This window comes from Devosia sp. Root413D1 (assembly GCF_001425235.1).
Lineage (GTDB): Bacteria > Pseudomonadota > Alphaproteobacteria > Rhizobiales > Devosiaceae > Devosia_A.
This window is the reverse complement of the sequence record NZ_LMEA01000007.1, coordinates 281,828-507,015: the sequence shown is the minus strand read 5'-3', so window position 1 is coordinate 507,015 and position 225,188 is coordinate 281,828. Positions and strand designations below refer to the sequence as shown.

The window sequence follows — 225,188 nt, the reverse complement described above, 5'->3', positions numbered from 1 at the left end:
CGCTGCGATCGGCATTGGCCGCCAGCCGGGTATCGGGCTTCAGGCCATCGGCCGGCAGGATACCCATGGCCGGGGTGGTCATCACCGGCGCCTCAGCCGCGGCAACGGCAGCGGCAGCATCGGCAGCGCCCTTCGCCTCGGCAGCGGCAGGTGCCGCAGCAGCCGGAGCGGCTCCGGCGGCGGCCGCAACAGCCGCCTCGGCGTCAGCCTTGCCCTTGGCGGCGGCCGCGGCAACGGTCGCTTGCTTGTCTGCTTCCGCTTTGGCGGGCTGCTGCCTTGTCCGCTGCTGCCTTGTCCGCTGCTGCCTTGTCCGCTGCTGCCTTGTCCGCTGCTGCCTTGTCCGCTGCTGCCTTGTCCGCTGYTGCCTTGTCTGCGGCTGCCTTGTCTGCGGCTGCCTTGTCCGCAGCCGCCTTGTCCGCAGCCGCCTTGTCCGCGGCTGCCTTGTCCGCGGTAGCCTTATCCGCGGCAGCCTTATCCGCGGCGGCCTTATCTGCGGCTGCCTTATCCGCGGCTGCCTTATCTGCGGCTGCCTTATCTGCGGCTGCCTTATCTGCGGCTGCCTTATCCGCGGCTGCCTTGTCCGCTGCAGCCTTATCTGCGGCTGCCTTGTCTGCCGCCGCCTTGTCTGCTGCAGCCTTGTCTGCTGCAGCCTTTTCCTCCGCCGCCTTCTGTTCGGCGGCAGCCTTATCCGCATCCGCGGTGGCGGCCGGCGCAGCGGGGGCTTCGGCGGCCGGCTTGGCCGGCGGCGGTGCCGAGTTGTTGTCGCAGGCAGCGAGCAGCAGGCCCAATGACAGGGCCACCGGCAGGGCCAGAAGGTGCGTTCGTTTCATGGTCGGTTTCCTCTTCGAAGTTTTGGCGCCCGGGACAGCCGCCCGCCGCGCGTGACCTGTTTGCCTGGGCCGCCGGAGACGCCCAGCCTCATTTGCCGGCGATCGCCACGACAACGTTGACCGTCGCCGCGACAATGACCGTGTTGAAAAAGAACGAGACGACGCCGTGCAGGGTCACCAAGCGCCGCATCGCCCGCGACGTCACCGCGACATCGGCGACCTGCGCGGTCATCCCGAGCACATAGGAGAAATAGAGGAACGCCGCGCCGTCGGGCGGCTCGTCGCCCGGAAACGCCAGGCCGGCGAGCACCTTGCCCTGCTCGTCCGGATCATCGCGATAATACTCGTGCGCATAATGCAGCGCCGCCATGGTGTGCACCGTGAACCAGCCGAGCACCACCGAAACGACGCTGACCGTGATCTCGAGCGGGTCGGTCTGCCCTGCCCTGCTATTGAGCGCGAGGAACAGGAAGATCATCGCCACAACCGCTACGAGGATGGTGACGAGAAAGATCGCCGCGACGGGAGAATCGGCGTCATCGGGCCGCTGCTCCAGGAACTCGGCGGTGAGGCAGGGAAACTCGATGCGGACGAGCAGCAGGTAAGTGACGAACATCGCATTGGCGGCGGCGGCGACCGCATATTTGGGCGACAGCAGCAGGCACGCGACAAACACCACCAGCCCGACGCCGACGCCCCAATAGAAGGCGGCGTGCCGCGGCAGAATGCGGGCCGGAACCGATGCGTTTCGTTCGCCTCCCACGGCGTCTCCTTCGCCAGTGAATCACCAGCCAGCCGGATATTTGCACAGCGAGGATGCCACATCTAAGACAAGCCGTCGCCGCCCGCCGCGCATGCTTCGGCGCGCCTTGCGCCATCCAGCTGCCAGTGCTATCGACCGCCTCGGGCCGGCATAGCTCAGTTGGTAGAGCAACTGATTTGTAATCAGTGGGTCGCGAGTTCGATTCTTGCTGCCGGCACCAATGAAATCAATGGCTTAGCTGGCAAGACGCCGCTAGGCCTTTTCCGTTTTAGTTGCAACGGATGCAATCACGCGGATTTCCGTAAGTACCTGTAAGGGTTTGCAAATCCCTCCTAAGGACTGCAAGGGACCGGCGGGGAGAGTTCCCCCAGCTGCAACGAAATTGCAACTAGTTGCGTCCCGATTCCTGCCCTGCATAGACTTTCGCCTTCAGTGGAAAGCAATGGGGCGAGCGACATGGCCGAGGCAACGGCAACAAAAAGGTATCTGGCGGCCTTCCATCTGAAGACGGCATTGCGACTGGCAGACGGACAAGGGCGGGTTGAGGGCCAACATGCAGGCACGCAGGTCTATATCACGAATGTTCCGCGCAAGCATGGCGAGGCGTACTTTCTTGATCTGCGGTTCTTACTAGACGCAACGGACCTAGAGGCTGCCGAAACGGTAGCCAGTGAGACGGCAGAGGAAATTGCCCACACACTGAGCTTCGTAAGCGCGCTGAGCGTGAGGGTTGAACGTTCCGTGTTTCTCATCGATTGGGAACCCGGCCTCAAGGCGCGCGACCAGTACGTGTACGGTCACTATCCCATCATCGACCCTAGGGATGCCCTCGACAACACCATGTGGGCAACCGTGCAAGCGGTCTCAGAACATGAGGTGACAGCGGCCAAAAGGTCGGCGCTCAGGTGGCACACCAGAGCGGCGAGAGCCGCTACTTATGAGGACCAGTTCCTCTACTATTTCTTCGCCATAGAAATTCTAGCAGCTTCCGAGACGTTTGCGGGCAAGGTGGTGGACAAGTGCCCATCCTGTCGTGGCGACCTAACCTGCCCCAACCCTGACTGCGGCAGGCCAGAACATAAGCCATTCCCGAAACAGAAAATCGGACTTTTGCTCACCGAGATGGGCGTTAACGCAACGCTTATCGACGCGCTCCTAGACCTGCGAAACCTGCTTTCTCACGGCGAGGAACGAAAGCAAATCAATCGCCACATGCAAAAATACGGACCAGATTTTGAGCTTCGGAAGGCAGTAGAAAGAATGGAAGAGCTCTCTTCAACTGCTATCCACCGCGCTCTCGCGCTGCCGGAGTTCAATCCGCCTTTGCAGTTCTACTTTCTCGAAGAACCAGAGAACGTCACAGTCACACCTAGAGCTCATACTCAAATCGGGCTCGCCGGAAACCCGAACGAGCCGAACGTATATGACGTGTGGATGCCTCAACTCAGCGTTATCGTGACCGACCCAAAGACCGGCGAACAAGAGACTATCCCTGTCGGTGGAGATGAGGCACACTTACCAGCAAAATCAACCGACTAGGGGGCGGGAGGGCCGCAAAAGACGAGCGACGGGCCGGGGACCGGCAGGCGGCCCCAGGAATCTAGTAATCGCCCCAATTCGACTCTTCTCGGGTCGCTAAACTCACCGGGGAGCGGCCCCAGAGTGTTCGGGAGGTTCTGGCGCATGTGGGGCGGCGCTGATACGCCCCCCGACTGACAATCCCCGAGCGCTGTTTGGCCTGACACCATTTAGGGCGCGACGCTGTGATCGATTTGGTTTGGGTGATTTGGCCCGACCTGACTGCCCTTTTGTGGTGCGGCTCAGGCCATCTCCGAGGGGGCGCGATCAGGATGGCGGGGACACCTCACCGCATCTCGCTGCGGACGTGGTAAACAGGCCTCACACAGGGGAACTCGTATGATCGGATCGTCCGCAATCCAAGACCAGTACTCAGAGTTGAGAGGATACCTAGATAGCTTTGCTGCGACGGACCTAATAGACCGCATCCGGCAGTTTCGCTCCTTGAGCTTCCGCCGAATGAGTAATGTTGAGATCAGTTCGGCGGCAATGAGGGTCCTAGAAGGAGGCGGTGCTTTTGCCCGGCGTTCGAGCGCCCTGGCGGTAGTCGGTACGTACCCAGCTGGAATTCGGTTCTATAGGGTGAGAACGCCAATCAAAAGTGGGACATCTATCCCGATGGATTGTGCTGTTAATGAAGGCGATGCGTGGGAAGCACCGGCCAGATTTGCTCGCGCTAGCAGGCTGAATGAAGAAGGGGAACCGCTGCTGTACACGAGCACCCGCCCGGATGTCTCGCTCGCCGAAGCAAGGGTGGATGAGGGCCAGCCAGCGGCAATCTTCGTCTATCGTTCCACCCGCGCCATTCGCCTCGCGCAAATTGGCGCGAAGGCCGCGGGTGCAGAACTCAGCGCTGACCAGTCGCACAAGATGAACATTCTAGCTGACTTTCTCCATGACGAGTTCACACGCGAGGTGGCGCCGGAAACAAGTCACCTCTACCGACTCTCCCAAACGATCGCGAAGGACCATTTCGATTGGCCACTTCAGGACGCGTGGTCGTACCCCTCGGTTGTCAAGAAGCCTATGTACAATACATGCTTTCGCCCGCCCAAGGCCCACGACTGCCTAACTTTGCTGGGGGCCTGGATCGGCACGCCGAGAGGAGAAGAAGGCATCGAGATCCGGTTCGTCGCGACCATCAATCGGGGGCAGTTTGAGTACCACGCATGGGGCTCCCCGGGCTTTGCGGAAGCACTTCGCGTTGAGCCGCTACTGAACCCCGAAGTACCAGATTAGACCTAGCATCTAGCCGTCGCGGATGCGATTTTTTCTGGCGCCCTCAAATCAATACCGGTTGAAGGCAGCGCCAACGGCGTCAGCCCTCGGCCCGCTTCCTCCACTTCTTCACCACCATCTCCCGCTTCAACCTGGACAGCCGCTCAAGGAAGAAAATGCCGTTGACCTGGTCGATCTCGTGCTGCGCGATGCGGGCGGGCAGGCCCTCGAAGCGGCGCTGCTGGCGGGTGCCGGTTTCGTCGTCCCAGGCGATCTCGGCGGCGTAGGGGCGAGCGATCTCCACCTCGACGCCGGGCATCGACACCGAGCCTTCGGGGCCGGGGATGCTGGGGCCGTCAGTCGAGACGATTTCGGGATTGTAGAGCACGAGGTAGTCGCGCTTTGCCGGGTCCTCGTCGGCGCTGATCACCACGACCGGGGCGACGGCGCCGATATGGACGGCGGCGAGGCCATAGGCATTGGCGGCGCGCGTTGCCTCGAGCAGGCGGTTGCCGATGGCCCTGAGGCTGTCGTCCAGCGGCCGCGGCTCGGCCTTGCGGGTGAGCCGCGGATCGGGATAGGCGACGATCATCGGGCTAGAACAGCCCGCCGCGGCCCAGCGTCATATCGGTCGCGGCCGGATCCTGGCCGGCCTGGATCGCCTGGAAGGCGTTGGAGTCGACGCCGATCACCGAGGTGACGAGGTTCGGGCCGGTGCCCGGCTTGAACGCCTCGTAGATCGCCTGATCGCCGCCATTGGCCTTCACGCCGGTGCCCGGATCGATCCACACCTGAGCCATGCCGCCGGGCATGTTGAACGGGGTCGGCGGCTTGCCCTTCAGGGCCTTGGAGACGAACTCGGTGAAGATCGGCACGGCCATCTCGCCGCCGGTCGACTGGCGGCCCATGTTGCGTGGTGTATCGAAGCCGACATAGACGCCAACCGCCAGCTCGGGGGTGAAGCCGATGAACCAGGCGTCCTTGTAGTCGTTCGAGGTGCCGGTCTTGCCGGCGACCGGACGGCCGAGACTCTTGGCGCCGGTGCCGGTGCCGCGCTGCACCACGCCTTCCATCATCGAGGTGATCTGGTAGGCGGTCATCGGGTCGAGCACCTGCTCGCGATTGTCGATGATCAGCGGCTCGCCCTGCTGGTTCCAGGTTTCGGCGGCGCAGCCGTCGCAGACGCGCTCATCGTGGCGGTAGATGGTCTTGCCGTAACGGTCCTGGATCCGGTCGATCAGGGTCGGCACGATGCGGCGGCCGCCATTGGCGATGGTGGCGTAGGCAGCGGTCATCCGCATATCGGTGGTTTCGCCGGCGCCGAGCGCCATGGCCAGCACCGGGTTCAGCTCGTCATAAATGCCGAACATCTTGGCATAGTCCGAGATCAGCGGCATGCCGAGATCCTTGGCGAGGCGCACGGTCATGACGTTACGCGAGCGCTCGATGCCGCGACGCAGCGTCTGCGGGCCGTAGAATTCCTGCGCGTAGTTCTCCGGCCGCCAGACCGAGCCGTCGCCATTGACGATCTCGATCGGGGCGTCGAGCACCACCGAGGCCGGGGTGTAGCCGTTATCGAGCGCCGCCGAATAGACGATCGGCTTGAACGAGGAGCCGGGCTGGCGCATTGCCTGGGTGGCGCGGTTGAACTCGGACTCGGCGTAGGAGAAGCCGCCGACCATGGCGAGCACGCGACCGGTGCGCGGATCCATGGCGACGAGCGCGCCTTCTAGCTCGGGCACCTGCTCCAAGGTGTAGGCGCCCTCGCGGTCGGCGAGCTTCGAGACATAAATCACGTCTCCGGGCTTCAGAATCGAGCCGAGCTTCTTGCTCACCCACTTGATATCTGGTCCGGCGATCGTGCCGGTGACGCGCTCGGCCGAAACCTTGCCTTCGATATCGGTGGCGGGACGAATGCCGATGCGGCCTTCGTTGTCTCCCATCTCAAGGACGACGGCGAGGGTCCATTCCGGCACGTCGCTGAGCGGCTTGACGGCGTTGACCGCGACGCCCCAGTCCGAACTGATATCGACGCTGGCGATGGGACCACGGAAACCTTCACCGTGGTCGTAGTGGATCAGCCCATCCATGAGGGCACGACGCGCATAATCCTGCAGGTGCGGGTCGAGCGTGGTGCGGACGCTGAGCCCGCCGCCATAGAGCTCGGCTTCGCCGTAGAGCTTGCCGAGCTGGCGGCGCACTTCCTCAGTGAAATACTCGGCCGAGAACAGCTGGCTGCCCGAGGTGCGCGGCTTGACGTTGAGCGGCTCCTCCTTGGCCTTGGCAGCCTCCTCGGCCGTCACGTAGCCATTCTCGACCATGCGGTCGATCACCCAGTTGCGGCGTTCGATGGCCTGCTTGGGGCGGCGGAACGGGTGGTAGTTGTTCGGGCCCTTGGGGAGCGCGGCGAGATAGGCGGCCTCGCTGAGCGTCAGCTCGTAGAGGGCCTTGTCGAAATAGTTGAGCGCCGCGGCGGCCACGCCATAGGAGTTGAGCCCGAGGAAGATCTCATTGACGTAGAGCTCGAGGATCTTGTTCTTCGAGAAGGTCGACTCGATGCGCAGCGCCAGGATGGCTTCCTGGATCTTGCGGTCCCAGGTCTGCTCGGAAGTGAGAAGGAAGTTCTTCGCCACCTGCTGGGTGATGGTCGAGCCGCCACCCTGGATCGAGTCATTGCCCTCGACGCGCGCCATGATGTTGTCGCGCAGGGCGCGCACCACACCGTCCACGGCGATACCCGAGTGGGTATAGAAGTCTTTGTCTTCGGCCGAGATGAAGGCGTTGATGATCAGCGGCGGGATGGTTTCGATCGGCTGGAACAGCCGGCGCTCCCGCGCATATTCGGCCAGGAGCGTCCCGTCCGCGGCGTGGACGCGCGTCGTCACCGGCGGCTGATAGTCCTTCAGCACGGTGTAATCGGGCAGCGTCGCATTCAGCTGGTTGAGATAGACGGCGCCAACCGCAACGGCACCCAGGGCGCAGAACACGCCGAAACCGAAGAGCCAGCCGAGAAGTCTGAGCATCAGATCGTGAACCTTGGAGCGGGCGCCATGGGTCCGATCGGATGCGGCGCGGAATATTGCGGAATCATACCAGACAAGGGCGGAAATGTGGACAAGGGCGTCCTTTCGAGAACTTGCCCTTCAAGAACTTGCGACGCGACGCGTACCCAAAACGTCACTGCGGCGCCACCGCGGCCTTCTGCGTGCTGTCGAAATAGTCGGCGATGCCGCGAGCCAGGGCGTTCACCACCCGGTCGCGCCAATCGGACTGCTGCAGGTTGGCGATGTCGGAGGCATTGGAAAGGAAGCCGAGCTCGACCAGCACCGAGGGCACGTCCGGCGCCTGCAATACGAAGAAATCGGCCTGCCGCACCGGGAAGCGGCGCAGCGCCACGCTCGGCTCGAGCTGGTGGACGATGGCCTCGGCGGCGAGGAAGCTCGATTTGCGCATCTCGCGCCGCATCAGATCGACGAGGATGTCCATCACCGCGGGCGTTGCCTGCGGCACCGAGAAGCCGGCGACGATGTCGTAGCGGTTCTCGCCGTCGGCCAGCACCTTGTCGAGCACGTCAGTGGCGTTCTCGTCACGGGTGTAGACGCTGGCGCCGCGGATCTCGGGCTGCTGGAAGCTGTCGGCGTGCAGCGAGATGAACAGGTCGGCCTTGTTCTGGCGGGCAAGATCGACGCGTTCGTTGAGCGACAGATAGGTATCATCCTCGCGAGTCAGCGCCACATCGAAGCGGCCGGAATCGATCAGCACCTTCTGCAGTTGCAGCGCGAAGGTGAGGGTGATGTCTTTCTCGTGCGTGCCATTGGGCGCACTGGCGCCGTTGTCGACGCCGCCATGGCCGGGGTCCAGCACCACCAGCGGACGGGTGGCAGTGATCGGCGCGTGGGTGCCGGGGTCGGTAGGAATGGTGGCGGGAGCGGCGCCCTGGTTGGCGATGGAGGCCGCGAGGTCGGAGGCGACCTTGGTCGCGAACTCCTCAGGGGTCGCCGCAATGATGTCGACGACGAGGCGGGCCGGCTGGTCGGCGACCGCATCGAGGATATAGGCCTGCTGCACCTGGGCCGGTTCGGCCAGCGTCAGCATGGTGCGCGCCCTGCCCTTTTCGGCCATCTCGACGGTATAGCCGGTGACGATGCCCTTGCCCGCGACGTCGGCCGGCGCGAGGATCTTCAGCTCGAACGCCTTGACGTCGATGGCGATGCGGTTGGGTTTGTCGAGCGAGACGATGGCAAACTCGGTCGGCCCCGAGAGATCGATGATCAGCCGCGCCCGCTGCGGCGTCGCGGTGACACGCGCATCGATGACATCGGGGTAATCATCGATCGATTCGAGCTGGGCGAAGGTCGGGTGCGCGGCGAACAGGCTGGCCACGAGGACAAGCACAATCGCCGCAAACCCAGCAAATCCGCGGGTATGGCCGGCGGAACCGGCAGATTTCAACAAGACAGCAGCGCTCCCTGAGAGTGGTGCAAGACGCCAGATCACTCGGGCGATTCTGCGGCGTTACGCACGGCGCGTCGACAATGCAATAATGTGATCGATCTGGAAGCCGCCCGTACCCATGGGTTTTGAGTTTCCTGTTGCCAATTTGCGGCAACAACCCTAAAGCCATCTTGAGGCGGCCTGCTGCCGCCACCATATGCCGGAGCGGCGCAATCGGCGCCCCTGGCCCTCGTGGTCGGCAGCGGCGGATCGGAAATCACCTGAGGTGACCCGGTCTGAAGTGCGGCACATTTGGCGCCTCGCGATAGAATCTCGATCCCTCGGGGTCGAAGAACAGGCGGTTTGATTAGCGCTGGCCTGTTCTCAAGGAAGAGGTCTGATGGCCATCGGGCAGACAAAGAGTGACGCGATCCCGAACAGCGGTTGCGCTTTTGTCGTCGAAGTCCCGGCTGCCTTCGCTCTCCAGTCTCGCGGCGGCGCGCGCGCCGTTGCTTTTGCCGGCGCCTCGCGCGCCATCCTCCTAAAACCATTCGCCTCGCATTGCGCTACGCCAGGAGGACCGGTTCGCCGGTCGATCGGTGTCGGCGCGCGACGGCGCGGAGACTTAGTCTATGGCTACAAAGCGCATGCTGGTGGATGCCATCCACCCGGAAGAAACACGGATCGTCGTCACTAACGGGAACCGGCTCGAAGAGTTCGATTTCGAATCCGCCCAGCGGCGGCAGCTGCGGGGTAATATCTACCTCGCCAAGGTGACGCGCGTGGAGCCCTCGCTCCAGGCGGCTTTCATCGAGTATGGCGGCAACCGCCACGGCTTCCTCGCCTTCTCGGAAATCCATCCCGACTATTACCAGATCCCCATTGCCGACCGCGAAGCGCTGCTGCGCGACGAGGCGCATGACGACGACGAGCACGAACACGAGCACGCCGCGGCCAATGCCGCCGCGCCGGCCGAGGTTTCGTCGGAGCATGACGACGCCGAGGGCGATGAAGAACACAGCCACATCGAGCAGGCGCCGACCAGCAACGAGCCGGTCGAAAGCGTCGGTGGTTCGGATGCGCTGGAAGACGTGCAGGAACGCCGTCGTCCGTCGCAGCGCCGCCACCAGTACAAGATCCAGGAAGTGATCAAGCGCCGGCAGGTGATGCTGGTGCAGGTGGTCAAGGAAGAGCGTGGCAACAAGGGCGCGGCCCTCACCACCTACCTGTCGCTGGCCGGCCGCTACTCGGTGCTGATGCCCAATACCGCGCGTGGCGGCGGGATTTCCCGTAAGATCACCAACGCTGCAGACCGTAAGCGTCTCAAGGACATCGTCGGGGATCTTGAAGTGCCGCAGGGCCAGGGGATCATCCTGCGCACGGCCGGCGCCAGCCGCACCAAGGCCGAGGTGAAGCGCGACTTCGAGTACCTGCAGCGGCTGTGGGAGAACGTCCGCTCGCTGACGCTCAAGTCGCAGGCCCCCTGCCTCGTCTACGAGGAAGGCTCGCTGATCAAGCGGACCATCCGCGACCTCTACAACAAGGATATCGACGAGTTGTTCGTGGCGGGCGACGACGCCTACCGCGAAGCCAAAGACTTCATGCGCATGATCATGCCGAGCCACGCCAAGAACGTGCAGCTCTACAAGGATGACGCGCCGCTGTTCAGTAAGTTCAACGTCGAAGGTCAGCTCGACCAGATGTTCTCGCCGCAGGTCACCCTGCCGTCGGGCGGCTATCTGGTGATCAACCCGACCGAGGCCTTGGTCTCGATCGACGTGAACTCCGGCCGCGCCACCAAGGAACACAATATCGAGGACACGGCGCTGCAGACCAACCTCGAGGCGGCGGAGGAAGTCTCCCGCCAGCTGAGGTTGCGCGATCTGGCCGGCCTGATCGTCATCGACTTCATCGACATGGTGGAGAACCGCTCGAACCGGGCGGTGGAGCGCAAGCTCAAGGAATGCCTGAAGAACGACCGGGCCCGCATCCAGGTCGGCCGTATCAGCCATTTCGGCCTGCTCGAGATGAGCCGCCAGCGTATCCGCTTCGGCGTGGTCGAAAGCTCGACGCACAAGTGCCCGACCTGCCAGGGCACCGGCCTTGTCCGCTCGGTGGAGAGCCTGGCGCTGATGGTGATGCGCAACGTGGAAGACCACGTGCTGCGCAAGCCTGGCCAGTCGATCAATGTGCGGGTGCCGACTGATGTGGCGCTCTACATCCTCAATACCAAGCGCGGCACGCTGAACAACCTCGAGGCCAAGTATGGCCTCTCGATCACCATCGTCGCCGATGACCATGTCGGTCCCTCGCACTTCGCCATCGAACGTGGCGAGGCCCGCGTACTCGACCGCAGCGAGCCTGCCGGCACGCACGTCCGCGTCGACACCACCACGATCATCGACGCCGAGGCCGAAGCGGCCGACGCGTTGATCGAGGATGAGGACGACGAGGAGGAAGAAGAAGCCGCTACCGGTGGTGGCGAGCGTCAGGCGCGGACCGAAGAAGGTGGCGAACGCTCCGGCCGTCGTCGTCGTCGTCGCCGTCGTGGTGGCGATCGCGAGGATCGTCCGCAGGGTGGCCAGCAACAGCAGCAGCCGCGCCAGCCCGTCGAGGCCGCATCGGACGACGAGTCCGAGGACGGTGAAGGCGATGAGGCGCCGCGCCAGGCGGGTGAAGGTGCCGTCGGTGAAGACGGCGAGCCGCGTCGTCGCCGCCGCCGCGGTCGTCGTGGCGGTCGTCGCAACCGTCGCGATGGCGAGGGTGGCGAGCAGCGTGATGGCGTGACGGCCGAGCCGAGTTCGGAAGAAGCCGTCGCTGCAGCCGACGCGCCGGCCGTGGCAGTGGTTGCCGAAGCGCCGGCCAGCGCGGCCGGTTCGGTGGCAGCCGACGAAGCGCCGGCCGAAAAGCCGAAGCGTGGTCGCCGCAAGAAGCCCGAGCCTGTGGCAGAGGAGTCTGCTCCGGTGGTTGCAGCGCAAGCTGCTCCCGAGGTCGCAGAAGCGTCAGCACCCGTAGTCGCGGATGCTCCCGTGGTCGCAAAGAAGCCCGCTCGGGGGGCAAAGAAGGCTGCTCCCAAGGCCGCGCCGGCTGCCGAGCCGGAAGCCGTCACCGAGGATGCTCCGAAGCCCAAGCCGTCGCGGGCCCGCAAGCCCAAGGCCGCGCCGGCTGAGGCCGTGGCTGCCGAAGCTGCGCCGGCGGAAACCGTCGCCGAAGCTGCCGCGGCTCCCGCGCCGGAGCCCGAGGCCGCACCGCGCCGTCGCGCCAAGAAGGTCATCCCGGAAGGCGAGATCGTCGTGAGTTCGACCGCCCCGGCCGCTGAAGAGCAGCCGGCGGAAGACGCCAAGCCGAAGAAGGCCGGCTGGTGGCAGCGCCGCCTGGGCCTCGGCGGCTAAGCGAAAGCACACATGCAGAATCGAAAAGGGCGGGATCATCTCCCGCCCTTTCTCGTTGCAGGCTCGCCTCAAGCGCCGGTCTCACGCCTCGATATGGCTTGTCATGGCCAGCGGCAGGAAGATGTCGGTGACGACCTCGTGTTCGGCAACGACCGGAACAACGCTCACCCGCTCACAGTAGAGCGGAAAATCCCGCAGGGTTTCACCGCTTGACGGTAACCAGTCGCGATACAGGAACTCGATCGCCGGCTCGACATTCTCGCTTCCGATGGCTCGCAGCACCGCACAACGTCCGGCCGGGATAACACCGGCCTCCACGCCCTGCTCGTTTGGTTCGATTGTTCGATCCGTCGCGGCACAGATGTCGACGCGGAACTCGTCCGCCGGCGTGATCTCGGAATCCGAATGAAAGACATTGTAGGTCTGACTTGCCGCCGCCTTCAGACCTACTGCGCGTCGCCAGCCGATGAACTTCTGGATGGTCGCACCGACCAGGGCCGGGTTGCCTCGGTGCTGCAGGACCGCGACCGGCGTTTCCGGCACCTCCACGGTGTGGACGTCGTCCAACGAGTACTTCGTTTTCATGAGCCTGCTCCTGGCGTTGGTCATTGGCCACAGACCGGCAAGCCACTCCTCCCAGTTGGGAGTATCCCGGAATGCGGAAGGGGTTTGTCCCAACCGTCCCCGAAATACGCGGGCAAAGGCATCGGGGGCAGCGTAGCCGACATCCAGTGCGGCCTCGGTTACGCTCGCCCCCTGCGTGAACGCCAGCACTTGTCCCGCTCGTTTCATGCGGACCAGTTGGACATAGCGATGCACGGAGATGCCGAAGGATGCCCTGAACTGGCGATGGAAATGGTACTTCGACAAGGCCGCAACGGCACTCAGCGCATCGAGGCCAAGATCGTCCTCGAGATGCTGGTCGATGTAGCTCAACACCCGTTTCATGCGCGCGTCATGGGCCGCTTGCCGCGTCGTCATCCTGCCCTCCTGTGGCGCGATCACTCTGCCAACGTGCTGGAAGGTACGCTCGACTGATCTTGCTGAAAAATGGCAGCGTCTGGAAGTCGACGCCGCTCCGCCGTCAATCTGATATCTGAGGCGCATGTCCCGCACCGAACGCCTGCTCGACCTGATCCAGTTGCTGCGCCGCCATCGGGCGCCGGTGACCGGCCCTGCCCTTGCCGATGAACTCGGCATCTCGATCCGCACGCTCTACCGCGATATCGCGACGCTGCAGGCGCAGGGCGCCGATATCCAGGGCGAACCCGGACTTGGCTATGTGCTCCGCCCTGGCTTCACGCTACCGCCGCTGATGTTCTCGGCTGACGAGATCGAGGCGCTGGTGCTCGGTTCGCGCTGGGTAGCCCGTCGCGCCGAGGATCCGCGGCTGGGCGATGCGGCAGCCAATGCCCTGAGCAAGATCACCGCGGTGCTGCCGAGCGAGTTGCGCGACAGCGTCGACGGCTCGAACCTCCTGGTCGGCGGCGGCGAGGTGATCCCGGCGCAGGTCGACCTCTCGGCCATCCGCCTCGCCATCCGCGAGCAGAAGAAGCTGGTTATCGCCTATCGCAATGCCGGCGGCACGGCGACCGAGCGCACGATCTGGCCGTTTGCCATCGGCTTCTTCGACCGGGTGCGTGTGGTCATCGGGTGGTGCGAACTGCGCACCGACTATCGGCATTTTCGGCTCGATCGTATCGACCGCATGGAGATCCTGGCTGAGCGTTACCCGCGCCGACGCGCCGCCATGCTGAAGGAGTGGCGCGAGCGCGAGGGTATTCCGGTTCGCTGAGCAGCGGGAAATCGACCACTGCCGGAAACTGTCAGTGCTGCCGGCTAGACGGTCTCCATCGACAACGGAGACCTCCCATGCGCACCCTCAACTACCTGCTCCTCGCCGTCCGCGACCCGCTGCGGAGCGCTGAGCTTTACAGCAAGCTGCTCGGCCGCGAGCCGGTGGAGAAAGCCCCGACCTTCGTGCTCTACGTGCTGCCCACTGGGTTGAAGATCGGCCTGTGGCTGGCCGACGAGATGGAGCCTAAGCCGAACGCCGCCGGCGGGGTTGAGATCTCGTTCAGCGAAGACAGCCAGGACGCGGTCCGCGCTACCTTCGAAGAGTGGAGCAAGCTGGGGCTGAAGGTGCTGCAGGCGCCGACCGAGATGGATTTCGGCTTCACCTTCGTGGTCGAGGATCTTGACGGCCACCGGCTGCGCCCGTTCGTGCTGGCGGATAATCCGCGCTAGGGCGGTTTCACTGGGAGCATCACCAGCAAAGCTGGTGGAGGCGCAGCCGCAAGTACCGTGGCGTCGGCACACCCCCTCCGAGCTGCGCTAGCCTCGCTGCGCTCCCAAGCTGCGCTTGCCTCCCCCGTCAAGGGGGAGGTGGGCATCGAGGTTGTGGCCAGACGTAGCCACAAGCACCGGCCGGCACCCTCCCCTTGACGGGGAGGGATGGGTGGGGTGTGCAGCGCGCGCGATGTTCGCTGGGACCACTCGTCCCTCAGGGAGCGCGGTAACGCCCCGAGGAGAGGGGCTCAGTAACGACAGCCGAAACGCCGGCTCGCTCAGACGGGCCGGTGGTGGCGGTAGACCAGATCTTCTGCGTCCTGGCGCGGGGCATCGTCGTCCCGCATCGCACCGAGGCGCACGGCCACAGCGATCGAGCGGGTGTTGGCGGGGTCGAAATAGCTGACGAGGCTCGGCAGCCGCAGCGTCGCAAAGGCCCAGTCGCGGAATGCCGCTGCGGCTTCCGTCGCGTATCCCTTCCCCTCAAAGCCGTGATAGAGCATCCAGCCCAGTTCCTTCTCGGGAAACAGCGGGCCGTGGTTGATGCTCACTTCGCCGACGCATACGCCGTCGTGTCGGACCACCATCAGCCCGCCATGGCCGAAAAGGTCCCAACTGGCGATGTCGTGGCAGAACATGCCCCAGGCGCCCCAGCGGTCGAATGGCCCGCCCATATACTTGGCCCGGTCCGACATCATGATCTGCTCGAACGCGGGAAAATCCGCGAGGGCCGGCCGACGCAAGCGCAGCCGCGCCGTCTCGATCGTAGGAATCACCAGCCCGCTCATCGCCTTAACGCCCCTTCAAGAACCTCTCGATCCGGTTCAGACCCTCGTCGATCGTCGCGCGTGTGCCGGCGTAGGAGAAGCGCACGAAGCGGTTGCCGTTGAGCCGGTCGAAGTCGATGCCAGGCGTTGCCGCCACCCCGACTGCGTCGAGCATCTGCATGCAGAAGCTGAGCGAGTCATTGGTGAAGCGGGAAAAATCGACATAGGCGTAAAACGCGCCGTCGCCCTCGTTGGCGGAGGCAAGACCGAACTGCGCCAGCCCCTCGGCCAGCACGTGCCGGTTCACCGCGTACTGCGCCTTCTGCTGCTCGGAATACTCCCGCTCGCCGAGCGCCACGCGGCCGGCGATCTGGCTGAGGGTCGGGGCGGCGATGAACAGGTTCTGCTGCAGGATGTTGGTGCGCCGGTTGAACCGCTCGGGCAGCACCATCCAGCCGATGCGCCAGCCGGTCATGCAGTAGTATTTTGAAAAGCTGTTGATGATGATGGCGTCGTCGGTGAACTCGAGTGCCGACACCGACGGCGCCCGGTAGTCGAGCCCGTGGTAGATCTCGTCGGAAATGAATTGCACGCCGAGCCGGGCGCAGACGTCGACGATCTCCTTCAGCGCCTCGCGCGTCACCGCGGCGCCGGTCGGGTTGGCCGGCGAGGCGAACAGCAGGCCATCGAACTTTTCGCGGGCATAGGCCGCCTCGACATCGGCGGCGCTGAGCCGCCAGCCGGCGGCGGCCGTCACCGGGATCTCGACCGCCTGCATGCCGAGGGCATCGAGCGTGTTGAGGTAGGCCGGGTAACCGGGACGGGTCACCGCGATCTTCGCACCAGGCCCGAATGCCCCGAGGAAGGCGAGGATGAAGCCCGAAGACGAGCCCATGGTCACGACGATGCTCTCGGGATCGACCGTCGCGCCGTGCTGCGAACCATAATAGTCGACCAGGGCGCGGCGCAGTTCGATCTGCCCGGCCGAATGGGTGTAGTGCTGCGGCAGTTCCAGCGCGGCGGCAACCGCCTCGCGCACCCGCGGCGCCGGCGGCGCACCCGGCTCGCCCGATTCCATGTGCATCACGCTGCGACCGCTCGCTTCGACGAGCTTGGAGCGCGCGGTGACTTCCATCACGTAGAACGGCCTCAGGCCGGTGAGTTTTTCGTCGGTCTGCATGGCGCCTTGGCTACGGGAATTGCCGCGCCGCCTCAACTAGAATTGAAGCCGCGGCGTTCGGTCCGGGCGGCGCAGCATGGCATAATCGGCCTGGTCTGCTAGACAGGACCGCAACAGGGTCGTTCCGGAGTTCGCATGTCTCGCCTCACCACCATCCTCGTGCTTGCCGTCGGTGTGCTGGCGGGCGGGCTCGGCGCGACGCTGCTGTCGGCGCCGAAGCTCGATGAAGCTGCCGTCACGGCCATCGCTGAGAACGTGGTGGCGAAGGCCAAGCCGGAGCCAGGCCTCACCGCTTCGGCGGTGGAAACCATCGTCGCCGACCTGATCGCCAAGCAACCCAAGCAGGACACCCCGCAACCGGCGGCGGCGCTCGAGCAGTCGGCCATCGATCCGATGATCGAGAAATACCTGCTCGGCAATCCGCGCATCCTGCAGAAGGTTTCCGCCGCCCTCGATGCCGAACTGACCGCCGAGCGCATGGCCGCGACGCGCACTGCGATGGTCGAGCTCAAGCCCGCGATCTTCGAGTCCGAGAACGGCATCGTGCTCGGCAACCCAAATGGCGACGTCACGCTGGTCGAGATGTTCGACTATAATTGCGGCTATTGCCGGCAGGCCCTGCCCGATCTCGCGGCGCTGCTCGACAGCGACAAGAACCTCAAGGTGGTGCTCAAGGAGTTCCCGATCCTGTCGCAGGGCTCGGTGGATGCCGCGCGCATTGCCGCGCAGGTGGCGGACGCCGATGTCGACTACTGGGCCTTCCACCAGGCGCTGTTCACCAGCCGCGGCCAGGTCGACAAGGCGGCGGCGCTGAAGGCGGCGGCGGACCTCGGGCTCAACCCCATCACCCTCGAGATGGGCATGGCGACGCCGAGAGTCGACAAGGTGATCGAGGAAAGCTACCGCATCGCCGACCGGCTGAAGATCACCGGCACCCCGACCTTCATCATCGGCGACGAGATCATCCCCGGCGCCATCGGCCTCGACGCCCTGAAGCAACGCATCGCCAATATGCGGGCGTGTGGGGCGACGGTGTGCACCACGGAGCAGCCGGGCTGAGTGACTTAGGCGATCAACCTCTCCGCCGGCGCGAGCCGCCCCCCACCCCTGTCCCCTCCCCGCAAGGGACGACAAGATGTCGCCCTGAGGGGGAGGGAGACCAAAACACTGACACCGGTGGGAGCGTCTCCCTCCCCCTTGCGGGGAGGGGACAGGGGTGGGGGTCCACAGCCACCGCGTAAAGCGGCGTTCGACCCGCTCTGCCGCCGCAAATCCGCCCTTTTTCGTGCATTACTCCGCGCCACGCTTGCGCCCGCTGGGGGGCCAGTGCAAAAGGCACGAACCATGGCTCACCGCGTCCTTGTTCTCAACGGCCCGAACCTCAACATGCTCGGGACCCGCGAGCCCCAGACCTACGGCTCGCAGACGCTTGCCGACATCGAGAAGATGGCGATTGCCGAAGGCAAGACGCTTGGCCTCGAGGTCACCTGCAAGCAATCCAATATCGAAGGCGAACTGGTCACCTGGATCCAAGAGGCGCTGGGCAGTTTCGACGCCATCGTCATCAACCCGGGCGCCTATTCGCACACCTCGATCGCCATCCACGATGCGTTTCGCGCCGTGGCGTTGCCGGTGATCGAAGTTCACCTCTCCAACATCTACACCCGTGAGGCGTTCCGCCATCACTCCTACGTTTCGCCGGTGGCGATGGGGGTGATTTGCGGTCTGGGCGCTACCGGATATAGGCTGGCGCTCCACGCACTGGCCGAAAAACTCTAAGAGGCAGAATATGACCAAGGCGTCGTCCCCGAATACCGATCAGGAACTGATCGAGGCCATCGCCAAGCTGCTCAACGAGCAGAACCTTGCCGAGATCGAGATCGAACGCGACGACCTGCGCGTCCGCGTCACCCGCTCCTATGCCAGCCAGGCGGTGCAGCAGGTCGCTGTGCCGGCCTACGCGCCGGCTCCCGCGGCCTATGCCGCCGCAGCGCCGACGGCTCCGGCCGGCTCCGCGGCAGGCATCGCGCCCGCTAGCGACGACCTGAGCTCGAACCCGGGCACCCTGACCTCGCCGATGGTCGGCACGGCGTATCTCTCGCCCGAGCCGGGCAAGCCCGCCTTCGCCAGCATCGGCACCAAGGTGTCGGAAGGCCAGACCGTCCTCATCATCGAAGCGATGAAGACGATGAACCAGATCCCGGCGCATCGCTCGGGCACCGTCACCCGCATCCTCGTCGAAGACGCCTCGCCGGTCGAATACGGCCAGCCGCTCGTCGTGATCGAGTAAACCCAGGATGTTCCAGAAGGTCCTCATCGCCAACCGTGGCGAGATCGCGCTCCGCATCCTCAGGGCCTGCAAGGAGCTCGGCATTCAGACGGTGGCCGTCCATTCGACCGCCGATTCCAACGCCATGCATGTGCGCCTCGCCGACGAAAGCGTCTGCATCGGGCCGCCGCCGGCCAAGGACAGCTACCTCAATATTCCCTCGATCATGGCGGCCTGCGAGATCACCGGCGCCGACGCCGTGCATCCGGGTTATGGGTTCCTCAGTGAGAATGCGCGCTTTGCCCGCATCCTCTCGGAACACAAGATCACCTTCATCGGGCCCTCGTCGCACCATATCGAGATCATGGGCGACAAGATCACCGCCAAGAAGACGGCGGTGGAGCTCGGCATTCCGGTGGTGCCCGGCTCGGTTGGCGAAGTGAAGACCGAGACCGAGGCCAAGCAGACCGCGGCCGAGATCGGCTACCCGGTGCTGATCAAGGCGACTGCCGGTGGTGGCGGGCGCGGCATGAAGGTTGCCGCGACCGAAGCCGATGTACTGATCGCCTGGTCGACGGCGCGGGCCGAGGCCAAGGCCGCCTTCGGCAATGAATCCGTCTATATGGAAAAGTACCTCGGCAAGCCCCGGCACATCGAAGTGCAGGTGCTCGGCGACGGCCAGGGCAATGCGGTGCACCTCGGCACCCGCGATTGCTCGCTGCAGCGCCGGCACCAGAAGGTGTGGGAAGAGGCCTCGGCGCCGACCGTCCCCGCCAACGAGCAGGCCGAGATCGGCGAAATCTGCGCCGCCGCGATGCGCAAGCTCAAATACTCGGGCGCCGGGACCATCGAGTTCTTGTACGAGGACGGCAAGTTCTACTTCATCGAGATGAACACCCGCCTGCAGGTGGAGCACCCGGTGACCGAGCGGATCACCGGCGTCGACATCGTCTACGAACAGATCCGCGTCGCCTCGGGCGAAAAGCTCAGCCTGGCGCAGAAGGACGTCCAGTTCACCGGCCACGCCATCGAAGTGCGCATCAATGCCGAGGATCCGCAGACCTTCGCGCCCTCGCCGGGCAAGATCCAGTTCTACCATCCTGCCGGTGGCGTCGGCGTGCGTGTCGACAGTGCGGTGTACCAGGGCTACTCGATCCCGCCCTACTATGACTCGCTGATCGGCAAACTGATCGTCTATGGCCGCACCCGCGCCGAATGCCTGCAGCGCCTGCGCCGCGCGGTGGACGAGTTCGTGGTCGATGGGGTGAAGACCACCCTGCCCCTGTTCCAGCGGCTGATCAAGGAACCGGACATCATCGCCGGCAACTACGACATCCACTGGCTGGAAAAGTTCCTCAAGGACAACAAGGCCTGACAGTCAGGCGACGGCACGTCCCCAAGTTCGATGCATCCCCGCGAAAGCGGGGATGTTCGTTTTGAATGCCTCGGTGCGGACCACGCGGCTGCAACGGGCACCAGTTCGCCTCTCCCGCAAGGGGAGAAGGCAATCACCGCGCTGCCCGGGGCTCCCGACTCGTTAACGAAATCTGAACGAGCACTCCAGCGTCGGTTCAGCCGTGGGGTGGCATGGATCGCCATCCTAAGGAGATCGTGCCATGCCGCACATGATCGATTACCTCGACGCCCTCGTCCTGATGCTGCCGGTCGTGCTTGCCGCGATCAGCCTGCCGCTGCTGGTGCGGCTGGTGATCCGCTGAGCCCGGAGCGTTTCAACGAAACGCTCTAGCTTCCGAGACTCTTGAGAAACCCACCCATCTCGGCGCGATAGCGCGCGGGGCTTTCCTTGAACGACAGCAGGTGGTTGGCTTTCGTCTGGAGGAACGTGGTCGGCTCCTGCCGCGCCGCGATCAGGCGCTTGCTGATGGTGATCGGCACCAGCGCGTCGGCGGTACCGTGGGCGAGAAACACCGGGCCGGGGAATTTTGCCACTGCGTCGAGGCTGATCGCCTCGTTGAGCCGGGCTTTCCGATAGGTGTCGAAAGCGATGATGCCGGCGCGCGCCAGGGTGCGGGCCAGCGGGATCATCCGCGCGCCGATCTTGTCGGCGGCCACCTCGGTGAAATCGAGCGCCGGGGCATCGAGCGCCAGGGCGACCACCTTGTCGGTTTGGGCGGAGTGCTTGAGGAACTGCCCGACGATACCGCCACCCATCGAATCCGCGGCGAGGATGATGCTCGGAGCGCCACGCTCCGATATCCAGCGCACCGCCGCATCGAGGTCACGCCACTCCTCGACGCCAAAACTGTAGATGGCATTCTCGGGAGACGGCGCGCCCTTGTCGTTGCGATAGGTGATCAGCAGCGTCGGGATGCCGGCCTCATTGAGGATCGACAGCTGCCGGTAGCCGTTCTCGCGGATGCCGCCGATGCCGTGCACGTAGATCGCCCAGGGACCGTCCATATTGGCGGCCGGCACGAACCAGGCCTCGGCCGCGCCAAGTTCGGTCGTATAGCTCACCGTCTCGAACGGCAGCCCCAACGCGGTCAGCGGGTCGCCGCGATAGCCGAGCTCGTAGGGGTCGGTTGGCGGGTTGGGGTTATTGGCGCCGCTCCAGTCGACCCCGCCGGGGGTCAAGAGGTGGTTCATCAGCATGGAGGTGCCGACACCGCCCGCGGCGACGAACAGGACTGCGAAGGTAACGATCGCGATGAGGATGCGCCGCACTCACTTGTTCATCTGACTATCACGGTGTCAGGGATATCGCGTGCGTTTGCGGCGGTTGCAAGCCCGCTTTGGCGTTGTTTCGTCGACCGGCCGGGCCCATATTCGGCCCATGAGCAAGAAGCCCGATCCGTTCGCCATCGATTTGACGCCCGAGCTGATCATCCGTGCCTACCAGGCGGGTATTTTCCCGATGGCGGAGGATGCGGATTCGCCGGACCTGTTCTGGGTCAGCCCGCAGAAGCGTGGCGTCATCCCGCTCGACGACTTCCATATCTCGAAAAGCCTGAGGAAGACGCTGCGCACCCACCCCTTTGAGGTGAAGGTCGATACCGATTTCGCCGGCACCATCGAGGGTTGCGCCACGGCCGGGGTCGACCGCGAGTCGACCTGGATCAACCCCGAGATTCGCCGCCTCTATGGCGCGCTGTTCGAGCGCGGCATCGTCCACACCGTCGAGGTGTGGGATGGGGCTGCGCTGGTCGGCGGGCTCTACGGGGTATCGCTGGGCGCGGCGTTCTTCGGCGAATCGATGTTTCATCGCAAGACCGACTGCTCGAAGATCGCCATGGCGCATCTGCTCGAGCGGCTGGTGGCCGGCGGCTATCACCTGCTCGACACGCAGTTCGTCACCGATCACCTTCGCACCTTCGGCGGCATCGAGATCCCGCGCGAGGATTATGAGGCGCGCCTCGCCGAGGCGCTGCGGCACCAGGGTGATTTCTTCGCATGCGACCACTAGACCTGCCGCCCGGCTGGGTGCGCAACATCGACCTCGTGCCGCAGACCATCGGCGAATCCGGCGCGTGGGTGTATCGGGCCGGAGCCGCGCATTTCATCAAGTCCGAGCCAATCTCGCCGCTGGCTGAGCTGCCAGGCGAGATCGAGCGGCTACGCTGGCTGCATGATACCGGGCTGCCCTGCCCCGCGGTGATCGACGCGGCCGACCATGGCGGCCGGCACTGGCTGCTGATGACGGCGGTGCCCGGGCATGACCTGGCGTCCACGCCTGGGGTGACGTCTGAGGTAACGGCTGAGACCGCCATCCGGGTGGTCGCCGAGGCGCTGCGCCAGCTGCACGGGCTCGATCCCGCGAGCTGCCCGTTCGATCATCGCGCCAGCATCCGCGTCGCTGCTGCGTCGGCGCGCTACCATGCCGGGCTCTATGACGGCAACGACCCCGACCAGGGCCCGGCGGACTACGCCCGGCTCATCGCCGGCGTCCCGACAGCCGAGGACCTCGTCGTCACCCATGGCGACGCCTGCTTTCCCAACTTCATGGCCGAGGATGGGCACTTTACCGGCTTCATCGATTGCGGCCGGCTGGGCGTTGCCGACCGCTACCAGGACCTGGCGCTGGCCTGCCGCAGCCTCGATTGGAACTATGGGGCGGCCTCGATCCCGGCGTTCCTCGCGGCCTATGGCATTGCGGAGCCGGACCGGGCGAAGCTCGAGTGGTACACGCTGCTGGATGAGTTTTTCTGAGGGGTTGTGCGCTACCGAGCAACTCCATTCCTTCTCCCCTCAGGGGAGAAGGTGGCCGACGGCCGGTTGAGGGGTGAAGCGGCGCAACGAGCGCTCGCTGAGAAGCTGAACCCCTCACCCGAGTTACGCTACGGACCTAAAGGTCCGAGCTGCACTACCCTCTCCCCTGAGGGGAGAGGGGGGCTCGCTCCGTGACGCATCGCAACTAACGTTAATCCACCTGCGCTCCGCCAGTGGCATTCGCCACCGTCGCCGTCATGGAAGCCGCGAGGTCCGAGGACAGCAGCACTGCGACATCGGCGATCTGGGCCAGCGGCGTCAGTTGGCGGAGTGGCGTGCGCTCGCCGGCCCGGCGTTCGGCTTCCTCGAGGGTGATCCCCTCCTCCCTGGCGTGCAGCAGGAACGCCTCCCGCACGCCTGGCGCGTCGGGCGAACCGGGCGAGCGGACGCAGACGCAGCGCACGCCGGCAGGACCGTTCTCGACCGCGAGGTGGCGGAGGAAGTGTTCGATGGCGCCCATCGCCACGCCGAAGCCGCCCATGATGTCATAGGCCTCGCGGGCGGCGTTGGCCGAAATGCCGACGATGACGCCGCCGCCATTGGCCGCCATATGACGGGCATTGGCCGTGCCGGTGGAGAACCAGGTCTTCATTCCGGTAACGATCGGGGCGATGAACTTGTCGCGCGGCATATCGATGAGTTTCTGGCCCTGGGTGTCATCGACCGCCACGGCATTGAACATCAGCTTCACCGGACCGGCCTTGGCGACGATCGCCTGGAGGTGCGCCTCGACCGCATCGTGGTCGGTCGCATCGACCGGAGCGACCTCGGCCCTGCCGCCGGCTGCGGCAATCTCAGCCGCTACAGCTTCAAGCCGCTCGCGGTTGCGGGCAGCGAGGAACACCCGCGCGTCCTCCCGGGCATAGGCTTTGGCGACGGCGCCGCCGACTGCTCCGGAGGCGCCATAGACGATGGCCGTCCGACCCTTAAGCAGCATGGCTCAATCCCTGATCTTGATGGCGACCGTGGTTTCCCACTTGTCCGGGTCGGGCTCTTCGTCCGGACTGTTGGGATAGATTTCGAGCCGCGCGGCGAAATGATCGCCATCGCTGCCGGCGATCGCATCCCACGCCAGGCCCTTTTCCTTGGCCCAACCAATGAGGATGGCGTTCACATCCATCAGGTTGTCGTAGTGCCCCCAATAGGTGGTCTGGGCGTAGCGGCCGGCCGGCAGCGTGCCGCCGATCAGTTGGCCGTCGCTCGCCACCGGAGCGCCTACGGGCACGCCGAACTCGATTTCGAGATCGGGCATATTGACGATGTTGTACTTGAAGAATGCTGGCCCAACCGGTTGTAGTGCCTTGGCTTTCACCGCAGCAAACATCGCATCCATAGTCCGCCCGATCACGGCATCGAAGGGGATCGTCACCCGTTTGCGGATGGCGACATAGGGTTGAGCCGTCCGCTCAACGATCGTTGGTAGAGTGAGCATTTTCGTCCTCCCGCTTGCTCTCCACGGCCCGGCGCCGCGCCGCGACGATATCCTCGGCGACGCCATCGCTGCGCGGCCGGCCCTTGGGGCTCCAGTCGTCGTCGATGAACTGCGCCACATAGCGGTCGAACACATCGAAGCCGCTCTTCCAGCCCCAGCCGTGCCCATCGCGCTCCTCGACGCTGATGAACGGGGTTTGCCGGAAATACATGCGGGTCTTGCCGTGCTCGTCGACGAAATCCATCGTCACCACGGTCTCGAACCCGTCATACTCGTTGATGTAGCTGAAGCTGAGCCGGCTCGGCTCTTCGATCTCGAGATACTCGCCGCGGATCCAGTGGGCGTGTCCGGGGCCGTTGCTCATGCAGCGCCGCCATTTGCCGCCGACGCGGAAATCGATGTCGCAGCTAAGGAGCGCGTAACCTTCGGGCCCGTGCCAGCGCACCATATGCTCGGGCTCTTTGAACATCAGCCAGACCAGGGCCCGCGGCGCGTCGAACAGCCGGTCGAACTCCAGCACCAGGGCTGCCTGTTCGGCGGTGACGCTATTGCTTTGGGCCATTCGGGTTCCCTCTTTGCAGTTCGGCCAGGTACGCATCCATGCGCGCAAAATTCTGGTCCCAGTGCCGGCGATAGCGCTCGACCCAGTTGGCCAGCTCCGCCAGCGGCGCGGCGTTGAGCTGCACCGGGCGCCACTGCGCATGGCGGGTGCGCGCCACGAGGCCGGCCTGCTCCAGCACCTTCAGGTGCCGTGAGATGGCCGGCATCGAGATGTCGAACGGCGCGGTCAGTTCGCTCACCGACGCCTCCCCCTCGCTCAGCCGCTGCAAGATCGCCCGCCGCGTTGGGTCGGCGAGCGCGGACAAAGTGAGGCTGAGGGCATCGGTGGTCATATTTTGCACATTCGTTAAATAACACGATTGTTAAATACCGGACAGCATATCGAGTCAAGTGCCGGCCCGGCCCGCCCCTGTCGCGCGGTCACAATGCGCGAAAAGTGCACAACTTCGCCGAGTTCGTAGCCTTGGATCGGCAGCGGTTTGGCGTGACTATCGCTAGCAACGAGAGCCGAAGGCGAGCTCCGGAGAGTGGGATCACGGACGATGCTGCAATTCGACCAGGAACAGGGCGGGACCTACCAGGACGGGCTCTACGACCCGGAATCGAGCGCCCCGCGCGTCGATATCGCCACGGCGCTGACCGCCGCATCGCGCCAGCATTATCGGGAGCATGGCTGGCTATCGGTGGAAGGGCTGCTGGACGCAGGCGAGTTGGCCAGCGCCAAAGCCGCGATCGACGACCTGATCGAGGGTCGGGTGCCGCTGTTCTCCGGCGTGTCCTACGAAAAAGGATACAAGGAGATCATCGATACGATGACGGCGGCCGAGCGCTATGACGCGGTGCGCAAACTCTACGATTTCGTGCCGCACGAGGAGCGGCTGGCCGGAATCGCGCTGGGCGAGCGGATCGGCGCGATCTGCCGGCACCTGCTGGAGCGCGACGTGCGGCTGTTCCAGGATATGGCGCTGCTGAAGCCGCCGCGCGGCGGCCGCGAAAAGCCGTGGCATCAGGATCATGCGTTTTTCGACTATCCGCTCGGCACCCGCATCGTGGGCGTGTGGATTGCGGTCGACGAGGCCACCATCGCCAATGGCTGCATGCAGGTGCTGGATGGAGGGCACAAGCTCGGGCCCATCCACCATTTCCGGCGCCGCGACTGGCAGATCTGCGATACCGACATCGCGGGACGCAAATCCGTAGCCTTCCCGCTGCGCCCCGGCGACGGCATGTTCTTCGATGGCCTGTTGCCGCATGGCACGCCATCGAACAACTCGGCGCAGCGGCGCCGGGCGCTGCAGTTCCACTACATGGACCAGAAGGCGCAACCGAGCGATCAGGTGGAGCGACTGGCCATATTCGGCGGTGAAGGCGCCGGAGCAACCTGTTGAACGAGAGGGCCGCCAGAGCGTCGGAGACCGGCGAGCCGGGCGTCGAACTGCGCGCGCCGGTGGGGCGGATCCGGTGCGACCCGGGCTGGTCGTTCGTCTCCGATCCGGCCAAGCACGACAATTATCGCATCTGGCTGATCTGGGCTGGGGAAGGCGAACTGGTGACGCCCGGCGGTGAGCACATTGCCCTGCTGCCCGGGGTAACGTGCGTGATGCGGCCGGACGGTATCTACCGGGCGCAGCACAACCCAGCCAATCCGCTGGGCGTCACCTTTCTCAACTACGCCTATGAGGCAGGCGACGCCCCCCTGCCCCCGGTCTGGTGCTGGACACCCGACTTCCTGTTCATCGATGCGGTGACCCGCAAGGTCGTCCAGCTGCATGCGGCGGAGCTGGCGGGCCTCGCCGCCAATGGCCGGCGCAGCGCCATGCTGCTGCGGGCCGTGCTCGACGAACTGCAGGGCGCGGCGCTGCAGCTGCAGCCGGGAGACGTGCCGAGCTCGCGGCTCGACCGGGACGTGATTGAGCTGGCCAACAAGGTGCTCGAAATGCCCGCCGAGCACGACGATGTCTCCGAGCTCGCCGGAGCGGTATTTCGCAGCCGCTCGCATTTCACCCGCACGTTCCGGCGCATCTATGGGGTGAGCCCGGCAAGCTTCGTCAAATCCACCAAGCTGTTGAAGGCGCGCAACCTGTTGCAGACCACCTCGATGAGCATCGGGGAGATCTGCTCGATCCTGGGTTATTCGACCACCCAGTACTTTTCGCGCCAGTACAAATCCTACTTCGCGACGACGCCCGGGGAGGACCGGCGCCGCGCGCAACACAACACGCAAACAAACGAGGAGGAGACGATATGACCACACGTCGCAGAACCGTGCTGCAGGGCGCCCTGGCGCTGCTGGGAGCAGCAGCGCTGGCGCCGGCCGCGCGGGCGCAGTCGGACGGCGTCCGCGCCATCTTCTGGGGCGGCCAGGCGCGCGCCGAACGAACCTTCGCGGTGTTCGACCTGTTCCGGAAGAAGTTCGGCACCGCACCGGTGGCCAGCGAGTTCATGGGGTTCAACGACTACTGGACCAAGGTCGCGACGCAGACCGCCGGCGGCAACGCGCCCGACCTGATCCAGATGGATTACCGCTACATCGTCGAATACGCCCAGCGCGGCGCGCTGACGCCGCTCGACGACTACCTCGGCAAGACGCTCGATCTCGGCGATTTCGATGCCGACCAGATCGAGGCCGGGCGGGTCGACGGCAAACTCTACGGCGTGAGCATGGGCGCCGGCGGCTTCTGCCTGCAGGTCAATGCCAGCGCCTTCGAACGCGCCGGCCTGCCGGTGCCCGGGGCGACCACCACCTATGCCGACCTCGCGGGGATGGTCGGCGATTTCAACGCTGCCAATGCCGGGATGCGCATGCTGCCCGATGGATCGGGCAACGAGCCGGCGCTGGAGAACTGGCTGCGACAGCGCGGCAAGGCGCTCTATACCCCCACAGGTGAGCTGGCCTTCGACACGGCTGATGCGGCCGAGTGGTTTACCCTCTGGGCCGACCTGCGCAGCAAAGAGGCGTGCGTGACCGCCGAGGAGCAGGCGATTTCGACGGGCACCATCGACACCAGCATGCTGGTGACCGGGCGCGCCGCCAGCGGCTTTACCGGGGTCAACGAACTGATCGCCTACCAGGCGCTGGTCAAGGACAAGCTGGCCGTCAGCAACATGCCGCTGGCGATGGCAGGCGGCAAAGGCGGGCAATACCGCAAGCCGACGATGATGTGGACCTTGGCAGCGACCTCCGGGGTCAAGGACGAGGCGGTTGAGCTGATCAACTTCTTCGTGCGCGATCTCGAGGCGGCGAGCCTGCTTGGCCTCGAACGTGGCATCCCGAGCTCGGCGGCCTCACGCGACCATATCGTCGATGGCCTCAACGACCTCGAGCGGCAGACCCTCGATTTCTTCGCCAATCTTGGCGAGCTGCTTGGACCAATCCCGCCGCCGCCGCCAGCCGCGGCGGGCGAGATCAGCCTGTCGCTGCTGGGCACGTTGAGCCAGGAGATCGGCTTCGGCGCCAAATCGCCGGAGGACGCCGCCGCGCAACTGGTGAGCGGCGCAAAAGACATCCTCGCCCGGGCAGGATAACTCCGGCCGGCCGGTTCCTCTCCCGGGCCGGCCGGTACTTTTCTCGGATTAGAGCATTCACTATGAGGCGCCCGGCCCAAGGGTTGGGCTCGGTACCGGCCCTACCACCGGCTGTCATCCCAGCGAAAGCTGGGACCCATCTACCCACTTGCGCTGCGGCGCGTTGGGTCCCAGCTTTCGCTGGGATGACATCGTAGGTGGGGTGATGCCAGTGGGTCAGCTCGACCACCGTGTGCCATACCACCCACCTGCGATCACTCACTGACTCTGCCGGTGGTTCAACTCATCCATGAAGGGCACTAGCGGCCCAGCCGGAACGCCACTTCGGTTTCCCACTTCTGCGGGTCGGGCTCATTGGCCGGGTCGGTGGCATAGATTTCCAGCAGGGCCGCGTCGTATTCGCCGGAGGCGTCTTCCGGCATCGGATGGGGGATACCTTGCTTCCCGAGCCACTCGCCGAGCGCGACATTGGCCTGGTAGAGGCCGTCATAAGGTCCGGTGTGGATCAGCGTCGCAAAGCGGCCGGCCGGGATGGTGCCGGTCCGGACCCTCGAATCGCCGGCCAGCAGCGTTGCCGTCGGGAAACCGACCTCCATCACCATCGGCCCGTCCTCGGGCATTGCGAGATAGCTGAAGAATGGCGCGCCCACCGGCGCGGCGCCTTGCGCGGCCAGCCAGCCGGCCACCTCGCCGATCAGCGGCGGCGCCTTTGAGGGGATTTCGCCGCGGTCGAGGCTGACGCGGATGGCTGCGAAAGGCTGGTCGGGGCGGGTAACGATCTCTGGTGTGCTGAGCATTCTGGGCTCCTCTCGTCGTGATGGAGGGGAGCTAAGCGCAAGAGACGGACGCTCGACTTGATCGTGGTTGCGGTGGGTGAGGCCGTTCGGTTTTGCCGCGCAGGGGCAACCGGCCAGTCCAATCACTTCGTGCCACTGACGGTCCCCCACCCACCGGTGTCATCCCAGCGAAAGCTGGGACCCATCCATCCGCTTGCGCTTGCTGTGAGTTGGGTCCCAGCTTTCGCTGGGATGACACCGAGTTTGGGGCGCTGTCGGATAGCAATTGCGCCGATCGCTCCCGCAGCAGAGCTGCGGGATTCCCACGACGTAGTCACATGAGCCTTCGCCGGGATGACACGGCGGATGAGGCAAGTTTGGTGCCTCACCAGAGGCACCCAGGAACTTACCCGCCCGTACCTGCGTCCGCCGATGGCGGCGGCACGTCGGAGCTCTGCTTACAGTCGAGCAGCCAGATATCGTAAACCGCGTGGTCGATGGCGTTGAGCGCCGGGCTGTCGGCGAACATCCAGCCGGTGAAGATGCGGTCGATCGAGCCCTTCAGGCTCACCTGGTCGACCTCGACGAACACACTGGTGCGCTGCGTCTCGGTGGGTGGCCGGGTATAGCAGGCGCGCGGGGTGATCTGCAGCGCGCCGAACTGCACCGTCTCATCGATGTAGACATCGAACGTGGTGATGCGGCCGGTGATCTTGTCGAGCCCGGAGAACTGGGCGACCGGATTGGCGATCGTTTCGGCCAGCACAGGCGTCGCCAGCGCAAGGCTGGCGAGAACGACGGCAACTGCCTTGCGGACCATCTGCATGGGCTGAACGATGGTCGGGATTATTCTGGAGACCACGCGTCGTAATCGCCGGTGACGCGCGGGCGCTCGCCCTTGCTGAGCAGGCTACCATCGGGGCGATAGGCCGCGGCGGTGCCGGTGAGGTTGGGCTGGTGCGGCAGCTGCCAGGAACGGGCGGTGTAATCCTGCTCGGTCGGCGGGGTGTTGGTGCGATAGTGCATCCAGCCATACCAGCCGGGCGGGATGGTGGTGGGCTCGGCATAGCCGCCGGCATAGATCACCATGCGGCGCTCGTAGCCGTTGGGGCCGGGCTTCGAACCCTTCTTGGAGCGGTAGTAGCGGTTGCCGGTCTCGTCTTCGCCGACAAACTCGCCCTGCGTGGCGATCCAGAGGCGCGTGCCCCAGGTGTTGCCCCGCCACCAGGCCAGAATCTCGATCAGGAAGTCCTTCATGCCGCCGTTCGCCATACCGTCTGAACCCGTCTCAGAAGCCGTTCGCGCGGGACAAATCGCCCGCCATTTCTGCCTGTGGCTCTAACATGCCGGGGCGCACCCGCCTAGCATAAAGGCGAGCCTGCCCTGCCCTCTACCTATGGTGTGCCGCCCCACCAGAGGGCGCTGTGTATGGTCGTCGATTTGTGACGGAAATAATGCGCTTGACAGGATTCGCACCGAAAACTGCCCCTCACTTAGCCCGGCCGGTTCATCTTCAAGCGGTGCTCAAAGGTGGCGAAAGAGTGGCCGATTTCCCGTGGTTTAGCGCCGATTCCACCAGCGGTTCGCGAGGGTGCGGTACCGAAAATTGACCCTCTTACGCGTCGAATCGGGGTTGGAACTTTTCCCCGTAATCCACATATGAGATACTGGATTTAGCCGTTGGATCCGGGCAATGCCACTAGCAGTTGTATGTTGTGATCATGCCTCGGCATTGACCGACTCGAAGCATCGGACGCATCCTTTCGGGGTTGCGCCGGGCTTGTTCAGACGGCACGACGGACGACCGGGACCACGCGGCGGCGACAGTTCGCTGAAGGTCCCAAACGGGGCTCCTAGGCCGTTTTTCACGGTCAGTTAGACAGCGTCATACAAAGAGGCAGAAGCCGTCCTTGGCGGCTCGCGGGCTTTCCTGTCCGCTTTATTGGGGAATATATAGACAAATGCGCATCGAACGTCGGTTCACGAAAGCCAATGACAGCGCCTATGCGGGGATCGAATTCCGCTCGGTGACGAGCGAGATCAAGAACCCCGACGGCTCGATCGTGTTCAAGCTCGAGGGCATGCAGGTCCCCTCGACCTGGTCGCAGGTGGCTGCCGACATCATCGCGCAGAAATACTTCCGCAAGGCCGGCGTCGCCAAGATCCTGAAGCGCGTCGAAGAGAACGATGTGCCGAGCTGGCTGTGGCGTTCGGTTCCCGACGAGAAAGCGCTGGCCAAGCTCCCCGAGGCTGAGCGCTATGGTTCGGAAACCGACAGCCGCCAGGTGTTCGAGCGTCTCGCCGGCACCTGGACCTACTGGGGCTGGAAGGGCAAGTACTTTGCCAGCGAGGAAGATGCGCGCGCCTTCTTCGACGAGCTCTGCTTCATGCTGGCCACGCAGCGGGTTGCCCCCAACTCCCCGCAGTGGTTCAACACCGGCCTCCACTGGGCCTATGGCATCGATGGCCCCGGCCAGGGGCACTTCTATGTCGACCCCTTCACCGGCAAGCTGACCTCGTCCAAATCCGCCTACGAGCATCCGCAGCCGCATGCCTGCTTCATCCAGTCGGTGACCGACGACCTCGTCAACGAGGGCGGCATCATGGATCTGTGGGTGCGCGAGGCGCGCCTGTTCAAATATGGCTCGGGCACCGGTTCGAACTTTTCGAAGCTCCGCGGCGAGGGTGAAAAGCTCTCCGGCGGCGGCAGGTCCTCGGGCCTTATGTCCTTCCTCAAGATCGGCGACCGTGCTGCCGGCGCCATCAAGTCGGGCGGCACCACCCGCCGCGCCGCCAAGATGGTGGTGATCGATATCGATCACCCTGATATCGAGGATTACATCAACTGGAAGGTGAAGGAGGAGCAGAAGGTCGCGGCGCTCGTCACCGGCTCCAAGGTGGTGTCGAAGGCGCTCAAGGCCATCATGAAGGCCGCGGTGAACTGCGAAGGCACCGGCGACGATTGCTTTGACGTCAACAAGAACCCGGCGCTGAAGCGCGAAGTGAAGGCGGCGAAGAAGGCGCTGGTGCCGGAGAACTACATCCAGCGCGTCATCCAGTTCGCCCGCCAGGGCTACACCGATATCGACTTCCCGGTTTACGACACCGACTGGGATAGCGAAGCCTACCTCACCGTCTCCGGCCAGAACTCGAACAACTCCGTCCGCGTCACCGATGACTTCCTCAAGGCCGTCGAGACCGATGGGACCTGGGACCTGTTGAGCCGCACCAAGGCCGGCAAGGTCACCAAGACCGTCAAGGCGCGCGACCTGTGGGAACAGATCGGCTACGCCGCCTGGGCTTCGGCCGATCCGGGCATCCATTTCCACACCACCATCAACGAGTGGCACACGAGCCCCGAGGCCGGCGAGATCGTCGCCTCGAACCCCTGCTCGGAATACATGTTCCTCGACGACACGGCGTGTAACCTCGCCTCGGTGAACCTGCTGCCCTATCGCAACGCCGACTCGTCGTTCGATGTCGCGGCGTTCGAGCACACCACCCGCCTCTGGACCGTGGTCCTCGAGGTTTCGGTGATGATGGCGCAGTTCCCGTCCAAGGCCATTGCCGAGCGCAGCTACGTCTACCGCACCCTCGGCATCGGCTACGCCAATATCGGCGGCCTGCTGATGACCTCAGGCATTCCCTATGACTCGGCCCAGGGCCGCGCCATTGCCGGCGCCATCACCGCTGTGATGACCGGCGTCTCCTATGCCACCTCGGCCGAGATGGCCGGCGAGCTTGGCCCGTTCCAGGATTATCCGCGCAACTCCAAGCACATGCTGCGCGTCATCCGGAACCACCGTACCGCTGCCTACGGCAAGACCGACGGCTATGAGGGCCTCAGCATCAACCCGGTGGCGCTCGACCACGCCTCGATCGGCGACGACACGCTTTCGACCCGCGCCAAGGCGGTATGGGACGATGCGCTGACGCTGGGCGAACGCCACGGCTACCGCAATGCGCAGGTCTCGGTGATTGCCCCGACCGGCACCATCGGCCTCGTGATGGATTGCGACACCACCGGCATCGAGCCCGACTTCGCCCTGGTGAAGTTCAAGAAGCTCGCCGGCGGCGGCTACTTCAAGATCATCAACAACGCCGTGCCGCCGGCACTGCGCACGCTGGGCTATTCCGAGGCGCAGATCGCCGAGATCGAGGCGTATGCCGTCGGCCACGGCAACCTGAACCAGGCGCCCGGCATCAACCCCTCGACGCTGCGCGCCAAGGGCTTTACCGACGAGAAGATCGCCGCGCTCAACGCGGCGACCAAATCGGCCTTCGACATCAAGTTCATCTTCAACCAGTGGACCCTTGGCGCTGATTTCCTGAAGAGCCTCGGCGTGACGGACGCCCAGCTCGGCGACATGACGTTCGACCTCCTCGCCTTCCTGGGTTTCTCCAAGAAGGACATCGAGGCCGCCAACATCCATGTCTGCGGGTCGATGACGCTGGAAGGCGCGCCCTTCCTCAAAGACGAACACCTGCCGGTGTTCGATTGCGCCAACCCCTGCGGCAAGACCGGCAAGCGTTTCCTCTCGGTCGAGAGCCACATCCTGATGATGGCGGCGGCGCAGCCGTTCATTTCGGGCGCCATCTCGAAAACCATCAACATGCCGAACGACGCGACGGTCGCCGACGCCAAGGAGGCCTACCAGCTCAGCTGGCGCCTGGCGCTCAAGGCCAACGCGCTCTATCGCGATGGTTCGAAGCTTTCGCAGCCGCTCAATTCCTCGCTGGTCGCCGATGAGGACGACGAGGAAGAAGATGCGGTCGAACTGCTGAACGCCGCCAACCAGATGGCGCGCGTGCCGCAGATCACCGAGAAGATCGTCGAACGCATCATCGAGCGCGTCAGCCGCGAGCGCGAAAAGCTGCCGAACCGCCGCAAGGGCTATACCCAGAAGGCCAATATCGGCGGCCACAAGGTGTATCTGCGCACCGGTGAGTTCGACGACGGTCGGCTGGGCGAGATCTTCATCGACATGCACAAGGAAGGCGCTGCCTTCCGCGCCATGATGAACAATTTTGCCATCTCGATCTCGCTCGGCCTGCAATATGGCGTGCCGCTCGACGAATATGTCGAGGCCTTCACCTTCACGCGCTTTGAACCCGCGGGAATGGTCATGGGCAACGATCGGATCAAGAACGCCACCTCGATCCTCGACTATATCTTTCGTGAACTCGCCGTGTCCTATCTCGACCGCGAGGACCTGGCGCATGTCCACGCCGACAGCCCGACGGCGCTGTCGCAGAGCGGCGAAGGCCAGCGCCCTGCCCCGATCCCGGCGCAGAACCTGGTTTCTCGTGGGATGACCCGCGGCAAGGTGAAGGACCAGAACCTGATGCTGGTCTCCGGCGGCCTCACCGCCGCCCAGGCCTATAACCCGGTCGCCTCGATGCAGACCTCAACCGTCACGGCGCTGAAAGCCGCAACGGCCCTGAAGATCGAACCGAGCCCAACCGTGCTCAACGAAGCCGAGCTGAACCCGATCCCGAGCCCGCCGACCCAACAGGACGCGGGCCAGCTCAGGGCCCAAGCGCTTATGCAGGGGTACACGGGCGATCAGTGCAGCAACTGTAATTCGATGCGGATGAAGGTCAGCGGGCACTGCATGGTCTGCGAGGACTGCGGGACGACGACTGGGTGTAGCTGAGTTGATCGAAGCAGCCAACTGACTGAGTATCGACGTGGTCCGAGCTTGCTCGGACCACGCTGCTTTTGCATGCCGGCCTGAGATGCAAAGCAGGCCAAGTTGGTGAGGAGCTATTTATGCGCCCTGTCTTCCTCTCAGTTAGCGCCGTCGATGAAGGCTTTGCCCGACCCATATGGAACTCGCTGCCATCAGACTGGGCATATCTTTACTCAACATCTGGAGAAGAGGGCGCCGAAATGTGGGACGAGATCTCACGGCGCGAGCTTCCTGCCTCAAGATACTTGGTCGTGTTCTGGTCCAGGTCTTACGTCAAAGCCAAAGGCTGCATTCGAGAACTCCGTCAAGCGGCCGAACTGATGGCCAATGGCACCTTGTCGTCGCTGATCCTGCGTCTCGATGACTTCCCCATCGTTTGGAACGATGACCTGTCAGCGGACCTAAAACCCATATTCGATGACCTCGCTCATCTACTCGAGGTTAGAACGTCTCACCCAAACGTGTCCCTGGAGGATGCCAACCAACTCGTCCAGCGCTTCATCGAGCCCGCGATGAAATCCGCCCATCCAACACTTCCCCGAGACGACATCCTCGAGCCCATGCGAAACGCAGTGCAGAAAGAGCGATTCAGATGCTTCCCTGCGATGTGGATCTCTGGCTTTCCCGGGGCAGGCCGCCACACACTTGTGGAGCAGCTCAACAAATCAATGGCGCCTAACGGCCGACCAATATCGGTTGATATTAACGCAGCCTCCCTTCCAAAACAGATTTGCCTCAAACTCGAAAGTGCAGGTTTTGGCGCAGATATCAACAGACTGGCGCAGGTGCAGGACGCGGACGAATCCAACACCTTCGAGGGGGTATCCAATAGGATCAATCGCATATTTGAATCGGGGAACTATGTAGTCTTCACCCACGACAAGATACTGCAGAACAATGTAGAGCTGCCGGAATGGCTCGATGATGTTGTGTCGTCTCTCGAGGCCGCCACGCGCCCCAAGTTGTTTATCGTCTCTCAGTTGCCACTTTCGATTGAACGCAGAAAGCGGTGTTTCGAGCAGTTGGCCGAACAGCGAGTTACGGGCTTCTCCAACTACGAAGTTGTTCCATTTGCGGAATCGCTCTTGGCTCACTTTGACCGTCAGCCAGAAAGATGGACGGCAAAGGCAGTGGATGACCTTATCGACGCAGCACAAGGTAACATCGGACTCCTGGTGACACTTGCTCAGGCAACGAGCTCCGTGATCGATTTCAGCGAGATCGATGAGCTAATCGCCCATGCCAAAAATATGGCGCAGGAATCCATCGCTTATTACGTAGATTGGGCGTTTGCCAGCCTACACGATGACATCGATTGTCAGAGAATGATGCTGTTCCTAAACGATGTCAGCCCTTGCGATGCTCGCGACCTAGCCGGCCTTTTCGAGAACGCAGAAGAATCTGTCCTCAAGACACTTTCCAAGTGCGCCAAGCTGGGTTTCGTAGAGCGGGACAGCTCTGGACTATATCGACTGACGCCATTTCTAGCTGGCAGGCTTGCACGGCACTTGGTTCGCGCCGATCTTATAGAGTGGAGGCGCTCGGTTATTGAGACTTTTGCCAAATCACCATTTGACTTTGGCGCTACTGAGAATGAATTCATACGAATTGAGTCGCGCATCCAGGCAACCTTTTGGAGCGGCAAGGATGAACTTCCCAAATCGGTGGAGAAATTCGTCTCCGCATCTCATTGGTTTCAAGCCGGGGTGCGGCTGTATCATGCCCGCCAACATTCGGCGGCATATCGACTCCTGAAGAAAGCATTCGCTGCAAGAGACTCCTTCTCTCAGGCTTCCAGAACCGAGCTGCTTCGCTATTTTGGCCTTTCCGCGATCCGCACCGGAAACGATGACGACGTAATGACTTGCATACAGTTGTTAAACAGCAACGTGAACAGCCGAGAGCTTGCTTCGTACCTAGAGGCTTTCAAGTTGGAGAGCGAGCATAAGTTCTATGAGGCCAAGCAGAAATACGAAGAGGCACTGCAGTTCAATTTGGACAAAGACAGCCGTCTCGAGAGGATATACAGACCACTAATAAAGTGCATCCTTCTCACTAGGAAACCCGACTATGCACTTGCGGAGAAGTATGCACTCGCTTGGGGTCGGTTGCGCCAGACTGTGTTCAGTAAACACGCTACCTGTCGGATCTACCTGCAATGGATGCTTCAAGGTGTTCAACGAGCGGACGAGGCACCAGCACATCTAAGAAGGCGGTATGACGATGCGCTAGTCGACCTCAGACAACACCCGGGGGGTATGGGCGCGTATCATGAGGTGCTGTCCGAGGCCGCCGAAATCACTGGGAAACCGGAGGAAGCTGTGGCGGAACTCGAGGCTGCCATTGCGTTCGATGATCGCTTCGAGCTTCGCCTGAAACGCTGGCAGATAATGGCGCGTCACAAGAAACTCGCGCAGGCCGCACTTTCTGAGTTGGAAGAACTTAAGGCGGATCCGAAGCAGGCGATGTTCAGAGACGTGCATCTCAAGGGGTTAGTTGAGATATTCGTTACCGCTATGTCTCATGGTGTCCATAGCCCGCAACGGCTGAACAGGTTTGCTGTGCCGTTGGGCTCTCGCGACATTGGGGCGATTGTAAGTCGAGTTCGAAGGCGCCAAGAGGGCTAGGCTTGCGGTTGCTGTGAACTCGCCTTGCACCGCCCCAACTCGTCCCCGCTCCTTCACCCCCCATGCTGTCCTCCCCCTCGTCCCCTGCACCGAAACGAGATCATGACGAATGGTTGGTGTGGTGGAGGTTGAGTGGGCTGGCAGTCGTACCGGCCCGGGCCTAAGTCGCGGCCGGTTGTACCGTAGCCTTGTCCGCCTGCGGGCGCGCCAGAAGACATCGCCGAGATCGGAAAGGCCATCCCCGGTCAACGACCACCTCCCCCCACGGGGAGAGGAACTGCCTGCTTGGAAACGTCCCGTGTGGCGACACGCCGTGGATCTGGACTGGGGCGATGGGTTCCAGGCTCGGGCGAATGGCGTTGGGGGAGCCCGGATCCGCTTCGATCAAGCACAAAGCCCCGATTGACCGGCGAGGCGTGAGCCTCCCTTGCATTGCGGACTACATGCGACGGGCAAACGCCTCGCCGGTCCTTCGCTTCGTTACCATGCTCCGGGGCGTGATCGCCGCCGGATGCATCGGCACGTCCGATTCCAACCCAACCACGACGAGCGTCGTATTGCCGACGCCACCCACGGCTTGTGATACACAGCGTCTTCCACCCATCCGCCAGCACAGGCCCTGCCATGAAGACCTTCACCGTCCCCCATACAGACGTCACCGTGTCGAGCGTTGTGCTGGGCCTGATGCGCATCGCCAAGATGAGTGACGCCGAGGTTCGCGCGCTCTACGACGCGGCCGTCGAGGTCGGCGTCACCATGATGGACCACGCCGATATCTATGGCGGCGCACCGCATGTCTGCGAGGCGCGGTTCGGCGACGCCCTGAGACTCTCGGCGTCCGACCGGGCGAAGATCCAGATCCAGAGCAAGGTCGGCATCCGCCGCGGCTATTTCGACTTTTCTTCCGAGCACATCCTACAATCGGTCGATGGCTCGCTGAAGGCGCTCCGCACCGAGTACCTCGACGTGCTGCTGCTGCACCGGCCCGATACGCTGGTCGAACCCGACGACGTGGCCAAAGCCTTCGACACGCTCCACGCCAGCGGCAAGGTCCGCCATTTCGGCGTGTCCAACCACACGCCCGGCCAGATCGAGCTGCTGAAATCGGCGGTGAAGCAGCCGCTGCTGTTCAACCAGGTGCAGCTTTCGATCGCCCATGCCAACCTCTTCGCCCAGGGCGTCGCCGCCAACATGGGTGGACTCGACCAGTCGGTCTCCCGCGATATCGGGCTCCTCGACTATTCGCGCCTCAAGGGCATGACGCTGCAGGCCTGGTCGCCGGTGCAGAAGGGTTTCTTCGAGGGCGTGTTCATCGGCGATCGCGAGCACTATGCCGAGCTCAACGACGTGATGGATGAGTTGGCCCGGAAATATGCCATCACCCCCATGGGCATCGCCATCGCATGGATCACCCGGCACCCGGCCAACCTGCAGGTCGTCCTCGGCACCACCAAGCCCGGGCGCGTCCGCGAAAGCGCCGCCGGCTCGGACATCACTCTTACGCGCGAGGAATGGTACCGCCTGTTCCGCGCCGCCGGGCACACCCTCCCGTAACCGGCACCGGGCATGCAGTTTTGGATACTCGATCGCCACCGCGATCTCATCGGGTCGCTTGAGCGGCACGATGCCGCCAACTTATTCGTCTAGTCGCAAAGCACATTGCCTTTCGATTCCAAGGATCTGCCGCCCGGATCCGGACCAAGCGAGACCCACCCGTGAAGCAGCTGATTGCCGTTCTCTTTGTCATGCTGTCGATCGGCAGTGCCTATGCCCAGCAAGCCAAGCCGGCTCCGCCAACATCCTCAGACGCTGTCGATCGGCTCATCGTCGTGCTCGAGGACCCGGTGCTGCGGGAGCAGTTGCTCGAGCATCTGCGCTCGACGCCGAACGAGGCCGGTCCGACGGCAGCGGGTGCCGAGGAAGCCGATAGCGGCGCGAGCACCGGCCTGGCCGGCGCCCTGTACCGCTGGTCCGACGAGCTCGTCACCTCGCTGCCCACTGCCACATTCGGCGTGCCGATCGACCGGAAGCTGGCGCAGGCTGGGACGCAGATCGGCAGCCGGGTGCAGAGTGGGGTCAGCAGCGGGCAATTGCTGCAGTTCCTGGCATGGGCCCTGCCCGGCCTGGCGATCGTTGCCGGGATCGGGATTGGTCTGCGCCGGGTTGGGCGTGGGCTGGTCTCGCCGACGAAGCCGGTGCGGAAGCGGAAGCTGGCGATGGGGTTGATGCTGAAGGTGGTGCTGGCGGCGGCGGCGCTGTTCGTGGTCGCGGTGCTGGTCAGCTTCTTGCCGGTGCCGAAGGTGGCGAGCACCAGTTTCACGAGCCTCGCGGTCGGCATCCTCTTGGCCATGCTGACGGCGGATCTTGCGACGTCGGCGCTGTCGGGCTTTGGCAGCGTGCGCAGCGTGCGGCTGATCCGCTATGGGCAGCGCCGGTTCTATCCGTGGTGGCTGGCGGTCGCGAGTTTTGCGACCTTTGCCGCGCTCAGCGCCGACCCGTCGTTACGGCAGGTGCTCGGCTGGTCGGCCGCCGACTTTGCCGGGCTGATCCTCAACTGCATCGCGGCGCTCACCATGCTGGGGTTCGTATCGCGGCACCGGATGGCGCTTGGCCGGCTGATCTTCGGCGGCGCCGCGCGCGCCCCGGTTTCGGACAATCCGATCCGCAACGCCACCCGACGCCTCGCGCGACACTGGCACCTCATCGCCTATGGCTTTCTGATCCTCAGCATTTTCAGCCTCCTCGCCGGGCAGCGCGACAATGATGTGCTGAGCCAGATGCTGTGGTCGTTCGCCGTGGTGCTGGCCGGCATGGTGACCATCGCCGGGCTGCACCGGCTCACCACGTCAACGCCGCCGCGCTACCGCTATCAAAGGCATACCCTTCGTCAGATCGTGGCCGGCAAGATCCTGAAACTGTTGCGGGTCGCAGCCGACGCGCTGACCCTCTTTGCCATGGCCATGACCATTGCCGGCGTCTGGGGCTTCAACATCTGGGGCTGGCTGACAACGGATGGCCGCGTCATCGTCGGTCCGCTGTTGGCGGCGGCGACGGTTGTCGCGGTGGCCTGGTTGATCTGGGTGACGCTCGATGCCTGGATCGCCACGACCCTCGCGCCCGACAAGAGCACGCGCCCGGGATCGCAGCGCTCGAGCCGGTTGCAGACGCTGTTGCCGCTGATGCGTAACGGCGTGCTGATCCTCCTGGTGGTGCTGGGCGGCATCGCGGTGCTGGCCAATATCGGGGTCGACGTGACGCCGCTGATCGCTGGCGCCGGGGTGTTCGGCCTCGCCCTGAGCTTTGGCTCGCAGCAGCTGGTGCAGGATGTCATCACCGGCTTCTTCATTCTCGCCGAGGACACGATTGCCGTCGGCGACACCATCAGCACCGGCGATCGCACCGGGGTGGTCGAGAGCCTGTCGCTGCGCAGCATGCGGCTGCGCGACAGCGATGGGGCGCTCCACTCCATTCCGTTCTCGACGGTGAAGGCGCTGAAGAACAGTTCGCGGAATTTTGGCGTGCTCCGGCCGCGCTTCACCGTGCCCAGCGGCACCGATCCGCTGGCGGTGATCGACGAGATGCGGACGGCGGCCACCGAGCTCCGGGCCGACCCGAAGTTCGCCAAAGCCATTACCAGCGATATGCATGACCTCGGGATCGACGAGATCAATGCCGGATCGGTGGTGGTGAGCGGCTCGCTCCGCACCAGTCCGGTGCGGCAGCCCGAGATTGCCCGGGCCTTCAACGGCCGGATGCTGGCCGGGCTCGCCGAAAAGGGGATTCGGCTCTAACGCTAGGACCGCGCGCTGCCACCATCGGGAGTTCTGCCGTGCCAACTGCCTCCTGCCTTTGCGGCGATGTCCGCCTCACCACCTCGGGCGACCCGTATCGCACCGGGATCTGTCACTGCCTCGATTGCCGCAAGCACTCCGGGTCGCTGTTTGGAGTGTTTGCGATCTTCCCGACTGAGGCGGTAAGCATCGAAGGCACGACGCATGAGTATGCCGGGCGGCATTTCTGTCCGCGCTGTGGGTCGTCGGTGTTTTCGGTGAGCGATGACGAGGTCGAGGTGCATGCGGGGGCGTTCGATGCGCCGGACCAGGCGCGGCCGAGCTACGAGCTCTGGACCGTCCGGCGCGAGGCCTGGCTGCCGCCCTTCCCGCTGAAGCACAGCTATACGCGCAATCGCGAGGGCGGCGGGCGCAGCGAGGACTAGGGTGCGGGAGCTCCTGGGAGGCGAGGCATGCGCATCGGCTCACTAAGGGCATCTCAGGATGGGCCCCGGCCTTCGCCGGGGTGACACCGTGGATAGGGGTGGGTCGGTGCCTGAGCGCTGCAGATCAAGATCTGGGCTTGGAGTAGATGGCACCCTCGGCCAGTGCCTGACCGATATTCCGCGCCGGAATTTACCCTATCCGCAGGCTGCACTGGCGGCACGAAGTCTTACGCCTTAGCGATACTTCACATGTAAGTCATACTTGCGCTTTGGGGGATAATGTGAAGCATTTGATACTGGCGGTTGCCTGCAGCCTGTCGCTGCTGGCGCCGGTTCCGGCCATGGCCGATTGGGCCGTGGCGCAGGCGGCGCCGGGCGGCAAGCCGTTTGTGCAGCGCTTCCGCTCGATCTCGTGGGCCAGGGACATCACGCTCGAGGCCTGCCGCAAGCAATACCAGAACTGCAAGGTCATCGCCTCTGGCGCCGGTGGGTGCCTCGCCATTGCGACCACCGGCAGCAAATGGGGTGTCGGCAAGGCCGGTAGCAAACAGCGGGCTCATGCCGCGGCGCTCAAGGCGTGCGACGCGCTCGGCGCCGGCCCTTGCCGTGTCGAAGACGATTTCTGCGGTCAATGAGGAACCCCGCCATGCGATTGATCCTTGCTACCCTCATCGTCCTCGCCGGAATTGGCGTGGCGCTCGCGGCGCCGAAGCTCGCCAACCAAACCATCATGACCTACAGCCCCGGCCACGGCACGCAGGTCGAATATTACGACAAGCAAGGCGGCACCTGGCTCTGGTACCCCGGCAACAAGGTGGTGCTGCCCGGCCGCTGGAAGACCGAGCGCGGCAATATCTGCTTCGGCTACACACAAAACAGCTACAACCCGGTCACCGGCCATAGCGGCGCGGGCTGGGAATGCCAGCCGCTGAAGATCTTCGAAAGCGTCGTGGTGGAGCGCGCTGCAGGCGATGTGTTCGGGCTTGCGAAGCGTGCCAAGCCGCCATTCTCGCTGCCGAAGCGCCGCACCAGCATCGAAGCGCTGAGCAAGCGCCTGAAGTAACCCCGAACACCGGAGCATCCATCATGCGACGCCACTCACGCCTGTCCGTAGTTCTCGCCGCCCTGCTCTTCGCGACGAGCGCGGGCATCGCCACCGAGGCCGCCGCCAAGGGCGGTGCGCAACTGCTGCCCAACAGCTCGCTCTACACCAAGGTGAGCACCGCCTCGAGCAAGGACGAAATCAAGGCGATCTGTGCCGAGATCGTGGCCCGCCAGGATGCCTCGGCGGTCGGCCAGACCGATGCATCGCACCTCTACATGCACGGCATGATCATGGGCGTCAGCTGCCTCAAGGTCGATTACTTCAAGGCCCTGGTGCTCGCCCGGGAATCCGGCGACGCCTTCACCCTCAAGGCGGCCCTGACCTATATCCGCGACCGTGCCGCCGGCGGCAACGCCAAGGCCATTCGCGCGCTGGAGAAATACGAGAAGGCTTACGACTAGGAGCAACAGCTCAGCCAGCCAGCTCCCCGGTCAGCTGCTGCACCCTTTGCTCGCGCGTCCCGGTCACCTCGACGACGCGCGGTCCATCGGCCAGCAGCCCGAGATCGTCCTCGCGCAGCATGGTTTTGAGCCGCGCATCCACCCGTTTCCTGAGCTTGGGATATTCGATCGCTACCGCGATCTCGTCCGGGCTTTTCAGCGGCACGAAGACGACGAGGTCGAGCGTCGCCAGCGCATCCTCGATGCGTTTCAGCAACTTGCCGTCGGGGCTCCACTCAAAGCCTTCCGCAGCGCTCAGCACCTCGAGATAGCCGAGGAAATCGAGCGGGCAGCGGTCGAAGATCACGTTCGCTTCGCTGGTCGCAAGCAGCAGCGCACAGCTCTGCTTCAGCTGTTCCTCGAGATCGGCGACCGATGGCCCATCGGCGAACACCACGCCCTGCTGCACCAGCAGCCAGTAAGGCTCCGGCACCGCCTCGTAACCCGGCGTCGCTGCAACGAAATCCTCGACGAGCGTGGTCTTGCCACTACCGTGCGTGCCGGTCACCGCGATGCGCATAGGCCTTCCCCTTTTGGCCTCCGTGCCATCACTTGCGCCAGAAGTCTACGGTCCGGTATGCGCCAGCAACGCATCGACCAGCACGCGCTGGCCGAGGTGCAGCTTGGTTCGCGCCGCGTCGAGGCTGAACCACCCTGCCCGGTCGACTTCAGGAAAGCTCTGCCGCTGTCCGGAACGCGGCGGCCACTCCATCTCGAAACTGTTCGAGATGAGGGTCTTGGGGTCGAAATCTCCCTCCAGCGCAAACACCACCAGCTGCTTGCTGCTCGAGAGCTTGAACTCGCCGAGCGGCGCCAGCACGCCCTCCGGCACTGTTCCAACCTCCTCGGCAAACTCCCGACGCGCCGCCGCTTCCAGTGCCTCGTTGGGGTCGATCAGCCCCTTCGGGATCGACCAGGCCGCTTCATCCTTTCGGGCCCAGAACGGGCCGCCGGGATGCACCAGCAGCAGCTCGCGACCGCTCGGGCCATGCCGATGCAGCAGGATTCCGGCTGAGATTTCGGACACTCGACCCCTCCCGAGCTTCAGATGCGGTCCAGGTCCTCGACGCCGGTCTTCACGTCCCAAGGCAGCAGTTCGTACTGCGCCAGCTTGTGCCGGGTGAACGGATCGCCCTCCCGGACGCGATCAAGCGCACCGTTGGGGTCAGAGTCGGGGACGCGCAGCAGGAAGGCGCCGCCCACATGTGGTCGGAACGGACCAGATGCGATCAGCACGCCCTGCCTGTTCAACTCGCGCAGGTACTCGCGGTGTGCCTCCCGGTGGGTCTCGGCAATTTCCGCCAATGGAAGTCGATAGCGAACGATGGCCAGGGCGTACATTCTATGCTCTCCGCTCATTGCGACGTGGGCCGGCAGTCGCGCTTAGGTAAGCGCTTCCCCGCCGGCATCCAAGTTGCGGCCGGCGTCGAAACCGGGTCGCCTGGCCGAGAACAGTTCCGTACCACCGGTACACTTGATCACCCGCGCCGCTATCGGCATATCGACCTTCAACCAGCGGGGGGCGACCGCTTGGAGTTGGACGATGTCCTTACGCCGCTCCGCAATGGAGCTGACTGCTGAACTGGTTGCGCGGGTCGAGCGCACCGAGCCCGATCCGGGCCCGATGCCCGGCCAGCCCGACCCTACCGAAGCCGACCTCGAGGCCACGGCCGCCGCGCTGCTGACCAGCCGTCCGGATGGCCCGCTGTGGCTGTTCGCCTACGGCTCGCTGATCTGGAAGCCCGAGCTTACCCATCTCGAAGCCCGGCAGGCCGTGGCGCATGGCTGGCATCGCCGCTTCTGCATGCGGCTCACCCGCTGGCGCGGCACCCGCGAGGTGCCGGGGCTGATGATGGCGCTCGATCGCGGCGGCTCCTGCGCCGGGCTCGCATACCGGCTGCCCGATGCCGATCCGCATGGCCAGCTGGTGCGCCTGCTGGTCCGCGAGACCGACAGCCGGCGGCCGACCAATGTGCCGCGCTGGATGCGGCTCGCGACACCGAACGGGCCACTCCATGCGCTGGCCTTCGTTGCTTCGCCTGAGGGCGCCAACTATGCCGGCCGGCTGCCGCAGCGCGTGGTGGCGCGCACCCTGGCGCGCGCCGCCGGGCACTGGGGATCCGGAGCGCAGTATCTCTACAACACGGTGACGCAGCTCGAGGCGCACGGCATCCGCGACCGGAACCTGTGGGCGCTGCAGGCGCGGGTTGCCAAGGAGATCCGGGGGCTTACGCTGCCGGTGGCGGCGTGAGGCTGGTGGCGAGGCGTCCTGATCGATCGCTTTTCACCGGGGGCCGAACCACCCACGATGTCATCCCAGCGAAAGCTGGGACCCATTTCACAGCCCGCGCCAGAGGAGAGCTGGGTCCCAGCTTTCGCTGGGATGACAGCCGGTGGGTGGGGCAAGGATCGAAGCCAACCACGATGCCAGTGCAGCCTCGTAGCGAGCTCTAATCCCTAAACTGCAGCGGCACATAGCCGCCGCCGATGGTCATTTCGACATCGACCTGGTCGTCGGCGGTGACGCCCAGCTTGTTGCGCACCACCTGCTTCAGCGGCAGCAGGTAGCTGTCGTCCTTGGGGAACAGCGAAGTGGTGAAAGTGATGCCGTTAATGGTCGCCTCCACCGGGATGACGCCCCAGCCATAGCTCGCGGCCTTCTTCACCTTGCCGATCTCGGCGCCGATCTCGGTGGGGATGCGGGCATAAAAGAACGGCGCGGGCCCGCGCCAATAGATCACCGTCGCCCTGAACTGCAGTTCCATCCCTGCCTCCTCCGCCGGGCAAGTAGAGCGGACGGTCAAAGCTGTCGCAAGCCCACGCGTCTTGTTCTCGTCACGGCCGCCGACTAGCCTTTCGCGCAAGGCAGCACGGGAGGAAACCATGCCGACGCGCCTCAATCCCTACATCAACTTCAACGGCAACGCCCGAGCGGCGATCGAATTCTACCAGACGGTGTTCGGCGGCGAGCTGACCATCATGACCTACGCTGACGGCGGCATGCCGCACGACCCGGCCGACAAGGACAAGATCATGCACGGACAGCTGATTTCGCCCAGCGGCTACTGGCTGATGGCGTCGGACTCGCCGCCCGGCGTGCCGTTCACATCAGGCAACACCATGACGGTGTCGCTCAGCGGCGACAACGAAGCGGAGCTGCGCGGTTACTGGGAGAAACTGGTGGTCGGCGGCAACGTGATGCAGCCGCTCGAAAAAGCGCCGTGGGGCGACAGTTTTGGCATGCTGAGCGACAAGTTCGGTACGCCCTGGATGGTCAACATCACCGGCCCCGGCAACGCCTGACCGGCCGGCGGCGGGGCGGTGCGAGCCGCCCCGCGCAGTATCACTCGGCGGCAGCCGCCAGCACGATCTCCTCGTTGCCGTCGACGAAGTCTTCGAACAGCACGGTGGTGCGGTCCTCGGTGCCGATCACCACAGCCATCTGGCCGGGGCCGGTGAGGCGGCGGATCGGCTTGCCGGGCTGATCGACGTTGAAGCTCACCGAATAGTGGCCGCCGGCCAGCGTCGTGAACGGGATGCCGCGGTAGGTGGCGGTCGAGGTGACATGCACGTGGCCGGCGATCACCTGGCGGATGTCATTGTGCGTCGCCAGCGCCTCGAGGAACGGGCCATCCTCGAGGATGCGGATGGTGTCGGATTCGATGTGCAGCGCGTTGGCGTTGTGGTGGAGGATGACGATCACCGGCTTATCGGCGGCTTCCGCCAGCCGGGCCTTCAGCCAATCGATCTGCTGCGCCTCGAGCACGCCATCGACGCGGCCCGGCTCGGACGAATCGAGCAGCACGATGCGGTAGCCCTTCACATCGAGCACCTTGTCGACATGGCCGGTCTCACCGGCGAAATCGTTGCCGAACACGGCGAGGAAAGTCGGGCGGTCGTCGTGGTTGCCGAGCGTGATGTGCACCGGAATGGTGAGCCTCGCGAGGATCGCCTGCAACCGGCGATAGGCCACGGCCTGGCCGAGATCGGCGAGGTCGCCGGCGAGGATGCAGAAATCGGCATCGGCATAGCGGGCATTGATGGTGTCGACCGCGATCTCCAGCCGGGCGGCGGTATCGAGCGTCATCGACAGCTCGCCCTCCGCCACCAGATGCAGGTCGCTCATCACGATGAATTTCAGTGTCACGGCAGTGGCCCCATGGTTGATGGCGGGCCTCCTAGCCGCCCCCGATGACCGGCGCGTGACAGACGCCGTCGACGTTGATCCCACTCCCTTGCCGTGACATCTAGGAGGTCCGGCAACGCTAAGGCCAATACCATGAAGAAGATCGGTTTCCTCTCGTTCGGGCACTGGACGCCCTCGTCGCAATCGCAGACCCGTTCGGCAGCCGATGCGCTGCTGCAATCGATCGATCTGGCCGTGGCGGCCGAGGAACTGGGCGCGGACGGCGCCTATTTCCGCGTCCACCACTTCGCGCGCCAGCTCGCCTCGCCGTTCCCGCTGCTGGCTGCTGCTGGCGCCAGGACCAGCCGGATCGAGCTCGGGACCGCCGTCATCGATATGCGCTACGAGAACCCGCTCTACATGGCCGAGGACGCCGGCGCCGCCGACCTGATTGCCGGTGGCCGGCTGCAGCTCGGCATCAGCCGCGGCTCGCCCGAGCAGGTGATCGATGGCTATCGGCATTTCGGCTATGTGCCGGCCGAGGGCCAGACCGATGCCGACATGGCGCGCGGCCATGCCGAAGTGTTCCTCGACGTGCTCGGCGGCGAGGGCTTTGCCCAGCCCAATCCGCGCCCGATGTTCCCCAATCCGCCCGGGCTCTTGCGGCTCGAGCCGCATTCGCCGGGGCTCAGGGACCGGATCTGGTGGGGCGCCGCGACGACGCCGACGGCGCAGTGGACCGGCAAGATGGGGATGAACCTCCAGAGTTCGACCCTGGTGATGGCGGAATCCGACAAGCCCTTCCACATCCAGCAGGCCGAGCAGATCGCGGCGTTCCGCGCCGCCTGGGCGGAAGCAGGTCACACGCGGACGCCGCGCGTCTCGGTCAGCCGCAGCATCTTCCCGCTGGTCACCGACATGGACCGCGCCTATTTCGGCGGTGACGCCCGCAGCCAGGATCACTTCGGCTATATCGAGCCGGGCAAGCAAGCTGTGTTCGGCCGCAGCTACGCGGCGGAGCCGGATCAGCTGGTCAAGGAGCTGGCCGAGGACGAGGCGATCAAGAGCGCCGATACGCTGCTGCTGACGGTGCCCAACCAGCTCGGCGTCGCCTACAATGCGCATGTTATCGAGGCAGTGCTCACCCACGTCGCGCCGGCGCTCGGCTGGCGCTGATCGATCCTGAGGCGCGGAGGGCCCGATGTGTAACGATTACGAACAGCACGTCACCCACCAGCAGTATCTCGAGGCGATCAAGGGGCTGGAACTCGACAGCAGCGATGCTGCGGCCGAGTTGCCGGAGGCCGACGATATCCGCATCGGCGACATGGGGCCGGTGCTCAGGGCGGCCGGCAACGGCGTCGAGGTGGTCTCGATGCGCTTCGGCTGGCCACCGCCGCGGCCCAAGGCGCCGCCGGTGTTCAACTTCAAATCCGACGGGCGGCACTTCGACAAATCGAAGCGCTGCCTCGTCATCCTCTCGGGCTTCTTCGAGTTCACCGGCACGAAATCGCCCAAAACCAAGCACCGCTTCAGCGTGAAGGGCTCGCCGATCATGGCGATTGCGGGCCTCTGGAGTGAGGACGCGGATGGCGCGCTGAGCTTCACCATGCTCACCACCGAGCCCGGGCCGGATATCGCGCCCTATCACGACCGGCAGGTCTGCGTAATCCTGCCGGAAGATTGGGCGCACTGGCTGTTTCTCACCAAGCCCGAGGAGGAGCTGCTGAAGCCGCTGCCCGAGGGAACGCTCGATGTGGTGACGGTGCGGCCTTAGGGCGGCTCGTAGTCGGCGTCCCTCCCCCGCAAGCGGGAGAGGGAAGCCCGACTGCCAGGCTCGTGGGCGGCTTCCCCTTACGGCTCGAGCCTGCCCTGCTCCGGCTGTGCGTCCGCCGAAACGCTCCGCTCGTTGCGGGTCTTCCACAGCGAGTAGAGCACGCCGCCGGCCAGCACGCCGAGGGTGACCGCGAGCGACAGGAAGGTGTCGATCTTCACGTCGAACGGCACCAGCGCCACCTTGATACCGATCAGCACCAGGACGATCGCCAGCGAGACCTGCAGGTAACGGAAGCGGTTCATCGCCGCGGCGAGCGCGAAGTAGAGCGCACGAAGCCCCAGGATGGCGAAGATGTTGGAGGTGTAGACGATGAAGGTGTCCTGCGTGACGGCGAACACCGCCGGCACCGAGTCGACGGCAAAGATCAGGTCGACGGTCTCGACCATGATCAGCGCCACGCCGAGCGGGGTGAGGAAGGTCACGAGCTTGCCGGTCTTGCTATCGGGGAGCCTGGTCAGGAAGTTCTTGCCGTCGAGGTTCTGCGAAATCCGGAAATGCCTGCGCAGGAATTTGAGGATCGGGTTGGCCTCGATGTCCGGCTCCTTGTCCTGATGCGAGAACAGCCGGACGCCGGTGAAGATCAGGAAGGCGCCGAACAGCACCAGCACCCAGCTGAAAGAGTGCACCAGAGCCGCGCCGAGGCCGATCAGCAGCGCGCGGAAGACGATGACGCCGAGAATGCCCCAGAACAGCACGCGGTGCTGGTAGAGGCGGGGGATGGCGAGGAAGCCGAAGATGGTCGCGATGACGAACATGTTGTCCATCGCGAGGCTCTGCTCGATCAGGTAGCCGGTGTAGAATTCGAGCCCGGCTTCCGCGCCGCGGCTGAACCACACCCAGATGCCGAACAGCACCGCGACGAACACGTAGCCGGCATAGAGCGTCAGGCTCTCGCGGGCAGAAATCTCGTGCGCGTTGCGGTTGAGAATGCCCAGGTCGAAGACCAACAGGCCAATGACGATGGCGAGGAACGCCACCCAGAAATAGACGGGAGTACCAAGGAAATCGCCCATAAGGGCGCTGAGCAGCATATCCATGCCGGACCTCTCCATGTGAACGTTGGAGCAGTTCCGACATCACGGAGCGTAGAAGTGCTGCCGTCAGAGGGGCCCGGTACCGCCCTGAGAACGTAGCGAGCCGTTCGCCGAGTTCAACCCCTGCCCCAGCGGCAAAATGCGGCAGGGTGGGTTCTGCGCCTGCCGCGGCAGCGGTGCTAGCAGACCCCCACCCCTGTCCCCTCCCCCTAAGAATGGGGAGGGAGACCAAAACACAGGCATCACAGTCTGCGTCTCCCTCCCCATTCTTAGGGGGAGGGATCAAGGGTGGGGGTCGGCCCGCACCGGCCTGGCGTCTAGAGGAACCGCTTGGCCGAGAAGGCCGTGGGGTCGACGAACGGCGCCTCGCCGGTGATCATCTCGGCGATCAGTCGACCGGTGACCGGACCCAGCGTGATGCCGTGGTGGGCATGGCCGAAGGCGAACCACAGCCCCTGGTGACTGGGCGCCGGGCCGATGATCGGCATCATGTCGGGCGTCGCCGGCCGCGCGCCGCGCCAGGGCTGAGCTTCGAGCCGCTGGCCGAGGCCCGGGAACAGTTCACGGGCATAGGGTTCGTCCCGATCGACCTGCACCGGGGTCGAGGGGGCATCGCGCAGCGCGAACTCGGCGCCGCTGGTGAGGCGAATGCCGCGCGCCATCGGGGTCAGCAGATAGCCGTAGCTGGTATCGAGGATCCAGTTGCTCAGCGGCTGCGCCGCGGGCTGGCCAAAATGCATGTGATAGCCACGCTTCACGCCCAGCGGCAGGCGATAGCCGAGCCGGCTGGTGAGATCACCGGCCCAGGGACCGAGCGCGATCACCGCGTCGCGGGCTTCGAGCACGCCGTCCGCCACCGGCAGGCGCCAGCCGCTGGTGCCCTGCTGCAGGTTCAGCGCATCGCCAGTGACCACCACACCGCCCAGCTGCTCGAACAGCTCGCGATACTTGACCACCAGTCCACCGGGGTCGCGGATGCTCCATGGGTCGGTCCAGTGCAGCGCCCCCTCGAGCGGGATGCCGAGGCCGGGTTCGACCTGGTGCATCTCGTCGCTACTGAGCTCGGCGCTGCCGATACCGAAATCGCGGCGTAGCCCCTCGGCCTTGAGGTAGCCTTCGTCCTGCTTGGCCTTGTCGCGATAGAGCAGGTACCAGCCCTTCTTTTCAATGAGGTGGCTCGCCCCTGCCCGCTCGATCAGTGGTGCGTGCTCGTTGATCGACTGGGCGATCAGCGGCGCATAGGTCTCGACGATGCGGCGGTACTGCTCCGGCCGGGAGTTCCACCAATAGCGCGCGAGGAACGGCGCGATGCGCGGCAGCGCGCTGAGGTGGTAGTGCATGTCGGTGCGGTTGTTCAGCCCGTAGCGCAACAGCTCGCCGACGCCTTGCGGAAAGGCGTGCGGCATCACCGCTTCGCGCTGGATCAGGCCGGCATTGCCGTAGGAGGTTTCCTCGCCGGCGCCGCGTCGGTCGACCAGCACGGTCCCCCTGCCCCGCATCTGCAGGTGCACCGCGATGCTGACGCCCACCATACCTGCGCCAAGAACGATGCTGTCGGCCTGCATGACTCACCCGAGGAGAACTGTCGGGTCCGCTTTTAGCGATGTTCGGCGCCGCCGTAACTGCGTCAGATGGGCAGCACGCGGGAGTATTTCACCTGGCCGAGCGAGAAGCTCGATTCGATCGAGCTGACGCCCGCCACCTGGGTCAGCTTCTCGCGCAGGAAGGCCTCATAGGCGGCAAGGTCGGCACAGACGACGCGCAGCAGGAAATCGAACTGGCCGGTCATCAGGTAGCACTCCATCACCTCGGGCCAGCCGGCAATGGCGGCGCCGAAGCGATCGAGCTCCTCGGCCCGCTGCCGCTCCAGCTTGATCGAGATGAACACCGAGACCGGCAGGCCGACCGCCTTCTGGTCGACCACCGCGCTATAGGCGGCAATGATCCCCGCCTCCTCCATCTGGCGGATGCGGCGGAGGCATGGCGAGGCCGAGAGCCCGACGCGATCGGCGATGGCCTGGATGGTCATGCGGCCATCTTCCTGCAGCGCCCTGAGGATGCGGCGGTCGATTCCCGTCAGCTCGGTTCTGGCAGAATTCACCGGCTTGGGCGGCATTTCGTGGCAAATCCTGCGCAATGGGATGACAGAGCAGTCACAATAGGCAGGAAACACCCAACCGGCTAGTGCACCGTTAATGTCAGACATTTGGGAGGGAACATGTCGACGGAGCGTATCGCCCTGATTGAGGCGCTGGCTGGCAAGGCCTTGTGGTTATCCAACTGGATGATCCACCACGCCAACCATCTCCGCCCCAACCCGGACGGGGTGAAGGTGGGTGGCCACCAGGCCTCCTCCGCTTCGATGACGGCGATCCTGTCGGCGCTGTATTTCGGCATTCTCAAGCCCGAGGATCGCGTGGCGGTGAAGCCGCACGCCGCGCCGGTGTTCCACGCCATCCAGTATCTGTTCGGCAAGCAGAGCCTCGACAAGCTCAAGACGTTCCGCGGCTATGGCGGGGCGCAATCCTACCCGTCGCGCACCAAGGATGCCGACGACGTCGATATCTCCACCGGCTCGGTCGGGCTCGGCGTCGCCTTCACCGCCTTCGCCTCGATGATCCAGGATTACGTGCGCGCCAAGCCCTGGGCGAAGCAGCGCGCCGAAGGCCGGATGATCGCCTTGGTCGGCGATGCCGAGCTCGACGAAGGCAATGTCTACGAGTGCCTGCTCGAGGGCTGGAAGCATAGCCTCCGCAACACCTGGTGGATCATCGACTACAACCGCCAAAGCCTCGACGGCGTGGTGCGCGAGGGGCTCTACGACCGGATCGAAGCGATCTTCCGCGCCTTCGAGTGGAACGTGGTGACGCTCAAGTATGGCGCCAAGCAACGCCGCGCCTTCGCCGAGCCCGGCGGCGAGCGGCTGCGCGACTGGATCGACGCCTGCCCCAACGCGCTTTATTCGGCGCTGATGTTCCGCGGTGGCGCCGCCTGGCGCGAGCGGCTCAGCGATGAGATCGGCGACCAGGGCGAGGTGAGCGCGCTGCTGGAGCGCCGTACCGATGCCGAACTGGCCGAGCTGATGGCCAATCTCGGTGGCCACTGCATCGAGAGCCTGCTCGAGCAGTTCGAGGGTCAGACCACCGACAAGCCCACGGTGTTCATTGCCTATACCGTCAAGGGCTGGGGCACGCCGCTCGCTGGGCACAAGGACAACCACGCCGGGCAGATGACCGGTGCGCAGATCGAGAGCCTCAAGGCTTCGATGCGGGTGCGTGACGGCCACGAGTGGGAACGCTTCGAGGGGCTGAAGCCGTCCGAGCGTGAGCTGCAGGCCTTTCTCGATAACGTCCCATTCAACACCAACCAGTCTCGACGGCTTTCCTCCCCAGCCGTCCCGGCGCTGGGACCGCAGTTCGTCGGTCCCGGCGCCACTTCCACGCAGACAGCATTCGGCAAGATCCTCGACGCCATCGCCAAGACCGACAGCGAGCTGGCGCGCCGCATCGTCACCACCTCGCCCGACGTCACCGTCTCGACCAATCTCGGCACCTGGGTGAACCGGCGGCACCTGTTCGCCAACCGGGAGATGGCCGACATCTTCCAGAAGGAGCGCATCCCGAGCGCGCAGAAGTGGCAGTTCACGCCCGATGGCCAGCATATCGAGCTGGGCATCGCCGAAATGAACCTGTTCCTGCTGCTCGGCGCGGCGGGCCTCAGCCATTCGCTGTTCGGCGAGCGGCTGCTGCCGATCGGCACGCTCTACGATCCGTTCATCGCCCGTGGCCTCGATGCGCTGAACTATGCCTGTTACCAGGATGCGCGGTTCCTGCTGGTCGCGACGCCTTCGGGTGTATCGCTCGCCGGCGAAGGCGGGGCGCACCAATCGGTCGGCACGCCCCTGATCGGCATGGCGCAGGATGGGCTGGCTTCGTTTGAGCCGGCGTTTGCCGACGAGCTCTCGGTGATCATCGACTGGGGCTTTGACTATATGCAGCGCGACGGCAGCGACCGGGCCGATCTCGCCGACTGGCCGCGCGACGTCTCCGGCGGCTCGGTCTATCTTCGCCTTTCCACCCGCGCCATCGAACAGCCGCCGCGCGAGGTGACGCCCGCGCTCGCCAGCGACATCATTCGCGGCGGCTATTGGCTGGTACCGCCGACGCCGAATTGCGAGGCGATCATCGCCTACCAGGGTGTGCTGGCCAGCGAAGCGATTACCGCAGCCGGGATGATCGGCGGCGAGCGGCGCAACGTCGCAGTTCTGGCCGTCACCTCGGCCGATCGGCTCAATGCCGGCTGGCACGGCGCACAGCGGGCGCGCCTGCATGGCGACCGTGATGCCACCTGCCATATCGAGAATTTGCTCGCCGACGCACCGGACTCCGCAGCCCTCGTCACCGCAATCGACGGGCACCCGGCTACCCTCGGCTGGCTGGGCAGCGTGCGGGGTCACCGCGCCATTACGCTGGGGGTCGAGCACTTCGGCCAGACCGGCACGGTGACCGATCTCTACCGACATTTCGGCATCGACGCGGCGGCCATCGCCAACGCGGCACAAAGCCTGTTCGGGGGCCGGAGATGAGCCCGTTCGGCATGCTGAACGGCATCCCGGCAAAACTATGCCAACCTTGTCATTGGCGGGCCACAAACGGCTTGCCAAGCCAATCTGGAGTTGTCAGACATATGTCATAAGGCCGATTGCGAGGGGAAATGCAGTCGGCCAATGAACCGGTTCCGGGCGGGGCGTCTATGCCCGGAAACCGCTCATGCGAGGCCCGTTCGGACAGCGGTTCGCCGAGGTTCGGCCGGGGCACAGGGGACGTCAAGCAGTAGCTCTGCAACAAGGAGGGAGCTCTATGAACGCGTTGCTGAAATTTGTCGGCGCGGTCGCGCTGGCCGCGGGATTGACCGCCGTGCCAGCGTTGGCGCAGACAAAACTCACCGTACCGGGTGGATCCACCACCGGCACGTATATGGACTACATGAAGACGGTCTACGCGCGCGCTTCCGGCGCCGAGCTGCTGCAGGAGCCGCTGACCAGCTTCGACAACGAGTACCAGCTCACGCCGCTGGCCGCGACCAGCTGGGACCAGTCGGCCGATGGCCTGACCTGGACCTTCCACCTGCGTGACGGCATGAAGTGGAGCGACGGGGCCCCCGTCACCGCGAACGACTACATCTTCGCCCTGCAGCGCGCCGCCACTACCGGCTATGATTTCGCCTGGTACTGGAGCTTTGCCTCGGGGATCAAGAACTGGGACGACGTGTCGGCCGGCAAGGCAGACGTTTCGACCCTCGGCCTCAAGGCCGTCGACGACAAGACTATCGAAGTCACCACCGCGGCGCCCAAGCCCTACCTGCCGGGCGTGGTTTCGCTGTGGTACCCGGTGCCCAAACACCAGTTCGACAAGTTCGGCGATGACTGGGCGAGCAACGTCGCCAACGTCCTCTCGTCGGGTCCGTTCCTGCTCAAGTCCTGGGAGAAGTCGAACAACTCGGTCGTCCTCGTCAAGAACCCGGACTATAACGGTCCGTGGGTGGCGCAGGTCGACGAGCTGACCGTCGATCCGTCGGTGGGCCTGCCGGAAGTCGGCATGCCGGCCTTCCTCGCCGGTGATCTCGCCTACACCACGCTCAATGCCGGCCAGATCCCGGTGGTGAAGCAGCGGTTCCCGGACTCGATCCGTACCGAGGCGGTGTTCGCCACGTCCTACCTCGCCTTCGATCTCGAAAAGGCGCCGTTCGACAATGCCGACGTCCGCAGGGCGCTCTACTACGCCGTCAACCGCGACGAGCTGACCGCCACCGTGCTCAAGGATATCGCCATCCCGGCGCACTCGATCCTGGCGCCCGGCTACCCTGGCTACAGCGACAAGGTCGCGGCGCAGGCCGTGTTCGACCCCGCCAAGGCCAAGGAACTGCTGGCCAAGGCCGGCTACCCGAACGGCGAGGGCTTCCCGACCATCGAAGTCTGGTTCCGCGAGGAAGGCGGCTATAACGGCGCGATCCTCCCCGCCATGGCGCAGTACCTGCAGGCCCAGTTCAAGGACATCCTGGGAATCACCATGAATATCAAGGTGATGCCGGGCAAGGACTGGATGGAGGGCATGCTCGCCCGCAAGAACAACATCTACCTGGCGCCCTACGAGTACGACTACCTAGACCCGTCGAACTTCTACGGCCTGTTCTACAATGGTGGCCGTCACAGCTACCACGTGGCCGAGTACGACAAGCTCGTCGCCGAGGCCGACAAGAACCCGGTCTGGGAAGAGCGCTTCAAGCTCTACGAGCAGGCTGAACAGGTGATGATTGATCAGGGCCTCATCGTGCCGCTGGTGCACCCGGTCATCACTGCCGCCGTCAGCGAGGACATCACCGGGCCGGGCGTCACACCCAACTCGCGTGGCTTCACCCCGCTCGGCCGTATCGGCAACTTCCTCTACTCGCACATCTCGGTGAAGTAGCAGAACTCGCGTTCCCCGGCTTCGGCCGGGGAACGTCTCCGGGCCCCGTACCCGCGACGCGAGAGGACCTGTGACATCCCACAACGGGAGCGCGGGAGGACGTCGCAAGAAGCACTCCGAGGGCCGCCGCACGGGGCGTGCACGCCCTGGCCCATCGGATCCTGTGCACAAATACTTGAGGAGAGTGGATTGAATTTGCTGCTGAAATTGGCAGGGCCGATAGCGCTGGCGGCAAGTATGGCCGGGCCGGCGCTGGCCCAGACCGTGACTGTCCCCGGACAGTCCACGACGGCCACCTATATGGATTACATGAAGACTGTTTATGCCCGCGCCGCCGGCTCGGACATGATCCAGATCGGCCTGACCGCCTTCGACAAGGACTTCAACCTTACCCCGATCGCGGCGGAGAGCTGGTCGCAGTCGGCCGATGGCCTGACCTGGACGTTCAAGATCCGGCCCGAGCTCAACTGGAGCGACGGCGAACCGCTGACCGCTGAGGACTTCGTCTTCGCGCTGCAGCATGCGGCCACCACCGGCTACGACTTTGCCTGGTACTGGAGCTTTGCCGGCGGCATCAAGAACTGGGACGACGTGACGGCCGGCAAGGCCGACGTAACGACCCTCGGCCTCAAGGCCGTCGATGACAAGACGCTCGAAGTCACCACCACGGCGCCCAAGCCGTACCTGCCGAGCGTCGTATCGCTCTGGTACCCGGTGCCCAAGCACCAGTTCGACAAGTTCGGCGAAGAATGGTCGACCAATGTCGAGACCATCGTCTCGTCGGGTCCCTGGGTGGTGAAGGAATGGGTGAAGTCCAACAACACCGTCACGCTCGCCAGGAACCCCGACTACAAGGGCCCCTGGATGCCCGAGATCGATGAAGTCGTGCTCGACTCCTCGCTCGGCCTGCCGGAGGTGGGCGTGCCTGCCTTCCTCGCCGGGGATGTCGACATGACCTCGCTGAATACCGGGCAGGTGGCGATGATGCGGCAGCGTTATGCCGACCAGATTCACACCAACCCGGTGTTCTCGACCAACTATATCTCGTTCGATCTCGACAAGGCGCCGTTCGACAATGTCGACGTCCGCAAGGCGCTCTACTACGCCATCAACCGTGACGAGCTGACCTCGACCGTCCTCAAGGATATCGCCATCCCGGCCCATTCGATCCTGCCGCCCGGCTTCCCCGGCTACAGCGAGAATGTCGCCAAGCAAGCGGTATTCGACCCTGAGAAAGCCAAGGAACTGCTGGCAAAGGCCGGCTACCCTGATGGCAAAGGCTTCCCTGACATCGAGATCTGGTTCCGCGAGGAAGGCGGCTATAACGGCGCCATCCTGCCGCCGATGGCGCAGTACCTGCAATCGCAGTTCAAACAGATCCTCGGGATCACCATGAACATCAAGGTGATGCCGGGCAAGGACTGGATGGAAGGCATGCTGGCGCGCAAGAACAACATCTATCTGGCGCCCTACGAGTACGACTACCTCGACCCGTCGAACTTCTATGGCCTGTTCTACAATGGCGGCCGGCACAGCTACCACATCGCGGCCTATGACGACCTGGTCAAGCAGGCCGACTCCGCCCCGACCTGGGACGAGCGCGTGAAGCTCTACGAACAGGCCGAGCAGGTGATGATCGACCAGGGGCTGATCGTGCCGCTGACCCATCCGATCACCATGAACGTCGTGTCCGACAAGCTCGGTGGCGATGCCATGACGCCCAACAAGCAGGGCTTCTACCCCAACTGGTCGGGTTACGTTTACACCCACCTGACCAAGAACTAGTCGCGAAAACCAGTGCTCCCGGCCGGTGGCCGGGGGCACCCAGTTCGGAACAGCGCATGACTCTCGTAAATATCAAAGGCCTGAAGGTCAGCTTCCGTCAGCATGGCGGCCAGATCGACGCGGTACGCGGCGTCGATATCCAGCTTGCGGAAGGCGAAAGCCTGGGCATCGTCGGGGAGTCCGGTTCGGGCAAGTCCGTCTCGTGCCTGGCGCTGATGCGGCTGTTGCCCAACACGGCGACCATCACTGCCGACCGGCTCGAGCTCGATGGGGTCGACGTGCTGAAAGCCAAGCCGCGCCAGATGTCGGCGCTGCGCGGCAAGATTGCCGCGCTGATCTTCCAGGATCCGGCCACGGCGTTCGATCCGGTGTTCACCATCGGCCACCAGATGGTCGAAACCATCCGCACGCATCGCGATGTCACCAAGGAGACGGCGCTGGCCGAGGCCGAGCAGCTGCTGCTCAAGGTCGAGATCAAGAACGCCAGGGATGTGCTGAACTATTACCCGCACCAGCTTTCCGGCGGCATGCTGCAGCGCGCCATGATCGCCATGGCGCTCAGTTGCCGGCCCAAGGTGCTGATTGCGGACGAGCCGACCACGGCGCTCGACGTCACCATCCAGGCGCAGATCCTGCAGCTCATCAAGGGCCTGCAGGCCGAGATGGGCATGGCGCTGATCATGATCACCCATGACCTCGGCGTCGTCGCCGAAACCGTCGAGCGCGTCGTCGTCATGTACGGTGGGCGGGTGATGGAAGAAGGTACCGTCGACCAGATCTTCGACACCCCCAAGCACAGCTACACCCAGTCGCTGCTGGCGAGCCTCAGGGCCGGCGAATCCCGGCGGGCCGAGCCGGGCACCGGCGAGCCGATCGCCCCTGCCCTGGAGCTGCGCAATCTCTCCAAGGTCTATGCGCTGCGCCGCCGCGGCCGGATCTTTTCGACCTATGTCGACTTTCCGGCGGTGCGCGGGGTCAACCTGGTGCTGCCGCGCAACAAGATCGTCGGCCTCGTCGGCGAGTCCGGCTCGGGCAAATCGACCACCGGCATGATGGCGATGCGCCTCTTGGAGCCGACCGCCGGACAGATCTTCGTCGACGGCACCGATATCTCCAAGCTCGACGTCACCGCGCTCAAGGCGTTCCGCCGCCGTATGCAGGTGGTGTTCCAGGACAGCTATTCGGCGCTCGATCCGATGATGACGCTGGCCCAGATCATCGCCGAGCCGCTCAACATCCACGGGGTGAAGAGCTCGCGCGAGCAAACCGAGGAAGCACTGAGCTGGCTGGAGCGCGTCGGCATGGACCGCAGCTTCGGCAACCGCTACCCGCACGAGCTATCGGGTGGTCAGCGGCAGCGCGTCGCCATTGCGCGGGCGCTGATCCTCGGGCCCTCGGTGCTCGTCGCGGACGAGCCGACCTCGGCGCTCGACGTTACCGTCAAGGCACAGATCATCGGGCTGCTCAAAAACCTGCAGAAGCAGATGGGGCTCTCGATGCTGTTCATCAGCCATGACCTCAGCGTCGTGCGCTCGCTGACCGACAGCGTGGTGGTGATGTACAAGGGCCGGGTGGTCGAACAGGCGCCGACGGCCAATATCTTCGCCAACCCGCGCCACCCCTATACGCGTTCGCTGCTCGATGCGATCCCGGTCACCAACCCGAGGGATCGCCGCGAGCGTACGTTCATCACCGCCGACGACATCGCCGCCGGCACGCCGCGCCTGTCGCGCTCCAGCCTCGCGGCTGAAGCGGCAGCCGGCGACATTCCGCAGCTCGTGAGCGTGGCCCCAGGCCACCTCGTCGAAGCCATCGTCACCAACTGATGGAGGTCCGGGCATGATTGTCTATCTCATCAAACGCCTGCTCTCGGTCGCCGTGACCTTCTTCATCGTTTCGCTGGTCATCTTCCTGATGATGCACGCGGTGCCGGGCGGTCCGTTCACCGAAAAGGACATGCCGCTCTCCGCCGCGGTCAAGGCTGCGCTCAATGCCAGGCTGGGCCTCGATCAGCCGCTCTGGGTGCAGTACGTCAACTACATGGCGGGCGTGCTGCAAGGAAACTGGGGTGTTCCCTACCAGTCGCCGGGCGAGACAGTGATCAGCCTGTTGCAGCAGGCCTGGGTGCCCAGCCTGATCCTTGGCGGTTCCGGCGTCATCATCGGCGCCGCCCTCGGTATCCTGATCGGCATGGCGGCGGCGCTGAAGCGCAACAGCTGGATCGACTACCTCGCCTCGACGCTGTCGGTGCTCGGCCTCACCATCCCGGTGTTCGTCATCTCGATGCTGCTGATCCTGATCTTTGCGGTCTGGCTCAACTGGCTGCCGGCCAGCGGCTGGGGCAAACCGGAACGGTGGATCCTGCCGATCATCGCATACGCCGCGATCCCGCTCGCCACCTATGCCCGCTATACGCGCTCGGCGATGCTCGACACGCTCAACCGGCCGTTCGTTACGGCACTCCGTGCCAAGGGGCTGAGCGAGCGGCGGATCATCTTCCAGCACGTCCTGCGCAACTCTGCCATCCCGATGGTCACGGTGTTCCTGCCGATGTTCATGGGTACGGCCACCGGCTCTATTTTCGTCGAGGCGATGTTCCGTATCCCCGGGCTCGGCAGCTACTTCGTCTCCTCCATCGAGAACCGCGACTATCCGCTCGAGATGGCGCTGGTGCTGATGTTCACCATCGGAATCTGCTTCGCCTACCTGATTTCCGATATCGCCTACGCGTGGCTCAATCCGCGCATCCGTCTCGGAGATGACGCGAAATGACCACCGACATCGAAACCGGCGCCCTCGCGGTCCCCCCCGCGCATACCCAGCACAGCCCGGCCTATTTCGCCTGGCGGCGCTTTGCCGCCAACAAGGCGGCGGTGACCGGCGGCATCGTGCTCGGGATCATCATCCTCGCCGCGATCTTCGCGCCGCTGTTCACCAAGAGCGCTCCAGACGCCCAGCTCTACCTGACGCAGTCGCTGGCTTTCCCGTCGGCCGAGTTCTGGTTCGGCGTCGACGATCTCGGACGCGACTTCTTCACCCGTATCGTCTACGGCGCCCGCGTGTCGCTGCTGATCGGCTTTGCCGCCGCGACCTGCAGCCTGTTGATCGGGATCCCGATCGGCGCCATCGCCGGCTATTTCGGCGGCCGCGTCGACTGGTTCATCATGCGCGTCATCGAAATCTTCTCGGTGGTGCCGCCGCTGCTGGCAGCGATGCTGCTGGGGGCGCTGGCCGGCGGTGGCTTCTTCACCATCATCGTGGTGGCCTCGCTGTTCGGCTGGTTCGGCGTGTGCCTCCTGGTCCGGGCCCAGGTGAAATCGTTCCGTGAGAAGGAGTTCGTACGCGCGGCGCAGGCGCTCGGCGCCTCGCCCTGGTACATCCTTCGCCGTCACGTCATCCCCAACTCGCTGTCGCCGATCATCGTCGGGTTCGTGCTGTCGGTGCCGGGCGCCATGATGCTCGAGGCCAGCCTCAGCTTCCTCGGTATCGGTGTGGCGCCGCCGACCCCGAGCTGGGGCCAGATGATCAATGTCGGCATCAACTTCATGTTCTTTTACTGGCACATGGCCGTGTTCCCCACGGCAGCCCTCGCCATCACCGTGCTCGCCACGACGCTGTTCGGCGACGGCCTGCGCGACGCACTCGATCCCACACTGAAAGGCCGCTGACTTGTCCTCCAATCTCGCGCGACACTTCCTCCTCCGGGACGATGTCGTTTTCCTGAACCATGGCTCTTTCGGCGCCTGCCCGCGTCCGGTGTTCGAGACCTACCAGGCCTGGCAGCTCGAGCTGGAACGGCAGCCGGTGGCCTTCCTCGGCCGCGACCTCAGCGAACGCACCAAGGTGCCCCGCGTGGCGCTCTCGGCATTTCTCGGCACGACCTCGGAGAACATCGTCGGGCTGGTCAACGCCACCGAAGGGCTCAACATCGTCGCCCAGTCGCTAGACCTAAGGGAAGGCGACGAGATCCTGACGACCGATCACGAGTATTCGGCGCTGGAAAAGACCTGGGCCTATGTGGCGCGCCGCACCGGCGCCAAGATCGTCACGGTCAAGGTGCCGATGCCGCTGGTGTCCGAGGCGGCCTTCACCAACACGCTGGTCGAGGCGATGAACGAGCGCACCAAGGTGCTGTTCCTCAGCCACATCACCTCGCCGACGGCGCTGCGCTTCCCGATCGAGCGGCCGATTGCCGAAGCCCGCAAGCGCGGCATCTGGACGGTGATCGACGGCGCCCACACACCCGGCCATATCCCGCTGAACCTCGATGCGATGGGCGTCGACTTCTACTCGGGCAACTGCCACAAGTGGCTGATGACGCCCAAGGGCTCGGCGTTCCTCTATGTCCGGCCGGAACTGCAGGGCCTGATCAATCCGCTGGTGATCAGCCACGGCTGGACCGTCGACTCAAAACTCCCCGACGCCAAGGGCGCCTTCGGCAACAGCCCGTTCATCGACGAGCTGGAGATGCAGGGCACCCGCGACCCAGCGGCCTGGCTGAGCGTGCCGTCGGCGATCAAGTTCCGTGAGGACCATGACTGGACCCGCGTGGCGGCAGATTGCCGCGAGCTGGCGCAGGAAACGGCGCGGCGCCTGCAAGCGCTGACGGGTCTAGAACCGCTCAGCAGCCCGGAGTTCTGCGCGCCGCAGATGGTGGCGATGCCGGTCCCCGAGTTCGAACCGGCGGAGTTCTCCAAGGAGCTGATGGCGCGATACGCGATCGAGATCCCGGTATTCAAGTGGCAGGACCACCACATCGTCCGGGTTTCGGTGCAGGGCTACAACTCGAAGGCGCAGATGGACATCCTCATCGGCGCATTGACGGAGATGCTGGATTTGCAGGGCAAACCGGAGCTGGCACGTCAGCATGGCTGACAAAACCGCCGAATTGTGATGGTGGTGCCGGCACGGCCATTCGGGCCGGGAGGAACAGGCGTGGCGCAGGACGGAGTACTGAGCTACCTCGAACCGCTGGAGACGCGGACGCGCGGCGTTGCCGTGCTGGATGCGCTCGCCGAAATGATCGAGCGGGCCGGGCTGAGCGTCGGCGATCGGCTGCCGCCGGAAGTCTCGCTGGCGACCACCCTCGGGGTTGGCCGTTCCACCATCCGCGAGGCGCTGAACCGCTGGGAGGGCCTCGGCATCATCCGCCGCCGGCGTGGCGATGGCACCTACCTCGCGGCCAAGGTGCGAACCTCACGCGGGCTCGCACCGACGATGATCCGCTTCGAGGGCGAGGCCCTGCTCCGCCTGGTCGAGGTCCGCCGGGCGCTCGAGAACGAGGTGGTGCGTAAGGCGACCGTCAACGCCACCAAGGCGCAGCGGGCGGAAATCTCGCGGCTCTGCGATGTGCTGCTGGCCGATGTCGCGGCGCGCCGCAACTGGCACAAGGCGGACGCCGCTTTCCACGGCGCCATCTACGAGGCGTCCGGGAACCCGATGTTCGGCGAAATCCTGCACAAGCTCGACGAGGCGCTGGAGCGATCCAACGAGTCGCCGTTCGGCCGTGACGATTTCGGCCTCGACTCGTTCCCGCCGCATCGCGACCTGGCCGATGCGATCGTCGCCGCCGACCCGGCCCTGGCCGTGGCAGCAATCAACGATGTGCTCGACAAGGTGCGCGACGAGATCGAGATGATCATCGACACTGGAGCGTTTTCAGGAAAAGTTGCAGACTTTTCCGGTTCGAAAACGCGACAAATCAATGGGTTGAAGCACATTACCGTTTCAACGAAACGGTAATGTGCTTCGGGACTGCTGGAGGTTGAGGCAGCTCAGCCGGGGCGCGTCGGACGGCGCGGGTAAGTCACCCGCGGCGGCAGCTGGTGGTGCACCACGGCCACCGCGACGAGGCAGGCGGCGCCCGCCACGACCACGAGGAACAGCGTATCCATCGGCATATGGGTGGAGAACGCCACCAGCGGCACCGCGCCCGCCGGCGGATGTGTGACGCGCAGCAGCAGCATCGCAGCGATCACCAGACCAACGGCGATGGTGGCCACCCACCAGGCTGACGGCAGCAGCGCGAAGATCGCCACGCTGATCACGGCTGCCACCAGATAGCCACCGAAAATGTTGGCGGGCTGCGCCAGCGGGCTCTCGGCCTGCCCGAACAGCAGCACGGCGGTCGCGCCGAACGGCGCCAACAGCATCGGCAGCCCGGTCCAGGCGGCCAGCCCGCCCACCAGGGTCATCGCCACCACAGCGCCGGTGCCGGATTTCAAGTGCGCCAAAGTCTGGCCGCGCGGCTCGTGCCGGTGGATGAAATCGAGAAGACGGCTCAAGTGGGAATACTCGGGCAGGAAAACGGTGCACGTTTGAAGCGCAGTTTGCTGCTCAATTCAAGGGCATACCGCCCAAACTTAAGGCTGATATGGGAACTTCTATCTCAGGCGCGGCCATGGCAGTCCGGCTGAAGCTGGTCCTGCCTCACTCACCCTGCCGCTTGGCGCGTTGCACCGCGGCATCGAACGCATGGAGGAAGTTGGAGCGATCCCTGGCGGTAAAGCCGGCATTGTAACCCTTGCTCTCGCCGGTCTCGCGCAGATGCTGGTTCAGCTCACGCATCGCCAGCGCCATGCCAATCGAGTGCTCGGTGAACGGCTTACCGGTCGGCCCGAGTACCATTGCGCCTTCTTTCAGCGCCCGGCTGGCCAGCGGAATGTCCGACGTGATCACCAGGTCGCCGGCGCCCGCATGCTCGACGATCCAATCGTCCGCGGCATCGGCGCCCTGTGGCACCATTACGTTGCGCACCATGGGGTCGCGCGATGGCCGCAGCCCGAAATTGGCGACGAAAGTGGTCACCATGCCGTGCCGCTCGGCGACGCGCAGCACCTCGTCCTTCACCGGACAGGCATCGGCATCCACAAAGATCTGCGCTACAGCCAAACTTGACGACTCCGCTGCAATCGCGCCGCAATGACGGCGCACCCATGCCATGACAATAGCAACGACACCGGATTCGCCGATGCGCCTTTTGCCGCTCTCTCTCCTCCTCGTCCTGCCCCTGTTGGCCGCCTGCAACAACGACAGCACGCCCAAGGCGCCTTCGGCCGAAGCGCCTGCCGCTGCCGCCACGCCCGCCAAGGCGCCGGCCACGGGCAAGACGCCCGCCGCACCGGCCACCGCGGCGAAACTTCCGCCTGGCGCTCGCCCGCTGATCGGCAGCTGGGCGGCGCTCGATTGCACCGACAAGACCGGCCTCACGGTGGTGTCGGCAGGCAAGTTCTCGGCCGGCGGCAAGAGCTGCGACATCGCGCTCAACGACAACAAGGACGGCACCTTCAGCGCCACCTGCAACAAGCAGGACCTGAAGCTGACGCCGATCTTCGGTCCATCAGGCGAAGGCATCCGGATCGCCGTGGGCGACGCCAAGTCGAGCACGGTGTTCCGCTGCTCGAAATAGCCTGACGCTCTACATGCCCTGAACGAAGCCGAGAATGTTGCCCTCGCTGTCCTTGGCCCAGGCGTTTTTCACCGGGCCAAAGCTGGCGACGCCGTTCTCGGTCTTCAAATCCGGCAAGTCGTAGTCGAGGAACGTGACCCCCTTGCCGCGCATGTCCCGCATGTCGGCGTCCAGATCGACCGTGTCGAACGACAGCATGGTGTGCTCGGCCGTGCCGGCAAAATCCGACTTGTAGAGGAAGGCCTGGACGCCGTTGAGCTCATAGTTGGCGCCGTTCTCATCCTGCCTGGCAGGCGCGATCCCCAGCTTGTCCCGATACCAGGCCACTGCCCGCTCGACGTTGTGGGCGGGGATCATGGCGGTTGCTCTGCTTTGCGCGTTCATCGCGTCCTCCATCGTTGTCGAAGTGGCAAACGCATCAGACCGGCCGGGGTTTCCTGCTGCGGACGATCCTGCCATCATCGCGTGACGCCGGAGAGCTGCCGATGACCCCATTCGAACGCATCACCACCGAGGTCCGGGCCCAGATTCCGCTGGTCCGCGCCATGGAGGCCGCGCTCGGCAAGGAACGGGCGCATGCGTTGGTGCGGGTCGCGCTCGATAAGGCCAACCGCGCCGTCGTCGCGCAGCGCGGCTCCTTGCTCGATATCCCCACCCTCGCCACAGAGTTTGCCGGCTTCGGCGAAGGGGTACGTTATGAGTTCGAGACGCTGGAACAGACGGACGTGCTGCTGCGCAACCAGGTCAACCACTGCGACTACGCCGAGTTCATGGAACAGATCGGCGCCCGCGATCTCGGTGAACTGTTGATCTGCAACGGCGATTTCGCCATGGCCGACGAGCTGGGGCTAAGGCTCGAGCGGACCAAGACCTGCATGAACGGCGATGGCATGTGCGATTTCTGCTACCACGTGAAGGCAGCGTCGGCGGCATGAGCCTCGTGGCTCAGCGCACCTGTTCGACGTCCACCCAGATGTAACCGCGAGCCTGCAGTTTCACCAGACCAATGCGGGCATACTCCATGCCCTGGTTGGCCTTGGCTTCGAGGTCATAGAGCAGCCCGTTGATAGAGTCTCGAGCGCCGGCCTTGGCATAGAGTTCGAAAGCGCGGACATAGTCCCGCTTCACGCATTTCACGCCAGGCCAGCCACCGCGGCTATAGAGGTTTCCGGCGGCGACCATCTGCTTGGGGCCTTTCTCAGCCTCGGCAATGATGCGTTCGCACTGTTGCTTGGGTGTTTCTTCCGCGAAGGCGGGCCCAGCGAGCGCCGACAAGATCAGCGCAGCAAACAGATATTTCATGTCCAACAAGCCCCACGCGCCGGATGTTATCCCCAGCGCTCCCGCCAAGTGGGTACCACATCATTTTCGGCTGCGCTCGCGGAATAGATGGCCCGCGCCATGGCTCTACTGAGGCAGACCGCCGCCGCGTGGCCGAGTTGCAGAGCATTCAGCACCGGCGTGGTAATCGGCTTTGCGCCGGTCGATACGGAAAAGATCAGGTCGCCGTCGACCTGGGTGTGAGCCGGGCTGGCGCCGCGGGCGATGCCGTCCTGGGCCGCCACGGCGAGGCGCTTCAGCTGCGCCTTGCTGAGGTCGGCATCCGTGGCGACGATGGCGATGGTGGTGTTGGAGATCGGCGTCACCCAGTCGCGCTTCGAGCGTGCGGTTTGCTCGAATGGCAGCGGCCCGGGCAGCGGGCCGAGGCCGCCGAACTCGCCATCCACCTCGAACGGCGCGGCCCAGAAATGCTTGCTGTCGCCCATGGTGACGCTGCCCGTGGGGTTCGCCACCACCAGCGCCCCGACGGTGAAGCCGCCGGGGATCACCAGCGAGGCTGAACCGAGCCCGCCTTTGAGGTTCGCCGTCAGCGCGCCGACGCCGGCGCCCGCCGTACCGAGGGCGAAATCCTCTCGGGCATTGGCGAGCGCCTGAGCGCCAAGCGCCCGATAGGGGTTCTCGTCCCAGTCCTTGTCGCCATTGTTGAGCAGGTCGAAGATGATGGCGCCGGGGACGATCGGCACCGTGGCCTTCTCCACCCGGAAACCGCGGCCGAGCTTGCGCAGCCCATCGGTGACGCCGGATGCGGCGTCGAGCCCGAAGGCCGAGCCGCCCGAAAGCACAAGCGCGTCGATGTCCTCGACCAGCTTGTCCGGGGCCAGCAGTTCCGTCTCGCGCGAGCCGGGCGAGCCACCCATCACATCGACCGAGGCGCGGAACGGTTTGTCCGCCACCAGCACGGTGGTGCCGGTCTTGATCCGATGGTCTTCGGAATTGCCGACCCGCAGGCCGGCGACGTCAGTGATCAGGTTGCGCGGTCCGGGTTGCATCCGGGCTCCTTTGTCAGGATTCGAACTCTGCGGCACCCTAGCCCACCCCCAGCACCGGGTCATTCCCGCGCAGGCGGGAATCTCCGTTTGCGATGTCACCGCGAGCAAGAAAACAGAGGTTCCCGCTTTCGCGGGAATGACCCGGTGGTCGTGGCAAATGAAGTCAGGCGGCCGTGCCCAGCCGTTCCTTGACCAGCGCCAGCGCCTGGTTGACCGGCACACCATCCGGGTCCCAGGTGCGGCGCATCTCCAGCATCTGCTGGGCGATCACCCAATTGCCGAGCTTCAGATGCGCATCGAGCAGCAGCTGCCCGAACAGGTCGCGCTGCGCGTGGCTGCCGCCGATCTCGGTCATCCGCGGGTTGGCGACCGAAAGCCACTTCGCCGCTGCTGCGTAGTCGCCTCGCGCATGCGCCAGGACGCCCCGCGCCGCCGGCAGCGCCACTTCCCGCCAGACCACCCGATCGAAAGCCGACGAGGTCGCGGCCTTCTCCTCAACGGCGCGCATCAGCTCGTCGGCTTCGACGCGCTCGGCTCGCGCCAGCCCATAGAGATATTGCAGCGTCAGGAAGGGCTGGATGGTGTCGCGCCCCCTGCCCCGCATATGGTCCGCCACATCCTCCCAGCGGTTGCCGACATCCATGCCGGCGACCTCCATACGAGCCAGCAGCGACACGGCGCCCACCTGGTCCTGCGAATAGCCCGGCTCGATGCCCCAGACATGGTTGTCATAGGCATCGAACACCGCGGCGTGGTCGCCCTGGCTGATGTGGAACAGCGCCTTGTGCCACCAGTTGTGGGTGTACATGAAGGAGTTGAGATCGACCCAGGTCCGCTGCGCCTCGGCAAGGAACTGCACGCCCTCCTCGACGCGCCCGGTGCCCAGCATCACGTGCGCCAGCGCATGCTGCGCCCAGGGCTCCTTGGTCTTCAGTTTCAGCGCCAGCCGCGCCTCGCGCTCGGCCGTCTCGAGATCGTGCAGTTGCTCGTAGCCGAAGGCCAGCATGCCGTGAATATGCGGGTTGTCGGCATTCGCCGCCTCCGCCGCCTTGGCGATGCGCAGCATGTTGGCGGCATCGCCACGGTTGAAGCTGAAATACTGGTGCAGCTTCACCGAGGTGAGGTCGCGCGGATGGCGGGCGACGATCTCGTCGCCAATCGCCTGCACGGCAGGAATGTCGTCGGCGATCCAGCGCTCCAGCTGCGCGATCAGCATCCGCTCGCGTTCGTTGGCGCCGGCGGCGGCAGCCTCGGCCCGTGCGAGGTATTTGCCCGCCATAGCCTTGGCGCCCTCGGCCTCGAGGAACATCCAGGTGAAGCCGGCATAGGTGTTGGCAAGCACCGCATCCGGCTCGCCGTCGGCTGCGGCAATGATGTTGGCAGCCTTCTTCTCGTAGCCGAGGAAGCCGGTGACGAAATCGTCGATCCCCTGCAGCGTCGCTGCGGAGGCGCGGCTCACTTCATTTCCGAGGGCGTCCTGTGCCATGCTCGCACTGGGCAAGATTGCGTTTCTTTGAACCGCACTCCTGCTCCAGGTCCTTGTTTTGTCGCGAGATCGAACCGGAAAGGTCTGCAACCTTTCCTGATCACGCTCCAGCCATTTATCCAACCGGTCAAATATAGACCTCGCGTCAGACCTGTCCACGCCACGGCCGAGCAAAAACAATCGAGATTGCCGCATGCCTGAGTTCCAGAACGGCGCCGCCACGGTGCACTACGAAATCCTCGGCGAGGGCAAGCCGCTGTTGCTGATTGCGGGCACGGCGAGCGATGGTGCCAGCTGGGGCCCGCTGTTGCCGTTGCTGCCCGGCCGGCAGCTGATTCTGATCGATAATCGCGGCTCCGGACGAACGCGGGTCGAAGGCCCGATCGAACTCGCCGAGATGGTCGCCGATTGCGGAGCGCTGCTCGATCATCTCGGGCTCGAGCGGGTCGAGGTGATCGGACATTCGCTCGGCGGCTTCCTCGGTCTGGCGCTTGCCGCCACCCATCCCACCCGGGTCAAACGGATGGTGACGATGGGCGCGGGCACCATCAACCCCAAGGCACGAGTGCTGTTCCGCGACCTGTCGCGGCTCTACTTCACGGTCCCGGCGCCCGATTGGTTCCGGTTGCTCTACCAGTGGTTGTTCTCGACGCCGTTCTTTGCCGACGAGGCGAACGTCGCGGCGGCCGCGGCGGCTTCCACTGCCTACCCGCACCGCCAATCGCCCGGCGATTTCGCCCGACAGGTCGCAGCGATCGATCGCGGCATGATCGTCGATCTCTCGACGGTCGCCTGCGAAGTGCTGGCGCTCTCAGGCGATCTCGATCTGCTGGCGCCGTTTGGTGCTGTCGAGGAACTGCACGGCAAGGTGCCGCGCTTCACCCATGCGCCGATCGCCAACGCCGCCCACTCGCTGCATTGGGAAACTCCGGCGGCGGTGGCGCGGGAGATCAACGCGTTCCTGCGGTAAGCGGTTCGCGGTTAAGGTTGAAGCACCGGCCCACAAGATGGTGCACCGCCTCGCCTCCCCACCGGCTGTCATCCCTGCGAAAGCTGGGACCCATTTCGCCGCCTGCGCCAGCTGATGGTTGGGTCCCAGCTTTCGCTGGGATGACACCGAGTGGGTGGGACGAGTTGTGCAACTCAGTAATCGAACGCGCTAAATAACCCGGCCGCCATCAACCTCCAGCGCCACGCCGGTGATCATCGAGGCTTCGTCCGAGCAGAGGAAGCAGGCGGCATTGCCCATGTCCTCGGGGGTCGAGAAGCGGCCGATTGGGATGGTCGAGAGGAACTTGGCCCGGATCTCGGGCGTATCCTCGCCCATGAAGGTCTTGAGCAAAGGCGTCTCGCCGGCCACCGGATTGATGGCGTTGACCCGGATGCCCAGTGGCGCCAGCTCGACCGCCATCGACTTGGTCGCCGTCACCATCCAGCCCTTCGACGCATTATACCAGCTGAGCCGGGGGCGCGGGCTCACGGCGGCGGTCGAGGCGACGTTGAGGATCGCGCCGGTCTTCCGCGCCTTGAAATGCGGCACGAGATGCCGCGCGGTCAGGTAGACCGACTTCATGTTGACGTTGAACACCCGGTCGAAATCGGCCTCGGAAATCTCGTCCAACGCCGCCGGCAGGTGCGAGACGCCGGCATTGTTGACGAGGATATCAACCTTGCCGAAGGCCATCAGCGCCGCCGCCGCCAGCTGATTGACGCTCGCATCCTTGCTGACGTCGACATGGCCTGCCTTCTGGCCGAGTTCTCTTGCCAGCGCCTCGGCGCCGTCGAGGTTGATATCCGCGATCAGCACTTTTGCGCCCTCGGCAGCGAACTTCCGTGCGATGCCGGCGCCAAACCCTGATGCGCCGCCCGTAACGATGGCGACCTTGCCTTCCAGTCTCATGAAATCACCCGTGCCATGCGGCCACTGTCTTCAACACCGAGAAGCCGTAGAGCGCCTCGAAACCCTTTTCGCGGCCGTGGCCGGACTTGCCGACGCCACCGAAGGGCAGCTCGACGCCGCCGCCCGCGCCGTAATTGTTGAGGAACACCTGGCCGGTCTTGATGGCTTTGGCCACCCGCATCTGCCGCCCGCCATCACGCGTCCAGACCCCGGCGACGAGGCCGAAATCCGTGCCGTTGGCGATGGCTATCGCTTCAGCCTCATCTTCGAACGGGATCACCACCTGCACCGGGCCGAAGATCTCGTCCTGCGCCAGCCGGTTGTCCGGGGAGACGCGGGAGAGCAGTGTCGGCGCCTGGTAGTGTCCACCCTGCGGCGCGTCGTCGACGACAGTACCCTCTGCCGCGATCTCGGCGCCGCCGAGGTCGGTAAGAAACCCGCCAACGATCTCCTTCTGCCGCTCCGACACCAGCGGGCCGAGATCGAGATCGGCGATGGCCGGCCCGACCCTCAGCGCCTGGTAGCGCCCGGCCATCCGCTGCAGCACCTCGTCATGGATCGACCGGTGCACCACGATACGCGAGCTGGCCGAACAGGTCTGGCCGGCATTCTGGATACCGGCATTGATCAGGAACGGCAGCGCGCGATCGAGATCGGCGTCTTCGAACACCAGTTGCGGCGACTTGCCGCCCAGCTCCAGCGTCACCGGCACGACATTGTTGGCCGCCGCGTGCTGGATCAGCTTGCCGACGCCGACCGAGCCAGTGAACGAGATGTGGTTGACGCCCGGATGGGCCGTCAGCGCAGCGCCGGCTTCCTCGCCCAGCCCCGGCACGACGTTCAGCGCGCCGGCTGGCAGCCCGGCTTCCTCGGCGATCTTGGCGAAAGCGATGGCGGTGAGGCAAGCCTCCTCCGCCGGTTTCAGCACCGCGGCATTGCCCATCGCCAGGGCACCGGTCACCGAGCGGCCGATGATCTGCATGGGGTAGTTCCAGGGGATGATGTGCGCTGTCACCCCATGCGGCTCGCGCAGCGTGTAGACAGTGTAGCCATCGAGATAGGGGATGGTCTCGCCGTGGATCTTGTCACAGGCGCCGCCGTAGAACTCGAGATAGCGCGCCAGCGCCAGCGCATCGGCCCTGGCCTGCTTCAGGGGCTTGCCGACATCCAGCGCCTCGATGCGCGCCAGGTCGTCGACCCGCTCCAGCACCTTCTGCCCGATGCGGCTGAGGATCCGGCCGCGCTCCGCCGCCGGTGTCCGCCCCCACTCGCCGACCAGCGCCGCTTGCGCTGCCGCGACAGCGGCATCGACGTCGGCCGCCTTGCCACGGGCGATCTGGCCGATGGTCTCGCCGGTCGAGGGATTCTCGATCGGCAGGTAGTCGCCGCCCTGCGGCGCGATCCAGCGGCCGCCGATGAAGCACTTGGTGGGATCGAAGAACAGGTTGAGGTCGGTCATCTTAAACTCGCATCTGCCGCGGCCGTGGCTATGCGCCCGCGGCCTCGCGCTTGGCAAGCGCGGCCTCGAGGTTAGGTGTCGCCGCCAGCAGCTCCTGCGTGTAGGGATGCTTTGGCGCCCGGAACACTTCCTCAGTCGCGCCCTCCTCGACGATCTTGCCGGCCCGCATCACCAGCACCCGGTCGGTGATGGAGCGGACCACGGCAAGGTCGTGCGAGATGAACAGGTAGCTGAGCTGCAGCCGGTCAGAGAGCTCGGCCAGGAGGTCCAGCACCTGCGCTCGCACCGAGACGTCGAGCGCCGACACCGCCTCATCGAGAATGATCAGGCTCGGCTCGATGATCAGCGCCCGGGCAATGGCGATGCGCTGCCGCTGGCCGCCGGAGAATTCGTGCACGTATTTCTCGCCATCAGTGGCCGACAGCCCAACCTCGTCCAGCGCCCGGGCGATGCGCTTGCTACGCTCCGCGCCTGATGGAGCTGCTGAGCCCAGCAGATGAAACGGCTCGCTGACCAGCCGGTCGACCCTGTGACGCGGGTTGAAGCTGCCATAGGGATCCTGGAACACCACCTGCAGGTGCCGGCGCGTGGCGAAACTGGCGCCTTTCTTCGGATCAATCGGCTCGCCTGATATGGCGATGCGACCGCCCTGGGTTGGCTCCAGCGCCATGATGGCGCGGGCCAGCGTGGACTTGCCGCAGCCGCTTTCGCCCACCAGCCCGACATTCTCGCCCTTCTCGATCCTGAGGCTCACACCGTCGACGGCGCGCAACACCTTGCGCTTTTCGAACAGCCCGCGCCGCGGCAGCGGGTATTCGCGCACGACGTTGTCCACGGCCAGCACCGGGCTGCCGCCAACCACGGCCGGCGGGATGCGTGGCGGGACGTGCGAGGAGGCCTCGAACAGCGCCTTCGAGTAGGGATGCTGCAGGGCGCGGAACAGCTGGACGGTCGGCCCTGCCTCCACCACCTCGCCCTGCCGCATGATCGACACCTTATCGGCGAGCCCGGCGATCACCCCGAGATCGTGGGTGATGAACAGCAGCCCCATGCCGTCTTCATCGACCAGCTTCTGCAGCAGCTTCAGGATCGCCGCCTGCGTCGTCACATCGAGCGCGGTGGTCGGCTCATCGGCGATCAGCAGTTTTGGCCGCATGGCGATGGCCATGGCTATCACCACACGCTGCCGCTGGCCGCCGCTCAGCTCGTGCGGATAGCGATCGAGTGGGAAGCGCGAGGTGGGCAGTTCGACCCGTTCGAGGGTCTGCCGCGCTACCTCCAGCGCCGCACGTCGCCCGAGCCCGCCATGCACCATGGCGGTTTCGGCCACCTGGTCGCCAATGGTCTTGACCGGGTTCAGCGCGGTCATCGGCTCCTGGAACACCATGCCGACGGTGCCGCCGCGGATCTTCCGCATCTCGGCATCCGGCAGCCCCAGGACTTCGCGGCCATCGAGCTTCACCGAACCCGATGTCGTCGCGCCGAACGGCAGCAGTTGCATGACACTCAGCGCCGTCATCGACTTGCCGGAGCCGCTCTCGCCGATGACCCCGAGAATTTCGCCGGCATCCACCGACAGGTCGATATCGCGCAGGATCGGGAACTTGCCGATCGACAGCTGCAGGTCCTTGACGTCGAGCAGCGCCATCAGCGGTTCCGCCTCAGGCGTGGATCAAAGATATCGCGCAGGCCGTCACCGAGGAGGTTCACACCCAGCACCATCAGCACGATGGTGAGGCCGGGCACCAGCGCGACGTGCGGCGCGAGACTGATCATGGTCTGGCTGTCGGCCAGCATCTTGCCCCAGCTTGGAGTTGGCGGCTGTACGCCGAGCCCGACATAGGCGAGCGCCGCTTCCGCGAGGATGCCGAGGGCGAACTGGATGGTCGCCTGTACCACCAGGGTGTTGAGGATGTTGGGCAGGATATGCTCGAACGAGATGCGCGCGGCGCCCTTCCCCGAAACCCGTGCCGCCATGATGAATTCGCGCTGCCACAGGCTCAGTGCCCCTGCCCGCGCCAGGCGAGCGAAGACCGGCATATTGTAGAGCCCGACCGCGATAATGGCGTTGATCGCGCCCGGCCCGAACACCGCAGTGATCAGGATGGCGATCAGCAGCGCCGGGAAGGCGAACACCAGGTCGTTGGCACGCATCAGCACGTCATCGAGCAGCGTGCCACGCTGCGCCGCGGCCCAAAGGCCGATCGGCACGCCGATCACCATGGCGACGGTCACAGCGATGAAGGCCACGGCGATCGAGGTGCGGGCGCCGACCATGATCATCGAGAGGATATCGCGGCCGAAATGGTCGGTGCCGAGCCAATGCTCCGCCGAAGGCGGCTTCAGCTTGTTGGGGATGTTCTGCAGCAGATAGTCGTAGGGCGTCCAGACGAACGAGAGCAGCGCCGCTATGACGAAGACCAGGGTGATCGCCGCACCGATGAGGAAGTTCGGCGAGCGGAGCGCCGCCTTCAGCAGGCTGTCGCGGGTGGCGGGCGCGGCAATGGCGCTCATCGCGTCGCCCTCCTGAGCCTGGGGTCAACCAGCGCGTAGGTGATGTCGACGAGGAAGGTGACGAGGATCACCGCGAACACCAGGAGCATTACCACCGATTTCACCACGATCAGGTCGCGCGAGGTGATGCCCTGGAACACCAGCCGGCCGAGCCCGGGCAGGAAGAAGACGTTCTCGATGATGATGGCCCCGGCGAGCAGGAACGAGAACTGCAAGCCGATGATGGTCAGCACCGGGATCAGGGCGTTACGCAGCGCATGCCGCCACAGCGTCTGCCCCTGGCTCAGGCCCTTGGCCCGGGCCGAACGGATGTAGTCCTCGCCCAGCGTATCGAGCAGCGACGAGCGCATGACGCGGGCGAGGATCGAGGCCTGCGGCAGTGCCAGCGCCACGGCCGGCAGGGTCAGTGCCTTCAGCGCCAGCAGCGGATCCTGCCAGCCGGGAAAGCCGCCAGCGGAGAACCATCGGAGGGTGATCGAGAACAGCAGCACCAGCAGCATGGCGAACCAGAAGTTCGGCACTGCGAGGCCGACCTGCGTCGCTCCCATGATGCCGACATCAGTGGCCGAGTTGCGCCTGACCGCCGCGAGGATGCCGACCGGAAAGGCGATCAGCGTCGACAGCGCCAGCGCATAGATGGCGAGTGGCAGCGAAATCCAGATGCGGTCGGCGATCAGCCCGGAGACCGGCACCTTGTAGGTGTAGCTGATGCCGAAATCGCCATGCAGCAGCCCCAGCACCCAGGTGAAATAGCGCTCGAGCAGCGGCCCATCGAGGCCGAGCGCGGTGCGGAGCGCCGCCGTCGCCTCAGGCGTGGCGTTGAGCCCGAGCATGAACTGCGCCGGATCACCCGGCACCACCTCGAGCACGAGGAAGATGACGATCGAAGCAGCGATCAGACTGAGGATGAGCGAGACCAGGCGGCCGAGGATGATGGAGGGCATTAGCTGGTGCCCTCGCTCGTGCAGTCGGCAACGATTGGCGTTTCCCCACAGATGTCATCCCAGCGAAAGCTGGGACCCATTTCTCCCCCCGAGCAGGCGGTGAGTTGGGTCCCGGCTTCCGCTGGGATGACATCGCTGCTGTGGGAGGGGCTGGTGATCAAACGCATCAGAGTGGGAGGCGGGCATTGCCCGCCTCCCAAACACTCACTCTTCCCACGACACGCCGGTGAGATCGGTCGCCTGCGTTGGGGCGTTCTCCCACATGCCCTTGAGCTTGGCGTTCTCGACCCCAACCTTGGCCAGTTCGAACAGGAAGCCGACGGCGTAGTTGTCGGCGAGGTTCTTTTCGGCGGCCTTGGTCAGCTCCGAACGCTTGGCGGGATCTGATGTCACGGCGAGGTCGGCGATGAGCTTGTTGAAGTCGGCATTGTTGTACTGGAAGTAGTAGCCGTCGCGCGCAAAAATCCCGATATCGTTGGGCTCGGTGTGCGAGATGATGGTCAGGTCGTAGTTCTTGTCAGTGAACACTTCGCTGAGCCACTGCGCCCATTCGAGGTTGGTCACTTCGGTCTTGATGCCGACCGCCGCCAGCTGGCTGGCGATGATCTCACCACCGCGACGGGCATAGCCCTCCACCGGCGGCAGCTTCAGCGACAGCGTCAGATCGGTGACGCCGGCCTCGGCCAGCAGCGCCTTCGACTTTTCCGGGTCGTAGTTCGACTGGGCGGTCAGGTCGATATAGTCGGGGTTGGCCGGCGACAGGAAGGTGCCGATCGGGGTGCCGTAGCCGAACATGGCGCCATCGATGATCGCCTGGCGGTCGATGGCGTGGGCGATGGCTTCGCGCACCTTGACGTTGTCCAGCGGCGCCTTGCCGTTGTTCATGGTCAGGATGGTCTCGCCTTCGGTCGAGCCGATCACCACGCGGAAGCGCGGATCGCTCTGGAACTGCGCCACCGTCTCGGGCGCCGGGAAGTTCGGGAAGGTGTCGACGTCGCCGGCCTGCAGCGCCGCAAAGGCAGCGGTCGGGTCGGCGATGAACTTGAAGGTTGCGCCTTCGAGCTTCACCGGGGTGCCCCAATAGGCCTGGTTCTTCTCGAGCGTGATGCTGTCGCCCTCGACACGGTCCTTGAAGCTGAACGGGCCGGTGCCGATCGGGTTGGTCTTGTTGGCGTCGGCGCTTTCCGGCGCCACGATCACCGCATCGCCCCAGGCGAGATTGTAGATCAGGTTGCCGTCGGGCTGTTTCAGCGTGACCTTGACGGTCGCCGGATCGACCACCTCCACCGAGGCGATCGAGGCGTAGAGCGCCTTCTGGGCGTTCAGCGAGCCCTCGGCATTGATGCGGTCGAGAGAGAACTTCACGTCATCGGCGTTGAAATCGGTGCCGTCGTGAAACTTGGCGCCCTCGACCAGGTGGAAGGTGTAAGTCAGGCCGTCCTCGGAAATGTCCCAGGATTTCGCCAGCGCCGGCACGACACTGCCATCGGCGATGATGCGGGTCAGGCCCTCAAAGACGTTGGCATAGAGCACTTCGTCGACGGCGGCCGCGGCCTCGGCAGTCGGGTCAAGGCTGGGCGGCTCGAGCACGAGGCCGACCTTCACGTCGGTCCGCGCCTGGGCGAATGCCGGCGTCATCGCGGTGGTCATTGCCAATGCGCCGGCGAGAGCCAGCACGACCAGTGATCTGCGCATGATTATCCCTTCTGTTTCCGACCGCTTACCCCCGCGGTCTTGAGGCGATCCTAGGATGCTTCCGGCTTCAGGTGAACCGGCTGCACGGCGCGATTTGCGCGTCACGCATAGCATAGCCACCACCGTACATCCTTTCACCGGGTCATTCCCGCGAAAGCGGGAATCTCCGTTCTGGGGCGCGCCGAGAGCGCGGCAAACAGAGGTTCCCGCTTTCGCGGGAATGGCTCCGTGGGCACAGCACGATCACGACTTGGGTCCCAACAAATCGAGCAGCGCCAGCGCCATGACCTTGGCCGAATCCAGCATGTCGTCGACGCCGACCCACTCGTCCGGTTGGTGCGCCAGATCGAGAATGCCAGGGCCATAGGCGATGCAGTTTTTCAGCCGGCCGATCCGGTCGATATGTTTCTGGTCGTAAGTGCCTGGCGAAACGACGTATTCCGGCGCGACCCCCATCACCTCGCCTATCGCCTTGGCGACCGAGCGCACCACCGGGGCGTCCTTCTCGGTCATGGTCGGCGAAATGGTCCAGAGGTCGCGGATCTCGTAGCTGAAACCCTGCCGCTCGGCCTTGAGCTTTTCGAGCAGGTCGATCACCTCCTGCCGCACCGCCGCCGGGCTCTCCTCGATCAGGTAGCGACGATCGATGACGATGCGGGCCGAATGCGCCACCACCGGCGCCGGAAAGCCGGTGAAACCGCCCTCGGGCTCAGCCTGTCCGCCGTGGATCGAGTTGATGTTCATGGTCGATTGCCGCGCCCCGGGCGGCACCACCGGCATGGCGGTGCGCTTGAGGCTCAGCGCCGGGTAGAGCACATCCTCGAACTGCCGCAGCACCTCGGCCATATGGCGGATGGCGCTGTCGCCGAGGAACGGCATGGAGCCATGGGCGATCCGGCCGAAGGTTTCGATCTCGGCCCACCAGACACCACGGTGGCCCAGGCAGATCCGATCCTTGTTCAGCGGCTCGGGAATGATGACGTGCTGCACGCGCTCCGGGGAGAAATAGCCCTGCTCGGCAAGATAGGCGACGCCGCCGAAGCCGCCGGTCTCTTCGTCGGCGGTGCCGGAAATCTCGATGGCGCCGCGATAGTCGGGCACAACGTCGGCAAACGCCTCGGCGGCGATGATCGAGGCGGCGAGGCCGCCCTTCATGTCGCAGGTGCCGCGACCATAGATTCGGCCATCTTTCAGTTCGCCACCGAAGGGCTCGAAGGTCCAGCCGCGGCCGACCTCCACCACGTCATGGTGCGAGTTGAAGTGCACCGTGTCGCCCGGCCCGGCGCCCTCACGACGCGCCACCACATTCCAGCGCGGGTACTTGTCGCTGTCGCCGGGCTTACCATCGGCACGAACCAATTCAACGGCATAGCCGCGTTTGCTCAAGCGACTTGCGAGGTAGTCGCAGATCTCACGGTAGTTGTTGCCCGGCGGATTGATCGTGGGGATGCGGATCAGGTCCTGCGTCAAGGCGATCAGGTCGTCGCGCCGGGAGTCAATTTCGGCAGTGAGGCGCGGCTTCACGTCAGCCGGCGTCGAAGGTGCAATCGTCATGGCGCGGCAGACTGTTGTCCGCCGCGCGTCCTGTCAATGCGGAGCCCACGCCGAACTTCACCCGTTCGTCGAACGGCTGAAGCTCCAGTTCTCCGGTTGGTCGCGCTTTCGATCCCCGGATCAAGTCCGAAGAGGAAAAGTCTGCAATCCCCGCCTTTGCGGGGACAGGCTTTTCCTGAAAACGCTCCGGTCAGTTCGGCTCGTCGCCGATGGCAAGGATGTTGCCCTCGGAATCCTTGAACCAGGCGCCGTGGTACGGGCCCATTTTGGCCATGCCGTTCTCAGTCTTCAGCCCGGGAAAGTCATATTCCTCGAACTTCACGCCGCGCGCCCTCAGCATCTGCATGTCGGCTGCGACATCCTTGGAACTGAACGCCATGGCGGTATTCTGCGCGGTGCCGGCGAACTGGGTCTCGTAGAGCTGGAAGCCGGTGCCGTCAGCGAGGCGGTAGACGATGCCGATCGGCAGCTCCTCGGCCGGCTCGAGGCCGAGCTTGTCGCGATACCAGGCCTTAGCCCGGGCGAGGTTGGAGGCCGGGATGGTCGAGTAGGCACGATGATCGGACAGAAGCATGTTCTCCTCCGTTGCATGAGCCGCTTTTCGAGCTTACGCCTCCGGCTCCAGCCTGAAAATCCGGACGAGTCCTCATGCCCTTTGCTTCCCGCACGCCCGGCGCGGCCGACATCCTGTATGTCATGGCGCTCGACAACGAGTACGGCCCGCACCTGCGCTCGCGCATCACGCCGCTGATGACGGGTGTGGGTCCGGTGGAAGCGGCGATCGTGGTCACGCACGCGCTCGCCAAGCTCGACGCCCAAGGCAAACTTCCGGCGCTGGTAGTGTCACTGGGTTCAGGAGGGTCGGCGAAGCTGGAGCAGACCGGGGTCTACCAGGCGACTTCGGTCGATTATCGCGACATGGACGCCTCGCCGCTCGGGTTCGAGCGGGGCGTGACGCCGCTCAGCGACCAACCGGCGGTCATTCCGCTCGGGCCGTTCGTTCCTGGCATCGCCAAGGCGACGCTGTCGACCGGCGCCAATGTGGTGTCGGGCGCGGCGTACCAAGGGATCGGTGCTGACATGGTGGATATGGAGACCTACGCTGTGCTGCGGGCCTGCCAGCGCTTCAAGGTACCGCTCATCGCACTGCGCGGTATCTCCGATGGCAACGAGGAGTTGGGCCATCTAGATGACTGGACGCGCTACCTGCACGTGGTCGACGAGAAGCTGGCGCATGCGGTCGACCTGCTGGAAGCAGCGATCGCCAGCGGAGCGCTGGAGTAGCTAGCGCTGCTTGTTCTTCCGGCTGCGCTGCCAGTTGGTCCACTTGCGCTGCACCCAGAAGCTCAGTCGGTTGAGCGGGCCCTGCAGGAACGGCAGGTCGAGCGCCAGGAGGAACAGGCCAAGCGGCAGCATCCAGACGCCAAGCAGCGGCAGGAAGCTGAACACGCCGCCCAGAATCAGCAGGATGCCGAGCGGGATGCGGACGATCCGCGAGGATGGCTTGCGGATCCACGCGAGAAAGCCGGTTGAAGCGGGTACAGCGCGGCCGATCCTGTCGAACTGCCGGTGCAGCCTCGCACCTTCCTTGCCTGTCATCGTGGTCCCCTTTTTCCCTGTGGTGGCAATGCATTTGGGCATCGGGGCCCGCGCATCAAACCGGCGACGGTCGCTTTTTGTCCGGTTCAGGACCTTGAAATCGAGGTTTCGTCCACCGCAGCACACGAAAGGCTTACTTCGACAGGATCGAAAAACCGGGCTAGGATGGTGTTCGAGACGCAGTGGCGGTTACCGCCGGGCGTAGCACACGCCAAGCGGCGACCGTCCTGGCTCCCCATTTCGAGGAGGATGGAGATGGTCGGCTTTCACGTGCTCACCAATGCGGAACGGCTCGATGTTCCCGAGATCCGCCGCATCGGCTTCGACGACCTCACGGGCGCCCTGGCCGAAGGCTGGCGCGATTTCTGGCAACGACCCTCGCACCTGGCCTTCCTGGGCCTGATCTATCCGCTAGTCGGCGCGATGCTGGCGGTCTGGACCTCCGGCAACAATTCCTGGCCATTGCTGTTCCCGTTGATTTCCGGCTTTGCGCTGGTCGGCCCCTTCCTGGCGCTGCCGATCTACGAGATGAGCCGGCGACAGGAGCAGGGTCTCGATACGCATTGGCGCGCCGCGTTCGAAGTGTTTCGTACCCCGGCCTTCGCCTCGATCGCCGCGCTCGGGGTGATGATGCTGATCGTCTTCACCGTCTGGCTGATGACGGCGCAGTTCATCTACGAGACCTTCTTCGGCCCGGGGTCGCCGCCGACGCTGATGGCTTTCGTCAACGAGGTGCTCACCACATCGGCGGGCCAGCAGCTGATGATCTGGGGCAACCTGATCGGCTTCGTGTTCGCGGCCTTCGTGCTCGCGACCATGGTGGTTTCGATCCCGCTGCTGCTCGATCGCGACCTCGGCACTGCCATCGCCGTGCAGACCTCGCTGCGGGTGACGCTGAAGAACCCGCTGCAGATCGCGGCCTGGGGCTTCATCGTTGCGGCGCTCCTGGTCATCGGCACGATTCCGCTGCTGGTCGGGCTCAGTATCGTGGTGCCGGTGCTCGGCCACGCCACGTGGCACCTCTACCGGCGTGCAGTGGTTCCGGCCGGCGCACGTTAACTATTCGTTAACGGATTACGCTCAAGTTTATCGAGCTTAAGTAGAGGGCAGGACGACGCTACCGACTGGTAGCCCTGCCCTCGCCCAGTTTCCGGAACTCCGAAAGCCGCTGTCGCGTTAGCACCTCACACATTGAGGAGCTTCAGCCATGGCCCATTCCCGCGGTTTCGACCTGTCCCACTTCACCGACGATGCCCAGGAACGCTTCGGCCGCCAATTCTCAAGCCTGGCGCGGGATGCGAGCCACCTGTCCGATGCGCTCAGTCGCTACAGCGCCGGCGCCCGGCACGATGTCGGCCACTTCGCTCACGATCTCGCGGATGGCGCGATGCATCAGGGCGCCGTCGCGGCACGGGTGCTCGGCAAGCAGGCGTGGAGGGCCGGCAAGGCGGTGCGCCGCGATCCGGCGCCGACCATGGCGGCGCTGGTCGGGCTCGCCTGCCTCGTCAGCCTGGTGATGGCATCGGGCAGCCGCCGGCGCTGATATCCTCAACGCACTCTTAACTCCACTACGTGCATTCTAGGAAGCACGGGCAGCGTCAGCCCGGCTCCTTAGTTGTGTTTGCGTTCTGGAGTCATCGTTGGCAGGATCACTCAAGCTGATGTTCGCGGCGCCGATGCTGTTGAGCCTCGTCGCCGGCTGCGCCACTTTCTCTCTTGGCGGTCTTTCCTCGCGCGATTGCCTGGCGCGCGCCATGTACTTCGAATCCAACCGCTCGAGCGAAGACGGCATGCTGGCCGTCGGCACGGTGGTGATGAACCGCGTCGCCGACAAGCGCTATCCGCAGTCGGTCTGCGGCGTCGTCGGGCAGAAAAACCAGTTCGCCCCCGGCGTGCTGAACAAGAAGATGACCGAGAAGCGCTCTGCCGCGCTCGCCTACAGCGTCGCCGACCGGGTGCTGCGCGGCGCTCGCCATCCGACGCTGTCGCACGACGTGAAGCACTTCCACACCGCCGGCTACCGCTTCTCGTACAACAACATGTTCTACGTGCTGGAAGCGGGCGGGAACAATTTCTACGAGAAGCGCAAAGCCGGAACCTTCACCAACGATCCGTTCTCGGCGCTGGCCTATTGGTGAGCGCTCTTGAGCATTTCACCCTTGGGTTGCGCTCGGTGATGGACCTGCCCACGGGGTCATCCCCGCGAAGGCGGGGACCAGTGGGATCTCTCGGCCTCAGCGGGTGCCGCAGCATCCCACCAGGTTCCCGCCTGCGCGGGAATGACGTCGGTGACAGGCTGAGACAGTGTGCCTCGCCGGATGGCGCCCACTGCTGCATCTCGAAGGTGAAACGCTCTAGACCGCCGGCACAGGCGGTGGTGCGCCCAGCCCGAAGAAGCTGAGTACCACGCCGACCGTCCAGCTGATCAGCACCCAGTAGATGCCGCCCACTACTATCGTCGAGACGATCCCCACCAGGGCGCCAAGCACGATCCAGATGCCGTCGCGCTCGAGCAGGCCAAGAGCAATGATGCAGATGGCGATCGACGGGGCCATGTTGGCGCCCGGGATCGGCAGCAGCACCAGCAGCGCCATGACGAAGGCCACGAACCCGGCGAAGTAAACCGCCGGGCGCTTCGCCAGAAACTCGAAGCGCGGCTTCATGATGCCTTCGGCGCGGGCCAGCCAGGGCGAGGCCGCTTTCATCACACGGTGGAAATCGACGCGGCTCAGCGACCGATCGGTGATGATACGCGGCAACCAGGCGTTCATCCCCAGCATCAGTTGGGCGGTGAGAAACACCAGCGGTGCGCCAACGACCGCCGAGACGCCGGGCGGCATCGGCAGAGCAGTGATGATGGCGAAGATGAACATCAGCGCGCCGAGCGCGCGACGCTTCAGCGCTTCGAGGAGATCGCCGATGGAGATCCGGTCCCGGTCCTCCGCCGTCGCAATTGCCATCAGGATGGCCGAGAGGCGATCCGCTCCCTCGGCCTTGTCTACCTTCGATAGGTCGATCTCAACATGCGGTTCTGTCATCGGCCGCGATCATGCCCAACGATTCCCCAATGCGGCAACCCCATGGGGCTGCGTCAGAAATCCCCACCCATGTCGAAGCCGCCGCCGTCGCCGCCACCGAAATCGCCCCAATCCCCGCCGGACTGATCGCCGCTGTCCTGGGCTGCGCCCTGATCCTGGTCGTTGACATTGTCGTTACCGGCGTCGGTGGCGGGCTGGTCGTTGGCCGAACTCTCGGCAGCATGCGCGCCGCCGGCGCCGAACAGCGAACCGATGGCGCTGCCGAGCAGCACACCGCCGGCGACGCCAAGCGCGGTCTGCGCTGCACCGGCGAGGAACCCACCGCCCTGCCCCACCTGGCCGCGCTGATAGCGGGTGTCGGCCGGATCGTCCTGGCGATCCCAGGGGCTGCGGCGCTGCACCTGCTGGTTGTCGTCGTAGCGATTCTGGCGGCCACGACCATCGTCGAACAGGCCACCGAACATGCCGCCGCGGCCTTTTTCCTCGACCTCACGTTCAAGCTCCTGAATACGCTGCTCAGCGACCTCCAGGGCGTGCTGCTGCACCAGAATGGTCTGCGCCATGTAGTAGGGCGCACCCGGCTGCCGGACGATCTCGCGATCGATCAGGTCCTGTGCCTCGGGGTCGCGCTGAGGGTTCTTGCGCTCGACATCGGCAAGCCGATCGAACAGGCCTTCGATGGCGCGGCGGTCTTCGGGGTTCAGCATCTTCACTCTCCAATGTTGAACAATCCCGGAAAACATGGGGACCATTGCCGGGCCTCACAATGGGTAGAGCGGCCATAATTGGACATGAGGGCGGTGCGGGGCTGCTAAGCGCAGGAATGTCCATTGACTTGCCGCACCGGTCGGCCAAGCTTTTAGCGAGAACAGAGAGGCCAGCATGTCCAGCGACGACGATCTCCCCGAAGACAGCAAACTCACCAAGACCAAGTCGCGCTGGGCCGAACTCGGCAAATTTCTCACCGGGCAACTGTCGCGGCCCGAAGATGACCGCCTGCCGCCGGGGCAGCACCTGGTGAAGAACTGGCCCATCCTCGACCTCGGGCAGACCCCGAACGTCGCCAAGGAGGTCTGGCGCCTCGATATCGCCGGTCAGGTCGAGCGCCCGCAGACCTGGTCATTCGACGATTTGATGGCGCAGCCGCAGGCCGACAAGCTCAGCGATATCCACTGCGTCACCAGTTGGTCGCGCTACGACAACCACTGGAAGGGCGTCACCACGCACCAGCTGATGGATGCGGTTGGAGTGAAGCCGGAGGCGCGCTTCGTGCTGTTCACCTCGAACGACGGCTACACCACCAACATGGCGATCGAGGATTTCGCCTCCGAGGACGCGCTGATCGCCCACACCTGGGAGAGCGAGCCACTCAGCCGCGACCACGGCGGCCCGGTGCGGCTGGTGGTGCCGCACCTCTATTTCTGGAAGAGCCCGAAATGGCTCAAGCGCATCGAGTTCGCCGAGCGTGACCACCGCGGCTTCTGGGAGGTGCGCGGCTATCACAACCACGCCGACCCGTGGAGGGAAGAGCGCTACTCCTGAGTGCCGCAGTCGGCAGTCGGCAGTCGGCAGTCGGCAGTCGGCAGTCGAGAATAGTTGCACGGAACGAAACCGCTACTGCCGACTGCCTATTCCCTACCTCAGCCGCCGGTGAAATCGCGCTTGCCGATCGGCACGCCGTTATGGCGCAGGATCGCGTAGGCGGAGGTGATGTGGAAGAAGATCTGCGGCACGGCATTGAGCGTCACATGCTCGATCGCCGGAACCTGAGTGTCCTCGCCGCGCACCTTCAGCGTCAGCGTCTTGCCCTCACTGCCGGCGAGATCGGCCTCAGAGAAGCTCGCAACGAACTCGAGTGCCTTCTTCACGCGAGCGCGCAGATCCACCAGCGTCGTCTCATTGTCTTCCCAGCTCGGCGGGGTGCGTCCGGTCAGCCGCGCCAGCGTGAACTTGATGCGGTCGGTGGTCGACTGCACCTGGAATGACAGCGGGTGCATGTCGGGCGCCAGCCGCGCCGACACCAGCACCTCCGGCTTGATCTTGCGCTCGGCGGCGTTGACCTCGGCCTTCACCAGGATGGCGTCGAGGTTGTTCAGGTAGCGCGTGAACACCGGAACGGTGATCGCGTACATGGAAAGCGACATAAGTAGTCCTCAGGGGTTGGTAGGCGGATGATCACCAGCTGTGGTCGACGCTACGCTCGCGGGGCGTGGGCTGGACGATGGAAGGCCAGTAATAGTCCTCGGGCAGGACCACCTGGAAGTCATAGGTAACCAGTTTATCGCCATCCACGGCGATAGCAATCGAGTGGGTGCCTACGGGATCGCCCGGCGCAACGCACCAGCTGTGGCTGAACCAGCCCTCCCCATCGAGTTCGGGCATAAAGGTGCGCGTCGCCACTTTGGCGTCGGCAGAAATATCGATGCCGTCATCGGGATCGGTGGCGAGGGTGCCCCAGTCCTCGAGCGGCATCGGCAGGCTCAGGGTTTCGGTGGCGGTTTTGGGCGCAGCGCCCTCAGCCAGCCGCACATGCCAGTTGTAGCAGGCGTTTCCCGGCAGCAGCGGCACGACCGTATCGTTCAGGACCTCGTCTTCGCCGGCATAGCGGAAGGTGACCTGAAACACCGAATCGATCATCTCGGCCGCCAAGGATGGGCCCGTGGCGAGCAGCGCAAGCAGCATTGCAGAGGTTGAAATCGGCAGACGCATAATCCCTCCTCGCGTGCCGGGCGAAACATAGCGACAAGCCGCTGAGGCCGGAAGCGATTTTGTGACGCCCACTCGCCTCGCCGCGCGACCGCTGACATAGTCCGGCGCACAAATGGAGGCCGACATGCGCCGTCTGATGACCATACTCGCCGCCCTGACCGCGACGTCCACGGCCTTCGCCCAGGCCGACGCAGGAACCGGGAGCTATGACGACTTCGTGCCGACCACCGAACTCAGTACGGGCACCGAAAACCCGCCCGACACTGCGCTGGTCCGCCGGCTGTTCACCCTCGCCTTTACCGAGCCCTGCAATGCGGCAATCGACGGCGGTTATGGAGGTACCGAACCGCGGGTGTTCGACCTTGAGTACGAGGGCAGCTACGACGAACCCGGAGCGCCAGCGCACAAATTTCGTCTCTATCAGTTCAACTGCAATGGCGGCGCCTACAATTTCAGCTCGGTGTTCTATGGCTGGGACGAGATCGACGGGCTGCAGCCGCTGAGCCTCGCATCGCCCAGCACTAAGCCGAGCTACGACGAAGCCGCCGGCGATGGCGACGGCAAGCTGATCAAGCTCGAGCTCACCGGAATGACCGCCAGCTTTCTCGTCACCAATGCCGACGTCGATGACAAATCGGGAACCATTGCCGCCACGGCTTACTGGCGCGGCATCGGTGATGCCTCGAGTATCGGCGTGTGGTCGCTGTCCGATGGCGAGTACCGATTGGTCAGCTATGACGTCGATGCTTCCTATGACGGTGAGCTGAACCCGATCCGGGTATTCGATCGTTCCGAGCCCGAGGACATTGCCTTGCCGAACTAGCCAGCATTGGCAGGCGAGGACTACGCGCAGATGCGCGAACCTTTCGGTAAGCATTGAAGCAATGTGAGCGCGTCGGTCATATTGTCCTCCGTTTCAAGGTGTTAGCCTCGCAACCGCGGACGCTGCCGACCTCCGGCAGCGCATTGGAGAAAGCCTCATGAGCGTCGTTCGGTATCTTGCCGGCATGGTCGCCGGCCTCATCATCATACTTGCCAGCTTCACCCCGACTTACGCGCAGGACATGGAAACACGGGTGATCGTGCCCGACGTGCCCGGCGGCGCCCTGTTTACCGGCTGCTACCAGGTGCAGCAGCGCCTCTACGGCCCCTATCGCATGACGTTCTGCCTCGAGCAGCGAGGCACTTACACGGTGCGTGGCGGCGGTGTACGGTGCGACGGTCGCCTGACCTGGAACGCCCGTGGCCGCGACATCAACATTCAGCTCAAGCGCACCTCGTGCGGCAATGGCGTCGCCTGGAGCGCCGATCGCATGACCTGCCGCGGCGGCAACCTGCTGCCGGCCTTCCTCGCTCGGATCATCGTTCCCGACCTGCCGGTGCTGCAGACGCTGCGCTGCACCTATACGCCGTCGGTTTCGAGCGAGCGCCCGATGCAGATCACGGCCCGTCGCATCGACTGACATCGCCGGCGTGTCGGCTGACATCGCCGGCGTGTCGGCTGACATCGCCCGCGTGTCTTCTGACATCGCGCCGTCATCGCCACAAAATAAGAGGGCCACGAACCATCTCTGGTTCGTGGCCCTGAGAAGCGCCGGCCGCACTGTTGAGGGCTTGGGGGCAGCGGCGGGCAACTTCTCCTGCGTTCACCGGTGCATGGGTCGTTTGCAGTAGTCCGATGAACTCCACTCTAAGATGGGTGTGCTTTGCGGCATGAAAAGTGCCTTCACCGGAAGGTGAAGAACATGAACAGCTCGTAAGGTGCGCCGATTGCCGAAGCGCCCCGAAACTCCTAAGGATGGGCTGCAAAGCGGTGCCGAGCATCGTCTTGCCAACGAGAAGAACATGGACACCATCACTCCGCCGGGCCTGCCGCAGAAGGCGTTCACCGATCCGCACGCCGCCTGGGCTTATGTCGCCGAGATCTACCACCGCAATACCGGCTTCATTCGCGAGCAACTGCTCGGCCTGACGCGCGGGCGCGTCCCCAAGGGCCGGGTGCGGGCGTTCTATCCGGAAGTGCAGGTCACCTCGCGCAGCTACGGCAAGACCGACAGCACCCTGCCCTATGGGTACCTGCACACGCCGGGCATCTATCGTACGACGATCACTGCGCCCGACCTGTTCAAGAACTACCTGATCGAGCAGTTCGAGGTGATCCTCAGGAACCATGGCGGCGCCATCGAGGTGGGCGAATCCTCGACCCGCATTCCGCTGCATTTCGCCATTCCCTCGACCGAGCGGATCGATGGCGAGGCGATCAACGCCCTGCCGATCCCGCTGCGCGACCTGTTCGACGTGCCGGACCTGCAGGACACCGACGACGAGATCGCCAACGGCACGTTCGTGCCGCCGCCCGGCGGCCCCTATCCGCTGGCACATTTCACCGCGCCGCGGGTCGACTATTCGCTGCAGCGGCTCAGCCACTACACCGGCACCGAAGCCGAGCATTTCCAGAACTTCGTGATCTTCACGAACTACGGCTTCTACATGGATGAGTTCGCCCGCGTGGCCGAACGCTACATGCAGGAGGGTCACCCGGAATATGACAGCTTCGTCGAACCCGGCGGCTTCGCGACCTTGAACCAGCGCCTCGGTGGCGGCACGTCGGGGCTGCGGGCCACGCGTACCCCGCAGATGCCGGCGCTGCACCTGACCATGCCACGCAACCGCGGCATCACCATCGTCAACATCGGCGTCGGGCCGTCCAACGCCAAGACCATCACCGACCATATCGCGGTGCTGCGGCCGCATGCCTGGATCATGCTCGGCCACTGCGCGGGTCTCCGCAACTCGCAGGAGCTGGGCGACTACGTGCTGGCCCACGCCTACCTGCGCGAAGACCATGTGCTCGACGCTGACCTGCCAGTGACGGTGCCGATCCCGGCGCTCGCCGAAGTGCAGGTGGCACTCGAAAAGGCAGTGGCCGAGATCACCCATCTCGAAGGCATCGAGACCAAGCGGATCATGCGCACCGGCACCGTCGCCACCTTCGACAACCGCAACTGGGAGCTGCGCGACCAGGCCTCGATCACCCGGCAGCTGTCGCAGTCCCGCGCCGTGGCGCTCGACATGGAATCGGCCACCATCGCCGCCAACGGCTTCAGGTTCCGCGTCCCCTACGGCACCCTGCTCTGCGTCTCCGACAAGCCGCTGCACGGCGAGCTGAAGCTCCCAGGCATGGCCTCGGACTTCTACCGCACCCAGGTCAACCGCCACTTCCAGATCGGCCTGAGGGCCATGGAGATTCTGCGCGACCAGCCGCCGGAGCGGCTGCATTCGCGTAAGCTCAGGAGCTTTGCCGAGACGGCGTTCCAGTAGCTATGCAGGATCGTTGCCGGTCGGTTTTTCATCTTCGTCAGATTCGTCGGTGGCGCTCTGACCAGCAAGGTAGTTGGCCAATCTTCCACCAATCGGTCTTGGCCTGTCCGTAGGAGCGTCCGGCTGTCCCGTTTGGCGCTTCAAAAACTGTCGTGATGTTACTCTCTCGTCGGGATCTAGTCCGGCACGCCGCATCGTGTCGTCGAGATAGCTCCCAACCCAACTGGCGCCCTCCTTTGCGAGTTCCAGCGCATCACGCCCATCGTAGGTGCCGCCCCGAATTAGGAGAACGCCCTGTAGGTCGATCGACTCGAGCAGAGAGGGATAGGTCTGCTTGCCATCCGGGGACAGATACGTCTCGTACGCGGAAAACTCGTACTCCTTCAGGATGTTGTGGCGCTCTCGATCGATGAAGTCCCAAAAGAGAGGATACTGAGACTTGTTCTGGCGCAACTCATTCCAAGAGCTCACCAGCGTCTCTTTGAGCGGACCTGGGAGGCAACTCCGCGCATCATGACGCATCATGTGGATCGACGTCTTGAGCAGCGAACATACGCCGGCCCAATACACCTTCCACCGCGACAACGTCATGCCCTCTGCAGGATAGTTCTCGAGAGCAAAGCGCACATCAAAGTAGGCGCGGTAACTGCGGAGGTAGTACTTCACCTCCGTCGTAAAGTCGTATGTAGAGGTCGGAAGTGTCACGTCGAACACGCCCCCGGCATAGCTTCGACTGCCATCTCAGATCGGCTCGTAGTCGATCTCCAGGAACTTCTCGACCTCGCGCTCCCAGCGTTCCCGCACGAACTTCACGTGCTTGGGATGTACGTTGTAGCCGTCGTAGGCGGCCTGGTCGGCGAACTCCATGGAGAAGCCGAACTCGTAGTCGTTCTTCTTCGAGATCTGCCGCAGCTGCTCGAATTTCTTTACGCCCGGGATCTCCTTGAGCACCATCGCGTCACGCAGAAACGCTTTCTCCATCAATGAACCATGGGCGTGCTTCAAATTGAATACGACAGTATGCCGGATCATCAGGTCCTCTCCCCCAACGCTACCGCTTCGCTGGCGGCAATTGCCGTCATATTGACGATTCCGCGGCTCGTGGTCGAGGGGGCAAGGATGTGGGCCGGGGCGCGCGGCCCCATCAGGATCGGGCCGACGGCCAGCGCGTTGTTCATTTCCTTGAGCAACGTCATCGACAGGTTGGCGCTGTCGAGGTTGGGGAACAGCAAGAGGTTCGCTTCGCCCTTCAGCACTGATTCCGGGATGTAGCGGCTGCGCAGCTCATCGTTGAGCGCCAGGTCGCCCTGCATTTCGCCCTCGATGATCATCTCGGGGGCCACGGCTTTCAACTTCTGGTAGGCCTCACGCATCTTGTAGGCAGTGTCGCCGTCGCGCGAGCCGAAGTTCGAGTAGCTGAGCAGCGCCGCCTTGGCCTCGATGTTGAAGCGCTTGAGATGGTCGCGCGCCTGGAGGGCAATGGCCACCAGCTCATCCGGGGTCGGGTCCATGTTGACGTAGGTGTCGGCGAGGAAGAACACGCCGCGCGGCATGATCAGCATCGACAGCGCCGAGACGTCCTTCACGCCATCCTGCAGCCCGATGATCGAGCGGATGTCGCGCACGTGCTTGATGAAGCGGCCCTGGAAACCGCAGAGCATGGCATCGGCGTCGCCGCGCTTCACCGACAGCGCCGCAATCACCGTGGTGTTGGTGCGCACGATCGTCTTGGCGATATCAGGGGTCACGCCGTTGCGGCCGACCAGCGAGTGGAACAGCTCGACATAATCACGGTAGCGCGGGTCGTCCTCGGGGTTCACCACCTCGAAATCGCGGCCCGGCTTGATGGTCAGCCCGAAGCGCTGCAGCCGGCTTTCGATCACCTGCGGGCGGCCGATCAGGATCGGCAGCGCCATGCGGTCTTCGATCATCACCTGCGCGGCGCGCAGCACCCGCTCGTCCTCGCCGTCGGCAAAGGCGATGCGCTTCTGCTGGCCGATCACCTTGTCGATCACCGGCTTCATCACCAGGCCCGAGCGGAAGACGAAGCGGTTGAGGCTGTCGTGATAGGCCTGGAAATCGGTGATCGGGCGCTTGGCGACGCCCGACTCCATAGCCGCGCGCGCCACGGCCGGCGCGATGCGGAGAATCAGCCGCTGGTCGAAGGGGTTCGGGATGATGTGTTCCGGCCCATAGACTGCCGGCTGCCCCGAGGGCGACACTTCCAGCCCAGGATCATGCGCCAGTTTGGCGATCGCCTGGGCCGCAGCCAGCTTCATCTCTTCATTGATGGTGGTGGCGCCGACGTCCAGCGCACCGCGAAAGATGAAAGGGAAGCAGAGGACGTTGTTGACCTGGTTGGGATAGTCCGAGCGCCCGGTGCAGACCATGGCGTCGGGGCGGATTTCCTTCGCCACCTCGGGCATGATTTCCGGGTTCGGGTTGGCGAGCGCCAGGATCAGCGGGTTCGGGCCCATCTTCTGCAGCATTTCGGGCTTCAGCGCGCCGGCCGCTGAGAGCCCGAGGAAGATGTCGGCGCCGTCGATTACCTCGGCAAGCGTCGTGGCGTTCGACTGCCGGCAGAAGCGGCCGCGCCACTTGTCGTTGACGTCGTCGCGCTTGTCGGTGAGCAGCCCGTCCTTGTCGGCCACCCAGATGTTCTCGAGCTTTGCACCCAAGGCGACGAGGATGTTGAGGCAGGCGATGGCCGCCGCCCCTGCCCCGGAGGTGCAGATCTTCACATCCTCGATCTTCTTGCCGCTGAGCTCCAGCCCGTTCAGCACCGCGGCGCCGACGATGATCGCCGTGCCGTGCTGATCGTCGTGGAACACCGGGATCTTCATGCGCTCGCGCAGCGCTTCCTCGATGGCGAAGCACTCGGGCGCCTTGATGTCCTCGAGGTTGATGCCGCCGAAGGTCGGCTCGAGCGGGCGCACCACCTCGATGAATTTCTGCGGATCGGTCTCGTCGATCTCGATATCGAACACGTCGATGCCGGCGAACTTCTTGAAGAGCACGGCCTTGCCCTCCATCACCGGCTTACTGGCCAGCGCGCCGATATTGCCGAGCCCGAGCACGGCGGTGCCATTCGAGATCACTGCGACGAGGTTGCCGCGCGAAGTGTACTTGGTCACCGCCTCGGGATCGGCGGCAATTTCCTCGCAGGGCGCGGCGACACCGGGGGAATAGGCCAGAGACAGGTCGCGCTGGTTGCCGAGCGGCTTGGTCGCCTGAATCTCAAGCTTTCCGGGCTTGGGGAACTGGTGGAAATGCAGCGCCGCTTCACGCAGCGCTTTCTTCTGTTCGGTCACGTCGGCAGACATAAACACCCTCCCGGAAACTCAGGAGTGAGTGCCACTAATCGAGGGCGATGAAAAGGCGGGGATAGCGGGAAACTGACGGGAAGGAGTTTCCTCGCCCGGTGGCTGTGGACCCCCACCCCTGTCCCCTCCCCGCAAGGGGGAGGGCGACCAAAACACTGATGCCGGTGTCGGCGTCTCCCTCCCCCTTGCGGGGAGGGATTAAGGGTGGGGGTCAGCTTGCGCCGGACCTTCGGCTAAGCCGCGCTCACCTGCACCAGCCCCGGCAGCACCACCGGGGCATTCAGAGCCCGTGCCAGGTCGCGGAAGGCGCCAGCCTTGAGCGCCGGAGCAAAGAGGTAGCCCTGCGCCTGCACCACGCCACGCGCCCTCAGGTACAGCGCCTGGGCTTCGGTCTCGACGCCCTCGGCAACGATCTCGGTGCCGAGGTCGCGCGCCATGGCGATTAACCCGTCGAGCACCGGCACCGGCGCGCCCTCGGGCTTGATCATGTCGACGAACACGCGGTCGATCTTCACCACGTCGACGCCGAGCGTCTGCAGGTACGCGAGGTTCGAGTGGCCGGTGCCGGCGTCGTCCATCGCCAGCTTGCAGCCCAGCGCGTGCAGCCCGGCGATGACACTCTGCGCCTGTGCCATTTTCTCGAGCGGCTTCCGCTCGGTGATCTCGAACACCAGTTGCCGGAAGCTGATCGCCGAGTTGGAAAAGATGGTGTGGACGTCGTCGACGACCGTGCCGTCGCGGAAATGCCCCTCGAACAGGTTGATCGAGATCTTCAGTTCCGGCATGTCCCCACAAAGCGCGCTCAGGTCGGCTTTCACCTGCTGCATCAGACTGACCGTCATCGGCAGCGCCAGCCCCGTCACCTCCGCATAGTCGATGAAGGCGCCGGGCGGCACCACTTCGCCGCTCTTTTTCTCCCACCGGCACAGCACCTCACAGCCGGCGAGCGCACCGGTCCTCAAGTTGATCACCGGCTGGTAGTAGGGCTTCAACTCCCCTGCAGCGATCGCCCGCTCGAGGTCGAAGGCCGGCAGGTCGGACCGGCGTACATATTGCAGCGCGAGGATCAGGAACGCTCCGCACATCAGCGCCGCCACCACGGTGAAGCTTGCGTCGAGATCGCCGTAATCGGCTCGTACCATGGCGAACGGCACCGCCGCCGTCACTCGGATCGGCAGTTCGCCGGCAAAGCTCTCGGCGGTGACGAACTCGATATCACCGCGGTTATCATAGGCCTTGGGGTCGCCGACAGTGACGATCTCAGCGCCGTCAGTCAGCGACACCCGCATCATCGAGGTCGGCCTCAACCCGTTCAACAGGCTGTCCGGCTCGGCCGCCAGAATCGGCACGAAGGCCGATACCTTTCGCGTCGTGCCAAACGCTTGCGTCACCTTCAGCGCGGGGATTCGGAGGTCGGCGTACTTCGCTACCTCGATGGTCTCGGTCTGGTTGGGCACCGACAGCGGGCGCGACAGCGGCGAGTATTTCACGTCCTTGCCGAGTGCGTCGCAGTACTGCACCCCGTCGGCATTCTCGACCAGCACCTGCTTCAGATAGAGGCTCAGCTCCATCTGCCGATGCACGTTGGCGATGAAGCTGGCGGTGCAGAGCGAGGGACTCTCGGCGAGGATGCGGCGCAACGACGAGATCGCGTCATAGGCGGTCGCCTGCACCCGGCTTGCGACCGCATCCACCGATTGCTGCAGCAGCACCCGCTCACGCACCCGCACGTAGGAATCGAGCACGAAATCCACGGCCATGACCGGCAGGAACGCGGCAAAGGCCGCGAGTAGCATCAGCACATGGGCATACTTGGACTTCAAGCGAATCCGCCCCCGACGGAGATAGGCAACAAATGCCTAGCGGGCGGACTTTAAGAGAGTGTTAACGGTGATTAACCGACCGTGCCGGAATGGGACGCCGGTGATTGATAGCCGCCATCGCGAATGGAGGTTCCCGCTTTCGCGGGAATGACCCCGGTGGTTGGGACGGACATCGGAACGACTACGCGAACCTGCGTTCATACTCCCGCCGCTTCCTCGGAAACGGAAAGGGCGCCCGAAGGCGCCCCACTCACTTGGTGTCGGCGATCACCCGCACGTGCAGCTCGCGCAGCTGCTTGGGCTCGGCCGGGCTCGGAGCGCCCATCAGCAGATCTTCGGCCTGCTGGTTCATCGGGAACAGCGTGATCTCGCGCAGGTTCTGCGCACCGCAGATCAGCATGACGATGCGGTCGATGCCGAAGGCGGCTCCGCCATGCGGCGGGGCACCGTACTGGAAGGCGCGATAGAGGCCGCCGAACTGCTCCTCGACCTCGGTGCGCGACTTGCCGGTCAGCTCGAACGCCTTGACCATGGTCTCGGGCAGCTGGTTACGGATCGAACCCGAGGCGATCTCAAAGCCGTTGCACACCGCATCGTACTGGAACGCCTTGATGCTCAGCGGGTCCTCGGTGTTCAGCGCGTCGATGCCGCCCCGCGGCATTGAGAACGGATTGTGCGCGAAGTCGAGGCGCTTTTCTTCCTCGCTCCACTCGTAGAACGGGAAGTCGACGATCCAGCACAGCTTGAACTGGTCGAGCTGGGTGAGGTTGAGGTCGAGACCGATCTTCACCCGCGCTTCGCCGGCGAACTTGTACATCTTGTCCGGGCGGCCGAGCACGAAGAACACCGCGTCGCCGTCGGCGAGGCCGAGCTGGGTGCGGATCGCCGCGGTGCGCTCTTCGCCGATGTTCTTGGCCACCGGGCCCGAGCCTGCCCCGTCCTTGAAGAAGATGTAGCCGAGGCCCGGCTGACCCTGCCCCTGGGCCCAGGCGTTCATGCGATCGCAGAAGGCGCGGCTGCCGCCGGTCCTCGCCGGAATGGCCCAGACTTCTACCTTGGCGTCGCTGGCGATCTGGTTGGCGAACACACCGAAGCCCGAGCCGCGGAAGTGCTCGGTGACGTCCTGCATTTCGATCGGGTTGCGCAGGTCGGGCTTGTCCGAGCCGTACTTGCGGATCGCCGTGTCATAGGGGATGCGCGGCCATTCCGTCGTCACGGGCTTCCCGTCGGCGAACTCCTCGAACAGCCCGGTGATGACCGGCTGCATGGTGTCCCAGATTTCTTCCTGGGTAACGAAGCTCATCTCGAGGTCGAGCTGGTAGAACTCGCCCGGCAGGCGGTCGGCGCGCGGGTCCTCGTCGCGGAAGCACGGCGCGATCTGGAAGTAGCGGTCGAAACCGGCCACCATCAGCAGCTGCTTATACTGCTGCGGTGCCTGCGGCAGGGCGAAGAACTTGCCAGGATGGATGCGGCTCGGCACCAGGAAGTCGCGGGCGCCTTCGGGCGACGACGCGGTAAGGATCGGCGTCGAGTACTCGGCAAAGCCGATATCGCCCATGCGGCGGCGCATCGACGAGATCACCTTGGTGCGCTTGACGATGTTGGCATGCAGCGTCTCGCGGCGCAGGTCGAGGAAGCGGTATTTTAGGCGGATGTCTTCCGGATAATCCGGCTCGGCGAACACCGGCAGCGGCAGCTCGGTGGCTTCACTCAGCACTTCGAGCTCGCGGATGAACACTTCGACCTGGCCGGTCGGCTGCTTGCCGTTGACCGTTTCGGGCGTACGCTGCTTCACCTCGCCATCAACCCGGATCACCCACTCGGAGCGCACCGTCTCGGCCAGCTTGAACGCCTTGGAATCGGGATCGATCACCAGCTGGGTCAGCCCATAATGGTCGCGCAGGTCGATGAACAGCAGGCCGCCGTGATCGCGGACGCGATGCACCCAACCGCTGAGGCGCACATTATTGCCCACGTCACCCTGGCGAAGGGCGGCGCAGGTGTGGGTGCGGTAGCGGTGCATTTCACTCATCTCTTGTCTCTGAGGCAGGCGGATTTCGGGGCCGGACAAGCGCATGCGAGGGCGCAATTGTCAAGTTGAGCGGCCCTGACCGAGAGCGCAGAGAACGCACGGGAACCCAGATGACCACGCCGCGAGACCGTGACTTATTCGCCACTCTGTGCTCGCCATTCGCGTGTCCCACTGTTATTCAGGATTGGTAAGCCTTGTGACGAAAGAGTCTTGATGGAGCTCATTACTTCGACCGACGTGCTCGCCGCCTTTTCGAAGCGCGCCGCCGGTTATGATTTCGTGACGGTCGATACCGAGTTCCTGCGCGAAACAACCTACTGGCCGAAGCTCTGCCTGCTGCAGGCGGCAACCCTCGACGAAGCGGTTCTCATCGATCCGCTCGCCCCCGGCCTCGATTTGTCGCCGTTCTTCAAGCTCCTCGCCAACGACAAGGTCCGCAAGGTCTTCCACGCGGCCCGGCAGGACATCGAAATCTTCGTCAAGCTGACCGGCAAAGTGCCCGCCAACATTTTCGACACCCAGGTCGCCGCTTCCGTTTGCGGCTTCGGTGACAGCGTCAGCTACGACAACCTGGTCCGTTCGATCACCAAGGTCGAACTCGACAAATCTTCCCGCTTCACCGACTGGTCGGCCCGGCCGCTGACCGAAAAGCAGAAGGTCTACGCCCTCGCCGACGTCACCCATCTGCGTGACGTCTATGCAGCGCTGGTCAAGCAGGTCGATGATACCGGCCGCTGGGACTGGGTGGAGGACGAACTGGCAGTGCTCGAATCGATCCACACCTATGTGGTGCAGCCCGAGCATGCCTGGGAGCGGCTCAAGGCCCGCCTCGCCAAGCCGCGCGATGTCGCCGCGCTGAAGGCGCTGGCGGCCTGGCGCGAGCAGCGCGCCCAGGATACCGACCAGCCGCGCAGCCGCATCCTCAAAGACGACGCGCTGATCGAATTGGCGATGCAGCGCCCGCTCAATCCCGAGAGCTTCGACAAGCTGCGCGCCGTGCAGCGCGGCTATGGACGCTCCTCAGCTGCCGGCGAGATTGTCTCGATCCTTAGGGATGTCGAAGCGCTGGGGAAATCCGACCTGCCCAAGCTGCCCGACCGCCACCGTGGTCCCTCGCCCAAGGGCGCCGTCGGCGACCTGCTCCGCGTACTGCTGAAATCGGTGGCTGAGGATAACGGTGTTGCCTCGCGCATCATCGCCACCTCCGACGATATCGATGCGCTGGTGCTCGATGACGATGCGGACGTGCCGGCACTGAAAGGCTGGCGCCGCAAGCTGTTCGGCGACAAGGCGCTTGCCATCAAGCACGGCAAGCTCGGCCTCGCGGCGAGCAAGAAGGGCGTCATCGAAATCGAGATCATCGACGACGACGAAGAGTAGGCGCGCTCAAGCCTGTTGCCGAGGCGCCGCGGCCGAATGGAAGCCGTGGTTGAGTAACCCACTGCTATCACCCAGCCCACGATGTCGTCCCAGCGAAAGCTGGGACCCATTTGTCCGCTGGTGCAGATGGTGAATTGGGTCCCAGCTTTCGCTGGGATGACAGCCGGTGGGTGGATCAACAGTGAGCCTAGCCAGCTTCCCGGCCGGCGGGCGATGCGCCCTACCCCGCCACCACATCCGTAAGCTTGATCCCGACGACGCCGGCCAGCTGATCCAGCCGGCCGCGCAGGTGTTCGCCGTCGAGGAAAGCCAGGTCGCTTGGCAAGTCGAGTTTCAGGATGCCCTTGTCGATGAAGAAGCCGACGCGCGGCAGCACGCCGGGCATGGCCGCCGACATCGGATAGGCAACGCGGAACGCCGCGCCCAGCAGGCGCGCCCGGGCGCTCATCGCCGGGCCGGAGAGCGCCAAGAGGCTCTGGCTCATCGATTTCTGCTTCAGCCCCATGTAGCGGACCGCCAGCACCTCGGCGAGGAAAGCGCGACCGGGATGGTCGACGCCGGTGGCCGAGCCGTAGGCGACCATGTCGACGGCCTGCTCGCCGCGATAATCCGGGTGGCCGCGCCAGCCGATATCGGCGAGGTAACAGGCGACCTTGCGCAGCCTGGCCTCCTCTGCCGTCTCGGTGATACCGAGGGTGGTCAACAGTTCGGCGGTGAAATCGATTAGGTCCTCGGCATGCGCCGGCGAACGGGAGCGCAGCACGCTCATCTGCTCGGCGGTCTGCATTAGCGGATCGACGGCGCGCTCGTCCTCATCGAGCAGTCCGTAAAGGTAGCCCTCGCGCACCCCCAGCGCCGAGAACACCACGGTCTCGAACTTGCCGGCCTTCAGCACTTCGATCAGCACCGCGGCGCCATAAGGCACCAGGTCCCGCCGGCCGGAGCTGACATGCTCCGAACCGGTATAGGGTTTGTTCGCCGCCGTCGCCGTGACGATGTCTTCGCACAGCTTCAGCATGTCGCTGGCCTTGACGGCATAGTGCTGCACCATGTGCAGTGGGTAGTCGCGCAGCACCTGGTGCACCTTGGCGAGCGACCGCCAAGTGCCGCCGATGGCGCAGAAGCTACCGCCCTGCCCGTCCATCAGTTTGGATTTCTTCAGCCGCTGTTTGGCAATCGCCTGTGCCTTGGATGGCGACACATCGGAATCGTCCTGCAGGCGGATAACGCCAAGTTCATGCGTCTCGCCGGTGGAATCGGTGCCGCCCGCAATGGACGACAGCTCGAGGCTGCCGCCACCGAGGTCGCCGACCACACCGACAAAACCGGGCATGCCGGAGATGGCGCCGAGCGCGGCGAAGTGCGCTTCCTCAGCGCCCGAGAGCACGGTCACCTTGGCGCCCATGATCTCTTCGACGGCGTCGACGAAGGCCTTGGAATTGGAAGCCTCGCGCACCGCCGAGGTGGCAAGGATGTGGGTGGTCCCCGCCCGCATCAGTTTAGACACCAGGGCAAAGCGCTGGATCGCGGTCAGCGCGCGATCGATGTTCTCGTAGGCGATCTTGCCGGTCTGGGCGAGGCCTCGGCCGAGGGCGCAGGCGGTCTTCTCGTTGTAGAGCGGGGTCAGTGAACGGGCGTGCCGCTCATAGACCACCAGGCGGACCGAGTTGGACCCGATATCGAGCACGGCAACAGGTCGCGCGCCCTTGAGGCGGCCCTGCGCGGTGGGGTCGGCGTCGACGCCCCAGTATTGGTTCACTGGCTTCTCTCTTCGTTGTCGCGCTTCAGCGCCGTACCGCGGCCCGACAGGCTCGCATGCGTCATGAAGTAGTCGTGCGCATTGTAGGGCTCTTCGCCCTCCTTGGGCCTGATCCTATCGGAACTGCCGTCCGGAAGCACCTCCCAGCTTTGCTGGTTATCCTTCAAATATGCGACCATGGTGCGGTCGAGGATCTGCTCGTGCACCGTGGTGTTGAGAATCGGCACCATCACCTCGACGCGCCAATCGAGGTTACGCAGCATAATGTCAGCCGAACTCATATAGACCTTGGCCCGGCGCGAGGGCAGCGGCGCCCCCTGCCCGAAACAGAAGATGCGGCTGTGTTCGAGGAAGCGGCCAACCAGCGACTTCACCCGGATATTGTCCGAGAAGCCCGGGATACCGGGCCGCAGGCAGCAGATGCCGCGGACGATCAGCTCGATCGTCACGCCCCTGCGGCTGGCGTCGTAGAGCGCGTCGATGATCTCGGGGTCGACCAGCGCGTTCATCTTCAGCCAGATATTGGCCGGCTCGTTCCGCTCGGCGAACTCGACCTCGCGGGCGATGTGGTCGAGCAGCGTCTGCCTGAGCGTCACCGGTGAGAAGGCGATCGCCTCCATCTCGGCGGGTCGGGCATAACCGGTGATGAAGTTGAAGACGCGGGCGACGTCACGGGTAATCGATGGCTCGGTCGTGAAGTAGCTGAGGTCGGTGTAGATTTTGGCAGTAATCGGGTGGTAGTTGCCGGTCCCGAGGTGGCAATAGCTCACCAGCTTGCCACCCTCGCGGCGTACCACCTGGCTCATCTTGGCGTGTGTCTTCAACTCGATAAAGCCGAACACCACCTGCGCGCCAGCTCGTTCCAGGTCTCGGGCCCAGCGGATGTTGGCTTCTTCGTCGAACCGCGCCTTGAGTTCCACCAGCGCGGTCACGGTCTTGCCCGCTTCCGCCGCCTGTACCAGCGCCTTGACGATCGGGCTGTCGCGCGAGGTGCGGTAGAGCGTCTGCTTGATCGCCACCACATCAGGGTCGCGCGCCGCCTGCATCAGAAACTGCGCCACCACATCGAAGCTCTCGAACGGGTGGTGGACCAGGAGGTCCTTGGCACGGATGGCGGCAAAGATATCGCCATTGTAGTCGCGGATGCGCTCGGGGAAGCGCGGCAGGTAGGGCGTGAACTTGAGGTCCGGCCGGTCGACGTCGCAGATCTTCGATGCGTCGGCGAGGCCGAGGAAGCCTTCGACCTCGAACGTATCAGTGGCGCCGACCCCCAGCCGCTCCGAGATGTGGCGGCGCAGGGCGCGCGGCATCTTCTTTTCGATCTCGAGGCGGATCACCATGCCGCGGCGGCGCTGACGCAGGGCGGATTCGAATTCCACGACCAGGTCGGCGGCTTCGTCGTCGATTTCGATTTCGCTGTCGCGGATGATGCGGAAAGCGCCCGAGCCCGACACCTGATAGCCCGGGAACATCTTGTCGATGAAGCGGTTGATCAGCGTGTCGATGGTCACCACTTCTACCCGGTTCGGCGCCGCCAGTTCATTGGGCAGAGTGACGAAGCGATCGAGGTTCGAGGGCACGCGCACCAGGGCGGTCAGCGTCTGGGTCGTCCCCTCGCGCACCATCTCGAAGGCCAGGGTAAAGCCGAGATTGGGGATGAACGGGAACGGGTGCGCCGGATCGACCGCGATCGGCGTCAGCACCGGGAAGATCTCTTCGCGGAACAGTTTCTGCAGGTACTTTACCTGCTCCGGCGTCAGGTCGTCGGCCTCATGGATCACCACGTCCTTAGCGAACAGTTCCTCGCGCAGCTGCTGCCAGTGATCCTGCTGCTCGAGATGCAGGTGCTGGGCCAGCGTCGCGATCTCTTCGAGTTGTTCGGCCGGCGACAGCCCGTCGGCACTCTGTTTGGTGAGGCCGGCGCGCAGCTGGCCCTTCAGCCCGGCGACGCGCACCATGAAGAACTCGTCGAGATTGTTGGCCGAGATCGAGACGAACCGCAGGCGCTCGAGCAGCGGGTGATTGATGTTCCCGGCCTCCTCCAGCACGCGCATGTTGAACTGCAGCCAGCTGACCTCGCGGTTGACGAAGCGCGCCGGGCTCTGGCGCAGTTCGGCGACGTCAGGCGCCTCCTGCTGCGGCTGTTCGGCGATTTCGCTCATCTCATTCATCGTCGTCGGCTCCGAGATCGAGGGCCAGCTGTCGGTCATCACGCGCTGCGCTCCGCTGCCTGAGCGCTTCGCCGGCAATGGCACGAGTGATGGCAGTACCACGCTCGAGCGCCATGCGATCCATCATTGACGCAAGGGCAACCGCCTCTTCCGACGATCGTTCCATGCGCGCCACCAGATAGGCGATGATCCTGGGTTCAACAGCCACCTGACGATCGTCGAACAGCTTCACGAACATCTGTGACAATTGGATATCGTCGCTCAGTGACACGGTGAAATGCGCCGCGAGTCGAGCCCGCGATTTCAGATCATCGGTTGCGAACGGCCAGTTTGCAACGGGCTGACGTGCCGTCAGCAGCAGCGGACGGCGGTCGCGCATCGACTGGTTGAGCAGGTGGAACAGCGCCGCCTCGGCGTAGCCCGCCCGGTCGGCATCCTCGACCACCAGCGGCTGGGTGCCGCCATCGCGCGACAGGGCCTCGGCTGTATCGGGTGTGGCGTGCCCGGCCCCTGCCCGTTCGGCCCAGATGCGCGACAAATGCGACTTGCCGGAACTCGCCGGCCCGTCGATCAAGGTCAGCGGACCAGGCCAGTGCGGAAAGGCCAGCACATGCGCATGCGCCAGCCGGTTGCCTTCGCCGACGATGAAATCGTCCTCGGCATGCGAGGCCTCGTGTCCGAGGTCCAGCGCCAGCTGTCCGCCCCCGAGTTGCAGGCCGGTCATTTCCCCGCCGTGGCGCGCGGCTTTCGCGCGGGTCTCGTGACGGCAGCCTCAGGAACCGACGCCGGTGGCGGCAGTTCGTCCGGGCCGAGATAGAGGCTCGATTGCTGGTACTTGGTCAGCGCAAAGCGTGTCAGCACACCGGAAATGGCGGCCAGCGGCACCGCCAGCAGCAGCCCGACGAAGCCGAACAGCAGCGCGAAGGCGAACAGCGCGAACATCAGCCAGACCGGGTTGATGTTGATGCTCTGCCCGACGAGCTTGGGATAGAGGATGTTGCCCTCAAGGAACTGGCCGACGATGTAGATCATCAGCACGATCAGCACGAACACCCATTGATCGGGCCAGAACTGCACCAGCGCCACCGTCATCGACAACGCGAAGCCGACGAGAAAACCGACATAAGGCACGAAACTCAGGAGCCCGCCGATCAGGCCGATGGCGAGGCCGTAATTGAGCCCGGCCAGGGTCAGCGCGGTGCAGTAGTAGACGCACAGCACCAGGATCACCGAGCCCTGCCCGCGGATCACGCCCGCCATGGCGCCGTCGATGTCGGCCAGGACGCCGCGAATCTCGCTGCGGTAGCGGCGCGGCAGCAGGTCATCGACCTTCTCGACCATGCCTTGCCAGTCGACCAGCAGGTAGAACGCCACCACCGGGGTGATGAACAGCACGGCGATGGTGTTGATTACCGTGAGCCCGCTCTGCGCCAGCGTGCCGGTGACGATCCCGGCGAATTCGACGCCTCGACCGATCAGGTCGGTGAGGCTGCCTTCGAGCTGCGCCGTGCGCTCCGGCCCCAGCCATTCAGTGAACTGCGGCATCCATTGGCGCAGCAGGTCCTGCAGATCGGCAACATATCCGGGCAGACCCGCGATAAGCCCGCCGATCTGCACAGCGATCAGCGGCACCAGGGCCAGCAGCAGGCCGAGCAGCAGGACCAGCACCAGCAGCAGCACCAGCATCGAGCCCCACGACCGGCCAATCCCAAGCTTTTGCAACCAGTTGACCACCGGATTGAGCAGGTAGGCCAGCGTCAGCCCGACCACGAACGGCAAGAGGATCGAGCGGAACACCCAGAGCAGCAGGATGGCCGCAACAAACAGCCCAGCCCAGATCATTACCTGATATCTTAGGCTCAAGGTCCCGGGCGTCTCTTGCGTGACTGAGGTGGAGCGGTTATCAGCGCTCGGCAATTCCGCTACCCCTGAAAATCTGGCGAACAGCCCATGTCCGACGCGCAAAACGTGCCATCAAACGGGCTCTCGTACAAGCAGGCCGGCGTCGACATAGACGCAGGCAACGCGCTTGTCGAGGCCATCAAGCCCGCAGTCCGCTCCACTCGCCGCCCCGGCGCCGATGCAGAAATCGGTGGCTTTGGTGGGTTGTTCGACCTCAAGGCAGCCGGCTTCACCGATCCGATCCTCGTCGCGGCCAATGACGGGGTGGGCACCAAGCTCAAGATCGCCATCGAAACCGGCAATAATGGCAGCATCGGCATCGACCTCGTCGCCATGTGCGTCAACGACATCATCGTGCAGGGCGCCGAGCCGCTGTTCTTTCTCGACTACTTTGCCACCGGCAAGCTGGATGTCGCGACCGGCGCCGCCATTGTCGAAGGTATCGCCGAGGGCTGCCGCATCGCCGGCTGTGCGCTGATCGGCGGCGAGACGGCCGAGATGCCGGGGATGTATTCGGGCAAGGACTATGACCTCGCAGGCTTTGCGGTCGGCGCCGCCGAGCGCGGTACGCTGCTGCCGCGAGAGGATGTCGAGGCCGGCGACGTGCTCGTCGCCATCGCCTCGTCGGGCGTCCATTCCAACGGCTATTCGCTGGTCCGCAAGATCGTCGAGGTCTCGGGCATCGACTGGTACCTGCCGGCCCCGTTCGAGCCAGGCAAATCGCTCAGCGACGCCCTGCTGGTGCCCACCCGCATCTACGTCAAACCGTTGCTCTCGGCGCTGAAGGCTGGCATCGCCATCAAGGCGCTGGCCCACATCACCGGCGGCGGCTTCATCGACAACATCCCGCGCGTTCTGCCCGACAGCCTTTCGGCCCATATCGAACTCGACAAGGTCACCGTGCCGAAAGTGTTCGGCTGGCTGGCCCGGGTCGGCGGCATGAACGAGCGCGAGATGCTCCGTACCTTCAACTGCGGCGTCGGCATGCTTTGCGCCGTGTCGAAGCAGGACGCGAGCAAACTGGTCGAACATCTTGCCTCAGCTGGTGAAACTGCCGCGATCGTCGGCGAGCTGCGGCCGCGCATCGGTGAACCGGTGACGTTCGAAGGCGCGCTCGCGCTCTGATGGCTGCAACCCGCGGTCGCCTGATCATCGTCTGCGGCCTGCCCGGCGCGGGCAAGACCACCGCCGCGACCGAACTGGCCGAGCGCCACGCTGGCGTCCGCTATTCGCCCGACGACTGGATGGATGCACTCGGCATCAATCTCTGGGATGAGGCGAAGCGTGCCGGCATCGAGCAGCTGCAATGGCAGCAGGCGCAGAGCCTTTTGGCACTCGGCGGCACGGCCATCATCGAGTGGGGCACCTGGGCCCGTTCCGAGCGCGACGCGTTGCGCGAAGGCGCCCGTGCGCTGGGCGCTGCCGTCGAGCTTGTCCACATGGATGCCCCAATCGACGTGCTCCTCGACCGCGTTACCAGGCGCGGCCGGGAATCACCGCCGATCGATCGCGCCATGCTAGAAGATGCCGCGCGCGCCTTCGAACGGCCAAGCGCTGAAGAACTCGCCCTCTACGACCCTCCTGCAAAGGCCCCGCCCCGTGACTGAGCCGAAAAAGCGTGTCGCCATACTGATTTCCGGTCGCGGGTCGAACATGACCGCGCTGATCGAGGCCGCCAAGGCGCCCGACTATCCGGCTGAGATCGTCGGCGTGTTCGCCAACAAGCCGGATGCCGGCGGGCTGCAGATCGCCGCCGGCCAGGGCATCGCCACGGCCTGGCGCTGGCATAAGGACTATCCGAGCCGTACCGGGTTCGAGCTGGCCTTGTCGGACGTGCTGAAGCTCTGGCGGCCCGATTTCATCGCGCTCGCCGGCTTCATGCGCCTGTTCACGCCTGAGTTCACCGAGAAGTGGCAGGGCCGGATGCTCAACGTTCACCCCGCGCTGCTGCCACTGCACAAGGGCCTCCATCCGCAGCAGCAGGCGCTCGACGCCGGCGACAGCGAAAGCGGCTGCACGGTACATTTCGTCACAGCGGGCACGGACGAAGGGCCCACCATCCTGCAGCGCCGCGTCCCGATCCTCCCCGGCGACACTGCGGAGACGCTGGGCGCCCGCATCCTCGTTGAGGAGCACATTGCCTACCCCGATGCACTGGCCATGTTGGCGCGCGGCGAAGTCAGCTTCGCCGGCTGATCAAGCGGCAATCGCTGAGCGACCGCGCCAGATCATGTAGACATTGGCCCGATCGTAAGGCGAGCCTTCGCGGATCGCCGGCTGATGCTCGAAGCCGGTCCGCTCGTAGAGGTGGATCGCCGACTCGAGCCGCGTATTGGTCTCGAGGAACAGCTCGGCGCCACCGAGCCGCTCGAACTCGGTAATCGCCGCCTCGATCAGCTTCCTGCCAATGCCGACGCCCTGCACTGCGGGATCGACCCCCATCTTGGTCAGCTCGTACTCGCCGGGCGCATGTTGCTTCAGGGCGCAGGTCCCGACTACGGCATCGCCAAGCAGTGCGAACAGCACCGCGCCACCGTGCTCGACGATCGCCTCTGGGTGCGACATCACCTCGATGTCATAGGGCTCGAGCACGAAGTAGCGCTCCAGCCAGATGGCGTTGAGCCGGTAGAAATGCGTGCGCAGTTGCGGGCTGAGCGGCACGATCCGCACCGTCTCCTGGCTGTAGGCGCGTGCCTTCGCCGTGATGAGGTCGGCCAGCCCCGGCGCCGCCACCTGCTCCAGCCCGGCCAGCAGCGTCGCCGGATCTAACCCGGCGCCGGCGACTCGCTCCTCCAGCGCGTCGCGGATCGCGCGCCACAGCGGTTTGGCCGTCTGCAGCGCGGTCTCGGCCTTCGCCGTCAGAGTCAGCCGTCGGGTCCGGCGGTCACCGGCGTCGCTCGCCGTGTTCACCCAGCCGTCGCGGACCAGGCGCGTGGTCAGCTGGCTGATGGCGGAATGGGTCTGGCCGACCGCGCTCCCGATCTCGCCCACCGTCATCGGCCCGCGATCGTGCAGCAGTCGGAGAATCGGGAACCAGCGTGCCTGCAGCTCAATGCCGTGCCGTCCGTAGACCTCATCGGCCATGGCGTAGAGCTGGTCGCTGATCGCCTTGAGCTGGCTGCCCAGCGAGAGCAGCCCCATATCGCCGAGATAGGTCATTCCTGGCTCCTGCAACGATATATGTAAGTACTAACATATCTCCGTTCGAGGGACCATCGCAAGCCTATTACTTCCTCGGGTGGTCCGCCGTGCACCACACTTCGGCCTCGGCAATGAAGGCACTCGACAGCGGCTGCGCCTCGTCGAGCTTGATGGCACCAGCCAGTGGGCTGCCACCGACGCTGATCGAGCCGTCGCGGCAAGGGATCCACACGGTGGAGAGGATGTTGGGCGTGCCCCCGAGGTCGTAGTCGTCCTTGCGGGTGAGATAGCGTTCGATCGGCCCGGATATCTCCACCGTCACGTCGCCGGCCGATGCCCGCAAACCAGTATCGAGGTCGAGCTCGAAGCGAACCGGCGCCAACGTGAATTCCGGCTCGCGCCAGGCAATGCCGGCACTGACGCTCCTGATGTGTCGATTGAACTCCGCACCGAGCCACGCCCCGAGTTCGCGATCAGGTCCGATGATGCGGGTGCACTGCGGCGTCCCGAGCACGAGGGCGTGTCCCTTGCCGCGCAGCGACCAGTCCACCCGCCAAACCGAGGCGTAAGCAGTGGCCCTGCCTCCGTCGTAGAGCGTCACGCACGGGTTGGCGCCCATCAGTCTCAATGTCATGCTGGCGGCCCTCCATCCGCCGGCTATGTAGGTACGGGCGCCGCCGAGACCAGAGGTGGACGAAACGCTGCCATCACGGGAATCGATCGGACCCATCGTCAAAATCGGTTCGACGCGACTCTGCTTTGTGGTCCATGTTCCGGCCTTCTCGAGGATACCCGATGCCATCGACACGACTTGAAACCCGCGCCGGCTGGATCGGCGATCGCCATGCGGCGCTGATCGCCGCGGTGCAGCGCGCGCTGGTCGAGGGCATCCGCATCCCGGAGCAGGATCGTGACATCCGGATCATCGAATATCCCGCGCATGCCTTCGCGCCGCCCGACGGCAAGAGTGTCAACTACACCGTTCTTGAGATCACGATGTTCAGCGGCCGCTCGGTGGACGCCAAGCGCCGGCTCTATGCCGCGCTGGTCAGCGAGCTCGGCGTCTTCGGCATTGCTCCGTCCGATCTAAAGGTTGTGCTGCACGACGTGCCGCGCGAGAACTGGGGGCTGGGTGGCAAGGCCGCCGTTGATATCGAACTCGGCTTCAAGGTCGAAGTCTGAAGGAGCCGTACCGATGAAACTGCAATACTGGCTGCTCATCATCCTGCTCGGCGCCGTCTGGGGCTGTTCGTTCCTGTTCAACGCGATCCTGATCCGCGAGATCAGCCCGCTCTGGGTAGCCGCCGGACGGGTCAGCATCGGCGCCGCCATCTGCTGGCTGGTGTTCTTCGCTACCCGCAAGAAACTGCCGACCGATCCGAACCTCTACTGGCAGTTCCTCATCCTCGGCATCCTCAATTACGCCATCCCTTTCGCGCTGTTCCCGTTCGCAGAGCAGACCGTCGCGAGCTCGATCGTCGGCGTCATCAACGGCATGACCCCGATGACCACGGTGATCGTCTCCCAGCTCTGGCCGGGTGGTGAGAAAGCCAGCTGGAATAAGGTGGCCGGCGTCGCCATCGGCTTTGCCGGCGCGGTGATCCTCGCCCTGCCCTCGCTCGGCGTCGGCGCCTCGGCCCAGATCATCGGCCTCCTCGCCGCGTTCATCGCGACGCTCTGCTACGCGCTGACCCTCAACTATGCCCGCCGCTTCGCCAAGGTGGAGCCCTATGCCGTGGCCTCGGCCTCGCTCACCGGCGCCGCGCTGATCTCGGTTCCCATCGCGCTGTTCTTCTCCGGCATCCCGATCATCACCCGCCCCGAGACCTGGGGCGCACTGTTCGGCATCTCGGTGTTCTCGACCAGCTTCAGCTTCCTCCTGGTCTACTGGCTGTTGCCGCGGGTCGGCGCCACCAACCTGTCGCTCAACACCTTCATCACGCCGATTTCGGCGATCCTGCTCGGCGTGCTGATCCTCCACGAACGCTTCGAGCTGATCCACATCCTCGGCATCATCGTGATCTTCCTCGGTCTCGTTTTCATCGACGGCCGGCTGGTCAAGGGCTGGCGCAAGGCGCCGGCGTGACAGTCAAGCGCATCGTCGCAAACATCGCGGCCGACGACCTGTCTGCCGCCAAGCGGTTCTACGGCGATGTGCTCGGGCTGGACCAGCTGATGGATCACGGCTGGATCGTCACCTATGGCTCGTCGGCGCAGATGAGCGTGCAGGTAAGCGTCGCCGGTGAGGGTGGATCCGGCACGCCGGTGCCGGATCTCTCGATCGAGGTAGATGATCTCGAGGCTACCTTCGCCAAGATTCGCGCCGCCGGATTTGCCGTTGAGTACGGCCCTGTCGACGAACCATGGGGCGTCCGTCGCTTCTATGTCCGCGATCCGTTTGGGCGCCTGGTGAACATCCTCAGCCATACCGACTAGCGTTCAGCCACGGTTCAGGTGACCTGCTCCACCCCTAGTCATCATATGACCTGAGGAGGCCACCGGTGTTCATCGGAACCATCGACGAGAAAGACGCGACCGGCGCCATTGCCGATATCTACCAGACCGAAGCGGCGGCGCTGGGCTTCGTGATGGAAGGCACCAAATGCTGGACCGCCCTGCCGCACATCGCCCCGATGGTCGAGCACCTGCTGCATGCGGCGCGGAACAACTTCTCGCTCGGGCTGGTCAGCTGGCGGCTGATCACGCTGGTCGCAGCCAAGCAGATTCCCTCGAGCTATTGCTCGCATGTCTACGCCAAGCTGCTGGTCAGCGACCTGGGCTCGAAGGAGAAGGTGCTCGCCATCCAGCACGATTTCCGCAGCGCCGGCCTCGCGGCGAAGACCGTGGCCATGCTGGCCTATGCCGAGCAGGTCGCGCGTGACGCCAGCCTCATCACCGAGGGCGACATCGAGGCGCTGCGTAAGCACGGCTTCACTGATCGCGAGATCGCCGACATAGCGTTCTGCGCCGCCTATCGCAGCTTCATGAGCCGCTATTTCGATGCCGTCGGCGCGATGCCGGAATCCACCTGGCTCGACCCCGATCCGGAGTTTCGCGCCGCGATGACGGTGGGTAAGCCCGTCTGAGCTACCAGACCGGCCTGGAGATGGCGTCGCGGTCTCCAGGTTGCTGCTGGTCGATGGCGGTATCGCGACCGACGTCCTCGATGACCACGTCCTCGCGCATGGCGAGTTGCGCGGTTGGCGTCGACACATCGATCACCATGCCGTTGAGGTCGCGGATCAGCCCGCGGGTCTGGCCATAGTCCAGCGCAATAGCCTCCGACACCACGTCGGCGCCCATGGCCCGGGCGCGGTCGAGCACCTCGAACACGTCATCGACCTCGAAGGTGAGGTAGGTTCCCTCGTGCATGCCCCAGGCATGGCGCGGCGTGAACTGGCTCATCTGGTCGATCAGCCCAATCTGGACGTTCGCCTGGCCCTTGGGGGTGAGCACGACGAACCAGTCGCTGTCATAGATCGTCTCGAGCCCGAACAGCTCCTTGTAGAACCTGGTGCTGTCAGCGAGGTCCTTGCAGAGGACATTGAACAGAACACGATTGAGCACCGACATGGCTGCCTCCGTAGACGGGGTGGTTTTCGTCAACGGTCTGCGACGGCGAGGGTTCCGAAACGGCTTCGTAGCGATCCCACAGCGGATCAGCCGTCAAACCCTTCGACGATGGCGAAATTGGCGGAACTCGCGCCGAGGCGGGCCTGCATGCCCTGCTGGTATTCCTGGGAGTGGTAGGCACGCAGCGCGTGCTCGTAGCTGGGGAACTCGACAACCACGACGCGAGGCCCGACCGTGCCCTCGACGACGCTTTGCTGACCGCCACGGACGATGAACCGGCCGTCATTGGCGGCGAGGAAGGGCCGAACGAACGCCTGATACTGCTTATAGACCTCGGGGTCGGTGACCTCGAGATTGACGACCCAGTATCCGCTAGCCATCGCCCCTCCTATTCGAGCCCGAGTTTCCTTTTCAGAATCTCGTTCAGCGCCTGCGGGTTGGCCTTGCCACCCGAGGCCTTCATCGCCTGTCCGACGAACCAGCCGATCAAAGTGGGCTTCGCCTGTACCTTGGCCACCTGGTCCGGGTTGGCGGCGATGATCTCGTCGACCACCTTCTCGATGGCGCCGAGGTCGGTCACCTGCTTCATGCCGCGCCGCTCGACGAGATCGGCCGGCTCGCCCTCGGGCTCCTCGGCGATGATCACCTGCAGCAGGTCCTTGGCGCCCTTGGACGAAATGGTCCCGGCTGCCACGAGATCGACGATGCCGGCGATCTGATATGGCTTGATATGCGTCTCAAAGGCCGAGAGACCCTGGCTGTTGGCATAGGCTGCGATATCGCCGGTGACGAGGTTGGCCACCGCCTTGCCGTCGCGTTTGGTGCTGCCGAACTTCACCGCGGCCTCGTAATAGTCGGCCGTCTCGCGCTCCAGTGTCAGCACCATCGCGTCGTAGGGCGTCACGCCGTACTCGGAAACGAAGCGCGCTTCCTTCTCATCGGGCAGTTCCGGCAAATGCTGCGCCAGATCGTCGATGAAGGCCTGGTCGAACTCCAGCGGCAGCAGGTCCGGATCGGGGAAGTAGCGGTAGTCGTGCGCTTCTTCCTTCGAACGCATCGAGCGCGTCTCGCCGGTCTTGGGGTCGTAGAGCCGAGTCTCCTGGTCGATCGAGCCGCCGGCCTCGAGGATATCGATCTGGCGGCGCGCCTCGAACTCGATGGCCTGGCCGGCGAAGCGGATCGAGTTGACGTTCTTGATCTCGCAGCGCGTGCCAAACTCGCCGCCGGGCTTGCGCACCGAGACGTTGATGTCGGCGCGCATCGAGCCCTGCTCCATGTTGCCATCGCAGGTGCCGAGGTAGCGCAGGATGCTGCGCAGCTTGCCGAGGTAGATCTTGGCCTCTTCCGAGTTGCGCAGGTCAGGCTTCGAAACGATCTCCATCAGCGCCACGCCCGAGCGGTTCAGGTCGACGAAGCTCATGGAAGGGTGCTGGTCGTGGATCGACTTGCCGGCATCCTGCTCGAGGTGCAGCCGTTCGATGCCGATCTCGATCCGCTCGCCGCCCATGTCGAGGAACACCGAGCCCTCGCCGACGATCGGGTCCTTGAACTGGGAAATCTGGTAGCCCTGCGGCAGGTCCGGATAGAAGTAGTTTTTCCGGTCGAAGATCGAGCGCTTGTTGATCTTGGCCTTCAGCCCGAGCCCCGTCCGCACCGCCTGACGCACGCACTCGTCGTTGATCACCGGCAGCATGCCGGGCATCGCCGCGTCGACGAAGCTGACATTGGAGTTCGGCGGCGAGCCAAATTCGGTCGACGAGCCCGAGAACAGCTTGCTCTCCGAGGTCACCTGCGCATGCACTTCCATGCCGATGACGATCTCCCAGTCCCCGGTTGCTCCCTGGATGAAGCTCTTGGGGTTGGGCGTGCGAGTATCGATAAGGGTCATGGGCTAAGGCTCTTGTTCATTCCGACTTTGTCTATGGCATAGCCGAGCGCTGCAGAAAACTTCTCTGCGCGCCAAACTTCGGCAAATCCATGCCGCTGACAGAGCGCGATGGCTCTGCGATTGCCCGGAACCGGCTCTCCGAACCGTCACGAGCGCGGATCGACGACGCGGAGCACGGCGTCCAGCACGTCGTCGAAGGCGCCGCTGGTATCGATCTCGTGAGTCGCACCATCCCGCAGGATCGGCTCCACCTCACGGATCAGTTCGAGAACACGCTCCGTCTCACCCACACCTTTGCCGTAACTGTTGCCCGTTCGGGCCGCGAGCCGCATCGCCACGACGGGCTCGGGCGCGCTCAGCAGCACCACTGCATCGAGTTGCGGGTAGAACTGCCCCTGGTTGGGCGAACAGCCGCTGATCACCAGGATGTCGGCGCCCTCCTCCGCCAGCAGCTTTCCGACGCGGTCGTCGCGCCAGACCCAGTCGCGTCCGGCCTCGACCGGCGTTCCCGGCGCGTTATCCTCGACGACGTCGACCCAGTGCGACCAGGCATCGGAATCGAGATCGACAGCCTTGTAGCCGCGGGCGGCAATTGCCGCCGTGATGGTCGATTTGCCGGTGGCTGACATCCCGGTCAGCAGGATCCGCCTCATTCGTCGTCGTTCAGCGGACCACGATAGGGGGAGAGGCGTTTTTCCAGCCGGACGCTGGTTTGCGGGTCACTGCCAGTGGCGCCTTCGCGCTTCAGCACCAGGATGCGGTAGCCCTGATGCTGGTAGAAGTTCACCGCCCGCACATTGTCGCTCAGCGTATCGAGCTGCACCTTGTCGGCGCCCTCGAGCTCGATGATCGATTCCATGCGGCGGAGCAGCAGCGTGCCGATGCCCTGGTTCTGCAGCGACGGCGTGACGAACAGGTAGGGAATATAGGGACGGCTGCGCGCCCGGGCGCACCAGCCGACCGGCGAGCCGTCGATTTCAGCAACGATCGTGCGATCGAGCAGCTCGTGCACGGCGATACCGAGCCGGCGCTTCTCGTTCGCCCGGCTTGCCGCCTCACCGCTGAGGAAGGGCTGCAGGTCGCGTTCCCACGCGAGCAGCGCGATGTCGGCAAGACGTTCTGCCTCGCTCGCCACAGCCTTGCGGATCGTGATCTCCGGCGACGTCATCGAAGCCTCCACTCCGCCCACGCTATCTCAGCCGTGGCGCTTGCGTGCAGCGATAATGCCCTTTTCGTAGTTCACATTCCAGTTGATCAGCGTGCGCCAGATCAACTCCGCCTGATCCTCGTCGAGGTCGAGCTCCTCGGCGCGCTGGCGCTGCTTGGCGATAATCGCCTCGATGCGGGTCGGGTCATAGGCCTCGTGCGGGTCGGTCTTGATCTCCGCCATGCGCGTCACATAGCCGTGCCGCTCGGCGAGCAGGCTTAAGAGGGCCTGATCGATCCGGTCGATCTCGGCGCGCACATCTTCCTTGGTCTGGCATTCGGCGGGGGCTTTGGTCACGGGAGGCACTCGGCGGATAAGGAAAGAGTTGCTGGTTTGCACCGCCGCGCCACTGTTTGCAACCGACCACTGGTCTAGGCGCCGTTGTGCGGCTATTCATCCGCCGTTCAGCGGCTCGGCGATATCGCGGCGCCGTCAAAAAGTGGACTGCCCTATGTCTAGCAAAGTTGAGATTGCGTAATACCCCGTCCGCCCGCTGAGCCCTTTGGGCCGGCGATGTGTCTGCGACGGGGTTTCTGGAACCAGGCAGCTGCCAGGCGAGATGCTGGCTGCGGCCCTTTTCCACGCATCCTCAGGCTAGATTTCTCATGGATATTTCCCGCCACGAGCAGCGGGTGCTGCACGTCCTCGCACAGGGCGGCAAGATCGTCGCGCTCAAATCCGACAATGGCAAACTCATCGGCGTCGAGTGTTTCAACCGCGATGGCTGGCTGATGCAGCAATGCAGCCTCCCGCTGTTCAAGAAGCTAAGGGCCAAGAAGGCGATCGCCTCCAGCAATGGGCATCCCTACCGCATCACCAGACGCGGCCTCGAGCTCGCCCGCAGCGAGTTCGACAACCGCTGAATACGCAGAGAGCCCCGGATCAGCTCCGGGGCTCTCCTGCAATGGGGCCGTCGTCTGTCGCGCTTAGTGCTGCGTGACGCCGCTCAGTTCGCGGGCGATGTGTTCCCACTCGGCGGAAACGCTGGCGGTGGCTCGCTTGCGGCCGGCGCGGCGATACCAGTAGTCGGCATTGCCCATGTCGGCTTCGATCCAGTGCAGCAGCGCATGCACCCAGTCGAACTCGAAGGTGCCTTCCATCGCCTGGACGATACGATGCGCTTCTTCCCACTCGGGGCCGACGCGCAGCTCGCCCTTCTTCATCCACCACAAAGCCTGCAGGGGCTTGGACATATCCTTGGGCGGGGCCGACCAGTCTAGGGTCGTGAACACATCGGCCATGGAGCCAATCCTCTGAAACGAAACCACCGGTTTGGCCGGGAGTTCGACAAGTCTCAATTTGCGCATGGGCGGCAAATAGTGCCGAAACCGCTATGGTTCAAGCGGTTTCCGATCACCACCACTTGTCAGGGCTGAAGTCGATGCCGGCCGAACGCTCGATGACGCGGCCCGCGGCGAACAGCGTTTCCTCGTCGAACGGCTTGCCGATCAGCTGCAATCCGAGCGGCAGGCCCGCGCCGTCCTTGCCGGCCGGCACCGCGATTCCCGGCAGGCCGGCCATGTTCACGGTCACCGTGAACACGTCGTTGAGGTACATCTTGACCGGATCGGCCTTCATGTCCTCGTCGCCGATACCGAATGCCGCCGACGGTGTCGCCGGGGTCAGGATGGCGTCGACGCCGTCGTTGAAGACGATCTCGAAATCGCGCTTGATCAGTGTGCGGACCTTCTGCGCCTGGACGTAGTAGGCGTCATAATAGCCAGCCGACAGCACATAGGTGCCGATCATGATGCGGCGCTTCACCTCGCGGCCGAAGCCGTCGGCGCGGGTCAGCTCGTAGAGGTCGGTGATGTCCTTGCCGGTGTCACGCAGGCCGTATTTCACCCCATCATAGCGGGCAAGGTTCGAGGAGGCCTCGGCCGGCGCCACGATGTAGTAGGCGGGCAGCGCATATTTGGTGTGCGGCAGCGAGATGTCGCGCACCGTCGCGCCCTCGGCCTTCAGCCAGGCGATGCCCTGCTGCCACAGCGCCTCGATCTCGGCAGGCATGCCGTCCATGCGATACTCGCGCGGAATGCCGATGACGAGACCCTTGACGCCGCGCTCCACCGCCGCCGCGAAATCCGGCACGGCGAGGTCGACGCTGGTCGAATCCCTCGAATCGAACCCCGACATCGAGGTCATCATGATCGCCGCGTCCTCAACGGTGCGGGCGATCGGTCCGGCCTGGTCGAGCGAGGAGGCGAACGCCACCACACCCCAGCGCGAGCAGCGGCCATAGGTCGGCTTGATGCCGACGGTGCCGGTCAGCGCCGCCGGCTGGCGGATCGAGCCGCCGGTATCGGTGGCCGTCGCCGCGGCGCAGAGCCACCCCGAAACCGCCGCCGCCGAGCCGCCGGACGAACCACCGGGCACCAGTTGCGCGTTGGAGTTGTTCGCCCGCCACGGGTTGATCACCGGGCCGTAGTAGCTCGTCTCGTTGGACGAACCCATGGCGAACTCATCCATGTTGAGCTTGCCCAGCATCACGGCGCCATCGCGCCACAGGTTGCTGGTGACGCTCGATTCGTATTCCGGCTTGAAGCTGTCGAGGATGTGGCTCGCCGCCTGCGTGTGCACACCCTTGGTGGCGAACAGGTCCTTGATGCCGAGCGGAATGCCCTCGAGCGGACCGCCCTGCCCGGCCGCGAGCTTGGCATCACTCGCCTTGGCCTGCGCCTGGGCCTGCTCGGCAGTCACCGCTACATAGGCGTTGAGCTTGGCGTTGCCGCCCTCAATGGCGTTCAGGTAGGCGCCGGTGAGTTCGCTCGAGGTGAACTCCCTGGCCTTAAGGCCAGCACGGGCGGCAGCGAGGGTCAGGCGGGTAAGGTCGGTCAAAGGCTTGGCTCGCGGGGAAAGGACGCGGGGGAATGTCGACCGCCGTTCCTATAGCGGCGTAGCGATTACCGCAACATTCGGAACGCGCATCGGATCAGGCGACGGCGGGTTGCCCGATGTGCTTCTCGAAGAAGGCCGACCATTCACTGTCGGGATAATCGAGGAACGGCCCGCGCACGGTGAAACCCGCATTGGTGTAGAGCCGGTGCGCTTCCGACATGCCCGGGCCGGTGCCGGTCTCGAGCATCAGGTGCGAGATACCCTTGGAACCCGCCAGTTCGGTGATCGCCGCCAAGAGCGCCGAGCCCACCCGCTGACCGCGCACCGACGGACGGGTGTACATGCGCTTCACCTCGCCCTCGGTGGCCGAGATCGCCTTCAACGCACCGCAACCGACGGCCTCGCCGACCGCGTTGCGCGCCACGAATACGGTGGTGTCGGCGCCGGCCATCTGCTCGACCGTCATCTTGAACTGGAATTCCAGCGGCGACAGCGGAAGCAGGTGCGCGTTGAGTTCCTCGACCAGCCCGCGGACATCATCCTGCAGCGGCGTCTCGACGGCGATGGTGACGGTCATATCAGTTACTCGACGACCTTGGGCACCATGAAGAAGTTGTCTTCCGTCAGCGGTGCGTTGGCGACGATCTTGTCAGGGTAGCCGCCATCGGTGACCTTGTCCTCGCGGCGGCGTAGCGTCATCGGCATTACCGAGGTCATCGGCTCGACACCGCTCACATCGACCTCGCCCAGTTGCTCGACGAAACCCAGAATGGTGTTGAGCTCGTTGCGATAGGTCTCGACTTCGCCCTCCTCGATGCGAATGCGGGCCAGGCGGCCAATACGCTTCACGGTGGCGGCATCTACCGACATGGGGGCACTCCGAAGGTCACGATTTCCGGCGTTCTAGCAATGGAAGCGCGCGAAGAACAACGAAAAGCGTTGATGGGCGCCATCAAACTTCCAACGCCATGCCGGCCTCGAGCGCCACCAACCCCGTGCCGTCGAGCCGGTCGCGCAGCGCCGCGAACGTGCGCTCAACCACCGCGTCGGGCCCCGCGACCGCAATCAGCCGTGGCCCAAGTGCATCGAGTGCATCTGCCGCCAGCCGGTCGCCCTCGGTGCCGAACACCACAATGACGGCGTCACGAGCCCAGCGCCCAGCCTTGGGCACAGCCTGGGACAGCAGCAGCAGCGGGGCCTCGCCGACGGCGGCGATAAGCGCGCCGCCTGCGAGGCCATGCGTCGTCACCTCGCCCAGCACATCTTCATCGAGCATTGAGCCCGGCCGCCCGGGCTGCCACAGCACCGGATCGATCTCGGGCAGGCTGCCATCGAGCGCAAACGTCACGTCGGCGCCCGACACCAGCTCCTCCGGATCGACGCCGCTGACCCCCGTGGGATCAGCCACCAGGATCTTGCCGCCGATGTGAACGCGGATGGTGGTGCCACCGAACCAGGTGAGTTTCATCGTTCTTCGCGCATGTGCCAGACGCGGAGCACGCGGATACAATCCGGTGTTACTTCGTAGCGGAGTTCGAATTGATCGACGTACAGTTTCCTGACCTCGCGCCCTCTCACGTCCTCGACGCGTTCACCGATGCGCGGTCGTTCAATCGCCTTGCCAACGGCGGCGCGAATAGCGGCAACAGATCGCTTTGCTGCGTTACGATTTACGGGGGCCAGGAACGCGTAGAACCGCCGAAGGTCCGCAAGCGCAGCGTCAGTCCACAGCAGCCTCATTTCTTCGACGACGGCAGCGGCAGCGGGTTATCCGTGTCAAGACTCTCGATCCACAACCTGACTGCGTCGTCGTCAACCAGTTCGCCGCGGTCGGCCGCATCCAAGGCGTCAAGCGTCATCTGGAGCTTCTGTTCCTCCCAGTCCACCCAGTTGGAAAGCGCCTGCTTGACGATCCAGGCTCGGGAGCGCTCCATGGATTCGGCGTAGCGGTCTACTTTCTCCGCCAGTTCCTCAGGGATATGTGCCGTCAGGACTCGGGTGCTCATGGCAATCGTCTCCAATCAAACCTAATCATAGTGATTGACCGCGATTATGCCAACCGAGAACGACCTCACCGCCCTTCCACCGACCGGCAAGTTGCTGGGCCTCGACCTCGGCACCAAGACGATCGGCGTGGCGATTTCGGACGGCATGCGCTACTCGGCGACGCCGCTCGAGACCATCAGACGGCTGAAGTTCACCCAGGATGCGATCCGGCTGCAGGAACTGATCGCGGAGAACGACGCAGTCGGCATCGTGCTGGGGCTGCCGCTCAACATGGATGGCTCTGAAGGACCGCGCGTCCAGTCGACCCGCGCCTTTGCCCGCAACCTCGCCGCCAAGATCACCATCCCCATCGTGTTCTGGGATGAACGGCTTTCGACAGCGGCCGTCACCCGCACGCTGATCGAGGCGGATATGCGCCGCGACAAGCGCGCCGAGGTGGTCGACAAGCTGGCGGCGAGCTACATCCTGCAGGGAGCTCTGGAGCGGCTCCGCCGCCCATGAAGGTTTTCGAGCGGCGGCTGCGACGGGGATAATCGACCGAGCGGCTTGCGAGTCCGAACCCTACGGGTTAGACCCCCGCGAACATTCGGAACGGAGCGGCATGGCTACTTCCTCGCCAGCATCGGGTACCGGCGGCCAGGGGGTCGCGAGACCCGCTTTCCGTCATCGTCATCTTCTCGGTATCAGCCAGCTCAACCAGTACGAGATCGTTGATCTGCTGGATCGGGCCGAGGCCATGATCCCGATCTCGCGACAGGAGCGGAAGATCCTGCCGACGCTCTCGGGCAAGACACAGATCAACCTGTTCTTCGAGAACTCGACGCGCACCCAGTCGAGCTTCGAGATCGCCGGCAAGCGGCTCGGCGCGCAGGTCACCAACATGTCGGTGAAGACCTCGTCGGTCGCCAAGGGCGAGACGCTGATCGATACGGCGGCGACGCTCAACGCCATGCGACCCGATGTGATCATCGTGCGCCACGGCGCGTCCGGTGCAGTGGAGCTGCTCAGCCAGAAGGTCGGCTGCTCGGTAATCAATGCCGGCGACGGCGCGCACGAGCACCCGACGCAGGCACTGCTCGATGCGCTCACCATGCGCCAGCATAAGGGGCGGCTGGCCGGGCTCACCGTCGCCATCTGCGGCGACATCGCCAACTCGCGCGTTGCCCGCTCCAACCTGCTGCTGCTCGGCGCCATGCAGGCCCGCACCCGGGTGGTCGCGCCGCGCACGCTGCTCCCGAGGGGCATCGAGACGCTGGCGACCGAAGTGTTCACCGACATGCGTCAGGGACTCGAAGGCGCCGACGTGGTGATGATGCTGCGCCTGCAGCACGAGCGCGCCAATGGGCGGATGATCCCCTCGGTGCGCGAGTACTACCACTTCTACGGCCTCGATGAGGAAAAGCTCGGCTACGCCAAGCCTGATGCCATCGTCATGCACCCCGGCCCGATGAACCGCGGCGTCGAGATCGATCCGGCCATCGCCGACGGTCCGCGTTCGGTGATCACCGAGCAGGTCGAAATGGGTGTCGCGGTGCGGATGGCCGTGCTCGATGCCCTCCTCGCCGACCGGGAGGCTGCGCAATGAGCAAGCCCATCGTCATTGCCAATGCCCGCATCGTCGACCCCGCCACCAACCACGACGCCCCTGGCGCGGTGCTGCTGGAGAACGGCAGGATCACCGGCATCACCAACGGCGCGCCGCAGGGCATTCCCGACGGCGCCGAGACCTATGATGCCCGCGGCCTCGTCGTCGCGCCTGGCCTCATCGACATGCGCGTGTTCACCGGTGAGCCCGGCCACGAGTACCGCGAGACTCTCGCCAGCGCGGCTGAGGCCGCTGCAGCCGGCGGTGTCACCAGCTTCGTCTTGATGCCCGACACCACGCCGGTGATCGACGATGGGGCGCTGGTCGATTTCATCCTGCGGCGCGCCGGGGCCAAGGCATCGGTCAACATCCTGCCGGCAGCCGCCATCACCCGCGGTCTCAGGGGCGAGGAGATCACCGAGTTTGGCCTCCTGAAAGAAGCCGGTGCGGTGGCGCTCACCGACGGTCGCGAGTCGATCCAGTCGGCTGGGCTGCTGCGCGCCGCCTTCACCTATGCCCGCAATTTCGACCTGCCAGTCATCCACCACGTGGCGGAGCGCTCGCTGATCGGCGACGGTGTGATGAACGAGAGCGCGCTGGCGACCATCTCCGGCCTCAAGGGTATCCCGGTCGAAGCCGAGACCATCCCGCTCGCCCGCGACCTGCAACTCGCTGCCCTTACCGGCGTCCGCTATCACGCGGCGCAGGTGTCGACCGAGGCGGCCGTGGAGCAGCTGGCGCTGGCCAAGCGGCGGCTCTCCACTGTCTCCGCCGGTGTCTCGATCAACAACCTCTCGCTCAACGAGAACGACGTCGCGCCTTACCGCTCGTTCTTCAAGCTGTCGCCGCCGCTTCGCTCCGAGGACGATCGCCGCGCCGTCATCGACGGGCTGAACTCGGGCGCCATCGACACCATCCATTCGGGTCACGACCCGCAGGACACCGAGGTGAAGCGCCAGCCCTTCGCCGAGGCCTCGGACGGCGCCATCGGGCTCGAGACCCTATTGGCCGCAGCGCTCCGCCTCGTGCACTCCGGCGACGTGCCGCTCATCACCCTGCTGCGCGCCATGACCAACCGGCCGGCCGAAGTGCTGGGCCTGGCGTCCGGCCGCCTCGCGGTCGGGGCGCCGGCCGACCTGATCATCTTCGATCCAGAGTTTCCCTGGGTGGTCAAGGAGACGGCGCTGCGTTCACGCTCACGCAACTCGGCCTTCGAGGGCGCCCGCATGCAGGGCGCCGTGATGCATACGTTCGTTGCAGGCCGCCTGGTCTTCAGCCATGCTGCTACCGCTGAGGGGGCCAACGCATGAACTTCCTGATCGCGACTGTACTGGGGTATCTCCTCGGCTCGATCTCGTTTGGCCTGTTGCTGACGCGCGCCGTCGGTATCGACATCCGCGCCGTCGGCTCGGGCAATATCGGCGCCACCAATGTACTGCGCACCGGCAACCGCTGGCTCGCTGCCGCCACGCTGCTGCTCGATGCCGGCAAGGGCGCTGCTGCGGTGCTGCTGGCGCGCTACTTCCTCGTGCCTGGCGCCGAGCCGTTACAGGCCGAGTTCATCGTCTACGGCGCCGGTATCGGTGCGTTCTTCGGCCACGTCTTTCCGGTCTGGCTCGGGTTCAAGGGCGGCAAGGGTGTCGCCACCTATATCGGCGTCTTGCTCGCCTGGAACTGGGTGGTCGGGCTGATCTTCTGCGCGGTATGGCTGCTGATCGCCGTCGCCCGCCGTTTCTCCTCGCTCGCAGCGCTCACTGCCGCCGCGACGGCCCCGATCTTCGCCTACACCCTTGCCGGCACCGACATGCAAGGGTTCACCTTCGCCGCTGCCTGCGCGCTGCTCAGCTTCGTGCTGTATTTCAAGCACTGGCAGAACATCCGCCGGCTGTGGAACGGCACGGAGCCAAAGATCGGCTCGGAAAAGCCCAAGGCCTGAGCTATGGCGCGTGACGGCATCGTACTGACGCCGTCGCAACGCACTGCGTGGCTGCGGCTCATCCGCACCGACAATATCGGGCCGCAGACCTTCCGCCAGTTGATCAACCGCGAAGGCTCGGCCGAAGCCGCATTGGCCGGCCTGCCTGACCTGCTCAAGCGCCTTGGCACCCCGGCCCGCATTCCCTCGATTGCAGAGGCCGAGGATGAGATCGTCGCGACCGAGCGGCTCGGTGGCCGTTTCGTCGGCTCGAGCGAACCCGACTACCCGCCGCTGCTCCGCTATATCTCCGGCGCGCCACCGCTGGTCACCATCGCCGGCGGCCACAATCTCGACTGGGGGCACAGCGTCGCCATCGTCGGTGCCCGCAACGCCTCTACCGCGGGACAGAAGTTCGCGCAGATGCTGGCGGTCGATCTGGGCGGGGCGCGCTACACCGTGGTCTCCGGCCTCGCCCGCGGCATCGACACGGCGGCCCACCGGGCCGCGCTCCGCACCGGCACCGTGGCGGTGCTGGCTGGCGGCCTCAATCATATCTATCCCAGCGAGAACATCTCGCTGGCGCACCAGATCGTCGAGAACGGCGGTGCGCTGCTCACCGAGATGCCGCTCGGCTGGGAGCCGCGGGCGCGCGACTTCCCGCGCCGCAACCGCCTCGTCTCCGGCCTCTCGCTCGGCACGGTGGTCGTCGAGGCGGCGAAGCGCTCCGGCTCGCTGATCACCGCCCGGCTGGCGCTGGAACAGAATCGCGAAGTCTTCGCCGTCCCCGGCTCACCGCTCGATCCGCGTGCCGAAGGCGGCAATGCGCTGATCCAGCAGGGCGCCAAGCTGATCACCGGCGCCGCCGATATCATCGAGACGCTGCGCGAAGCCGACCCGTCGCGCAGCAGCCTGTTCGAGCCCGACTGGCTGCCCGAGCGCGAGGTGGCTGAGGCGGCGGCACCGTCGAGCGATGAGCGCGCCCGTCTGATCGAAGCACTGAGCCTCACGCCGATCCCGGTCGACGACGTGATCAAGTCCACCGGCATCACCATCAGCCGCGTGCAGACCCTGCTGCTGGAGCTCGACCTCGAGGGGCGGGTCGAGTGGTCAAGCGGCCAGTTGGTGGCGCTTCGTCCCTGACCGATCCGACCCCCGAGATGATTGCCGCGGGGTGATGGGCGCGGCCCCGCCCATTCTGTCGCGCACCGCGTTGTCACCCAACTTTCTTCCCCCATAGGGGGAATGCCGCGCGGCGCCTCCGGGCTGGTTGACAGCCCTTAGACGCTTCACCATGTTGCGCCGCGTTCGAACGCCACTCCTGAAAGCTTGTTCATGAAGCTCGTCATCGTTGAAAGTCCCAATAAGATCAAGACGATCAGCGGCTATCTTGGCAAGGACTATGAGGTCCTCGCGAGCTTCGGTCACGTTCGCGATCTGCCCGCCAAAGACGGTTCGGTGCTGCCCGACGAAGACTTCGCGATGAGCTGGGAAGTCGATGCTGCGTCGAAGAAACGCCTCACCGATATCGGCAATGCGCTGAAGAATGCCGACGAGCTGATCCTTGCTACCGACCCGGACCGCGAAGGCGAAGCGATCTCGTGGCACGTGCTCGACGTGCTCAAGCAGAAGAAGCTGGTCAAGGACAAACCGGTCAGGCGCGTCGTCTTCAACGCCATCACCAAGGACGCGATTACCGAGGCGATGCGCAATCCGCGCGACATCGACGAGCCGTTGGTCAATGCCTATCTCGCCCGTCGCGCCCTTGATTATCTCGTCGGCTTCACCCTTTCCCCCGTGCTGTGGCGCAAGCTGCCGGGCTCGCGCTCGGCCGGCCGGGTGCAGTCGGTGGCTCTGCGTGTCGTCTGCGACCGCGAGTCCGAGATCGAGAAGTTCCGCCCGCAGGAATACTGGTCCGTCGGCGCGCGCCTCAACGAGAAGGGCCGCAGCTTCGAGGCGCGGCTCTATTCGGTGGACGGCAAGAGGACCGACAAGCTCGACGTGGGCACCGGCCCCGAGGCCGAGGCGCTGAAGGCCGCAATCGAAGCCGGCACGTTCTCCGTTACCGCCGTCGACAAGAAGCCCACCAAGCGCAATCCCTATGCACCGTTCAGCACCTCGAGCCTGCAGCAGGATGCGTCCTCGCGTCTCGGCTTTGCTCCGGCGCGCACCATGCAGATCGCGCAGCGCCTCTATGAGGACGGCATCATCACCTATATGCGAACCGACGCCGTGCAGATGGCGCCGGAAGGCATCGACCAGGCCCGTCGCGCCATCGTGAAGAACTTTGGCGCCGACTACCTGCCCGAGAAGGCCCGCATCTATTCGACCAAGGCCAAGAACGCGCAGGAAGCGCACGAGGCCATCCGCCCCACCGACATGTTCCGTCACCCCGACACACTGCGCGGCGACCCGGACAAGCACCGCCTCTATGAGCTCATCTGGAAGCGCACGCTCGCCAGCCAGATGCGTTCGGCCGAAATCGAGCGCACGACGGCCGATATCTCGGTGTTCGCCACCAGCCGCGACATCACGCTGCGCGCCGTCGGCTCCGTCGTTACCTTCCCCGGCTTCCTCGCGCTCTACGGCGTCGAAGCCAAGGAAGATCGCGATCCCAACGCCGAAGAAGACGAGGATAGCCGCGAGTTGCCGCCGCTCAATGTGGGCGACCGGCCGAAGCTGGAACAGGCGCTGATCGAGCAACACTTCACGCAGCCGCCGCCGCGCTATTCAGAAGCCAGCCTGATCAAGAAGATGGAAGAGATCGGCATCGGCCGCCCGTCCACCTACGCCGCGACGATCTCGGTGCTGCAGGACCGCAGCTACGTGCGGCTCGAAAAGCGCATGCTGATCCCCGAGGATCGTGGTCGCATCGTCACGGCCTTTCTCGAGAGCTTCTTCAATCGCTATGTCGAGTATGGCTTCACCGCCAGCCTCGAGGAACAGCTCGACCTGATTTCAGACGGCAAGCTCGCCTGGAAGGACGTGCTGCGCGACTTCTGGAAGGACTTCCAGGGTCATGTCGAAGAGATCAAGGACCTCCGGGTCTCCGAGGTGCTCGATGCCCTCAACGAGGTGCTGGCCGATCATATCTTCCCGGCCAAGGCCGACGGTTCCGATCCGCGCCGCTGCCCGAACTGCGGCGAAGGCCAGCTATCGCTGAAGCTGGGCAAGTTCGGCGCCTTCATCGGTTGCTCGAATTACCCCGAGTGCCGCTACACCATGCAGCTTTCCGACGCCGCGACCGGCGGCGCCAGCGAGGCCGGCACCGGCGACGGCATCCTCGGCACCGATCCCGAGAGCGGCCTCGAGGTGGCCTTGAAGTCGGGCCGTTTCGGTCCATATGTGCAGCTGGGCGAGGGCGCCGAGCCGAAACGCTCGTCCCTGCCCAAGGGTTGGACGCCCGACAGCCTGACGCTTGAGAAAGCGCTGCAGCTGCTGTCGCTGCCCCGTCCGGTCGGCGACCACCCGGAGACCGGCAAGCCGATCAGCGCCGGCATCGGTCGCTATGGGCCGTTCATCCTCCACGATGGCACCTATGCCAACCTTCCCGAGGTCGAAGAGGTGTTCACGGTCGGGCTCAACCGCGCTGTTGATCTGCTCGCCCAGAAGGCGGCAGGCGGCGGACGGTTCGGTCGCGGCGGCGGCGGTACCCCGGCGGCGATCAAAACCTTCGAGCACGATGCCGGCACCATCTCGGTTCGCGCCGGTCGCTATGGCCCTTATGTGAATCAGGGCAAGGTGAACGCAACGCTGCCCAAAGAGTTGAAGCCCGAGGACGTGACGGTCGAGCTGGCGCTCGAACTGATCGCCGCCAAGGGCGGCGCTTCCGGCGCCAGGAAATCCTCGTCGCGGTCCGCCGGCGCCAAGAAGGCGCCAGCGAAGCAAGCGGCACCCAAGAAGACGACAACCAAACCCGCGGCCAAGGCCAAGTCGACTGCAAAGACGGCGACCAAGCCCAAGGCCGCAGCGAAGACAAAGGCGGAGACCCCCGCCTAAAGAAAGCGACAATGGCGAAAGCGCCAAAAACCAAGACCACACCCAAGGGCCCACGGCAGTTTGCCGTCGGCACTCTCCCCTCACGCGAAGCCATCCTCGAAGCGATGGCGCAGCAGCCGACCCTCGATGGCAAGCGCGACCTGGCGCGCCATTTCGGCATCCACGGCGACATGCGCACCCCGTTCAAGGTGCTGCTCAAGCAGATGGAGGGCGAGGGCTTCATTGCCCGGACCCGCAAGCAGATCCGGCCGACCGCCGCCCTGCCCGCGGTCACCGTCCTCGACATCCCCGCCGACGCCGACCCCGACAATCTCCACGCCTTCCCGGCGCAGTGGAACGACGAGGAAGGCGCGCGTCCGCGCGTCATGGTCAAGCAGCCGAGGGACGCCCGAGTTGCTCCGGCCCCTGGCGATCGCATCCTGGCGCGCATCAGCGCCGGCGATGGCGAACTGCCGGACTACACCGCGCGGGCGATGAAGATCCTCGACAAGCCGCGCCGCGGCCAGATCGGCATCGTCCGCATGGACGAAGACGGCGCCCGGTTGATCCCGGTGGACCGCAAGCAGAAGGAAATGCGCATCGACGGCGGCGATCTGGGCAGCGCCCGCGACGGCGACCTGGTCGAAGTCGAGATCAAGCTGACCGGCCGGCTGATGATCCCCAAGGCCAAGGTGACCAACGTCATCGGCAACCCCAAATCCGAGGGGGCGGTCTCGATGATCGCCATCCATAACCTCGAGATTCCCTACCGTTTCCCCGCCTCGGTGACCAAGGAAGCCGAAGAGGCCAAGGAAACCACGATCAAGGGTCGCGAAGACTGGCGGCACATTCCGCTCGTCACCATCGACCCGGTCGACGCCAAGGACCACGACGACGCGGTCTATGCCGAGCCGGACAGCGATCCGAAGAATGCCGGCGGTCACATCGTCTACGTCGCCATCGCCGACGTCGCGGCCTATGTCCGCCCCGGCACGGCGCTCGATCGTGAAGCCTATATCCGCGGCAACTCGGTCTATTTCCCCGATCGGGTGGTGCCGATGCTGCCCGAACGCATCTCGAACGATCTCTGCTCGCTGCGCGAGGGCGAGAACCGGCCGTCGCTGGCCGTCCGCATGGTGTTCGACCAGAACGGCAAGAAGCGTAGCCACAGTTTCCATCGCGTGCTGTTCCGCTCGGCCGCCAAGCTCAACTACCAGCAGGCGCAGGCGGCCATCGACGGCAAGCCGGACGACAAGACCGGGCCGATCCTCGACACGATCCTCCGCCCGCTCTGGGCCGCCTACGGCGCCATGGCGAAGGCACGCGACAATCGCGGCCCGCTCGATCTCGACCTGCCCGAGCGCAAGATCATCCTCGACAAGACGGGGATGGTCGTCGACGTGAAGGTGCCCGAACGGCTCGACGCGCACCGGCTGATCGAGGAGATGATGATCGCCGCCAACGTTGCGGCCGCCGAGACCCTGGAAAAGCACAAGAGCGCCCTGCTCTATCGGGTGCACGACACGCCGAGCCAGGAGAAGCTCGTGGCGCTGCGCGACTTCCTCAGTTCGCTGCAGCTGCCGGCGCCGAAGTCGGATGCAGTACGTCCAGCGGATTTCAACCGCATCCTCGATAAGGCGCGCACCGACGGCAAGATCCAGCAGGTATCGGAGATCATCCTCCGCACCCAGGCACAGGCCGAGTATGCCGCTGAGAACTATGGTCATTTCGGTCTCAACCTCGACCGCTATGCGCACTTCACCTCGCCGATTCGTCGCTATGCCGACCTGATCGTGCACCGGGCGCTGATCAGCGCGCTCGACCTGGGCAAGGACGGGCTCACCGACGGCGAGATCGCCAAGCTCCCGGGTATTGCCCAGCACATCTCGTCGACCGAGCGCCGCGCCATGCTGGCCGAGCGCGAGACCATCGACCGGCTGCTGGCGCAGTTCCTCGCCGCGCATGTCAACGCCAAGTTCGAGGGCCGCATCTCGGGCGTCACCCGCTCGGGCCTGTTCGTGCGGCTCAGGGACACCGGCGCCGATGGCTTCATTCCGGCCTCGACGCTTGGCCAGGACTATTATCGCTTCGTCGAGGAGATGCAGGCGATGGTGGGCGACCGCACCGGCGAGACCTTCCGCATCGGCGACGATGTCAGCGTACGCCTGCTCGAAGTCGCCCCGGTTGCGGGAGCCCTGCGCTTCGAGCTGCTGAGCGAAGGCAGCCGCGGCGTTCCGTCATCTGGCGGGCGTCAACGCAAAGGACCATCTAGCAAACGAGGCAAGGCGGGCGCCTATCGCAAGCTCGCCAAACGAAAGAGATAGCGATGGCGGTCGAGATCGGTTTTGCGCGCGAGCAGCGCTCGCTGTGGAAGGCAATCGGCAATGGTGTGATGTGCCGTTGCCCGAACTGCGGCAAGGGCAAGCTGTTCCGCTCTTACCTCAAGATCAACGACACCTGCAGCGAGTGCGGCGAAAAGCTGAGCTCGGCGCGTGCCGATGACTTCCCGCCCTATATCGCCATCTTCATCGTCGGCCACATCCTGGTGGGCTGGATGCTGCATGCCGAGATGAGCGGGCCGGTCGATCCGATGTTCTACGTCTGGACGATGATCCCGGCGGCAATCCTGCTGCCGCTGATCATGCTGCCCTCGATCAAGGGCGCAGTGGTCGGCCTGCAATGGGCCAACTACATGTACGGCTTCGACCCGACGCGCGGCGATACCTCGAAGAGCGACGTCTGAACCCCGGCCGGGCGCTTCAGGGCCGCTTGACATCGGCCCGAAAATCCGTAGTTTCCGGCCAAATTTCCACAGGCCGGTTGGCCGGTTGAATTCACAGCCCCGCGGATAGCGCGCGGCAAGCCGTTTCAAGGAATGTGACCATGGCCAAAGCCGTATCCCTCAAGATCAAGCTCGTGTCGACCGCTGACACCGGCTTCTACTACGTCACCAAGAAGAATTCGCGTACCCAGACCGAGAAGCTCTCGTTCAAGAAGTACGACCCGGTGGTGCGCAAGCACGTCGAGTTCAAGGAAGCCAAGATCAAATAATCTGGCCCTTCCTGCCGCTTTCAAAGCCCGCGCTCGTTGAGCGCGGGCTTTTCGTTATCGGCCGATGCGAAGTTCGTGCGCGACCGTACGAAGAAGTTCGTGATGGACGTCACGAACGCAAAACGCCCGCCCCGGTATACGGGACGGGCGTCTGAAGAAGCGGCTGGTCCGCGGCGGCATGTCGAAGAGGCCACTCTTGCCCGCTGCGAACCAGCCTCCCTACGGACCCAGGAGTTGCGGCGGACCTGAGGAGAACCGTAGGGGTGACTGCTGACACCGAAAGTGTCGGCGTTATTTCTATGGGTCCAACTTAACCCTTTCCGGCGTCAGAGCAAGTAGCCGCTCCACAACGTTACTAATCCTTAACCTTAATATTCCGCCATTGCGCTGATCGCAACTAGGCGGCGTCGACGACGACCCGATTTCGTCCCTCGCGCTTGGCGCGATAGAGGGCCACGTCGGCGCGCTTCAGCAGCAGCTCCGGGGTGTCGGTTTCGTGCTCGTTGAGCGCCATGCCGACCGACACCGTGACCGGCAGCGGCCGGCCGTTGCCGGCCTCGAAGCCCCGCTCCGCCACGGCGCCGCGCACCCGTTCGGCCACGCTCTGGGCCTGCCGTGTGTCGGTGTCGGGCATCAGCACCACGAACTCCTCGCCGCCGAATCGGCAGGCGAGATCGACACCGCGAATGTTGCGGCGCAGGCGGTCCGCGAACTCGCGCAGCACTGCATCGCCGGTATCATGGCCGTGCGTGTCGTTGACGTCCTTGAAGTAGTCCATGTCGATCAGCATCACCGCCATGTCGCGGCCCTGCTGTTGCGCCTTCTGCAACAGGATCGACAAATGCCGCTCGAAGTAGCGGCGGTTGTAAAGCCCGGTCAGTTCATCGGTCACCGCCAGCGCCAGAGTATTGTTGACGCTCTGGCGCAGTTCGACAGCATAGCGCTGACGGCGGATCTGGGTGCGTACCCGCGCCATCAACTCGTTGCGCTCGACCGGGCGCATGATGAAGTCGTTGACGCCGAGGTCGAGGCCGCGGACCACGCGCGGTCGGTCGTCCTCTTCGGCGATCAGGATGATCGGCAGGGTGCGCGTCTGCTCGGCGGTCCGCATCTGCGAGCAGACCCGCAGCGGGTCGAAATCCCCCAGCGCCATCGACACCAGCGCCAGCTCGTAGTCGCCGCCGCTGACGGCCAGCACGGCATCAGCTGGGTTGGCGAGGATATCGACGCGGTTATGCGCCTCGAGGTAGCCACGGATGCGCTCGGCGTGGCGCAGGTCGGGATCGACCAAGAGGATGCGGCCGTCATTGTGATCGATCGAATCCATGGCGCGCATGGCGTCCTCGATGGCGATCTCCTGGCCGGTGCGCGCGCGGGCGCGCAGCTCGTCGGTCAAGGCCTTGAGGCGCACCAGGCTCTTCACCCGCGCCATCAGCTGTACGTCATCGACCGGCTTGGTCAGAAAATCGTCGGCGCCGGCCTCGAGCCCACGCACCCGGTCGGAGGGCTGGTCGAGCGCCGTCACCATCAGCACCGGGATGTGGCTGGTGCGGCGATCGGCCTTCAGCCGCGCGCAGACCTCGAAGCCATCCATCTCAGGCATCATCACGTCGAGCAGGATGATGTCGATCTCGCCCTCGGCGCAGATCGCCAGCGCTTCCTTGCCGGAAGCTGCCGTAACCACGTCGAAATACTCAGCCGAAAGCCGCGCCTCGAGCAGGCGGACATTGGTTGGAATATCGTCGACGATCAGCACCCGCGCCGTCAAAGACCTCAGGCCCCGCGATTTGAGGAAATCTGCCCGAACGCCATATAGGGCAAAGCCTAGTTGGCAGGTCCAATGTAGCGGGCAATGGTTTCCAAAAAGTGAGGTACGGAGATGGGTTTAGAGATGTAGCCTTCGCATCCGCCCTGGAGGATTCGTTCCTCATCGCCCTTCATGGCGAAGGCGGTTACGGCGATGACGGGAATCGACATCAGCTCGTCGTCTTCCTTGAGCCACTTGGTGACCACCAGCCCGGAGACCTCCGGCAGCTGGATATCCATCAGAATCAGGTCGGGGCGATGCGCCCGGGCAAGATCCAGCGCCTCCAGGCCATTGCGGGTCTGGATGATGGAATATCCACGCGATTCAAGCAGATCGTTAAAGAGCTTCATGTTGAGCTCATTGTCTTCGACGATCATGACGGTCTTGGGCATACGGGACTCAAATCCACCCTGAACGGGGCCGGCGGGCCCTCGTGTTCTGCCCGAAGTTCGGGGTAACATCAATCCGATTACCTCCCGAGCCCTTGCCGAGACCCTGCCCTTGCCCAAAACCCTCGAACTCACCTCCCGCAGCCTGGGCGATCTCTGCCTCCACCAGCTCGCCGAGAACCCGGCGCAATTGGCCGAGTTCATGACCATGACGGGCTACTCCCCCGACGCGTTGCGCAGGGCCGCCGGCGGCGACGGGCTCGATCGTGGGCTGATCGACTATTTCGCCGCCAATGAGGCGCTGCTGCTCACGCTGTGCGCCAATAACAGCTTCAAGCCGGACGACTTCATGCGCGTCTGGGCCCGGCTCAACCCGGCGGGATGAGGCGATGCTGGCGATCTGCCGCGACTGTTCGGCGACGGTGGAGGCCTTTGAGGCCCCTACCCGCTGCCGCACGTGCGGATCGCCCAGAATCAGGGCGCATGACGAACTGGGCGCGCTCAGCATCGCGCATGTCGACTGCGACGCCTTCTATGCCTCGATCGAGAAGCGCGATGACCCGAGCCTGGTCGACAAGCCGCTGATCATCGGCGGCGGCGTGCGCGGCGTCGTCTCCACCTGCTGCTACATCGCCCGGCAATACGGTGTGCGTTCCGCCATGCCGATGTTCAGGGCCAAGGAGCTCTGCCCACACGCGGTGATCATCCCGCCCAACATGGCGAAGTACGTGGCGGTCAGCCGCGAGATCCGCACCCTGATGGACCAGCTGACGCCGCTGGTCGAACCACTGTCGATCGACGAGGCTTTCCTCGATCTCTCCGGCACCGAGGCGCTGCACAAGGCCAAGCCCGCCGTGGTGCTCGCCCGCTTCGCCAAACGCGTCGAAGCGGAGATCGGCGTCACCATCTCGGTGGGGCTCAGCCACAACAAGTTCCTCGCCAAGGTTGCCTCCGACCTCGACAAGCCGCGCGGCTTTGCGGTGATCGGCAAAGCCGAGACCGTGGCGTTCCTCGCGCCGCAGCCGGTGACGCTGATCTATGGCGTCGGCAAGGTGTTTGCCGAGACGCTGCGCAAGGATGGTTTTGAGACCATCGGGCAGTTGCAGGCGACGCCGCCCGAACAGTTGATGCGCCGCTACGGCGATTCCGGCGCCCGGCTCTCCCGGCTGGCGCGCGGCGAGGACGCGCGGACCATCTCTACCGACGACCAGATGAAGACTGTCTCCGCCGAAACCACCTTCAACACCGACCTCAGGACATTCGAGGACCTCTCCACCGAGCTGCTGGCGCTTTGCGAGCGGCTCTCGGAGCGGCTCAAAGCCAAGTCGATCCTCGGCGACACGGTTACGCTCAAGCTCAAGTCGGCAGGTTTTCGCTTGCGCACCCGGGCCCGGCAATTGATGATCCCGACACAGCTTGCCAACGTGCTCTACGAGAACGGCATGCAGCTTCTCGCTCGCGAGATCGACGGGACGGCATTCCGGCTGATCGGGATTGGCGTCAGCGGCATCTCGGAGGCTGACGGCATCGATCCAGTCGACCTGATCGAGCCGGGAATCGCCCGACGCGCCGCGGCCGAACGGGCCATTGATCGTGTACGCGATCGCTTCGGCCGGGACGCGGTGATCCGCGGCAAGCTATACGACCGGGTGAAGGCTCGCGCCGCCCGCAACGCAGACAAAGACGAAGAGAACCAGGATGACCAGCCCCCTCGATAAGCTCCGCGAATATGGCTACGAGCTGCCGCAGCCGAAAGCGCCGGTCGCCACCTATGTGCCGATCACCCGGACGGGCAATATCATCTACGTGTCGGGTCAGATCTCCTCGGGCGCCGATGGCGTGGTGACGGGCCTGCTCGGCGACACTATGAACGTCGTCCAGGGCGGCAACGCCGCCGAACTTGCGGCGGTCAATTTCCTCAGCCAGATCGTTCACTCGGCAGGCGTCGACCTCAGCAAGGTCAAGCGTGTGCTGAAGCTCACCGTGTTCGTCGCTTCCACCCCCGAATTCGCCGAACACCACCTCGTCGCCAATGGCGCCTCCAACCTCATCGTCGGCGTACTGGGCGACAAGGGCAAGCATGCCCGCTCCGCCGTCGGCATGGCCGCCCTGCCGCTTGGCGCCGCAGTGGAAGTCGAAGGCATCATCGAAGTCGAGGGATGAGGTACGGGCGACGCGAAAGTGTCATGCGGGGCTGCTAGCGGCGGCGCTGCTTCCACCCCATATGACGGCTAGAGCATGTGCGCCAAACCTAACTTCGATCGTCCCATTGCCCACCGCGGTCTGCACGACCGCGGTCGCGGCATCATCGAGAACACCGCGAGCGCCTTCGCCGCGGCGATCGAGGGTGGCTACGCGATCGAGTGCGATGTCCAACTGAGCCGCGACGGCATCCCGATGATCTTCCATGACGACGATCTCGACCGCCTGACCGGCGTTGCCGGTCCGGTCGGCGCGCGGACCATGGCCGAGCTCTCGACCTACACCCTGCTCGACAGCGCCGCCGGCGATACCCCGCAGCGGTTCGACGCGTTCCTTGCCCAGATCAATGGCCGGGTGCTGCTGCAGATCGAACTGAAGCAGCAGCCCAACCAGGCCGCTACCGAAGTGCTGGCGCAGACGGTGATGGATGCACTTAAGGGCTATCGTGGGCCGGTGACACTGGAGTCGTTCGATCCCAAGCTCATCATCGAGGTGAAAAAGCGCGGCGCCACCATGCCGGTCGGCATCGTCACCTATGCCTATGACGAACCGGAATGGGACCAACACCTCAGCGACGCAACCAAGTTCATGCTGCGCCATCTGCTGCACTGGCCGGTCAGCCGCTTCGATTTCATCTCCTGCCGCGACAAGTCGCTCGAACTGCCAGCAGTGAAGCTGTTCCGTTCGTTCGGCATGCCGGTCACCGCCTGGACCGTCAAATCGCCGGCCGCGGCGCTCGCCGTGCTCGGCAAGGCCGACCAGATTGTATTCGAGGGGTTCGATCCACCAAGTGCCTGACGAAACGCTCAGCGCCGACGTGCTCAGCTCCATCGCGGAGATCCCCGCGGCGGTGTGGAACGCCTTGGCGCCTGCGCATGACGGGGTGGTCGACAACCCGTTCCTCGATCACCGGTTCCTCCTGGCCCTCGAGCAATCCGGCTCGGCTTCCAATCGCACCGGCTGGCAGCCGCAGCACCTGTTGCTGAGCGACAGCGCCGGCACGCCGGTCGGCGCCATGCCGCTCTATCTCAAGTCGCACTCGCAGGGCGAATACGTCTTCGACCATGGCTGGGCCGATGCGTTCCAGCGCGCCGGCGGCGAGTATTACCCGAAGCTGCAATGCGCGGTGCCGTTTACCCCGGTCACCGGCCCGCGTTTCCTCGCCAAGGACGACGCCAGCCGGACCGCAGTGATCCGCACCGCAGAGACGCTCGCCACCCGCAACAACATCTCCTCGGTGCACGCCACTTTCGTCAGCGAGGCCGAGGCCGACCTCGCCCGTGCCTCCGGCTGGCTGGTGCGCCACGACACCCAGTATCACTGGCACAATGACGGTTTCTCGAGCTTTGAGGATTTCCTCGGCACGCTGTCATCGCGTCACCGCAAGGTTACCCGTCGCGAGCGCCGCGATGCGCTGGAGGCCGACGGGCTGACGGTCAAATGGCTCACCGGCTCCGACCTCACCGAGGCGGTCTGGGATCAGTTCTTTGAGTTCTACCAGGATACCGGCAGCCGCAAATGGGGCCGCCCTTACCTCAACCGCCGCTTCTTTTCCCTGCTTTCAGAGGCGATGGCCGACCGCGTCCTGCTGATGTTCGCCTATGACGGCGATGAGCCGATCGCCGGCACCTTCTCGATGATCGGGCACGACCGGCTCTACGGCCGCTACTGGGGCGCCACGCGCAATGTGCCGTTCCTGCATTTCGAGCTCTGCTACTACCAGGCCATCGACTACGCCATCGCGCACAAGCTGCCGGTGGTCGAGGCCGGCGCGCAGGGCGAACACAAGCTGGCGCGCGGCTATGCGCCTGCAACTACCCGCTCGGTGCACTGGATCGGCCACCCCGGCCTTCGTGATGCCGTCGCCCGGTTCGTGGCGCAGGAACGCGCCTCGGTGGCGCGCGAACAGGAACAGCTCGAACGCTATACGCCATTCAGACATGGGGACCCGCATTAGGTGTGAGTTGCGCCCGGCCCGGCACTGTGGTTCGAAGGCACCACACTGGAAGGGCTCGGGTCTGACGCGGTATTTTCCTGCCTCAGCCAGACCATACTCTCGATAGATATGACGGCCGCCTCCTCCCGAGGCCCTGGAGACCGAATGAGCAAGCGCATCGCCATAGCCGCGATTGGGACGATGGGGGACGTACAACCCTTCGTCGCGCTTGCACTGGCGCTGAAAAAGCGCGGTCACTCGGTGGTGCTGTGCGCCACCAGCGACTTCGAGGGGTTCGTGACCGGTCATGGCGTCGAGTTCGCGACGCTGGGCAGCGATATCCAGGCCTTCATGCGGCAGAGCCAGTTCGACAACGTCATGTCGAAGAACTCGCTGCTCTACGCGCCAAAACTGCTGCGCGACGGCCAGAAGATCATGAAGGAAGCCTGCCGGCACCTCTGGGCCACCGCCCAGGATGTCGACGCCATCATCTTCCACCAGACCACCAATTTCGCCGTCGACGTCGCCGAAGCGCTGGATATTCCGGCGATCATGACCGCGTTCCAGCCGATCAACCCGACCGGCGAGTTCCCGTATTTCGGCTATGACGGCCCACCGCCCGAGCCATTGTTCAATCGCATCAGCCTCGATCCGCTGTTCAACCGGCTGAGCTACGTGGTGCAGGCGGCGCACCAGAGCTACTACGATTTCCCGCGCGACCGGATGCGCGCCAAGCTGCTCGGCCTCCGCAGCCGCAAGCGCTCGGGCTTCTCCAAGAACGCCCGTGGCGAGCCGATCCCGGCGCTGCACGCCTATTCTCCGGTGATCTCCCCGCGCCCCGGCGACTGGCCGGAGACCACCACCGTCACCGGCTTCTGGCGCCTCGACGACATCACCGGCTGGGAGCCGGATGCCTCGTTCCGCAAATTCCTCGATGCCGGCGAAGCGCCGATCTATCTGGGCTTCGGCTCGATGCCGTGGGGCGCGGCGCGCAACACCGAGATCATCACCAAGGCTCTGAGGGAGTGGGGCGGCCGGGCCGTGGTCGGCAAGGGCTGGGGCGGCATCAAGGCCGAGGACCTGCCCGATACGGTCTACACCATCGACAAGGCGCCCCACACCAAGCTGTTCCCGCTGATGAAAGCGCTGGTGCACCATGGCGGCGCCGGCACCACCTATGCCGGCCTTTATGCCGGCCGGCCGACCTTCGTGGTGCCGCATTTCTTCGACCAACCCTACTGGGGTCGCCGGGTCTACGAGCTGGGCTGCGGCCCTGCCCCGGTTCGCCTCAGGAAACTCACCCCGGGGATCCTCGCTTCGGCGCTCGAGGAACTGGCCACCGACGCCACGTTCGAGATTGCAGCGACCGAACTGCGCGATCGCCTCGTGCTCGAGGACGGCACCGGGCTCGCCGCCGACATCGTCGAAGAAACGATCGAGACCTATCCCGGGAACCTCTACGACAGCGACGATGTGATGGAGACCGCCTCGTGACCGCCTACGACCCGAGCAACATCTTCAATAAGATCATCAAGGGCGAGATCCCGTCCCACAAGGTCTACGAAGATGCGGACGTGCTGGTCATGATGGACGTCTTCCCGCAGTCCAAGGGACATGTGCTGATCATCCCCAAGGCGGCGTCGCGTAACCTGCTCGATGCCGATCCGGCCGTCCTCGCCCGCACCATGCCGCAAGTGCAGCGCGTTGCGAGAGCGGCGCAGAAGGCACTGAACCCCGACGGCATCCGCATCATGCAGTTCAACGAAGCGCCGGCCGGGCAGTCGGTGTTCCACCTGCACTTCCATGTCATCCCGGTCTACGAGGGGGTCGAGATCGGCCGCCACGGCCAGGGCAAGGCGGATGACGCCGAGCTCGCCGCGCAGGCCAAGGCCATCGCAGCCGCCCTCGCCTGACGTGACGCCGGCTCCGCAGCTCAGCCTCGGTCTGCTGCTCACCGCCGCTGCCGGCATGATTGACGTCGTCGGCTTCATTGAGCTGGGCGGCTTTTACACCTCGTTCATGAGCGGCAACACCACGCAGCTCGGCGCCGGCCTCGCCGAGTTCGGCCCTGCGCTGGCACTGCCTGCCGGGCTCATCGTGATGTTCGTGGTCGGCAGCTTCTTTGGCAGCCTGATCTCGGGGATCGGCCAGCGGCGGGGCCGCATCGGCGTGTTGGCGCTCGTCATTGCCGGCCTGCTGGCGACCCTGGTGCTGCACGCCAACGGGTTCTCCGCCGCCCAGGCCATGCTGGCGCTCGCCACTGCCGCCGGCGCGCAGAACGCTGCACTTCCGCAAACCGGGGCGGCCAGGCTGGGTGCCACCTTCGTCACCGGCACTCTATTCGCGGTGGGGCAGGACCTGGCGCGCGCCGTCCGCCGCGAAGCCCCGCCGCTGCGCTGGCTGCAGCACCTGCTGGTCTGGCTGGCGCTGCTGCTCGGCGCGTCCATCGGGGCCTTTGCCTATGGACAGTGGCAGGTTGGGGCGCTGATCGTGCCCGGGGCGATCTACCTCGCCTTCCTATGCGCCTATGTGGTGCGGGCGCCGCGCTAGTCGCCCGGCTTTTCGACTCCCGGCGAAGCTGCTAGAAATCCCAATAGTGATGTGCAGCACATCAGTTCGTCGACATTCTGCGCTAGACTTCCTCGTCCAGGCGTTAGCACCGATGATGACCGCCGCTCAATTGCGGGCCGCCCGCGCCCTGCTCGGCATCGACCAGAAGACCCTGGCCGATATGGCCGGAGTATCGCTGCCCACTATCCAGCGCATGGAAGCAAGCGACGGCACCGTGCGCGGCATCGTCGAAACCCTCACCAGAGTGATCGAGGCCCTGAACGAGGCCGGCGTCGATTTGATCGGCGACAACGCCCGCAGCGATACGGGTGGCCGCGGCGTGCGCCTCCGACGACCGACGCCGAAGACCGACTGAACTCCAGACATCATTTGGGCGATCACGGCCCTTGCCACCGATGATTGCCGCGCTTGTTCGCGAAAGGCGAATGATCCGATGGCCAGTTCTGCCCCCGCCTCACGTGCCGCGTCGCCCGCCCTCACCGAGCTTTTCACCCCCAAGCTGATCACCGTGCTGCGCGAGGGCTATGGGCTCGCCGACCTCAGGGCCGATATCCTCGCCGGGCTCACCGTCGCCATCGTCGCACTGCCCCTGTCCATGGCCATCGCCATCGCCTCGGGGACGACGCCCGAGCGCGGACTGTTCACCGCTGCCGTCGGAGGCTTCCTGATCTCGGCGCTGGGCGGCAGCCGCTTTCAGATCGGCGGACCGGCGGCGGCCTTCACGGTGCTGGTCGCCTCCACCATCAGTCGCCACGGGCTCGACGGACTGCTGCTCGCGACGATCATGTCCGGAATGTTCCTGCTGTTGATGGGAGTGTTCCGCCTCGGCAGCTACATCAAGTTCATCCCCTACCCGGTGACAGTCGGCTTCATCTCCGGAATCGCGGTGATCCTGTTCGTGGGCCAGATCCACGATCTGCTCGGCCTGACGCTGCCGGGCGCCGATCCGGCGGATATCCTTCCCAAACTTGCAACACTGGCGGCGGCCATCGGGACCACCAACCCGACCGCCCTCGGCATCGCCGCGCTCGCCGTCGGCGTCATCATAGGGCTGCGGCGCTGGCGCCCGCACTGGCCGGGCATCCTCATCGCCGTGATTGCGGCCTCGCTTGCCGGCGCGCTGCTGCAGCTGCCGGTTGAAACCATCGGCACGCGTTTCGGTGGTATTCCGAGCACTCTGCCTAGCCCCGCGCTGCCGCCGTTCTCGCTCGACAAGGTCCAGGCGGTTCTTCCCGATGCCGTCGCCTTCGCCCTGCTTGGCGCCATCGAGTCGCTGCTCTCCGCCATGGTCGCCGATGGCATGACCGGCCGGCGGCATCGTTCCAATATGGAACTGGTGGCGCAGGGTATCGCCAATGTCGGCTCGGCCCTGTTCGGCGGCATCTGCGCCACCGGCACGGTAGCTCGCACCGCGACCAATGTGCGCTCCGGCGCTCGCAGCCCGCTGGCCGGCATGTTCCACTCGGTGTTCATCGTGCTGTTCATGCTGGTGGCCGCCCCGCTTGCGAGCTTCATCCCGCTCGCGGCCCTCGCCGGGGTGCTGGTGGTCGTTGCCTGGAACATGGCCGAAAAAACCGCCTTCGCGACCCTGCTCCGCACCTCGCCGGGCGACGCGGTAGTGCTGCTGGCGACGTTCGGGCTCACGGTATTCCGTGGCCTCACCGAGGGCATCGTCATCGGCTTCGCGCTGGGAGCACTGCTGTTCATTCACCGGATGGCTCAGCATGCCGGAGTCGAAGTGCACGCCCCGCCGGTTCCCGAGGATCAGGCCGACGCCGCCGGCGCCACGCGCCTACCCTACGACCCCGCCATCGCCACGGACCCCGATGTCGCCGTCTACCGCATTACCGGTGCCTTCTTCTTCGGCGCGGCGGCGACCGTGGGCTCGGTGCTCGAACGCATCGCCGACCAGCACCGTGCCTTCGTCGTCGATTTCTCAGCCGTGCCGTTCATCGACTCGACCGCCGCCAACACCATGGGGGGCATCGCGCGCAAGGCGGCGCGTCATCACGTCGTGCTGCTGATCTCCGGCGCGACCCCCGCGGTACGGAAATCCCTCACTACGCATGGTGTCAGCGGGCCCACGGTGCTCTACGAGCGCACCGTGGAGGCCGCGATCGGCGCCGCGCATGCGGAAATCGCGCGCCGCAGCGCTCCCGAGGTCATCGCACCGGCGTAGCGCACGCTCTAGCTCAGGAACTCGGTCCGAGCCCGCTCGATCACCAGCGAACGGATCGCGACGTTGCGCGGCTGGCCGAGGACGAACAGGATCGACTCGACCACATCCTTGTCGCTCAAGGCGTCCTCGACACCGCGCAGCTGATCCCAGTTCTCCTCGAGCGGCGAGGTGTCCTCGATATGGCCGGGATAGACCGAGGTGACGCGCACGCTGGTGCCTGCCATCTCCTCGGTCAGCGCCTGGACGAAGCCGTTCTGGGCGTGCTTGGCGGCGACGAACGGCACCGATGAGCCGCGCATCCGCGCATAGGGCAGCCCGCTCATCGACACGACGGTATGGATGTCGGCCTCGGGCCGCTTCAGCAGCAGCGGCAGCAGGCGCCGCGTCAGCGCCATCGTGCCCGTCACCGTCGAGTCGACGACGGCGGCGATCTGCGCATCGGTCATCGCCTGGTAGGCGCCGCCCACCCATTGCGAGCCGGAATTGACGAGGATGTCGAGTTCGGGATGCACCGTGGCGATCTTGCTCGCCGCGCCGGTCAGCGACAACGGGTCCGCCAGGTCGCAGACGAAGGCATCCGGCCGCTTGCCCGTCCGCTGCTCGATCGCATCGGCGACGGCGCCGATGCCGGCAGCGTTACGCCCCAGCAGCAACGGGATCATCCCCCGGTCTGCGGCGACGATGGCCAGCGCGGCCCCGAGGCCACGCGCCGCGCCAGTTATTGCAATGGTCTTGCCCTCAAGTGCCACTCATTCCTCCCTCGATCGTCACCTAAAGAAAAAGGCCGGGATCGCTCCCGGCCTTGCATAGACCCTGCATGGGATCTCAGCTTTTCTCTTCTGCCGGCTTGTCGGCAGCGGCCTTGGCCTTCTTGGCCTTGGGCGCAGCGATGGCCTTGGGCCGGGCCGGCCGCGGCGGAACCGCGATCAGCTCGAGCTTGGCCTCGGTGCCGACGCCAACAACGGCCACGGTGACCGAACCGCCGTTCTGCAGCTCGCCGAACAGTACCTGGTCGGCCAGCGGCTTCTTGACATGCTCCTGGATCACGCGGCCCAGCGGGCGGGCGCCCATGCGCTCGTCATAGCCGCGGATCGCCAGCCACTCGGCCGCTTCCGGGGTCAGCTCGATAGTCACGCCACGCTCGGCCAGCTGGCCTTCGAGCTGCAGCACGAACTTCTCGACCACCCGACGGACGACTGCCGGCGGCAGCGGGCCGAACGAGATGATGGCATCGAGGCGGTTGCGGAATTCCGGCGTGAACATCCGGTTCACCGCTTCCTCGTCGTCACCCTGCTCGCGCTTGCGACCAAAGCCGATCGGCGACTTCTGCAGCTCCATGGCGCCGACGTTCGACGTCATGATCAGGATCACGTTGCGGAAGTCGACCGACTTGCCGTTGTGGTCCGTCAGCTTGCCATGGTCCATCACCTGCAACAGGATGTTGAACAGGTCCGGATGGGCCTTCTCGATCTCGTCGAGCAGCACCACGCTATGCGGATGCTGGTCCACGCCATCGGTGAGGAGGCCCCCCTGGTCGAAACCGACATAGCCCGGAGGGGCGCCGATCAGCCGCGACACGGTGTGCCGCTCCATGTACTCGGACATGTCGAAGCGCAGCAGCTCCACGCCCAGCGTATCCGCCAGTTGCTTGGCCACCTCGGTCTTGCCGACACCGGTTGGGCCGGTGAACAGGTAGGAGCCGATCGGCTTTTCCGGTTCGCGCAGGCCCGCACGGGCCAGCTTAATCGCCGAAGAGAGCGCGGTGAGCGCCTGATCCTGGCCGAACACCACGGTCTTGAGATTGCTCTCGAGGTTGGCGAGGAGCTCCGAATCCGACTTCGACACCGACTTGGGCGGAATGCGGGCCATCGTGGCGATGGTCTGCTCGATATCGGCGACGTCGATGGTCTGCTTGCGGTTCTCCGGGGTCAGCAGCATCTGGCTGGCGCCGGTCTCGTCGATCACATCGATCGCCTTGTCGGGGAGCTTCCTATCATTGATGTAGCGTGCGCTCAGTTCGACGGCGGCCTTCAGCGCCTCGTCGGTGTACTTCAGCTTGTGGTAGTCCTCGAAATACGGCCGCAGGCCCTTCACGATCTCGATCGCATCCGGGATGGTCGGCTCGGCGACGTCGATCTTCTGGAAGCGGCGGACCAGCGCCCGGTCCTTCTCGAAGAACTGCCGGTATTCCTTGTAGGTGGTCGAGCCGATGCAGCGGATATTGCCCGAAGCCAGAGCCGGCTTCAGCAGGTTCGAGGCATCGAGCGCGCCGCCCGAAGTTGCGCCGGCGCCGATCACGGTGTGGATCTCGTCGATGAACAGGATCGCGTCCGGGTGCTTCTCGAGCTCCTTCATCACGGCCTTCAGCCGCTCTTCGAAGTCGCCGCGATAGCGGGTGCCGGCCAACAGCGACCCCATGTCGAGCGCATAGATTACCGCTTCGCGCAGCACTTCGGGCACGTCGCCCTCGATGATCTTGCGAGCCAGGCCCTCGGCAATGGCGGTCTTGCCCACGCCGGCGTCACCGACATAGAGCGGGTTGTTCTTGGAGCGGCGGCAGAGGATCTGGATGGTCCGGCGCAGCTCGCTGTCGCGGCCGATCAGCGGATCGATCTTGCCGGCCCGGGCCTTCTCGTTGAGGTTGACGCAGAAATCGGCAAGCGCCGAGCTCTGGCCGTTGCCGGCACGTTCGCCTTCCTCGCCCTGCCCGTTCCCGGCCGGAGTCTCGGCGCCACGCACCCGACGCTCCTCGCTCGGCCCCGACTTGGTGATGCCGTGCGAGATGAAGTTGACTGCGTCGAGCCGCGTCATGTCCTGCTGCTCAAGGAAGTAGGCGGCATGGCTCTCGCGCTCGGCGAAGATGGCGACGAGCACGTTGGCGCCCGTAACCTCTTCCTTGCCGGACGACTGCACATGGATCACGGCGCGCTGGATGACGCGCTGGAACGCCGCGGTCGGCCGCGCATCCTGCCCATTGGGCACCACGAGGCTGTCGAGCTCCTCGTTGATGAAATCCTCGAGGTCCGACTTCAGCGCTTCGATATCGACATCGCAGCCGGTCAGCACCGCGATGGTGTCGCGGTCGTCGGTCAGCGCCAGCAGCAGGTGCTCGAGCGTGGCGAACTCATGCGCCCGCTCGCGCGCCAGGTTCATCGCCTGATGGAGGGCCTTCTCAAGTCCGCGGGAGAAAGAGGGCATATGTCGGTTCCTATTGCTTTTCCATCACGCACTGAAGTGGGTGCTGGTTCTTGCGGGCCGCGTCCATCACCCTGGTGACCTTGGTTTCGGCCACCTCGAAGGGGTACACACCGCATTCGCCGACGCCCTGGTTGTGGACGTGAAGCATGATGCGCATGGCCTCTTCGCGGGTCTTGTTGAACACATCCTGCAGCACCAGGACGACGAACTCCATCGGAGTGTAATCGTCGTTGAGCAGCAGCACCCGATAGAGGCTGGGCCGTTTGCTCTTGGTCTTCGGCTTCGTGATGGTCGCCGTATCGTTCTTGCTTCCCCCATCGCCCTTGCCGCTCTTGCGGTCATCGTCTGCCCCGCGCGGTGGCACCTTGGATGCACCAGTGGTCGGGAGCGTCAGTTCGATGGCTGCACGCATGGCTCGGGTCTGGGGGAGATCGGTTCGAAGCAGCATGGTGAGGCCATTATGTAGGCAAAACTCCCTGCCTGTTAAGTGCCGAACTACCTAAACTTTGGAGCAGGTCGCCGTGTTCGGTGGCTCTTAACCAAGTGCCCGAAATCCATCGCATTTTACGGAATGGTAAGACCGGCTCCCTAAGGTGGTGGGTAACAGGGAACGTGGCTGGTCTCATTTGGGGAGGGTCGGCCACAGGTTCTCGAGGCGTTGAGTACGGGCGGCGTTTGCGCCCGAGAGTAGTTGGAGTACCGGGTGCTTTCGCAGAAGCATTTTTCCCATTCGCGCGCGCTGTTCGGGCGTATCGTCGCGGCATTCGCGCTGACCTTGGCACTGCTGGTGCCGATGATCTCGGCAGCTGAAGCGGCGACTGTGCCACGCAAGTTCGCGGGCATCGTGGTCGACGCCAAGTCCGGCAAGATCCTCTACGAAAGCTCGGCCAACGCCGCGCGCTATCCCGCCTCCGTCACCAAGGTGATGACCCTCTACGTCCTGTTCCAGGAACTGGAGGCCGGTAACATTACGTTGAAGACCAAGTTCACGGTGTCCAAATACGCCGCGCAGGCGGTGCCGACCAAGCTTGGGCTCAAGGCCGGTTCGACCATCACCGTCGAGAACGCCATCAAGGCGATCGTCACCATCTCCGCCAACGACATCGCCCGCGTCATCGCCGAGAACATCTCCGGCTCCGAGAGCGCGTTTGCCAAGCGCATGACCTCGACCGCCAAGGCGCTGGGCATGTCGAACACCACTTACCGCAACGCTTCGGGCCTGCCTGACAAGGGCCAGGTCACCACCGTTGCCGACCAGGCCATCCTTGGCATCGCCGTCTACCAGCACTTCCCCAACTACTACGAGTATTTCCAGACCCGGAGCTTCTCGTACGGCAAGCGCACCTACGGCAACCACAACCGCCTGCTCGGTTCGAACGGCGTTGACGGCATCAAGACCGGCTACACCAATGCGTCCGGCTTCAACCTTCTGACCGCGGCCCGCGCCGACGGCCACCACATCGTGGTTGCCGGCTTCGGTTTCGACTCGAGCGGCGCTCGCGACGCCAAGGTGCGCGAGCTGGTCAAGAAGTACCTGCCCAAGAGCCGCAGCGGTGGCTATCTCGACGTCGCCATGATCCCGCAGCCGGGCCGCAAGGGTGCGACCGTGATGGTTGCCTCCACCGATCCGGTGCCGGTGATGCCGGCCCCCTACCCGTCCTTCCGCATCGGCGGTGGCACGGTCAGCGTCACCGCCAAGCTGCAGCCGATCGAAGCGGCGCAGCAGTCCGACGACATCGTGGTCGCCTCGATCGGCGAAGCCGCCCCGCTGCCGGAGGCGCGGCCGGCAGACCTCGGCTTCGATGAAGCCGTGCAGGCCGCCAATACGCTCGCCAGCCGGCCGACCATTGCCAGCATCGCGCCGCAGCAGGAGCGCCCGCTCGATGTGATCGGCGCGTGGCTCAGCGACACCTTCTCGCTCGGCGCTGCGCCCGCTCCGCTGGGCCAGACCGCGCCGTCCGCCCCGCTGCTGCCGCCCGTCGGCATCGGCGAAGAAGGCCAGCCGATCGACCTGATGACTTCTGGCGGCATTGGCGACACCGCGCCCGATATCATTGAAGACCAGCCCGCTCCGGCACCGCTCGCCGTTGCTGAGATGGCCGAGGTTCCGCAGGAAGTCAGCGGTGGCTGGATCGTCCAGATCGGCGCTGCGCCGACCGAGGGCGGTGCCAACTCCCTGATCAGCGACGCTTCGTCCAAGCTCGGTAACCTTGGCGCAGCCCGCTCCTATGTCGAACGGTTCGAGAAGAACGGACAAGTGTTCTTCCGCGCCCGCTTCGGCGGTTTCAACGACCGCGATGCCGCGGCCGGTGTGTGCAATGAGCTGAAGAAAGCCAAGATGAGCTGCCTCGCGATGCAGTCCTAAGACGCGAAAAGCAGCCGCCCCAGGGAAGCGAATTTGTGGCCTGTGTTGGAGTAGCCCAAATGAGCGATACGTCTAGCCTCACCGAACTCGCCCGATTTGTAGGGCAGTCGGCCCTTGCGTCCGAAGATGCCGTTGTCCGCAGGCAGGCGGTCAATGCCATGGTGACGCGGTTCAACCCCGGCCTGAAGCGCCGCGGCGTCGGCGATCTGCTCGGCGTGGTGATGGCGCTCAGCGCCCGCACCCGCCGCATGCTGATGCCGCATGTCGAGATCGAACTCGATGTGTTCGCGCCGGCCGGCGGCCGCGCCGTGACGGTGACCCTGCCCCGCCGATCCTGAGTTTACTCGCCGGCCATGTGCTCGAAATTGGCCGGCGCGCCGGCCGTCGCCGCCAGCGCCTTCTCGCCTTCGATGCGGGCTTTCGCACGCTCGCTTACCGGCAGTCTCAGCGCCTCGACCAGTGCCCGGTATTCCTGCCGGGCACTGAGATGCGACATCGACGGCAGCCCGCCCAGCATTTCCGCATCGAGCGGATCGAACACCGTCATGCCGGTCGGGAACAGCGAGCGGAAGATCACCCGTTCGGCGATGCCCTCGGCCACGCGGCAGCCGAGCCGCACCGCGATCTTCTCGATCGCCCCCTGGACGATCTTGGTCGAGCGCGACGGCAGCATCGAGATGCGGTTGCGCACGATCACCCAGTCGATAGTGCGCCCGTCGATCGACAGCCGCTCGGTGCGCGCCCGCTGCACCAGCCGCGCATAATGGCTCATCTCGCGCGGGTCGCCGGTCACCGGGTCCACATGCGCCATCACGTCGAGGTCGATGATCGAGTCGTTGAGCGGGGTGATCAGCGTATCGGCCAGCGAGTGCGCCAGCCGGGTCAGGTGGGTATCGAAGCCGGGCGTATCGACGATCAGGAAATCCGCCTCACCTTCGACCTCGATGATCGCCTGCCGGAACAAGTCGAACTCGACGCGCTGGTTCTCCTTGACCGAATCCGACTTCGACAGCGGCAGATGGAAATGCGTGGCGTGCGGCAGCTTCAGATCGTGCGCCTGGGCCCAGTTGCGGCGGTTGCGTACATAGTGGGTCAGTGTCTGCTGGCGGCTGTCGACGTCGATCGAGGCGACGCGGAAGCCCTGATACATCAGGAAAACGGCAAGATGGAACGCCGTGGTCGACTTGCCGGAGCCGCCCTTCTCATTGCCGACGACAATGACGTGCGTGCCTGTCCTGCCCATCAGTCTCCCCTGCCGCTCCAGTAGCCCGAAGCGACGCGATTTCGGGATTCGGTATGTGTTCGCCCGAGCGGACTATTGATGAGACACCCACCCCGTTCAAGGGGGTGTTTCAGCAGCGGGCGATGACAGGCACGCAACGTCACCCTAAAGCCGCGCTTCCAGCGCTGCCCGGTCGGCGAGGAACATCACCTGTCCGCGCCGGTTGCTCTCATAGATGAAGTCGCGCAGCGACGGGCTTTCGGCGGTGAAGCGCGAGATGTCGCCGAGGATGGCAACGCGAAAACCGTACTGCTGGAACTTCTGCAGCACCGCGCCGGCGAGCCCGCTGCTCAGCCAGAAGAAATCGTCCACCAGGTGTTCCACCGGGATGGCGATCAGGTCGATGCCCAGCCCATAGGTCGAGCCGATCACATCGTTGCTGTCCACCTCGGCGGCAATCACCGGCCCTTCGTAGAAGCCGACATTGACGCCCTTGATCGCTGTGCTCTGCATCAGATCAGTCCCAGTTTCGCCAGCTCTTCAGCGAGTTCGAGCGAGCCTTCCTCCTCGAAGCCGCCCTTGCCGATATCGGCGGGTGCATCCTTGGGGTCAAGGTAACGCCAGCCCTGGAACGGCGACTTCGGCCGCGGGATGGTGCGAACCATGTCCGGCGCCATGATGATGTCGCAGCACTTGAGCCCCTGCTCATCGACCGCTTCAGCGAGTCGCAGGATCGGCTGGCGGCAGCGCACGACGCCCGAGATCACCCAGTAGATCGACCCCTGCCCCTCCATCTCGTCCTTGCGCTTGGGCATGGTGCGGGTGCGGTGGACGTGCACGTCCTCGCCGTAATCGGCGCCCCACCAGTGGGCCCGTTCGCTGCGATAGGACTCGAGCTCCTCCAGCGTCGCAACACCGACGCAGAGCTTGATCATGTGCATCATGCGGTGCCGGCCGCATCCCGCCTGGCGAGGATGATGTCGATTTCGTCGTGCTCGACCACCCACGGCTCTTTCACCGCCTCGGCGAACCATTCCTGGAAGGCCGGCAGGGCGTAGATCGCCTCGACATATTCCTGCGCCAGGTCGCTCACCGGCAGCTCGTAGGTGCGGATGCGCGTCGCCACCGGCGCAAACATGGCGTCGGCGGCGTTGAACGAGCCGAACAGGTAGGGGCCGCCGGAACGCGACAGCAGGTCACCCCAGATCCGCTCGATGCGCTTCAGGTCATCGGCCACGACGTCGAAATCGACCTTGCCCGGATGCGAGGCCCGGAGGTTCATCGGCGCCGCGTCGCGCAGGGCGTTGAAGCCGCCATGCATCTCGGCCGCGGCTGAGCGCGCGTAGGCCCGCTCGACGCGGTTGGACGGCCAGATACCCTTGGCCGGATACTTGTCGTTGAGGTACTCGATGATCGCCGTGGTCTCGGGCAGCACCACGTCGCCATCGACCAGCACCGGCACTTTGCCGCTGGGCGATTTCTTGCGCAGGTTCTGCTGCCAGCCCTCGCCGTTGAGCAGCACCAGTTCCTCATCGAACGAGATGCCGAAGTGGCGGAGCACCAGCCAGGCGCGCAGCGACCAGCTCGAGTAATTGCGGTTGGCAAAGATCAGTTTCATCGGTCGGCCTCAAAAGCGGAAGGGCGCCGAGTGGCCCGGCGCCCTTCCAAAATTCTGTACTATCGAAGGACCTTCAGGTCCAGTTGCACCCCGTCCTAGGCGCCGGCAACGATAGTGAACACGAGTGACATGGCCAGCAAACAGACGAGTGTCCAGGACACTGTCGGTAAGGCTGAACGCCACCATTCGGTCTTTGATTGGCCTCGCATCAAAGCTCCTTTTTGCCGTTCACGGGCTGCCGCAACCACACTTGGTGACGAAATTGCGACAGTAATGATTCGTTAACTCGGCAAGGGCGTGGTTGGGAAGTGGCGGGAAAGCCACAGTGGATAGGTCGAGTATCCCTGTGGAAAGCGCTTCAGAACAGCCCGAACCAGAGCCCGGCCAAACCCAAAAACGCGAAGAATCCAATCACATCGGTGACGGTGGTGACGAACACCGAGGAGGCGATTGCCGGGTCGACCTTCAGCCTGTTGAGGGTCAGCGGGATCAAAATTCCAGCGCTGCCGGCGGCGATCATGTTGATGATCATGGCTAAGCCGATGACCATCCCGAGACTCAGATTGGCGTAGCGGAGCCAGGTGATGGCGCCGATCAGCACCGCGAAGATGCAGCCATTGAGGAAGCCGCCGGTCACCTCACGGACGATGAGGCGGCGCACCCTGCCCCGGTCGAGGTCACGGGTGGCGAGCGCCCGCACCGTCACGGTCATGGTCTGCGTCCCGGCATTGCCGCCCATCGAGGCGACGATGGGCATCAGCGCCGCCAGCGCCACCATCTGCTCGATGGTGGCGTTGAACAGGCTGATCACGAACGAGGCCAGCATGGCGGTGAAGAGGTTCACCACCAGCCAGGGCGCGCGGCTCCGCACCGTCGACAGCACGTTGTCCGACAGCTCTTCGTCGCCGACGCCGCCGAGCAGCTTGATGTCTTCGGTTGCCTCTTCATGGATGACGTCGACGATGTCGTCGACGGTCAGCACGCCAACCAGCCGCTTGTTCTCATCGACCACGCCGACTTCCACGAGGTCATAGCGCTCGAAGTCGCGCGCCGCCTCTTCCTGGTCCTCGGTCGCTTCCACGGTGAGAACATCGTGGTTCATCAGGTTCTCGATGCGCACCTGCCGCTTCGAACGCAGGAACTTGTCGAGTGGGATGGTGCCCAGCACCCGGTAACCGGGGTCGACGACGTAGAGCTGGTAGAACTCGTCCGGCAGCTCCTTTTCCACCCTGAGGTAGTCGATGGTCTGGCCGACGGTCCAGAATGGCGGGATGGCGATAAAATCGGTCTGCATCCGCCGGCCGGCGGAATCCTCGGGGAAATCGAGGCTGCGCTTGAGGCTCAGCCGTTCGAAGGCCGGCAGTTGCGCGAGGATTTCCTCGCGGTCGCCGGCGTCCATATCCTCGAGGATGTAGACGGCGTCGTCGTTGTCGAGCGTCGCGACGCCGCGCGCCACGTCCTCGGCCGGCAGCTCTTCGATCAGGTCGGTACGGACGTTGTCGTCGACCTCGGTGAGCGCCAGATAGTCGAACTTGTCGCCCAGCATCTGGACCAGCGCGACGCGCTCATCCTGCTCCAGCGCCTCCAGCACGTCGCCCGCGTCCGACGCGTGCAGCGGCTCCATCATCTCGGCGACGTCGTGCTCTTCGCCCGCCGAGAGGTGGGCGCGCAGCCGCTCGATCCAATCCTGATTCAGGTGATCGTCCGGACCGCGAAGCGCGTTCGGATCGGGCCGGGCTTCCCCGATTTCCGCGATGTCGGATTCATTGGTCATGGAGACCCCGGGAGACAGGCGCTTCGGGTTCAAGGCTGGTGTAGCCAATCGGTTGCAGATGCGCCAGACTTGCAAGGCTAGTCGAGCGCAGTTTTTTGCTTCGCCCAGAGGGAGATGGCCGTGGCCGGAACGAGGGAGAGCGAGATGGATCGGATGCTGCGCCTGTGCTCTGCGCTCGGCCTGCCCGATGTGGCGGAGTCCACCAGCTACGGCGCTCCTTCAATCAAGGTCAAAGGCAAGAACTTCGCCTCGGTGCGCGGCCCGCAGGAAATGGTGCTGCACTGCCCGCTCGAGCAGAAGGAACTACTGATGGAAATGGCGCCCGACGTCTACTGGCAGACCGATCACTTCAAGGGCTGGCCGGGCCTGTTGGTGCGGCTCGACGTGATCGGCGACGAGGAACTGTCGCTGCGACTCGAGGACGCCTGGAGGTTCCGGGCACCCAAGCGGCTGGCCGATGCCTACGCGGCGGCGAAGCGTTAGGCCGACATAGCCTCGCGTCTATCAGTCGTCGCCTCCCTCCCCCCGGGGCGCTACCGCGTCCCTAGGAGGGGAGGGATTGAGGGAGGGGGTGGTGAAGTCAGCACCGTGGCCACCTCACCACCCCCACCCCCCTGCCTCAAGGGGGAGGGGAGCAGCCCGGCTCCCGCGGTCCTAGGGCGTCAAATCCTTCGGCGGCGTGATGCCGTTGATCAGCGAGGCGGTCGTCACCGTGTTGGCGAGCAGGCAGACGATGGTCATCGGCCCTACCCCGCCCGGCACCGGCGTAATGGCGCCCGCAACCTCGGCCGCCGCCGGGTAATCGACGTCCCCGAGCAGACGCGTCCTGCCTTCGCCACGCTCAGGCGCCGGGATCCGATTGATGCCCACATCGATCACCGTCGCGCCCGGCTTGATCCAGTCTCCCTTGATCATCTGCGGGCGGCCGACCGCGGCAACCACGATGTCTGCCTGCCGAACCACATCGGCGAGGTCCTTGGTTTTGGAATGCGCCACCGTCACCGTGCAGTTCTCACGCAACAGCAGCTGGGCCATCGGCTTGCCCACGAGATTTGAGCGGCCGACGATCACCGCGTTCAGCCCCTCGAGCGAACCGAGCGTATCGCGCAGCAGCATCAGGCAGCCGAGTGGCGTACAGCTCACCGGCCCCGGCAGTCCGATCTGTAGCTTGCCGACGCTGGCCGGCGTGAAGCAGTCGACGTCCTTGTCGGGCGAGATGGTGGCAATCACCTTGTTGGGATCGATCTGCCTGGGCAGCGGCAGCTGCACCAGGATGCCGTGAATGGCCGGATCGGCATTGAGGTTCTGCACCAGTGCCAGCACTTCGGCTTCCGAGGCATCCTCAGGCAGTTCGTACTTTTCCGAGTGCATGCCGACCTCGACGGTCTGCTTGGCCTTCTGGCTCACATAAATTTCGCTACCCGGATCATGTCCGACGATCACAACGGCAAGGCCGGGTGTCACGCCGTGCTCGCGCTTCAGGCGCTCGACATGGCCGGCAATCCGGGTGCGCAGCCCCTCGGCGTAGGATTTTCCGTCGATGATCTTGGCGGTCATGGCAGCTCCTGGGGGGTGGAGCCGCCGATATGGAACAACTCGCCCCGCCGCGCAACCTCAGTAAGGGGCGCGGATGGCGATCCCCTCGGCCTCGAGCGCCGCACGCACGGCACGGGCAATCGCCACCGCCTCGTTGGTGTCGCCGTGGATGCAGAGCGAGGTGGCTTGCGTACTGATCACCGAGCCATCGATCGCCACCAGTTCCCCCGCCCGCGCCAGCCGGACGGCGCGGTCGGCAATCGCCCCCGCATCGTGCAGCACCGCGCCGGGCTCCGACCGCGGCACGAGCAGCCCGTTGGGCTGGTAGGCGCGATCGGCATAGGCCTCGCGCACCACCGGATAGCCCAGTGCCTCTGCCACCTCGACCTGGGCGCTGTCGTCGATCGCCAGCACCGACAGGCTCGGCACCAGGCCGGTCACCGAGGCAAAGCACAAAGCCGCCACCGCCGGCTCCTCGGCCGCCATATTGGCCAGGGCGCCGTGCAGCTTCAGGTAACGCACCGGCACGCCCTCCTCCTCGGCGTACTCGACCAAGGCGCGCACCTGCCCCCGCACCTGCTCGTCGAGCTCTTCGGGCGGCAGGAACAAGCGGCGACGACCAAAGTGCTCGCGATCGGCAAAGCCCGGATGCGCGCCGACCGCCACACCCCGCGCCTTGGCCGCCCGCAGCGCCAGCCGCATTGTCGTTTCGTCCCCGGCATGCCCGCCGCAGGCGATCGAGGCCGACGAGATGATGTCGAACAAAGCTGCGTCCCCCGGCATACCCTCGCCGAGGTCGGCATTGAGATCGAGTTCGTTCACCGCTTCAGTCCTTCTGCATGCTGCACGGTCACCGGCACGAACCGCACCTGGTTGCCCGGCCGCAGCTGGGCAAACCGGTCGAGATCGGCCGTCACCACCGTCGCGATCCGCGGATAGCCGCCGGTCGGCTGGTGATCGCGCATCAGCACGATCGGGGTGCCATCACCGAGGATCTGGATATCGCCCGGCACCACCGCATCCGACACCAGTGACAGGATTTTGGCGTCGGCGAACACCTGGCTGGGATCGCCAAGCCGCACGCCCATGCGATCGAGCTGTGACGACACCGCGAACCCATCAGTAACGAAACGCTGACGGATGGCGTTGTCGAAGCGGTCGGCATGGATGCCCCAGACGATGCGGATCGGGCCGTCGGCGACTTCGGCTGGAGTTGGATGCTGGCCCCGTCCGCGGGGCAGCGTGGCGCCGAGCGGCAGGAGGTCGCCAGCCCGCAGAGCCCGCCCACCAAAGCCACCGATCCCGGCGATCGAACTGGTCGCCCGGCTACCCATCACCAGGGGCACCTCGATTTCGCGGTCGAGCCGCAGATAGCCGTAGTTCCCGGCCGGACCGGGCCGGATATCCACGACTGACCCAGCGCCCAGCAGCGCCCTCGCCGGCCATGACTTCGCTTCGCCATCGATGCTGAGTTCGAACGCCCCGCCATCGACCGCAATGGAAACCGAACCCTCGGCGACGAAGCTCAGCCCCGCCGTGGTGAACTCGATCGCGGTGGTCCCCGCCGCGCCAAGCCAGCCGCCCGCCCGCGCGAACGCCGCGCCATCCATCGGACCGGAAGCGCTGATGCCGTGCCGCAACAGCCCTGGCCGCCCGGCATCCTGCAGCGTCGCCAGGGGCCCGGCGCGCGTAATGCGGATGGCGCTCATGATGCCACGAACTTTACGCTGTCGCCGGCGCGCACCGTGGTCGGGGGCTCGGCGGCCGGGTCGAAGTTGCGAAACTCCGTGTGGCCGATCACGTGCCAGCCGGTCGGAATGGCGGTCGAGGTGATCGCCGTCTGCCCGGCGGCGAACAACACCGTACCGGCCTGTGCCTGCCGCCGCACCACGCCCCGTCGCGGCACCACCAGCGCCTCGGGATGCATGCCGCAATAGATGAAGCCGGGCGCAAAGCCAGTCGCCAGTACGCGCAGTGGCGCGGCGTTGTGAGCGGCGATGAAGTCCGCCACCGAGAGCCGCACCAACCCCGCTACCTCGGAGAGATCCTCGCCGTCGAAATGCACGGCAACGCGGTGCTCGGCGTCCGCGGCAGCCGGCTGCCCGGGTGCCGAGACCAGCAGGCGCACCTCACCGGCCAGCGCGACGAAGCTGATCGCCGATGGTTCATAGCGGAGCAGCACCGAAACGAGGTTCGGCACGACCTCCGCCACGCCGCGCACGCCCGCTGCCTCAGCCCGGGCAGCAAAGCCGATGGCAGCCCGATTGGCGTCGTCGGAAAGCGTCTCGGCGAAGCGGATCAGCAGCCCACGGTCGCCCAGGGGCAGCAGGGTTGGCGTCAGGGTATCAGTCATCGGGCAGCGTCAGGCGCCGCCGCCGGGACAGCAGGCCATCAGCAGCTCCCACCGCCGTGGCTTTGGTGGGATCGCGCGCGGCGCATACGACAACATGGCTACCTGGTACGGACTGAGAGGCGGCAAGTCGACAAGACCGCGTGGTTCGGAACAGGGGAGACAGGGCGGCGCCGGCGGGGCGACATCCCCGCTCCCCCCGGCTCCCAGCGAGATGAAATCCAGCGGCACCCGGCTGGGGCCGCAGTTCTCGGCATGCGCCACGGAATCGAGCAGCAGCGAGAAACAGCCGAGGAAGTGCCCGAGCCCGTCCTCTGCTGCCGACGGCACGGAGACGGCCCGGGCCGGGCCTGCAGATATCAGCAACGCCACGGCGCAAGCTGCGCCCAGACGCCAGTACTGGTTCATCGGCGCTCTCCCGCCCACTGGGCACCTGCCGCGCCCCGCCAATAGCTAGCAAGGCGCGCCGCGCATGGCTATCGGTATGAGAAACAGAGTCTCCAGCTTTCGCGGGCGTCTCACAGCAATCGCGCAAGACGAAAGGTCCAGCTCCCCATGTCCATTCCCGACGCCGGTGTTATCGTCGAAGGCCATGCCATCGTCTCGGTCGATGGCATGATCGCCGCTGCCGACGGCAGCATGCCGCCGGCCCTCCGCAACGAAGCAGACTGGCGCATCTTCCAGGCGGCGCTCGACGCGGCGACGCTGGTCGTCCTCGGTCGGCTCGGCCACGAGCGGCATCCGAACCCTGGCCGCAAGCGCCTGGTGCTGACGCGCTCGGTCGCAACGCTCGAACGCGACCCGGCCGATCTCCTGACGCACTTCTGGAACCCGGACGGCATGGAGATAGGCGATGTCCTCAGGCAACTCGGCATCGGCTCGGGCACCATCGCCATCACCGGCGGCACCGGCACGTTCGACCTGTTCCTGCCGCTGTTCGATCGCGTCGTGCTCACGGAAGTTCGCGAGCTGACGCTGCCCGACGGCATCCCCTGCTTCAGCAAGGGCCACCCAAGGCTGGTGCTGCCGGGCGCCGGTCTCGAGGCCCGCGATATGGAACTGATCGATCGCGGCGTGGTCCAGACCCAGTGGGTCCGGCCCTGATCAGCTCGGATCCTCGATCCGGAAACCGACCTTCATCACCACCTGATACTGCGCGACCTTGCCCTCGAAAATCGAGCCGCGTACCTCCTCGACCTCGAACCATTCGAGGTTGCGCGTGGTGCGATGCGCCCGGGCAATGGCGCTTTCGATCGCATCGGTAATCGAGGTCGTCGACGAGCCGACCAGATCGATCTTCTTGTAGGTGTGGTTTGGCATGTCAGTCCCCTTCACGTGTCGAACGGGCGGATGAGCCTGGGCCGCCGGGCACGCCCGCGGACCAGCCACGGCGCGCCTTTCCGGCAAAACTGTCAAGAGAATGCAGTGCCAATCGTCTGAGAGCATCTTGACGATACCTCGCGGCAACCGTCACCTGCGGCGCCCACCTCCCCAACGTAGTCCCAGATGTCACCTCGCCGGATCGATCTCGCCGCCAACCTTGCCGCGCTGGCGGCAGGGGCCCTGCTCTCGCTCATGGTCCACCTCAACGGCGAACTGGCCCGCCAGGGCGGTGCGTTGTTCTCGTCATGGATGGCGCATGGCACCGGAACGGTGGCGGCGCTCCTGGTGATCCCGCTGTGGTGGAAGGCGATCCAGCCTAGCGATGCGCCGCGCCAGGCCATTCCGCTCTGGGCCTATTTCGGCGGTTTTGCCGGAGCGGTAACGGTGATCATGACCTCGACGGCGGTGAACTCGTCGCTGGCGCTGAGCGGCACGCTGGCGCTGGGCCTAGCCGGCCAGATCGTCTTCAGCCTCGCCGCCGACCGCTGGGGCCTGTTCGGTATCGCCAAGCGGCGCCTGCGGTTGGGGGACGCCGTTGCCCTGGCGCTGATTATCGCCGGCAGCGCCCTCGTGATCTGGGGCAGCCTATGATCGAAGCAGTGGTTCTTGCCTTTGTCGCCGGCGGACTGGTCGGCGTCAGCCGCCAGCTGAACGGCCGGCTGGCGGTGTCGACCTCGGCGCTGTTCGCCTCGTTCTGCAACCACCTGGTCGGCTTTGGCCTGCTGACCGCCATTGGCCTCGCGATCGGCGGCCTGCTCAGCGACGGCGCGTTCTCGGGGCCGTGGCACATCTATTTTGGCGGGCCGGTCGGTGTGGTGTTCGTGGCGCTGAGCAGCTGGATCATCGGCCAGATCGGCGCCACCCGCTCGACCATGCTGATCATCGCCGGCCAGGTGCTCGGCGGTGTGGCGCTGGATTGGGTGCTGACCGGCAAGCCGGTCTCGATCGCGGCGCTGTGCGGCATCATCCTGATCGTCGCCGGCGTGATCGTCGCGCAGCGCCAGCGTTCCGCCGGCTGATGTGTCGCAACGTCTGGCCTGCAACCAGAATCCCGAACGACTGAGGTCGGCGACCGGAAGGCCGCCAACCCATTTACGTGCGATGCTCGCGATAACCCGCTTGTCGGCGGGGGATCGTCAAGCCGGGCTGGCCGAGACGTCGCCCGCGCCGAGGTCGATGCCAGCTTCGACATTCGCCGCGGCGACCTGTACCCGAGAGGCCAGGGCGGGATCGGTGATCTCGTTGGCAATGATGTTGATGGCGTCCGCGACGCGGGCCCGGACGTCGGCCGGCAGGCTGGAGGCAACCGAGCCCAGCTCAACCACAAGTTGCGCCAGAAGTGCGTCCTTCTGATCGGCCGGCAGCCCTGCCGCCCTGATGTCGGCGATGTAAGCCTCGACCGCAGCGATGCACGCCTGCTCGCTGCCGCCGATATGGCAGCTGGCCTTGATGTCGGCGATCGATACGCTGGTCACGACGCTCTGGGCCCCCACGGGGGCTATCGCGCCGAAGGTCACCATGCTAGCGACGGCAAGCGTTCCAAGTATGTTGCGCATGACAAATATCTCCGCAGGATGGCACAAGGTACTGCATGGTACCCGTCGAGGTCAATCTTGCTGACACTGAGCGACTCTCGTGGCGAGAAGCCGGAGCAGGCAGAATTAGCAAGGTTAACCACGTCTCGTTGCTTGAATCACCTGAGGTTTCGCCTTGTAACGCCGATGTCTCGAGGGCGTGGCGATGACCGGTCGGCGAGCTCGTCACTCCCCTGGGCTAGTGCTGCTTTCGCTCACCTCACTGCTACTTGCCGCCGGGTCGGCCTACGCGCTGTTCGCCGAATCGAGCCCCTATCTGTTCGCCGGCAACGGGCTTGCGCAGCGGATCGAGGTGCTCGCCGACGGTCAGTTCCATCCCGGGCTATCGCGTCCGGCGCATGATCTCGTGCTCGACGACTGCGTGGCAGTCGCGAGCTCGCTCTATGGCCTCGCCATGCCCACCGAGCGACGCAACGCGGCGCTCAGAACCTGCAGCAGCGCTGCCACCGGCTTTGCCGAGTCATCGCCAACCTACGCCTATGCCTATTATGTCGAGGCACTGCTGGCCGCCGAACATACCGACTCCGGCGCCCTCAACGCCGCCCTCAGCACCTCGCGAGCGCTGGCGCCGACCGAGCAATGGCTGGCCGAGCTCCGCGTCAAGTTGGCCGAGGATCACCTGGCGCAGCTGCAGCCCGCCGCCATTGCCGGCCACGAGGCCGATCTGGCGCTGCTGGTCGTCAGCCAGCGCGGCATCCGGGTGATTGCCCGCCGCTACGCCGCGCTGGCAGGATTCCGTGAGCGCATCACGGCGATCGTCGAAACGCTGCCGCCCGAGCAGCAGAGGCGCTTCGTCGCGGCCCTGCGCAACGAGATCGCCGCCCGCAGAGCGAGCACCCCTGCCACCCCCTGAGAGAACTGGAGCCCAGACGTGACTGCCCTGCCCGACCAAGCCATGGAGCGCACGCGCCGGCACGCCGTGCCGACCAACCGCGGCAATGCCAACGGCCGGCTGGGCGGGATGCTGCTGCTGCTGGTTGGCCTGTCGCCGCTGCCGCTCGGGAGCAACCGGCCGGCATTCTGGGCCGCCTGGGGTGTCGCGCTCGGCGTGATCGGGCTGGTGTATTTCCTCTCGCAGCGCGCCCGGCACAGCGCGCTGCGCATCGGCCCCCGGCACCTGCCGGAACTGACGATCCTGTTCATCGTGCTGCTGCTGTTCGTCGCGGTGCAGGTATTGCCGTTGGGCGGCCTCGGCTACAGCCCGATCCAGACTTTTCCCCGCGGGCTTCAGCTCAGCGCATCCAGCATCAGCCTCGATCCAGCAACCACCAGCCTGACGCTGCTGCAGTTCGCCTCCTACGGGCTGCTGGCCCTGTTGTTCCTGCAAGTGGGCTACCGCAACTCCCGCGCCGACCGGGTGCTCAACGCCATCTTCGCGATCATCGTCGCCTATGGCCTGCTCGGCATCGTGCTGCAGGGGCAGTTGGGCGCCCTGCTCGGCATCCCGGGCTCGGGGGGCATCGCCACCGGCCCCTTCGTCAATCGCAACAGCTACGCCACCTATCTCGCCTTCGGCCTCGCCATCGGCGTGGCGCTGGCCATCGGCCAGCTCGAGCGGGGCGAGAGCCGGCTTAAGCGCCATCGCCGCGTCGCGGCCCTGGCGCTGATCGGCGTGGGGCTGTTCGTCATCGGTGCGGCGCTCGTCGCCACCCAATCGCGCATGGGCTTTGTCGCCGGACTGGTCGGCGCCCTTTCGGTGACGCTGCTGGCGCTGGCCGGCCGCCGCCTCGGCACCGGCATCTGGTTGGGCATCCTCGCCGCGCTGCTGCTCGGGACTGTCGGCATACTGGCTCTAAATGGCGGTGGCCTGCTCGAACGCCTCGGCTCGCTCGAAACCGCCGGCGACGTCCGGGCCGATCTGTATCGGCAGGTCTGGCAGATGATCCTGTCGAGCCCGCTCGTGGGCTATGGCGGCGGCACTTTCGAGGGCGCCTTCCCGCTGTTCCACCAGCTTCCGGTCAGCCCCGACATGGTGTGGAACAAGGCGCATTCCACCTACTTCGCGCTCTGGGCAGAGTTCGGATTCATCTTCGGCAGCCTGCCGCTGATCATCGTGCTGGCGGTGGCCATCCGGCTTCTCGCCGCACGCCCCAGCGGCCCACGCCTCGCGGCGATCGGGGTGATTGTGGTGGCAGCTGTTCACTCGAGCGTCGATTTCAGCCTCGAGATCGAGGCGGTGGGGTTCGTCTTCGTGGCCATCGTCTTTCTCGCCATCGGCGCCGGCATCGGCGCGGCGGAACAGCGGAGGCACCATGCGTAAGTACCTGCAGCACCTGCTCGCCCGGCTGCCGCTGTCGCGCCCCCGGCAGGCGACAGCGGAGTTCGAGGCTCGCAGCGCGGCGGAGGAGCCAGGCACCATCTACGCCATCGGCGACATCCATGGCTGCCTCGATCTGTTGCGCCAGCTGGAGGCGCTGCTGTTCGAGGACGCGGCCCGGCGACCGGGTCCCAAATGGCTGGTCATGCTGGGCGACTATGTCGACCGCGGCCCGCAATCGGCCGGCGTGCTCGATCACCTCCTGGCGCCATTGCCAGCCGGCTTCCAGCGGATATCGATTGCCGGCAACCACGAGGTTGCCATGCTGAAGTTCCTCGAGCAGCCATCACGCAACTCGTCCTGGCTGGGCTTCGGCGGCATCGAGACGCTGCAATCGTACGGAATCTCCGAAACGGCAGTGGCCGGCGCCTCGCGCTCGGCCCTGCGCGACCTGGTCCACAGCCACATTCCTGCCGAGCATGGCGATTTTCTGCGGCAGCTGCCGCTGCTTTTTTCGACGCCCAACTATCTTTTCGTGCACGCGGGCCTGCGTCTGGGCACCCCGATCGAGCAACAGCATCCCGATGACTTGCTGTGGATTCGTAACGAGCCTGCAACGAGTTACGCTGAGTTCCAAAAGCTGGTGCTGCACGGCCATACGCCGGCCCCCGACGTAGTCTTCGGCGATCACCGCATTTCGGTCGATACTGGGGCTTATCTTACCGGGCGACTGTCAGCAGTTCGCCTGAGCCGAGAGAATCAGCCACAGTCCTTTTCGGTGCAGGCGCGCATTCCAGGTGCACGTTAAGCGCATACCGGCGGCCTCAATAGTTCACTATCCGCCATAGTCCACCGGCCGGACCCACAGGGGTGGCAGCAATTGGTGCTTGAATATTTATGAACGACCAAGGTTTCGATCTCCGCAGCATCCTGGGGTTGCTGCGCCGGCAGGCTCGGTTGATTGCGATTACCGTCCTCGCCGTGCTGGTAGTTGCTACGGCTGCCGTGTTCACCATGAAGCCGATCTATACTGCGAGCACGCTGGTACTGGTCGACCCCTCGCGGAAGGACCTGCTCGATCCCAATGCCCAGATGGGCGGCGGCTCGGGTGAAAGCGCCCGGGTCGACAGCGAGGTGGAGCTGGCGAAGTCCGAAGCGACGCTGCTGCAGACCATCGAAGACGAAAACCTCATCGACGACCCCGAATTTGGCGTACGGCTGGGGTTCCGCGATACGGTGCTGAGCTTCTTCCGCATCGCCGAGGCGACATTGCCCACCGGCGACGAGGCGCTGCAGAGCGTCATGGCGAAGCTGCGCGAAAGCGTCACCGTGCAGCGCCGCGGCCTCACCTTCATGCTGGCCATCCAGGCCCGTTCCCCCAATCCGGCAACGGCGGCGCGTATCGCCAACGCTGTCGCCGCCGCCTACATCAAGGTGCAGCTCGCCGCCAAGATCGGCTCCACCCTCGCCTCGCGCGACATCATCCAGGGCCGTATCGCCGGCGCCAGCGCCGCCGTCTCGCAATCGGAAGGCGCCTTCGACAAATTCATCGAGGATAATATCGACACCATCACGGCGGAGACCGGTCGCACCGATCTGGCTGCGTTGCGCGCGCAACTGAAGGAAGTCGGCGGCAACCGGGCCCGCGACGCGGCGGTGGCGGAACTGGTGCAGCGCAGCCTCGAACAGCGCGACTGGGCTGCGATATCGGCCAATCTCGGCTCGCAGGCGATCACGGCCCTCGCCGAGCAGCGCCGGCAGCTGGTCAACAGCCTCGCCGACACCGTCGACGACTCGCAGCAATCGATCGACCTGCGGGCCGAGGTCGCCAAGCTCGACGCCGAGCTCGAGAACTCGACGACGGCCGAGCTCACCACCATGCGCCAGCGCGTCGCCACCTATCAGTCGCAGGCCTCCGATATCCGCAACCAGCTGCGCACGAGCATCCTCTCCACCGACCTGCCGCCCGACGTGCTGACCAATATCTACGAGCTGCAGCAGAACGCCGAGATTGCCCGCACCCAGTACCAGACGCTGCTGTCGCGCCTGCGCGAGCTCGAGGCCCAGGCTTATCTGCAGGTAGCCGACAGTCGCGTGGTGTCGCAGACCCTGCCACCCTCCGAGCCCTCGTTTCCCAACCCGCGGCAGATCCTGACGCTGGCCGGCCTCGCCGCCCTCGGCCTCGGCATCGGCCTCGCCTTCCTGAGGGAGAACTTTGTCGGCGGCTTCACCAGCGAAGCGCAGTTGCACTCGTTCCTCCGCGGCCCGGTGATTTCGGCAGTGCCGCGCCAGAAGGAGGCGCGGGCCGGCGCCGGCGACGGCGGGATCGGCGAATACATGGTGTCGAGCCCGCTCTCGATTTTCGCGGAATCTGTGCGCCGCATCCGCGTCGGCATAGATCAGTCGCTGCAACGCAGCGAGGCGAACCGGCCGGCCGGTGGCATCGTCATAATGGTATCGTCGGCGTCGCCGAGCGAAGGCAAATCCACGCTGGCTCTCTCAATTACCCGAGCTTATGCGCTGGCCGGCCACAAGACCCTGCTGATCGACTGCGACCTCAGAAAACCCAGTATTCATCGTCAACTCGGCCTCGAGCCGTCCACCGGCCTGCTCGAATATCTCAATCACGCGGTGAAGGAAGATGCGCTGCCGTCAATCATGACTGTCGATGATGAAAGCGGCGCCCAAGTTGTGCTCGGCGCCCGGCGAAGTGACATTGCCACAGATTCGCTGCTTTCTAGTACCACGTTCGCTCGACTCATTAGTGCGGCGCGTTCCACGTTCGATATTGTTGTTCTTGATACACCGCCCCTCGGACCAGTGGTTGATGGGTTGTATCTTGTGAAGCACGCTGATTCTATTGTGTTTGTAGTTCGCTGGGCCAGCACTTCGCAGCACGATGTTCGTCATGCGGTGACGCTGCTCCAGGGCGCCAAGAAGCCGGAGACCGAAATTCTAGCCGTGCTCAACCAGCAGGAGATTTCCAAGTCCGCCTATTCGGGCAAGTACGCCGGATACTACACCGCCTCATGAATTCAGCGGCCACGCTCTCATGCGGTCGATTTCTTTCTTAATCGTCACCACCGGCAGCAAAGACAAGCTCATCCTGCATGACCAGCTCAGCCTCGAGCAGAAACGGCAACAACTTGCGCATGATGATCGTATTTTGAGACCTTCTTTGAACAAGAGCAGCGTTAATTTTCATTGAGAAGCACTGAACTGCCCAACTGAGGGGATACTGATGAATGACGCAGGATGCGGCAAAATCTGCGGAAATTCAGGGAGAGGGCCTGGGAGGCCTATGGCCTCCGCATTGGCTACTGAGCCGGCTGGGTCGCACACGCGCGCAGATCTTCGGCGCCCTGTTGTTCGGCGTCCTCGTGCCGGTGGCCTTCCGCTGGGGCACCGACATTGACGGCTGGCTGCTGCCAGAGCAGATCTCCACTATCGTCGCCACCACCTTCGCCATCGCCCTGGGCCTGATCGGGCTGCGCCAACTGGCACGGCTGCCCGGCGTCGAGGAGAGCATCTATTGCGTGCCGGCCCTGCTGGTGAGTTTCCTTTTGGCGCTGGCGGCCCTCTTGATGCTGCGCCTCGAGTACAATCGGTACCTGTTTCCCACGAGCTTCGCGCTGACCGTCGTCTGGGTGTTTGTCGCCCACGCCCTCAACCGCCGCTACCGCACGGTGCGCCTCGCTATCGTGCCGGGTGGCGAGGTCGAAACGCTCGCTTCGATCCGCGAGGTGGAGTGGCTGCCGCTCGACACCCCCACCCTACCACCGGGCCGCCTCAACGGTCTGATCGTCGATTTGCGGCAGGATCTCGATCCACGTTGGGAACGCTTCATCGCCGATTGCGCCCTCGCCGGCATCCGCATCTTCCACGTCAAGCAGATCCGCGAGTCGCTGACCGGCCGGCTGGAAATCACCCAGCTCTCCGAGAATACACTCGGCTCGCTCAACCCCGACGCGCTCTATCTCAAGATCAAGCAGGGGCTGGACTGGATTTTCGCGCTCCTGGCGCTGGTGCTGCTGTTCCCCGCCCTGCTGCTGGTCGGCCTCGCCATCCGGCTGGAGTCGCCAGGCCCGGCGATTTTCCGGCAGACGCGGATTGGGTTCCGAGGGCGCCCCTTCAAGGTGCTGAAGTTTCGCACCATGCATCACGACGGCCGCCCCGGCGACACGCTCGCGTCCGCGGTAACCACGGACACGGATCCGCGCATAACGCGCCTGGGCAAGTTCTTTCGGCGCACCCGGATCGATGAACTGCCGCAGCTGTTCAATGTGCTGAAGGGAGAGATGAGCTGGATCGGCCCGAGGCCGGAGACCGCGCCCCTGTCGAAATTCTACGACAATCAGCTTTCGTTCTATCGCTACCGCAACATTGTCCGCCCCGGCATTTCCGGCTGGGCCCAGGTCAACCAGGGCCACGTCACGGGGGCCGACGAGACCCTGGAAAAACTCCACTACGACTTCTACTACATCAAGAACTTCTCGCCCTGGCTGGACGTGCTGATCGCGTTCAAGACGGTTGCGATCGTGGTGTCGGGGTTTGGGTCGAGGTGATGACCCAGCACCGAGATCTGTCAGCGTCTTCGGAGACATTAGACAAGCCGCCCTCTCGACTAAGTGGAGCCGTGCCTCGTGGCTCACACTCTACCTTGGGAGTCGAAGATCTCGCCGCCAGGGTCCTCGTGCTCTGTTGCGCCTTGAATCTCAACGGCCTGTTCTCGATGATTTGGGACGTCGAGCAGGCAATCTCAGTTGTCGTCCTAGCGGCAGCAGTCCTCCTCGTTATCCAAAGAGGCAGGACAACGTACAGCGCTCCCTTTGCTTTGGTAGTCGCAGGCATTGCCAGTTACTTGATTTTCGCTGGCGTGGTGACGAGCCCCGAATACACTGACGCCGCTTCAAACCGTTACTATTTCTCCTACCTCGCTTCAATTCTGATTATCTGGGCAGCCGCCTCGTACATTTGCAGCATTCAGAACGAACACGAACTTCTTAGATTTATCGCGTTCGCAAGAAATGCGTTTGTGGTGGCAGCGGCATCTGTGTGGTTTTCTCCCTTATTGTATCAGATCTATGTCAATCTTCCTCCGTCGGCGGATAGCCGCTCCGGGGGCTTCTTCGGCAATCCCAACGAAGCCGCTACGGCAGCAATTCTGGCATTATTACTGACGATTAACGTTCCATTTGCGCGACGAACATTGCAATTCGCTGTCTTGGCCGTATGTTGCGTGGCTGTATTCATGACGTTCTCGAAGACCGGAATGGTCGTAGCGATTGCTGTCATCGCAATGACTTTTATTAAATATGCCAAGCACAACTGGTATTTCTTAGTAATAAGCGCAGCGGCGCTGATCCTGCTTGTTTTACAGGACATCGGGTGGATCGTTCAGGCGCTAGCGGACCAAACGCTGTTAGAGCTGGACGACTCACAGCGAAGACGATTGCAGGCCGTCGTAGAAACCTTAAGCGGCAGAATTGACGCTGAAACCTCCACAGGACGAACCGTTATTTGGTCGCTGGTAGGTGAGCGCATCTGGCAAGCGTTTCCGTTCGGCACGGGCCTAGGCAGTGGTCACGAGGTCGTAGGAGGGGTGATGCAGTATGGTAAATGGCAGGGCGCGCATAATACCTTTCTCATGATGCTGGCCGAAGCTGGCATCATTCCACCACTGCTACTCGCGCTCGGCATTGGAACCGCCTTCCTTCGGGGCGCGCGACGAGGAGTTGGGTCACTCGAGTTTCTAATGATCCTCGTGCTGCTAGTTGACATGATGGTCACACACGGAGCGCTGGCTACCAGATACCACAACCTCGCCCTGGCGATGGCCATGGGACTGCTGTCCCGACCAGTACTTTCGCGGCGGGAGCCAGATACGTCCTGGTCACCTGCGGGGCGAAAACACGCCATGGCCGCGCGGTGAGTGCCGTGGGAGATGAAATTCAACTGGCGATGGAAGACGAGGCGAATTGGCCGCGGGATTGCCTTTTCCCGAGGGTCCTAATCGTTGGCCCCTTGCCACCACCGATAGGTGGCGTTTCAATCCATGTCTCGCGACTAGCTCGACGCCTTAATGAACTAGGGATGCAATGCTCTGTGCTTGATGAGTCGCGAGTGCAGAAGGTCGGTTTCGAGAACGTTCGCCACCTAAGCCTGCTCGCGTACCTGTCGATCATTCGCAAGCACGATCTGGTCCACATCCACACGAGCAATAGATATGTCCGGCTCGCGCACACACTGGCTTCCCGATTGATGGGGCGTTGCGTGGTTCAGACATTTCACGGCAGGCAAGGTCACGCACTCGAGCGGTTGATGCTGCGCCTGTCAAGGCTCATGGGCCACGCGAGCATTGGGGTGAGCCACGACGTGGCCGAAGTCCTTCAGGGAAATGTTTCGGTCATACCTGCCTTTGTCCCCCCACGCGTCGAAGACGAGGCTTTGCCAATAGCGGTTGCGTCTTGGTTGCGGAATGTTCACCAGTCTGGACGCGGTATTATTGCGATGAACGCGGCGCGAGCTTTTCGTCCGCACGGTATTGACCTGTACGGCATCGACATGTTGCTGACGTCATTCCTGAACACGTCGATTAATGAGAAGTACTGCGCCATCATTTGCGTAGGCTCCCGCGATGGGGCCGACGGATACCTCGATTGGTTGCTGGAGCAAGCACGACCCCTGATCTTGCAAGACCGCGTTAAGATTGTCTTCGACCTGCCCAATTTTGCAGGCGTCCTCAAAGAAGCCGATATCTTTGTTCGACCGACATCGTGGGACGGGGACGCAATCTCGATTAGGGAGGCGCTTTGGTACGGTCTCCCCGTAGTTGCGTCGGACGCGGTGCAGCGGCCGGATGCCGTCTCTTTGTTCCGAAACCGAAATCAGACCGATCTGGAGCAAGCAATTCTCTCCGTCGGTCCTCGCAGCGGACACCTCAACGCCGGGGCACCCGACTATGTGCTGGATGTGCTGGAGGTATACCGAACGGCAATGTCCCGTTTCGCAGGCAAACTGCGACTTGCCGATCCTGGCACCGAACGATCATGACCCGAATGTCGGTATACCAAAGACTCCCAGTTGTTTTGCAGAATGCGGCCTGCAGCGCGTACGGGCAGTATGTAAATTGGACGCGTTATGGTCGTGGTTTTAGATCGCAGCTGCACGAAGCCGAGCAAAGACTGGTGATGTCTGGGCCGGAATTGTTGGCATTTCGGGACCGCCGCGTTCGTCAGTTCGTCCAGCACGCCTTTGATACGACTCCGTTCTACAGAGACCTTTTTGGCAAAATTGGTGCAGAAGCGGGGGACTTTGACACCTTAGCTAGTCTTCATCGCCTCCCGGTTCTAAACAAATCAGAACTGCAAGCGCAGCCCGATGCCTTTGTGTCGAGCGCCATCGGGGCCTCGCGGCGAATAGCTTTGCATACCAGCGGTACAACCGGTACCGGTCTTCATCTTCACAGCACAATCGAGGCCGTTCGCGAACAGTATTCGATTTGGTGGCGCTATTGGCGACATCACGGGATACAACAGGGCGAATGGTGTGCCTATTTTGGAGGACGATCGGTTGTTTCGATCGACCAGCAAGGTCCGCCCTTTTGGCGGGTAAACATCCCTGGGCGGCAGATACTGTTCAGCGGATACCACGCCTCCCCTGACCGGCTCGACGCCTACTTGATTGAACTTCGTCGAAGGCGTCCGCTTTGGTGGCACGGGTATCCTTCCCAGTTCGCTTTGTTGGCCGCACGTACCATCGAGACAGGATTTGACTTGGGATACTCACCAAGGTGGATCACCACGGCGTCTGAAAACCTCATGCCTCAGCAGAGAAGTGCTATCCTTTCGGCGTTTGGCACTATGCCGCTTCAACATTACGGAATGACGGAGGCCGCTGCGAACTTTTCTCAGTGCGAGTGCGGGTCGTTGCATGTCGACGAGGACTTCAGCGGGGTCGAATTTTTGCCTAGCTCACGGCCTGGCGTCTTCAAAGTGGTTGGAACGAATTTCTCTAACCTTGCGACACCGTTGCTGCGATATGACGTCGGCGATGTTGTTGTCCTTTCGGACCGCACCTGCAGCTGCGGCCGTCCTGGACGCACTGTCGAAAGTATCGATGGCAGGAACGAGGACTATGTACTCCTGGCCAACGGGAGCCGCGTGGGACGGTTAGATCACATTTTCAAAGACATGACGAACGTGCACGAGGCCCAAATTCGACAGACAAGCCCAGGCGCTATTACGGTGCTCGTCGTTAGAGGTAGCAGGTTTGGGCCTCGGGACGAGGAGAACTTACTTCTTGAGTTTCGGAATCGCCTTGGCGAGCAAACTGCCGTCAATGTTGAGTATGTAAGCAGCCTGGGGAGAACCAGGGGCGGCAAACTACGGTTTGTCGTGTCAGAAAGCGCCCAATGACCCACGCTGCAGCGGTCACCAAAGGCGAGGAGCCGCCAGCCAAAGAGGCGTCTGGCTTACTGTCGCAAACCACCGTCACGTTCCTGTCTACTCTGTTCGTTCAGGCCGCCACATTTGTCGTGCTTTTCATCTCCGCGCTGAAAATGCCCACTTCTGCATTTGCAGATTTAAGCATAATTACTGCATCCGCGATGATGTCAGCTGCCCTTTTGGAGCTTGGGATAAGCATCACAGCTACAAAATGGTACCGCGAGACATTGGACGAGGATGTCCTTGCGTCGGCCCTAATAGTGCGGATTGCAATTGTTCCCATTGCCCTAGCGATTTCCACAACCATCGGCCCCATCTTTGGCATGAAAGAGATTGCACTTGGCATCGCTCTCGGCGCTGTTCTCAACATATGGAATGGCGGACGCTCAGCGGACCAGGCACGACAGGACTACCGGAGCTTCAGTCGAAAAAGCCTAATCTTCGCAACGATACGTCTGACGGCAGGCTTAGCAGCCCTCTTTATAGTCGGAAGCCCCATGCTAGTGGCCGTGGCCATCTACGCGCTTCCGACATTGGCTGGCGTAACCTTGGCTAAGGGTTTGCCGAATTGGTCGTGGGCGTCGACGAGGAAGTCGTGGGACGCAGCGCGATACGCCTTCTTTGTTTATATTGCTTCGGTTACATTCATCGCGTTGCAGTATGTTCCGCAGTTCGTGTCCCATGCGCGCATGGACGAAGGTAGTGTTGCTACCTACGGCATCGCGTTGACCTTTGCCAGCCCGGTCTCGTTGCTTGTATACTCGCTTCGAAGCGTGCTTCTGCCGCGAATGATAGGCAAACACACAGCGATCGAATCCTTTCTCTGGAGTCGGCGCGGCCGGTTCGTGGTGTTCGCAACGCTTTTGACAATGCTGGTCGCCGGATATCTAGGCTCGGTGGTCCTCGAGTTTCTCTACGGAGAGAAGTACCCGGACATCGCCATCGTCTTTGTGGTGTTTTTTGCTGGGTATTCCGCAACCGCCACCATCGGCATCTATAGCTTAAGTCTCCACACCGTGGGCGTGCCTAGACTTGGCGCCTTGGTGGGGCTGGTTCGGCTAACCGTGCTGACAATCACGCTTCTATTTACGCGGTCTCTGCTCGACGTTGTAGTGGCAACTGCAGTTGTGATGGTTGCATCGGAGGTGATGCTGGTCGCGCTGCTATCGCGGGCGAGGCCGCGATGAGGGTAGTAATGGTGGGTCCCTACCCGGAGCCCGGCGATGCGATAACAGGTGGGGTGGAAAGGGTAATCGATACCCTTCTGCCCGAGCTATCGCGACACCTCGACCTTACTCTTGTTGTCCCTGGCGCCTCACGCGACCTAGAGACAAAAGCGCATGGCGTGCCGGTGGTTTACCTGCAGCGTGGGCCGGGCACTGGCGCCTTGCGCTACTGGACCAGCGATGCGGCTCGACTAAAACGGGCGGTCGACAGGTTCCGGCCCGAGTTAGTTCATCTTCAGGGCTCGGCTGGGGTGGGTAGGAAGCTCCGTACTAAGCGAGTGCTGACAATCCACGGCTTTGCGCACCGAGACATCTTGGTTTCCGCCCGCGGACAGCGTTGGGGATCAACGACTCGTCGACTAGCGTCAAGGCTGGTGGAATGCGTTGAGGCCGATGCTCGCGCCCGATCAAAGAACATCATCTTAATCAATCCATATGTCAGAGACGTCCTTCCCGACGTCGCAACTGCAAAGACGTTCGACATTCCCAACGCCCTGGACCCAGTCTTCTGCGCGCTTACATCGATGGCCAGCGAACGACAGCGAAACAGCATCGTCTCCATCGGAAGAGTCGGACCACTCAAAAACACACTTGGAATGCTCCGGATTGCCGCCCGGGTAATGAACGAATACCCGTCTGCCACCTTGCGGATTTGTGGCTCCACTATTGACGATGCCTATTACCAAGCTTGCAGAACATTCGCGAACTCCGAAGGAATTGGTGATCGAGTTCATTGGCTCGGCAACGTTAGTGCAGCAGATCTAGCATCGACTCTAGACACAGCTTCCTGCCTCCTAGTCAATTCGCTACAAGAAAACGCTCCGATGGCAATTGCCGAGGCAAATGCACGCGGCGTTCCGGCAGTTAGCGCCAAGAAATTTGGCATGCAATACATGATCACACCCGGAGAAAATGGCTTCTTCTTTCTCGATGACGACATCAACGATCAAACGTCAGTCCTGCAGGCAGCTTTACTTCACGATTGGGACCGCAGTCGCATCTCCCGCGAGGCACGGCATAAGTACGATCTAAAGCAAATCGTTGAGCAGACGGTCTCGGCGTACCAGCAGATTATCGCGACGTGAGTTGCCCCCAACAATGAAACAAATCCTGCAGTCCCTACGCACCGGCGTTACTGAGCTCACCGAGGTTCCATCTCCCGGTGCGGGGCGTGGGCACTTGCTGGTGCGGACGACAGCCTCCCTTGTCTCAGCCGGCACCGAGCGGATGCTGGTTGAGTTTGGCAAGGCCGGGTTTATCGGCAAGGCCATGCAGCAGCCTGAGCGGGTGAAGGCCGTAATGGAGAAGGCCAGGACCGATGGCCTCGCCGAAACTTTCGACGCCGTCAGCCGCAAGCTCGATCAGCCATTGGCCTTAGGCTACTGCAATGTCGGTCGCGTCATCGAGCTCGGCCCTGACGTGCACGGGTTTGCGGTGGGCGACCGGGTCGCCTCGAATGGCAAACACGCCGAGATCGTCAGTGTGCCGACCAACCTCGCGGCGCGCATTCCCGACAACGTGGGTGACGAAGAGGCGGCCTTCACTGTGCTCGGCGCCATCGCGCTGCACGGCATCCGGCTGGCTGCACCGACGCTGGGTGAGGTCTTTGCCGTCTCAGGCCTCGGGCTCGTTGGTCTCCTTACCGTGCAGCTGTTGCGCGCGCATGGCTGCCGAGTGCTCGGGCTGGATTTCGACCCGGCGCGGCTGGAACTGGCGCGGCAGTTCGGGGCCGAGACAGTCGATCTCTCCGCCGGAAACGATCCCGTGCGGCGCGCCGAGGCGATGAGTAGCGGCCACGGCATCGATGGGGTCATCGTCACCGCCTCAACGAAAAGCAGCGAGCCGATCCACCAGGCGGCGCAGATGTGTCGCAAGCGGGGCCGCATCGTGCTGGTTGGTGTGACGGGGCTCGAACTCTCGCGTGCTGATTTCTACGAGAAGGAACTGACCTTCCAGGTGTCATGCTCCTACGGTCCGGGGCGGTATGACTCCGCCTACGAAATCAAGGGACTGGACTATCCGATCGGCTATGTCCGCTGGACCGAGCAGCGCAACTTCGAGGCCGTGCTGCAGATGCTGGCTGAAGGGAAGCTCGACGTCGGGCGGCTGATCTCCCACCGTTTCGCCATCGATGACGCGGAAGCGGCGTATCGCATCGTGGGTGGAAGCGAGCCCTCCCTTGGCGTGCTGCTGAACTATCCGACGACCGAGGCTGTCGAACTGCTGCGCAGCCCGAGCGTCAGGGTGCCGGTTGCAGCCACGATGCAGGCGCGGCAGCCACGGTCAGCGCGAAGCCCCACGATCGGCCTGATCGGTTCGGGCAACTACGCGACCGGTATCCTGCTGCCGGCACTGCAGGCGACTGGCGCCAGGCTGAAAGTGGTTGCCTCCAGCGCCGGCGTGAGCGGCATGCATGCGGCGCGCAAGTTCGGCATCGAGACGGCGACTACCGACGTTGCCGCCGTGCTGGCCGACGAGGCGATCGACGCAGTAGTCATCGCCACGCGTCACGACAGCCATGCTGATCTGGTGATCCGGGCGCTGCAAGCCGGCAAGCACGTCTTTGTCGAAAAGCCGCTCGCCATCACCGCTGCTGAACTCGAAGCTATTGCCGCTGCCTACGAGGCAACCGGCGGGAGTCCGCCGACCCTGATGGTCGGCTTCAATCGCCGCTTCGCGCCACATGTGGTGCAATTGCGGAAGCTCCTTGGCAGCGAACCCAAGGCTATGGTGATGACCGTCAATGCCGGTGCCATCCCCTCCAGCCATTGGACGCAGGATCGCGAACAGGGTGGTGGTCGACTGATCGGCGAGGCGTGCCACTTCGTCGACCTGCTCAGGCACGTGGCGGGATCCTCGATCATCAGCGCGCGCCTCAACCGCATGGTCTCTACCACCGGCGATACGGCCAGCATCGACCTCGGATTCGCTGACGGCTCGATCGGCACGATCCATTACTTCGCCAATGGCACCAAGGCCTTTCCCAAGGAGCGCCTGGAGGTCTTCTCGGCTGGCAGGGTCGCTCAGCTCGACAATTTCCGTACCCTCACCGGCTTCGGCTGGCCCGGCCTTAAGCGGCAGCGTTTGTGGCGACAGGACAAGGGCCAGGCCGTCTGCATCGGCGCCTTCATCGACGCGCTTGCCAACGGCGGGCCGTCACCCATCGCTTTTGAGGAACTGATCGAAGTCAGCCGCGCGACAATTGCGCTGGAAGCCGGAGGGACGGTCTGAGATGGCGCGCCGTCCAAACTGGCCCGGTAACTCCGCGACGTCCCCCGTGATGGCGTCTCGATAATGACTAAGGCTGGTGCCGACGCCCTGCGGCTGTTTCATACGGTTCGTCGCCTTCGGCCGGTGCAGGTGTACGGCCGAGCCTGGCGACAGCTCAAGCGAGGCAGGATCGATACTCGGCCGTCCCCTCCCGTGCGGACGGTGATCGGCCCATGGGCGGCCCCTGCCCCGCGCGAGCGCTCGCTTCACACAGCCTGGCGGACGCGCTTTCTCAATCACGACGGCGAGATCGCCCAAGCCTCCCAGTGGGAAGATCCGTCGCAAACCAGGCTCTGGCTCTACAACCTCCACTATTTTGACGACCTCGCCTCGGCCAGCGACGAGCAGCATCGCGCGCTGCAGCGCAAGCTGATCAGTCGGTGGATCGCCGAAAATCCGCCGGCCAACGGCACCGGCTGGGAGCCCTACCCTGTTTCGCTGCGGGCAGCGAACTGGGTCAAATTCTGGCTGGCCGGCAACCAGCCCGATGCCGGCTGGCGGGACAGCCTTGCGGCACAATTGCGCTGGCTGATGACGCACCTTGAGTGGCATCTGCTCGGTAATCACCTGCTCGCCAATGCCAAGGCTTTGGTGCTGGCGGGACTTTACTTCGAGGGCGATGAGGCCGAGGGCTGGCTTCGTAAGGGCTTCGAAATCTATGGGCGCCAGTTGCCCGAGCAAATCCTCGGTGATGGCGGCCACTTCGAGCTCTCGCCGATGTATCACGCCATCATCCTCGAGGACCTGCTGGACCTCGCCAATGCCGGGCGCGCCTATGGTCGGACGGAACCGTTCTTTGCCGCGCTGTCGGAGATCATCGGCCGGATGCGAGCCTGGCTCGCGGCAATGACCCACCCCGACGGGGAGATCGCCCTGTTCAACGACGCCGCTTTCGGCGTTGCCGCCCCGCTGGGCGATCTCGAGGCCTACGCCCGGCGGCTCGGGCTGCCAGACCTGCTCAGTGCGAGTGGCCGGCTTCGCCACCTCGCCCCCTCGGGCTATGTGCGCCTCGACCGCGGCGATGCAGCGGCTTTCCTCGACTTGGCCGCCGTCGGGCCGGACTACCTGCCCGGCCATGCCCACGCCGATACTCTGTCATTCGAGCTCTCAGTCGGCGACGAGCGTGTCATCGTCAATGGCGGCACCTCCACCTACGAACGCGGACCACTGCGGGAGTCGCAGCGCGCAACACGCGCCCACAGCACCGTCGAGGTCGCAAGCCAGGACTCATCGGAGATGTGGGCAAGCTTTCGAGTGGGTCGGCGCGCCTGTGTGGAAGCCACTGCAGTGGTTGATACGGCCCAGGAGACCGCCGTCTCTGCCGCCCATAATGGCTATCGTCGTTTGCCCGGCAAGCCGCTGCACCGACGCAGCTGGGTGATGACGGACAACGCGCTAGAAGTCCGCGACCAGGTCAACGGCAGCCAGCCCGTGCCGGCGATCGCGCGCTTCCATCTGGCGCCCGGCGTGGCCGCCGACGGCGACCGACTGATTACCACCTCCGGGCGCGCCATCCGGTGGCGCTCCACGGCACCAGCGACTGTTGAACAGAGCGATTGGCATCCCTGCTTCGGGCAAAGGCTGCACGCCAGCACGCTGCTCGTTCCGATGCCAGCCGGCGAGCTGATCACCGTTTTCGAGTGGGGCTGATGCGGATCCTGTTCGCTACCGGCGACATACCGCACAGAGCGCCTGATCCTGCAATGCAGCGCCGCAATGATGCCTGCATGTGGCTAAAGCCGCTCATGACATCGGCATATGCGAAGCAAGAGAGGCGGTAGATTCGTGCGTATCTTGATCGTGTCGCAGTTTTACCCCCCCGACATCACTGCTGCGGCTTTTCGCATTGGCGAGACGGCGGAGATCCTTCGCAACCTAGGGCACGACGTCAAGGTGATCACCACCGAACCCCATAAGTCAGATGCGAAGATCGATGACGAAACTGACCGCTTGCATGGGGTGTTGCGTGTGCGCGTCAGCTCTGCTGAAGGTGGTGGAACCTGGCGCTATGTGGCGCACTATCTTTCGTTTGTACGTCGCAGTGCCTGGGTAGGGCTCTCGCAGTTGTTCGGGCGCTGGCGTCCTCACGTCGTCTGGGCCACCTCGCCACCTCTGTTTGTAGGTCTAACCGGATGGTTTCTGGCCCGGATAAATCGCTGCCCGCTGATCTTTGATGTTCGTGACATCTGGCCGGAATCTGCAGTTGCCGCCGGCCAGTTGTCCGACACTGGTCTTGGGTTCAGGGTCGGCAAGCTACTCGAAAAATGGCTCTATGACCGTGCTGATCGCATCACCTGCGTGTCGAGCCGGATGGCCGAGTATATAGGATCCCGCACGTCGACAGGCACATCGGTGATCTATAACGGCGTGTCGGCCAACCATGCACGCGCGGCCTCTGCGCCGGTGGATCGCAAGCGGATACTCTATGCGGGCAATCTTGGGCGTGCCCAGGCGCTGGACGCCGCAATCAGAAGCTTCGCGCGGATCTGCAACGAGTCCATTGCGAATGGCTGGACCCTCGAGTTCCTGGGAAATGGCGCTCTCAAGACCGACCTCCAGGCAGTTGCCGCCAAGTCTGGAGTAGAAGGTCGCGTGACGTTTAGTGCCGCCGTCGCCAAAGACGATGCCATGGACGAGCTCGCTCGTTCCGCCGTGCTTCTGATCAGCCTGAAATCCGATGCCGTGTTCGATCTGACCATTCCGTCAAAGGTGTTCGACTATCTCGCCGTTGGGCGCCCGATCCTCTTCGGCATAAATGGAGAGGGCCGCGACATTCTCCAGTCAACCGGCGCAAATGTCGGCTTCACACCCGGCGATGAAGATTCCCTCGCCGCGGCCATTCACCAAATGATGACAGCTTACGAGCAGTTCGACGCTCGCGCCGAGCGAAACCCTATCGCTGTGACTGACGCCTATTCCCGCGAAGCAAACACCGCTCAGCTGGCTTCGATATTCGAGGGATCTCTGCGTCGATGAACTGCCCCCACCCAGCGCCGGAGCTCGCCTGATGGCCATGCGGATACTCCTCGTCTTCGGTACGCGCCCCGAAGCCATCAAGATGCTGCCGCTGGTCAAGGCGCTGGCGGTCGAGCCCGCGCTCGAGGTTCGGGTCTGTGTCACGGCGCAGCATCGGCAGATGCTGGATCAGGCGCTGGCGCTGTTCGAGGTGCAGCCCGACTACGATCTCGACGTCATGACAGCGGCGCAGGGGCTCGAGCAGATCACCACCGCCGTGCTCACCGGGCTCTCCGCCATCCTCGACGCCTGGCGACCGGACCGCGTTCTGGTACATGGCGATACCGCAACCGCGATGGCCGCCGCCCTGGCAGCGTTCTACAAGAAAATTCCGGTGGGGCATGTCGAAGCCGGGCTGAGATCCGGCGACCCGCTGCAGCCATGGCCCGAGGAGGTCAACCGACGCCTGATCGATGTCATCGCCGACCAGTTCTATACCCCCACGGCCGAGACGCGCGACAACCTGCTGCGCGAAGGAGCGCCGCGCGCCGCGGTCTACCTCACAGGCAACACCGTCATCGATGCGCTGATGATGATGGCCGCTCGGGTGGAGAACGAGCCGGGCCTCGCCGCAGGTCTGGCGGAGAGTTTTTCCTATCTCGAGCCCGGCCGGCCGCTGCTGCTGGTGACCGGGCATCGGCGCGAGAATTTCGGGCAGCCGCTGCTCGACATCTGCGCCGCGATTGCCGAGCTGGCGCGCACCCATCGGCTGCAGGTGGTCTACCCGATCCACCCCAACCCGAATGTGCAGGGTCCGGTGCGCCAGGTCCTCGCGGGGGTGCCGCATGTCCACCTGGTCGAGCCGCTCGACTACCTGCCATTCGTCTACCTGATGAAGCGCAGCCACGCGATCCTCACCGATAGCGGCGGCATCCAGGAGGAAGCCCCTGCCTTGGGCAAGCCGGTGTTCGTAACCCGTAACGTGACCGAACGCCCCGAAGCGGTTGCGGCCGGTACGGTCGAACTGGTCGGCACAGACCAGCGCACCATCGTGGAGCGCGTGGGCCGGGTCTTCAGCCCAGCCGGTGAACACGAGCGCATGGCGCGCCGCATCAATCCCTATGGCGATGGGCGGGCCTCACGCCGCATCGCCGACCTACTGGTTGGACGCAAGATGAAGGAATTTGAGCCATGACCGCCACATCTATCGCTCGTACTTGTGTCGTCGTTGGCCTGGGCTATATCGGCCTGCCAACCGCCGTAGTGATTGCCAGAAGCGGGATGCGGGTGGTCGGCGTCGATGTCAACGCAGCGCTGGTGGCCAATATCAACGCCGGCCAATGCCCGATCGTCGAACCCGGCCTGCCCCAGGCCCTCGCGGCCCTGGTCGCCAATGGCAGCATCGTCGCCACGACCACCCCACAGAGCGGCGACGTCTACATCATCGCCGTGCCGACGCCGTTCGCCGGCGGCTACAAGCCCGACCTCACCTATGTGAACGCCGCAGTGCACGCCATCGCTCCCGTGCTCAAGCAGGGCCAATTGGTGATCCTTGAATCCACTGTGCCAGTAGGCACCACCGAACTGGTGGCGCGCTGGATCGAAACGCTGCGGCCAGACCTCACCTGCTCGCGCCAGGGCAGTGACAGCGGCGATGTCCTTGTGGCCCATTGCCCTGAGCGCGTCCTGCCCGGACAGATCCTACGCGAGCTGACCGAGAATGACCGGGTGATCGGGGGGCTAAGCGAGCGTGCCGGCGAAGCCTGCCGCGCCTTCTACAGTTCGTTCGTCACCGGCAACTGCGTCGTCTCCGACGCCCGCACCGCCGAACTCTGCAAGCTCACCGAGAACTCGTTCCGCGATGTGAACATCGCCTTTGCCAACGAGTTGGCCGAAATCTGCGCTGAGTTGCAGATCGATGTGTGGGAACTGATCTCGCTGGCAAACCTGCATCCCCGCGTCAACATCCTGAAGCCGGGTCCGGGCGTCGGTGGCCACTGCATCGCGGTGGACCCCTGGTTCATCGTCTCTGAGGTGGGGGAGAAGGCGCGCCTGATCCGAGAGGCGCGCTGGATCAACAGCGAGCGGCCGCGCCAAATCGTCAGGAAAGTACTCGAAAGCGTGGCCGCGGGCGGCATTCGCTCGATCGGTTGTTTCGGGCTTAGCTACAAGGCCGATGTCGATGACTTCCGCGAGAGCCCCGCGGTGGAAATCGTCAGCCTGCTCGCCAAGGAGCTGCAATTGATCGGGTCCAACGTCGAGCTGCGGGTGATTGAGCCGCATATCTCACGACTGCCCGACGAACTCGCGCACTCCGCTCTGGTCACACTCGGCGAGCAGGATGCAGGTTTATCGAGCGATATGATCCTCATGCTGGTGGATCACCGCGAGTTCCGAGCCATCCCGCAATCGGCCATCGCTAACAAGGTGGTCATCGATACGCGCGGGCTTTGGGCGAAGGCCAACCAGCGCGGCCCGGCCGAGATCGTCACGCAGGCACGCGCTGCCGTCCGGTGACTTTTCCCCGCCCCTACGACCGGACTACCTAGAACCGCACGACCTGCAACGCCACGATCCAGAACACCACTCCCGTCAGCACCAGCAGCGGCACCCCCCAGCGGGAGGGGATACGGTCGAGTTGGTCGGCGAGCCTCTCCCAGAGGCGCTTCATTGGCGCAGCAGGTAGGGCTTGTGGTTGTAGAAGACGGTGCCGGGAGCGACTTCGACGCGGCCGGGCGAGCCTTTGGCGTCGAACTTTACCGCCTCGAGATAGGCGAGGTAGCAGGCGCTCTGGCACTTGCCCTTGAACAGCAGCGTCTTGCCTTCCATCAGCATGGCCCGGGCATAGCCCTCCCACACCCAGACTTCGCCGCCAGGGCCAGTAAAGGTGCACACGCGGCGCTCGGCGCACGATTGCGGGTAATAGCCCTTATGGGCCAACAGGTCGGCGCGTGACATCCGTTCGGCAGCCGGCGTATCCGGCAGCTGGCGAACGGCGACGCCCGCAGCAAGTGCGGGTGCGGCCAATAAAGATGCGAGAAGTACGGCAGAAAACTGCGTCCGAAAGCTAACCATTTCCAAGCCCCAATCTTGGTTATGGTCCGCCGCAGGTGATAGATTAACAGATACTTAACCGCCTACCAAGACGGGCAATTATCACAAATGCTTTGGCGGGTAGGGAGGGATTCGAACCCCCGGAACGCTTTCACGTTCGCCGGTTTTCAAGACCGGAGCAATCAACCGCTCTGCCACCTACCCGACGGCCACGCCTTTAGCGGCAGCCGCGCCTTACGGCAAGAGCAGCGTCGAGCCGGTGGTGGCGCGCGTCTCGAGAGCGATGTGGGCTTTGGCCGCTTCGGCAAGAGGAAAGGTCTGGTCGATGGCGATCTTCACCTTGCCCAGCGAGATCACATTGAACAGCGCCTCGGCCCCAAGCCGCAGATCGTCGGCGGTCCTGAGATATCCCCCGGTGGTGGGGCGGGTGAGGAACAGCGAGCCCTTCTCCGCGAGGATGGTCAGCTTGGGAATGGACACCGGACCCGAGGCATTGCCAAAGCTCACCATCAGGCCGCGCGGCTTGATGCAATCGAGCGACGGCTCGAAGGTCGCGGCGCCGACGCCGTCGCAGACGACGTCCACCCCTTTGCCGCCCGTGAATTGCCTCACCCGCTCGACAAAGTTGTCGGTTCGGTAGTTGATTGTGAGGTCGGCGCCATTCGCCTGGGCAATGGCGCACTTGTCGTCCGATCCGGCCGTGGCGATCACCGTCGCGCCAATCGCCTTGGCCCATTGCGTCAGGATCTGGCCGGTGCCGCCGGCGGCGGCGTGGATAAGGATGGTCTCGCCTGCCTTGAGCGGATGGGTCCAGTGCAGCAGGTAGAAGGCGGTCAGGCCCTTGAGAATCGCCGCTGCAGCCACCTCGTAGCTGATGGCATCGGGGATGCGCACCACCCGGTCCGCCGGCAGCAGGCGCTCGTCGGCATAGGCGCCGACAGAGCCCTGGTAAGCGATACGATCGCCAACCCGCCACTGGGTGACATCAGGCCCGACCGCGATCACCTCGCCGGCGCCTTCGTTGCCCGCGATGAACGGCAGCGCCACCTTGTAGAGCCCGGTGCGCTGGTAGGTATCGATGAAGTTGAGCCCGATGGCGTGGCTTCTGATCTTGATCTGACCCGCGCCGGGTGCCGGAACCTCGACCTGCTCCAGTGTCAGCTTTTCCGGGCCGCCAAGTTCGCGGACGACGATTGCACGGCTCATCGGTTACCTCATGTAGTTCACCAGCGACAGCTGGCTGAGCAGCGCGGTGGTCTGATAGCTCGCTTCGAGGCGCGTCTTCAGCGCCAGGATTTCCATGGCGATCGTCTCGGTGGGCGCCGCCTCAATCTGCTCTAGCATGTTTCCAAGCTGGGCGGAGTGCGCGGTATGCCGCTCGGCAATGGCGCCAGTGGTGCTCTGGGCGAGGCCAAGCTCGACGGTGATCGCGGCGAGTGAGCCGGGCTGGTTGTCCTTGGTATCGGCGAGGCGGGCGGCATTGCGCGACATCATCGAGGAGTAGCGCTTTTCCGAGGTCGGATCGCTGTCGGGGAAATCCTGCACGGCGACGGCAGCGAGGGTCTGGATCAGGTTGATGAAGCCGCTCTCGTTGGCCTGGACGCCGTAGCCGACGGTGGTGCCTTCGCCCACTCGCGCCGTGACGGTGCTGCGCGGATCAGCGCTGTCCTCGCCGGTGTACCAGAGCATGGTGTTGGCCGAGGTGCCGGCGATGAGGCCGGTGGCGCTGTCGAAGGGCGGGCCGTCGACGCGCATCACCTGCTCGCCCTGGCCGTTGAAGAAGTTCTCGGCGGCGGCATAGGCGGAGGCCGAGACCAGGGTGGTCTCGGCGAGCTGTTTGACCGAGCCGGTGAGCGCGGTCTCGAAGCTGGCGGCAGTCGCATCGGCATCGGCGCCGATCTGGAACTCGCCGTCGCCCGGCGTGCCTGACGTAGCGACGAGGACGATCTGCTCCTCGGTGCCGTCAGGCATGGTGAAGCTGACCTGCACCTTGTCGCCGGCATTGGGCAACGGCGTGCCGAACTTTACCGTCAGCGCCGGTGGCGGACCGCCGCCCGGGGCCGTGACCGCGATATTGGCCGAGGTGGTGGTGATGCCGGAGAGCTTCATGCCGAAGACGGTGGTCTCTTCGGCCAGCGTCACCGTGTCGGTGACCCGACTGATATCGAGGCGGCCAAGATGGTCGGCCCCGAGATCGGCGAGCTTGCGCTCCCCGGCCACCTGCTTGAAGCCGGCACGGGCGCCGACGCCGTTCATCACATCGGATGAGGTCGCCACCGGCTGGCTGTCGGTGCGGTTGCCGCCGAACATGTAGCGGCCGGCGACATCGGTATTGAGCAGCGTCAGCACTTCGTCGAAGCGCGAGCCGGCCAGCGTCGGCGTGGTCTGGAAATTGATGCCGGAGGTGCCGCCGCCGCCCGAGATCGCCGCGGCGCGGGCGTCGGACTCGATGGTATCGAGCCGGCTCATCACCGTATCGAGCACTTCGAGCCTGAGGTTCACCGTCGAGATCGACTGCTGGTAACCCTCCATCCGCGCCATGCGCTGGCGCAGCGCCAGGTCGAAATAGCGGTCCGAGCCCATCTCGGCCAGGGTCGAGGCCTTCTCGCCACTGGCCAGCTGCGTCTGCAACTGGTCGTAGCGGGCCTTCATGGCGGTGATGTTCTTGATGCCGTTGGCGAGCGGGAACATCGTCTTGCCGACTGAGGTCATGGGCTTGTTCCTTCTAGAGCTGCATCAGGGAGTCCATCAGTTCCTGCACCACGCTCATCACCCGCGCATTGGCGGCGAAAGCGTTCTGCAGTTCCATCAGGCGCGCCATTTCTTCGTCGACGTCGACGCCGTATTCGCTGTCGAGCCGCTGCGTCAGGGCAGCCAGCGTCTGCTGCTGCGTCTCGTTGTTCGAGATCGCCGCTTCGGCAACGTTGCCCTGGTAGTTGAGGGTCTGCGAAATCAGGTCGGCGACGGTACCGCCGAGGCGTGAGCTGGCGTCGCTCAGCCCACCCCCCTGCCCGCCGGAAAAGCGCATGTCGTCGAGGTTGGCGATCACCTGGTTGAGCCGGTCCTGATCACCTAACGGCGTCGTGCCGGTGTATTGCACCAAGAGCTTGTTATCGGCGACGATCGAGGCGTTGACGCTGATGCGGCTGGCGAAGCCGAGCTTCTGGCCGACGCCGTCGAGGCTGTTGGTGAAGTCGGCATTGTTGGTATCGACAAACAGCGAGAAGCCGAGCGTACCGTTCTGCAACCCCGAGGAGGTGGTGCGGGTCGAGAGCGACAGCATGTCGGTGGTGCCGGCGACGCCGTCGTCCATGATCCTGAGTGTGCTGCCCGACGGGTTGGAGACAGACAGCCCCCCACCCAGCTTGTTCTGCAGCTGCGAGGCGACCCCAGCGGCTCCGCCGGAGAAATCGAGCCCGATCACCCTGGCGCCGTTGGCATCGACATAGTCGAGCGGGAGCTTGGTGGTGTCGTCGACGCGCAGCACGCGGACGGTCTTTTCGGCGCCGCCCTGCGTGTACTTGAAGGTGAACTCGTTGCCGTTGCGGACGTTGGCGAGGTCGACCTCGTAGCCGTTGGACGGGCCCGAGGTGACCTGCGTGCCTTGCTTGACGTTGGTCGACATGGCCTGCGCCACCGAGGCGGCGATCTCGTCGAGCTGATCCTGCGCCTGCACCAGTTGCTGGTCGCGCAGCTGGATGAGGCCGGCGAGTTCGCCCGATTGCAGGACGTTCTGCTTGACCAGGTCGATCTCCAGCCCGGCCGGAGTCATGATCGAGAGCTTGCCGACGCCGCTCACCGCATCGTTCGGGCTGAAGCGCGAGGCGGCCGACAGCGCACCGGCGCTTTCGTAGCTGAATACGGATGCCTTGACGTCGAGGATGCCGACGCCGGAGCGGGTCATCAGCGAAACGGTGCCGTCGCCGCGATAATTGACGCGCAGATCCATCTGCTGCGACAGGTCCTCGACCAGCCGGTCGCGCTGGTCCATCAGGGTGGCGCGCGAGGTGGCATCGATGCCCTGGTCGGCGAGCCTGAGGTTCACCTTTTCCAGCGATTGCAGCTGGTTGTTGATCGAGTCGACGCTGTTGGAGAGCTTGGCCTCGATCTCCTGGCGCAGCGACTGAATGTCGGAGCTCAGCCGGTTGAGCGTCGAAGCCACGGTCTGGGCCTTCTGCACCAGATCGGCTCGGTTCGCATAGCTGTCGGGGCTGGTCGCCACGGCGGCGAGAGAACTCTCGAAGGCATTGTAGGCGCTGTCGATCGAGCCGACAGTGCCGGGCTTGCCGAACAGGGTCTGCACCCGGTCGAGGAAGCTCGCCTGCACGCTGGTGAAGCCGGATTCGGCAGTGCTGCGTGTGTAGTGCGCCTGCAGGGATTGGTTGAAGGTGCGGCTGAGCTGGCCCTCGCGGGCATAGGTCGAGTTGACGCCCAACGAGTCGATGACGCTGACCGAACGCCGGTGATAGCCGGGGGTGCCGGCATTGGCGACGTTGTTGGACAGCGTATCGAGCGCGTTCTGCCCGACACGCATGCCCGAAAGCGCATTGCTGAGGGTAACCGAGAGCCCCATACCACCCTGCTCCAGTTGAGAAAGCTCCGGCGCAGGGCGGACCCGCGCCGGAGGGGTTCAGTTCCGCCTCAGCGGATCATGTTCAGCGATTCCTGCAGCATCTGGTCGGCCGCGGAGACGATGCGGGTACCGGCGGCGTAGGCCTGCTGCGTGACGATCAGCTTGGTGAACTCTTCGGAGATGTCGGTGTTGGAGGCCTCGACGGCCGAGCCGATCACCCCGTCGGTGTCGAGCAGCGGCTCGCCCGATTCCGAGGTCGCGGCGAACACGCCGCCGTCCATTCTCTTCAGCGCATTGACGGCGCTGAAGTTGGCGGTGACCACCTGGGCCACCTCAAGCTGCTGGCCGTTGGTGTAGGAGACCACTACGCGGCCATTGTCGTTGACCGCGACCGAGACGAACTCGCCGGCGGCATAGCCGTTCTGGTTGAGCGTCGTCACTTCGGCATTGCCGTTCGGATCGGCGAACTGGGTAAGGCCCGAGGCACCGTGCTGCAGGGTGATGTCGCCGATGGCGACGCCGTTGACCTGGAGACCCTGCAACTCAGTGGACTCGACGGGCGGGTTGGGCGAGCCGTCCGGCCCGAAAGTGTAGTCGCCACCGAACCGAGACCAGGCGGTGCCGGTGCCGGTAGCTTGCGAGTTGGTGAGAATGAACAGGTTCCATTTCTCGGAACCGCCGTTCGCCGTCGAGTTCACCTTGGCCCAGCGCATCTGCACGTTGGCCGGCGCACCGTTGCCGGCATAGACCGTCACCGCACCGCCGGAGATCGACTGCGAAACGAAGGCATCGGCCTTGTCGGCGCTGACGCTGTTGACCCGCTGCTGAAGGGCCAGAGCCGACGAAACGGTCGGGTTGTAGGTGCCGTCGGCAAGGCCGAAGCCCAGCGACGAGGTGCCGGTGGTGTTGTCGGCAACCTGCACCACGTCGGTGGCGTCGGCGCCGGTCACGGTGATGGCGCCACTCGAGCTGAGAGCCACGGTGGGCCGATCGCCGGCCGGCAGCGCGCCGTTGATGGCCGTCTGGATGGCCGTCAGCAGGCTACCGACGGTGCCCGAGGCGGTCACGTCGACGTTGGTGCCGCTGGTGCCGCCGCCTTCGTTGAAGGTAATGGTGACCGGTGTGCCATTGACGGTGAGGGTCAGAGTGTTGCCGGCGCTGGCAATGGTGTTGGCGGCAGCGCCGGATGTGGTAGTCGCACCCGAGGTGGTCGCCGCCGTATCGGGCGTGATGTTGAGGAAGTCCTGCGCCCGCAGCAACTCGCTGCCCGGAGTCTTCGAGGCCTGGTAAGCCGCGGTCTTGGGCAGTTGCGGCAGGTTCAGCTCGTAGTTGACCGAGGTGGTCTGCTGCGCCGGCAGGAACGCGCTCGACACCTGCAGCACCTGCGGCACCGAACTCGAGATGTTCTGCGTCGCCGGGTCGATCGGCAGGCCCTTGAGGTAGTAGCCCGAGCCGTTGACAAGGTAGCCGTTCTTGTCGAGTTCGAAGTCGCCGCGGCGGGTGTAGTAGTTGGCGCCGGCGAACAGCGTATCGCCGTCCGACATGCCGATCGGCGGCTCGACGACGAAGAAGCCATTGCCGTTAATGGCCATGTTGGTTTCGGTCGAGGTGCCCTTGATGTCGCCCTGGATGTTGTTGGTCGAGCGCGAGTAGGCGAGCACCGAGCCGGCCGTCTGCCGCTTCTGGGCGGCATCGGGGATCATGTCGACGAAATCGGTGTCGATGCGCTTGAAGCCGGTGGTCTGGCTGTTGGCGATGTTGCCCGAGATGTTCTCGAGCGCGAAGGATTGGGCGCGTAGCCCGGTGACTGCGGTCGAAAGAGCGCCGTAGATGCCCATAGTTTGCTCCATACCCCCATTTGGCGTGCGGACACGCGGGTTCGGACAATGCAATGCAAGGGCGATGCCAGTTCAGCTGCGCATTGAAATTGCTGGGTTTTTCGCTGCGCTGGTAACGGGTGTGGCGACAAAGGGGCAAAAGAGTCCGGGTCGGGCGGCAGGAATTGCCGGGGTGGCATGGCCGGGCGGAGCCCCCTGCCCTTGTCGCGTCCCCGCGCATCGTCTAAATCGATCACGCCGAACCGGACCCGCCCCTATGCTGTTCAATTCCGCCGAGGATTTCCTGAGCGCGCCGCGTCACGCCGTGACGGTGTTCGGCATGGCCGGGGTCGGCAAGACCTGGCTGGCGGCGCTGCTGCGCAAGCACCAGTGGTTCCACTATTCGGCCGACTACCGCATCGGCACGCGCTACATGGGCGAGTTCATCGTCGACAACTTCAAGGCCGAGGCCATGAAGGTGCCGTTCCTGCGCGAGCTGTTGCGGACGGACTCGATCAAGATCGACAGCAACATCACCTTCGCCAACCTCGACCCGCTCTCGACCTATCTCGGGCGCCCCGGGGATGCGCGCCGCGGCGGCCTGCCGCTTGCCGAGTATCAGCGCCGGCAGGAGCAGCACCGGGTGGCCGAGATCGCGGCGCTGGCGGACGTGCCGTATTTCATCGAGCGCGCCGACCAGCTCTATGGCTACTCGAACTTCATCGCCGATACTGGCGGTTCGCTGATCGAGGTGGTGGACCCTGCCAATGCCGAGGACCCGGTGATCAAGGCGCTGACCTCGAGCACGCTGCTGCTCTACATCCGCGGCACCGAAGACGACGCCCACAAGCTGATCGAACGCTTCAAGCACAGCCCCAAGCCGATGTATTATCAGCCGCACTTCCTCATCGAGAAGTGGAACGAGTTCAAAACCCTGAACAAGGTCAAGGACGACGCCGGCGTCGACCCGGACGCCTTTGGCGCCTGGGGTTTTGAGGCGCTGCTCAAGGATCGGCTGCCGCGCTACCAGCAACTCGCCGATAATTTCGGTTACACCATCGAAGCCAGCGACCTCGCCACTGTGCGCGACGGCGACGAATTCCTCGACCTCGTGGCAGGGGCGGTCCGTCAGCGAATGCGATAGCGCCCTCACCGGCGCCGCTTCCGCTCACCTGATCGCTATCCTATCTAGAGGCACATCATGCCAATTCGCATTCCTGACCACCTGCCGGCGGCCAAAACCCTTCAATCGGAGGGTGTCATGGTCATGGACTCCTCCCGCGCTGCCCGCCAGGACATCCGCCCGCTGCAGATCGGCCTGCTCAACCTGATGCCCAACAAGGAGCGGACCGAGACGCAGTTCGCCCGGCTGATCGGCGCCACGCCGCTGCAGGTCGACCTGACGCTGGTGCGGGTCAGCGACCACAAATCCAAGAACACTTCCGAAGAGTACCTCAAGAGCTTCTATTCCACCTGGGAAGAGGTGCGGGAGAAGAAGTTCGACGGCTTCATCGTGACCGGTGCGCCGGTGGCGAACATGCCGTTCGAGGAGGTCAAGTACTGGTCCGAGATGCTCGAGATCATGGACTGGACAGAGACTAACGTGCACCACACGATGTTCATCTGCTGGGGGGCGCAGGCGGCGCTGCATCACTTCCATGGAGCGAAGCGCTACCGCATGCCGTCAAAGGCCTTCGGGGTGTTCCGCCACAAGCTGGTCGGCCCGCAGACGCCATGGCTGCATGGCTTTTCGGATAGCCCGATGATCCCGGTGAGCCGCTATAACGACATCGACCGAACAAGCCTCGGGGCGAACCTCGAAGTGCTGATCGACAACGACGACATCGGCGTCTGCATGCTCGAGGACAAGGTGCGCCCTGCCCTCTACATGCTGAACCACCTCGAGTACGACAACCGCTCGCTGGCGGACGAGTATGAGCGCGACGTCAAAGCCGGGCTGGACACGGCGCCGCCGGTGAACCTGTTCCCCAATGGCGACACCACGGTGGAGCCGGAGAACCGGTGGCGCAGCCATGCCCACCTGTTGTTCCAGAACTGGATCAACGAGATCTACCAGACCACGCCGTACGAGCTCGAGAAGATCGGTTTGAGCGAGTAACTCGTTGTGAGGGACTGAGAGAGACGGCCCCCTCCCATCCTCCCCCATGAAGGGGGAGGTGCCGCATTGAGATTGCGGCAGCGATGGGTGTCAAACGCTCGACTCTTCACCTCCCCATTCATGGGGGAGGCCGGGAGGGGGCCGTCTGCTTCAGTCAGTGCATCCCCTCCGCCGACTGCTTCAGACCTTCCAGCATCATGGTCCAGTTCTTTTCGAACTCGGCCCGGGTCTTGGCGTCGACCTCGGTGTCCTGGCCCTCGTTGAACTGGCTGAGCGTCACCTTGGTGCGCGCGCCTGATGGGGCGAGCTCATACCTGACCACGTGGTAGCTGGGCGGACGTTTGCCGGAGCCGTCCTTGTCGCTCCAGTGGGTGAAGCTCAACTCCTTGGCTTCCGCGAGGGTCTGGATCTCACCGCGATCGGTGAAGCTCCTGCCCTGCCATTCGCCCTTGAAGGTGATGGGATGGCCGATCTTCCAATCGGTCTCGATCCTGGTGCCGGGGAACATGGCGCCGCCCTTCATCGCCTTCCATACGGTGGCGCTGGGGGCAGCAATGAAAGTGTCGATTTCAACGACAGGTTTGTGCATTTGCACCTCCTCTGATTGGAGGTCAAACGCCCGACCTGAGGGACAGTTGCGCAATGCCGGCCGGAACCTGGTTGAACAGCGCCGCCTTCCACGCTGCATCGTTCCAGAGATCGCTGTAGGTCCAGCTCGCCGCGGCCGCGAGCACCAGCAGCAGCAACGACAGCAGCCGGAGCTGGAACGGCAGCCGAACCACGGCAAGCCACGACAGGAAGGCAACGATCAGCGCGATCGGCGGCACGATGGCAGTCATGGTGGTGTTGAGGATGGTGCGGGCGAACACCAGGTAGAGCGGCAGGGCGATCACCGCCAGCGCGCTGAAGACGTGGCGCCGCTCCGGGAGTTCGGGCCAGAAGCAGTAGAGCAGCGGCACGATCAGCACCGGCGCAAACACCGCCAGCGCCTCGAGCCCGCCCGCCAGCGCCTCAACGTCGAAGTGCAGGTTGGTGTAAGTGCTGACATAGGGCAGCAGGGCGGCCGCGACATCCATTCGCGCCTGCACGATGAAGCCGACAATGCCGATGGCGACGATCAGCGTCGGCAGGATCGCCACCAGCAGCATGGCCACGAAGGCACGCGGGTCGGTGCGCGCATCGCGATCCGCCAAGGCCGTGGCGATGGCCAGCGGGACGATCAGCAGCGCCGCGATCGGGCTCGCCAGCAGCAGCAAGGGTAACAGCAGCCCGAGCCCGATGGCCGATTGCACGTCGCCGACATCCTCGAGCGAACGGATCGCCGGGATCAGCGCGGCGAAGGCGATGTAGAGCGGGATGGCGCGCGAGGATGCCGTCACCGTGTAGAGGCCGCCGGCATGCAGCATCAGCGCGACGAGCGCGATGAACGCGCCGATGCGGAACCAGCCATTGGCGCGCAGCCGGTCGTACAGCGCGCCGAAGGCGAAGCCCGAGACGGCGACGACGGTCAGCGACAGCGCCCATTGCTGCAGCTGGGTGCCCGGCAGCAGGCCGACGACGCGCAGCACCACCTGCGACAGCCAGCCGCCGGTTCGCCACGCCTCGCCTGCCTGCAGCTGTTCGATGTCGCGGCGGACATAGCCGCCATCGATGACGTGCAGCGCCAGCACCAGCAGCACAATCACGGCCGCCAGTGACCAAAGAATCGTCGCCGGGCGCCAGAATGGCCGCCGCTGATGGGCCGCAACCGGGGCGGTGGCGAGATCGAGGATGCTCATTTCGCCGCCTCGCTCTTGACCTGTTCGAGCGTCTTCTGGGTGACGCTCGAGGTGCCGTGCTCGGTCTTTTCCCAGTAGTGCGGGTTGAAGATCAGCTGCCAGAACGCCTTGTAGGCGGCGATCGAGTGCAGCACCCAGTAAACCGGGAGCAGGATGCCGACCGGCACCAGGTCATAGTACTTGCGCTTCAACGCCGCGATCACCCCGAAATAGACGAGGAACAGGTTGCCGATCACCAGGTTGAACAGCGCCATGGTGCCGAACGGCTCGGGGAACAACCAGCCGAAATCCCAGCTATTGGTGAACCACACCAGGAAGGTGATCACCCACAGGATCGGCGCCAGCAGCATGGTGAAGGGCGGCACGCCGATGAAGAAGTGGAAGGAGAAGAAGCCCTTGGCGCCGATGGACTTCCAGAGCTGGATCGGGTGCCGCATGTGCACCAGCCAGGTCTGCATGTAACCCTTGATCCAGCGCGAGCGCTGCTTGATCCAGCTGGGCAGCACGCCGTTGGCTTCCTCGTAGGTGGTCGAGTTGATGACGCCGACGGTGTAGCCCTCCTGCGCCAGCCGCACGCCGAGATCGGCATCCTCGGTGACGTTGTAGGGGTCCCAGGCCCCCACCTTGCGCAGCGCCGAAAGCTTGAAGTGGTTGGAGGTGCCGCCGAGCGGGATCGGCACCTTCAGCCAATCGAGCCCCGGCAGCAGGAAATCGAACCACTGGCTGTACTCGAGCGTGAACATCCGCGTCAGCCAGTTTTCGGAGCGGTTGAAGTAGTTGAGCCGCCCCTGGACACAGGCGAGCTGAGGGTCGCCGTTGCGGAAGGCCAGCACGGCCTTCTTCAACTGGTCCGGCTCAGGCTGATCCTCGGCATCGTAGATGGTGACGAACTCGCCGCGGCTGAACTGCAGCGCGTAGTTGCAGGCCTTGGGCTTGGTCTTGGGTTGACTCGGTGGCACCCGGACGATCTCGAAGGTGCCGGGCAGCCGCAGGGCCTTCGCTGCCTCGATGGTTTCGGTATCGTCCTCCTCGAGGACCAGCTTCACCTCGAGCTTGGAGGCTGGATAATCCAGCCCTTTCAGCGCCTTGGTCAGCAGCGGCAGGACCTTGGCCTCTTTGTACATCGGCACCAGCACGGTGTAGACCGGCAGCTCACTGTCCCTGAGCGCGGCGATCGCCTCGGGCGAGATCTCCATGTCGGCCTTGCGCGACGAGCCGATGAAGGTCAGCACGAACTTGAACACGAAGGTCAGGGTGTAGATGGTGGTGAAGAACGCCATCAGCGTCACCGCCGTCGCCATCGGCGCCAGCACGAGACCTGCCAGCAAGACCGCCAGCACCGCCCACAACACCAGCTTCTGCGGCTTGGTCACCGTGTATTTGGCCGAGTGCTCGGGCTTCCACGAATAGAGCGCCTCGCGGGCGAAGAAGCTGTCCCAATCGCGGAACAGCTGCTGGGTCTGCCACAGGATATCGAATGGCGAGGTGATGACGAAATCGTAGCTGTCGGGGCCGAACCGCTCGTCGCCCCACAGGAAATGTTCGGTGGTAATCTCGGTGGCGGCGAGGATCAGCCGGCCGTCGATCCGGCGCCAGGGCACGATGTTGCGCTCGGCGTAATCGGCGCGGTCCTCGACCCTGGTCAGGGTGTGGTCGATCGGTTCGCGCTGCAGATCGACGAAGGGCAGCCCGTACACTTCGGCGACCGCCTTGTAATAGTCTATCGGCCGTACGAACCCGAGCGCGATGATGGTTGCGGCAAGGCTCGAGCCCCACTCCGCCGTCTGCCGCATGGCGATCGCCAGATCGGTGAGCCGCAGCGTCTTTTTGGCAAGCAACAGCTTGGCGACATCGAGATGCAGCCGTTCGCCGGCCGTACGTTCGCGCGGAACCCCGACGAGTTCGTCTGCATCAGCCTCAAAATTACGAGCAACCGCGTAAGCCATGGTTCAGCTAAGGCGGGGAACCGTGAAGAATCCCCAAATCTGGCAATCACGATTCCTCCCAACGGGCCAACGCGCTAGCCTTGCAATCGCCATGGGACCGCCTACCTTCCCGACAATCTTGGTTTGTCGCGCTTTCGAACCGGAAAAGTCTGCAACTTTTCCTGAAAGCGCTTAGGGAACCCGATGCCGCAAGCGCCGACGACCATCACCGACGAGATCGGCATCGCGCTGGGCAACCTCGCCGATGCGGCGGTGGCGCCGTTCACGCCCACCTTGCGGCTGGGGGTGACCGGGCTCAGCCGCGCCGGCAAGACCATCTTCATCACCGCGCTGATCCACAACCTCCTCACCGGCGGGCGCCTGCCCGGCTTTGCGGCGCTGACCGAGGGCCGCTTCATCGGCGCGCGGCTGGCCGAACACCCGGATGCCGGCATTCCCCGCTTTGCCTACGAGCAGCATCTGGCGGCGCTGACCGGCAAGGAGCCGCACTGGCCGGAATCGACGCGGAAGATCAGCCAGTTGCGGCTGACGCTGAAGTTCCAGTCGAAGCGCTGGGTGTCGGGGATGTTCGGGCCGACAGTGCTTAACCTCGATATCGTCGACTATCCCGGCGAGTGGCTGCTCGACCTGCCGCTGTTGTCACTGAGCTTCGCCGAGTGGAGCGCACAGGCCCTGAAGCGTGCTGCGCTGCCGCACTCGAAAACCGAAGCCGCGGCGTTCATGAGCGAGATCCAGCAGACGGACAGCTCGAAGGAAGCGACGGATGTGGATGCCGAACGGCTGGCGGCGGCGTTCACCGACTATTTGCGGCGCAGCCGCGAGGACGGACGGGCCCTCAGCACCCTGCCCCCGGGCCGGTTCCTGCTGCCCGGCGACCTCGACGGCAGCCCGGCCTTGACCTTCGCGCCGCTGCCGCCACCGGTCGGCCCGGTGCGGTCGTCGAGCCTCTACGCCATGCTCGAGCGTCGCTACGAGGCCTATAAGGCGATCGTGGTGCGGCCGTTCTTCCGCGACCACTTCGCGCGGCTCGATCGGCAGGTGGTGCTGGTCGATACGCTCAGGGCGCTGAACGCCGGCCCGGCAGCAGTGGCCGATCTCGAGACAGCGTTGACCGATATCCTGTCCTGCTTCCGGCAGGGCGACAACAACCCGATCACTCGCCTGGTGGCGCGACGTATCGACCGCATCCTGTTCGCGGCCACCAAGGCCGACCACATCCACTCCTCGAGCCATGACCGGCTGGAGGCGGTGATGAACCGGCTGGTCGCCGATGCGGCGCGCAAGGCCCGGTTCGCCGGGGCCGAGACCCGCTCGATGGCCATCGCGGCGATCCGGGCAACGCGCGAGAGCGTCATCGAAGACGGCGGCGAGAAGCACGAGGTGATCGTCGGTACGCCGCAGGCGGGCGAGGTGCTGGACGGCAAGACCTATGACGGCAAGACGGAAATCGCGCTATTCCCCGGTGACTTGCCCGAGCATCCTGATGCGCTGTTCGAGGCAGATTCGCTTCGCGAAGGTGGTCGTCCAGTTGCGCTGAATTTCCTGCGCTTTCAGCCGCCGCAGCGGCTGGAAAAGAACGCCGAAGGCAATGTGGTGCTGCCGCATATCCGTTTCGACCGGGCGCTCGACTACCTGATCGGAGACTGGCTGCGATGAAACCACCCTTCGCCCGCCCCGTCTCGTCCAGCGGCGACGCCGCCGAGGAGCCACGCCGCCCGCGCGTGTTCGAACCGGCGCAGGCCGTCGCCCTGCCCGAGAGCATCGAGCCGATCACCGATATCGAGGCGCCACTGGATGATGCGGCGCGACCGCCGCGGCTGCTCGGCTGGGTCGGACGAGTCGCCTGGATCGCCGGCGGTATCCTGGTGTCGTTGGCGTTGGGTCTGGCGGCCGAGCGGCTGATCGCCGAACTGTTCGCGGCGCAGCCTTGGCTCGGCTGGGTCGGCCTCGGCGTGCTTGCCGTGCTGGTGATCGCGCTGCTGGTGATCATCGTGCGCGAGGTGGCGTCGTTGCTGCGGCTCCGCGCCCTCGACCAGCTACGCCACGCGGCGATCGCGGCCTTGGCCAGCGACCGCAACAAGGACGGCGCGGCGATCACCCGCGAACTGCTCGAGATTTACGCCCGCCGGCCGGACGTGGCGCGGCCACGCGACGAGCTGGAGAGCAATGCGCGCCACGTCTTCGATGGCGCCGAGCATGTCCGGCTGGGTGAGCGGCTGCTGATGGCGCCGCTCGATACGCGAGCCCGGGCGCTGACGGCGGCCTCAGCGCGGCGCGTGGCGCTGGTGACGGCGGTCTCGCCGCGGGCACTGATCGACATCGCCTTCGTCATCTTCGAGAGCGTGCGGCTGGGTGGCGACATCGCCCGGCTCTATGGGGCGCGGCCCGGCTTCATCGGCACCTGGCGGCTGATCGGCGCCATCCTCGCACACCTCGCGGTCACCGGCGGGCTGGTGCTGACCGACGGGGTGGTCGAGCAGCTGGTCGGCCAGGGGCTGGCGGCAAAACTCTCGGCGCGGCTTGGTGAGGGCGTAGTCAACGGGCTGATGACGGTACGGGTCGGCATCGCCGCCATGCGCGTGGTCCGCCCGCTGCCGTTCGAGGTGGTAAAGCAGCCGATGGTCAAGGATTTCATCCCGGAACTGGCCAACGTGCTGAACGCGGAGAAGAAGTAGATCGGGCTTGTTCGCTCGTCCCACATTGTCGGATTTCTTCAATCTCGTTCCGGGTCCCGTCGCTAGAACTGTGGACATCAACACGGGCCTCGGGCCAACAACGGAGAGAAGAAATGTCGATCCTCAGCACCAGCACCAAGACCGTCGCCACCCTCGCCTTCGCGCTGCTGGCCAGCGCCTCCCTCGCGGCCGAGACGGTCGTCGATCTGCCGAGCGGCGTGAAGGGCACACTCTCCACCCCCGATAACGGCGCGACCGGCCAGGCCGTGGTGATGCTGCACGGTTTCGGCAGCTCCCGCGATGAAGTGGGTGGGCTGTTCGCCCAGCAGGCGGCGGCGCTGGCCGCCGAAGGCATCGCTTCGCTGCGCATCGACTTCCGCGGCTATGGCGAGAGCACCGGCGACATGGCGGACACCACGCTCGAAGGGCTGGTGGCAGATGCCGCCGAAGCCCGCAGCTATCTCGGCAGCGTCGAGGGCGTCGATGCGGCGCGGGTCGGCGTCATCGGCTACAGCTTCGGCGCTGCGGTCGCCATGCTCGAACCCGACGACTTCAAGTCGGTCGTGGTGTGGGGCCAGATGGGCGACCTGCAGGAGGAGTTCCACGAGTTCCTCGGCCAGGATTTCTACGACAAGGCCAAGGCCGAGGGCTCGGCCAGTGTCGATCTCGGCTGGCGGGTGGTGACACTGAAGCAGAGCTTCTTCGACAGCCTGGCCCAGAACGATCTCGCCGCCCGGTTCTCGGGCTATGCCGGCCCGTTCCTGACCATTGCCGGCGAAGCCGACCCGGCCATCGGCTACTTCGAACAGTACCTGGGTCTCGCCAAGGGCAAGACCGAGTCGCTCAGCATCCCGGGCGCCGACCATATGCTGGGTGTGTTCAGCGAGCAGCCCGCAATCGGCAAAGAGGTGATCGACAAGACCACCGCCTGGCTGAAGGACACGCTGTAACAACCCTTCCGATCGAAGCCAGGGGCCGGGTTCACACCCGGCCCCTTTCTGCGCGGTGAACAATGCGTTCGCCAGTTACATGGATGTGCCGTCTTGCGCGCTTCTGACCATAGGCACATATCCACCCCCAGTCACATCTAGTAACCAGGGGGCACCAATGTACCGGGTCGCCGTATTCGTCGGGAGCACGCGCCCGACCTCTTCCAACCTCAAGCTCGCCAAGGCGCTGGAAAAGCTGGCCGCCGGCAAGCTCGAGTTCCAGTACATCAAGATCGACAACCTGCCTTTCTACGACGACGCGCTGTGGAACGATCCGCCGGCCGAAGTGATGCGGCTGAAGCGCGAGATCGCCGCGGCGGATGCGGTGCTGTTCGTGACGCCCGAATACAACCGCTCGATCCCGGGTATCCTCAAGAACGCCATCGACTGGCCGTCGCGGCCGTTCGGCGAGAGCGTCTGGACGGACAAGCCGGGCGCCATTGCCGGCGCCACTGGCGGGGTCAGCGGCACCGCTGCGGCACAGGCGCACCTGCGCTCCATCCTGCCGGTGGTGGGCGTGGCCCTGATGGGCCGGCCGGAGATCTATTTCCAGTCGCGGCCGGGCGCGATCGACGACGACAACAACATCACCGACGAGCGGCTCAGGACCAACCTCAACATCTGGGTCGAGCGCTTCACCGACTGGATCGGCATGTTCACGAGGCCGCAGCAGGCGGTGGAAGAGATCGAGCGCAAAACCGCCTAGAGCGCTTCGCCGTTTCAATGAAGCGGCGTCGCGCTTTCGATCCCCGGATCAAGTTCGAGGAGGAAAAGTCTGCAACTTTTCCTGAAAGCGCTCCTGATCACTTTCACACAAGAGTCGCATCGGCGGGCTACCCATTCCCATATCCGGCACGTCGCCGGCGATATGGAGATGCGCGATGCCCAACTATCTCTTGGCCTACCATGGCGGTGGCGAACCCGAGAGCGAAGAGGCGCAAGCGGCAGTGATGCTGGCCTGGAATGAGTGGCTCGAAGCGACCGGCGAAGCAATGCTGGATCTTGGCAGCCCGGTCGGCGCGACAATGACCGTCGGCTCGGATGGCGCGGTGGGCCCTGCCCCGGCCGATCCGGTCAGCGGCTACTCGATCATCGAGGCCGACGACATGGACGCCGCGCTCGAGATCGCCAAGGGCTGCCCGGTGCTCGCCGATGGCGGCAGCGTCGAAGTCTCCGAGCTCGTCGACATGGAGTTCGACGACGAGGACGATGATGACGACGAGGATGAAGACGAAGACGACTGAAACCCGCTGGTGGTCGCGGCGCGCCCCCAAGCGGCGCCGCGACCACCACATGCCACCGTTTCGTTGAAACGGTTACATGTTCGAAGTCTTTGGTTTCCAGCGCTTTCGAACCGGAAAAGTCTGCAACTTTTCCTGAAAGCGCTGGAGGGGGCTCACTCGGCGCGAAGCGGGTGCAGCCGCGCCTTGCTGCCGAGGATCAGGAAGGCCGTGACACCGAGCGCGCCGTAAATCACGACAAGCGCCAGGATGTCAGTCCAGTTGGGCTTCAGCACCATCAGCGCGACGATGGCGATGATGCTGGCATAGTCGACCATGGCGATGCGGATCATCCGGCTGCCGAACACGGCGGCCTCGGCGATCTTGCCGTCGGCAATCAGCCGGGCCGCCTCTTCGCCCATCGGACGCAGAAAGAAGTGGCCGACAACGAAGCTGGCGAGCGCACCGACGAGGCCAAGGATGACCCAGGCCTCACCCCAGAGGTTACCGAGCAGCACGATGACGAGGCCGAACAGCAGCGTCAGGCCCGAGGCCGGCAGGAACCACAGCATGGCAAGGCTGCCCAGGCTCCCGGTGACCCGCATCAGGCTCTCGTCGTCACCCTGGCGCATGGCCAGGATGGCCTGCAGCAGCATGACCGCGCCGCCGCCGAACCAGGCCATGGCCGCGAGCACATGCAGAAACTTGAAGATTGTATAGACGTCCATCGATCCCTCGCGTGCCCCCCGCGAAGGCGCGCTGGGTAGGTCGGCGTCGGTGAACCGGGGATGAATGGGCGTTGGGGCCTGTCACATGCACGATGCCATCTCCCGCTTGGCGGCAGGGAGAAAGCGGGGATGCTGGAGGACACCGTGGCTACGTATCCCTCTCTGGCGAAAACTAAGGACTTAGCTCCGCTAAGCCCAAGTTTTCGCTTTCTCCCCACAAGGGGGGAGATGAGCTGTGGCACTATCCAGCCCGACCTCAACCGATTCCCTCGGCCCCGCGATGAACCTCAAACTTGCAGCTCTGGGCGCGGCGATCCTGTGGGGGTTCACCTACATCATCACCACCACCATGCTGCCGCATAACCCGATCTTCATCGGCTCGGTGCGGGCGCTGGGTGGCGGGCTGCTGTTGCTGGCATTCGCCCGGCAGATGGTGCCGCGGGGTTATTGGCCGAAGCTGATCGTGCTCGGGACGCTGAATTTCGGGGCGTTCTTCGCCCTGCTGTTCGTTTCAGCGATCCGGCTGCCGGGCGGCGTTGCCGGCACCTTCCAGACGCTGGGGCCGCTGATCACCATTCTGCTCGCCTGGGCGCTGCTGAGCCAGCCGCCGACGCTGATGAAGATCGTCTCGATCCTGATTGGTGCAGTGGGCGTGACGCTGGTGATCCTCCGTGCCGATGCCGGGATCGACATGATCGGCGTCGCAGCGGCGCTCTGCAGCGTCGTCGCCGGCTCGCTCGGCGGCATCCTGATCAACCGCTGGGGCCGGCCGGCGGAAATGTCGCTGGTGAGCTTCACGGCCTGGCAGCTGCTGATCGGCGGCACAGAGCTGGCGGTGCTGGCGCTGATCATCGGGGATGTGCCCGCTGCGATCAGCTGGACCAATGCGCTGGGGTTGGCGATTCTTGCGGTGGTGTTGACCGCCCTGCCCTTCATCCTGTGGTTCCGCGCCATCGTGGCGCTGGGCGCGGCCTCGGTGATCCCGTTTGTGCTGGTGACGCCGGTGGTCGCTTTCATCCTCGATGCGGTGATCCGCAACGTCGTGCCGGGCCCTTTGCAACTGGTCGGCGTGGTGCTGGTGATGACCGGGTTGATCGTCAACCAGTGGGCCGGCGCGCGGTCCGCCAAATCTGCTGCCAGCAAACCTGCCTGATCACCAGGCGAGGCGCTTGGCCTCTTCCTCGCGCTCGGCAAAGCGCTCGCGGGCTTCCTCGACGCGGTGCCGGTTGGCGTGGGCCCAATTGCCGATGACCCGCAGCGGCTCCTGCAGCTCCTGGCCCATCTCGGTCAGCGCATAATCGACACGCGGCGGAATGCTGGGCGTCACCTTGCGGGAGACGAAGCCATCCTTTTCGAGATCACGCAGCGTTGCGGTCAGCATCTTCTGCGAGACGCCGTCGATGTGCCGCTTGATCTCCGAGAACCGCCGCGGCCCGGCGCTCAGCACCTGCACCACGAGGATGGTCCACTTGCCGCTGATCTGCGCCAGCACCTCGTGCACCGGCAGCATGGCCCGGGAGCATTCGGCAAAGGTCTCGGGCTCGTTCACATCGTGCCGGGGAGCCCAGCTCGGGGTGCCGGAAGCGGGAGCCGGCTGTGGTTCCGTGTTGGTGACCAGGTCGTCCATGGGTAACTCCGTCTCGAAACGGTGCCGTCTTGTGCACCTCTGAGGTAGTCACCAACATAGCGCCAGTTACTGACGGTGACTAGGTCTCTGTTGGTGGCCACCCATGCACTCCTGACAAGGCAGACACCCAAATGAGCAGCAAGCCACGCATCGGCATCATCCTCTCCACCACCCGCGAAACCCGCTTTGCCGACCGCCCGGCGCAATGGGTGCTCGACATCGCCAAGGCCCGCGGCGACGCCGACTATGAGATCGTCGACCTCAGGGATTTTCCGATTCCGTTCTTCGATGCCGTCGGCTCGCCGCGCTTCGTGCCGCAGACCAACGAGGTCGCGCTGCGCTGGGCGAGGAAGGTGTCGGAACTCGACGGCTACATCTTCGTCACTGCCGAATACAACCGCTCGATCTCGGGCGTCTTAAAGAACGCCCTCGATCACATCTACGACGAGCCGGCCCGCAAGCCGGCCGCGTTTGTCGGCTACGGCGCAGTGGGCGCGGCGCGCGCCGTCGAGCAGTTGCGGCTGATGGCGGTGGAACTGAGCATGGTGCCGATGAAGGCGGGCGTTCATATCAACATGGAGCCTTTGCTCGGCATGCTGCGCGGCGGCAAGGATTTTGCCGACTACGACTACCTGGCGCCGACGGTGACCGCGATGCTGGATGAACTGGCCTGGTACACCAAAACGTTGAAGGCAGGCCGCGAGGCCGAGGTGCTCGAACAAGCCGCCTGAACCGTCCCTCGGCCGGCGGTGCGCGCTGCCGCCGGCCAATGATTCTGCAGCGCCCGGGGAACCTGCGGGCGGTTTGGAGCTTTCACCCCTCCGCGAGAACCATGCGCTGCGGACGCCACTGGTTCTCGGCGGAATGGGAGCTGAAGCTGGCCCGTATGCTGACCTCACTCGCGCTGTTCGGAACAGTTGCGCTTGCCGCTCTTGTCCTCACTGCCTCCGGGCTGAAATACAGCACCGATATGATCGGGCAGATGGCGGCTGCCACGCCGGTCAAGACCACCAACCTGAGGCCCGGCTACGTCGCCCGTCCGACCGTTGCCCGGGCCAACGACCTGAACGTCGCGCGATCGGTGCCGGTGGTTACTCCTGAGGTCAGCACGCCGGTGAGGACACCGCCGCCGGGCTTCACCCACAGCGTTGCCGTCGAAGCGCTCAAGGTCCGGGCCGGACCGAAGCAGATCGAGCCGCAGGTGTTCACGCTCAAGGGCGGCAGCTGGGTCAACATCAGCGACACTGTCGAGGGTTGGGTGCGGATCACCGACCAGGCCGGGCACAGCGGCTGGGTCTATGGAAGTTTGCTGCGTCCCGCGACGCAGCCTGAGCTGCGTCAACAGACGCAGCAGGAGTAACGGGCCGTATCAGAGCCCGGACGATGCTCCCTGACGCGCCGCACGGGAGCATGCGCAGCGGGCGTCCAGCTTGACCTCCGGACGCCCGCTGTTTGCATCAGGAACGGCGGGTCAGGCCGCCTCGGAGTCCTTGGCAGCGCTCGGCGCCAGGGTCACACGCATGCCATCCAGTTCCTCGCTGAGCAGGATCTGACAGCTCAGCCGCGAGTTCGGCTTCTTGTCGAGCGTCGAATAGAGGAGATCCTCTTCGTCGTCGCTCGGGTCGGGGAGCTTTTCGAACCAGCCGTCCTCGACATAGACGTGGCAGGTGGCACAGGAACAGGCCCCACCGCACTCGGCCTTGATGTTGAGGCCCCAGTCGCGGATCACTTCCATCGTGCGCCAGCCATCGAGCCCTTCGAGCTCGTGTTCGACGCCGGATTGGTCAGTGACGAGAATCTTCATCGATCAGACGACGCCGAGCTTCTTCTGCAGTTTGGTCGAACTGGTGGTGTACTGGAACACCACGCGTTCGCCCGGCGATACCACGGCCTTGGCCGCCTGCGCCATCAGGGCGGCCTCGTGGAAACCCGAGAGGATGAGCTTCAGCTTGCCCGGGTAGTGGTTGATGTCGCCGATGGCGAAGATGCCGGGGACCGAGCTCTCGAACTTCGCGGTATCGACGGTGATCAGGTTGTCGTTGAGCTCGAGGCCCCAGTCGGCAACCGGGCCGAGCTTCATGGTGAGGCCGAAGAACGGCAGGAGGCGCGTCGCCGGTAGCGGGGTATCACCCGAATCCATGGCGATGTGGACGTGGTCGATCTGGCCGTCCTTGCCATCGAGCTTACCGATCTGGCCCATGAGGAAGTTGATCTTCCCCTCCATGACCAGCTCTTTCATCTTGTTGACCGAAGCCGGCGCCGCCTTGAAGGCGTCGCGACGGTGCACCAGCGTCAGCGAGCGCACGATCGGCTGCAGGTTCAGCGTCCAGTCGAGGGCCGAGTCACCGCCGCCGACGATCACCACGTCCTGGTCGCGGAAATCGTCCATCTTGCGGACAGCGTAGAACACCGACTTGTTCTCGTACTGCTCGATGCCTTCGACCGGCGGGCGCTTGGGCTGGAACGAGCCACCACCGGCGGCAACCACCACCACCTTGCACAGGAACACTTCGTCGGCATCGGTCTCGAGGCGGAACGTGCCGTCCTCGAGCTTTTCCAGCTTGGTGACCATGCGGCTGAAATGGAACTCGGGCCCGAAGGGCGCGATCTGCTGCATCAGGTTGTCGGTGAGGCCCTGCCCCGTGACCATCGGGAATCCCGGAATGTCGTAGATCGGCTTTTCCGGATAGAGCTCGGCGCACTGCCCGCCCGGGCGGTCGAGAATATCGATGAGGTGGCATTTGACATCGAGCAGACCCAGCTCGAATACGGCAAAAAGGCCCACAGGACCGGCGCCGATGATGACCACATCCGTGACGATTTCGTTCGACATTCGCTTCTCGTTTGGCTGAAGGCCGCTCCGGCCTTCCAGTTCTCAGGATGGTGCGCAGCCTGTCACGCTAGGCGCGGCGAAACGACTGCCCCCGCTGATAGCGGGGACGGCCGTGAAACTTCGATCAGGCGTTCTCGAGCGCGCGGCGCAGGAACGGACGGGTGCCCACCGGCACCTCGGTCAAGCCGACCGGCTGGTAGAACAGATCGACTGTTGCGAGCTTACCCTCTTCGAGCGCCTTCCTGGTCGGCTCGTGCTTGACCACAAAGGCGTTCATGCCGCAGCGGCGCATGTGCGAGATCTGGTCGTGCAGCACATCGCCCACGGCGCGCAGTTCGCCCTTGTAGCCGTAGCGCTCGGCGATCAGCCTCGCGGAAGAGTAACCGCGACCATCGCCGAAGGCGGGGAAGTTGATGGCGATGGAGCTGAAGCGATCGAGATCGCCCTGCACCAGCTCGACATTGTCGCCCGGCGAAACCAGCAGCCCGACCGGATGCGGGTTGGCCAGCACGGCTTCGCGGTGCTCAAGGAACACCGGCAGCGGGATGTGCGTGTAGCGCACGCTGGCCGCGTCATCGCCTTCCGCCCAGGCGCGGAACGGGTCGGCGATGAAAGCGCCGTCTTTGAAAAGGTTCAATTCCTGAGCGGCCATGGGTTTGGCGATGGCTCCGTTGAAATCGAAATGGATGCCGCACTCTTTCTTGTTCAGTCCGCGCCAGCGGCCGGCACGCGGATCTTCGCCTTCGGCCACCACGCTCGTGCACGGCGCACAACCGATCGACTTGTAGCCCTTATTGTAGAGCGGGTGCTCGGGCAACCCATACTTGAGCTTGTAGGTCGTGATATCGGCATCGGAGAAATAGGCCAGCGGGTTGACCTTGATGCGATCGTCGCTGGTCAGCTCGAAATGCGGCAGCACGCCACGCTCGGCCGTCTGGAAGCGCTTGCGGCCGGTAACCCAGCCGCCAAAACCGGAAACCGTGGCATCGAGCGGCTCGGTCTTCCTGATATGGCAGCACGAATCCGGATCGGTCTCCCACAGGTCGCCCTTGGGATCGAAGCGCTCGATATCCTTTGCATCCGGATGGAGCGCGATGACGTTGGTGAGGCCGAGCTGCCGCTTCAGCGTTTCGACATAGTCGAGCGTCTCGGGGAAGTGTTTGCCGGTCTCGAGGAAATAGACCGGCAGGTCCTTGTTCACCTCGGAGACCATGTGCAGCAGCACAGAGGAATCGGCGCCGAACGATGAAACGATGGCGACATCGTCGACTAGCAGCTCCTCGACCGCCTGGCGCAGCACGGCCACGCCATCCATCTCATCGAACATGCCGTTGAGCGACATGATGCCGAGTTCGCGCAGCTTGTCCGGCTTGTGGGCGCGAACGCCCGGGGCTGTGGCAAGATCAAGCATTGCCGCGCTCCTCGGCGTCGGGCCAAAGGGGTCTCAACTCAGGCATTGCCGTACAGCGCCTCCTTGAACGGCGCGTCGCCCAGCCGCCGGTAGGCAGCGATGAACGACTCGTCGGCGCTCTCGCGCTTCGAAATATACAGGTCGACCAGCCGCTCGATGGCAGCAGGCACGTCTTCGACCACGAAGCCGTGGCCGAGGATGTTGCCGATCGCGGCATTCTCCGTGGCGTCGCCGCCGACGGTAATCTGGTAGAGCTCGGTGCCCTTCTTCTCGACCCCCAGAATGCCGATATGGCCGACATGGTGGTGGCCGCACGCATTGATGCAGCCCGAGATCTTGATCTTCAGGTCGCCGATCTCGGCCTGGCGCTCGGGCGAGGCGAACTTGCGGCTGAGCTCCTGCGCCAGCGGGATCGAGCGGGCATTAGCCAGCGCGCAGAAGTCGAGACCCGGGCAGCAGATGATGTCGGTGATCTGCCCGGCATTGCCTTCGGCCAGCTCGTGCTCGACCAGCTTAGCGTAAACGGCCGGCAGGTCGGTGACTCGGACATGCGGCAGCACCAGGTTCTGCTCATGGCTGACGCGCAGTTCGTCGAACGAGTAACGCTCGGCAAGGTCAGCGACGACCTCCATCTGCTTGTCGGTGGCGTCGCCCGGCGCGCCGCCGGTCGGCTTCAGCGAGATGGTGACCGACACATAGCCCGGCTGCCGGTGCGCGTTGAGGTTACGCTCGAGCCAGCGACCATAGGGCGGGTTGAGGATCTTTTCCTTCGCCACATCCACTGTGGTCTCGTTGACCAGCTCGTAATCGGGCTGGGCGAAGTATTTGGTGATCCGGTCGAGCTCCTGCTGCGGCAGGGTCAGCACGCCGCCCTTCACATGGGCGAACTCCTCCTCGACCTGCTCGCGAATGGTGTCGATGCCGGTCTCGTGCACCAGGATCTTGATGCGCGCCTTGTACTTGTTGTCGCGGCGACCGTAGCGGTTGTAGACGCGCAGGATGCTCTCGAGATAGGCGAGCAGGTGTTCGTGCGGCACGAAGGGGCTGATCTGCTTGCCGATCATCGGGGTGCGGCCAAGACCGCCGCCGACCCACACTTCCCAACCGATTTCGCCCAGCGCGTTGGTCGCCGCCTGCAGCCCGATATCGTGGAAGCGGATGGCAGCGCGATCGTTGGTCGAGCCGGTCATGGCGATCTTGAACTTGCGCGGCAGATACGAGAACTCCGGATGGAGGCTCGACCATTGGCGCAGGATCTCGGCGACCGGACGCGGATCGATGATTTCGTCGGCAGTGGCGCCGGCAAACTGGTCGGTGGTGATGTTGCGGATGCAGTTGCCCGAGGTCTGGATGGCGTGCATCTCGACCGAGGCCAGGTCGGCGAGGATTTTCGGGATGTCGCGCAGCTTCGGCCAGTTGAACTGGATATTCTGTCGCGTGGTGAAATGGCCGTAGCCGCGGTCGTAGTCGCGGGCGATCCGCGCCAGCATGCGCAGCTGCTTCGAGCTCATCGTGCCGTAGGGCACGGCGATGCGGAGCATGTAAGCGTGCAATTGCAGGTAGAGCCCGTTCATCAACCTGAGCGGCCGGAACTGGTCCTCGTTGAGCTCACCGGTAAGACGGCGGGCCACCTGGTCGGAAAACTGCGCCGTGCGTTCCTTCACGAACGCGGCGTCGAACTCGTCATATCGATACATGGCCATCCTCGTCGAGATGCTGGCGCTCGAAGCGCGGGGCGGTCGGGCCCTCCGCGCGGATGCGTTCGCGGATACGGTCGGGGTGGATCACCCCGTCGCGCAGCGTCACGGTCTCGACCTCGAGACTGACGACGCGCAGCGTCTTCTTGGTTGCGGCCAGCGCGGCTTCCTTGGCCTCCGCCTCTTCCTTGAGGAAGACGCGAGCCTCCTGCAGCTCTTCAACCCATTTGCCGGCGCGATCGAGATAGACCGTCGCCCCGCTCATCAGCTCATTGCCGGTGAGGATTTCCATGCTCACTTAAGCCACCTTGAATTCGGAGCTGGCGAGTTCGATTGCCTCGCTCCAGTCGCCATGAGCGATCGCTTCGCCCACGAAAATGATTGCCGGCCCGTCCTCGAGCTCGATCGTGCCCGAGGCGAGTGTGCCAAGCGTGCCGCGATAGAGCACGCGGTCCTTGCGCCCTGCCCTGACCACCACGCCGACCGGGATGGTCGCCGCGGCGCCTTCGGCGATCAGCCGCTGGGCTGTCGGCCCGGCGACGGACTTTCCCATGTAGAGCGCCAAGGTCAGCCCGGTCGAGGCCAGCGCCGCCCAGTGCTTCAGTTCCTCGGACTCGGCGCCATGCGCCGTGGCGAGTACGAAGCCGGTCGAAATCTTGCGCAGCGTCACCGGGGTCGCCGTATCGGCGGCTGCCGCCAGCGCCGAAGTGACGCCGGGCACGATGTGGTAGGCGATGCCCGCGGCCTTCAGCGCATCGATCTCTTCGCCGGCGCGGCCGAACACCATCGGGTCGCCGCCCTTGAGGCGGGCCACGCGCTTGCCGGCTTTGCCCAGCCGCACGATCAGCGCGTTGATCTCGGCCTGGGTGAAGGAGTGATGGCCCTTCTGCTTGCCCACGAGGATGCGTTCGGCATCGCGCCGCCCCATCTCGACGGCAGCCGCGGGGACCAGGTGATCGTGAACGATCACGTCGGCTTCCTGCAGCAGGCGCTGGGCGCGCAGGGTCAGCAGATCCTCGGCGCCGGGACCGGCGCCGATCAGCCAGACGACGCCCGGGCTGTCGCCCTCTGCACCATGCTGGACCAGGAGGCTTTCGGCCTTCGCGTCACCTTGCCCGCGCAGCAGCGCCACTTCTACCTCGGGAGAGGTGACCAGCTCTTCGTAGTAACGGCGGGCGCGCGTGCCCGGCAGCAGCGCCGCAACCTTGTCGCGCATCGAACCGGCCAGCTTGGCCAGGGCGCCAAGGTTCGGCGACAGCGCCGCTTCGATCCGCGCCCGGATCAGCCGGGCCAGCACGGGTGCATCGCCTTCGGTGGCGACCGCAATGGTCACCGGCGCCCGGTCGATGATCGACGGGGTGTAGAAATCGCACTCTTCGGGGACATCGACGACGTTCAGCGGAATACGCCGGGCCCGCGCCGCACGCTTGGCGGCATCGCCGTCCGGGCCGTGGTCGGCAACGAAAACCAGTGCCGCATCAACGAGATCGGCATCCTCGAACGGACGCGCCAGCACGGTGACCGGCAGTTGGGAGAAATCGGCTTCGATGTTCCGGGAGATAATGACGACCAAAGCAGTCGTCTTAGTAACCAATCGGGCTTTGTTGAGGGCTTCTTCTCCACCGCCGATGATGACGATGCGCTGACCCTGGACTTTGTAGCTGACGGGGAATGTGTTGAGTTCACCCATTCACGGCCTTTCCGAAGCCGGATACATACTGACTTCGAGACTTTGGAACAAGCTATTGAAATTCAATAGCTTTAATGTTTCCCGTAGCAGGTATGGATTAGAATTGCGTTGAGGCGACGCCGCCCCAGCCGCGAAATGAATCCATGCACCGCCCTGATGGTGGAATGGTGACAGCGCAACGGGCTCAGGCGGGGCTTCCGGTCAAAGGGGCTATGCGCATTTGCTAGTGGGATCTGGCAACGAAGTGTCGCGTGCCACCAAAGCCGCTGAGTCTGTAGACGAAGCCTCCGGCAGCAGGCGTACCACGCACTTGCCGTCGATGATGTTCACCACCTCGCCCGCCAAAGCGCGATCGACCTCCATGCCTAGCACCGCCCGGCAGGGTGAACCGACCCTGCGGCCAAGTCAAAGCCGCTGTCAGCCCTGCCGCTCCGGCACGTGGACGACCAGCCCGTCCAGTGCGTCCTTGACCTTGATCTGGCAGCTGAGGCGGCTGGTGGGCTTCACTGCATAGGCGAAATCCAGCATGTCCTCTTCCATCATCGAGGGGCCGCCCACCGTCTCGGTCCATGCGTCATCGACATAGACGTGGCAGGTGGCGCAGGTGCAGGCGCCGCCGCATTCTGCGACGATGCCGGGCACGCCGTTCATGATGGCGGTTTCCATCACGGTCGAACCGACTTCGCCCTCGGTCTCGTGCCGCGTGCCGTCGGATTCGATATAGGTGATGTGGGGCATGTAACTTCGCTCGACAGGGTCAGCCGCATATAGCGGTGCAGCCCCCGCCTCGCAAGCGCGCCAAACGGCGCACGCTCATGCGACGCGCTCACTCTTCGGCGCTGAGCAGTTCGGTGATGAAGGCCTGGCAGTCGGCGACGGCCGCGGCAATGTCCTGGATATGCTCGGGATTGACCGGCTCGCCGGCCCGCAGCGCATCTTCGGCGCGCCTGGCGAGATCGCGGACACCCCAGGCGCCAATGCCGGCGGCAGCGCTTTTCAGCGTATGCAGGTGCTCAAGCAGCAGCGGGATCGAGGTGCTTTCCTCGATGCGCGTGAGATAGACGCCCGACATCTGGGCATAGAGCCGGAGCACTTCATCGCGCAGCCCCGGATCGCCGAGCGACTGCTGATCGAGGTGATCCATGTCGATGGGAGCATGGGAAAGGTCCCGGGAGGCTGACCCTGCCCCGGCTTCGACTGCAATATTCCTAACCATCCCCGCAACCCTTCCTACCGCCCGGACCTGGGCTATGGCAGGAAGCTAGCGAGACCGGGTGAAGGGCAGCCAAAACGAATGGGTACAATCTTACCGATGCCCTTAACCGGCCGCATTCCGACCCGAAATTAACCTTCCATTAAGAATGCGCTCGGTTTGCCTCAAATTGTATGTATGTTTGAGGTCCACCTAGCGTGCGGCGGCGTGGGGCATAGGGCAGATTGCGGGGCATTTGAATCGCATTTTACCCAATTTGGACGACTAACCGGAACCCCCGGGGTGGTCCAATGCAGGCTCTGATCGACCGCCAAGTGCCGATGCGAGAGTTGTAAAGAGTTATGGCCAAAAAGACCGCAACACCCCAGAACGATCCTGCAACTCTGGCATTCTCGGCAGTCGAGGACGCGCTCAAGGACTCGGTTTTCGCCAACCTTGACCAGCCCGCAGCAGCGGAAGAGCCACCGGCCGAAAAGGCAGCGCCCAAGCTGCCGCCGCGCGATAACTCGCCGCGCTCGGAACGTCAGCGCACCGCCGACAAGTTCGCGGCGCAGACCGGTTCGGTCGCCAACGACGACCGCTTCCCCTCTTCCAAGATTCTCTACGGCCTGCAGTCGAAATCGTCCGGCGCGCCGACCATGGTGGCCGGGCTGGTGGCGCTCGGCTGGGTGGTGGCGATCGCGCTGGTGGCGATGATCCGCAACGGCGCCGACATGGGCAATGCCTCCTTCTGGGGTTCGAACGATTTCATCGGCCTGTTGGCGCTCGCCATCGTGCCGGTGATCGGCATCTTCGCCATCGCGACGCTGATCCGCCGGGCGCAGGACCTGCGCAACGCCGCCGCCGCGGTGACGCAGGCGGCGATCCGCCTCGCCGAGCCGGAGACCACCGCATCGGAGAAGGTCGCCTCGGTCGGTCAGGCCGTGCGCCGCGAAGTGAACGCGCTGGGCGATGGCCTCGAGCGCGCCCTGTCGCGCGCCGGCGAGCTCGAAGTGATGATCCACAACGAGGTCACGGCGCTCGAGCGTACCTATTCCGACAATGAATCCCGTATGCGCGCGCTGATCCAGGAACTGGCCAGCCAGCGCGAAGCTGTCATCACCAATACCGAACGCGTGCGCGAAGCGATCACCGAAAGCCATACCGGCCTGGTGTTCGACCTCGACATGATTTCGCAGCGCATCGCCGGCACCATCGTCGAATCTGGTGGCAACCTGACCAAGGCGCTCGAAACTGCCGGTAACTCGCTGAACGGCGCGTTCGGCGAGCGCACCGAGAGCTTTGTGTCGCTGATCGACCAGCGCACCAGCCACCTGCTGGTCGCCCTCGACGACAGCGCCTCGCGCCTCAACATCACGCTAGAAGACCGCGCCGGCACTATCTCGGGCGCCTTCGAAAACCGCACGCAGGAACTGAGCGCGGTGATCGACGGCCGCATGCAGTCGCTGACCGAAGCGCTCGACAGCCGTGCCGTGACCCTCTCGGACGCCATCGACAACCGCACCTCGTCGCTGGCCAAGCTCCTGAGCCAGGGCGGCATTACCCTGCTCGACCAGTTGCGCGACCGCGGCCATGAAGTGTCGAGCGCCCTCGATATGATCGGCACCCGCATCGCGTCCGATATCACCGGCCGCGCCCGTGAAGCCGAGCAACTGCTGTCCGGCCTGTCGCATCAGCTCGACGAGCAGGTGCAGATCCAGGTCAACTCGATGGAATCGCGCCTGCAGTCGGCGATGATCGAGCTCTCGGGCGCCCTCGACGACACCACCGAACGGGCTCGCGTCACCCTGACCGGCGCCGGTTCGCAGAACCTCGCGCAGTTCGACGCCCGCCTCGACGAGATCGCGGTGGTCATCGACAACCGCCTCGCCAGCCTCGATGGCGTCATCGGCGACAAGGGCGACAAGCTGATCGCGGCGCTCGACAAGAACAATGCGAGCTTTGCCGCACGCGCCAACGTGTTGGAGATGGCGCTCGACGAGAAGTCCGAGCACTTCAACGAGATCGTCTCGCAGCGCACCCGCGAAATGACCGAAACGCTCGGCCAGCGCACCAAGCAGATCACCGAAGCGATCGCCAACCGGTCGCAGGAAATCTCGGACTCGCTCGAAGGCCATACGCAGATCATCGCCGACGCGCTGGATAGCCGCACCCAGCTCCTGGGCGAGACGCTGAGCAGCCGCCATGGCGAGCTGAGCGCGGCGCTCGACGAGCACGTCAAGGCGTTCGACGTGACCATTGCCGGGCATGCCCGCGCCATGGACACCAACATCATCACCCACGCCCAGGCGATCGACCTGGCGCTCGGTTCGCGCGTCGAACAGTTCGATAACGTGCTGACCGGCCGCGCCAAGGAGCTCGACCAGGCCGTGGCCAGCCGCACGCAGGCGCTCGACCAGTCGGTCGCCACCCGCACCCAGGCCATCGACCTGGCGCTTCAGCAGCATGCGCAGCAGATCGGCGACAGCCTCGACCAGCGGACCTCGACACTCGACGCCGCCATGCTGCAGCACGCTCAGCAGCTCGGTGACAGCCTCGACCAGCGGACTGCCGCGCTCGACACAACTTTGCTGCAGCACGCGACCCAGATCGGCGACAGTCTCGACCGCCGCAGCCAGGCCATCGACAGGACGCTGCAGCAGCACGCCAGCCAGATCGGCGACAGCCTCGACCAGCGCACCCAGGCGCTGGCGTCGACGGTGTCGACCCGTTCGGCGGAGCTTGCCGAGGCGCTCAACACCCGCACCCAGCAGCTGGCCGAAACGCTCGGCAGCCACACCGTCGGCATCGCCGCGGCGATCGGCGAGCGCACCAGCGAGCTGGCCCGCACCATCGACGCGCAGGGCACCACGGCCCGCGACCGGATCGATGCGAGCCTGCGCAACGTCACCGAGGTGATGTCGGAACGCGCCGGCGCCGTCTCGACGCTGATCGAAACCAAGGTCTCGGAAGTCAGCGAAGGCCTTGGCCGCGGCATCGACAGCGCGATCCTCCGCATGGCCGACGCCGAAGCCGGCGTGAATGCCCGCATCGAAGGTGCGGCCAGCACGGTGGGCGAGAGCGCCCGCAAGGCCGCCGACATCATCGAGACCGGCGTCAACTCGGCCCGCAAGGCCATCACCGACATGGTGGACCAGCGCCTGGGCACCCTGCCCGAGGCGATCACCGCCCGCGCCGACATCACGGCCGAGCGGCTGGCCTCGCTCAACACCGCGATCAACACCGCCCTGGTGCAATCGATGACCGACCTCGAGGCCGGCGCCGATCGTATCGAGGAGACCATCTCCCGCCGCATTGTTTCGGCGACGCAGGGCATCGCCGACGACGTCACCACGACCGCCGACCGCATGGACGTAGCGGTGGGCCGCGCCCTCGCCCAGTTCCAGCAGGCGTCGAGCAATATCGACGAACTGATCTCGATCAAGGCAGTGGCCGCTGCCGACGCCATCGGCGGCAAGGTTGCCGAGATCAACCGGGTGGTGTCGGAAAAGACCGACGCCTTCTCGGCCCTCGTCTCCGACAGCTCGGCGCAGCTCGAGATGAGCCTGCAGAACCACGGCAACGTGCTGGCGCAGGCGCTGATCACCAACGCCTCGCAGGCCGAAGACCTGATGAACCAGTCGACCTCGCGCATCCTCACCGATGTGACGACGGCGCTAGGCAAGCTCAACGACTCCAACATGCTGCTGCAGAAGGTGCTCGACGCCTCGACGGCGAACCTCGCCAACCTCGAGAACTCGGTGGCCCAGCAGACCGCCACCTACTCGACCACGGTGCGCGAGGCGATCGGCTCAACCGAAGAAGCCGGGCGCCTCGTCACCGAGCATGTGGGCGCCCTGCAGGCCTCGATCGCCTCGATGGTCAACGAGTTCGGCTCGATGCTCGGCAACCTCGACGCCGAGGCCAAGAGCCTCGACAGCGCGGCGCACAACCTCTCGGCTTCGGGCACTCTGACCCTTGCCAACCTCGACGAGCGTCGCTCGGCTATGGACGAGCTTGCGCAGGCCTTCACCGCCCGCGCCGACGAGATCGACACCCGCATGCGCGGCTTCGCCCACTCGATCTCCGACACCGTCGAAGAGACCGAGCAGCGCCTGGTCGCCGCCCGCGAGTCGATGGAGCAGCTCCTGGCCTCGACCACGTCCGGCGTCGCCGAGACGCTGGAAGCGACCTCGGGCACCATCAACGCAGCTCTCGCCGACACCACCGGCCAGCTGCACAGCGTGCTGACCAGCACCGCCGAGACCGTGCAGGCCGCCCTGGGCGAAACCACCGGCCAGCTCGAATCCGTGCTCACCAGCACGGCCGAGAAGGTGCAGAACGCCTTGGGCAACACCACCAGCCAGCTCGAGTCGGTGATGAATAGCACCGCCGAGAAGGTGCACAACGCGCTGGGTGAGACCACCAGCCAGCTCGAATCGGTGATGAGCAGCACGGCCGAGCGCGTACAGACCGCCCTGGGCGAGACCACCGGTCAGCTGGAGCAGGCCCTCACCGGCACCACCGACAAGGTGCAGAGCGCCCTCGCCAGCGCCACGTCCGAGATGCAGTCGGTGCTCAGCAAGAGCACCAACCTGCTCGAGGAAGCGCTGGACGGCACTTCGCACCGCGTCGCGACCCAGCTCGGCTCGTTCACCGACACGGCGGCGAATGAAAGCCAGCGCGCCGCCGATGCCCTGCGCCAGACCCAGGCAACGATGATCCTCGAGATGCAGCAGGCGCTCGAGGCCGCGACACAGCGCTTCAACGAGACGGCGACCGCGATGCGCGCCACCGCCAAAGAAGTGGGCTCGGAACTCGAGAACACCCGCTCGGAACTGGCGCGTGGCGTGATGGAACTGCCGGAAGAGACCAAGTCCAGCGCTGCCGCGATGCGTCGTGTCGTGGCCGAGCAGATCGAGGCCCTGGCCGAGCTCAACGCCATCGTCCGCGCCCAGCCGGCAACTCACGACCTCAACGAGCGTCGCCCGTCGCCGAGCCGTCCGGCACGCGACGAAGCCCCGTCGCGGCCCGAGCCGCGTCCGGAACCGGTCCGTCCGGAGCCGGTGCGCGCCGCCGAGCCGCCGAAGGCCGAGCCGGCCCGCGCGCAACAGCGCTACACGGCGATGCCGGAGGTTTCGGCCCCGGTGGTCGCCGCGCCGCGCCCGCAGCCGGTTGCCGAGGCCAAGCCCGCTGCGGCTGCCCCCAAGACCGAAGAAGGTGGCGGCTGGCTGCGTGACGTGCTGCGCAATGCATCGGGTCCGTCGGCTGCCGCGGCCGCCCCGGCCCCGGCCCCGGCCCCCGCGGCTCCGGCTCCGGTTCCCGCCGCTGCACCGCAGAACCTCTCGACCCTGACCGAGGAGATCGCCAAGGCGATGGAACCCTCGGCGCTGGCCGATGCATGGCAGCGCTATCAGGCCGGCGAGCAGAATGTGTTCTCGCGCCGCATCTACACGCTGGGCGGCCAGGCGACCTATGACGAAGTGCGCAAGCGCATCCAGCGTGACAGCGATTTCGCCAAGACGTCAGCTACTTACATGGCCGAGTTCGAGCAGTTGCTAAAGCGTGCCGCCACCGGGTCAAACCCGGCCGGCGAAACCCGCGAGTACCTGCTCAGCGATCGCGGCCGCGTCTACACCATGCTGGCCCATGCCAGCGGCCGCCTCGGCTGACGCGCACGATACCTCCACTGGGGCCCGCGGACACCGTGGGCCCTTTTCTTTTCAGTCAGATCCAGACGTCGTTCTGTGCCGTGCGTTCGCCCGGCGCCGACCCGGTATTAGTGACGCCGCGCGGCTCGATCAGCATCATCTTCACTTCGCCAGCCGCATAGGGCTTGTGCTCGACGCCCTGCTTGACCACGAACATCTCGCCGGGCTTCACCATTACCGCGCCATCGCGGAAATCGATGCGCAGCTCGCCCTCGAGCACGATGAAGGCCTCGTCGGTATCGGGGTGGTCATGCCAGACGAAATCGCCCTCGATGCGCACCAGCTTGAACTGGTAGTCGTTCAGCTCGGCCACCACCTTGGGCTGCCACTGCTCGGCGAACAGCTCGTATTTCTGGGCGAAGTTGATCGGCTGATAGGATTTGGGCGCAGCGTTCATCTATCTCTCCTGGAGTTACCCAGGAGAGATAGAGCGCGGCGCCGGCTTTGCTAGCCCAGCCGGGCTTCGGCCGGGCGCTTGGGGCCTTGCATGGTGATCGACAGCCAGATCAGCACCGCACCAATAAAGGCGAAGGCGGCGGCGACGAAATAGGCCTGGGCGCCCATCAGGCCGGTGAGCCAGCCGAAGGCGATCAGCGCGATGACGCTCATCGTCTGCTGCAGCATCTGGAAAAAGCCCTGCGCCTCGGCGGCGATCTCGTCGCTGGTCCAGTTGGCGATGAAGTTGACGCAGCCCATGAAGCCCAGGGCAAAGGTGAAGGCGTGCAGCAGCTGCAGCGGGATCAGGAACTCGAGACCGGGCTGGAAGCCCATGCAGATCCAGCGGAACACCGCCGTGGCAGCCGAGAGCAGGATCAGGCTGCGGGCCGAGAAGCGGCGAGCGATCCGGCCGAACAGGAACATGATCGCCGCCTCGGCGAAGGCGGCCAGCGCCAGCAGCGGTGCAATCAGATCGGCCGACAGCCCCTGCTCCATCCACAGCAGGGCCTGAAAGGCGTTGAGCACGATGTGGGTAGCGTAGACCATCGAGAAGCCGACCAGCGGCAACAGGAAGAACGGCTTCATCACCGCGCCGAGATGAGTGGCGCCGGTCACCGGCGGCTTCAATTCGCCCTCGCCGGCGCGGAAGCGCGGCAGCCCGAAGGCGACGAGGCCGCGAAGGATAGAGAGCCCGACGAACATCGGCAGGAAGATGCCGCCGCCGAACTGGCTGATGACCCAGCCGACGGCGAACAGCGTCACCATATAGCCGACAGTGCCCCAGGCGCGGATCGAGCCGTATTGCGTGCCGCGCCGTCGCGTCATCCGCATCGTAGCGGCATCGACGACCGGGCCGATGACGTTGATGGGGAGGAGCGCCAGCGTCCAGATGATCAGGATGCCCCAGAAATCGTGGACATAGAACAGGCCGATCGGGATCAGTGCGCCGAGCCCGCAGCCGAGCACGATCACCTGCCGCCAATCTGACGCCTTGTCGGCGACGCGGCCGACGACGATGTTGAGCAGCAGCGTCACCAGCACCGGTACGGCGTTGATGATGCCGATCTGCTCGGAGCTCAGCCCCTTGTCGGCAAACCAGATGCCGCCATAAACGTTGAACGCCGCCCCTGCCATGTAGATGGAAAAGTAGAACGCCGTGGCGCGCAGCTCCGGCGTAATGAACGGCTCTGTGGCCGATTTGGCAGGCATATCAAACCTCAGGGGGCCGGATCGGCTACGGTCAGCTGGTCCGACGTGATCGGGTGCGCTGATGGGGGCTGCAGCTTCAGCGAGAGCACCACGCAAAGCGCTCCGAGAACGGCATAGGCCGCGACGAACAACCACGCCATTGGACCAAAGGCGGCCACGAACCAACCCATGGCGAGGATGATCACCACCGACATGGCCTGCTGCAGCACATAGGAGAACCCCTGCGCCTCGGCGGCAATGTCGTCGCTGGTCCAGTTGGCGATGAAGTAGATGCCGCCCAGGTACCCCATGGCGAAGGTGATGGAGTGCAAAAGCTGCAGCCCGAACAGCACCCAGACTGGCGGTGAGAACGCCATGGCGGTCCAGCGCAAGGCGGCGACCAGACAGGCGAAGATGATGATATGGCGGGCCGAAACCTTGAGCTTCAGGCGGCTCCAGACGAACATCATCACCGCTTCGGCCGCAGCCATGGTGGCGGTGAGCGGCCCGATCAGCCCCGGCGAGATGCCCTGCTCGGTCCACAGGATCGCGGCGAAGGCAGTCATCGCGCTATGGGTCGAATAGAGAATGCTGAGGCCAAGCAGCCCCATCACGAACCACGGCTTCAACACATCGCGCAGATGGCGGGCGCCCTTCCTCAAGGCGGCGCGATCCTCGCCGGAACGGAACTGCGGCAGCTGGAACGCCAGCACCGCGCGCAGCAGGGCGAAGGCGACGAAGACCGGAACGAATGCGCCGTCGCCGAGCCAGGCGATCAGCGGGCCGCTGACGAGCGTCGCGACCATGAAGCCGACGGTGCCCCAGGCGCGCACGGCGCTGAAGTCGGTGCCCCGCCGCTGCGTCATGCGCAGCGTCGCGGCATCGACGACGGGCACCAGCGCGAAGGCCGGCATCACCGAGAAGATCCAGATGCCGAGAATGCCCCAGAAGCCGGAGACGAAGAACAACCCGATCGGCACCAGCCCAGCGATCAGCGACAGCGCGATGATGACGCCGCGCCAATCCGGCATGCGATCGGCGATGCGCCCCACCAGCTGGTTGACCAGCAGCATGGCGACCAGCGGCGCCGCGTTGATAATGCCGATCTCCTCGGCGCTGATACCATGGTTGATCAGCCAGATGCCCAGATAGACGGACGCTACGCCGGTGCTGCCGAAGACGGTGAAATGATAGATCGCAGCGCGCAGCTCTGGCGAGATGCGCGGGGCGATGGTGGTCGACGACATCAGGGTGTGCTCCCGGCGGGAGAATCCGCCGCACCGGCGGACAGTGCAGAGCGGGCGCGGAAAGATCAACGGGCTCGGCGTTATCAGGCGTTACGTGACGGAGATCATGCCGCCTTCGCCGCCGCTTTGCGGACCGGCACCAGCGCCGCGAGGAATAGGTCGGCGCAACGGGCCCAGGTGAAGCCGAGGGCGTGGGTGCGCGCCGCTTCGCGGCTGAGCGTGAGGGCGCGGATGACGGCGAAGCCGAGGTCCTCGTCGAGCGCGCCGCAGGCGGGGTCGGTGAGGATGTCGCGCGGGCCGGTGACCGGGTACGCGGCGACCGGCACCCCCGACGCCAACGCCTCGATCATGACGTTGCCGAAGGTGTCGGTGCGGCTGGGGAACACGAAAACATCGGCCGAACGGTAGAGCCTGGACAACTCCTCGCCGGTCCTGAGGCCAAGGAATACGGCTTCGGGATAGCGCGCCGCGAGCTCGGCGCGGGCCGGGCCGTCGCCGACGATGATCTTGGTGCCGGGGACATCGAGCTTGAGGAACGCTTCGACGTTCTTTTCCACCGCGACGCGGCCGACATAGAGCAGGTGCGGGCCGGGCAGATCGGAAAACTCGCTCTTGGGGCCCGGCGAGAAACGCGAGTGGTCGACGCCGCGGGTCCAGAGCCGGACGTGGCCGAACTGGCGCGCGGCGAGCTCTTCCTGCATCGAGGCGGTCGGCACCAGCGTTGCGGCGGCCGGGCCATGGAACCAGCGCAGGAAACCATAGGTCCACTCGGTCGGGATCGGCATGCGGGCCGCGACATATTCAGGGAAGCGAGTGTGGTAGCTGGTGGTGAAGGCCAGCCCCTGCTCGAGGCAGACGAAGCGGGCGAGCAGGCCCAACGGGCCTTCGGTGGCGATGTGGATGTGGTCCGGCGCCTCGCGGGCAATGACTTGCCCAATGGTCATCGGGGTTACCAGCGACAGCCGGATCTCCGGATAGGTCGGCATCGGGAACGTCCAGAACCCCTCGGGGGTGAGGTAACTGACCTCGTGGCCCCGCCCCATCAACTCTCGTCCAACCGCTTCGAGGCAGCGCACCACCCCATTGGTCTGCGGCAACCAGGCATCGGTGACGATCAGTACCTTGCGCATCGGACCCACCCATCGGCAAGCGATGCGTGGGGTTTACGGGAGTCGGGTGACAGGGCTGCGAATGGGGTGTGACGGTGGGATGACGGATGGAGCCGGGCTGTCACACAGGAGATGACGGAGCGCGGGGCCACCCCCACCCTCAGTCCCTCCCCACAAGGGGGAGGGAGGCGATAGCTGCAAGTTCTCCGGCCAAGCGTCTCCCTCCCCCTTGTGGGGAGGGATCAAGGGTGGGGGTGGGCCCCAGCCGCGATGTGAACTTACTGCCCGGGCACCGCCGGCGCACGCCTGAGCCGCAGCCGGCGTGGCTTGCGCGGCAGCGGGGTCTCGGTCCAGCGGACCAGCTCCAGCACGCCTTCGTGCGTCTCGGCGACGGCGGTGCAGCTCTCCACCCAGTCGCCGGTGTTGACGTAGTGGATGCCCAGCCGCTCGTGCATGTCGGCGTAGTGGATGTGGCCGCAGATGACGCCGTCGGCGCCGCTTTCGCGGGCCTCGAGCGTCAGCGCTTCCTCGAATCGACCGATGACGCTGACGGCGTTCTTCACCTTGTGCTTGGCCCAGGCCGAGAGCGACCAGTAGGTCAGGCCCATGCGGCGGCGCACCCAGTTGACGGCGATGTTGAGCCGGAGCGCGGCGCGATAGGCCCAGTCGCCGACATGCGCCAGCCACTTGGCGTGGGCGACGACGACGTCGAACTGGTCGCCGTGCATGACCACGTAGGTCTTGCCTTGTGCCGTGGTGTGAACGGTGCGATCGACGAACTCGACCTCGCCGAAATAGGTGCCGAGATACTCGCGCAGGAATTCGTCATGATTGCCGGGCAGCACCACGATGCGCGTGCCGGCCAGCGCCTTGTCGAGGAAGATCTCGACCAACTGGTGATACTCCGCCGGCCAGTGCCAGGCCTTGGCGAGCCGCCAGCCATCGACGATGTCGCCGACGAGGTAGATCGTCTCGGCTTCGTGCCAGCGCAGGAAGTCGATCAACTGGGTGATGCGGGTGGGACGCATGCCGAGATGCACATCGGAGATGAACAGCGCACGTACCCGCCGCACCTCCCTGCCCTCTTCGCTCATGCCAAAACCTCTCGCCTGCAGATTATCCCGCCGATCGATCGGCGAGATAATCCGGGTATTTGATTGTCACGCTATCGAACCGGAAAAGTCTGCAACTTTTCCTGATAGCGCTCCGCGATCCGAAGTTTAGCCCATTTGAGCTATGGGACGGGAGCGCTTTCGACGCCCGCCCCGGCTCAGGTGGGGAAAACTCCGGCCGTCATAGATGAAGCAGCACCGCCGCGACAACCCCGCGACGGCGTTACGGCGCCGGGGTCAGCCGGGTGATCACTTGGGCATGCTGAGGGAAACGAGCCAGAAGCTCGGCGCGGGTGACGAGGATCATGTCCTCCATCTCCCAGCCCGGCGCTACCACCTCGCTGACCAGCCCATATTCGCCGGCCAGCAGCTCGGCCGCTTTCCAGACGCCGCCGGCGACGGCGAGGCTCGGCACCTGCCCCGCCGCGAGGTCGGGGCCCAGCACCACCGCCTCGTAGCGGCCGTCGGGGTGGATCATGTGATAGGTCAGCGGCGCGCCGAAATGGTGGAACTGGATGCCGTCCGAGTGCTTGGTGTGGAAGTGGTCCACCGGGGAATCGTCGGTCAGCATGTAGTAGATGCTGGTCATGGTGCCGCGCCGGCCGCGCGCCGTTTCGAGCTTGTCACGATGCGTCGGGCGGAAGGTCTCGCGGAAGTAACCGCCCTCGAAATGGCCGCCGAGCCCAAGCGACGCGATGACCTCAGCCTTATTGAGCTTGGACATTGTCGGCTCCGATGCGCGATTTCAGCGCCACGATGCGCTTGAAACTTTCTTCGATGCGCGCCTTGAACACCGGATCGGCCTCGGCCTCGGCGAGGAGAATGGCGCGGACCTCGTCGCCCAGCGTGGCGCGCTGGTAGGCGGTATTGGAGAACAGCAGCACATCGACGCCGGCCCGCACCGCGTTGACCACCGTCTCCTTGAGACTGAAGTGGTCGCGGATGGCGCCCATCTCGAGATCGTCGGTGATCACCACGCCCTTGAAGCCGAGCTCGCCGCGCAGCTTGTCCTCGATCCAGGGCTTGGAGAGGCTCGACGGCATGCCGGAGGGATCGACATTGGTGTCGATCAGGTGACCGATCATCACCATGTCCTCGTAGCCGCCTGAGATCAGCTCGCGATAGGGCTCGAGCTCGCTGTCCTTCCAGGTCTTGGTGATGTCGACAAAGCCCTCGTGGCTGTCTGCCGTGGATGAGCCGTGGCCAGGGAAGTGCTTCAGCGAGGTCAGCAGCCCGGCAGCGTGGTGGGCGGCGATCACCTCGGCGGCGTACTCAGCCACCACCTTGCCATCCTTGCCGAAGGCGCGGCCGTACTTGGCGATCACCTGGTTGTTCGGGTTGACCGACAGATCGACCACCGGCGCGAAATTGACGTTGAAGCCCCAGGCGGCGACGCCTTGCGCCAACCCATCATAGATGGCGCGGGCCTCGGCCGGCGTGTTTTTGGCCGCGACCGAGGCCGCATCGGGAATTTCCTTGAAGCCGGCGGCACTATCGAGCCGCTCGACCAGCCCGCCTTCCTGGTCGAGGGTGATGAATGGCGGCAACCCGGCTGGAGCCGCTTCGCGGAACGCCGTATTCATCGCTTCCACCGCCTTGCGGCTCGCGACGTTGGTCTTCAGATACATCACCCCGCCGATATCGCCTGCTGCGATCTCGGCCCTCAGCGCCGCCACCCCCTTGTCGTCGACGCCGTTGCCGACAAACCCGACGACGATCATCTGCCCGGCCATCTGCTCGAGCGACTGGGCGAAGGCGGGCGAGGCAGCAAGGGGAAGAAGCGTCGCGAGAAGCATCGTGGCGAGGCGCATGAATGAGGGTCTCGGAGAAATCGGGAACTGGCTTCTGGCAAGAGAATGCGGCGAAACCCCGATGGAGCTGAGCATGGGGCCACCCCCACCCTCATTCCCTCCCCACAAGGGGGAGGGAGGCGATAACCGCACGATCTCGGTTCGAGCGTCTCCCTCCCCCTTGTGGGGAGGGATCAAGGGTGGGGGGTGGCCCCACGCTCCAGCCTCAGCGGTTTTGACGGTTCTCGATCAGGTCCGTCACCACGCCCGGATCGGCGAGCGTCGTGGTGTCGCCGAGTGCGCCGTAGTCGTTCTCGGCGATTTTGCGCAGGATGCGGCGCATAATCTTGCCCGAGCGGGTCTTGGGCAGGCCGGGCGCGAACTGCATCAGGTCGGGCGAAGCGATGGCGCCGATTTCCTTGCGCACCCAGTTCCGGAGCTCGGTCTTCAGCGCGTCGTCGCCCTTCTCGCCGGCCATCAGGGTGACGTAGCAGTAGATGCCCTGCCCCTTGATGTCGTGCGGGTAGCCAACCACGGCCGCCTCGGCGACCTTGGGATGCGCCACCAGCGCGCTCTCCACCTCGGCGGTGCCGATGCGGTGGCCGGAGACGTTGAGCACGTCATCGACGCGGCCGGTGATCCAGTAGTAGCCGTCCTCGTCGCGGCGGCAGCCATCACCGGTGAAGTAGTAGCCCTTGTAGGTCTCGAAATAGGTCGAGACGAAGCGCGCGTGGTCGCCATAGACGGTGCGCATCTGACCCGGCCAGCTGTCGGCAATGCAGAGCACACCTTCCGCCTTGGTCTGCTCCTGGAGCTTGCCCTCAGGCGACAGCACGATCGGCTTGATGCCGAAGAACGGTTTGGTGGCCGAACCGGGCTTGGCGGCAATGGCGCCGGGCAGCGCCGAAATCAGGATGCCGCCGGTTTCGGTCTGCCACCAGGTGTCGACGATCTCGCAGCGCTCCTTGCCGACATGCTTGTGGTACCAGAGCCAGGCTTCCGGGTTGATCGGCTCGCCCACCGAGCCGAGCAGCCGCAGCGACGGCATGGCATATTTGTCGGGGATCTCGGCGCCGGCGCCCATCAGCGCGCGAATGGCGGTGGGCGCGGTGTAGAAGATGTTGACCTTGTGCTTTTCCACCACCTGCCAGCAGCGGCCGGCATCGGGATAGCTCGGAATGCCCTCGAACATCAGCGTCGTCGCACCGTTGGCGAGCGGCCCATAGACGATGTAGCTGTGGCCGGTGACCCAGCCGACGTCGGCGGTGCACCAGTAGATTTCGCCCGGGCGGTAGTCGAAGACGCGCTCGTGCGTCAGCGAGGCCCAGACGATGTAGCCGCCGGTGGTGTGCAGCACGCCCTTGGGCTTCCCGGTGGAGCCGGAGGTGTAGAGGATGAACAGCGGGTCCTCGGCGTTCATCGGCTCGGGCGCGCAATCGGCGGAAACCTTGGCAGCCTCGTCGGCGTACCAGACGTCGCGGCCCGCCTGCATCGCCACCGCGTTGCCGGTGTTCTTGACCACGATGACGCGCTCGACACCCGGGGTTTTGAGCAGCGCTTCGTCGACGTTCTTCTTTAATGGAATGGTCTTGCCGCCGCGGCGACCTTCATCGGCCGTCAGCACGATCCTCGAATCGCAGTCGTTGATGCGGCCGGCGATGGAGTCGGGCGAGAAGCCGCCGAAGATCACCGAGTGCACCGCGCCGATGCGGGCGCAGGCCAGCATCGCCACCGCGGTGTCGATGATCATCGGCATGTAGATGGTGACGCGGTCGCCCTTCTTGACGCCATTGGCCTTCAGCACATTGGCGAAGCGGCCGAGCCGCTCGTGCAACTGGCGGTAAGTGACCTTGTCGTCGGTGCCGGGGATATCGCCTTCCCAGATGATGGCGGTCTCATCGGCGCGGGTCGCGAGGTGGCGATCGACGCAGTTGGCGGAGATGTTCAACACCCCGTCCTCGAACCATTTGATCGAGATGTCGGGGTAAGTGTAGCTGGTGTTCTTGATCCTGGTCGGGGCCTTGATCCAGTCGATGCGCTGGGACTGCTCTTTCCAGAAGCCATCCGGATCGCTCAGCGAGCGGGCGTACATCTCCTCGTACTGCGCCGCCGTGGTCCGTGTCCGGGCAACCGCCGCCGCGCTGGGGGCGAACACCAAACTCTCGCTCATCGATAGTCCTCCGATTTTGCGAACCGTTCTAACCAAGCCCTGAAGGTCGGGCAAGCAGACCACTTGCCACCTTTCGGCCTAGTGGAAAGCGCTGAAACCGTTCGGAAACCCTCGCCGTAAACGCTTTCTCGGCGGTTTCAGGTGACAATGCCGGCAATACCATTTGGAGGCTTCGATGCCCGAACTCGGCTATCACGCCGCGCGACCGGATGAACTCGACATGATCCATGCCGAGCTGATGGCGGTGATCGACGAGTCGCCACACTATTCGGAACGCTTCAAAGAGCACGAGAAGAGCCGCCTGACCAAGGGGTTCCTGCGGGCGCTGCAGCGCGTCGACCCCTTCCACGTCATCATCCTGACCCAGGACGGCGTGCCCGGCGGCGGTCTCGTTTCCGGGCCGGAGACCGGCTCGATCTTCCGCTACTGGAGCTGGATCTTCCCGTCGCACCGGCAGAGCCGGCTCGGCATCTACGGCATGCGGGTGTTCGACGAGCACTGGGACAACGGCAAGTTCCACAAGGCCTTCACCTGGGTGCGGCCGGAAAACGAAGTCGCCCTCGCCCTGCTCCGCCGTTACGGCTACGAGCAGGCGGCGCTGCTGCGTCAGCAGATCTTCGGGCAGGATTACGTGGTGATGGAGAAGTTCTACACCAAGCTCACCGAGGACTATGACTCGGGGATGAACATGGGCCGCATCGCCAGGTTCAAAGCACGGGTGGATATGCTGCTGGGGCGGTAATGGCGCGGCCAAACGCCCACAACGCTAGACGTCCTTCACCCGCCGGGCCGCCAGGAGCTCCTGGAGCCGCGGGCCTATCGACACGTCGATCCCGGCCATCCGCTTCGCCGTCAGCCACATCGCCGCCGACCAGAAGGTCTGGGCCGCCAGCGCTGCTGCCGCAGCACCCATCAGCCCATGCGCCGGCACCAGCAGGATGTTAGCCCCAACCAGCACACCCATGCCGAGCCCGATGGCCGGCAGCGTCGCGTAGGGCCGGTCGCGGATCGACAGCACCAGCGCCGCGGGGCCGAACAGTGAACGCACGCAGAGGGCGAGACAGAGCACGGCGAGCGGCACGACGCCGACCTGGAACTCCGGCCCGAACAGCATCAGCAGCAGCGGCCCGGTCAGCACCACGATGGCGAACAGTGCCACCGAAATGGCGCAGGCGACGAGGTTGGCCTCACCGATCTGCTTCATGAATCCCGCCCGGTCGGCTGCGGCGTTGCGCTCGAACATCTCGGGCAGCGTCACTGCGTAGACCGCCGAGACGCCAAACGCCACCAGCGAGAACACCCGGGTGCACACGCCGAACACCGCGAGGCTTTCGCGATCGAGGAAGTGGGACAGGAGCAACAGGTCGATGTCGAAGAAGAAGTCGGTGGCCAGCGCGATGACCACCCATGGCAGCGCGAAGCGCCACCAGCGCTTCTGCTCGGCTGCGGTAGCGGCCATGGCTTCAGGCACCTGCCGGACAGCGCGCAGCACCCAGGCGAACTGGGCGGCGGCAATCACGGCAAAACCGATGGCGAGGAGCCAGATCAGCTCGGCGAACTTCGCTTCCGCATTGCCCGCCATCGCGGCGAGCGCGAAGCAGAGGACGATGAGCAGCGGGCGAAAGATGGTGTCGGCGAAGAAGCCGGCGAATGGACGCTTCAGCCCGACCAGCAACGCGCTGTTGCAGTAGACCACGGCGGTGGCGAGCGCCATCAGGCAGGCCGGCAGCCAGTGGGCGAGCAGCACCCTGCCCGGCTCGCCGAACAGCCCGGCCAGCGGATAGCCCAGGAACAGCAGCACCAGCGAGGTCACCGCGACGTGGCCGTAGGCGCGCAGCATGAAGCCACGCAGCAGCCGGCCCTCACCCTTCGAGCGATACTCGGCGGCGAAGTAGGTGCCGATGGTCTCGAAGCCGAGCGGCATCACCACAGCGACGATGTTCACCGTGGCGATGATCAAGAGGTACTCGCCGAGGATATCGGCGCCCCAGAAGCGGGCGATGGCCGCCTGGGCCAGGAAGATCACGCCGGCGCCGAACAGCCGGGCACCGAAGATCACGCTCGATTGTGAAACGAGGCGCTGCCGGAGGCTCATTCGGCGCTCCGCCGCTGGTCCGGCTTGGCGCGATCAAGCCGCAGCCGATCGACATAGCGGCCGAGCGCGTGTGCAATCTCCCGGCCGGCGAAGGCGCCTTCGCCGACGAGGCGTGGCCACCAGTGCGCGGCATAGTTGGCGACGGGCGGCACCGGCGTGATAACGCCGCGCTCGCCGACCATGCCCTTCTTGAACTGGTGCAGCCCCTGGAAGCCATCGGTGCCGCCGAGATCGTACCAACGGGCGGCGGTATGGTCGCGCAGCCAGCGGATGATGTGCCAGTGGAGGAAATAGCCGGCGCGCAGTTCCAGCGCCGCGGCGCTGGTGGCGCCGTAGAGGTAGACCGCCCGATCGCCGGCCTTGAAGATGATCGCCCCGGCGACGATCTCACCGGCCCGCCTGACGAAGAACAGCTCGGGCCTCAAGGTCGGGTTGTCCATCGCCAGCAGCGCCGGCACGGTGCCGTAAGCCGAATGGTCGGGAAACTTCTTGCGGTCGACCATCTGCTCGTAGAGCGCGTCGAACTCGGCCCGCCGTTCAGCTCCGGCGTGCTCGAAGCTCAGCCCGGCTTTCTCGGCCTTGTTGAGGTGATAGCGCC

The 225,188-nt window shown here is 64.6% G+C and carries 220 protein-coding genes and 2 tRNA genes (2 of these 222 running past the window's edge); 107 read left to right on the top strand and 115 right to left on the bottom strand.

What is annotated here, in order from left to right; translation table 11 throughout:
* From ASC89_RS07300 to ASC89_RS07290, 3 genes are all read right to left on the bottom strand, one after another.
* Positions 1-82 carry the 5' portion of a hypothetical protein gene (locus ASC89_RS07300; RefSeq protein WP_055996310.1) on the bottom strand. Its footprint begins 257 nt before the window's first position, so the window shows 82 of its 339 coding nt (coding positions 1-82); it begins with the start codon at positions 80-82; its stop codon lies off the left edge, out of view.
* Positions 83-203: 121 nt separating this feature from the next.
* Positions 204-830: a histone H1-like repetitive region-containing protein gene (locus ASC89_RS07295; RefSeq protein WP_055996307.1), complete on the bottom strand. Its 627-nt coding sequence runs from the start codon at positions 828-830 to the stop codon at positions 204-206.
* A gap of 88 nt (positions 831-918) precedes the next feature.
* A complete protein-coding gene (locus ASC89_RS07290; protein WP_055996304.1) occupies positions 919-1,593 on the bottom strand; it encodes a DUF1345 domain-containing protein in 675 nt (224 codons plus the stop codon).
* Positions 1,594-1,737: 144 nt separating this feature from the next.
* On the opposite strand from ASC89_RS07290, the gene ASC89_RS07285 reads away from it, so the two are divergent.
* The 3 genes from ASC89_RS07285 to ASC89_RS07275 all read left to right on the top strand — a co-directional run bounded on the left by ASC89_RS07285 (position 1,738) and on the right by ASC89_RS07275 (position 4,410).
* Positions 1,738-1,813, top strand: a tRNA-Thr gene (locus ASC89_RS07285).
* A 236-nt stretch (positions 1,814-2,049) separates the two neighbouring features.
* Entirely contained in the window at positions 2,050-3,132 is a 1,083-nt protein-coding gene (mauJ, locus tag ASC89_RS07280) for a methylamine utilization protein MauJ (RefSeq protein WP_055996301.1), read from the top strand.
* A gap of 657 nt (positions 3,133-3,789) precedes the next feature.
* A complete protein-coding gene (locus ASC89_RS07275; protein WP_055996297.1) occupies positions 3,790-4,410 on the top strand; it encodes an RES domain-containing protein in 621 nt (206 codons plus the stop codon).
* A 79-nt stretch (positions 4,411-4,489) separates the two neighbouring features.
* Here ASC89_RS07275 and ASC89_RS07270 read toward each other — a convergent pair whose 3' ends face one another.
* The 3 genes from ASC89_RS07270 to ASC89_RS07260 all read right to left on the bottom strand — a co-directional run bounded on the left by ASC89_RS07270 (position 4,490) and on the right by ASC89_RS07260 (position 8,844).
* Entirely contained in the window at positions 4,490-4,981 is a 492-nt protein-coding gene (locus ASC89_RS07270; RefSeq protein ID WP_055996294.1) for a peptide deformylase, read from the bottom strand.
* 4 nt (positions 4,982-4,985) lie between these two features.
* The gene (locus tag ASC89_RS07265) at positions 4,986-7,412 is read right to left on the bottom strand and encodes a penicillin-binding protein 1A (RefSeq protein ID WP_055996291.1); all 2,427 of its coding nucleotides are present in this window, start codon (positions 7,410-7,412) and stop codon (positions 4,986-4,988) included.
* A gap of 154 nt (positions 7,413-7,566) precedes the next feature.
* Positions 7,567-8,844, bottom strand: coding sequence for an N-acetylmuramoyl-L-alanine amidase (locus ASC89_RS07260; protein ID WP_055877996.1), 1,278 nt, complete (start codon positions 8,842-8,844; stop codon positions 7,567-7,569).
* A 611-nt stretch (positions 8,845-9,455) separates the two neighbouring features.
* Here ASC89_RS07260 and ASC89_RS07255 point away from each other — a divergent pair.
* Complete coding sequence (locus ASC89_RS07255) at positions 9,456-12,215, top strand: ribonuclease E/G (protein ID WP_055877998.1); 2,760 nt, start codon at positions 9,456-9,458, stop codon at positions 12,213-12,215.
* An 81-nt stretch (positions 12,216-12,296) separates the two neighbouring features.
* Here the strand turns inward: ASC89_RS07255 and ASC89_RS07250 are convergent, their stop codons facing one another.
* Positions 12,297-13,196 carry a GyrI-like domain-containing protein gene (locus ASC89_RS07250; protein ID WP_055996288.1) on the bottom strand — a complete coding sequence of 300 codons (900 nt, stop codon included), beginning with the start codon at positions 13,194-13,196 and terminating at the stop codon, positions 12,297-12,299.
* A gap of 124 nt (positions 13,197-13,320) precedes the next feature.
* Here ASC89_RS07250 and ASC89_RS07245 point away from each other — a divergent pair, with 124 nt between their 5' ends.
* Positions 13,321-14,010, top strand: coding sequence for a YafY family protein (locus ASC89_RS07245; RefSeq protein WP_055878001.1), 690 nt, complete (start codon positions 13,321-13,323; stop codon positions 14,008-14,010).
* Between the two features lie 77 nt (positions 14,011-14,087).
* Entirely contained in the window at positions 14,088-14,462 is a 375-nt protein-coding gene (locus ASC89_RS07240; protein ID WP_055996285.1) for a VOC family protein, read from the top strand.
* A gap of 320 nt (positions 14,463-14,782) precedes the next feature.
* On the opposite strand, the gene ASC89_RS07235 is transcribed toward ASC89_RS07240, so the two are convergent.
* Positions 14,783-15,280, bottom strand: coding sequence for a GNAT family N-acetyltransferase (locus tag ASC89_RS07235; protein WP_244488410.1), 498 nt, complete (start codon positions 15,278-15,280; stop codon positions 14,783-14,785).
* A 16-nt stretch (positions 15,281-15,296) separates the two neighbouring features.
* Positions 15,297-16,451, bottom strand: a complete 1,155-nt coding sequence (locus ASC89_RS07230) for a pyridoxal phosphate-dependent aminotransferase (RefSeq protein ID WP_055996279.1) — start codon at positions 16,449-16,451, stop codon at positions 15,297-15,299.
* 135 nt (positions 16,452-16,586) lie between these two features.
* On the opposite strand from ASC89_RS07230, the gene ASC89_RS07225 reads away from it, so the two are divergent.
* From ASC89_RS07225 to accC, 4 genes are all read left to right on the top strand, one after another.
* Positions 16,587-17,510 (top strand): DsbA family protein, encoded by a 924-nt coding sequence (locus ASC89_RS07225; protein ID WP_055996276.1) that lies wholly within the window; start codon positions 16,587-16,589, stop codon positions 17,508-17,510.
* A 285-nt stretch (positions 17,511-17,795) separates the two neighbouring features.
* Positions 17,796-18,230, top strand: a complete 435-nt coding sequence (gene aroQ / locus ASC89_RS07220; protein WP_055996273.1) for a type II 3-dehydroquinate dehydratase — start codon at positions 17,796-17,798, stop codon at positions 18,228-18,230.
* Between the two features lie 10 nt (positions 18,231-18,240).
* Positions 18,241-18,741 carry an acetyl-CoA carboxylase biotin carboxyl carrier protein gene (gene accB, locus ASC89_RS07215; RefSeq protein WP_055878013.1) on the top strand — a complete coding sequence of 167 codons (501 nt, stop codon included), beginning with the start codon at positions 18,241-18,243 and terminating at the stop codon, positions 18,739-18,741.
* 7 nt (positions 18,742-18,748) lie between these two features.
* Positions 18,749-20,095 (top strand): acetyl-CoA carboxylase biotin carboxylase subunit, encoded by a 1,347-nt coding sequence (gene accC / locus ASC89_RS07210; RefSeq protein ID WP_055996270.1) that lies wholly within the window; start codon positions 18,749-18,751, stop codon positions 20,093-20,095.
* Positions 20,096-20,463: 368 nt separating this feature from the next.
* On the opposite strand, the gene ASC89_RS07205 is transcribed toward accC, so the two are convergent.
* Positions 20,464-21,405: an alpha/beta hydrolase gene (locus tag ASC89_RS07205; RefSeq protein WP_055996266.1), complete on the bottom strand. Its 942-nt coding sequence runs from the start codon at positions 21,403-21,405 to the stop codon at positions 20,464-20,466.
* Positions 21,406-21,514: 109 nt separating this feature from the next.
* Here ASC89_RS07205 and aat point away from each other — a divergent pair, with 109 nt between their 5' ends.
* Together aat and ASC89_RS07195 are read left to right on the top strand one after the other, a co-directional pair.
* Entirely contained in the window at positions 21,515-22,144 is a 630-nt protein-coding gene (gene aat / locus ASC89_RS07200) for a leucyl/phenylalanyl-tRNA--protein transferase (protein ID WP_055878019.1), read from the top strand.
* Positions 22,132-22,887, top strand: coding sequence for an APH(3') family aminoglycoside O-phosphotransferase (locus ASC89_RS07195; protein WP_055996263.1), 756 nt, complete (start codon positions 22,132-22,134; stop codon positions 22,885-22,887). Before aat ends, ASC89_RS07195 begins: the two co-directional genes overlap by 13 nt.
* A gap of 211 nt (positions 22,888-23,098) precedes the next feature.
* On the opposite strand, the gene ASC89_RS07190 is transcribed toward ASC89_RS07195, so the two are convergent.
* The 4 genes from ASC89_RS07190 to ASC89_RS07175 are packed head-to-tail and all read right to left on the bottom strand — an operon-like array spanning position 23,099 to position 25,272.
* Positions 23,099-23,884, bottom strand: coding sequence for an SDR family NAD(P)-dependent oxidoreductase (locus ASC89_RS07190; RefSeq protein WP_055996260.1), 786 nt, complete (start codon positions 23,882-23,884; stop codon positions 23,099-23,101).
* A 3-nt stretch (positions 23,885-23,887) separates the two neighbouring features.
* Positions 23,888-24,379 (bottom strand): GyrI-like domain-containing protein, encoded by a 492-nt coding sequence (locus ASC89_RS07185; RefSeq protein WP_162247914.1) that lies wholly within the window; start codon positions 24,377-24,379, stop codon positions 23,888-23,890.
* The gene (locus ASC89_RS07180; RefSeq protein WP_055996254.1) at positions 24,354-24,941 is read right to left on the bottom strand and encodes an SRPBCC domain-containing protein; all 588 of its coding nucleotides are present in this window, start codon (positions 24,939-24,941) and stop codon (positions 24,354-24,356) included. The genes ASC89_RS07185 and ASC89_RS07180 overlap by 26 nt, the downstream gene beginning before the upstream one ends.
* Positions 24,925-25,272 (bottom strand): helix-turn-helix transcriptional regulator, encoded by a 348-nt coding sequence (locus tag ASC89_RS07175; RefSeq protein ID WP_055996251.1) that lies wholly within the window; start codon positions 25,270-25,272, stop codon positions 24,925-24,927. The genes ASC89_RS07180 and ASC89_RS07175 overlap by 17 nt, the downstream gene beginning before the upstream one ends.
* A gap of 210 nt (positions 25,273-25,482) precedes the next feature.
* Here ASC89_RS07175 and ASC89_RS07170 point away from each other — a divergent pair, with 210 nt between their 5' ends.
* The 3 genes from ASC89_RS07170 to ASC89_RS07160 are packed head-to-tail and all read left to right on the top strand — an operon-like array spanning position 25,483 to position 28,465.
* Positions 25,483-26,328 (top strand): phytanoyl-CoA dioxygenase family protein, encoded by an 846-nt coding sequence (locus ASC89_RS07170; RefSeq protein ID WP_055996248.1) that lies wholly within the window; start codon positions 25,483-25,485, stop codon positions 26,326-26,328.
* Complete coding sequence (locus ASC89_RS07165) at positions 26,325-27,188, top strand: AraC family transcriptional regulator (protein ID WP_055996245.1); 864 nt, start codon at positions 26,325-26,327, stop codon at positions 27,186-27,188. The genes ASC89_RS07170 and ASC89_RS07165 overlap by 4 nt, the downstream gene beginning before the upstream one ends.
* Positions 27,185-28,465, top strand: coding sequence for an ABC transporter substrate-binding protein (locus tag ASC89_RS07160; RefSeq protein WP_055996242.1), 1,281 nt, complete (start codon positions 27,185-27,187; stop codon positions 28,463-28,465). The genes ASC89_RS07165 and ASC89_RS07160 overlap by 4 nt, the downstream gene beginning before the upstream one ends.
* Positions 28,466-28,764: 299 nt before the next feature.
* On the opposite strand, the gene ASC89_RS07155 is transcribed toward ASC89_RS07160, so the two are convergent.
* From ASC89_RS07155 to ASC89_RS07145, 3 genes are all read right to left on the bottom strand, one after another.
* Positions 28,765-29,262, bottom strand: a complete 498-nt coding sequence (locus ASC89_RS07155; protein WP_055996239.1) for a GyrI-like domain-containing protein — start codon at positions 29,260-29,262, stop codon at positions 28,765-28,767.
* A 385-nt stretch (positions 29,263-29,647) separates the two neighbouring features.
* Entirely contained in the window at positions 29,648-30,067 is a 420-nt protein-coding gene (locus tag ASC89_RS07150; protein ID WP_082528027.1) for a DUF2155 domain-containing protein, read from the bottom strand.
* A gap of 20 nt (positions 30,068-30,087) precedes the next feature.
* Positions 30,088-30,498: an NADH:ubiquinone oxidoreductase subunit NDUFA12 gene (locus tag ASC89_RS07145; protein WP_055879769.1), complete on the bottom strand. Its 411-nt coding sequence runs from the start codon at positions 30,496-30,498 to the stop codon at positions 30,088-30,090.
* 704 nt (positions 30,499-31,202) lie between these two features.
* On the opposite strand from ASC89_RS07145, the gene ASC89_RS07140 reads away from it, so the two are divergent.
* From ASC89_RS07140 to ASC89_RS07105, 8 genes are all read left to right on the top strand, one after another.
* Complete coding sequence (locus tag ASC89_RS07140; RefSeq protein ID WP_055996236.1) at positions 31,203-34,898, top strand: vitamin B12-dependent ribonucleotide reductase; 3,696 nt, start codon at positions 31,203-31,205, stop codon at positions 34,896-34,898.
* A gap of 116 nt (positions 34,899-35,014) precedes the next feature.
* Complete coding sequence (locus ASC89_RS07135; RefSeq protein WP_156384536.1) at positions 35,015-37,561, top strand: toll/interleukin-1 receptor domain-containing protein; 2,547 nt, start codon at positions 35,015-35,017, stop codon at positions 37,559-37,561.
* A gap of 624 nt (positions 37,562-38,185) precedes the next feature.
* On the top strand, positions 38,186-39,115 hold the full coding sequence (locus ASC89_RS07130) for an aldo/keto reductase family oxidoreductase (protein WP_055996230.1): 930 nt from the start codon (positions 38,186-38,188) through the stop codon (positions 39,113-39,115).
* A gap of 161 nt (positions 39,116-39,276) precedes the next feature.
* Positions 39,277-41,352, top strand: a complete 2,076-nt coding sequence (locus ASC89_RS07125; RefSeq protein WP_055996227.1) for a mechanosensitive ion channel family protein — start codon at positions 39,277-39,279, stop codon at positions 41,350-41,352.
* 38 nt (positions 41,353-41,390) lie between these two features.
* Complete coding sequence (locus ASC89_RS07120; protein ID WP_055996224.1) at positions 41,391-41,777, top strand: GFA family protein; 387 nt, start codon at positions 41,391-41,393, stop codon at positions 41,775-41,777.
* A 281-nt stretch (positions 41,778-42,058) separates the two neighbouring features.
* A complete protein-coding gene (locus ASC89_RS07115; RefSeq protein ID WP_156384535.1) occupies positions 42,059-42,412 on the top strand; it encodes a DUF4189 domain-containing protein in 354 nt (117 codons plus the stop codon).
* 11 nt (positions 42,413-42,423) lie between these two features.
* On the top strand, positions 42,424-42,840 hold the full coding sequence (locus tag ASC89_RS07110) for a hypothetical protein (RefSeq protein WP_055996218.1): 417 nt from the start codon (positions 42,424-42,426) through the stop codon (positions 42,838-42,840).
* A gap of 23 nt (positions 42,841-42,863) precedes the next feature.
* The gene (locus tag ASC89_RS07105; RefSeq protein WP_055996215.1) at positions 42,864-43,283 is read left to right on the top strand and encodes a hypothetical protein; all 420 of its coding nucleotides are present in this window, start codon (positions 42,864-42,866) and stop codon (positions 43,281-43,283) included.
* 10 nt (positions 43,284-43,293) lie between these two features.
* Here ASC89_RS07105 and ASC89_RS07100 read toward each other — a convergent pair whose 3' ends face one another.
* From ASC89_RS07100 to ASC89_RS07090, 3 genes are read right to left on the bottom strand one after another with little or no spacing between them, the layout of a single operon-like run.
* A complete protein-coding gene (locus tag ASC89_RS07100; RefSeq protein ID WP_055996212.1) occupies positions 43,294-43,842 on the bottom strand; it encodes an ATP-binding protein in 549 nt (182 codons plus the stop codon).
* Between the two features lie 45 nt (positions 43,843-43,887).
* The gene (locus ASC89_RS07095; RefSeq protein ID WP_055996209.1) at positions 43,888-44,349 is read right to left on the bottom strand and encodes an NUDIX domain-containing protein; all 462 of its coding nucleotides are present in this window, start codon (positions 44,347-44,349) and stop codon (positions 43,888-43,890) included.
* A gap of 17 nt (positions 44,350-44,366) precedes the next feature.
* Entirely contained in the window at positions 44,367-44,663 is a 297-nt protein-coding gene (locus ASC89_RS07090; RefSeq protein ID WP_055878054.1) for a YciI family protein, read from the bottom strand.
* Between the two features lie 202 nt (positions 44,664-44,865).
* On the opposite strand from ASC89_RS07090, the gene ASC89_RS07085 reads away from it, so the two are divergent.
* Entirely contained in the window at positions 44,866-45,573 is a 708-nt protein-coding gene (locus ASC89_RS07085; RefSeq protein ID WP_055996206.1) for a gamma-glutamylcyclotransferase, read from the top strand.
* Between the two features lie 199 nt (positions 45,574-45,772).
* On the opposite strand, the gene ASC89_RS07080 is transcribed toward ASC89_RS07085, so the two are convergent.
* Positions 45,773-46,087 (bottom strand): DUF1905 domain-containing protein, encoded by a 315-nt coding sequence (locus tag ASC89_RS07080; protein ID WP_055996204.1) that lies wholly within the window; start codon positions 46,085-46,087, stop codon positions 45,773-45,775.
* Between the two features lie 118 nt (positions 46,088-46,205).
* On the opposite strand from ASC89_RS07080, the gene ASC89_RS07075 reads away from it, so the two are divergent.
* The gene (locus tag ASC89_RS07075; RefSeq protein ID WP_055996201.1) at positions 46,206-46,625 is read left to right on the top strand and encodes a VOC family protein; all 420 of its coding nucleotides are present in this window, start codon (positions 46,206-46,208) and stop codon (positions 46,623-46,625) included.
* Positions 46,626-46,665: 40 nt separating this feature from the next.
* Here ASC89_RS07075 and ASC89_RS07070 read toward each other — a convergent pair whose 3' ends face one another.
* On the bottom strand, positions 46,666-47,469 hold the full coding sequence (locus ASC89_RS07070; RefSeq protein WP_055996198.1) for a metallophosphoesterase: 804 nt from the start codon (positions 47,467-47,469) through the stop codon (positions 46,666-46,668).
* 132 nt (positions 47,470-47,601) lie between these two features.
* On the opposite strand from ASC89_RS07070, the gene ASC89_RS07065 reads away from it, so the two are divergent.
* Both ASC89_RS07065 and ASC89_RS07060 read left to right on the top strand, forming a co-directional pair.
* Positions 47,602-48,624, top strand: a complete 1,023-nt coding sequence (locus tag ASC89_RS07065; protein ID WP_055996195.1) for an LLM class flavin-dependent oxidoreductase — start codon at positions 47,602-47,604, stop codon at positions 48,622-48,624.
* Positions 48,625-48,649: 25 nt separating this feature from the next.
* Positions 48,650-49,225: an SOS response-associated peptidase gene (locus ASC89_RS07060; RefSeq protein ID WP_055996192.1), complete on the top strand. Its 576-nt coding sequence runs from the start codon at positions 48,650-48,652 to the stop codon at positions 49,223-49,225.
* Positions 49,226-49,302: 77 nt separating this feature from the next.
* On the opposite strand, the gene ASC89_RS07055 is transcribed toward ASC89_RS07060, so the two are convergent.
* The 3 genes from ASC89_RS07055 to ASC89_RS07045 all read right to left on the bottom strand — a co-directional run bounded on the left by ASC89_RS07055 (position 49,303) and on the right by ASC89_RS07045 (position 52,435).
* On the bottom strand, positions 49,303-50,322 hold the full coding sequence (locus tag ASC89_RS07055; RefSeq protein ID WP_055996188.1) for a TerC family protein: 1,020 nt from the start codon (positions 50,320-50,322) through the stop codon (positions 49,303-49,305).
* A 314-nt stretch (positions 50,323-50,636) separates the two neighbouring features.
* Positions 50,637-51,884 carry an FAD-binding oxidoreductase gene (locus ASC89_RS07050; protein ID WP_055996185.1) on the bottom strand — a complete coding sequence of 416 codons (1,248 nt, stop codon included), beginning with the start codon at positions 51,882-51,884 and terminating at the stop codon, positions 50,637-50,639.
* Positions 51,885-51,946: 62 nt separating this feature from the next.
* Positions 51,947-52,435 carry an Lrp/AsnC family transcriptional regulator gene (locus tag ASC89_RS07045; protein ID WP_055996182.1) on the bottom strand — a complete coding sequence of 163 codons (489 nt, stop codon included), beginning with the start codon at positions 52,433-52,435 and terminating at the stop codon, positions 51,947-51,949.
* Between the two features lie 102 nt (positions 52,436-52,537).
* Between ASC89_RS07045 and ASC89_RS07040 the strand changes: the two genes are divergently transcribed.
* The 8 genes from ASC89_RS07040 to ASC89_RS07005 all read left to right on the top strand — a co-directional run bounded on the left by ASC89_RS07040 (position 52,538) and on the right by ASC89_RS07005 (position 64,313).
* Entirely contained in the window at positions 52,538-54,904 is a 2,367-nt protein-coding gene (locus ASC89_RS07040; protein ID WP_055996179.1) for a transketolase, read from the top strand.
* 274 nt (positions 54,905-55,178) lie between these two features.
* Entirely contained in the window at positions 55,179-56,786 is a 1,608-nt protein-coding gene (locus tag ASC89_RS07035; RefSeq protein WP_055996176.1) for an ABC transporter substrate-binding protein, read from the top strand.
* A gap of 189 nt (positions 56,787-56,975) precedes the next feature.
* Complete coding sequence (locus ASC89_RS07030) at positions 56,976-58,571, top strand: ABC transporter substrate-binding protein (protein ID WP_156384534.1); 1,596 nt, start codon at positions 56,976-56,978, stop codon at positions 58,569-58,571.
* Between the two features lie 56 nt (positions 58,572-58,627).
* Positions 58,628-60,397: an ABC transporter ATP-binding protein gene (locus tag ASC89_RS07025; protein ID WP_082533224.1), complete on the top strand. Its 1,770-nt coding sequence runs from the start codon at positions 58,628-58,630 to the stop codon at positions 60,395-60,397.
* Positions 60,398-60,410: 13 nt separating this feature from the next.
* Positions 60,411-61,343 (top strand): ABC transporter permease, encoded by a 933-nt coding sequence (locus tag ASC89_RS07020; RefSeq protein WP_055878080.1) that lies wholly within the window; start codon positions 60,411-60,413, stop codon positions 61,341-61,343.
* Complete coding sequence (locus ASC89_RS07015) at positions 61,340-62,239, top strand: ABC transporter permease (RefSeq protein WP_055996170.1); 900 nt, start codon at positions 61,340-61,342, stop codon at positions 62,237-62,239. Before ASC89_RS07020 ends, ASC89_RS07015 begins: the two co-directional genes overlap by 4 nt.
* A 1-nt stretch (position 62,240) precedes the next feature.
* The gene (locus tag ASC89_RS07010) at positions 62,241-63,446 is read left to right on the top strand and encodes an aminotransferase class V-fold PLP-dependent enzyme (protein WP_055996165.1); all 1,206 of its coding nucleotides are present in this window, start codon (positions 62,241-62,243) and stop codon (positions 63,444-63,446) included.
* A gap of 60 nt (positions 63,447-63,506) precedes the next feature.
* On the top strand, positions 63,507-64,313 hold the full coding sequence (locus ASC89_RS07005) for a FadR/GntR family transcriptional regulator (protein WP_055996162.1): 807 nt from the start codon (positions 63,507-63,509) through the stop codon (positions 64,311-64,313).
* Between the two features lie 32 nt (positions 64,314-64,345).
* Here ASC89_RS07005 and ASC89_RS07000 read toward each other — a convergent pair whose 3' ends face one another.
* Positions 64,346-64,855 (bottom strand): HPP family protein, encoded by a 510-nt coding sequence (locus ASC89_RS07000; protein WP_055878088.1) that lies wholly within the window; start codon positions 64,853-64,855, stop codon positions 64,346-64,348.
* Between the two features lie 145 nt (positions 64,856-65,000).
* A complete protein-coding gene (locus ASC89_RS06995; protein ID WP_055996159.1) occupies positions 65,001-65,462 on the bottom strand; it encodes a YaiI/YqxD family protein in 462 nt (153 codons plus the stop codon).
* Between the two features lie 79 nt (positions 65,463-65,541).
* Between ASC89_RS06995 and ASC89_RS06990 the strand changes: the two genes are divergently transcribed.
* Entirely contained in the window at positions 65,542-65,979 is a 438-nt protein-coding gene (locus ASC89_RS06990; RefSeq protein WP_055878091.1) for a hypothetical protein, read from the top strand.
* Positions 65,980-65,988: 9 nt separating this feature from the next.
* On the opposite strand, the gene ASC89_RS06985 is transcribed toward ASC89_RS06990, so the two are convergent.
* Entirely contained in the window at positions 65,989-66,363 is a 375-nt protein-coding gene (locus tag ASC89_RS06985; RefSeq protein ID WP_055878093.1) for a VOC family protein, read from the bottom strand.
* A 101-nt stretch (positions 66,364-66,464) separates the two neighbouring features.
* Between ASC89_RS06985 and ASC89_RS06980 the strand changes: the two genes are divergently transcribed.
* A complete protein-coding gene (locus tag ASC89_RS06980) occupies positions 66,465-66,914 on the top strand; it encodes an L-2-amino-thiazoline-4-carboxylic acid hydrolase (protein WP_055996153.1) in 450 nt (149 codons plus the stop codon).
* Positions 66,915-66,924: 10 nt separating this feature from the next.
* Here the strand turns inward: ASC89_RS06980 and ASC89_RS06975 are convergent, their stop codons facing one another.
* The 3 genes from ASC89_RS06975 to ASC89_RS06965 all read right to left on the bottom strand — a co-directional run bounded on the left by ASC89_RS06975 (position 66,925) and on the right by ASC89_RS06965 (position 69,768).
* Complete coding sequence (locus ASC89_RS06975; RefSeq protein WP_055996149.1) at positions 66,925-67,281, bottom strand: hypothetical protein; 357 nt, start codon at positions 67,279-67,281, stop codon at positions 66,925-66,927.
* Positions 67,282-67,307: 26 nt separating this feature from the next.
* On the bottom strand, positions 67,308-68,309 hold the full coding sequence (locus tag ASC89_RS06970) for a P1 family peptidase (protein WP_055996146.1): 1,002 nt from the start codon (positions 68,307-68,309) through the stop codon (positions 67,308-67,310).
* Between the two features lie 163 nt (positions 68,310-68,472).
* A complete protein-coding gene (locus ASC89_RS06965; RefSeq protein WP_082533221.1) occupies positions 68,473-69,768 on the bottom strand; it encodes a tetratricopeptide repeat protein in 1,296 nt (431 codons plus the stop codon).
* A gap of 220 nt (positions 69,769-69,988) precedes the next feature.
* Between ASC89_RS06965 and ASC89_RS06960 the strand changes: the two genes are divergently transcribed.
* On the top strand, positions 69,989-70,765 hold the full coding sequence (locus ASC89_RS06960) for an alpha/beta fold hydrolase (protein WP_055996140.1): 777 nt from the start codon (positions 69,989-69,991) through the stop codon (positions 70,763-70,765).
* Positions 70,766-70,954: 189 nt separating this feature from the next.
* On the opposite strand, the gene ASC89_RS06955 is transcribed toward ASC89_RS06960, so the two are convergent.
* The 8 genes from ASC89_RS06955 to ASC89_RS06920 form a co-directional block, all read right to left on the bottom strand.
* Complete coding sequence (locus ASC89_RS06955; RefSeq protein WP_055996137.1) at positions 70,955-71,695, bottom strand: SDR family oxidoreductase; 741 nt, start codon at positions 71,693-71,695, stop codon at positions 70,955-70,957.
* 4 nt (positions 71,696-71,699) lie between these two features.
* Positions 71,700-73,154: an aldehyde dehydrogenase family protein gene (locus ASC89_RS06950; RefSeq protein WP_055996134.1), complete on the bottom strand. Its 1,455-nt coding sequence runs from the start codon at positions 73,152-73,154 to the stop codon at positions 71,700-71,702.
* Between the two features lie 28 nt (positions 73,155-73,182).
* Positions 73,183-74,802 (bottom strand): ABC transporter ATP-binding protein, encoded by a 1,620-nt coding sequence (locus ASC89_RS06945; RefSeq protein ID WP_055996131.1) that lies wholly within the window; start codon positions 74,800-74,802, stop codon positions 73,183-73,185.
* Positions 74,802-75,668, bottom strand: coding sequence for an ABC transporter permease (locus ASC89_RS06940; protein ID WP_055878109.1), 867 nt, complete (start codon positions 75,666-75,668; stop codon positions 74,802-74,804). The genes ASC89_RS06945 and ASC89_RS06940 overlap by 1 nt, the downstream gene beginning before the upstream one ends.
* A complete protein-coding gene (locus tag ASC89_RS06935; RefSeq protein ID WP_055996128.1) occupies positions 75,665-76,612 on the bottom strand; it encodes an ABC transporter permease in 948 nt (315 codons plus the stop codon). Before ASC89_RS06935 ends, ASC89_RS06940 begins: the two co-directional genes overlap by 4 nt.
* Positions 76,613-76,816: 204 nt before the next feature.
* On the bottom strand, positions 76,817-78,307 hold the full coding sequence (locus ASC89_RS06930) for an ABC transporter substrate-binding protein (RefSeq protein WP_055996125.1): 1,491 nt from the start codon (positions 78,305-78,307) through the stop codon (positions 76,817-76,819).
* A 243-nt stretch (positions 78,308-78,550) separates the two neighbouring features.
* Positions 78,551-79,861: an acetylornithine deacetylase/succinyl-diaminopimelate desuccinylase family protein gene (locus ASC89_RS06925; protein ID WP_055878114.1), complete on the bottom strand. Its 1,311-nt coding sequence runs from the start codon at positions 79,859-79,861 to the stop codon at positions 78,551-78,553.
* Between the two features lie 190 nt (positions 79,862-80,051).
* The gene (locus ASC89_RS06920; protein WP_055878116.1) at positions 80,052-80,435 is read right to left on the bottom strand and encodes a VOC family protein; all 384 of its coding nucleotides are present in this window, start codon (positions 80,433-80,435) and stop codon (positions 80,052-80,054) included.
* 74 nt (positions 80,436-80,509) lie between these two features.
* Between ASC89_RS06920 and ASC89_RS06915 the strand changes: the two genes are divergently transcribed.
* Positions 80,510-81,145: a 5'-methylthioadenosine/S-adenosylhomocysteine nucleosidase gene (locus tag ASC89_RS06915; RefSeq protein WP_055996123.1), complete on the top strand. Its 636-nt coding sequence runs from the start codon at positions 80,510-80,512 to the stop codon at positions 81,143-81,145.
* Here ASC89_RS06915 and ASC89_RS06910 read toward each other — a convergent pair whose 3' ends face one another.
* Positions 81,146-81,460, bottom strand: coding sequence for a hypothetical protein (locus tag ASC89_RS06910; protein WP_055996120.1), 315 nt, complete (start codon positions 81,458-81,460; stop codon positions 81,146-81,148). It lies immediately after the preceding gene.
* A 255-nt stretch (positions 81,461-81,715) separates the two neighbouring features.
* On the opposite strand from ASC89_RS06910, the gene ASC89_RS06905 reads away from it, so the two are divergent.
* From ASC89_RS06905 to ASC89_RS06895, 3 genes are all read left to right on the top strand, one after another.
* Entirely contained in the window at positions 81,716-82,519 is an 804-nt protein-coding gene (locus tag ASC89_RS06905; protein ID WP_055878122.1) for a DUF2189 domain-containing protein, read from the top strand.
* Positions 82,520-82,667: 148 nt separating this feature from the next.
* The gene (locus ASC89_RS06900) at positions 82,668-83,003 is read left to right on the top strand and encodes a hypothetical protein (RefSeq protein ID WP_055878123.1); all 336 of its coding nucleotides are present in this window, start codon (positions 82,668-82,670) and stop codon (positions 83,001-83,003) included.
* A gap of 97 nt (positions 83,004-83,100) precedes the next feature.
* The gene (locus ASC89_RS06895) at positions 83,101-83,598 is read left to right on the top strand and encodes a cell wall hydrolase (protein WP_407065058.1); all 498 of its coding nucleotides are present in this window, start codon (positions 83,101-83,103) and stop codon (positions 83,596-83,598) included.
* A gap of 216 nt (positions 83,599-83,814) precedes the next feature.
* Here the strand turns inward: ASC89_RS06895 and ASC89_RS06890 are convergent, their stop codons facing one another.
* Both ASC89_RS06890 and ASC89_RS06885 read right to left on the bottom strand, forming a co-directional pair.
* Positions 83,815-84,498, bottom strand: coding sequence for an exopolysaccharide biosynthesis protein (locus ASC89_RS06890; RefSeq protein WP_055996114.1), 684 nt, complete (start codon positions 84,496-84,498; stop codon positions 83,815-83,817).
* Between the two features lie 53 nt (positions 84,499-84,551).
* Positions 84,552-85,205 (bottom strand): DUF2076 domain-containing protein, encoded by a 654-nt coding sequence (locus ASC89_RS06885; protein ID WP_055996112.1) that lies wholly within the window; start codon positions 85,203-85,205, stop codon positions 84,552-84,554.
* A gap of 175 nt (positions 85,206-85,380) precedes the next feature.
* Here ASC89_RS06885 and ASC89_RS06880 point away from each other — a divergent pair, with 175 nt between their 5' ends.
* On the top strand, positions 85,381-86,040 hold the full coding sequence (locus ASC89_RS06880) for a sulfite oxidase-like oxidoreductase (protein ID WP_055996109.1): 660 nt from the start codon (positions 85,381-85,383) through the stop codon (positions 86,038-86,040).
* 98 nt (positions 86,041-86,138) lie between these two features.
* On the opposite strand, the gene ASC89_RS06875 is transcribed toward ASC89_RS06880, so the two are convergent.
* Positions 86,139-86,642, bottom strand: a complete 504-nt coding sequence (locus tag ASC89_RS06875) for a DUF1993 family protein (RefSeq protein ID WP_055878130.1) — start codon at positions 86,640-86,642, stop codon at positions 86,139-86,141.
* A gap of 31 nt (positions 86,643-86,673) precedes the next feature.
* A complete protein-coding gene (locus tag ASC89_RS06870) occupies positions 86,674-87,207 on the bottom strand; it encodes a hypothetical protein (protein ID WP_156384533.1) in 534 nt (177 codons plus the stop codon).
* A gap of 124 nt (positions 87,208-87,331) precedes the next feature.
* Here ASC89_RS06870 and ASC89_RS06865 point away from each other — a divergent pair, with 124 nt between their 5' ends.
* From ASC89_RS06865 to ASC89_RS06855, 3 genes are all read left to right on the top strand, one after another.
* On the top strand, positions 87,332-88,030 hold the full coding sequence (locus ASC89_RS06865; protein WP_156384532.1) for a hypothetical protein: 699 nt from the start codon (positions 87,332-87,334) through the stop codon (positions 88,028-88,030).
* Positions 88,031-88,187: 157 nt separating this feature from the next.
* On the top strand, positions 88,188-88,670 hold the full coding sequence (locus ASC89_RS06860) for a hypothetical protein (RefSeq protein WP_055996101.1): 483 nt from the start codon (positions 88,188-88,190) through the stop codon (positions 88,668-88,670).
* Positions 88,671-89,052: 382 nt separating this feature from the next.
* On the top strand, positions 89,053-90,528 hold the full coding sequence (locus ASC89_RS06855; RefSeq protein WP_055878137.1) for an AMP nucleosidase: 1,476 nt from the start codon (positions 89,053-89,055) through the stop codon (positions 90,526-90,528).
* Here ASC89_RS06855 and ASC89_RS06850 read toward each other — a convergent pair whose 3' ends face one another.
* The 5 genes from ASC89_RS06850 to aspS form a co-directional block, all read right to left on the bottom strand.
* Entirely contained in the window at positions 90,529-91,242 is a 714-nt protein-coding gene (locus ASC89_RS06850; protein ID WP_055996098.1) for a hypothetical protein, read from the bottom strand.
* 27 nt (positions 91,243-91,269) lie between these two features.
* Positions 91,270-91,560, bottom strand: a complete 291-nt coding sequence (locus ASC89_RS06845) for a Dabb family protein (RefSeq protein WP_055996095.1) — start codon at positions 91,558-91,560, stop codon at positions 91,270-91,272.
* Entirely contained in the window at positions 91,560-93,851 is a 2,292-nt protein-coding gene (locus tag ASC89_RS06840) for an NADP-dependent malic enzyme (protein WP_055996093.1), read from the bottom strand. Before ASC89_RS06840 ends, ASC89_RS06845 begins: the two co-directional genes overlap by 1 nt.
* 233 nt (positions 93,852-94,084) lie before the next feature.
* The gene (locus tag ASC89_RS06835; protein WP_055996090.1) at positions 94,085-95,674 is read right to left on the bottom strand and encodes an EAL domain-containing protein; all 1,590 of its coding nucleotides are present in this window, start codon (positions 95,672-95,674) and stop codon (positions 94,085-94,087) included.
* Positions 95,675-95,924: 250 nt separating this feature from the next.
* Positions 95,925-97,697 carry an aspartate--tRNA ligase gene (aspS, locus tag ASC89_RS06830; RefSeq protein ID WP_055996726.1) on the bottom strand — a complete coding sequence of 591 codons (1,773 nt, stop codon included), beginning with the start codon at positions 97,695-97,697 and terminating at the stop codon, positions 95,925-95,927.
* 222 nt (positions 97,698-97,919) lie between these two features.
* On the opposite strand from aspS, the gene rnd reads away from it, so the two are divergent.
* Entirely contained in the window at positions 97,920-99,086 is a 1,167-nt protein-coding gene (gene rnd, locus ASC89_RS06825; RefSeq protein WP_055878149.1) for a ribonuclease D, read from the top strand.
* A gap of 220 nt (positions 99,087-99,306) precedes the next feature.
* Here rnd and ASC89_RS06820 read toward each other — a convergent pair whose 3' ends face one another.
* The 4 genes from ASC89_RS06820 to ASC89_RS06805 are packed head-to-tail and all read right to left on the bottom strand — an operon-like array spanning position 99,307 to position 104,858.
* A complete protein-coding gene (locus tag ASC89_RS06820; protein ID WP_055996087.1) occupies positions 99,307-100,845 on the bottom strand; it encodes a Ppx/GppA phosphatase family protein in 1,539 nt (512 codons plus the stop codon).
* Positions 100,842-103,055 carry an RNA degradosome polyphosphate kinase gene (locus ASC89_RS06815; RefSeq protein WP_156384531.1) on the bottom strand — a complete coding sequence of 738 codons (2,214 nt, stop codon included), beginning with the start codon at positions 103,053-103,055 and terminating at the stop codon, positions 100,842-100,844. Before ASC89_RS06815 ends, ASC89_RS06820 begins: the two co-directional genes overlap by 4 nt.
* Positions 103,009-103,740: a hypothetical protein gene (locus ASC89_RS06810; RefSeq protein WP_055996085.1), complete on the bottom strand. Its 732-nt coding sequence runs from the start codon at positions 103,738-103,740 to the stop codon at positions 103,009-103,011. Before ASC89_RS06810 ends, ASC89_RS06815 begins: the two co-directional genes overlap by 47 nt.
* On the bottom strand, positions 103,737-104,858 hold the full coding sequence (locus tag ASC89_RS06805; protein ID WP_055878154.1) for an AI-2E family transporter: 1,122 nt from the start codon (positions 104,856-104,858) through the stop codon (positions 103,737-103,739). The genes ASC89_RS06810 and ASC89_RS06805 overlap by 4 nt, the downstream gene beginning before the upstream one ends.
* A 108-nt stretch (positions 104,859-104,966) precedes the next feature.
* On the opposite strand from ASC89_RS06805, the gene purM reads away from it, so the two are divergent.
* The 3 genes from purM to purN are packed head-to-tail and all read left to right on the top strand — an operon-like array spanning position 104,967 to position 107,114.
* Positions 104,967-106,043 carry a phosphoribosylformylglycinamidine cyclo-ligase gene (gene purM, locus ASC89_RS06800; protein ID WP_055996082.1) on the top strand — a complete coding sequence of 359 codons (1,077 nt, stop codon included), beginning with the start codon at positions 104,967-104,969 and terminating at the stop codon, positions 106,041-106,043.
* A complete protein-coding gene (locus tag ASC89_RS06795; protein WP_055996079.1) occupies positions 106,043-106,525 on the top strand; it encodes an ATP-binding protein in 483 nt (160 codons plus the stop codon). Before purM ends, ASC89_RS06795 begins: the two co-directional genes overlap by 1 nt.
* The gene (gene purN / locus ASC89_RS06790; protein WP_274532689.1) at positions 106,518-107,114 is read left to right on the top strand and encodes a phosphoribosylglycinamide formyltransferase; all 597 of its coding nucleotides are present in this window, start codon (positions 106,518-106,520) and stop codon (positions 107,112-107,114) included. The genes ASC89_RS06795 and purN overlap by 8 nt, the downstream gene beginning before the upstream one ends.
* Here the strand turns inward: purN and ASC89_RS06785 are convergent, their stop codons facing one another.
* Both ASC89_RS06785 and ASC89_RS06780 read right to left on the bottom strand, forming a co-directional pair.
* Positions 107,115-108,077, bottom strand: a complete 963-nt coding sequence (locus tag ASC89_RS06785) for a GNAT family N-acetyltransferase (RefSeq protein ID WP_055996073.1) — start codon at positions 108,075-108,077, stop codon at positions 107,115-107,117.
* A gap of 67 nt (positions 108,078-108,144) precedes the next feature.
* Positions 108,145-108,693: a hypothetical protein gene (locus ASC89_RS06780; RefSeq protein ID WP_156384530.1), complete on the bottom strand. Its 549-nt coding sequence runs from the start codon at positions 108,691-108,693 to the stop codon at positions 108,145-108,147.
* 161 nt (positions 108,694-108,854) lie between these two features.
* On the opposite strand from ASC89_RS06780, the gene ASC89_RS06775 reads away from it, so the two are divergent.
* The 4 genes from ASC89_RS06775 to ASC89_RS06760 all read left to right on the top strand — a co-directional run bounded on the left by ASC89_RS06775 (position 108,855) and on the right by ASC89_RS06760 (position 111,145).
* A complete protein-coding gene (locus ASC89_RS06775) occupies positions 108,855-109,241 on the top strand; it encodes a tautomerase family protein (protein ID WP_055996066.1) in 387 nt (128 codons plus the stop codon).
* 13 nt (positions 109,242-109,254) lie between these two features.
* Positions 109,255-110,145, top strand: coding sequence for a DMT family transporter (locus ASC89_RS06770; RefSeq protein ID WP_055996063.1), 891 nt, complete (start codon positions 109,255-109,257; stop codon positions 110,143-110,145).
* Entirely contained in the window at positions 110,142-110,495 is a 354-nt protein-coding gene (locus ASC89_RS06765) for a VOC family protein (protein WP_055878169.1), read from the top strand. The genes ASC89_RS06770 and ASC89_RS06765 overlap by 4 nt, the downstream gene beginning before the upstream one ends.
* A gap of 65 nt (positions 110,496-110,560) precedes the next feature.
* Positions 110,561-111,145, top strand: coding sequence for a carboxymuconolactone decarboxylase family protein (locus tag ASC89_RS06760; RefSeq protein ID WP_055878171.1), 585 nt, complete (start codon positions 110,561-110,563; stop codon positions 111,143-111,145).
* Between the two features lies 1 nt (position 111,146).
* Here the strand turns inward: ASC89_RS06760 and ASC89_RS06755 are convergent, their stop codons facing one another.
* From ASC89_RS06755 to ASC89_RS06730, 6 genes are all read right to left on the bottom strand, one after another.
* Positions 111,147-111,632, bottom strand: a complete 486-nt coding sequence (locus ASC89_RS06755) for a VOC family protein (protein WP_055878173.1) — start codon at positions 111,630-111,632, stop codon at positions 111,147-111,149.
* 86 nt (positions 111,633-111,718) lie between these two features.
* The gene (locus ASC89_RS06750) at positions 111,719-112,012 is read right to left on the bottom strand and encodes a DUF1330 domain-containing protein (protein WP_055878176.1); all 294 of its coding nucleotides are present in this window, start codon (positions 112,010-112,012) and stop codon (positions 111,719-111,721) included.
* Positions 112,013-112,020: 8 nt separating this feature from the next.
* Complete coding sequence (gene gatB, locus ASC89_RS06745) at positions 112,021-113,520, bottom strand: Asp-tRNA(Asn)/Glu-tRNA(Gln) amidotransferase subunit GatB (RefSeq protein WP_055996060.1); 1,500 nt, start codon at positions 113,518-113,520, stop codon at positions 112,021-112,023.
* A 146-nt stretch (positions 113,521-113,666) separates the two neighbouring features.
* The gene (locus ASC89_RS06740) at positions 113,667-114,173 is read right to left on the bottom strand and encodes an AAA family ATPase (RefSeq protein WP_055996057.1); all 507 of its coding nucleotides are present in this window, start codon (positions 114,171-114,173) and stop codon (positions 113,667-113,669) included.
* Positions 114,170-114,688 (bottom strand): GNAT family N-acetyltransferase, encoded by a 519-nt coding sequence (locus ASC89_RS06735; RefSeq protein ID WP_055878180.1) that lies wholly within the window; start codon positions 114,686-114,688, stop codon positions 114,170-114,172. Before ASC89_RS06735 ends, ASC89_RS06740 begins: the two co-directional genes overlap by 4 nt.
* A 27-nt stretch (positions 114,689-114,715) precedes the next feature.
* Entirely contained in the window at positions 114,716-115,024 is a 309-nt protein-coding gene (locus tag ASC89_RS06730) for a chorismate mutase (RefSeq protein ID WP_055878182.1), read from the bottom strand.
* Positions 115,025-115,332: 308 nt separating this feature from the next.
* On the opposite strand from ASC89_RS06730, the gene ASC89_RS06725 reads away from it, so the two are divergent.
* Positions 115,333-115,590 (top strand): YjhX family toxin, encoded by a 258-nt coding sequence (locus ASC89_RS06725; protein WP_055878184.1) that lies wholly within the window; start codon positions 115,333-115,335, stop codon positions 115,588-115,590.
* Positions 115,591-115,653: 63 nt separating this feature from the next.
* On the opposite strand, the gene ASC89_RS06720 is transcribed toward ASC89_RS06725, so the two are convergent.
* The 7 genes from ASC89_RS06720 to ASC89_RS06690 all read right to left on the bottom strand — a co-directional run bounded on the left by ASC89_RS06720 (position 115,654) and on the right by ASC89_RS06690 (position 119,571).
* Positions 115,654-115,968: a hypothetical protein gene (locus ASC89_RS06720; RefSeq protein ID WP_055878186.1), complete on the bottom strand. Its 315-nt coding sequence runs from the start codon at positions 115,966-115,968 to the stop codon at positions 115,654-115,656.
* Positions 115,969-116,080: 112 nt separating this feature from the next.
* Positions 116,081-117,565: an Asp-tRNA(Asn)/Glu-tRNA(Gln) amidotransferase subunit GatA gene (gatA, locus tag ASC89_RS06715; RefSeq protein WP_055996054.1), complete on the bottom strand. Its 1,485-nt coding sequence runs from the start codon at positions 117,563-117,565 to the stop codon at positions 116,081-116,083.
* A 94-nt stretch (positions 117,566-117,659) separates the two neighbouring features.
* On the bottom strand, positions 117,660-118,142 hold the full coding sequence (locus ASC89_RS06710) for a GNAT family N-acetyltransferase (RefSeq protein ID WP_055996051.1): 483 nt from the start codon (positions 118,140-118,142) through the stop codon (positions 117,660-117,662).
* A gap of 5 nt (positions 118,143-118,147) precedes the next feature.
* Positions 118,148-118,435 (bottom strand): Asp-tRNA(Asn)/Glu-tRNA(Gln) amidotransferase subunit GatC, encoded by a 288-nt coding sequence (gatC, locus tag ASC89_RS06705; protein WP_055996048.1) that lies wholly within the window; start codon positions 118,433-118,435, stop codon positions 118,148-118,150.
* 82 nt (positions 118,436-118,517) lie between these two features.
* A complete protein-coding gene (locus ASC89_RS06700; protein ID WP_055996045.1) occupies positions 118,518-119,033 on the bottom strand; it encodes a hypothetical protein in 516 nt (171 codons plus the stop codon).
* Positions 119,030-119,305 carry a type II toxin-antitoxin system RelE/ParE family toxin gene (locus ASC89_RS06695; RefSeq protein ID WP_055996042.1) on the bottom strand — a complete coding sequence of 92 codons (276 nt, stop codon included), beginning with the start codon at positions 119,303-119,305 and terminating at the stop codon, positions 119,030-119,032. The genes ASC89_RS06700 and ASC89_RS06695 overlap by 4 nt, the downstream gene beginning before the upstream one ends.
* Positions 119,302-119,571 (bottom strand): CopG family ribbon-helix-helix protein, encoded by a 270-nt coding sequence (locus ASC89_RS06690; RefSeq protein WP_055996039.1) that lies wholly within the window; start codon positions 119,569-119,571, stop codon positions 119,302-119,304. The genes ASC89_RS06695 and ASC89_RS06690 overlap by 4 nt, the downstream gene beginning before the upstream one ends.
* A gap of 46 nt (positions 119,572-119,617) precedes the next feature.
* On the opposite strand from ASC89_RS06690, the gene ruvX reads away from it, so the two are divergent.
* The 9 genes from ruvX (at position 119,618) to rpmG (ending at position 130,101) form a co-directional block, all read left to right on the top strand.
* Positions 119,618-120,073, top strand: a complete 456-nt coding sequence (ruvX, locus tag ASC89_RS06685; protein ID WP_055996037.1) for a Holliday junction resolvase RuvX — start codon at positions 119,618-119,620, stop codon at positions 120,071-120,073.
* A gap of 100 nt (positions 120,074-120,173) precedes the next feature.
* Positions 120,174-121,157: an aspartate carbamoyltransferase catalytic subunit gene (locus tag ASC89_RS06680; protein ID WP_055996035.1), complete on the top strand. Its 984-nt coding sequence runs from the start codon at positions 120,174-120,176 to the stop codon at positions 121,155-121,157.
* Positions 121,154-122,467 carry a dihydroorotase gene (pyrC, locus tag ASC89_RS06675; protein ID WP_055996032.1) on the top strand — a complete coding sequence of 438 codons (1,314 nt, stop codon included), beginning with the start codon at positions 121,154-121,156 and terminating at the stop codon, positions 122,465-122,467. The genes ASC89_RS06680 and pyrC overlap by 4 nt, the downstream gene beginning before the upstream one ends.
* The gene (gene plsY, locus ASC89_RS06670; RefSeq protein WP_055996029.1) at positions 122,464-123,093 is read left to right on the top strand and encodes a glycerol-3-phosphate 1-O-acyltransferase PlsY; all 630 of its coding nucleotides are present in this window, start codon (positions 122,464-122,466) and stop codon (positions 123,091-123,093) included. Before pyrC ends, plsY begins: the two co-directional genes overlap by 4 nt.
* A gap of 3 nt (positions 123,094-123,096) precedes the next feature.
* On the top strand, positions 123,097-124,215 hold the full coding sequence (gene dprA, locus ASC89_RS06665) for a DNA-processing protein DprA (protein ID WP_055996026.1): 1,119 nt from the start codon (positions 123,097-123,099) through the stop codon (positions 124,213-124,215).
* A gap of 192 nt (positions 124,216-124,407) precedes the next feature.
* Positions 124,408-127,071, top strand: coding sequence for a type I DNA topoisomerase (gene topA / locus ASC89_RS06660; protein ID WP_055996023.1), 2,664 nt, complete (start codon positions 124,408-124,410; stop codon positions 127,069-127,071).
* Positions 127,072-127,082: 11 nt separating this feature from the next.
* Positions 127,083-129,374 (top strand): ribonuclease R, encoded by a 2,292-nt coding sequence (gene rnr, locus ASC89_RS06655; RefSeq protein WP_055996019.1) that lies wholly within the window; start codon positions 127,083-127,085, stop codon positions 129,372-129,374.
* 2 nt (positions 129,375-129,376) lie between these two features.
* Positions 129,377-129,793 carry a DUF983 domain-containing protein gene (locus tag ASC89_RS06650; protein ID WP_055996016.1) on the top strand — a complete coding sequence of 139 codons (417 nt, stop codon included), beginning with the start codon at positions 129,377-129,379 and terminating at the stop codon, positions 129,791-129,793.
* 140 nt (positions 129,794-129,933) lie between these two features.
* A complete protein-coding gene (gene rpmG / locus ASC89_RS06645; RefSeq protein WP_055048921.1) occupies positions 129,934-130,101 on the top strand; it encodes a 50S ribosomal protein L33 in 168 nt (55 codons plus the stop codon).
* 397 nt (positions 130,102-130,498) lie between these two features.
* On the opposite strand, the gene ASC89_RS06640 is transcribed toward rpmG, so the two are convergent.
* Complete coding sequence (locus tag ASC89_RS06640; protein ID WP_055878213.1) at positions 130,499-131,869, bottom strand: PleD family two-component system response regulator; 1,371 nt, start codon at positions 131,867-131,869, stop codon at positions 130,499-130,501.
* Between the two features lie 56 nt (positions 131,870-131,925).
* Positions 131,926-132,300, bottom strand: coding sequence for a response regulator (locus tag ASC89_RS06635; RefSeq protein WP_055878215.1), 375 nt, complete (start codon positions 132,298-132,300; stop codon positions 131,926-131,928).
* A gap of 109 nt (positions 132,301-132,409) precedes the next feature.
* Between ASC89_RS06635 and ASC89_RS06630 the strand changes: the two genes are divergently transcribed.
* From ASC89_RS06630 to ASC89_RS06585, 10 genes are all read left to right on the top strand, one after another.
* Positions 132,410-132,682, top strand: coding sequence for a DUF3572 family protein (locus ASC89_RS06630; protein ID WP_055878217.1), 273 nt, complete (start codon positions 132,410-132,412; stop codon positions 132,680-132,682).
* Positions 132,683-132,686: 4 nt separating this feature from the next.
* A complete protein-coding gene (locus tag ASC89_RS06625; RefSeq protein WP_055996013.1) occupies positions 132,687-134,015 on the top strand; it encodes a DNA polymerase IV in 1,329 nt (442 codons plus the stop codon).
* On the top strand, positions 133,996-134,460 hold the full coding sequence (locus ASC89_RS06620) for a RidA family protein (protein WP_055878220.1): 465 nt from the start codon (positions 133,996-133,998) through the stop codon (positions 134,458-134,460). The genes ASC89_RS06625 and ASC89_RS06620 overlap by 20 nt, the downstream gene beginning before the upstream one ends.
* A 75-nt stretch (positions 134,461-134,535) precedes the next feature.
* Positions 134,536-135,297 carry a glycerophosphodiester phosphodiesterase family protein gene (locus tag ASC89_RS06615; protein WP_055878222.1) on the top strand — a complete coding sequence of 254 codons (762 nt, stop codon included), beginning with the start codon at positions 134,536-134,538 and terminating at the stop codon, positions 135,295-135,297.
* Positions 135,290-136,456, top strand: coding sequence for a GNAT family N-acetyltransferase (locus ASC89_RS06610; protein ID WP_082533219.1), 1,167 nt, complete (start codon positions 135,290-135,292; stop codon positions 136,454-136,456). Before ASC89_RS06615 ends, ASC89_RS06610 begins: the two co-directional genes overlap by 8 nt.
* 144 nt (positions 136,457-136,600) lie before the next feature.
* The gene (locus ASC89_RS06605) at positions 136,601-137,929 is read left to right on the top strand and encodes a glycosyltransferase (RefSeq protein WP_055878223.1); all 1,329 of its coding nucleotides are present in this window, start codon (positions 136,601-136,603) and stop codon (positions 137,927-137,929) included.
* Positions 137,926-138,348 (top strand): HIT family protein, encoded by a 423-nt coding sequence (locus tag ASC89_RS06600; protein WP_055878225.1) that lies wholly within the window; start codon positions 137,926-137,928, stop codon positions 138,346-138,348. The genes ASC89_RS06605 and ASC89_RS06600 overlap by 4 nt, the downstream gene beginning before the upstream one ends.
* Before the next feature lies 1 nt (position 138,349).
* On the top strand, positions 138,350-138,985 hold the full coding sequence (locus ASC89_RS06595; protein ID WP_055878226.1) for a YoaK family protein: 636 nt from the start codon (positions 138,350-138,352) through the stop codon (positions 138,983-138,985).
* A 112-nt stretch (positions 138,986-139,097) separates the two neighbouring features.
* Entirely contained in the window at positions 139,098-139,361 is a 264-nt protein-coding gene (locus ASC89_RS06590; RefSeq protein WP_055878228.1) for a helix-turn-helix domain-containing protein, read from the top strand.
* Positions 139,362-139,439: 78 nt separating this feature from the next.
* A complete protein-coding gene (locus ASC89_RS06585; protein ID WP_055878230.1) occupies positions 139,440-141,185 on the top strand; it encodes a SulP family inorganic anion transporter in 1,746 nt (581 codons plus the stop codon).
* A gap of 8 nt (positions 141,186-141,193) precedes the next feature.
* Here ASC89_RS06585 and ASC89_RS06580 read toward each other — a convergent pair whose 3' ends face one another.
* The 3 genes from ASC89_RS06580 to clpS all read right to left on the bottom strand — a co-directional run bounded on the left by ASC89_RS06580 (position 141,194) and on the right by clpS (position 144,795).
* On the bottom strand, positions 141,194-141,934 hold the full coding sequence (locus ASC89_RS06580) for an SDR family oxidoreductase (RefSeq protein ID WP_055878232.1): 741 nt from the start codon (positions 141,932-141,934) through the stop codon (positions 141,194-141,196).
* Positions 141,935-142,010: 76 nt separating this feature from the next.
* A complete protein-coding gene (gene clpA / locus ASC89_RS06575) occupies positions 142,011-144,383 on the bottom strand; it encodes an ATP-dependent Clp protease ATP-binding subunit ClpA (RefSeq protein WP_055878233.1) in 2,373 nt (790 codons plus the stop codon).
* A 10-nt stretch (positions 144,384-144,393) separates the two neighbouring features.
* A complete protein-coding gene (clpS, locus tag ASC89_RS06570) occupies positions 144,394-144,795 on the bottom strand; it encodes an ATP-dependent Clp protease adapter ClpS (RefSeq protein ID WP_082528039.1) in 402 nt (133 codons plus the stop codon).
* Positions 144,796-145,086: 291 nt separating this feature from the next.
* On the opposite strand from clpS, the gene ASC89_RS06565 reads away from it, so the two are divergent.
* Both ASC89_RS06565 and ASC89_RS06560 read left to right on the top strand, forming a co-directional pair.
* Complete coding sequence (locus ASC89_RS06565; protein ID WP_055996010.1) at positions 145,087-146,748, top strand: SPOR domain-containing protein; 1,662 nt, start codon at positions 145,087-145,089, stop codon at positions 146,746-146,748.
* 59 nt (positions 146,749-146,807) lie between these two features.
* Positions 146,808-147,086 carry a hypothetical protein gene (locus tag ASC89_RS06560; RefSeq protein WP_055878237.1) on the top strand — a complete coding sequence of 93 codons (279 nt, stop codon included), beginning with the start codon at positions 146,808-146,810 and terminating at the stop codon, positions 147,084-147,086.
* A gap of 2 nt (positions 147,087-147,088) precedes the next feature.
* On the opposite strand, the gene ASC89_RS06555 is transcribed toward ASC89_RS06560, so the two are convergent.
* The 5 genes from ASC89_RS06555 to mgtE all read right to left on the bottom strand — a co-directional run bounded on the left by ASC89_RS06555 (position 147,089) and on the right by mgtE (position 151,362).
* A complete protein-coding gene (locus ASC89_RS06555; RefSeq protein WP_055878238.1) occupies positions 147,089-147,991 on the bottom strand; it encodes a division plane positioning ATPase MipZ in 903 nt (300 codons plus the stop codon).
* A 144-nt stretch (positions 147,992-148,135) separates the two neighbouring features.
* Positions 148,136-148,483, bottom strand: coding sequence for a DUF4180 domain-containing protein (locus ASC89_RS06550; RefSeq protein WP_055878240.1), 348 nt, complete (start codon positions 148,481-148,483; stop codon positions 148,136-148,138).
* A complete protein-coding gene (locus ASC89_RS06545) occupies positions 148,483-148,914 on the bottom strand; it encodes a DUF1489 family protein (RefSeq protein WP_244488409.1) in 432 nt (143 codons plus the stop codon). The genes ASC89_RS06550 and ASC89_RS06545 overlap by 1 nt, the downstream gene beginning before the upstream one ends.
* Positions 148,911-149,588 carry a glutathione S-transferase family protein gene (locus tag ASC89_RS06540; protein WP_055878241.1) on the bottom strand — a complete coding sequence of 226 codons (678 nt, stop codon included), beginning with the start codon at positions 149,586-149,588 and terminating at the stop codon, positions 148,911-148,913. Before ASC89_RS06540 ends, ASC89_RS06545 begins: the two co-directional genes overlap by 4 nt.
* Before the next feature lie 358 nt (positions 149,589-149,946).
* A complete protein-coding gene (mgtE, locus tag ASC89_RS06535; RefSeq protein ID WP_055878243.1) occupies positions 149,947-151,362 on the bottom strand; it encodes a magnesium transporter in 1,416 nt (471 codons plus the stop codon).
* A gap of 120 nt (positions 151,363-151,482) precedes the next feature.
* Here mgtE and ASC89_RS06530 point away from each other — a divergent pair, with 120 nt between their 5' ends.
* On the top strand, positions 151,483-151,845 hold the full coding sequence (locus ASC89_RS06530) for an MmcQ/YjbR family DNA-binding protein (RefSeq protein WP_055879788.1): 363 nt from the start codon (positions 151,483-151,485) through the stop codon (positions 151,843-151,845).
* Between the two features lie 171 nt (positions 151,846-152,016).
* Here the strand turns inward: ASC89_RS06530 and ASC89_RS06525 are convergent, their stop codons facing one another.
* The 5 genes from ASC89_RS06525 to ASC89_RS06505 are packed head-to-tail and all read right to left on the bottom strand — an operon-like array spanning position 152,017 to position 155,656.
* A complete protein-coding gene (locus ASC89_RS06525) occupies positions 152,017-152,919 on the bottom strand; it encodes a bifunctional methylenetetrahydrofolate dehydrogenase/methenyltetrahydrofolate cyclohydrolase (RefSeq protein ID WP_055878245.1) in 903 nt (300 codons plus the stop codon).
* 57 nt (positions 152,920-152,976) lie between these two features.
* Positions 152,977-153,720, bottom strand: a complete 744-nt coding sequence (locus tag ASC89_RS06520) for a LamB/YcsF family protein (RefSeq protein ID WP_200940421.1) — start codon at positions 153,718-153,720, stop codon at positions 152,977-152,979.
* A complete protein-coding gene (locus ASC89_RS06515; protein WP_055996007.1) occupies positions 153,717-154,607 on the bottom strand; it encodes a biotin-dependent carboxyltransferase family protein in 891 nt (296 codons plus the stop codon). Before ASC89_RS06515 ends, ASC89_RS06520 begins: the two co-directional genes overlap by 4 nt.
* On the bottom strand, positions 154,604-155,251 hold the full coding sequence (locus ASC89_RS06510; RefSeq protein ID WP_055996004.1) for an allophanate hydrolase subunit 1: 648 nt from the start codon (positions 155,249-155,251) through the stop codon (positions 154,604-154,606). The genes ASC89_RS06515 and ASC89_RS06510 overlap by 4 nt, the downstream gene beginning before the upstream one ends.
* Before the next feature lie 9 nt (positions 155,252-155,260).
* Positions 155,261-155,656 (bottom strand): hypothetical protein, encoded by a 396-nt coding sequence (locus ASC89_RS06505; protein ID WP_055996000.1) that lies wholly within the window; start codon positions 155,654-155,656, stop codon positions 155,261-155,263.
* 147 nt (positions 155,657-155,803) lie between these two features.
* Here ASC89_RS06505 and ASC89_RS06500 point away from each other — a divergent pair, with 147 nt between their 5' ends.
* Positions 155,804-156,352, top strand: a complete 549-nt coding sequence (locus tag ASC89_RS06500; protein WP_055995997.1) for a dihydrofolate reductase family protein — start codon at positions 155,804-155,806, stop codon at positions 156,350-156,352.
* On the opposite strand, the gene ASC89_RS06495 is transcribed toward ASC89_RS06500, so the two are convergent.
* Complete coding sequence (locus ASC89_RS06495) at positions 156,353-156,568, bottom strand: dodecin (RefSeq protein WP_055995994.1); 216 nt, start codon at positions 156,566-156,568, stop codon at positions 156,353-156,355.
* A gap of 186 nt (positions 156,569-156,754) precedes the next feature.
* On the opposite strand from ASC89_RS06495, the gene ASC89_RS06490 reads away from it, so the two are divergent.
* Together ASC89_RS06490 and ASC89_RS06485 are read left to right on the top strand one after the other, a co-directional pair.
* The gene (locus tag ASC89_RS06490) at positions 156,755-157,222 is read left to right on the top strand and encodes a DMT family transporter (RefSeq protein WP_055995988.1); all 468 of its coding nucleotides are present in this window, start codon (positions 156,755-156,757) and stop codon (positions 157,220-157,222) included.
* Positions 157,219-157,650, top strand: coding sequence for a DMT family transporter (locus tag ASC89_RS06485; RefSeq protein WP_055995985.1), 432 nt, complete (start codon positions 157,219-157,221; stop codon positions 157,648-157,650). Before ASC89_RS06490 ends, ASC89_RS06485 begins: the two co-directional genes overlap by 4 nt.
* A gap of 117 nt (positions 157,651-157,767) precedes the next feature.
* On the opposite strand, the gene ASC89_RS06480 is transcribed toward ASC89_RS06485, so the two are convergent.
* Positions 157,768-158,187, bottom strand: a complete 420-nt coding sequence (locus ASC89_RS06480) for a hypothetical protein (RefSeq protein ID WP_055995982.1) — start codon at positions 158,185-158,187, stop codon at positions 157,768-157,770.
* Positions 158,188-158,371: 184 nt separating this feature from the next.
* Here ASC89_RS06480 and ASC89_RS06475 point away from each other — a divergent pair, with 184 nt between their 5' ends.
* From ASC89_RS06475 to wecC, 15 genes are all read left to right on the top strand, one after another.
* The gene (locus ASC89_RS06475) at positions 158,372-159,079 is read left to right on the top strand and encodes a hypothetical protein (protein WP_156384529.1); all 708 of its coding nucleotides are present in this window, start codon (positions 158,372-158,374) and stop codon (positions 159,077-159,079) included.
* A gap of 18 nt (positions 159,080-159,097) precedes the next feature.
* Entirely contained in the window at positions 159,098-160,486 is a 1,389-nt protein-coding gene (locus ASC89_RS06470; protein ID WP_156384528.1) for an O-antigen ligase, read from the top strand.
* On the top strand, positions 160,479-161,291 hold the full coding sequence (locus ASC89_RS06465; RefSeq protein ID WP_055995976.1) for a metallophosphoesterase family protein: 813 nt from the start codon (positions 160,479-160,481) through the stop codon (positions 161,289-161,291). The genes ASC89_RS06470 and ASC89_RS06465 overlap by 8 nt, the downstream gene beginning before the upstream one ends.
* Positions 161,292-161,380: 89 nt before the next feature.
* Entirely contained in the window at positions 161,381-163,516 is a 2,136-nt protein-coding gene (locus ASC89_RS06460; RefSeq protein ID WP_055995973.1) for a Wzz/FepE/Etk N-terminal domain-containing protein, read from the top strand.
* Between the two features lie 332 nt (positions 163,517-163,848).
* A complete protein-coding gene (locus ASC89_RS06455; RefSeq protein ID WP_055995970.1) occupies positions 163,849-165,048 on the top strand; it encodes a sugar transferase in 1,200 nt (399 codons plus the stop codon).
* 143 nt (positions 165,049-165,191) lie between these two features.
* Positions 165,192-166,415 carry an O-antigen ligase gene (locus ASC89_RS06450; protein WP_162247913.1) on the top strand — a complete coding sequence of 408 codons (1,224 nt, stop codon included), beginning with the start codon at positions 165,192-165,194 and terminating at the stop codon, positions 166,413-166,415.
* 191 nt (positions 166,416-166,606) lie between these two features.
* A complete protein-coding gene (locus ASC89_RS06445) occupies positions 166,607-167,536 on the top strand; it encodes a glycosyltransferase (RefSeq protein WP_162247912.1) in 930 nt (309 codons plus the stop codon).
* A gap of 5 nt (positions 167,537-167,541) precedes the next feature.
* Positions 167,542-168,900, top strand: coding sequence for a phenylacetate--CoA ligase family protein (locus tag ASC89_RS28405; RefSeq protein ID WP_156384526.1), 1,359 nt, complete (start codon positions 167,542-167,544; stop codon positions 168,898-168,900).
* Positions 168,897-170,117 carry a hypothetical protein gene (locus ASC89_RS06435; protein WP_055995959.1) on the top strand — a complete coding sequence of 407 codons (1,221 nt, stop codon included), beginning with the start codon at positions 168,897-168,899 and terminating at the stop codon, positions 170,115-170,117. The genes ASC89_RS28405 and ASC89_RS06435 overlap by 4 nt, the downstream gene beginning before the upstream one ends.
* On the top strand, positions 170,114-171,241 hold the full coding sequence (locus ASC89_RS28100; protein WP_082533215.1) for a glycosyltransferase family 4 protein: 1,128 nt from the start codon (positions 170,114-170,116) through the stop codon (positions 171,239-171,241). The genes ASC89_RS06435 and ASC89_RS28100 overlap by 4 nt, the downstream gene beginning before the upstream one ends.
* Positions 171,198-173,387 (top strand): bi-domain-containing oxidoreductase, encoded by a 2,190-nt coding sequence (locus ASC89_RS06425; protein WP_244488408.1) that lies wholly within the window; start codon positions 171,198-171,200, stop codon positions 173,385-173,387. Before ASC89_RS28100 ends, ASC89_RS06425 begins: the two co-directional genes overlap by 44 nt.
* A gap of 63 nt (positions 173,388-173,450) precedes the next feature.
* Entirely contained in the window at positions 173,451-175,076 is a 1,626-nt protein-coding gene (locus ASC89_RS06420; RefSeq protein ID WP_082533214.1) for a heparinase II/III family protein, read from the top strand.
* 135 nt (positions 175,077-175,211) lie between these two features.
* Positions 175,212-176,402, top strand: a complete 1,191-nt coding sequence (locus ASC89_RS06415; protein WP_055995950.1) for a glycosyltransferase family 4 protein — start codon at positions 175,212-175,214, stop codon at positions 176,400-176,402.
* Between the two features lie 31 nt (positions 176,403-176,433).
* The gene (gene wecB / locus ASC89_RS06410) at positions 176,434-177,576 is read left to right on the top strand and encodes a non-hydrolyzing UDP-N-acetylglucosamine 2-epimerase (RefSeq protein WP_274532687.1); all 1,143 of its coding nucleotides are present in this window, start codon (positions 176,434-176,436) and stop codon (positions 177,574-177,576) included.
* A complete protein-coding gene (gene wecC, locus ASC89_RS06405) occupies positions 177,573-178,898 on the top strand; it encodes a UDP-N-acetyl-D-mannosamine dehydrogenase (RefSeq protein WP_055995947.1) in 1,326 nt (441 codons plus the stop codon). Before wecB ends, wecC begins: the two co-directional genes overlap by 4 nt.
* A 28-nt stretch (positions 178,899-178,926) precedes the next feature.
* Here the strand turns inward: wecC and ASC89_RS29090 are convergent, their stop codons facing one another.
* From ASC89_RS29090 to ASC89_RS06375, 7 genes are all read right to left on the bottom strand, one after another.
* Entirely contained in the window at positions 178,927-179,052 is a 126-nt protein-coding gene (locus tag ASC89_RS29090; protein WP_274532686.1) for a hypothetical protein, read from the bottom strand.
* Complete coding sequence (locus tag ASC89_RS06400) at positions 179,049-179,408, bottom strand: hypothetical protein (protein WP_156384525.1); 360 nt, start codon at positions 179,406-179,408, stop codon at positions 179,049-179,051. The genes ASC89_RS29090 and ASC89_RS06400 overlap by 4 nt, the downstream gene beginning before the upstream one ends.
* A 141-nt stretch (positions 179,409-179,549) precedes the next feature.
* A tRNA-Ser gene (locus ASC89_RS06395) sits at positions 179,550-179,639 on the bottom strand.
* Between the two features lie 30 nt (positions 179,640-179,669).
* Positions 179,670-180,641, bottom strand: a complete 972-nt coding sequence (locus ASC89_RS06390; protein ID WP_055995944.1) for a quinone oxidoreductase — start codon at positions 180,639-180,641, stop codon at positions 179,670-179,672.
* Positions 180,642-180,644: 3 nt separating this feature from the next.
* A complete protein-coding gene (locus tag ASC89_RS06385; RefSeq protein ID WP_055878286.1) occupies positions 180,645-182,147 on the bottom strand; it encodes a hypothetical protein in 1,503 nt (500 codons plus the stop codon).
* Between the two features lie 13 nt (positions 182,148-182,160).
* Complete coding sequence (gene flgK, locus ASC89_RS06380; protein ID WP_055878287.1) at positions 182,161-184,008, bottom strand: flagellar hook-associated protein FlgK; 1,848 nt, start codon at positions 184,006-184,008, stop codon at positions 182,161-182,163.
* A 68-nt stretch (positions 184,009-184,076) separates the two neighbouring features.
* Positions 184,077-185,846 carry a flagellar hook protein FlgE gene (locus tag ASC89_RS06375; RefSeq protein ID WP_055878289.1) on the bottom strand — a complete coding sequence of 590 codons (1,770 nt, stop codon included), beginning with the start codon at positions 185,844-185,846 and terminating at the stop codon, positions 184,077-184,079.
* 256 nt (positions 185,847-186,102) lie between these two features.
* Here ASC89_RS06375 and ASC89_RS06370 point away from each other — a divergent pair, with 256 nt between their 5' ends.
* Positions 186,103-186,969 (top strand): hypothetical protein, encoded by an 867-nt coding sequence (locus tag ASC89_RS06370; protein WP_055878291.1) that lies wholly within the window; start codon positions 186,103-186,105, stop codon positions 186,967-186,969.
* Between the two features lie 57 nt (positions 186,970-187,026).
* Positions 187,027-187,944, top strand: a complete 918-nt coding sequence (gene metA, locus ASC89_RS06365; protein WP_055878292.1) for a homoserine O-succinyltransferase — start codon at positions 187,027-187,029, stop codon at positions 187,942-187,944.
* Positions 187,945-188,098: 154 nt separating this feature from the next.
* Here metA and ASC89_RS06360 read toward each other — a convergent pair whose 3' ends face one another.
* The 3 genes from ASC89_RS06360 to ASC89_RS06350 are packed head-to-tail and all read right to left on the bottom strand — an operon-like array spanning position 188,099 to position 191,668.
* Positions 188,099-188,533 (bottom strand): SRPBCC domain-containing protein, encoded by a 435-nt coding sequence (locus ASC89_RS06360; protein WP_055995941.1) that lies wholly within the window; start codon positions 188,531-188,533, stop codon positions 188,099-188,101.
* Between the two features lie 22 nt (positions 188,534-188,555).
* The gene (locus ASC89_RS06355) at positions 188,556-189,722 is read right to left on the bottom strand and encodes a hypothetical protein (RefSeq protein WP_055878296.1); all 1,167 of its coding nucleotides are present in this window, start codon (positions 189,720-189,722) and stop codon (positions 188,556-188,558) included.
* Positions 189,719-191,668 carry a glycosyltransferase family 2 protein gene (locus tag ASC89_RS06350; RefSeq protein WP_055995938.1) on the bottom strand — a complete coding sequence of 650 codons (1,950 nt, stop codon included), beginning with the start codon at positions 191,666-191,668 and terminating at the stop codon, positions 189,719-189,721. Before ASC89_RS06350 ends, ASC89_RS06355 begins: the two co-directional genes overlap by 4 nt.
* A 183-nt stretch (positions 191,669-191,851) precedes the next feature.
* Between ASC89_RS06350 and ASC89_RS06345 the strand changes: the two genes are divergently transcribed.
* The 5 genes from ASC89_RS06345 (at position 191,852) to ASC89_RS06325 (ending at position 196,576) form a co-directional block, all read left to right on the top strand.
* Complete coding sequence (locus ASC89_RS06345) at positions 191,852-193,324, top strand: YcjX family protein (RefSeq protein WP_055995935.1); 1,473 nt, start codon at positions 191,852-191,854, stop codon at positions 193,322-193,324.
* Positions 193,321-194,343 (top strand): YcjF family protein, encoded by a 1,023-nt coding sequence (locus tag ASC89_RS06340; RefSeq protein ID WP_055995932.1) that lies wholly within the window; start codon positions 193,321-193,323, stop codon positions 194,341-194,343. The genes ASC89_RS06345 and ASC89_RS06340 overlap by 4 nt, the downstream gene beginning before the upstream one ends.
* A gap of 113 nt (positions 194,344-194,456) precedes the next feature.
* Entirely contained in the window at positions 194,457-195,293 is an 837-nt protein-coding gene (locus tag ASC89_RS06335) for a S9 family peptidase (RefSeq protein WP_082533211.1), read from the top strand.
* Between the two features lie 157 nt (positions 195,294-195,450).
* Positions 195,451-196,038: an NADPH-dependent FMN reductase gene (locus tag ASC89_RS06330; protein WP_055995929.1), complete on the top strand. Its 588-nt coding sequence runs from the start codon at positions 195,451-195,453 to the stop codon at positions 196,036-196,038.
* A gap of 175 nt (positions 196,039-196,213) precedes the next feature.
* A complete protein-coding gene (locus ASC89_RS06325) occupies positions 196,214-196,576 on the top strand; it encodes a YciI family protein (protein ID WP_055878305.1) in 363 nt (120 codons plus the stop codon).
* Positions 196,577-196,728: 152 nt separating this feature from the next.
* Here the strand turns inward: ASC89_RS06325 and ASC89_RS06320 are convergent, their stop codons facing one another.
* Positions 196,729-197,280, bottom strand: coding sequence for a DUF2269 family protein (locus ASC89_RS06320; protein WP_055995926.1), 552 nt, complete (start codon positions 197,278-197,280; stop codon positions 196,729-196,731).
* Between the two features lie 280 nt (positions 197,281-197,560).
* On the opposite strand from ASC89_RS06320, the gene ASC89_RS06315 reads away from it, so the two are divergent.
* Positions 197,561-198,433: an EamA family transporter gene (locus tag ASC89_RS06315; protein WP_055996702.1), complete on the top strand. Its 873-nt coding sequence runs from the start codon at positions 197,561-197,563 to the stop codon at positions 198,431-198,433.
* Here ASC89_RS06315 and ASC89_RS06310 read toward each other — a convergent pair whose 3' ends face one another.
* Positions 198,434-198,907 carry a helix-turn-helix domain-containing protein gene (locus ASC89_RS06310; protein WP_082528046.1) on the bottom strand — a complete coding sequence of 158 codons (474 nt, stop codon included), beginning with the start codon at positions 198,905-198,907 and terminating at the stop codon, positions 198,434-198,436.
* 131 nt (positions 198,908-199,038) lie between these two features.
* Between ASC89_RS06310 and ASC89_RS06305 the strand changes: the two genes are divergently transcribed.
* Positions 199,039-199,638 (top strand): NADPH-dependent FMN reductase, encoded by a 600-nt coding sequence (locus tag ASC89_RS06305; protein ID WP_055995922.1) that lies wholly within the window; start codon positions 199,039-199,041, stop codon positions 199,636-199,638.
* A gap of 155 nt (positions 199,639-199,793) precedes the next feature.
* A complete protein-coding gene (locus ASC89_RS06300) occupies positions 199,794-200,267 on the top strand; it encodes an SH3 domain-containing protein (RefSeq protein ID WP_162247910.1) in 474 nt (157 codons plus the stop codon).
* A 111-nt stretch (positions 200,268-200,378) separates the two neighbouring features.
* On the opposite strand, the gene ASC89_RS06295 is transcribed toward ASC89_RS06300, so the two are convergent.
* From ASC89_RS06295 to ASC89_RS06260, 8 genes are all read right to left on the bottom strand, one after another.
* On the bottom strand, positions 200,379-200,711 hold the full coding sequence (locus ASC89_RS06295) for a 2Fe-2S iron-sulfur cluster-binding protein (RefSeq protein WP_055878313.1): 333 nt from the start codon (positions 200,709-200,711) through the stop codon (positions 200,379-200,381).
* A 3-nt stretch (positions 200,712-200,714) separates the two neighbouring features.
* Entirely contained in the window at positions 200,715-201,740 is a 1,026-nt protein-coding gene (locus tag ASC89_RS06290) for an NAD(P)/FAD-dependent oxidoreductase (protein ID WP_055878314.1), read from the bottom strand.
* A 124-nt stretch (positions 201,741-201,864) separates the two neighbouring features.
* Positions 201,865-203,151, bottom strand: a complete 1,287-nt coding sequence (locus ASC89_RS28095; RefSeq protein WP_082533209.1) for a phosphoadenylyl-sulfate reductase — start codon at positions 203,149-203,151, stop codon at positions 201,865-201,867.
* Between the two features lie 38 nt (positions 203,152-203,189).
* Positions 203,190-204,848 carry a nitrite/sulfite reductase gene (locus ASC89_RS06280; protein ID WP_055878317.1) on the bottom strand — a complete coding sequence of 553 codons (1,659 nt, stop codon included), beginning with the start codon at positions 204,846-204,848 and terminating at the stop codon, positions 203,190-203,192.
* Entirely contained in the window at positions 204,835-205,140 is a 306-nt protein-coding gene (locus tag ASC89_RS06275; protein WP_055878318.1) for a DUF2849 domain-containing protein, read from the bottom strand. The genes ASC89_RS06280 and ASC89_RS06275 overlap by 14 nt, the downstream gene beginning before the upstream one ends.
* 6 nt (positions 205,141-205,146) lie before the next feature.
* A complete protein-coding gene (gene cysG / locus ASC89_RS06270) occupies positions 205,147-206,538 on the bottom strand; it encodes a siroheme synthase CysG (RefSeq protein ID WP_055878320.1) in 1,392 nt (463 codons plus the stop codon).
* Positions 206,539-206,955: 417 nt separating this feature from the next.
* Positions 206,956-207,276, bottom strand: a complete 321-nt coding sequence (locus ASC89_RS06265; RefSeq protein ID WP_055878326.1) for a 2Fe-2S iron-sulfur cluster-binding protein — start codon at positions 207,274-207,276, stop codon at positions 206,956-206,958.
* 88 nt (positions 207,277-207,364) lie between these two features.
* Positions 207,365-207,682: an Hpt domain-containing protein gene (locus ASC89_RS06260; protein WP_055995919.1), complete on the bottom strand. Its 318-nt coding sequence runs from the start codon at positions 207,680-207,682 to the stop codon at positions 207,365-207,367.
* A 410-nt stretch (positions 207,683-208,092) separates the two neighbouring features.
* On the opposite strand from ASC89_RS06260, the gene ASC89_RS06255 reads away from it, so the two are divergent.
* Positions 208,093-213,402: a hypothetical protein gene (locus ASC89_RS06255; RefSeq protein ID WP_055995916.1), complete on the top strand. Its 5,310-nt coding sequence runs from the start codon at positions 208,093-208,095 to the stop codon at positions 213,400-213,402.
* A 55-nt stretch (positions 213,403-213,457) separates the two neighbouring features.
* Here ASC89_RS06255 and ASC89_RS06250 read toward each other — a convergent pair whose 3' ends face one another.
* From ASC89_RS06250 to acs, 8 genes are all read right to left on the bottom strand, one after another.
* A complete protein-coding gene (locus tag ASC89_RS06250) occupies positions 213,458-213,838 on the bottom strand; it encodes a cupin domain-containing protein (RefSeq protein WP_055995913.1) in 381 nt (126 codons plus the stop codon).
* Between the two features lie 50 nt (positions 213,839-213,888).
* A complete protein-coding gene (locus ASC89_RS06245) occupies positions 213,889-215,088 on the bottom strand; it encodes an MFS transporter (RefSeq protein ID WP_055995910.1) in 1,200 nt (399 codons plus the stop codon).
* Between the two features lie 8 nt (positions 215,089-215,096).
* On the bottom strand, positions 215,097-216,314 hold the full coding sequence (locus ASC89_RS06240) for an MFS transporter (RefSeq protein ID WP_055995907.1): 1,218 nt from the start codon (positions 216,312-216,314) through the stop codon (positions 215,097-215,099).
* A gap of 104 nt (positions 216,315-216,418) precedes the next feature.
* Positions 216,419-217,444, bottom strand: coding sequence for a glycosyltransferase family 1 protein (locus ASC89_RS06235; RefSeq protein WP_055995904.1), 1,026 nt, complete (start codon positions 217,442-217,444; stop codon positions 216,419-216,421).
* A 257-nt stretch (positions 217,445-217,701) separates the two neighbouring features.
* Positions 217,702-218,517 carry a UDP-2,3-diacylglucosamine diphosphatase gene (locus tag ASC89_RS06230; RefSeq protein ID WP_055878338.1) on the bottom strand — a complete coding sequence of 272 codons (816 nt, stop codon included), beginning with the start codon at positions 218,515-218,517 and terminating at the stop codon, positions 217,702-217,704.
* A 241-nt stretch (positions 218,518-218,758) separates the two neighbouring features.
* Positions 218,759-219,259, bottom strand: coding sequence for a cupin domain-containing protein (locus tag ASC89_RS06225; protein ID WP_055995901.1), 501 nt, complete (start codon positions 219,257-219,259; stop codon positions 218,759-218,761).
* Entirely contained in the window at positions 219,243-220,346 is a 1,104-nt protein-coding gene (locus ASC89_RS06220) for a glycoside hydrolase family 3 protein (RefSeq protein WP_055995898.1), read from the bottom strand. The genes ASC89_RS06225 and ASC89_RS06220 overlap by 17 nt, the downstream gene beginning before the upstream one ends.
* A gap of 205 nt (positions 220,347-220,551) precedes the next feature.
* Positions 220,552-222,495 carry an acetate--CoA ligase gene (gene acs, locus ASC89_RS06215; protein ID WP_055995895.1) on the bottom strand — a complete coding sequence of 648 codons (1,944 nt, stop codon included), beginning with the start codon at positions 222,493-222,495 and terminating at the stop codon, positions 220,552-220,554.
* 175 nt (positions 222,496-222,670) lie between these two features.
* Here acs and ASC89_RS06210 point away from each other — a divergent pair, with 175 nt between their 5' ends.
* Positions 222,671-223,237 carry a hypothetical protein gene (locus ASC89_RS06210; RefSeq protein WP_055995892.1) on the top strand — a complete coding sequence of 189 codons (567 nt, stop codon included), beginning with the start codon at positions 222,671-222,673 and terminating at the stop codon, positions 223,235-223,237.
* Between the two features lie 24 nt (positions 223,238-223,261).
* Here ASC89_RS06210 and ASC89_RS06205 read toward each other — a convergent pair whose 3' ends face one another.
* Positions 223,262-224,590: a lipopolysaccharide biosynthesis protein gene (locus ASC89_RS06205; protein ID WP_055995889.1), complete on the bottom strand. Its 1,329-nt coding sequence runs from the start codon at positions 224,588-224,590 to the stop codon at positions 223,262-223,264.
* Positions 224,587-225,188, bottom strand: the 3' portion of a protein-coding gene (locus tag ASC89_RS06200) for a GNAT family N-acetyltransferase (RefSeq protein ID WP_055995886.1). Its footprint extends 556 nt past the window's final position; only the last 602 of its 1,158 coding nucleotides appear in the window; its start codon lies off the right edge, out of view; its stop codon occupies positions 224,587-224,589. The genes ASC89_RS06205 and ASC89_RS06200 overlap by 4 nt, the downstream gene beginning before the upstream one ends.

Bases quoted from the DNA above. Each gene is read 5' to 3' on its own strand.
- mauJ (WP_055996301.1), top strand. From the start codon at position 2,050: ATGGCCGAGGCAACGGCAACAAAAAGGTATCTGGCGGCCTTCCATCTG.
- ASC89_RS07275 (WP_055996297.1), top strand. From the start codon at position 3,790: ATGGATTGTGCTGTTAATGAAGGCGATGCGTGGGAAGCACCGGCCAGA.
- ASC89_RS07270 (WP_055996294.1), bottom strand. From the start codon at position 4,981: ATGATCGTCGCCTATCCCGATCCGCGGCTCACCCGCAAGGCCGAGCCG.
- ASC89_RS07265 (WP_055996291.1), bottom strand. From the start codon at position 7,412: ATGCTCAGACTTCTCGGCTGGCTCTTCGGTTTCGGCGTGTTCTGCGCC.
- ASC89_RS07255 (WP_055877998.1), top strand. From the start codon at position 9,456: ATGGCTACAAAGCGCATGCTGGTGGATGCCATCCACCCGGAAGAAACA.
- ASC89_RS07250 (WP_055996288.1), bottom strand. From the start codon at position 13,196: ATGACGACGCGGCAAGCGGCCCATGACGCGCGCATGAAACGGGTGTTG.
- ASC89_RS07245 (WP_055878001.1), top strand. From the start codon at position 13,321: ATGTCCCGCACCGAACGCCTGCTCGACCTGATCCAGTTGCTGCGCCGC.
- ASC89_RS07240 (WP_055996285.1), top strand. From the start codon at position 14,088: ATGCGCACCCTCAACTACCTGCTCCTCGCCGTCCGCGACCCGCTGCGG.
- ASC89_RS07230 (WP_055996279.1), bottom strand. From the start codon at position 16,451: ATGCAGACCGACGAAAAACTCACCGGCCTGAGGCCGTTCTACGTGATG.
- ASC89_RS07225 (WP_055996276.1), top strand. From the start codon at position 16,587: ATGTCTCGCCTCACCACCATCCTCGTGCTTGCCGTCGGTGTGCTGGCG.
- aroQ (WP_055996273.1), top strand. From the start codon at position 17,796: ATGGCTCACCGCGTCCTTGTTCTCAACGGCCCGAACCTCAACATGCTC.
- accB (WP_055878013.1), top strand. From the start codon at position 18,241: ATGACCAAGGCGTCGTCCCCGAATACCGATCAGGAACTGATCGAGGCC.
- accC (WP_055996270.1), top strand. From the start codon at position 18,749: ATGTTCCAGAAGGTCCTCATCGCCAACCGTGGCGAGATCGCGCTCCGC.
- aat (WP_055878019.1), top strand. From the start codon at position 21,515: ATGAGCAAGAAGCCCGATCCGTTCGCCATCGATTTGACGCCCGAGCTG.
- ASC89_RS07195 (WP_055996263.1), top strand. From the start codon at position 22,132: ATGCGACCACTAGACCTGCCGCCCGGCTGGGTGCGCAACATCGACCTC.
- ASC89_RS07190 (WP_055996260.1), bottom strand. From the start codon at position 23,884: ATGCTGCTTAAGGGTCGGACGGCCATCGTCTATGGCGCCTCCGGAGCA.
- ASC89_RS07185 (WP_162247914.1), bottom strand. From the start codon at position 24,379: ATGCTCACTCTACCAACGATCGTTGAGCGGACGGCTCAACCCTATGTC.
- ASC89_RS07180 (WP_055996254.1), bottom strand. From the start codon at position 24,941: ATGGCCCAAAGCAATAGCGTCACCGCCGAACAGGCAGCCCTGGTGCTG.
- ASC89_RS07175 (WP_055996251.1), bottom strand. From the start codon at position 25,272: ATGACCACCGATGCCCTCAGCCTCACTTTGTCCGCGCTCGCCGACCCA.
- ASC89_RS07170 (WP_055996248.1), top strand. From the start codon at position 25,483: ATGCTGCAATTCGACCAGGAACAGGGCGGGACCTACCAGGACGGGCTC.
- ASC89_RS07160 (WP_055996242.1), top strand. From the start codon at position 27,185: ATGACCACACGTCGCAGAACCGTGCTGCAGGGCGCCCTGGCGCTGCTG.
- ASC89_RS07155 (WP_055996239.1), bottom strand. From the start codon at position 29,262: ATGCTCAGCACACCAGAGATCGTTACCCGCCCCGACCAGCCTTTCGCA.
- ASC89_RS07150 (WP_082528027.1), bottom strand. From the start codon at position 30,067: ATGCAGATGGTCCGCAAGGCAGTTGCCGTCGTTCTCGCCAGCCTTGCG.
- ASC89_RS07145 (WP_055879769.1), bottom strand. From the start codon at position 30,498: ATGAAGGACTTCCTGATCGAGATTCTGGCCTGGTGGCGGGGCAACACC.
- ASC89_RS07140 (WP_055996236.1), top strand. From the start codon at position 31,203: ATGCGCATCGAACGTCGGTTCACGAAAGCCAATGACAGCGCCTATGCG.
- ASC89_RS07135 (WP_156384536.1), top strand. From the start codon at position 35,015: ATGCGCCCTGTCTTCCTCTCAGTTAGCGCCGTCGATGAAGGCTTTGCC.
- ASC89_RS07130 (WP_055996230.1), top strand. From the start codon at position 38,186: ATGAAGACCTTCACCGTCCCCCATACAGACGTCACCGTGTCGAGCGTT.
- ASC89_RS07110 (WP_055996218.1), top strand. From the start codon at position 42,424: ATGCGATTGATCCTTGCTACCCTCATCGTCCTCGCCGGAATTGGCGTG.
- ASC89_RS07105 (WP_055996215.1), top strand. From the start codon at position 42,864: ATGCGACGCCACTCACGCCTGTCCGTAGTTCTCGCCGCCCTGCTCTTC.
- ASC89_RS07100 (WP_055996212.1), bottom strand. From the start codon at position 43,842: ATGCGCATCGCGGTGACCGGCACGCACGGTAGTGGCAAGACCACGCTC.
- ASC89_RS07090 (WP_055878054.1), bottom strand. From the start codon at position 44,663: ATGTACGCCCTGGCCATCGTTCGCTATCGACTTCCATTGGCGGAAATT.
- ASC89_RS07085 (WP_055996206.1), top strand. From the start codon at position 44,866: ATGTCCTTACGCCGCTCCGCAATGGAGCTGACTGCTGAACTGGTTGCG.
- ASC89_RS07080 (WP_055996204.1), bottom strand. From the start codon at position 46,087: ATGGAACTGCAGTTCAGGGCGACGGTGATCTATTGGCGCGGGCCCGCG.
- ASC89_RS07075 (WP_055996201.1), top strand. From the start codon at position 46,206: ATGCCGACGCGCCTCAATCCCTACATCAACTTCAACGGCAACGCCCGA.
- ASC89_RS07065 (WP_055996195.1), top strand. From the start codon at position 47,602: ATGAAGAAGATCGGTTTCCTCTCGTTCGGGCACTGGACGCCCTCGTCG.
- ASC89_RS07060 (WP_055996192.1), top strand. From the start codon at position 48,650: ATGTGTAACGATTACGAACAGCACGTCACCCACCAGCAGTATCTCGAG.
- ASC89_RS07055 (WP_055996188.1), bottom strand. From the start codon at position 50,322: ATGGATATGCTGCTCAGCGCCCTTATGGGCGATTTCCTTGGTACTCCC.
- ASC89_RS07050 (WP_055996185.1), bottom strand. From the start codon at position 51,884: ATGCAGGCCGACAGCATCGTTCTTGGCGCAGGTATGGTGGGCGTCAGC.
- ASC89_RS07045 (WP_055996182.1), bottom strand. From the start codon at position 52,435: ATGCCGCCCAAGCCGGTGAATTCTGCCAGAACCGAGCTGACGGGAATC.
- ASC89_RS07040 (WP_055996179.1), top strand. From the start codon at position 52,538: ATGTCGACGGAGCGTATCGCCCTGATTGAGGCGCTGGCTGGCAAGGCC.
- ASC89_RS07035 (WP_055996176.1), top strand. From the start codon at position 55,179: ATGAACGCGTTGCTGAAATTTGTCGGCGCGGTCGCGCTGGCCGCGGGA.
- ASC89_RS07025 (WP_082533224.1), top strand. From the start codon at position 58,628: ATGACTCTCGTAAATATCAAAGGCCTGAAGGTCAGCTTCCGTCAGCAT.
- ASC89_RS07020 (WP_055878080.1), top strand. From the start codon at position 60,411: ATGATTGTCTATCTCATCAAACGCCTGCTCTCGGTCGCCGTGACCTTC.
- ASC89_RS07015 (WP_055996170.1), top strand. From the start codon at position 61,340: ATGACCACCGACATCGAAACCGGCGCCCTCGCGGTCCCCCCCGCGCAT.
- ASC89_RS06990 (WP_055878091.1), top strand. From the start codon at position 65,542: ATGCGCCTTTTGCCGCTCTCTCTCCTCCTCGTCCTGCCCCTGTTGGCC.
- ASC89_RS06985 (WP_055878093.1), bottom strand. From the start codon at position 66,363: ATGAACGCGCAAAGCAGAGCAACCGCCATGATCCCCGCCCACAACGTC.
- ASC89_RS06980 (WP_055996153.1), top strand. From the start codon at position 66,465: ATGACCCCATTCGAACGCATCACCACCGAGGTCCGGGCCCAGATTCCG.
- ASC89_RS06975 (WP_055996149.1), bottom strand. From the start codon at position 67,281: ATGAAATATCTGTTTGCTGCGCTGATCTTGTCGGCGCTCGCTGGGCCC.
- ASC89_RS06970 (WP_055996146.1), bottom strand. From the start codon at position 68,309: ATGCAACCCGGACCGCGCAACCTGATCACTGACGTCGCCGGCCTGCGG.
- ASC89_RS06960 (WP_055996140.1), top strand. From the start codon at position 69,989: ATGCCTGAGTTCCAGAACGGCGCCGCCACGGTGCACTACGAAATCCTC.
- ASC89_RS06955 (WP_055996137.1), bottom strand. From the start codon at position 71,695: ATGAGACTGGAAGGCAAGGTCGCCATCGTTACGGGCGGCGCATCAGGG.
- ASC89_RS06950 (WP_055996134.1), bottom strand. From the start codon at position 73,154: ATGACCGACCTCAACCTGTTCTTCGATCCCACCAAGTGCTTCATCGGC.
- ASC89_RS06945 (WP_055996131.1), bottom strand. From the start codon at position 74,802: ATGGCGCTGCTCGACGTCAAGGACCTGCAGCTGTCGATCGGCAAGTTC.
- ASC89_RS06940 (WP_055878109.1), bottom strand. From the start codon at position 75,668: ATGAGCGCCATTGCCGCGCCCGCCACCCGCGACAGCCTGCTGAAGGCG.
- ASC89_RS06935 (WP_055996128.1), bottom strand. From the start codon at position 76,612: ATGCCCTCCATCATCCTCGGCCGCCTGGTCTCGCTCATCCTCAGTCTG.
- ASC89_RS06930 (WP_055996125.1), bottom strand. From the start codon at position 78,307: ATGCGCAGATCACTGGTCGTGCTGGCTCTCGCCGGCGCATTGGCAATG.
- ASC89_RS06925 (WP_055878114.1), bottom strand. From the start codon at position 79,861: ATGACGATTGCACCTTCGACGCCGGCTGACGTGAAGCCGCGCCTCACT.
- ASC89_RS06920 (WP_055878116.1), bottom strand. From the start codon at position 80,435: ATGCTTCTGTCCGATCATCGTGCCTACTCGACCATCCCGGCCTCCAAC.
- ASC89_RS06915 (WP_055996123.1), top strand. From the start codon at position 80,510: ATGCCCTTTGCTTCCCGCACGCCCGGCGCGGCCGACATCCTGTATGTC.
- ASC89_RS06910 (WP_055996120.1), bottom strand. From the start codon at position 81,460: ATGACAGGCAAGGAAGGTGCGAGGCTGCACCGGCAGTTCGACAGGATC.
- ASC89_RS06905 (WP_055878122.1), top strand. From the start codon at position 81,716: ATGGTCGGCTTTCACGTGCTCACCAATGCGGAACGGCTCGATGTTCCC.
- ASC89_RS06900 (WP_055878123.1), top strand. From the start codon at position 82,668: ATGGCCCATTCCCGCGGTTTCGACCTGTCCCACTTCACCGACGATGCC.
- ASC89_RS06890 (WP_055996114.1), bottom strand. From the start codon at position 84,498: ATGACAGAACCGCATGTTGAGATCGACCTATCGAAGGTAGACAAGGCC.
- ASC89_RS06885 (WP_055996112.1), bottom strand. From the start codon at position 85,205: ATGCTGAACCCCGAAGACCGCCGCGCCATCGAAGGCCTGTTCGATCGG.
- ASC89_RS06880 (WP_055996109.1), top strand. From the start codon at position 85,381: ATGTCCAGCGACGACGATCTCCCCGAAGACAGCAAACTCACCAAGACC.
- ASC89_RS06875 (WP_055878130.1), bottom strand. From the start codon at position 86,642: ATGTCGCTTTCCATGTACGCGATCACCGTTCCGGTGTTCACGCGCTAC.
- ASC89_RS06870 (WP_156384533.1), bottom strand. From the start codon at position 87,207: ATGCGTCTGCCGATTTCAACCTCTGCAATGCTGCTTGCGCTGCTCGCC.
- ASC89_RS06865 (WP_156384532.1), top strand. From the start codon at position 87,332: ATGCGCCGTCTGATGACCATACTCGCCGCCCTGACCGCGACGTCCACG.
- ASC89_RS06860 (WP_055996101.1), top strand. From the start codon at position 88,188: ATGAGCGTCGTTCGGTATCTTGCCGGCATGGTCGCCGGCCTCATCATC.
- ASC89_RS06855 (WP_055878137.1), top strand. From the start codon at position 89,053: ATGGACACCATCACTCCGCCGGGCCTGCCGCAGAAGGCGTTCACCGAT.
- ASC89_RS06845 (WP_055996095.1), bottom strand. From the start codon at position 91,560: ATGATCCGGCATACTGTCGTATTCAATTTGAAGCACGCCCATGGTTCA.
- ASC89_RS06840 (WP_055996093.1), bottom strand. From the start codon at position 93,851: ATGTCTGCCGACGTGACCGAACAGAAGAAAGCGCTGCGTGAAGCGGCG.
- aspS (WP_055996726.1), bottom strand. From the start codon at position 97,697: ATGCACCGCTACCGCACCCACACCTGCGCCGCCCTTCGCCAGGGTGAC.
- rnd (WP_055878149.1), top strand. From the start codon at position 97,920: ATGGAGCTCATTACTTCGACCGACGTGCTCGCCGCCTTTTCGAAGCGC.
- ASC89_RS06815 (WP_156384531.1), bottom strand. From the start codon at position 103,055: ATGACCGACAGCTGGCCCTCGATCTCGGAGCCGACGACGATGAATGAG.
- ASC89_RS06810 (WP_055996085.1), bottom strand. From the start codon at position 103,740: ATGACCGGCCTGCAACTCGGGGGCGGACAGCTGGCGCTGGACCTCGGA.
- ASC89_RS06805 (WP_055878154.1), bottom strand. From the start codon at position 104,858: ATGATCTGGGCTGGGCTGTTTGTTGCGGCCATCCTGCTGCTCTGGGTG.
- purM (WP_055996082.1), top strand. From the start codon at position 104,967: ATGTCCGACGCGCAAAACGTGCCATCAAACGGGCTCTCGTACAAGCAG.
- ASC89_RS06795 (WP_055996079.1), top strand. From the start codon at position 106,043: ATGGCTGCAACCCGCGGTCGCCTGATCATCGTCTGCGGCCTGCCCGGC.
- ASC89_RS06785 (WP_055996073.1), bottom strand. From the start codon at position 108,077: ATGACCTATCTCGGCGATATGGGGCTGCTCTCGCTGGGCAGCCAGCTC.
- ASC89_RS06780 (WP_156384530.1), bottom strand. From the start codon at position 108,693: ATGACATTGAGACTGATGGGCGCCAACCCGTGCGTGACGCTCTACGAC.
- ASC89_RS06775 (WP_055996066.1), top strand. From the start codon at position 108,855: ATGCCATCGACACGACTTGAAACCCGCGCCGGCTGGATCGGCGATCGC.
- ASC89_RS06770 (WP_055996063.1), top strand. From the start codon at position 109,255: ATGAAACTGCAATACTGGCTGCTCATCATCCTGCTCGGCGCCGTCTGG.
- ASC89_RS06755 (WP_055878173.1), bottom strand. From the start codon at position 111,632: ATGTCGGTGCTCAATCGTGTTCTGTTCAATGTCCTCTGCAAGGACCTC.
- ASC89_RS06750 (WP_055878176.1), bottom strand. From the start codon at position 112,012: ATGGCTAGCGGATACTGGGTCGTCAATCTCGAGGTCACCGACCCCGAG.
- gatB (WP_055996060.1), bottom strand. From the start codon at position 113,520: ATGACCCTTATCGATACTCGCACGCCCAACCCCAAGAGCTTCATCCAG.
- ASC89_RS06740 (WP_055996057.1), bottom strand. From the start codon at position 114,173: ATGAGGCGGATCCTGCTGACCGGGATGTCAGCCACCGGCAAATCGACC.
- ASC89_RS06735 (WP_055878180.1), bottom strand. From the start codon at position 114,688: ATGACGTCGCCGGAGATCACGATCCGCAAGGCTGTGGCGAGCGAGGCA.
- ASC89_RS06725 (WP_055878184.1), top strand. From the start codon at position 115,333: ATGGATATTTCCCGCCACGAGCAGCGGGTGCTGCACGTCCTCGCACAG.
- ASC89_RS06720 (WP_055878186.1), bottom strand. From the start codon at position 115,968: ATGGCCGATGTGTTCACGACCCTAGACTGGTCGGCCCCGCCCAAGGAT.
- ASC89_RS06710 (WP_055996051.1), bottom strand. From the start codon at position 118,142: ATGACCGTCACCATCGCCGTCGAGACGCCGCTGCAGGATGATGTCCGC.
- gatC (WP_055996048.1), bottom strand. From the start codon at position 118,435: ATGTCGGTAGATGCCGCCACCGTGAAGCGTATTGGCCGCCTGGCCCGC.
- ASC89_RS06700 (WP_055996045.1), bottom strand. From the start codon at position 119,033: ATGAAACTCACCTGGTTCGGTGGCACCACCATCCGCGTTCACATCGGC.
- ASC89_RS06695 (WP_055996042.1), bottom strand. From the start codon at position 119,305: ATGAGGCTGCTGTGGACTGACGCTGCGCTTGCGGACCTTCGGCGGTTC.
- ASC89_RS06690 (WP_055996039.1), bottom strand. From the start codon at position 119,571: ATGAGCACCCGAGTCCTGACGGCACATATCCCTGAGGAACTGGCGGAG.
- ruvX (WP_055996037.1), top strand. From the start codon at position 119,618: ATGCCAACCGAGAACGACCTCACCGCCCTTCCACCGACCGGCAAGTTG.
- ASC89_RS06680 (WP_055996035.1), top strand. From the start codon at position 120,174: ATGGCTACTTCCTCGCCAGCATCGGGTACCGGCGGCCAGGGGGTCGCG.
- pyrC (WP_055996032.1), top strand. From the start codon at position 121,154: ATGAGCAAGCCCATCGTCATTGCCAATGCCCGCATCGTCGACCCCGCC.
- plsY (WP_055996029.1), top strand. From the start codon at position 122,464: ATGAACTTCCTGATCGCGACTGTACTGGGGTATCTCCTCGGCTCGATC.
- dprA (WP_055996026.1), top strand. From the start codon at position 123,097: ATGGCGCGTGACGGCATCGTACTGACGCCGTCGCAACGCACTGCGTGG.
- topA (WP_055996023.1), top strand. From the start codon at position 124,408: ATGAAGCTCGTCATCGTTGAAAGTCCCAATAAGATCAAGACGATCAGC.
- rnr (WP_055996019.1), top strand. From the start codon at position 127,083: ATGGCGAAAGCGCCAAAAACCAAGACCACACCCAAGGGCCCACGGCAG.
- ASC89_RS06650 (WP_055996016.1), top strand. From the start codon at position 129,377: ATGGCGGTCGAGATCGGTTTTGCGCGCGAGCAGCGCTCGCTGTGGAAG.
- rpmG (WP_055048921.1), top strand. From the start codon at position 129,934: ATGGCCAAAGCCGTATCCCTCAAGATCAAGCTCGTGTCGACCGCTGAC.
- ASC89_RS06635 (WP_055878215.1), bottom strand. From the start codon at position 132,300: ATGCCCAAGACCGTCATGATCGTCGAAGACAATGAGCTCAACATGAAG.
- ASC89_RS06625 (WP_055996013.1), top strand. From the start codon at position 132,687: ATGCTGGCGATCTGCCGCGACTGTTCGGCGACGGTGGAGGCCTTTGAG.
- ASC89_RS06620 (WP_055878220.1), top strand. From the start codon at position 133,996: ATGACCAGCCCCCTCGATAAGCTCCGCGAATATGGCTACGAGCTGCCG.
- ASC89_RS06615 (WP_055878222.1), top strand. From the start codon at position 134,536: ATGTGCGCCAAACCTAACTTCGATCGTCCCATTGCCCACCGCGGTCTG.
- ASC89_RS06605 (WP_055878223.1), top strand. From the start codon at position 136,601: ATGAGCAAGCGCATCGCCATAGCCGCGATTGGGACGATGGGGGACGTA.
- ASC89_RS06590 (WP_055878228.1), top strand. From the start codon at position 139,098: ATGATGACCGCCGCTCAATTGCGGGCCGCCCGCGCCCTGCTCGGCATC.
- ASC89_RS06585 (WP_055878230.1), top strand. From the start codon at position 139,440: ATGGCCAGTTCTGCCCCCGCCTCACGTGCCGCGTCGCCCGCCCTCACC.
- clpA (WP_055878233.1), bottom strand. From the start codon at position 144,383: ATGCCCTCTTTCTCCCGCGGACTTGAGAAGGCCCTCCATCAGGCGATG.
- clpS (WP_082528039.1), bottom strand. From the start codon at position 144,795: ATGCGTGCAGCCATCGAACTGACGCTCCCGACCACTGGTGCATCCAAG.
- ASC89_RS06560 (WP_055878237.1), top strand. From the start codon at position 146,808: ATGAGCGATACGTCTAGCCTCACCGAACTCGCCCGATTTGTAGGGCAG.
- ASC89_RS06555 (WP_055878238.1), bottom strand. From the start codon at position 147,991: ATGGGCAGGACAGGCACGCACGTCATTGTCGTCGGCAATGAGAAGGGC.
- ASC89_RS06550 (WP_055878240.1), bottom strand. From the start codon at position 148,483: ATGCAGAGCACAGCGATCAAGGGCGTCAATGTCGGCTTCTACGAAGGG.
- ASC89_RS06545 (WP_244488409.1), bottom strand. From the start codon at position 148,914: ATGATGCACATGATCAAGCTCTGCGTCGGTGTTGCGACGCTGGAGGAG.
- ASC89_RS06540 (WP_055878241.1), bottom strand. From the start codon at position 149,588: ATGAAACTGATCTTTGCCAACCGCAATTACTCGAGCTGGTCGCTGCGC.
- mgtE (WP_055878243.1), bottom strand. From the start codon at position 151,362: ATGACCAATGAATCCGACATCGCGGAAATCGGGGAAGCCCGGCCCGAT.
- ASC89_RS06525 (WP_055878245.1), bottom strand. From the start codon at position 152,919: ATGACCGCCAAGATCATCGACGGAAAATCCTACGCCGAGGGGCTGCGC.
- ASC89_RS06515 (WP_055996007.1), bottom strand. From the start codon at position 154,607: ATGAGCGCCATCCGCATTACGCGCGCCGGGCCCCTGGCGACGCTGCAG.
- ASC89_RS06510 (WP_055996004.1), bottom strand. From the start codon at position 155,251: ATGACTGATACCCTGACGCCAACCCTGCTGCCCCTGGGCGACCGTGGG.
- ASC89_RS06505 (WP_055996000.1), bottom strand. From the start codon at position 155,656: ATGAACCAGTACTGGCGTCTGGGCGCAGCTTGCGCCGTGGCGTTGCTG.
- ASC89_RS06500 (WP_055995997.1), top strand. From the start codon at position 155,804: ATGTCCATTCCCGACGCCGGTGTTATCGTCGAAGGCCATGCCATCGTC.
- ASC89_RS06495 (WP_055995994.1), bottom strand. From the start codon at position 156,568: ATGCCAAACCACACCTACAAGAAGATCGATCTGGTCGGCTCGTCGACG.
- ASC89_RS06490 (WP_055995988.1), top strand. From the start codon at position 156,755: ATGTCACCTCGCCGGATCGATCTCGCCGCCAACCTTGCCGCGCTGGCG.
- ASC89_RS06485 (WP_055995985.1), top strand. From the start codon at position 157,219: ATGATCGAAGCAGTGGTTCTTGCCTTTGTCGCCGGCGGACTGGTCGGC.
- ASC89_RS06480 (WP_055995982.1), bottom strand. From the start codon at position 158,187: ATGCGCAACATACTTGGAACGCTTGCCGTCGCTAGCATGGTGACCTTC.
- ASC89_RS06475 (WP_156384529.1), top strand. From the start codon at position 158,372: ATGACCGGTCGGCGAGCTCGTCACTCCCCTGGGCTAGTGCTGCTTTCG.
- ASC89_RS06465 (WP_055995976.1), top strand. From the start codon at position 160,479: ATGCGTAAGTACCTGCAGCACCTGCTCGCCCGGCTGCCGCTGTCGCGC.
- ASC89_RS06460 (WP_055995973.1), top strand. From the start codon at position 161,381: ATGAACGACCAAGGTTTCGATCTCCGCAGCATCCTGGGGTTGCTGCGC.
- ASC89_RS28405 (WP_156384526.1), top strand. From the start codon at position 167,542: ATGTCGGTATACCAAAGACTCCCAGTTGTTTTGCAGAATGCGGCCTGC.
- ASC89_RS06435 (WP_055995959.1), top strand. From the start codon at position 168,897: ATGACCCACGCTGCAGCGGTCACCAAAGGCGAGGAGCCGCCAGCCAAA.
- ASC89_RS28100 (WP_082533215.1), top strand. From the start codon at position 170,114: ATGAGGGTAGTAATGGTGGGTCCCTACCCGGAGCCCGGCGATGCGATA.
- ASC89_RS06420 (WP_082533214.1), top strand. From the start codon at position 173,451: ATGACTAAGGCTGGTGCCGACGCCCTGCGGCTGTTTCATACGGTTCGT.
- wecB (WP_274532687.1), top strand. From the start codon at position 176,434: ATGGCCATGCGGATACTCCTCGTCTTCGGTACGCGCCCCGAAGCCATC.
- wecC (WP_055995947.1), top strand. From the start codon at position 177,573: ATGACCGCCACATCTATCGCTCGTACTTGTGTCGTCGTTGGCCTGGGC.
- ASC89_RS29090 (WP_274532686.1), bottom strand. From the start codon at position 179,052: ATGAAGCGCCTCTGGGAGAGGCTCGCCGACCAACTCGACCGTATCCCC.
- ASC89_RS06390 (WP_055995944.1), bottom strand. From the start codon at position 180,641: ATGAGCCGTGCAATCGTCGTCCGCGAACTTGGCGGCCCGGAAAAGCTG.
- ASC89_RS06385 (WP_055878286.1), bottom strand. From the start codon at position 182,147: ATGACCTCAGTCGGCAAGACGATGTTCCCGCTCGCCAACGGCATCAAG.
- flgK (WP_055878287.1), bottom strand. From the start codon at position 184,008: ATGGGGCTCTCGGTTACCCTCAGCAATGCGCTTTCGGGCATGCGTGTC.
- ASC89_RS06375 (WP_055878289.1), bottom strand. From the start codon at position 185,846: ATGGGCATCTACGGCGCTCTTTCGACCGCAGTCACCGGGCTACGCGCC.
- ASC89_RS06370 (WP_055878291.1), top strand. From the start codon at position 186,103: ATGCTGTTCAATTCCGCCGAGGATTTCCTGAGCGCGCCGCGTCACGCC.
- metA (WP_055878292.1), top strand. From the start codon at position 187,027: ATGCCAATTCGCATTCCTGACCACCTGCCGGCGGCCAAAACCCTTCAA.
- ASC89_RS06360 (WP_055995941.1), bottom strand. From the start codon at position 188,533: ATGCACAAACCTGTCGTTGAAATCGACACTTTCATTGCTGCCCCCAGC.
- ASC89_RS06355 (WP_055878296.1), bottom strand. From the start codon at position 189,722: ATGAGCATCCTCGATCTCGCCACCGCCCCGGTTGCGGCCCATCAGCGG.
- ASC89_RS06350 (WP_055995938.1), bottom strand. From the start codon at position 191,668: ATGGCTTACGCGGTTGCTCGTAATTTTGAGGCTGATGCAGACGAACTC.
- ASC89_RS06345 (WP_055995935.1), top strand. From the start codon at position 191,852: ATGCCGCAAGCGCCGACGACCATCACCGACGAGATCGGCATCGCGCTG.
- ASC89_RS06340 (WP_055995932.1), top strand. From the start codon at position 193,321: ATGAAACCACCCTTCGCCCGCCCCGTCTCGTCCAGCGGCGACGCCGCC.
- ASC89_RS06335 (WP_082533211.1), top strand. From the start codon at position 194,457: ATGTCGATCCTCAGCACCAGCACCAAGACCGTCGCCACCCTCGCCTTC.
- ASC89_RS06330 (WP_055995929.1), top strand. From the start codon at position 195,451: ATGTACCGGGTCGCCGTATTCGTCGGGAGCACGCGCCCGACCTCTTCC.
- ASC89_RS06325 (WP_055878305.1), top strand. From the start codon at position 196,214: ATGCCCAACTATCTCTTGGCCTACCATGGCGGTGGCGAACCCGAGAGC.
- ASC89_RS06320 (WP_055995926.1), bottom strand. From the start codon at position 197,280: ATGGACGTCTATACAATCTTCAAGTTTCTGCATGTGCTCGCGGCCATG.
- ASC89_RS06315 (WP_055996702.1), top strand. From the start codon at position 197,561: ATGAACCTCAAACTTGCAGCTCTGGGCGCGGCGATCCTGTGGGGGTTC.
- ASC89_RS06310 (WP_082528046.1), bottom strand. From the start codon at position 198,907: ATGGACGACCTGGTCACCAACACGGAACCACAGCCGGCTCCCGCTTCC.
- ASC89_RS06305 (WP_055995922.1), top strand. From the start codon at position 199,039: ATGAGCAGCAAGCCACGCATCGGCATCATCCTCTCCACCACCCGCGAA.
- ASC89_RS06300 (WP_162247910.1), top strand. From the start codon at position 199,794: ATGCTGACCTCACTCGCGCTGTTCGGAACAGTTGCGCTTGCCGCTCTT.
- ASC89_RS06295 (WP_055878313.1), bottom strand. From the start codon at position 200,711: ATGAAGATTCTCGTCACTGACCAATCCGGCGTCGAACACGAGCTCGAA.
- ASC89_RS06290 (WP_055878314.1), bottom strand. From the start codon at position 201,740: ATGTCGAACGAAATCGTCACGGATGTGGTCATCATCGGCGCCGGTCCT.
- ASC89_RS28095 (WP_082533209.1), bottom strand. From the start codon at position 203,151: ATGCTTGATCTTGCCACAGCCCCGGGCGTTCGCGCCCACAAGCCGGAC.
- ASC89_RS06280 (WP_055878317.1), bottom strand. From the start codon at position 204,848: ATGTATCGATATGACGAGTTCGACGCCGCGTTCGTGAAGGAACGCACG.
- ASC89_RS06275 (WP_055878318.1), bottom strand. From the start codon at position 205,140: ATGGAAATCCTCACCGGCAATGAGCTGATGAGCGGGGCGACGGTCTAT.
- cysG (WP_055878320.1), bottom strand. From the start codon at position 206,538: ATGGGTGAACTCAACACATTCCCCGTCAGCTACAAAGTCCAGGGTCAG.
- ASC89_RS06265 (WP_055878326.1), bottom strand. From the start codon at position 207,276: ATGCCCCACATCACCTATATCGAATCCGACGGCACGCGGCACGAGACC.
- ASC89_RS06260 (WP_055995919.1), bottom strand. From the start codon at position 207,682: ATGGATCACCTCGATCAGCAGTCGCTCGGCGATCCGGGGCTGCGCGAT.
- ASC89_RS06255 (WP_055995916.1), top strand. From the start codon at position 208,093: ATGGCCAAAAAGACCGCAACACCCCAGAACGATCCTGCAACTCTGGCA.
- ASC89_RS06250 (WP_055995913.1), bottom strand. From the start codon at position 213,838: ATGAACGCTGCGCCCAAATCCTATCAGCCGATCAACTTCGCCCAGAAA.
- ASC89_RS06245 (WP_055995910.1), bottom strand. From the start codon at position 215,088: ATGCCTGCCAAATCGGCCACAGAGCCGTTCATTACGCCGGAGCTGCGC.
- ASC89_RS06240 (WP_055995907.1), bottom strand. From the start codon at position 216,314: ATGTCGTCGACCACCATCGCCCCGCGCATCTCGCCAGAGCTGCGCGCT.
- ASC89_RS06235 (WP_055995904.1), bottom strand. From the start codon at position 217,444: ATGCGCAAGGTACTGATCGTCACCGATGCCTGGTTGCCGCAGACCAAT.
- ASC89_RS06230 (WP_055878338.1), bottom strand. From the start codon at position 218,517: ATGAGCGAAGAGGGCAGGGAGGTGCGGCGGGTACGTGCGCTGTTCATC.
- ASC89_RS06225 (WP_055995901.1), bottom strand. From the start codon at position 219,259: ATGTCCAAGCTCAATAAGGCTGAGGTCATCGCGTCGCTTGGGCTCGGC.
- ASC89_RS06220 (WP_055995898.1), bottom strand. From the start codon at position 220,346: ATGCGCCTCGCCACGATGCTTCTCGCGACGCTTCTTCCCCTTGCTGCC.
- acs (WP_055995895.1), bottom strand. From the start codon at position 222,495: ATGAGCGAGAGTTTGGTGTTCGCCCCCAGCGCGGCGGCGGTTGCCCGG.
- ASC89_RS06210 (WP_055995892.1), top strand. From the start codon at position 222,671: ATGCCCGAACTCGGCTATCACGCCGCGCGACCGGATGAACTCGACATG.
- ASC89_RS06205 (WP_055995889.1), bottom strand. From the start codon at position 224,590: ATGAGCCTCCGGCAGCGCCTCGTTTCACAATCGAGCGTGATCTTCGGT.